Source organism: Bradyrhizobium sp. LM2.9 (assembly GCF_054056555.1).
In genome coordinates this window covers 1,661,495-1,889,128 of record NZ_JBSRYJ010000002.1, presented here as the reverse complement: position 1 = coordinate 1,889,128, position 227,634 = coordinate 1,661,495, and the positions used below count along the sequence as shown (strand labels likewise).

Annotated in this window: 193 protein-coding genes and 30 pseudogenes (1 of these 223 running past the window's edge); 108 read left to right on the top strand and 115 right to left on the bottom strand. The window is 63.9% G+C overall.

Going from position 1 to position 227,634, the window contains the following annotated elements; translation table 11 throughout:
• Positions 1–6 precede the first annotated feature (6 nt).
• Entirely contained in the window at positions 7–792 is a 786-nt protein-coding gene (locus tag ACVWW3_RS10370; protein WP_354052910.1) for an alpha/beta hydrolase, read from the bottom strand.
• 315 nt (positions 793–1,107) lie between these two features.
• Between ACVWW3_RS10370 and ACVWW3_RS10365 the strand changes: the two genes are divergently transcribed.
• The 5 genes and pseudogenes from ACVWW3_RS10365 (at position 1,108) to ACVWW3_RS10345 (ending at position 8,057) form a co-directional block, all read left to right on the top strand.
• Complete coding sequence (locus ACVWW3_RS10365) at positions 1,108–1,449, top strand: hypothetical protein (RefSeq protein ID WP_456650119.1); 342 nt, start codon at positions 1,108–1,110, stop codon at positions 1,447–1,449.
• A 176-nt stretch (positions 1,450–1,625) separates the two neighbouring features.
• On the top strand, positions 1,626–2,117 hold the full coding sequence (locus ACVWW3_RS10360) for a hypothetical protein (protein WP_456650120.1): 492 nt from the start codon (positions 1,626–1,628) through the stop codon (positions 2,115–2,117).
• 20 nt (positions 2,118–2,137) lie between these two features.
• The gene (locus tag ACVWW3_RS10355) at positions 2,138–3,310 is read left to right on the top strand and encodes an efflux RND transporter periplasmic adaptor subunit (protein WP_456650121.1); all 1,173 of its coding nucleotides are present in this window, start codon (positions 2,138–2,140) and stop codon (positions 3,308–3,310) included.
• Positions 3,307–6,451 (top strand): annotated as a pseudogene (locus tag ACVWW3_RS10350) (efflux RND transporter permease subunit). The gene ACVWW3_RS10355 and the pseudogene ACVWW3_RS10350 overlap by 4 nt, the downstream one beginning before the upstream one ends.
• A gap of 109 nt (positions 6,452–6,560) precedes the next feature.
• On the top strand, positions 6,561–8,057 hold the full coding sequence (locus ACVWW3_RS10345; RefSeq protein WP_456671949.1) for a sensor histidine kinase: 1,497 nt from the start codon (positions 6,561–6,563) through the stop codon (positions 8,055–8,057).
• A 21-nt stretch (positions 8,058–8,078) separates the two neighbouring features.
• Here ACVWW3_RS10345 and ACVWW3_RS10340 read toward each other — a convergent pair whose 3' ends face one another.
• Entirely contained in the window at positions 8,079–10,370 is a 2,292-nt protein-coding gene (locus ACVWW3_RS10340; RefSeq protein WP_456650125.1) for an FdhF/YdeP family oxidoreductase, read from the bottom strand.
• A gap of 248 nt (positions 10,371–10,618) precedes the next feature.
• Here ACVWW3_RS10340 and ACVWW3_RS10335 point away from each other — a divergent pair, with 248 nt between their 5' ends.
• On the top strand, positions 10,619–11,866 hold the full coding sequence (locus tag ACVWW3_RS10335) for an oxalate decarboxylase family bicupin (protein WP_456650126.1): 1,248 nt from the start codon (positions 10,619–10,621) through the stop codon (positions 11,864–11,866).
• 99 nt (positions 11,867–11,965) lie between these two features.
• Here ACVWW3_RS10335 and cydB read toward each other — a convergent pair whose 3' ends face one another.
• The 11 genes and pseudogenes from cydB to ACVWW3_RS10280 all read right to left on the bottom strand — a co-directional run bounded on the left by cydB (position 11,966) and on the right by ACVWW3_RS10280 (position 22,620).
• Complete coding sequence (cydB, locus tag ACVWW3_RS10330; RefSeq protein ID WP_456650127.1) at positions 11,966–12,952, bottom strand: cytochrome d ubiquinol oxidase subunit II; 987 nt, start codon at positions 12,950–12,952, stop codon at positions 11,966–11,968.
• A gap of 2 nt (positions 12,953–12,954) precedes the next feature.
• Positions 12,955–14,365: pseudogene (locus tag ACVWW3_RS10325) on the bottom strand (cytochrome ubiquinol oxidase subunit I).
• 19 nt (positions 14,366–14,384) lie between these two features.
• Positions 14,385–15,926: a malate dehydrogenase (quinone) gene (mqo, locus tag ACVWW3_RS10320; protein ID WP_456671948.1), complete on the bottom strand. Its 1,542-nt coding sequence runs from the start codon at positions 15,924–15,926 to the stop codon at positions 14,385–14,387.
• Positions 15,927–15,968: 42 nt separating this feature from the next.
• Complete coding sequence (locus ACVWW3_RS10315) at positions 15,969–16,373, bottom strand: cupin domain-containing protein (RefSeq protein ID WP_247445598.1); 405 nt, start codon at positions 16,371–16,373, stop codon at positions 15,969–15,971.
• A gap of 73 nt (positions 16,374–16,446) precedes the next feature.
• The gene (fumC, locus tag ACVWW3_RS10310) at positions 16,447–17,883 is read right to left on the bottom strand and encodes a class II fumarate hydratase (RefSeq protein ID WP_456650130.1); all 1,437 of its coding nucleotides are present in this window, start codon (positions 17,881–17,883) and stop codon (positions 16,447–16,449) included.
• A 179-nt stretch (positions 17,884–18,062) separates the two neighbouring features.
• Positions 18,063–18,659, bottom strand: coding sequence for a YoaK family protein (locus ACVWW3_RS10305; RefSeq protein ID WP_456650131.1), 597 nt, complete (start codon positions 18,657–18,659; stop codon positions 18,063–18,065).
• Between the two features lie 91 nt (positions 18,660–18,750).
• Positions 18,751–19,587: a formate dehydrogenase accessory sulfurtransferase FdhD gene (fdhD, locus tag ACVWW3_RS10300; protein WP_456650132.1), complete on the bottom strand. Its 837-nt coding sequence runs from the start codon at positions 19,585–19,587 to the stop codon at positions 18,751–18,753.
• Positions 19,588–19,590: 3 nt separating this feature from the next.
• Positions 19,591–20,190 (bottom strand): HdeD family acid-resistance protein, encoded by a 600-nt coding sequence (locus ACVWW3_RS10295; RefSeq protein WP_456650133.1) that lies wholly within the window; start codon positions 20,188–20,190, stop codon positions 19,591–19,593.
• 250 nt (positions 20,191–20,440) lie between these two features.
• Entirely contained in the window at positions 20,441–20,941 is a 501-nt protein-coding gene (locus tag ACVWW3_RS10290; protein WP_456650134.1) for a Dps family protein, read from the bottom strand.
• 63 nt (positions 20,942–21,004) lie between these two features.
• Positions 21,005–21,568: a cytochrome b gene (locus ACVWW3_RS10285; protein ID WP_456650135.1), complete on the bottom strand. Its 564-nt coding sequence runs from the start codon at positions 21,566–21,568 to the stop codon at positions 21,005–21,007.
• A complete protein-coding gene (locus ACVWW3_RS10280) occupies positions 21,565–22,620 on the bottom strand; it encodes a catalase family peroxidase (protein WP_456652029.1) in 1,056 nt (351 codons plus the stop codon). The genes ACVWW3_RS10285 and ACVWW3_RS10280 overlap by 4 nt, the downstream gene beginning before the upstream one ends.
• A gap of 358 nt (positions 22,621–22,978) precedes the next feature.
• Here ACVWW3_RS10280 and ACVWW3_RS10275 point away from each other — a divergent pair, with 358 nt between their 5' ends.
• A complete protein-coding gene (locus ACVWW3_RS10275) occupies positions 22,979–23,872 on the top strand; it encodes an SDR family NAD(P)-dependent oxidoreductase (protein ID WP_456650136.1) in 894 nt (297 codons plus the stop codon).
• A gap of 106 nt (positions 23,873–23,978) precedes the next feature.
• On the opposite strand, the gene ACVWW3_RS10270 is transcribed toward ACVWW3_RS10275, so the two are convergent.
• Complete coding sequence (locus ACVWW3_RS10270; protein WP_456672459.1) at positions 23,979–24,320, bottom strand: hypothetical protein; 342 nt, start codon at positions 24,318–24,320, stop codon at positions 23,979–23,981.
• Between ACVWW3_RS10270 and ACVWW3_RS10265 the strand changes: the two are divergent.
• Together ACVWW3_RS10265 and ACVWW3_RS10260 are read left to right on the top strand one after the other, a co-directional pair.
• Positions 24,228–24,728 (top strand): annotated as a pseudogene (locus ACVWW3_RS10265) (winged helix-turn-helix domain-containing protein); the annotation flags it as partial. The gene ACVWW3_RS10270 and the pseudogene ACVWW3_RS10265 sit on opposite strands and share 93 nt — an antisense overlap.
• Positions 24,729–25,143: 415 nt before the next feature.
• Positions 25,144–26,946 carry an ATP-binding protein gene (locus tag ACVWW3_RS10260; protein ID WP_456672458.1) on the top strand — a complete coding sequence of 601 codons (1,803 nt, stop codon included), beginning with the start codon at positions 25,144–25,146 and terminating at the stop codon, positions 26,944–26,946.
• Positions 26,947–27,155: 209 nt separating this feature from the next.
• Here the strand turns inward: ACVWW3_RS10260 and ACVWW3_RS10255 are convergent, their stop codons facing one another.
• Positions 27,156–29,930 (bottom strand): ATP-binding protein, encoded by a 2,775-nt coding sequence (locus ACVWW3_RS10255; RefSeq protein ID WP_456671947.1) that lies wholly within the window; start codon positions 29,928–29,930, stop codon positions 27,156–27,158.
• Between the two features lie 193 nt (positions 29,931–30,123).
• Positions 30,124–30,405: a hypothetical protein gene (locus tag ACVWW3_RS10250; RefSeq protein ID WP_354103468.1), complete on the bottom strand. Its 282-nt coding sequence runs from the start codon at positions 30,403–30,405 to the stop codon at positions 30,124–30,126.
• A 249-nt stretch (positions 30,406–30,654) separates the two neighbouring features.
• On the opposite strand from ACVWW3_RS10250, the gene ACVWW3_RS10245 reads away from it, so the two are divergent.
• From ACVWW3_RS10245 to ACVWW3_RS10220, 6 genes and pseudogenes are all read left to right on the top strand, one after another.
• Complete coding sequence (locus tag ACVWW3_RS10245) at positions 30,655–30,897, top strand: hypothetical protein (protein ID WP_456650140.1); 243 nt, start codon at positions 30,655–30,657, stop codon at positions 30,895–30,897.
• Between the two features lie 399 nt (positions 30,898–31,296).
• Complete coding sequence (locus tag ACVWW3_RS10240; protein WP_354103470.1) at positions 31,297–31,524, top strand: hypothetical protein; 228 nt, start codon at positions 31,297–31,299, stop codon at positions 31,522–31,524.
• Between the two features lie 481 nt (positions 31,525–32,005).
• Positions 32,006–32,242: pseudogene (locus ACVWW3_RS10235) on the top strand (winged helix-turn-helix domain-containing protein); the annotation flags it as partial.
• A 317-nt stretch (positions 32,243–32,559) separates the two neighbouring features.
• Positions 32,560–33,165, top strand: a complete 606-nt coding sequence (locus ACVWW3_RS10230) for a hypothetical protein (RefSeq protein WP_456672457.1) — start codon at positions 32,560–32,562, stop codon at positions 33,163–33,165.
• Positions 33,065–34,906, top strand: coding sequence for an ATP-binding protein (locus ACVWW3_RS10225; RefSeq protein WP_456671946.1), 1,842 nt, complete (start codon positions 33,065–33,067; stop codon positions 34,904–34,906). Before ACVWW3_RS10230 ends, ACVWW3_RS10225 begins: the two co-directional genes overlap by 101 nt.
• A gap of 75 nt (positions 34,907–34,981) precedes the next feature.
• A complete protein-coding gene (locus tag ACVWW3_RS10220) occupies positions 34,982–36,190 on the top strand; it encodes an ABC transporter substrate-binding protein (protein ID WP_456671945.1) in 1,209 nt (402 codons plus the stop codon).
• Positions 36,191–36,239: 49 nt separating this feature from the next.
• Here the strand turns inward: ACVWW3_RS10220 and ACVWW3_RS10215 are convergent, their stop codons facing one another.
• The 6 genes and pseudogenes from ACVWW3_RS10215 to ACVWW3_RS10190 form a co-directional block, all read right to left on the bottom strand.
• Positions 36,240–36,941 carry a hypothetical protein gene (locus tag ACVWW3_RS10215; protein ID WP_456650143.1) on the bottom strand — a complete coding sequence of 234 codons (702 nt, stop codon included), beginning with the start codon at positions 36,939–36,941 and terminating at the stop codon, positions 36,240–36,242.
• Positions 36,942–36,952: 11 nt separating this feature from the next.
• Positions 36,953–38,224, bottom strand: a complete 1,272-nt coding sequence (locus ACVWW3_RS10210) for an efflux RND transporter periplasmic adaptor subunit (RefSeq protein WP_456650144.1) — start codon at positions 38,222–38,224, stop codon at positions 36,953–36,955.
• Positions 38,221–41,541: pseudogene (locus ACVWW3_RS10205) on the bottom strand (efflux RND transporter permease subunit). The gene ACVWW3_RS10210 and the pseudogene ACVWW3_RS10205 overlap by 4 nt, the downstream one beginning before the upstream one ends.
• A 79-nt stretch (positions 41,542–41,620) precedes the next feature.
• Positions 41,621–42,544, bottom strand: a complete 924-nt coding sequence (gene rpoH, locus ACVWW3_RS10200) for an RNA polymerase sigma factor RpoH (protein ID WP_456650146.1) — start codon at positions 42,542–42,544, stop codon at positions 41,621–41,623.
• A gap of 60 nt (positions 42,545–42,604) precedes the next feature.
• Positions 42,605–44,029: an ATP-binding protein gene (locus ACVWW3_RS10195; protein WP_456650147.1), complete on the bottom strand. Its 1,425-nt coding sequence runs from the start codon at positions 44,027–44,029 to the stop codon at positions 42,605–42,607.
• A gap of 9 nt (positions 44,030–44,038) precedes the next feature.
• Positions 44,039–44,719: a response regulator transcription factor gene (locus tag ACVWW3_RS10190; RefSeq protein ID WP_354070283.1), complete on the bottom strand. Its 681-nt coding sequence runs from the start codon at positions 44,717–44,719 to the stop codon at positions 44,039–44,041.
• A 491-nt stretch (positions 44,720–45,210) separates the two neighbouring features.
• Here ACVWW3_RS10190 and ACVWW3_RS10185 point away from each other — a divergent pair, with 491 nt between their 5' ends.
• From ACVWW3_RS10185 to ACVWW3_RS10140, 10 genes are all read left to right on the top strand, one after another.
• On the top strand, positions 45,211–45,459 hold the full coding sequence (locus ACVWW3_RS10185; RefSeq protein ID WP_247445578.1) for a hypothetical protein: 249 nt from the start codon (positions 45,211–45,213) through the stop codon (positions 45,457–45,459).
• Between the two features lie 289 nt (positions 45,460–45,748).
• Positions 45,749–46,120 carry a hypothetical protein gene (locus ACVWW3_RS10180; protein ID WP_354048560.1) on the top strand — a complete coding sequence of 124 codons (372 nt, stop codon included), beginning with the start codon at positions 45,749–45,751 and terminating at the stop codon, positions 46,118–46,120.
• 523 nt (positions 46,121–46,643) lie between these two features.
• Positions 46,644–47,255: an Abi-alpha family protein gene (locus ACVWW3_RS10175; protein WP_456650148.1), complete on the top strand. Its 612-nt coding sequence runs from the start codon at positions 46,644–46,646 to the stop codon at positions 47,253–47,255.
• 374 nt (positions 47,256–47,629) lie between these two features.
• Positions 47,630–49,147, top strand: a complete 1,518-nt coding sequence (locus tag ACVWW3_RS10170; protein ID WP_456650149.1) for a calcium-binding protein — start codon at positions 47,630–47,632, stop codon at positions 49,145–49,147.
• 349 nt (positions 49,148–49,496) lie between these two features.
• On the top strand, positions 49,497–50,123 hold the full coding sequence (locus ACVWW3_RS10165) for a PilZ domain-containing protein (RefSeq protein ID WP_456650150.1): 627 nt from the start codon (positions 49,497–49,499) through the stop codon (positions 50,121–50,123).
• 102 nt (positions 50,124–50,225) lie between these two features.
• A complete protein-coding gene (locus ACVWW3_RS10160) occupies positions 50,226–50,498 on the top strand; it encodes a hypothetical protein (RefSeq protein WP_247445573.1) in 273 nt (90 codons plus the stop codon).
• A gap of 64 nt (positions 50,499–50,562) precedes the next feature.
• The gene (locus ACVWW3_RS10155) at positions 50,563–50,715 is read left to right on the top strand and encodes a hypothetical protein (protein WP_247445572.1); all 153 of its coding nucleotides are present in this window, start codon (positions 50,563–50,565) and stop codon (positions 50,713–50,715) included.
• Positions 50,716–51,027: 312 nt separating this feature from the next.
• Positions 51,028–52,068, top strand: a complete 1,041-nt coding sequence (locus tag ACVWW3_RS10150; protein WP_456650151.1) for a PrsW family glutamic-type intramembrane protease — start codon at positions 51,028–51,030, stop codon at positions 52,066–52,068.
• 69 nt (positions 52,069–52,137) lie between these two features.
• Positions 52,138–52,716 (top strand): HdeD family acid-resistance protein, encoded by a 579-nt coding sequence (locus tag ACVWW3_RS10145; RefSeq protein ID WP_456650152.1) that lies wholly within the window; start codon positions 52,138–52,140, stop codon positions 52,714–52,716.
• A 234-nt stretch (positions 52,717–52,950) separates the two neighbouring features.
• Positions 52,951–54,036 (top strand): 3-deoxy-7-phosphoheptulonate synthase, encoded by a 1,086-nt coding sequence (locus ACVWW3_RS10140; RefSeq protein WP_456650153.1) that lies wholly within the window; start codon positions 52,951–52,953, stop codon positions 54,034–54,036.
• Positions 54,037–54,093: 57 nt separating this feature from the next.
• Here the strand turns inward: ACVWW3_RS10140 and ACVWW3_RS10135 are convergent, their stop codons facing one another.
• Genes ACVWW3_RS10135 through epmA form a run of 3 tightly spaced genes read right to left on the bottom strand, consistent with a single transcriptional unit; the run spans position 54,094 to position 56,547 of the window.
• Positions 54,094–54,348 (bottom strand): hypothetical protein, encoded by a 255-nt coding sequence (locus tag ACVWW3_RS10135; RefSeq protein WP_456650154.1) that lies wholly within the window; start codon positions 54,346–54,348, stop codon positions 54,094–54,096.
• Between the two features lie 43 nt (positions 54,349–54,391).
• The gene (locus tag ACVWW3_RS10130) at positions 54,392–55,486 is read right to left on the bottom strand and encodes a lysine-2,3-aminomutase-like protein (protein ID WP_456650155.1); all 1,095 of its coding nucleotides are present in this window, start codon (positions 55,484–55,486) and stop codon (positions 54,392–54,394) included.
• Positions 55,483–56,547, bottom strand: coding sequence for an EF-P lysine aminoacylase EpmA (gene epmA / locus ACVWW3_RS10125; protein WP_456650156.1), 1,065 nt, complete (start codon positions 56,545–56,547; stop codon positions 55,483–55,485). Before epmA ends, ACVWW3_RS10130 begins: the two co-directional genes overlap by 4 nt.
• Positions 56,548–56,709: 162 nt before the next feature.
• Here epmA and efp point away from each other — a divergent pair.
• The 3 genes and pseudogenes from efp (at position 56,710) to ACVWW3_RS10110 (ending at position 59,994) form a co-directional block, all read left to right on the top strand.
• Positions 56,710–57,278, top strand: a pseudogene (efp, locus tag ACVWW3_RS10120) (elongation factor P).
• A 24-nt stretch (positions 57,279–57,302) separates the two neighbouring features.
• Positions 57,303–58,925 carry a M23 family peptidase gene (locus tag ACVWW3_RS10115; protein WP_456650157.1) on the top strand — a complete coding sequence of 541 codons (1,623 nt, stop codon included), beginning with the start codon at positions 57,303–57,305 and terminating at the stop codon, positions 58,923–58,925.
• An 82-nt stretch (positions 58,926–59,007) separates the two neighbouring features.
• Positions 59,008–59,994, top strand: coding sequence for a DUF808 domain-containing protein (locus ACVWW3_RS10110; RefSeq protein ID WP_456650158.1), 987 nt, complete (start codon positions 59,008–59,010; stop codon positions 59,992–59,994).
• A gap of 30 nt (positions 59,995–60,024) precedes the next feature.
• Here ACVWW3_RS10110 and ACVWW3_RS10105 read toward each other — a convergent pair whose 3' ends face one another.
• Both ACVWW3_RS10105 and ACVWW3_RS10100 read right to left on the bottom strand, forming a co-directional pair.
• Positions 60,025–60,528 carry a cupin domain-containing protein gene (locus ACVWW3_RS10105; protein WP_456650159.1) on the bottom strand — a complete coding sequence of 168 codons (504 nt, stop codon included), beginning with the start codon at positions 60,526–60,528 and terminating at the stop codon, positions 60,025–60,027.
• A gap of 21 nt (positions 60,529–60,549) precedes the next feature.
• Positions 60,550–61,029 (bottom strand): carboxymuconolactone decarboxylase family protein, encoded by a 480-nt coding sequence (locus ACVWW3_RS10100; protein ID WP_456650160.1) that lies wholly within the window; start codon positions 61,027–61,029, stop codon positions 60,550–60,552.
• A gap of 54 nt (positions 61,030–61,083) precedes the next feature.
• Here ACVWW3_RS10100 and ACVWW3_RS10095 point away from each other — a divergent pair, with 54 nt between their 5' ends.
• Positions 61,084–61,608, top strand: coding sequence for a MarR family winged helix-turn-helix transcriptional regulator (locus ACVWW3_RS10095; RefSeq protein WP_247445563.1), 525 nt, complete (start codon positions 61,084–61,086; stop codon positions 61,606–61,608).
• A gap of 26 nt (positions 61,609–61,634) precedes the next feature.
• Here ACVWW3_RS10095 and ACVWW3_RS10090 read toward each other — a convergent pair whose 3' ends face one another.
• The 3 genes from ACVWW3_RS10090 to ACVWW3_RS10080 all read right to left on the bottom strand — a co-directional run bounded on the left by ACVWW3_RS10090 (position 61,635) and on the right by ACVWW3_RS10080 (position 62,470).
• Positions 61,635–61,808, bottom strand: coding sequence for a hypothetical protein (locus ACVWW3_RS10090; protein WP_247445562.1), 174 nt, complete (start codon positions 61,806–61,808; stop codon positions 61,635–61,637).
• 83 nt (positions 61,809–61,891) lie between these two features.
• A complete protein-coding gene (locus tag ACVWW3_RS10085; protein ID WP_354048586.1) occupies positions 61,892–62,143 on the bottom strand; it encodes a hypothetical protein in 252 nt (83 codons plus the stop codon).
• Between the two features lie 72 nt (positions 62,144–62,215).
• Positions 62,216–62,470, bottom strand: a complete 255-nt coding sequence (locus ACVWW3_RS10080; protein ID WP_456652031.1) for a hypothetical protein — start codon at positions 62,468–62,470, stop codon at positions 62,216–62,218.
• Positions 62,471–62,605: 135 nt separating this feature from the next.
• On the opposite strand from ACVWW3_RS10080, the pseudogene ACVWW3_RS10075 reads away from it, so the two are divergent.
• A pseudogene (locus tag ACVWW3_RS10075) lies at positions 62,606–63,837 on the top strand (lytic murein transglycosylase).
• A 5-nt stretch (positions 63,838–63,842) separates the two neighbouring features.
• On the opposite strand, the gene ACVWW3_RS10070 reads toward ACVWW3_RS10075, so the two are convergent.
• The 3 genes from ACVWW3_RS10070 to recJ all read right to left on the bottom strand — a co-directional run bounded on the left by ACVWW3_RS10070 (position 63,843) and on the right by recJ (position 67,447).
• Positions 63,843–64,640 (bottom strand): aldolase, encoded by a 798-nt coding sequence (locus ACVWW3_RS10070; protein ID WP_354048589.1) that lies wholly within the window; start codon positions 64,638–64,640, stop codon positions 63,843–63,845.
• Between the two features lie 110 nt (positions 64,641–64,750).
• Positions 64,751–65,560 (bottom strand): SDR family NAD(P)-dependent oxidoreductase, encoded by an 810-nt coding sequence (locus tag ACVWW3_RS10065; protein WP_456650162.1) that lies wholly within the window; start codon positions 65,558–65,560, stop codon positions 64,751–64,753.
• 45 nt (positions 65,561–65,605) lie between these two features.
• Entirely contained in the window at positions 65,606–67,447 is a 1,842-nt protein-coding gene (recJ, locus tag ACVWW3_RS10060; protein WP_456650163.1) for a single-stranded-DNA-specific exonuclease RecJ, read from the bottom strand.
• Positions 67,448–67,722: 275 nt separating this feature from the next.
• On the opposite strand from recJ, the gene ACVWW3_RS10055 reads away from it, so the two are divergent.
• Complete coding sequence (locus ACVWW3_RS10055) at positions 67,723–68,790, top strand: methyl-accepting chemotaxis protein (RefSeq protein ID WP_456650164.1); 1,068 nt, start codon at positions 67,723–67,725, stop codon at positions 68,788–68,790.
• 186 nt (positions 68,791–68,976) lie between these two features.
• On the opposite strand, the gene ACVWW3_RS10050 is transcribed toward ACVWW3_RS10055, so the two are convergent.
• Positions 68,977–69,480, bottom strand: coding sequence for a cupin domain-containing protein (locus ACVWW3_RS10050; RefSeq protein ID WP_456650165.1), 504 nt, complete (start codon positions 69,478–69,480; stop codon positions 68,977–68,979).
• Positions 69,481–69,732: 252 nt separating this feature from the next.
• Here ACVWW3_RS10050 and ACVWW3_RS10045 point away from each other — a divergent pair, with 252 nt between their 5' ends.
• From ACVWW3_RS10045 to ACVWW3_RS10035, 3 genes are all read left to right on the top strand, one after another.
• Positions 69,733–71,022, top strand: coding sequence for an adenylate/guanylate cyclase domain-containing protein (locus ACVWW3_RS10045; RefSeq protein WP_456650166.1), 1,290 nt, complete (start codon positions 69,733–69,735; stop codon positions 71,020–71,022).
• 371 nt (positions 71,023–71,393) lie between these two features.
• The gene (locus tag ACVWW3_RS10040) at positions 71,394–72,137 is read left to right on the top strand and encodes an SDR family oxidoreductase (protein ID WP_456650167.1); all 744 of its coding nucleotides are present in this window, start codon (positions 71,394–71,396) and stop codon (positions 72,135–72,137) included.
• Positions 72,138–72,188: 51 nt separating this feature from the next.
• On the top strand, positions 72,189–72,605 hold the full coding sequence (locus tag ACVWW3_RS10035) for a cupin domain-containing protein (protein ID WP_456650168.1): 417 nt from the start codon (positions 72,189–72,191) through the stop codon (positions 72,603–72,605).
• Positions 72,606–72,625: 20 nt separating this feature from the next.
• On the opposite strand, the gene ACVWW3_RS10030 is transcribed toward ACVWW3_RS10035, so the two are convergent.
• The 6 genes and pseudogenes from ACVWW3_RS10030 to ACVWW3_RS10005 all read right to left on the bottom strand — a co-directional run bounded on the left by ACVWW3_RS10030 (position 72,626) and on the right by ACVWW3_RS10005 (position 78,845).
• Positions 72,626–73,630, bottom strand: a complete 1,005-nt coding sequence (locus ACVWW3_RS10030) for a 4-hydroxythreonine-4-phosphate dehydrogenase PdxA (RefSeq protein WP_456650169.1) — start codon at positions 73,628–73,630, stop codon at positions 72,626–72,628.
• Positions 73,627–75,189: a tripartite tricarboxylate transporter permease gene (locus tag ACVWW3_RS10025; protein WP_456671944.1), complete on the bottom strand. Its 1,563-nt coding sequence runs from the start codon at positions 75,187–75,189 to the stop codon at positions 73,627–73,629. The genes ACVWW3_RS10030 and ACVWW3_RS10025 overlap by 4 nt, the downstream gene beginning before the upstream one ends.
• 11 nt (positions 75,190–75,200) lie before the next feature.
• The gene (locus ACVWW3_RS10020; protein WP_247347080.1) at positions 75,201–75,683 is read right to left on the bottom strand and encodes a tripartite tricarboxylate transporter TctB family protein; all 483 of its coding nucleotides are present in this window, start codon (positions 75,681–75,683) and stop codon (positions 75,201–75,203) included.
• A gap of 53 nt (positions 75,684–75,736) precedes the next feature.
• Positions 75,737–76,729, bottom strand: a complete 993-nt coding sequence (locus tag ACVWW3_RS10015; protein ID WP_456650170.1) for a Bug family tripartite tricarboxylate transporter substrate binding protein — start codon at positions 76,727–76,729, stop codon at positions 75,737–75,739.
• A gap of 51 nt (positions 76,730–76,780) precedes the next feature.
• Positions 76,781–78,041: pseudogene (locus ACVWW3_RS10010) on the bottom strand (CaiB/BaiF CoA transferase family protein).
• Positions 78,042–78,050: 9 nt separating this feature from the next.
• Complete coding sequence (locus ACVWW3_RS10005) at positions 78,051–78,845, bottom strand: enoyl-CoA hydratase/isomerase family protein (protein ID WP_456650171.1); 795 nt, start codon at positions 78,843–78,845, stop codon at positions 78,051–78,053.
• Between the two features lie 117 nt (positions 78,846–78,962).
• On the opposite strand from ACVWW3_RS10005, the gene ACVWW3_RS10000 reads away from it, so the two are divergent.
• The 3 genes from ACVWW3_RS10000 (at position 78,963) to ACVWW3_RS09990 (ending at position 82,919) form a co-directional block, all read left to right on the top strand.
• Positions 78,963–79,628: a GntR family transcriptional regulator gene (locus ACVWW3_RS10000; RefSeq protein ID WP_456650172.1), complete on the top strand. Its 666-nt coding sequence runs from the start codon at positions 78,963–78,965 to the stop codon at positions 79,626–79,628.
• A gap of 309 nt (positions 79,629–79,937) precedes the next feature.
• Positions 79,938–80,909 (top strand): MBL fold metallo-hydrolase, encoded by a 972-nt coding sequence (locus tag ACVWW3_RS09995; RefSeq protein ID WP_456671943.1) that lies wholly within the window; start codon positions 79,938–79,940, stop codon positions 80,907–80,909.
• A gap of 195 nt (positions 80,910–81,104) precedes the next feature.
• Positions 81,105–82,919: a peroxidase family protein gene (locus tag ACVWW3_RS09990; protein WP_456671942.1), complete on the top strand. Its 1,815-nt coding sequence runs from the start codon at positions 81,105–81,107 to the stop codon at positions 82,917–82,919.
• Between the two features lie 134 nt (positions 82,920–83,053).
• Here ACVWW3_RS09990 and ACVWW3_RS09985 read toward each other — a convergent pair whose 3' ends face one another.
• The 5 genes and pseudogenes from ACVWW3_RS09985 to ACVWW3_RS09965 all read right to left on the bottom strand — a co-directional run bounded on the left by ACVWW3_RS09985 (position 83,054) and on the right by ACVWW3_RS09965 (position 88,056).
• Positions 83,054–83,773, bottom strand: coding sequence for a haloacid dehalogenase type II (locus ACVWW3_RS09985; protein WP_456650174.1), 720 nt, complete (start codon positions 83,771–83,773; stop codon positions 83,054–83,056).
• Between the two features lie 85 nt (positions 83,774–83,858).
• Positions 83,859–84,860 carry a class II fructose-bisphosphatase gene (gene glpX / locus ACVWW3_RS09980; protein WP_247347093.1) on the bottom strand — a complete coding sequence of 334 codons (1,002 nt, stop codon included), beginning with the start codon at positions 84,858–84,860 and terminating at the stop codon, positions 83,859–83,861.
• A 137-nt stretch (positions 84,861–84,997) separates the two neighbouring features.
• Positions 84,998–86,315: pseudogene (locus ACVWW3_RS09975) on the bottom strand (homoserine dehydrogenase).
• 29 nt (positions 86,316–86,344) lie between these two features.
• A complete protein-coding gene (locus tag ACVWW3_RS09970) occupies positions 86,345–87,565 on the bottom strand; it encodes an LL-diaminopimelate aminotransferase (RefSeq protein WP_247445540.1) in 1,221 nt (406 codons plus the stop codon).
• 215 nt (positions 87,566–87,780) lie between these two features.
• Positions 87,781–88,056 carry a hypothetical protein gene (locus tag ACVWW3_RS09965; protein ID WP_456650176.1) on the bottom strand — a complete coding sequence of 92 codons (276 nt, stop codon included), beginning with the start codon at positions 88,054–88,056 and terminating at the stop codon, positions 87,781–87,783.
• A gap of 252 nt (positions 88,057–88,308) precedes the next feature.
• Between ACVWW3_RS09965 and ACVWW3_RS09960 the strand changes: the two genes are divergently transcribed.
• Positions 88,309–90,117: a PHA/PHB synthase family protein gene (locus ACVWW3_RS09960; protein ID WP_247445538.1), complete on the top strand. Its 1,809-nt coding sequence runs from the start codon at positions 88,309–88,311 to the stop codon at positions 90,115–90,117.
• Positions 90,118–90,200: 83 nt separating this feature from the next.
• Positions 90,201–90,599: an MAPEG family protein gene (locus ACVWW3_RS09955; RefSeq protein ID WP_247347103.1), complete on the top strand. Its 399-nt coding sequence runs from the start codon at positions 90,201–90,203 to the stop codon at positions 90,597–90,599.
• A gap of 20 nt (positions 90,600–90,619) precedes the next feature.
• Here the strand turns inward: ACVWW3_RS09955 and ACVWW3_RS09950 are convergent, their stop codons facing one another.
• Positions 90,620–91,207, bottom strand: a complete 588-nt coding sequence (locus ACVWW3_RS09950) for a class I SAM-dependent DNA methyltransferase (RefSeq protein ID WP_247445536.1) — start codon at positions 91,205–91,207, stop codon at positions 90,620–90,622.
• Between the two features lie 45 nt (positions 91,208–91,252).
• Positions 91,253–92,004 (bottom strand): IS5 family transposase gene (locus ACVWW3_RS09945; protein ID WP_247772603.1). Its coding sequence is split into 2 segments (ribosomal slippage): positions 91,253–91,674 and positions 91,674–92,004, totalling 753 coding nucleotides; the frame shifts between segments, so codons are not numbered across the junction.
• A 217-nt stretch (positions 92,005–92,221) separates the two neighbouring features.
• Between ACVWW3_RS09945 and ACVWW3_RS09940 the strand changes: the two genes are divergently transcribed.
• Entirely contained in the window at positions 92,222–92,989 is a 768-nt protein-coding gene (locus tag ACVWW3_RS09940) for an outer membrane protein (protein ID WP_456650177.1), read from the top strand.
• Between the two features lie 127 nt (positions 92,990–93,116).
• On the opposite strand, the gene argC is transcribed toward ACVWW3_RS09940, so the two are convergent.
• From argC to ACVWW3_RS09925, 3 genes are all read right to left on the bottom strand, one after another.
• Positions 93,117–94,100: an N-acetyl-gamma-glutamyl-phosphate reductase gene (argC, locus tag ACVWW3_RS09935; RefSeq protein ID WP_247445533.1), complete on the bottom strand. Its 984-nt coding sequence runs from the start codon at positions 94,098–94,100 to the stop codon at positions 93,117–93,119.
• Positions 94,097–94,765, bottom strand: a complete 669-nt coding sequence (locus ACVWW3_RS09930) for an FMN-binding negative transcriptional regulator (protein WP_247445532.1) — start codon at positions 94,763–94,765, stop codon at positions 94,097–94,099. The genes argC and ACVWW3_RS09930 overlap by 4 nt, the downstream gene beginning before the upstream one ends.
• Before the next feature lie 223 nt (positions 94,766–94,988).
• The gene (locus ACVWW3_RS09925) at positions 94,989–95,519 is read right to left on the bottom strand and encodes a DedA family protein (protein WP_247445531.1); all 531 of its coding nucleotides are present in this window, start codon (positions 95,517–95,519) and stop codon (positions 94,989–94,991) included.
• Between the two features lie 271 nt (positions 95,520–95,790).
• On the opposite strand from ACVWW3_RS09925, the gene parE reads away from it, so the two are divergent.
• From parE to ACVWW3_RS09905, 4 genes are all read left to right on the top strand, one after another.
• A complete protein-coding gene (parE, locus tag ACVWW3_RS09920; RefSeq protein ID WP_247347110.1) occupies positions 95,791–97,836 on the top strand; it encodes a DNA topoisomerase IV subunit B in 2,046 nt (681 codons plus the stop codon).
• A gap of 449 nt (positions 97,837–98,285) precedes the next feature.
• Positions 98,286–99,068, top strand: a complete 783-nt coding sequence (locus ACVWW3_RS09915; protein WP_456650178.1) for an outer membrane protein — start codon at positions 98,286–98,288, stop codon at positions 99,066–99,068.
• A gap of 279 nt (positions 99,069–99,347) precedes the next feature.
• Complete coding sequence (locus tag ACVWW3_RS09910) at positions 99,348–99,533, top strand: hypothetical protein (protein WP_247347112.1); 186 nt, start codon at positions 99,348–99,350, stop codon at positions 99,531–99,533.
• Positions 99,534–99,554: 21 nt separating this feature from the next.
• Positions 99,555–100,325 carry an SDR family NAD(P)-dependent oxidoreductase gene (locus tag ACVWW3_RS09905; RefSeq protein WP_247347113.1) on the top strand — a complete coding sequence of 257 codons (771 nt, stop codon included), beginning with the start codon at positions 99,555–99,557 and terminating at the stop codon, positions 100,323–100,325.
• A gap of 110 nt (positions 100,326–100,435) precedes the next feature.
• Here ACVWW3_RS09905 and ACVWW3_RS09900 read toward each other — a convergent pair whose 3' ends face one another.
• Both ACVWW3_RS09900 and ACVWW3_RS09895 read right to left on the bottom strand, forming a co-directional pair.
• Positions 100,436–101,203 (bottom strand): outer membrane protein, encoded by a 768-nt coding sequence (locus tag ACVWW3_RS09900; protein WP_456650179.1) that lies wholly within the window; start codon positions 101,201–101,203, stop codon positions 100,436–100,438.
• 179 nt (positions 101,204–101,382) lie between these two features.
• Positions 101,383–102,639, bottom strand: a complete 1,257-nt coding sequence (locus ACVWW3_RS09895; RefSeq protein ID WP_456650180.1) for an FAD-dependent oxidoreductase — start codon at positions 102,637–102,639, stop codon at positions 101,383–101,385.
• Between the two features lie 120 nt (positions 102,640–102,759).
• Between ACVWW3_RS09895 and ACVWW3_RS09890 the strand changes: the two genes are divergently transcribed.
• Positions 102,760–103,041: a hypothetical protein gene (locus tag ACVWW3_RS09890; RefSeq protein ID WP_456650181.1), complete on the top strand. Its 282-nt coding sequence runs from the start codon at positions 102,760–102,762 to the stop codon at positions 103,039–103,041.
• 32 nt (positions 103,042–103,073) lie between these two features.
• Here ACVWW3_RS09890 and ACVWW3_RS09885 read toward each other — a convergent pair whose 3' ends face one another.
• Positions 103,074–104,597 carry a caspase family protein gene (locus ACVWW3_RS09885; RefSeq protein WP_456650182.1) on the bottom strand — a complete coding sequence of 508 codons (1,524 nt, stop codon included), beginning with the start codon at positions 104,595–104,597 and terminating at the stop codon, positions 103,074–103,076.
• A 210-nt stretch (positions 104,598–104,807) separates the two neighbouring features.
• On the opposite strand from ACVWW3_RS09885, the gene ACVWW3_RS09880 reads away from it, so the two are divergent.
• The 4 genes and pseudogenes from ACVWW3_RS09880 (at position 104,808) to fabA (ending at position 109,488) form a co-directional block, all read left to right on the top strand.
• Entirely contained in the window at positions 104,808–105,773 is a 966-nt protein-coding gene (locus ACVWW3_RS09880) for a helix-turn-helix transcriptional regulator (RefSeq protein ID WP_456650183.1), read from the top strand.
• Positions 105,774–106,072: 299 nt separating this feature from the next.
• Positions 106,073–107,627, top strand: a pseudogene (locus ACVWW3_RS09875) (DEAD/DEAH box helicase).
• 166 nt (positions 107,628–107,793) lie between these two features.
• Positions 107,794–108,861 (top strand): GGDEF domain-containing protein, encoded by a 1,068-nt coding sequence (locus tag ACVWW3_RS09870; RefSeq protein WP_456650185.1) that lies wholly within the window; start codon positions 107,794–107,796, stop codon positions 108,859–108,861.
• 96 nt (positions 108,862–108,957) lie between these two features.
• On the top strand, positions 108,958–109,488 hold the full coding sequence (gene fabA / locus ACVWW3_RS09865; RefSeq protein ID WP_456650186.1) for a bifunctional 3-hydroxydecanoyl-ACP dehydratase/trans-2-decenoyl-ACP isomerase: 531 nt from the start codon (positions 108,958–108,960) through the stop codon (positions 109,486–109,488).
• Positions 109,489–109,491: 3 nt separating this feature from the next.
• Here the strand turns inward: fabA and ACVWW3_RS09860 are convergent.
• The 8 genes and pseudogenes from ACVWW3_RS09860 to ACVWW3_RS09825 all read right to left on the bottom strand — a co-directional run bounded on the left by ACVWW3_RS09860 (position 109,492) and on the right by ACVWW3_RS09825 (position 117,095).
• Positions 109,492–109,948, bottom strand: a pseudogene (locus ACVWW3_RS09860) (TfoX/Sxy family protein).
• A gap of 162 nt (positions 109,949–110,110) precedes the next feature.
• Positions 110,111–110,521, bottom strand: a complete 411-nt coding sequence (locus ACVWW3_RS09855; RefSeq protein WP_456650188.1) for a HesB/IscA family protein — start codon at positions 110,519–110,521, stop codon at positions 110,111–110,113.
• Positions 110,522–110,595: 74 nt separating this feature from the next.
• Positions 110,596–110,967 (bottom strand): SUF system Fe-S cluster assembly protein, encoded by a 372-nt coding sequence (locus tag ACVWW3_RS09850; RefSeq protein WP_106950866.1) that lies wholly within the window; start codon positions 110,965–110,967, stop codon positions 110,596–110,598.
• A complete protein-coding gene (locus tag ACVWW3_RS09845; RefSeq protein WP_456650189.1) occupies positions 110,964–112,211 on the bottom strand; it encodes a cysteine desulfurase in 1,248 nt (415 codons plus the stop codon). Before ACVWW3_RS09845 ends, ACVWW3_RS09850 begins: the two co-directional genes overlap by 4 nt.
• Positions 112,208–113,513, bottom strand: a pseudogene (gene sufD, locus ACVWW3_RS09840) (Fe-S cluster assembly protein SufD). Before sufD ends, ACVWW3_RS09845 begins: the two are co-directional and overlap by 4 nt.
• Before the next feature lie 12 nt (positions 113,514–113,525).
• A complete protein-coding gene (gene sufC / locus ACVWW3_RS09835) occupies positions 113,526–114,278 on the bottom strand; it encodes a Fe-S cluster assembly ATPase SufC (protein WP_247347137.1) in 753 nt (250 codons plus the stop codon).
• Positions 114,279–114,340: 62 nt separating this feature from the next.
• A pseudogene (gene sufB / locus ACVWW3_RS09830) lies at positions 114,341–115,839 on the bottom strand (Fe-S cluster assembly protein SufB).
• Positions 115,840–115,955: 116 nt separating this feature from the next.
• Positions 115,956–117,095, bottom strand: a complete 1,140-nt coding sequence (locus tag ACVWW3_RS09825; protein ID WP_456650190.1) for a cysteine desulfurase family protein — start codon at positions 117,093–117,095, stop codon at positions 115,956–115,958.
• A 345-nt stretch (positions 117,096–117,440) separates the two neighbouring features.
• Here ACVWW3_RS09825 and ACVWW3_RS09820 point away from each other — a divergent pair, with 345 nt between their 5' ends.
• Together ACVWW3_RS09820 and ACVWW3_RS09815 are read left to right on the top strand one after the other, a co-directional pair.
• Complete coding sequence (locus tag ACVWW3_RS09820) at positions 117,441–118,088, top strand: alpha/beta hydrolase (protein WP_007591562.1); 648 nt, start codon at positions 117,441–117,443, stop codon at positions 118,086–118,088.
• An 8-nt stretch (positions 118,089–118,096) separates the two neighbouring features.
• Positions 118,097–118,609 carry a DUF1697 domain-containing protein gene (locus tag ACVWW3_RS09815; RefSeq protein ID WP_354048659.1) on the top strand — a complete coding sequence of 171 codons (513 nt, stop codon included), beginning with the start codon at positions 118,097–118,099 and terminating at the stop codon, positions 118,607–118,609.
• A 4-nt stretch (positions 118,610–118,613) separates the two neighbouring features.
• On the opposite strand, the gene ACVWW3_RS09810 is transcribed toward ACVWW3_RS09815, so the two are convergent.
• The 3 genes from ACVWW3_RS09810 to ACVWW3_RS09800 all read right to left on the bottom strand — a co-directional run bounded on the left by ACVWW3_RS09810 (position 118,614) and on the right by ACVWW3_RS09800 (position 120,826).
• Entirely contained in the window at positions 118,614–118,937 is a 324-nt protein-coding gene (locus ACVWW3_RS09810; RefSeq protein ID WP_456650191.1) for a DMT family transporter, read from the bottom strand.
• Positions 118,938–118,947: 10 nt separating this feature from the next.
• Positions 118,948–119,625, bottom strand: a complete 678-nt coding sequence (locus ACVWW3_RS09805; protein WP_456650192.1) for a glutathione S-transferase family protein — start codon at positions 119,623–119,625, stop codon at positions 118,948–118,950.
• Positions 119,626–119,722: 97 nt separating this feature from the next.
• Positions 119,723–120,826 (bottom strand): anhydro-N-acetylmuramic acid kinase, encoded by a 1,104-nt coding sequence (locus ACVWW3_RS09800; RefSeq protein ID WP_247347151.1) that lies wholly within the window; start codon positions 120,824–120,826, stop codon positions 119,723–119,725.
• 164 nt (positions 120,827–120,990) lie between these two features.
• Here ACVWW3_RS09800 and tyrS point away from each other — a divergent pair, with 164 nt between their 5' ends.
• The 4 genes and pseudogenes from tyrS to ACVWW3_RS09780 all read left to right on the top strand — a co-directional run bounded on the left by tyrS (position 120,991) and on the right by ACVWW3_RS09780 (position 126,296).
• On the top strand, positions 120,991–122,244 hold the full coding sequence (gene tyrS / locus ACVWW3_RS09795; RefSeq protein WP_456650193.1) for a tyrosine--tRNA ligase: 1,254 nt from the start codon (positions 120,991–120,993) through the stop codon (positions 122,242–122,244).
• Positions 122,245–122,301: 57 nt separating this feature from the next.
• Positions 122,302–123,586, top strand: a pseudogene (locus tag ACVWW3_RS09790) (MFS transporter).
• Between the two features lie 218 nt (positions 123,587–123,804).
• Positions 123,805–124,242 carry a DoxX family protein gene (locus tag ACVWW3_RS09785; protein WP_247347159.1) on the top strand — a complete coding sequence of 146 codons (438 nt, stop codon included), beginning with the start codon at positions 123,805–123,807 and terminating at the stop codon, positions 124,240–124,242.
• Positions 124,243–124,601: 359 nt separating this feature from the next.
• Positions 124,602–126,296, top strand: a complete 1,695-nt coding sequence (locus tag ACVWW3_RS09780; protein WP_456650195.1) for a methyl-accepting chemotaxis protein — start codon at positions 124,602–124,604, stop codon at positions 126,294–126,296.
• Between the two features lie 53 nt (positions 126,297–126,349).
• Here the strand turns inward: ACVWW3_RS09780 and ACVWW3_RS09775 are convergent, their stop codons facing one another.
• Positions 126,350–130,147: a YhdP family protein gene (locus ACVWW3_RS09775; RefSeq protein WP_456652033.1), complete on the bottom strand. Its 3,798-nt coding sequence runs from the start codon at positions 130,145–130,147 to the stop codon at positions 126,350–126,352.
• Positions 130,148–130,351: 204 nt separating this feature from the next.
• Between ACVWW3_RS09775 and ACVWW3_RS09770 the strand changes: the two genes are divergently transcribed.
• Complete coding sequence (locus ACVWW3_RS09770; RefSeq protein WP_456652034.1) at positions 130,352–131,044, top strand: peroxiredoxin; 693 nt, start codon at positions 130,352–130,354, stop codon at positions 131,042–131,044.
• Positions 131,045–131,154: 110 nt separating this feature from the next.
• Positions 131,155–132,516 carry a peptidoglycan DD-metalloendopeptidase family protein gene (locus ACVWW3_RS09765; protein WP_456650196.1) on the top strand — a complete coding sequence of 454 codons (1,362 nt, stop codon included), beginning with the start codon at positions 131,155–131,157 and terminating at the stop codon, positions 132,514–132,516.
• A 53-nt stretch (positions 132,517–132,569) separates the two neighbouring features.
• Here the strand turns inward: ACVWW3_RS09765 and ACVWW3_RS09760 are convergent.
• The 7 genes and pseudogenes from ACVWW3_RS09760 to ACVWW3_RS09730 all read right to left on the bottom strand — a co-directional run bounded on the left by ACVWW3_RS09760 (position 132,570) and on the right by ACVWW3_RS09730 (position 142,590).
• Positions 132,570–133,806: pseudogene (locus ACVWW3_RS09760) on the bottom strand (ABC transporter substrate-binding protein).
• Between the two features lie 106 nt (positions 133,807–133,912).
• The gene (locus ACVWW3_RS09755; RefSeq protein WP_354103528.1) at positions 133,913–134,824 is read right to left on the bottom strand and encodes a DMT family transporter; all 912 of its coding nucleotides are present in this window, start codon (positions 134,822–134,824) and stop codon (positions 133,913–133,915) included.
• Positions 134,825–134,961: 137 nt separating this feature from the next.
• Positions 134,962–135,843: an NAD(P)-dependent oxidoreductase gene (locus ACVWW3_RS09750; protein ID WP_456650198.1), complete on the bottom strand. Its 882-nt coding sequence runs from the start codon at positions 135,841–135,843 to the stop codon at positions 134,962–134,964.
• Positions 135,843–136,974 (bottom strand): peptide chain release factor 2 gene (prfB, locus tag ACVWW3_RS09745; RefSeq protein ID WP_247347172.1). Its coding sequence is split into 2 segments (ribosomal slippage): positions 135,843–136,904 and positions 136,906–136,974, totalling 1,131 coding nucleotides; the frame shifts between segments, so codons are not numbered across the junction. The genes ACVWW3_RS09750 and prfB overlap by 1 nt, the downstream gene beginning before the upstream one ends.
• 113 nt (positions 136,975–137,087) lie before the next feature.
• Positions 137,088–139,589: a penicillin-binding protein 1A gene (locus tag ACVWW3_RS09740; RefSeq protein ID WP_247347175.1), complete on the bottom strand. Its 2,502-nt coding sequence runs from the start codon at positions 139,587–139,589 to the stop codon at positions 137,088–137,090.
• 255 nt (positions 139,590–139,844) lie between these two features.
• Positions 139,845–141,140 carry an N-acetylmuramoyl-L-alanine amidase gene (locus ACVWW3_RS09735; protein ID WP_247440570.1) on the bottom strand — a complete coding sequence of 432 codons (1,296 nt, stop codon included), beginning with the start codon at positions 141,138–141,140 and terminating at the stop codon, positions 139,845–139,847.
• A gap of 613 nt (positions 141,141–141,753) precedes the next feature.
• Positions 141,754–142,590 (bottom strand): hypothetical protein, encoded by an 837-nt coding sequence (locus tag ACVWW3_RS09730; RefSeq protein WP_345946796.1) that lies wholly within the window; start codon positions 142,588–142,590, stop codon positions 141,754–141,756.
• On the opposite strand from ACVWW3_RS09730, the gene ACVWW3_RS09725 reads away from it, so the two are divergent.
• A complete protein-coding gene (locus tag ACVWW3_RS09725) occupies positions 142,537–144,888 on the top strand; it encodes an Rne/Rng family ribonuclease (RefSeq protein WP_456650199.1) in 2,352 nt (783 codons plus the stop codon). The genes ACVWW3_RS09730 and ACVWW3_RS09725 overlap by 54 nt on opposite strands.
• 65 nt (positions 144,889–144,953) lie before the next feature.
• Positions 144,954–146,186, top strand: a complete 1,233-nt coding sequence (locus tag ACVWW3_RS09720; RefSeq protein WP_456650200.1) for an NAD(P)/FAD-dependent oxidoreductase — start codon at positions 144,954–144,956, stop codon at positions 146,184–146,186.
• Between the two features lie 99 nt (positions 146,187–146,285).
• Here the strand turns inward: ACVWW3_RS09720 and ACVWW3_RS09715 are convergent, their stop codons facing one another.
• Positions 146,286–147,122 carry a helix-turn-helix transcriptional regulator gene (locus tag ACVWW3_RS09715; RefSeq protein WP_247347183.1) on the bottom strand — a complete coding sequence of 279 codons (837 nt, stop codon included), beginning with the start codon at positions 147,120–147,122 and terminating at the stop codon, positions 146,286–146,288.
• Positions 147,123–147,225: 103 nt separating this feature from the next.
• Here ACVWW3_RS09715 and ACVWW3_RS09710 point away from each other — a divergent pair, with 103 nt between their 5' ends.
• Positions 147,226–148,104, top strand: coding sequence for an SDR family oxidoreductase (locus ACVWW3_RS09710; protein WP_456650201.1), 879 nt, complete (start codon positions 147,226–147,228; stop codon positions 148,102–148,104).
• A gap of 35 nt (positions 148,105–148,139) precedes the next feature.
• Here ACVWW3_RS09710 and ACVWW3_RS09705 read toward each other — a convergent pair whose 3' ends face one another.
• The 3 genes from ACVWW3_RS09705 to ACVWW3_RS09695 all read right to left on the bottom strand — a co-directional run bounded on the left by ACVWW3_RS09705 (position 148,140) and on the right by ACVWW3_RS09695 (position 151,402).
• Positions 148,140–149,474 (bottom strand): dicarboxylate/amino acid:cation symporter, encoded by a 1,335-nt coding sequence (locus ACVWW3_RS09705; protein ID WP_247440563.1) that lies wholly within the window; start codon positions 149,472–149,474, stop codon positions 148,140–148,142.
• Between the two features lie 82 nt (positions 149,475–149,556).
• Positions 149,557–150,111, bottom strand: a complete 555-nt coding sequence (locus ACVWW3_RS09700) for a biotin transporter BioY (protein ID WP_247440636.1) — start codon at positions 150,109–150,111, stop codon at positions 149,557–149,559.
• A 103-nt stretch (positions 150,112–150,214) separates the two neighbouring features.
• The gene (locus ACVWW3_RS09695) at positions 150,215–151,402 is read right to left on the bottom strand and encodes a pyridoxal phosphate-dependent aminotransferase (RefSeq protein ID WP_456671941.1); all 1,188 of its coding nucleotides are present in this window, start codon (positions 151,400–151,402) and stop codon (positions 150,215–150,217) included.
• Positions 151,403–151,615: 213 nt separating this feature from the next.
• Between ACVWW3_RS09695 and ACVWW3_RS09690 the strand changes: the two genes are divergently transcribed.
• The 10 genes and pseudogenes from ACVWW3_RS09690 to aat all read left to right on the top strand — a co-directional run bounded on the left by ACVWW3_RS09690 (position 151,616) and on the right by aat (position 161,476).
• On the top strand, positions 151,616–153,019 hold the full coding sequence (locus ACVWW3_RS09690) for a M48 family metalloprotease (RefSeq protein ID WP_247347191.1): 1,404 nt from the start codon (positions 151,616–151,618) through the stop codon (positions 153,017–153,019).
• A 97-nt stretch (positions 153,020–153,116) separates the two neighbouring features.
• Positions 153,117–153,885 (top strand): annotated as a pseudogene (locus ACVWW3_RS09685) (DsbA family protein).
• Between the two features lie 219 nt (positions 153,886–154,104).
• Positions 154,105–154,914, top strand: coding sequence for a DUF1236 domain-containing protein (locus ACVWW3_RS09680; protein WP_247347193.1), 810 nt, complete (start codon positions 154,105–154,107; stop codon positions 154,912–154,914).
• A 259-nt stretch (positions 154,915–155,173) separates the two neighbouring features.
• The gene (gene aroQ / locus ACVWW3_RS09675; RefSeq protein ID WP_247347194.1) at positions 155,174–155,641 is read left to right on the top strand and encodes a type II 3-dehydroquinate dehydratase; all 468 of its coding nucleotides are present in this window, start codon (positions 155,174–155,176) and stop codon (positions 155,639–155,641) included.
• A 37-nt stretch (positions 155,642–155,678) separates the two neighbouring features.
• A complete protein-coding gene (gene accB, locus ACVWW3_RS09670; RefSeq protein WP_354103540.1) occupies positions 155,679–156,167 on the top strand; it encodes an acetyl-CoA carboxylase biotin carboxyl carrier protein in 489 nt (162 codons plus the stop codon).
• Positions 156,168–156,224: 57 nt separating this feature from the next.
• A pseudogene (gene accC, locus ACVWW3_RS09665) lies at positions 156,225–157,584 on the top strand (acetyl-CoA carboxylase biotin carboxylase subunit).
• A gap of 104 nt (positions 157,585–157,688) precedes the next feature.
• Positions 157,689–159,206 carry a sensor histidine kinase gene (locus ACVWW3_RS09660; RefSeq protein ID WP_456650202.1) on the top strand — a complete coding sequence of 506 codons (1,518 nt, stop codon included), beginning with the start codon at positions 157,689–157,691 and terminating at the stop codon, positions 159,204–159,206.
• A pseudogene (locus tag ACVWW3_RS09655) lies at positions 159,203–159,637 on the top strand (response regulator); the annotation flags it as partial. The gene ACVWW3_RS09660 and the pseudogene ACVWW3_RS09655, both read left to right, overlap by 4 nt.
• 4 nt (positions 159,638–159,641) lie before the next feature.
• Entirely contained in the window at positions 159,642–160,745 is a 1,104-nt protein-coding gene (locus ACVWW3_RS09650) for a sensor histidine kinase (RefSeq protein ID WP_354048699.1), read from the top strand.
• 50 nt (positions 160,746–160,795) lie between these two features.
• Complete coding sequence (aat, locus tag ACVWW3_RS09645; RefSeq protein WP_456650204.1) at positions 160,796–161,476, top strand: leucyl/phenylalanyl-tRNA--protein transferase; 681 nt, start codon at positions 160,796–160,798, stop codon at positions 161,474–161,476.
• Between the two features lie 35 nt (positions 161,477–161,511).
• Here the strand turns inward: aat and ACVWW3_RS09640 are convergent, their stop codons facing one another.
• Positions 161,512–162,561, bottom strand: coding sequence for a DUF2155 domain-containing protein (locus tag ACVWW3_RS09640; protein WP_456650205.1), 1,050 nt, complete (start codon positions 162,559–162,561; stop codon positions 161,512–161,514).
• 227 nt (positions 162,562–162,788) lie between these two features.
• On the opposite strand from ACVWW3_RS09640, the gene ACVWW3_RS09635 reads away from it, so the two are divergent.
• Together ACVWW3_RS09635 and ACVWW3_RS09630 are read left to right on the top strand one after the other, a co-directional pair.
• The gene (locus tag ACVWW3_RS09635; protein WP_456650206.1) at positions 162,789–163,736 is read left to right on the top strand and encodes an alpha/beta hydrolase; all 948 of its coding nucleotides are present in this window, start codon (positions 162,789–162,791) and stop codon (positions 163,734–163,736) included.
• A gap of 13 nt (positions 163,737–163,749) precedes the next feature.
• Positions 163,750–164,778: a Na+-dependent transporter gene (locus ACVWW3_RS09630; RefSeq protein WP_456650207.1), complete on the top strand. Its 1,029-nt coding sequence runs from the start codon at positions 163,750–163,752 to the stop codon at positions 164,776–164,778.
• A gap of 90 nt (positions 164,779–164,868) precedes the next feature.
• Here ACVWW3_RS09630 and ACVWW3_RS09625 read toward each other — a convergent pair whose 3' ends face one another.
• Positions 164,869–165,261: a response regulator gene (locus ACVWW3_RS09625; RefSeq protein WP_345946794.1), complete on the bottom strand. Its 393-nt coding sequence runs from the start codon at positions 165,259–165,261 to the stop codon at positions 164,869–164,871.
• Positions 165,262–165,401: 140 nt separating this feature from the next.
• On the bottom strand, positions 165,402–166,340 hold the full coding sequence (locus ACVWW3_RS09620) for a GlxA family transcriptional regulator (protein ID WP_456650208.1): 939 nt from the start codon (positions 166,338–166,340) through the stop codon (positions 165,402–165,404).
• A 92-nt stretch (positions 166,341–166,432) separates the two neighbouring features.
• On the opposite strand from ACVWW3_RS09620, the gene ACVWW3_RS09615 reads away from it, so the two are divergent.
• Positions 166,433–167,119 (top strand): DJ-1/PfpI family protein, encoded by a 687-nt coding sequence (locus tag ACVWW3_RS09615; protein ID WP_247347208.1) that lies wholly within the window; start codon positions 166,433–166,435, stop codon positions 167,117–167,119.
• A 481-nt stretch (positions 167,120–167,600) separates the two neighbouring features.
• Here ACVWW3_RS09615 and ACVWW3_RS09610 read toward each other — a convergent pair whose 3' ends face one another.
• Positions 167,601–168,008: an NADH:ubiquinone oxidoreductase subunit NDUFA12 gene (locus ACVWW3_RS09610; RefSeq protein WP_247440546.1), complete on the bottom strand. Its 408-nt coding sequence runs from the start codon at positions 168,006–168,008 to the stop codon at positions 167,601–167,603.
• Between the two features lie 248 nt (positions 168,009–168,256).
• On the opposite strand from ACVWW3_RS09610, the gene ACVWW3_RS09605 reads away from it, so the two are divergent.
• The 3 genes and pseudogenes from ACVWW3_RS09605 to ACVWW3_RS09595 all read left to right on the top strand — a co-directional run bounded on the left by ACVWW3_RS09605 (position 168,257) and on the right by ACVWW3_RS09595 (position 171,821).
• Positions 168,257–168,916 (top strand): BA14K family protein, encoded by a 660-nt coding sequence (locus ACVWW3_RS09605; RefSeq protein WP_456650209.1) that lies wholly within the window; start codon positions 168,257–168,259, stop codon positions 168,914–168,916.
• A 232-nt stretch (positions 168,917–169,148) separates the two neighbouring features.
• Positions 169,149–169,565, top strand: a complete 417-nt coding sequence (locus tag ACVWW3_RS09600) for a response regulator (RefSeq protein WP_247440632.1) — start codon at positions 169,149–169,151, stop codon at positions 169,563–169,565.
• Positions 169,562–171,821: pseudogene (locus ACVWW3_RS09595) on the top strand (CHASE3 domain-containing protein). The gene ACVWW3_RS09600 and the pseudogene ACVWW3_RS09595 overlap by 4 nt, the downstream one beginning before the upstream one ends.
• Here the strand turns inward: ACVWW3_RS09595 and ACVWW3_RS09590 are convergent.
• Positions 171,822–172,719 (bottom strand): annotated as a pseudogene (locus ACVWW3_RS09590) (DMT family transporter).
• Positions 172,720–173,474: 755 nt separating this feature from the next.
• Here ACVWW3_RS09590 and ACVWW3_RS09585 point away from each other — a divergent pair.
• Both ACVWW3_RS09585 and ACVWW3_RS09580 read left to right on the top strand, forming a co-directional pair.
• Positions 173,475–177,236, top strand: a complete 3,762-nt coding sequence (locus ACVWW3_RS09585; protein ID WP_456652035.1) for a vitamin B12-dependent ribonucleotide reductase — start codon at positions 173,475–173,477, stop codon at positions 177,234–177,236.
• A 333-nt stretch (positions 177,237–177,569) separates the two neighbouring features.
• On the top strand, positions 177,570–178,151 hold the full coding sequence (locus tag ACVWW3_RS09580; RefSeq protein ID WP_456650212.1) for a hypothetical protein: 582 nt from the start codon (positions 177,570–177,572) through the stop codon (positions 178,149–178,151).
• 31 nt (positions 178,152–178,182) lie between these two features.
• Here the strand turns inward: ACVWW3_RS09580 and ACVWW3_RS09575 are convergent, their stop codons facing one another.
• Both ACVWW3_RS09575 and ACVWW3_RS09570 read right to left on the bottom strand, forming a co-directional pair.
• Positions 178,183–178,365 (bottom strand): hypothetical protein, encoded by a 183-nt coding sequence (locus ACVWW3_RS09575; RefSeq protein WP_456650213.1) that lies wholly within the window; start codon positions 178,363–178,365, stop codon positions 178,183–178,185.
• Between the two features lie 316 nt (positions 178,366–178,681).
• Positions 178,682–179,835 (bottom strand): IS3 family transposase gene (locus ACVWW3_RS09570; protein WP_354049800.1). Its coding sequence is split into 2 segments (ribosomal slippage): positions 178,682–179,577 and positions 179,577–179,835, totalling 1,155 coding nucleotides; the frame shifts between segments, so codons are not numbered across the junction.
• Between the two features lie 501 nt (positions 179,836–180,336).
• Between ACVWW3_RS09570 and ACVWW3_RS09565 the strand changes: the two genes are divergently transcribed.
• The 3 genes from ACVWW3_RS09565 (at position 180,337) to ACVWW3_RS09555 (ending at position 183,091) form a co-directional block, all read left to right on the top strand.
• The gene (locus ACVWW3_RS09565) at positions 180,337–181,314 is read left to right on the top strand and encodes a hypothetical protein (protein WP_456650214.1); all 978 of its coding nucleotides are present in this window, start codon (positions 180,337–180,339) and stop codon (positions 181,312–181,314) included.
• Positions 181,315–181,438: 124 nt separating this feature from the next.
• Complete coding sequence (locus tag ACVWW3_RS09560; protein ID WP_456650215.1) at positions 181,439–181,954, top strand: chromosome partitioning protein ParB; 516 nt, start codon at positions 181,439–181,441, stop codon at positions 181,952–181,954.
• A 300-nt stretch (positions 181,955–182,254) separates the two neighbouring features.
• Positions 182,255–183,091, top strand: a complete 837-nt coding sequence (locus ACVWW3_RS09555) for a hypothetical protein (protein WP_456650216.1) — start codon at positions 182,255–182,257, stop codon at positions 183,089–183,091.
• Positions 183,092–183,174: 83 nt separating this feature from the next.
• On the opposite strand, the gene ACVWW3_RS09550 is transcribed toward ACVWW3_RS09555, so the two are convergent.
• From ACVWW3_RS09550 to ACVWW3_RS09540, 3 genes are all read right to left on the bottom strand, one after another.
• Positions 183,175–183,882, bottom strand: a complete 708-nt coding sequence (locus ACVWW3_RS09550) for a nucleotidyl transferase AbiEii/AbiGii toxin family protein (protein ID WP_456650217.1) — start codon at positions 183,880–183,882, stop codon at positions 183,175–183,177.
• Positions 183,806–184,138, bottom strand: a complete 333-nt coding sequence (locus ACVWW3_RS09545; RefSeq protein ID WP_354103556.1) for a hypothetical protein — start codon at positions 184,136–184,138, stop codon at positions 183,806–183,808. Before ACVWW3_RS09545 ends, ACVWW3_RS09550 begins: the two co-directional genes overlap by 77 nt.
• A 333-nt stretch (positions 184,139–184,471) precedes the next feature.
• Positions 184,472–185,479, bottom strand: a complete 1,008-nt coding sequence (locus ACVWW3_RS09540) for an acyl-CoA desaturase (RefSeq protein ID WP_456650219.1) — start codon at positions 185,477–185,479, stop codon at positions 184,472–184,474.
• Positions 185,480–185,683: 204 nt separating this feature from the next.
• On the opposite strand from ACVWW3_RS09540, the gene ACVWW3_RS09535 reads away from it, so the two are divergent.
• Positions 185,684–186,478 (top strand): transglycosylase SLT domain-containing protein, encoded by a 795-nt coding sequence (locus ACVWW3_RS09535; protein ID WP_456650220.1) that lies wholly within the window; start codon positions 185,684–185,686, stop codon positions 186,476–186,478.
• 44 nt (positions 186,479–186,522) lie between these two features.
• On the opposite strand, the gene ACVWW3_RS09530 is transcribed toward ACVWW3_RS09535, so the two are convergent.
• Positions 186,523–186,804: a hypothetical protein gene (locus ACVWW3_RS09530; RefSeq protein ID WP_354103559.1), complete on the bottom strand. Its 282-nt coding sequence runs from the start codon at positions 186,802–186,804 to the stop codon at positions 186,523–186,525.
• Positions 186,805–187,092: 288 nt separating this feature from the next.
• Between ACVWW3_RS09530 and ACVWW3_RS09525 the strand changes: the two genes are divergently transcribed.
• Entirely contained in the window at positions 187,093–187,350 is a 258-nt protein-coding gene (locus ACVWW3_RS09525) for a hypothetical protein (protein ID WP_247346760.1), read from the top strand.
• A 173-nt stretch (positions 187,351–187,523) separates the two neighbouring features.
• Here ACVWW3_RS09525 and ACVWW3_RS09520 read toward each other — a convergent pair whose 3' ends face one another.
• The 3 genes from ACVWW3_RS09520 to ACVWW3_RS09510 form a co-directional block, all read right to left on the bottom strand.
• Positions 187,524–188,609 carry an IS5 family transposase gene (locus tag ACVWW3_RS09520; protein WP_456650221.1) on the bottom strand — a complete coding sequence of 362 codons (1,086 nt, stop codon included), beginning with the start codon at positions 188,607–188,609 and terminating at the stop codon, positions 187,524–187,526.
• A 168-nt stretch (positions 188,610–188,777) separates the two neighbouring features.
• Positions 188,778–189,449, bottom strand: coding sequence for a cell envelope biogenesis protein TolA (locus ACVWW3_RS09515; RefSeq protein WP_456650222.1), 672 nt, complete (start codon positions 189,447–189,449; stop codon positions 188,778–188,780).
• 232 nt (positions 189,450–189,681) lie between these two features.
• Positions 189,682–190,218, bottom strand: coding sequence for a helix-turn-helix domain-containing protein (locus tag ACVWW3_RS09510; RefSeq protein ID WP_456650223.1), 537 nt, complete (start codon positions 190,216–190,218; stop codon positions 189,682–189,684).
• A gap of 211 nt (positions 190,219–190,429) precedes the next feature.
• Between ACVWW3_RS09510 and ACVWW3_RS09505 the strand changes: the two genes are divergently transcribed.
• Complete coding sequence (locus ACVWW3_RS09505; protein ID WP_247346755.1) at positions 190,430–190,780, top strand: zinc ribbon domain-containing protein YjdM; 351 nt, start codon at positions 190,430–190,432, stop codon at positions 190,778–190,780.
• Between the two features lie 68 nt (positions 190,781–190,848).
• On the opposite strand, the gene ACVWW3_RS09500 is transcribed toward ACVWW3_RS09505, so the two are convergent.
• From ACVWW3_RS09500 to ACVWW3_RS09480, 5 genes are all read right to left on the bottom strand, one after another.
• Positions 190,849–191,769 carry a DMT family transporter gene (locus ACVWW3_RS09500; protein ID WP_456650224.1) on the bottom strand — a complete coding sequence of 307 codons (921 nt, stop codon included), beginning with the start codon at positions 191,767–191,769 and terminating at the stop codon, positions 190,849–190,851.
• Positions 191,770–191,841: 72 nt separating this feature from the next.
• On the bottom strand, positions 191,842–192,138 hold the full coding sequence (locus ACVWW3_RS09495) for a hypothetical protein (RefSeq protein ID WP_456652138.1): 297 nt from the start codon (positions 192,136–192,138) through the stop codon (positions 191,842–191,844).
• A 114-nt stretch (positions 192,139–192,252) separates the two neighbouring features.
• Complete coding sequence (locus tag ACVWW3_RS09490; RefSeq protein WP_456650225.1) at positions 192,253–192,504, bottom strand: hypothetical protein; 252 nt, start codon at positions 192,502–192,504, stop codon at positions 192,253–192,255.
• 171 nt (positions 192,505–192,675) lie between these two features.
• Positions 192,676–192,879 (bottom strand): hypothetical protein, encoded by a 204-nt coding sequence (locus ACVWW3_RS09485; RefSeq protein WP_456671940.1) that lies wholly within the window; start codon positions 192,877–192,879, stop codon positions 192,676–192,678.
• Positions 192,880–192,942: 63 nt separating this feature from the next.
• The gene (locus ACVWW3_RS09480; protein WP_456650227.1) at positions 192,943–193,113 is read right to left on the bottom strand and encodes a Flp family type IVb pilin; all 171 of its coding nucleotides are present in this window, start codon (positions 193,111–193,113) and stop codon (positions 192,943–192,945) included.
• Between the two features lie 367 nt (positions 193,114–193,480).
• Between ACVWW3_RS09480 and ACVWW3_RS09475 the strand changes: the two genes are divergently transcribed.
• On the top strand, positions 193,481–194,794 hold the full coding sequence (locus tag ACVWW3_RS09475) for a hypothetical protein (protein ID WP_456650228.1): 1,314 nt from the start codon (positions 193,481–193,483) through the stop codon (positions 194,792–194,794).
• Between the two features lie 12 nt (positions 194,795–194,806).
• Here the strand turns inward: ACVWW3_RS09475 and pdxY are convergent, their stop codons facing one another.
• Entirely contained in the window at positions 194,807–195,619 is an 813-nt protein-coding gene (pdxY, locus tag ACVWW3_RS09470; protein WP_456650229.1) for a pyridoxal kinase, read from the bottom strand.
• 125 nt (positions 195,620–195,744) lie between these two features.
• Between pdxY and ACVWW3_RS09465 the strand changes: the two are divergent.
• A pseudogene (locus ACVWW3_RS09465) lies at positions 195,745–195,921 on the top strand (TetR/AcrR family transcriptional regulator); the annotation flags it as partial.
• A 16-nt stretch (positions 195,922–195,937) separates the two neighbouring features.
• Here ACVWW3_RS09465 and ACVWW3_RS09460 read toward each other — a convergent pair.
• Positions 195,938–196,267, bottom strand: a complete 330-nt coding sequence (locus ACVWW3_RS09460; RefSeq protein WP_456671939.1) for a hypothetical protein — start codon at positions 196,265–196,267, stop codon at positions 195,938–195,940.
• Between the two features lie 120 nt (positions 196,268–196,387).
• On the bottom strand, positions 196,388–196,594 hold the full coding sequence (locus ACVWW3_RS09455; protein ID WP_345946791.1) for a hypothetical protein: 207 nt from the start codon (positions 196,592–196,594) through the stop codon (positions 196,388–196,390).
• 175 nt (positions 196,595–196,769) lie between these two features.
• Here ACVWW3_RS09455 and ACVWW3_RS09450 point away from each other — a divergent pair, with 175 nt between their 5' ends.
• The gene (locus ACVWW3_RS09450; protein WP_456650230.1) at positions 196,770–196,985 is read left to right on the top strand and encodes a DUF3551 domain-containing protein; all 216 of its coding nucleotides are present in this window, start codon (positions 196,770–196,772) and stop codon (positions 196,983–196,985) included.
• 19 nt (positions 196,986–197,004) lie between these two features.
• Here the strand turns inward: ACVWW3_RS09450 and ACVWW3_RS09445 are convergent, their stop codons facing one another.
• The 3 genes and pseudogenes from ACVWW3_RS09445 to ACVWW3_RS09435 form a co-directional block, all read right to left on the bottom strand.
• Positions 197,005–197,232: a hypothetical protein gene (locus ACVWW3_RS09445; RefSeq protein ID WP_247440514.1), complete on the bottom strand. Its 228-nt coding sequence runs from the start codon at positions 197,230–197,232 to the stop codon at positions 197,005–197,007.
• Positions 197,233–197,455: 223 nt separating this feature from the next.
• Positions 197,456–198,427, bottom strand: a complete 972-nt coding sequence (locus ACVWW3_RS09440) for an SH3 domain-containing protein (RefSeq protein WP_456650231.1) — start codon at positions 198,425–198,427, stop codon at positions 197,456–197,458.
• Between the two features lie 155 nt (positions 198,428–198,582).
• Positions 198,583–200,507 (bottom strand): annotated as a pseudogene (locus tag ACVWW3_RS09435) (FAD-binding monooxygenase).
• A gap of 103 nt (positions 200,508–200,610) precedes the next feature.
• Between ACVWW3_RS09435 and ACVWW3_RS09430 the strand changes: the two are divergent.
• Both ACVWW3_RS09430 and ACVWW3_RS09425 read left to right on the top strand, forming a co-directional pair.
• Positions 200,611–201,075 (top strand): MarR family winged helix-turn-helix transcriptional regulator, encoded by a 465-nt coding sequence (locus ACVWW3_RS09430; RefSeq protein WP_247346721.1) that lies wholly within the window; start codon positions 200,611–200,613, stop codon positions 201,073–201,075.
• Positions 201,076–201,196: 121 nt separating this feature from the next.
• Positions 201,197–201,628 carry a COG4315 family predicted lipoprotein gene (locus ACVWW3_RS09425; RefSeq protein WP_456650233.1) on the top strand — a complete coding sequence of 144 codons (432 nt, stop codon included), beginning with the start codon at positions 201,197–201,199 and terminating at the stop codon, positions 201,626–201,628.
• A 7-nt stretch (positions 201,629–201,635) separates the two neighbouring features.
• On the opposite strand, the pseudogene ACVWW3_RS09420 reads toward ACVWW3_RS09425, so the two are convergent.
• A pseudogene (locus tag ACVWW3_RS09420) lies at positions 201,636–202,254 on the bottom strand (L,D-transpeptidase).
• Between the two features lie 318 nt (positions 202,255–202,572).
• Between ACVWW3_RS09420 and ACVWW3_RS09415 the strand changes: the two are divergent.
• The 4 genes and pseudogenes from ACVWW3_RS09415 (at position 202,573) to ACVWW3_RS09400 (ending at position 205,053) form a co-directional block, all read left to right on the top strand.
• A pseudogene (locus ACVWW3_RS09415) lies at positions 202,573–203,599 on the top strand (hypothetical protein).
• A gap of 379 nt (positions 203,600–203,978) precedes the next feature.
• Complete coding sequence (locus tag ACVWW3_RS09410; RefSeq protein WP_211396093.1) at positions 203,979–204,209, top strand: DUF6894 family protein; 231 nt, start codon at positions 203,979–203,981, stop codon at positions 204,207–204,209.
• Positions 204,210–204,301: 92 nt separating this feature from the next.
• A complete protein-coding gene (locus tag ACVWW3_RS09405) occupies positions 204,302–204,691 on the top strand; it encodes a hypothetical protein (RefSeq protein ID WP_247346714.1) in 390 nt (129 codons plus the stop codon).
• Positions 204,692–204,807: 116 nt separating this feature from the next.
• Positions 204,808–205,053 (top strand): hypothetical protein, encoded by a 246-nt coding sequence (locus ACVWW3_RS09400; RefSeq protein ID WP_247440500.1) that lies wholly within the window; start codon positions 204,808–204,810, stop codon positions 205,051–205,053.
• Between the two features lie 13 nt (positions 205,054–205,066).
• Here ACVWW3_RS09400 and ACVWW3_RS09395 read toward each other — a convergent pair whose 3' ends face one another.
• From ACVWW3_RS09395 to ACVWW3_RS09375, 5 genes and pseudogenes are all read right to left on the bottom strand, one after another.
• Positions 205,067–205,252: a hypothetical protein gene (locus ACVWW3_RS09395; RefSeq protein ID WP_247346709.1), complete on the bottom strand. Its 186-nt coding sequence runs from the start codon at positions 205,250–205,252 to the stop codon at positions 205,067–205,069.
• Positions 205,253–205,452: 200 nt separating this feature from the next.
• Positions 205,453–205,734, bottom strand: coding sequence for a cell division topological specificity factor MinE (gene minE / locus ACVWW3_RS09390; RefSeq protein ID WP_247346707.1), 282 nt, complete (start codon positions 205,732–205,734; stop codon positions 205,453–205,455).
• Positions 205,731–206,546: a septum site-determining protein MinD gene (gene minD / locus ACVWW3_RS09385; RefSeq protein ID WP_354103577.1), complete on the bottom strand. Its 816-nt coding sequence runs from the start codon at positions 206,544–206,546 to the stop codon at positions 205,731–205,733. The genes minE and minD overlap by 4 nt, the downstream gene beginning before the upstream one ends.
• A 21-nt stretch (positions 206,547–206,567) precedes the next feature.
• A pseudogene (gene minC / locus ACVWW3_RS09380) lies at positions 206,568–207,267 on the bottom strand (septum site-determining protein MinC).
• 289 nt (positions 207,268–207,556) lie between these two features.
• Positions 207,557–208,574, bottom strand: a pseudogene (locus ACVWW3_RS09375) (ABC transporter substrate-binding protein).
• A gap of 101 nt (positions 208,575–208,675) precedes the next feature.
• Here ACVWW3_RS09375 and ACVWW3_RS09370 point away from each other — a divergent pair.
• From ACVWW3_RS09370 to ACVWW3_RS09345, 6 genes are all read left to right on the top strand, one after another.
• The gene (locus ACVWW3_RS09370; protein ID WP_247346687.1) at positions 208,676–209,323 is read left to right on the top strand and encodes a TetR/AcrR family transcriptional regulator; all 648 of its coding nucleotides are present in this window, start codon (positions 208,676–208,678) and stop codon (positions 209,321–209,323) included.
• Positions 209,324–209,407: 84 nt separating this feature from the next.
• The gene (locus ACVWW3_RS09365; protein ID WP_456650236.1) at positions 209,408–210,178 is read left to right on the top strand and encodes an ABC transporter permease; all 771 of its coding nucleotides are present in this window, start codon (positions 209,408–209,410) and stop codon (positions 210,176–210,178) included.
• Between the two features lie 47 nt (positions 210,179–210,225).
• Positions 210,226–211,263 carry an NAD-dependent epimerase/dehydratase family protein gene (locus tag ACVWW3_RS09360; RefSeq protein ID WP_456650237.1) on the top strand — a complete coding sequence of 346 codons (1,038 nt, stop codon included), beginning with the start codon at positions 210,226–210,228 and terminating at the stop codon, positions 211,261–211,263.
• Positions 211,250–212,071 (top strand): GNAT family N-acetyltransferase, encoded by an 822-nt coding sequence (locus ACVWW3_RS09355; protein WP_456650238.1) that lies wholly within the window; start codon positions 211,250–211,252, stop codon positions 212,069–212,071. Before ACVWW3_RS09360 ends, ACVWW3_RS09355 begins: the two co-directional genes overlap by 14 nt.
• 6 nt (positions 212,072–212,077) lie before the next feature.
• Positions 212,078–213,133 carry a dihydrodipicolinate synthase family protein gene (locus ACVWW3_RS09350; RefSeq protein WP_456650239.1) on the top strand — a complete coding sequence of 352 codons (1,056 nt, stop codon included), beginning with the start codon at positions 212,078–212,080 and terminating at the stop codon, positions 213,131–213,133.
• Positions 213,121–213,903, top strand: a complete 783-nt coding sequence (locus ACVWW3_RS09345) for an ABC transporter ATP-binding protein (RefSeq protein WP_247346660.1) — start codon at positions 213,121–213,123, stop codon at positions 213,901–213,903. The genes ACVWW3_RS09350 and ACVWW3_RS09345 overlap by 13 nt, the downstream gene beginning before the upstream one ends.
• Positions 213,904–213,924: 21 nt before the next feature.
• On the opposite strand, the gene ACVWW3_RS09340 is transcribed toward ACVWW3_RS09345, so the two are convergent.
• The 3 genes from ACVWW3_RS09340 to ACVWW3_RS09330 form a co-directional block, all read right to left on the bottom strand.
• Positions 213,925–215,016: a TRAP transporter substrate-binding protein gene (locus tag ACVWW3_RS09340; protein ID WP_456650240.1), complete on the bottom strand. Its 1,092-nt coding sequence runs from the start codon at positions 215,014–215,016 to the stop codon at positions 213,925–213,927.
• Positions 215,017–215,161: 145 nt separating this feature from the next.
• The gene (locus ACVWW3_RS09335; protein WP_247346656.1) at positions 215,162–215,419 is read right to left on the bottom strand and encodes a hypothetical protein; all 258 of its coding nucleotides are present in this window, start codon (positions 215,417–215,419) and stop codon (positions 215,162–215,164) included.
• Positions 215,420–215,483: 64 nt separating this feature from the next.
• Positions 215,484–216,437 carry a DUF2778 domain-containing protein gene (locus ACVWW3_RS09330; RefSeq protein WP_456652037.1) on the bottom strand — a complete coding sequence of 318 codons (954 nt, stop codon included), beginning with the start codon at positions 216,435–216,437 and terminating at the stop codon, positions 215,484–215,486.
• A 191-nt stretch (positions 216,438–216,628) separates the two neighbouring features.
• Between ACVWW3_RS09330 and ACVWW3_RS09325 the strand changes: the two genes are divergently transcribed.
• Entirely contained in the window at positions 216,629–217,069 is a 441-nt protein-coding gene (locus ACVWW3_RS09325) for a DUF1810 domain-containing protein (RefSeq protein ID WP_456650241.1), read from the top strand.
• A gap of 90 nt (positions 217,070–217,159) precedes the next feature.
• Positions 217,160–219,242 (top strand): annotated as a pseudogene (locus ACVWW3_RS09320) (methyl-accepting chemotaxis protein).
• A gap of 6 nt (positions 219,243–219,248) precedes the next feature.
• Here the strand turns inward: ACVWW3_RS09320 and ACVWW3_RS09315 are convergent.
• Together ACVWW3_RS09315 and ACVWW3_RS09310 are read right to left on the bottom strand one after the other, a co-directional pair.
• The gene (locus tag ACVWW3_RS09315; protein ID WP_456650243.1) at positions 219,249–219,839 is read right to left on the bottom strand and encodes an NADPH-dependent FMN reductase; all 591 of its coding nucleotides are present in this window, start codon (positions 219,837–219,839) and stop codon (positions 219,249–219,251) included.
• A 45-nt stretch (positions 219,840–219,884) separates the two neighbouring features.
• Complete coding sequence (locus ACVWW3_RS09310) at positions 219,885–220,832, bottom strand: helix-turn-helix domain-containing protein (protein ID WP_456650244.1); 948 nt, start codon at positions 220,830–220,832, stop codon at positions 219,885–219,887.
• Positions 220,833–221,135: 303 nt separating this feature from the next.
• On the opposite strand from ACVWW3_RS09310, the pseudogene ACVWW3_RS09305 reads away from it, so the two are divergent.
• The 3 genes and pseudogenes from ACVWW3_RS09305 (at position 221,136) to ACVWW3_RS09295 (ending at position 223,736) form a co-directional block, all read left to right on the top strand.
• A pseudogene (locus tag ACVWW3_RS09305) lies at positions 221,136–222,244 on the top strand (DUF2336 domain-containing protein).
• The gene (locus tag ACVWW3_RS09300) at positions 222,241–222,561 is read left to right on the top strand and encodes a PilZ domain-containing protein (protein WP_247346643.1); all 321 of its coding nucleotides are present in this window, start codon (positions 222,241–222,243) and stop codon (positions 222,559–222,561) included. The pseudogene ACVWW3_RS09305 and the gene ACVWW3_RS09300 overlap by 4 nt, the downstream one beginning before the upstream one ends.
• 50 nt (positions 222,562–222,611) lie before the next feature.
• Positions 222,612–223,736: pseudogene (locus ACVWW3_RS09295) on the top strand (HD-GYP domain-containing protein).
• A gap of 65 nt (positions 223,737–223,801) precedes the next feature.
• Here the strand turns inward: ACVWW3_RS09295 and ACVWW3_RS09290 are convergent.
• Both ACVWW3_RS09290 and ACVWW3_RS09285 read right to left on the bottom strand, forming a co-directional pair.
• Positions 223,802–224,005, bottom strand: a complete 204-nt coding sequence (locus ACVWW3_RS09290) for a hypothetical protein (protein WP_247346629.1) — start codon at positions 224,003–224,005, stop codon at positions 223,802–223,804.
• Positions 224,006–224,149: 144 nt separating this feature from the next.
• Positions 224,150–224,768, bottom strand: a pseudogene (locus ACVWW3_RS09285) (nitroreductase).
• Here ACVWW3_RS09285 and ACVWW3_RS09280 point away from each other — a divergent pair.
• Both ACVWW3_RS09280 and ACVWW3_RS09275 read left to right on the top strand, forming a co-directional pair.
• Positions 224,677–224,937 carry a hypothetical protein gene (locus ACVWW3_RS09280; RefSeq protein WP_456672456.1) on the top strand — a complete coding sequence of 87 codons (261 nt, stop codon included), beginning with the start codon at positions 224,677–224,679 and terminating at the stop codon, positions 224,935–224,937. The pseudogene ACVWW3_RS09285 and the gene ACVWW3_RS09280 sit on opposite strands and share 92 nt — an antisense overlap.
• A gap of 7 nt (positions 224,938–224,944) precedes the next feature.
• Positions 224,945–225,907, top strand: coding sequence for an alpha/beta hydrolase (locus ACVWW3_RS09275; protein WP_456650248.1), 963 nt, complete (start codon positions 224,945–224,947; stop codon positions 225,905–225,907).
• Between the two features lie 5 nt (positions 225,908–225,912).
• Here the strand turns inward: ACVWW3_RS09275 and ACVWW3_RS09270 are convergent, their stop codons facing one another.
• Positions 225,913–226,380 (bottom strand): cupin domain-containing protein, encoded by a 468-nt coding sequence (locus ACVWW3_RS09270; protein ID WP_247440468.1) that lies wholly within the window; start codon positions 226,378–226,380, stop codon positions 225,913–225,915.
• A gap of 188 nt (positions 226,381–226,568) precedes the next feature.
• Between ACVWW3_RS09270 and ACVWW3_RS09265 the strand changes: the two genes are divergently transcribed.
• Positions 226,569–226,817 carry a hypothetical protein gene (locus tag ACVWW3_RS09265; RefSeq protein ID WP_247440466.1) on the top strand — a complete coding sequence of 83 codons (249 nt, stop codon included), beginning with the start codon at positions 226,569–226,571 and terminating at the stop codon, positions 226,815–226,817.
• Positions 226,818–227,116: 299 nt separating this feature from the next.
• A protein-coding gene (locus ACVWW3_RS09260) for a type II asparaginase (RefSeq protein WP_354125691.1) crosses the window boundary here: on the top strand, positions 227,117–227,634 show its 5' portion. It continues 535 nt past the right edge of the window; only the first 518 of its 1,053 coding nucleotides appear in the window; its start codon is at positions 227,117–227,119; its stop codon lies beyond the right edge, outside the window.

The following is a 227,634-nucleotide window of genomic DNA, read 5'->3' as shown; positions in this document are numbered from 1 at the left end:
GGGTGATCAGCGCGTAACCGGCGGCTGGATACTGCGCGCGGCGCGGGTGATGACCGCCGCCACTTCCTTCGGACGCGACTCGTACACCGAGTGGCTGGCGCCCGGGATCACGGTGGTCTGGCTCTTGGCGCGCTCGTAGTACCAACGCTCCAGATCCGGACTGATGATCTGGTCGTTGCCGGCGACGATGCCCCAGCTCGGCTTGGTCTTCCACGCCGCCGCCTTCAGCGGCGTGCTGAAGACCTGGGTCGCGGCCGGGACCTGCGAGCGCGCGACGAACTCGGCCCGCTCGCGCGGCAGATCCGGCGCGAACAGTTTCGGGAATTGCACGGGATCGAGATAGGTGAACTTGTCGGGCGTCACCTTGATGACGCCTTCGGTCTTCCCGAGGACGCTCGGCGTCTTCTTGCCCAGCGCCGATTCGTCCTCTCCGACGTCAGGCGCATGTGCGGCGACGTAGACAAGACCAACGACGTTGGGGTGAACGCCGGCCTCGGTGATGATCGAGCCACCGTAGCTGTGACCGACGAGAAGCGTCGGGCCATCCTGCAGATCGAGAATGCGCTTGGCCGCAGTGACGTCGTCGGCGAACGAGGTCTCGGGCTCCTGCACCATGGTGACGCGGAAGCCTTCCCTGGTCAGGATCTCGTAGACCGGCTTCCAGCCGGACCCATCCACCCAGGCACCGTGCACCAGCACGATGTTCTTTAGCGGTTCCGCGCGCGCCGGGGCGACGGTCGAGAATAGCGAAACGGCGGCGGCAAAGGCGAGGCTAGCGTTGAGGTGTTTCATCTCGGGATCACTCCGGGTTGGAATGACGCGAGACTAGTTTCGAAGCTTGCTTGCGTATTTCCGCAAACAACTATCCTTGCCACTTCGCACGCCCGGAAACGTGAGCTGCGACGATCGCTGTTCGACCATCCTCCGGACGCGGCCCGGCCGAGAGATGCATTTCCGAGGGCGCACGTGATGCACGCTGACATTCATGACATGACCTCTCGCAAGCGTGAACGGCCGGCGTTCGTACACGAAAGACGATCGATACGCGCTCTGTCATTCACGGCAACGTTCCCGACGTCACCCGAAATCCAAGCATAGGATCGAACAATGACATCCATCGCAAAGTACAGCGCCGCCCTCTTTGCACTGCTGTGCGCAACGATGCCGGCTCGTGCCGGAACCTGCACGGATGACATCGCGCACACCCAGGCCCAGCTCGATCTGGCCATAGAAAAGGACGCGGGCTCCCACGGCTGGCAGCCGGAGAGCCTCAGCGCGCTGCGCGGCCATCAACCCACGCCCCGCTCGCTCGCGGAAGCAGCAGGTCACAACGGCGTCGATTTCACCGACGCGCTCGATTCGCTCGATCGCGCGCGCGCCGCCGGTCGCACCGGCGACATCGCCGCGTGCGGCCGGGAGATCGCGCACGCGCGGGCCATTCTGAGATAGCGAAAGCACTTTCAGGGTCGACGACGAGGCGGCCCGCCAAAATGGTCGCGCGAGAGCGAATGCGGCGCACGAAGCGCCTCGCCGTCGTGCAGCCGAGCAGCAGGACGTGCGTTCTGGAAATACCCGCGCTCGCGCGGCTTCCTATTGTTCGATCGCAGTAGCCGGAGCTTTCATCCATGCGACAACAGCATTCAACATATAACGGTGTGATGCTTGCGACCGCCATACTGTGGCTGGTCCCGGCTGCGGCCATCGCGCAAACAATAGTGCCGGGCATGCAGCCGCCTACGGGCATGCTTGCGACGTCACCCCTCAACCCGCAATCCACGCGGCCGGTGGGCATCCCGCTGGGATCGACCGAAATCGCAATCCCCGGCATTTCCCCGATCAATCCTGTGCAAAGCACGATGGGGTGCGCCGGATCGGGCAATGCCTCGTCGACCGGAGCATTGTTCGACGGCGGCGGATTGTCCGGCACCTCATCGACCAATTGCGCCGGCAACACTGTGGCCGTTTCGCCCTTGCCCTCGATATCGACTGTCGGCCGCGTCGGGATTCCGCTGGGATCCACCGAGATCGGCGGCGCCGGAATCAGTCCGTCCGTGCCGGTGCTCGGCCCCACGTCCACGAACGGCACGACCTCGATCGACGGCTCCGGCAATCCCTAAAATCAAGGAGGATCATCACCGTGAAACGGAACCTCACCATTGCGCTTGTTACTCTCGTTGCGGTCATGGTCGGCGCCGGATTTTGGTTCTTCGGCACCGACCGCACGCCGGGCGTGGCAGCCGCACCCGTGGCCGCTGCCGTGCCGGTGGTCGCCGCCACGGTCACGGGCAAGGACGTTCCGATCTATCTGCGCGGCATCGGCACGGTGATCGCCTACAACACCGACGTCGTGCGCAGCCAGATCCAGGGGCAGATCGTCAAGATCGCCTTCACGGAAGGACAGACCGTCAAGGCCGGCGATCTCTTGGCCCAGATCGACCCGCGTCCTTACGAAGCGCAGATCGAGCAGCTCACGGCCAATCGCGACAGAGACCAGGCGCAACTCACGAACGCCGAGGCCAATCTCTCCCGCTACAATCAGCTCGGGGACAAGGGCTATGCGACCCCGCAACTGATCGAGACGCAGACGGCGCAGGTGGCGCAGCTCAAGGCCGCCGTGAAGGCGGACCAGGCCCAGATCGACGAGGCGAACGTCCAGCTCAGCTATACCCGTCTGTCGTCGGCCGTTCCCGGCATCACCGGCGTTCGCCAGATCGATGTCGGCAATGTCATTCATCCGACCGATGCCAACGGCCTCGTCGTCGTCACCCAGATCGAGCCGATCTCGCTGCTGTTCACCCTGCCGCAGGCAGACCTGCCCATAATTCAGGAGCACGCCGCAAAGGGCTCCCTGAAGGTCGTCGCCTACAGCCAGGACAACAAGACGAAGCTCGACGAAGGCACGCTGCTGCTGGTCAACAACGAAATCGCAGGAACGACCGGCACCGTCCAGCTCAAGGCCGTGTTCCCGAACCATGAGCACCGGCTGTGGCCGGGCCAGCTGGTGAATGCGCGCCTGCTAATCGAGATTCAGAAGGATGCGCTCACTGTCGCCGGCTCGGCCGTGCAACAGGGCCCGAACGGCACCTATGTCTATGTCGTGACCGACGGCCAGACGGCCGCCTTGCGTCCCGTTCACGTCGTACAGATCCGCGATGGCCAGGCCCTGATCGACCAGGGGCTGAAATCAGGTGACGTTGTCGTGATCGACGGCCAGTACCGGCTCGCGGAAGGCAGTCGCGTTCGCGAGCTGCATGGCAACGCGGCGCGCGAAGCCGACCTGCAAAGCGCCGTGCAGGACGCAATCCCATGAACCTCTCCGCGCCCTTCATCCTGCGGCCGATCGCAACCGCTCTGCTGATGGCGGGCTTGCTGCTGTGCGGCCTTGCGGCCTATCCGCTACTGCCGGTCGGCGCCTTGCCGAACGTCAACTACCCGACTATCCAGATCTCGGCGCAACTGCCCGGCGCCGACCCGGGAACGATCGCCTCGTCGCTGGCGACGCCGCTCGAACAGCAGCTCAGCCAGATCCCCGGCGTCACCCAGCTCACCTCGTCCAGTGCGCTCGGCGTGGCCCAGCTCACGGTGCAATTCGAGCTGTCGCGCACGGTGGACAGCGCGGCGGTGGACGTGCTGGCCGCGATCAATGCGGCGAGCCCCTTCCTGCCGCCGAATATCCCCTACCCTCCGACGATCCGAAAGGTGAACCCGGCCGAGACGCCGATCATGCTGATCGCGCTGACGTCGGACTCGCTGCCGCTGACCACGGTCGACGCCTACGCGGAGAACATCCTGCTGCCGAAGATCTCGCAGGTGCCGGGCGTTGGCCTCGTCGGCATCGGCGGCCAGCAGAAGCCCGCGATCCGTGTTCGCGTCAATCCGCAGGCGCTTGCCGCCCGCGGCATCGGCCTTGAAGACGTCCGCAGCGTGATCGCCGGCGCCAATGTCGACCTGCCCAAGGGCACGCTCAACAGCCCGCGCGTTACATATACGCTGAACACCAACGATCAGTTGCTCAAGCCATCTGCCTATGAAGACCTCATCATCGCTTATCGCAACGGTTCGCCGGTACGGATACGCGACATCGGCACGGCGATCGAGGGGCCGGAGAACGACCTCCTGGCCGGCTGGTACGGTAAGGACCCCGCCGTCATTCTGGCGGTCCAGCGCGTTCCCGGCGCCAACGTCATCGAGACCGTCGACCGCATCAAGAAGCTGCTGCCGCAACTGCAGGCCTCCGTTCCGCCCGCGATCAAGGTGACGATCGCCGCCGACCGGACCGCCACCATCCGCGCCGCAGTCTCCGACGTTCAATTCACGCTGATGCTGACGGTCGCACTGGTGGTGATGGTCATATTCCTCTTCCTGCGGAATTTCTGGGCCACCATCATTCCGGCAATCACGGTTCCCCTGTCGCTGGTCGGCACGTTCGCGGTCCTGTACGTGCTCGGCTATAGCCTGGACAACCTCTCGCTGATGGCGCTCTCGATCGCGGTGGGCTTCGTGGTCGACGATGCAGTCGTCGTGATCGAGAACATCGTGCGCCATCTCGAGCAGGGGCATGACGCCGATGGAGGCCGCGCTCAAGGGCTCCGGCGAGATCGGCTTCACGATCGTCTCCATCACCCTGTCGCTGATCGCGGTGTTCATCCCGCTGTTTCTGATGGGCGGTTACGTCGGAAAGCTATTCCAGGAATTCGCCATCACGATCACCGCCGCGCTGCTGCTGTCACTGGTCATCTCGCTCACACTGACGCCGATGATGTGCGCGCGGCTCCTGAAGCACGACCCGCGGAAGAGGCACGGCCGGCTCTATCTCGTCTTCGAACGCGGTTTCGATGCACTGCTTTCGCTCTATGCGAGGGGCCTGCGAATCGTGCTGCGCCATCGCTTCGCGACGCTGCTCGTGATGCTCTCGACCGTTGCGCTGACCGGCTATCTGTACGTGATCATTCCAAAAGGCTTCTTCCCGCAACAGGACACCGGGCAAATTGTCGGCATCACCGAAGCCGCACAGGACATCTCCTTCCCTGCGATGTCCGAGCGACAGCAAGCGATCGTTGACATCCTCTCAAAGGATCCGGCGGTACAGTCGGTGGCGAGTTATATCGGCCCGGGCGGCCCGACCGCGACGCTCAACCAGGGACGCATCTTCATCGTCCTGAAGCCGAAGCCCGAGCGCAAGGCCAGCGCCGATCGGGTGATCGAGCGGCTGGGGCCCCAGCTCGCCCACATCCAGGGCATAAGGCTTTACATGCAGGCCGCCCAGGACATCACCATCGGCGCACGGCTGTCGAAGACGCAGTATCAGTACACGCTGACAGATGCCGATTCGAACGAGCTCACCAACTGGTCGGCGACCTTCCTGGCAAAACTCCGCGCGCTCGACCTCATCACCGACGTCGCGAGCGACCAGGCCAATGCCGGCCCGAGGCTGGAGGTCACCGTCAATCGCGAGGTCGCATCGAGCTTCGGTATCCTGCCCACGACGATCGACAATGCCCTCGACGACGCGTTCGGCCAGCGCATCGTCTCCACCATGTTCACCTCGCTGAACCAGTACCATGTCGTGATGGAGGTCGATCCGCGTTTCCAGTATGGCCCCGAGGCACTAAAGGACATCTACCTGAACTCGGCCACCGGCCAGCAGGTCCCCCTGAGCACGCTGGTTCACAGCGTCATCAAGCCCGCGCCGATCCTCATCAATCATCAGAGCCTGTTTCCCTCGGTGACGATCTCGTTCAACCTGAAGCCCGGCATCGCACTGGGCGATGCGGTGACGGCGATCCAGAATATCGAGAGGAGCACCGGCAAGCCCGCCTCGCTCTCGACCTCGTTCCAGGGCAACGCGCAGGCGTTCCAATCCTCCCTGTCAGGCACGCCGTTGCTGATCGGGGCCGCCCTAATCGTGATCTACATCATCCTCGGCGTACTCTATGAAAGCCTGATCCACCCGATCACGATCCTGTCGACGCTGCCTTCGGCCGGCATCGGCGCACTCCTGCTGCTGCTGGCAGTCCACATGGATCTCAGCGTCATCGCCATCATCGGCATCATCCTGCTGATCGGCATCGTCAAGAAGAACGGCATCATGCTGGTCGATTTCGCCCTCGAGGTGGAGCGCCAGCACGGACTCAGCCCCGAAGAGGCGATCTACCAGGCCTGCACGCTGCGCTTCCGCCCAATCCTGATGACGACGATGGCCGCGCTGCTGGGCGGCGTGCCGCTGATGATCGGCTCCGGCACCGGCGCGGAGCTGCGCCAGCCGCTCGGCTACACGATCGTCGGTGGCCTGATGCTGTCGCAGGTCCTGACGCTCTACACGACGCCCGTCGTCTATCTCTATCTCGACCGGCTCGGCAACCGGCTGACCGCGCGGAAGCCACGGGCGACCGAGACATCCGCTCCATCCACGAGCGAACCAGATACGGGATTGCGCCATGAATCCGCTTGAGCAGGTCACCGCCGGCATGATGCCGGCTCGATTTCGGATTCGTGCGTTTTGACAAAGCGTCGACGAAAACGCAGAAGACCGCTCTTCGGCGGGGCGGTAAACCGTTTGCATGACGCTCGAACGCCTGGATGGCTCTAACCCCGTACAGCCCAAGCGATGGTGGCGCCGTGTGCTGCCGATCCAGACAATACAGGATCGCATTCTCCTGTGGGCTTGGGGCAGCCTTGTTTTGACCCTGCTGTCCTTCGCCTGCTCACTGCTCGGAGACAATTTCACGGCGATCGCTTTCGCCGCTTTTCTGGCCGCTTCGCTGACGCTCGTCGGCGCGATCATGGACATCACGGCCCTGAAGAAGGCCCATGTCGAGCTGGAGCGGAGCGAGCAGCGCTACCGCCATTTGTTCAGCCGCATGCCGATCGCATTCCGGCAGCTCGATGCCAGCAGGCTGGTCGTGCTGTTCCGGAAATTGCGCGCCGAAGGCGTCAAGGATCTCGGCGCCTATTTCGACAGCCATCCCGAATTCCTCCGAACTTGCATGGACGCGCTCTCGTTTCAGGAGGCCAACGAACGGGCCATCCAGATGTTCGGCGGCGGCGCCGGCGACTATGTCGGACGTTCCATGGCCGAGACCTGGAGGGATCGTCCCGATACATTCCGGCGCGCCATGGAATCCCGTTACCGCGGTGAGACGAATTTCGAGGAAGAGACCAGGATGGTCACGTGGGACGGCCGCGTCGTCGACGTTCTCTTCACGACGGCCCGGGTCGGCCCCATCAACGATCTCGAAGTCAGCCTGGTCGGCACCATCGACATCTCACAGCGTGTTCGCGCCCAGCAGAAACTCCAGCAAGTACAGGCTGAGTTCGCGCATGCCGCGCGAGTCTCGATGCTAGGTGAACTCACCGCGTCGATCGCCCACGAAGTCAACCAGCCCCTGGCCGCGATCGCCACCAACGGCGCAGCCGGGCTGCGATGGCTGAACAGGCCCACGCCCGATATCGTTGAGATCAGCAAGACAATCGAGAACATCGTTGTGGATACCCAGCGCGCCGCGAACATCGTGGCGCGCGTTCACGGGATGGCTTCGCGGAAAGCGCCCGAGCAGGCATTGCTATCGTTCGACGAGATCATTCGGGAAGTGCTTCTGTTCCTTCGACACGAGATGGAATCCCGCGGCGTGACGATCCTGCACCGGCCTGATCCGGGCACGCCGCAGGTGCTCGGTGACCGTACCCAACTCCAGCAGGTCATCGTCAATCTGGCCATCAACGCGGTGCAGGCGATGACGCAAGCGGGATATGACGATCGCAGGATCATCATCAGCACGGTCATACAGGACGCGGCCACGCTGTACTGCTCCGTGGAAGACAACGGTCCCGGCATCGCCGCCGAACATGTCGACCGGCTGTTTGAGAGCTTTTTCACGACCAAAGAGAGCGGAATGGGCATGGGATTGCCGATCTGCCGGTCCATCGTCGAAGCGCATGGAGGCCGGATCGGCGCCGACGGCCATGGCGCGAATGGCGGCGCCCGCTTCTGGTTCACGCTGCCGATATCCGTTTCGCCGGCGGATTCGCCGCGCTGCGATCTCCAGGCCGATACGTGATCGCGACGTCCGGCGCGGCTGCTATTCCCCGGTAGCGGCCGAACGCACGAGGCGGATCGGGACGCCCTTGTATGACGGCGTGAAGCTCAGGGGATCACGGGCATAGAGCGGCACCAGCGGATTGGTCTCCGGATAGTACGCCGCGCAGCAGCCGGTCGGAAAGGAATAGGCCACGACGCGGAAGTTGCGCACGATCCGCTCGGCGCCGTCGGTCGAGGCAGTGATCAGGTCGACGCGGTCGCCGTCGGCAAGCCCGCGCTTCCTCAGCTCGTATTCGTTGAGGAAGATCACGTCGCGCTGGCCGAACACGCCGCGATAACGGTCGGACAGCGAGTAGAGCGTGGTGTTGTACTGGTCGTGGCTGCGGATGGTGGTGAGCCACAGGGACTCCGGATCGTTTTGCGGCGGATCCTCGCCGCAGCCCGGGAAGACCAAAAAGTTTGCCTTGCCCGATGGCGTGGCCCAGATGCGCTCGCGCGCGGTCGAGGTGAGATGGAAGCCACCTGGGACGCGGATGCGGGCGTTGTAGCCCTGGAGGATGGGGAACACCGCCTCGATCGCATCGCGAATGCGGTCGTAATCAGTCACGAAGCCGTCCCAATCGACCACCGTGCGCTTGCCCAGCGTCGCCTTGGCAACGCCGGCGACGATTGCGATCTCGCTGAGGAGATGCTCCGATGCCGGCTTGTTGCGGCCGCCGGACGCATGCACCATCGACATCGAATCCTCCACCGTGATCGACTGCGGCCCGGATTCCTGCACATCGATCTCGGTGCGCCCGAGGCACGGCAGGATCAGGGCGGCACCGCCATGAATCAAATGGCTGCGGTTGAGCTTGGTCGAGACGTGGACGGTCAGATCGAGCTTGCCGAGCGCCGCCTGGGTCGCCTGCCAGTCCGGAATGGCCGCAGCGAAATTGCCGCCCATCGCGAAGAATGCCTTCACCTCGCCGCGGATCATGGCTTCCAGCGCGGTCACCACGTTGTGCCCCGGCGCGGCCGGAGGCTTGAAGCCGAAGCGTTGCTCCAGGCGCTTGAGGAAATCCGCCTTGGGGACCTCAGTGATCCCCACGGTCCGATCGCCCTGCACGTTGGAATGACCGCGAACCGGACAGACGCCGGCGCCTTCGCGCCCGACATTGCCGCGCAGCAGCGCGAGATTGGCGATCTGCTGGACGTTGTTCGCGCCGCGCCAGTGCTGGGTGATGCCCATGCCGTAGACGAGGATGGCGCGCTCGGCCTTCATATAGGCGCCGGCCGCATATTCCATGTCCTCGCGCGTCAGGCCGGACTGACGTTCGATGTCCGGCCATTGCGTGCGCTTGAGATCGTCGATCAACGCTTCAACGCCGACCGTGTGACCGCGAATGAAATCCCAGTCCAGGATCTCGGGCTGCTCGGCGGCACGAGCGGTCTCGTCGGCTTCCACCAGAATCTTCATGATTCCCTTGAGGACGGCGACGTCGCCGCCGACCCGCACCTGGAGCAGTTTTGAGCTGATCGTCGTCGACGACAGCGTGATCATCTCGACCGGGCTCTGCGGTGCCTGGAAACGTTCCAGCGCCCGCTCACGGAACGGGTTGAACGAGACTATGGAGGCGCCGCGGCGTGCCGCATTGCGCAGGCTGGTCATCATCCGCGGGCTGTTGGTGCCCGGATTCTGGCCGAAGATGAAGATGCAATCAGCCTTGTCGAAATCCTCCAGCAGCACGGTGCCTTTGCCGACGCCGAGCGAGTACGGCAGGCCAACGCTGGTCGCCTCGTGGCACATGTTCGAGCAGTCGGGGAAGTTGTTGGTACCGTATTCGCGCACGAAAAGCTGATAGAGGAAGGCGGCTTCGTTCGAGGTCCGCCCGGACGTGTAGAACTCCGCCATGTTCGGATCCGGCAAGGCCCGAAGCTCGCGACCGATCATGTCGAATGCATCGCTCCACTCCACCGGGAGATAACGGTCGGATGCGGCGTCGTAAGCCACCGGATGGGTGAGCCGCCCGACCATTTCGAGATCGTAATCGTTCCAGCTCGCGAGCTCCGTGACGGTATGCTCGGCGAAGAATTCCGGCGTGCAGCGCTTCGATGTCGTCTCCCAGGCGATCGCCTTGCCGCCGTTCTCACAAAATTCGAAAGACGAGGTGTGCTTCGGATCGGGCCAGGCACAGCCGGGGCAATCAAAGCCCTCCGGCTGATTCATCCGGCTCAGCGTCGCTGCGCCCTTCAGCGGCGCCCGCTGCACCAGAAGCGCCTCGCTGAGCGCCTTGAGTGCGCCCCAGCCGCCGGCAGGTTCACGATAGGGCCGAACCGATTTCGTGGTCATCTCGATATCTCTCGATATGGCAATTCTCCGGTTCAGTTAAGGATCGCGCGGGCAGAGCCGTCTTTTCAAAACGAAGCCGAATTTCGCAATTGCACACGTTCGGTCCCGGGCGGCCGGCCGCAGCAGCCATGCATTCCGGCAAAAAGAGCACCGTTCGCGGAAGCAGAAACGGCAACCGGAAACTAGATTTGTCGGCCAGAGCCCCGTCGCTACGGAGGGCTTTCGACATTTTTCAGGAGCGACCCAATATGTTCTCAAGACGTGATTTGCTGGCCATGTCCGCGGCAGGCGCCGCCATGGTCGGTTCCAGCGCGCAGGCCGCAACCTTCGGCAATCCGGACGAGCCGCCGCAAGGGGCCGTGAATGCCAAAAGCCCGGGAAGCCTGACCGATCCCGGTCCGCAAAATCCTGGATTGGCCAAGCAATTCCCCTCCGCGCAAACCCCGCCGCCGACCGATGTTGGCGGCCTGCCGATGGATTGGGCCTCGTTCAACAATGCGCCGAGGCGCATCCAGAATGGCGGCTGGGCACGGCAGGTCACCGTCGAGGATTTCGCCATCTCGAAGGAGATCTCCGGCGTCAACATGCGGCTGTCCGCCGGCGGCATCCGCGAGCTGCATTGGCATCAGGCGGCCGAATGGGCGATCATGACCTACGGCAGCTGCCGCATCACCGTGCTCGACACGCAAGGACGCCCCTATGTCGGCGACCTCAAAGCCGGCGACCTCTGGTATTTCCCACCGGGCGCGCCGCATTCGCTGCAGGGCCTGGGGCCCGACGGCTGCGAATTCGTAATCTGTTTCGACGACGGCCACGCCAATGAGTTCAACACGCTGCTCGTGACGGACTGGCTCGCCCATACGCCGCCCGAAGTGTTGGCGAAGAATTTCGGCGTCCCGGCTGATGCGTTCGCGAAGATCCCGCTGCACAATCGCTGGATCTTTCAGGGCACGGTGCCCGGCGATCTCGCCGCCGATCGTGCCGCAATCGCCAAGCATGCCGAAGCACCGCCCTATCCGTTCATCCATTCGCTCGGCAGTTCGGCGCCGGTAAAGGAGAGTTCCGCCGGCAGCATCCGCGTCGCCGACAGCAGCAACTTCAAGGTGGCCACCACCGTCGCCGCGGCGCTGGTGACGATGCCGCCGGGAGCAGTCCGGGAGATGCACTGGCATCCGAACGCCGACGAGTGGCAGTACTATATCAAGGGCAAGGCGCGGATGACGGTGTTCGACACCGGCCCCAACGCGCTGACGACGGATTTCTCGGCCGGCGACATCGGCTATGTCCGGCGCAATCTCGGCCATTATGTCGAGAATGTCGGCGACACCGAATTGCAGTTCGTCGGCGTGTTCCGTGCGCCCCGCTACGAGGAGGTGTCCCTTTCCAACTGGCTGACGCACACGCCCGCCAGGCTGGTCGCCCAGCATTTCAACATCGACGAGAAGCTGGTCGCCCAATGGCCGGACAACAGCCCCGGCGTCATGCCCAAATCCTGAACCAGACCTCTGACAAAGGGGCCTGAACGAGAAAGGCGCCAAAGCCGGCGCCTTTCTTTTCGTCCATGGCGGCCCGCTGCAACTTCGAGCGTGCAGCCGTCAGTAGTGATCGACCGCAGGCGCCGCCTTGCCGCGGAAGACGCGATATCCGACGGCGACATAGAGCACCATCAGCGGAAATACGAACAGGCCGGCGCCCCAGAACATGAAGGCGAGACTTGCATGAGGCGCCGCGGCCTCGTCAATCGTGACAACGAACGGAATCATGTAGGGCCAGAACGACAGAGCGAGCGTGGCGAAAGCCGCCACGAAGATCAGCGCGACCATATGGAACGGCCAATAATCGTCATGGACGAGGATGCTCTTGGCCAGCATCGCGGCCGCGCCGGCGCCGATCGCGGGAAACACGAGCAGATAGGGCCGGTCGGTCCAGCGCTGCAGAATCGGAAGATGTTCGGCAAGCGCATAAGCAAAGACAACGACCAGGAACACCAGGACGCCGATCGCCAGCGGCGGGATCTGGCGCCGTGCGGCATCCCGAACGGGGCCATCGCTCTTTCTCACCAGCCAGCAGGCGCCGAGCAGCGAATAGCCGAAGCAGAGCCCGATCCCGCACAGGGCGGAAAAGGCGGTCAGCCAGCCGAACGTTCCGCCGGTATAATCGCCGTTGGAGAACTGAAGTCCTTCGACGAGAGCACCGACCATCGCGCCCTGCATGAAGCTGGCCGCAAACGAGCCCGCGACGAAGCTGACGTCCCAGACCCAGCGCGACCGGAGCGCCTTGCCGCGAAACTCGAAGGCCACGCCGCGCAGGATCAATCCGAGCAGCATTACGACGACAGGGATATAGAAGGCCGACATCACCATGGCGTAGACCACGGGGAACGAGCCCCACATGATCACGCCCGTGACGATCAGCCAGGTTTCATTGCCGTCCCAGACCGGAGCGACCGTGCTCAGCATGGCATCCCGCTTCGCCTCGCTGCCGGCCACGCCGAACAGCATGCCGACGCCGAGATCGAACCCGTCGAGGAGGAGATAGATCAGAATGCTGATGGCAAGAAGGGCAACCCAGTACATCACCATGGCTATTCTCTCGCCTCGAGATAGCTGCGCGCGGCCGGCACCTGATCGGCGAGCGACATCGGCCGATTGGGCACGGGAACGTGGAGTGGCTTGCCGCCGAGTCCCCGCCGGGCCGGCACGCAGCAGCCGATAGATGTAATACGTCCCGAACGAGAAGATGAAGGCGTAGACCGCGACGAACAGGATCAGGGAAGCCATCGCAGCCGACGCGGTCAGGAACGGCGTCACGGCGTCCGCAGTGCGCAATACGCCGTAGATAGTCCACGGCTGGCGCCCCACTTCCGCAGTGTACCAGCCAGTGAGGATCGCGATCCAGGGCAGTGGGAAGCTGAGGAAGATGCCCCACAGCAGCAGGCGGCTCCGATCGAGCCGATGCTTGAGGCCGAGCCAGGTCCCGAGCCAGGCCAGCCCTAGCATCACGAAACCGCAGCCGACCATGATGCGGAAAGCGAAGAACGGGATCGCCACCGGCGGCCGGTCTTGCGGCGCGAAGCTGGTCAGGCCGACCTCCTTCGACGTCAGGCTCATGCTGCCGATGATGCTCCCGAGCACGGGAATCGAAATCGCGTATTTGTTCGATTCAGTGCTCGGATCGGGAATTGCGATCAGCACCTCCGAGGCCGGCTGCTCGTCATGCCAGCGTGCCTCGATCGCGGCGAACTTGGCCGGCTGGTAGTCGTGGACATAGTCGCCGACGAGATGCCCGATGAAGAGCTGGGCCGGCAGCAGCACCGCCGCGAGCGCAAGGCCCATCCGCAGCATCACGTGCGCCTCGGCGCGATAGGTCCGCCGCAGCAGATACCACGCGCCGGTCGCCGCCACGCAGAACGCGCCGGTCAGGTAGGACGCGAGCAGCATGTGCGGAAATCGGACCCAGACCACGCGATTGAAGATGATCTGCGCCCAGTCATCAGGCACGAACTGGCCGTTCTGCAGGACGTAGCCGGTCGGCACCTGCATCCAGCTGTTGTTGACCATGATCCAGAAAGCCGACAGCGCGGTTCCGAGCGCGACCATCGCGGTCGAGAACAGGTAGAACCACGGCGCCACCCGGGGACGACCGAAGATAAGGATGCCAAAGAAGCCCGCCTCCAGCATGAAGGCGGTGAATGTTTCATAGGACAGAAGCGGGCCCTGGATCGGACCCGACATCTTCGAGAGCACGCTCCAGTTCGTCCCGAACTGAAACGCCATCACCACGCCCGATACGACGCCCATGCCGAATGCCGCGCCGAAGATCTTCAGCCAGAACTCGAACAGGGTCCGGTAGACGGGCTTGCCACTGGACTGGTGCATCGCTTCCAGCACGGTGAGCCAGGCGGCAAGCCCGATCGTGAATGCCGGAAAGATGATGTGGAACGAGATGGTGAAGGCGAATTGCAGCCGCGACAGGAGGAGTGCCGTCGGATCCATCGGATAGTCTCCCGTTCGCTCACGCCCGATTCGCGGCCATTGGCGCGCGTGCCGCCGGCTGCGGAATGTTGTCGACCTTGAGGACCTCCGCCGTCGCCGCGCGAATCTGGCGGCAGAAATCCGCGTCGTCGATCAGCGACACGCCATAGGACGGGACGATCTGCTTGAGCTTCGGCAGCCAGGCGCTCGCCGTCAGCTCGCCGGCAAAGCACTTCTCCAGCACGCTGATCGCGATGAAGGCGGCGGTGGAGGCACCCGGCGAGGCGCCGAGAAGGGCGACCAGAGAATGATCGTTCGCGCCGACGAGCTCGGTCCCGAACTCGAGCAGACCGCCGCGCTTGACATCGGGCTTGATGATCTGGACGCGCTGGCCCGCGACCTGCAGCCTCCAGTCCTTCGGGTCGGCCTTGGGGAAATATTCGTCGAGCGCCGCGAGCCGGTGTCCCTCGGATTGCAGCACCTGCCCGACCAGATATTCGGTGAGATCGAAATTGTCCCGCGCCACCGAAAGCAGCGGCTTGACGTTGGCGGGACGAATGGACTCGAAGAGATCCAGCAACGAGCCGTGCTTGAGGAACTTGCTCGAGAAGCCCGCATAGGGGCCGAACAGCAACGAGTGCTTGCCGCCGATCACGCGCGTGTCGAGGTGCGGCACCGACATCGGCGGGGATCCGACCGCGGCCTTGCCGTAGACCTTGGCATGATGTCGCTTGTTGATCTCCGGATCATCGCAGCGCAGCCAGATCCCACTGACCGGAAAACCGCCATAGCCGCGTCCTTCCGGGATACCGGATTTCTCCAGCAGCGGCAGCGCACCGCCGCCGGCACCGATGAAGACGAATTTCGCGCGAACCGAACGCGTCTCGCCGCTCGCGGTGTCCCGTACCTCGATCCGCCACCGGCCGCCCTGCTCCCGGTCAAGACCGGTGACACAGCTGTTGTAGTGGACCGTGCAGCCCGGCTGACTGACAAGATGCCCGATCAGCAGATGCGTCAGCGCGCCGTAATCGACGTCGGTACCGGTGGTGATCCGCGTTGCGGCAACCGGTTCGTCGCCACTCCTTCCGTCCATCACCAGCGGCGTCCATTCGGCGATCTGACTGGGATCCTCGGTATGCTCCATGCTCTCATAGCAATGATGGGCCGACATCGCCTTGAACCGCTTTCGGAGAAACGCGACGTTCTCCGCCCCGCGGTGCACAAAACTCATGTGTGGCACCGGATGAATGAAGGACCTGGGATCCACGATCGCTCCCCGCCCGATCAGGTAGGACCAGAACTGTCGGGACAGATCGAACTCGACGTTGACCTGGAGCGCCTTGGAGATGTCGACGCTGCCGTCGGGCCGCTGCGGCGTGTAGTTCATCTCGCAGTTTGCCGCATGGCCGGTACCGGCATTGTTCCAGGAGTCGGAGCTTTCCCGCGCGCAATCCCCGAGGATCTCGAACGTCTGGATCGACAGCGAGGGTTCGAGCTCCTTGAGAAAGACACCGAGGGTCGCGCTCATGATGCCGGCGCCAATGAGGACGACGTCGGTTTCGCGGTCGGAAGCTGTTGACATGGCTCTTTCCTTCGTTGGCTATTGCTGTTCCAGATGGTTCGATCAGGCCCGCGCCGATTGCCGCGCTTTGGCGCGGAACGGCACGTCCGCTCCCGGCCGCAGGATCACGTAGGCACGGCGCCAGGACGAATCGTCGGTCAATTTCCAGCTGTGCCCGGAGCCTGCGGTATCTTCGGCCAGCAGGACGTTGCCAGGGTGGATCAGGAAGTGGTGGCCGTCACGCGTCTGGAAATCGAGTGTACCGCTCAGCGTGATCACGAGCTGCCGGATCGGCGCAGTGTGCCAGGCGAAGGCCCCGCCTGATTCCGTCTCCTGGAAGGAGATGCTGACGGCATCGATCTTGCCGGTCAGGAAGTCGCCACGCTGGCCCGGCTCCAGCTCGAGAAAGCCGTCCTCGAAATGCGAGTTGTTATCCTTGCCGGTCCATAGACGCACACAGCGGATCATTGTGTCTCTCCTTGCATTGTTGCTGCTTTGCCCGAGCGAGATTGTGCGCGCCGGATCATGGCTCTTGCTCCCTTCAAACGGCTTTCGCGCCGATCGCCAGCGGCACCTTGATCTCGGCAACGTAGGGCTTAACCATCTTGGCGGGATCCACGATGCGGTCGAACTCCGGCTCGGTCACGAAGCCGAGCTTCAGCGCCGCCGACTTCAGCGTGAGATCGTTGTCCATCGCGTAATGCGCGATCCGCGACGCCTTGTCGTAGCCGATCACCGGAGCCAGTGCCGTCACGAGCATCAGCGACCTCTCGACATACTCCTGGATCTTCTTGCGGTTCGGCTCGGTACCTTCGACGAGGAAGGTGCGGAAATTCGTGCAGCCGTCGGTGAGAATGGTGATGGACTGCGCGATGTTGTGGATGATCAGCGGCTTGTAGACGTTCATCTGCAAAAAGCCTCCGGCACCGCCGAACCCGACGGCGACGTCGTTCGCCATCACCTGCACGGCGATCATGGTCAGCGCCTCAGCCTGCGTCGGATTGACCTTGCCCGGCATGATCGACGAGCCGGGCTCGTTCTCGGGTATCGTCAGTTCGGCAAAGCCCGCGCGCGGACCGCAGGACAACAGGCGGATGTCGTTTGCGATCTTGTAGAGCGAGCCGGCGAGCGTGCGCAGCGTACCGGAAAGCTGCACCAGCGCGTCGTGCGCGCCCTGCACTGCGAACTTGTTCGGCGCGCTGACGAAGGGCAGGCCCGTCAAGCGCGCGATCTCGGCGGCGACGGCCTCTGCAAAACCCGGCGCGGCGTTGATCCCGGTGCCAACGGCCGTGCCACCCAGCGCGAGACGGTAGACACCCTTGAGCGTGTCGTCGATACGCGCCAGATTGTCAGCGAGCATGACGGCGTAGCCGGACCACTCCTGACCGAGCGTCAGCGGAGTGGCGTCCTGCATGTGGGTTCGGCCGATCTTGACAATGTCGTCCCACTGGCTCGACTTTGCCGCGATCGCGTCATGCAGAGCCTCGACTGAGGGAACGAGGCGCTCCGTCACGTTCAGCGCGGCCGCGATGTACATGGCCGAAGGAAAGCTGTCGTTCGACGATTGCGACATGTTGACGTGGTCGTTCGGATGAACCGGCAGCTTGCTGCCGAGCGCGGTGCCCGCGATCTGGCAGCATCGATTCGAGATCACCTCGTTCACGTTCATGTTGAACTGCGTTCCGCTGCCCGTCATCCAGACGTGAAGGGGAAACATGTCGTGATGCTGGCCCGCGAGAATCTCGTCGCAGACGTGGACGATCAGCTTGTGGATCTTGCCGTCGAGACGACCGCCGGCATAATTCGCGTTCGCCGCCGCCTTCTTCAGGATCGCGTAGGACTGGATCATTTCGCGCGGCATCAGGTCCCGGCCGATGCTGAAATGCTCCAGCGAACGCTGCGTCTGCGCACCCCAGAGCTTGTTCGCGGGAACGTTCACTTCACCCAGGCTGTCTGTCTCTTTGCGGAGGTCGTTCATCCTTGCCTCTCGTGGCAGTTGATGTCGGAAAGTACCTTGGCGGTACTGATCGAAAGTGTACGAACGGCACGGTGAGCACGCTTCCGCGAACGAACGTGCTTTTGCCGAATGGCATGGTGGGCGCCTCGGCCTGCAGCAAGCGAGCCCTGCGAACGAAGGCTAGAAATGTTGGCAAGGCTTCAGTGCGGATGGCTTGGATACCGGCACAGCCAGAGAACCCATGCCGACGACGCGATCGGCAGAGCGAGGCTCCATGTTCCCAGCCATTTCGTTACGCAACCACCGACGGCGGCCCCGAGCAGGGACATCAGGCAGAGCGCAAGCATGGTTCCGGCGCCGCGCTCCGCATCGCGATCGGACGCCGCAACGAATTGATCGATGGCGCGGAGCATGTTCCCAGTAATGGTCACCGAGAGATACTTCCAGCGGCCGACCTCTCTAAAACTCGCCGATTGCAGCGCGACGCCAAAGGAGATGATAAGGATCACGATCTCATCAGGAACGCGATGAAGCATCAGCATCGCCGCCGCCAGGCAGACGATCTCTCCGACGAGGCAGCGTCGCGCCGCCCGGCTGCGGGCCGCCACCAGCGCTCCCAGGATGAAGGCAGCCAGCGGAAGGAGATGATGGAGCGCGCGCTGCCATTGTCCGGACTGGGCAAAGACTCCGAGGAAGACGACATTGCCGGTCCGCGAGTTCGCGAAGACGCCGAGCGAGAGCCACGTAAAAGCGTCAAGGAAGCCTCCCGACATGCAGAGCAGAGAGGCAACCAGCAACGATCGTTCCGGAGCGTGAATCTCGACGCGTGTCCCGGCCAAAGGCTCCGTTGTTACGGCTTGCATCACCATGTTCGCCGGTCGGCGGATATCAGCGGCCGGCGCCCGGCACGGCCTCGTCAGGCAGCAGAACGCGGCGCGGATGCGTGAAGACGCCGTATCCGTCATCACGGGCGACGGCGAGAAGCGTGATCCCCGCCTCGTTCGCGGTCTGGATGGCGAGCGCGGTCGGCGCGGAAACGGCGACAACGACTGGCACGCCCATCATCGCGGCCTTCTGCACCATTTCCACTGAAACGCGGCTCGTCAGCAGCACGGCGCCGTCGCGGGCCGAGTTGCCGTCGCGGACCATTGCACCGGCGAGCTTGTCGAGCGCGTTGTGCCGGCCGACATCCTCCCTGACCAAGGTAATGCCGGTGCCCGGATGCCAGAAGGCTGCTGCGTGAACGGACCTCGTCTGTTGATTCAACGTCTGGAGAGGAGACAGCGCCTGCATGGCATTCAGCAGGTCCCGCGCGTGAAAGGCAATGCCCGGACCCCCGACCCGCGACGGAGTGCGACGCGCCTGTTCGAGGCTTTCGATGCCGCATAACCCGCACCCGACCGGTCCGCTGATGGCGCGCCGGCGAGCGGCCAGGGCCGCCGCGCGGTCGCCATCGAGCCACATCCGCACTTCCATGCCGAGCTCGTTCGAGATCAGCTCGATGCTCCTGATCTGGCTCGCACGATCGACGATGGCCTCGGTGAGGCTGAAGCCGACACCAAAGTCCTCCAGATCGGCCGGCGTCCCCATCATCACGGCATGGGTCGATCCGTTATAGGTGAGCGCGATGGCGCTCTCCTCGGCCACCAATCGCGACGTCGATGTCGTGCGGCCGCCGCGCCAGGCGATCTCCCGGTGCCGCGTGAATGTCGAACCTGTCATCATGGCTCACACCGTCGCCGGCTCGGCCGAATGCCGCGAGGCCCGGCTCCGGAGCGCGAGCCCGAATGCAATGAAACCCCAACCTTGGAAGACCAGATCGACGACCAGCATCGCACCGAGCAGCCAGAGGCCAATGGCAGGCCAGACCGCAACCAGTATCACGCCGACGCAGAACGTCACAACGCCGGCAGCCACGATCCAGCGCCAGCCTGCAGCCGGCCGTATATGGAAGCCTGCCCAGATCCGCGTCACCCCGGCAGCGACCAGGAAAGCGCACATTACGAGCGACAGCGAGAACGAGGCCAGCGGCGGATCGTAGAGGATGACGGCTCCGGCAGCGGCATAGACGATTCCGGCGAGCAGCCAGCACAGGAAGCCACGCAGGCCGTGCACCGAAAAGGCATGTACGATCTGGGAGATCCCGGCGACTGCCATCGTGGCGCCAATGACGAGCACGGAGGCGAGGCTCGCCGCCATCAGATTGGCCGACGCAATGCCGCCAAGGATCAGTTCACCGCCCCCCAGCGCAACGAACCAGCCCCACTTTCCGGCGATTGCGTGAATGGCCCTTCCGAGCGACGCTTTCGAGTTCGACATATCCGTCATGGCGTGATCCTTGTACGTATGACCGGCCTGCCGGTCATAGATGCGGTCAAGCGTATAGATATCTGCGTCCAGTCATCTTTCGCGGATGCAGCGACATTGTTTCATCCGCACGATGCTGGCCCGGCGCGCCCGCCTGTTCGATCAATTCGAAGACAATCAACCACCAACACGCGGAAGCGAGGGTCTCCCTCGCTTCCGCGCCGCCGCAACGATCGGCCGGCGCTTTCCGGCCGCATGATATACCCAGTGCTTACGACTTCGGCCCGCCTCGGCCGGTCTCGTACAGGAACCAGATCCGCCGCTCCGTCTCGTCGATCCAGTTTTCCAGCAGGCTTGCAGTCGCGACGTCGCCGTATTCGTCGCAGAGCTCGTGGACCCGGCGCATTTCCCGTGTCAACTGTTGGTTGTCGCTCCGCAGCTCGGCCAGCATGTCCTGCGGATCGACGTAATCGGCGTCGTTGTCGAGAATGCGCTGCTCGCGCGCGATCTGGCCGATCGAGCGCAACGTCGTTCCACCGATCTTGCGGCCCCGCTCGGCAATATCGTCGGTCATGGCAAAGATCTGCTCGGCCTGCTCGTCGAGCAGCAGATGATAGTCGCGGAAGTGCCTGCCCGACACGTGCCAGTGAAAATTCTTGGTCTTCATGTACAGCGCGAAGACATCCGCCAGCAGCGCTCGCAGCGCGGCAGGAACGTCACGGTTCGCATTGGCGCCGAGATCCGTCGGGCTTTGCAGGTCTGCCTTTGTCATTGTCGTCATCCTTGTTGGAGGTTGAGAAACTCGAGCTGCGCATTTCGTCGGCACGCAAAGCGCTCATTCTGCCGGCGTCGTCCTGTTCCGCAGCGGAAAGAGTGAGATCGTCCCGAACACGCCGTCGCGGCGAACCAAAGCGTGGAACAGCGCTGCCGCCAGATGCAGCAGCACGAGGGCAAAGAACGCGAAGCCCAGATAAAAATGAGCATTCCACAGCAGCGTATGCGCGCGATCGCTCTGCGGCAGCAACGCCGGAATTTGAATCCCGCCGTACAGGAGGACCGGATAGGCCGCGGCCCAGAGCATGCCGAGACCCAGCAGCGGCATGACGATCATGAAGCCATAGAGGCCCAGATGCGACAATCGCGCTCCCTGCTTGATCGTCGGCGGAAGATCTGCCGGCAACGGCGGCGCGCCGTAATGGAGCCGCAGGCCCAGCCTGATCACAACGAGGATCAGAAGCGTGACGCCGAGGGTCTTGTGGATCAGGATGAGGGGCAGGTATTTCGGCGCCACGCTGGACACCATGCCGACACCGATGAAGAGCATCGCGATGATACAGGCTGCCATCAGCCAGTGCAGTAGCCGCTGGATCGGGGCAAAACGATGCGGAGCGTTGCTCATGGCTTGGCCGCCTCGGTTCGGGGATAGTCGCGGGCTTCGGCCGCGCGTAAATCGTAGGACTTGCGGTAGACCGACGAGCGCGCAGCCGGGAAAGGATCGTCCGACACCCGGATTCCCCGCGGCAGCACGGTCGGGTCGAAGTTGATGTCGCGGCAAGGCCCATCCTGCTCCGGCTCGATCCGCTGCGCGATGAGCGTTCCGACCTTCACCGTGCGGCGGTTCTCCGGCCAGGCCTTGCTCGGGTCCGCGGTCGGATCGCCGGGATCGGCGACCGTCGTGACCATGGTCCAGCGTGGCGCGCCGGCGGTCCGGACCCGCTCCGTTATCTCCCGCTCGAGAAAATTCGGACCGTGCGTTTCCAGCTCAGCTTGCGAAACCGGAACGATCTGTGCCGTCGGCAGCAGCGACCACCGAACTGCATGCTCGCCGCCCTTCGCGTCCGTGAAGATGAAGCTGTTGAGCCCGTGGTAAGGCTCTTCCGCATAACTGGCGGTCCAAGGCGCCGTCTTGGCCCAGGCCGCGAAGGCGGCGAATTCCGGATTTGCCTGGATGAAAATCTTCATCGCCTCCGGATCCTTCTTGCCGGATGCAATCAGCAGGTCGTGAAAGGCCTGCGGCGTGGACACTGCAAAGAACGGCGGGTTGATCATCGCCATCCGCCACTCTTCGCCGTCCGCCGCTGCAATCTGCAATCCCAAGCCGCGCACGCGGACAGTTGCATCCACGGCGTTCGGATCGGTGGTGCCGAGATTGAAGCGCCCCAGAGCCGGATAGGTGCCCCGTTCAAAGACCCTGGCCCGCGAGAGCTCCACACCGTCTCCGTTCGCCTCGAAGATGCCGGTGAAGCAGATCCCCTTCGCATGATTTCGCCGGTGCCCGAGCGGCGCGCCGCTCGGGGGCGTCAGCGCCGCGATCATCCGCTCCGGCGTCAAGCGCCCGGGCGAGAGCCAGCCTGCGGTGTAGACGAACGCGGCGGCGCCACCTCCGAGGACAACCGCAATCAACACCAGCGATCCGAGTCCCGAACGCGGTAGCTTGCCTGAATGATTCATCGCTTCTCCTTGCAATGGGCGAGCTCCCTGCAGACCGCCCCCACGGTCCGTTCCATCGAGCGGCTCAGGTTCCTTGTAGCCGGCGGCCGCGGCCACGATCTTCTGAAACCCAACGCGAATTTCGCGAAGGCACGTTCAGGGTTGTCCGGCCAGCGGGAGGCCCGTCCTGTCCCGCCTTCGGGCTTTTTCGAAATATTTCGTGCGATCTGAAAATTAGCCGCCGGGCTCGAAAGACCCGTCTTGCGCCCGGCCGTATTTCTGAGGCTCTTCGCGCAAGGCCAGCGGTCGATTGCCGAGCGACGACCTGTCGCGACGGCGCTGGCGTCTTTGCGGGAGGTGGAATGCAATTGGGGTTCGAATGAGCAAAGTGATCATCGTCACGGGAGCTGCGAACAGCATCGGACGAAGCACCTGCAAGAAATTGGCCCAGGCCGGCCACACGGTCTACATTTCAATGCGGGAAACGGATGGCCACGATGAGCACGGCGTCGCGGGGCCGGAAGCCGAGGCCGGCAAGCACGGCGGGGATCTCCGAACCATCGCGTTCGACTTCTCTTCGGAAGCCTCCGTAAACTCGGCCATCGATGCCATCGTCGCCGAGAACAACCGCCTCGATGTGATCGTGCACAACGCCCGCCAAGTCCTCTACGGACCGGCGGAGGCCTTTACACCGGACCAGCTTGCCGAGCTCTACGACACCAACGTGCTGAATGCGCAACGGCTCAATCGGGCCGCATTGCCACAGTTGCGCAAGCAGGGCCAAGGCCTGCTGATATGGGTCTCGTCGAGCAGCGCGCGTGGCGGCTCGGTTCCTTTCCTCGGCGCCTATGCTTCGTCAAAGGCCGCCCTTGACGCGCTGGCGCTCGGTTATGCCGGCGAGCTCGCGCGTTGGGGCGTCGAGACGACCATCGTCGTCCCCAGCGCGCTCGGACCCGGCCACTACATTCGCTCCGGCCGGCCACTGGACACCGTTCGGGCCGAGGAATACGCGGATGGTCCGACGGCCGATTTGAGCGAGGTCGCGTTATCGGCGCTTGCGCAGCTCTCGGCGAAGGATCGAACTCCCCAAGACGTCGCGACCGCCATAGCCGATGTCGTCGACATGCCATTCGGACAGCGTCCGCTACGCGCTCATTTCGGTCCGGACGACGACGGAGCCGCAACCGTCGACGCCGTCGCCGACAGCGCCCGCGCGGAACTGCTCCGCCGCATCGGACTGGAAGACATTCTCAAGCCGACATTCATCGGATAGGACGTCCCGAAAGATTCAGGAGTCACTTCGAGCCCCAGACGAAAGTGATAGGCTCTGATCCTTTACCCTGAAACTGCCGGATGTTACCTTTCGCGGGCCACCACGTTCACACGTCTTGGTGTGCTTCCAAGTCATAGAACGTGACGAATCGTGCGCCGGGTTGATATCCCCAAATGGCCCCCGCTGGCAAAGCAACAACGTGATGACCCCCGCTGACCGCTGCGCTCAGGACGAAGCCTCCCGGGAGATCTTCGTCTTCGGGCCGTTTCGCCTCGACCCATCGCAGCGGCTGATTGAAAGAGACGGAGGCCCGCTGCAACTGTCGGGTCGCGCATTCGACATCCTGCTCGCCCTGGTGCGGCAGGCCGGCAACGTCGTCAGCAAGACGGATCTGATCGCCAAGGCGTGGCCAGGCACTGAAGTCGAGGAAAACATCCTGCGTGTCCATGTCGCCGCACTCCGCAAGGCACTCGGAGACGGCAACGACGGCGTCAGGTATCTGAGCACGGTCTCCGGGCAAGGCTACTGCTTCGTCGCTGCGGTCTCGCACCCGGAACAGAGGCAATCTGCACCGACCGACCCGGTTTACGTCCACAACCTGCCGGCGCCTCCCCGGCAGATGGTAGGGCGCGAGCAAGCCATCCAGGACATCTCAGAAAAACTGAGAGCTCAACGCTTCGTCACCGTCGTCGGCCCGGGCGGCATCGGCAAGACCACGGTTGTCGTTTCCGCAGGCCACGCCCTGCTCGATGAATTCACCGGTCATGTCCACTTCGTCGATCTCGGCAAGACCGGCAACGCCGCTCCGGTGCCGGCAATCGTCGCATCTTCACTTGGGCTGCTGATCCGATCGAATGATCCCACGAGCAACCTCGCGGCATTCCTGCGCAACAGGCGCATGCTGCTCATTCTGGATTGCTGCGAGCCCGTCATCGAGGCAGCGGCGGTGCTTGCCGAGCGGCTCTACCAGGCAGCGCCGGAGCTGCAGATCCTGGCCACGAGCCGGGAGCTGCTGCGCGTCGAAGGCGAATTCACATACCGTCTCCCGCCGCTGCCGAGCCCGCCGGAGAGGGCCGTTCTGACGGCCGCGAACGCCCTCGCCTATGCTTCCGTGAAACTCTTCGTCGAGCGCGCGACTGCGGGAGGCGGCGAGTTCGCGCTGTCGGATGCGAACGCCTCCGACGTTGGGCAACCTTTGCCGCCGGCTCGACGGCATCCCGCTCGCCATCGAGCTCACCGCCGCCCATGTGGGCGTATACGGCGCGAGAGCGATGGTCCAGCTCCTCGACCAGCACCTCAATCTGCTATGGGAGGGACGGCGCACCGCACTGCCCCGACACCGGACGCTGCGCGCAACCATCGAATGGAGCTACAATCTACTAAGCGTATCGGAACGCGTGATCCTCGGTCGGCTGTCAGTGTTCGTCGGCAGCATGACCCTGGATGCCGCGCGGTCGATTGCCGCGACCACGGAGGACGACGACACGATCCTGGCGATCATCGACAGCCTCATCGCCAAGTCGATGCTCGCACTGAACATCGGCTCGCAACCGGCCCGCTACCGCCTTGCGGACTCGACCCGGGCATACGCGCAAGAGAAACTTGCCGCCAGCGGGGACGCCGGCGCGATCTCGCGACGTCACACCTGCTACTTTCACGGCCTCCTTGAAAAGATCGGCGGCGAAGCGAACCGAGACCTCTCGGCGGCTGCCGAGGAATTTGGCAACGTCCGTGCCGCGCTGACGTGGTGCTTCTCCGATCAGGGAGACCGCAGAGCCGGCGTGGCCCTCGCCGCGGCGTCAGTACCGCTATTCTTCAAGCTGTCGCTCCTGGCAGAATGCGAGTTCTGGGTCACCCGCGCCATCGAAGCACTCGATGAGACCAATGGAAACATCAAGCAGGGCCTCGTCCTTCACGCTACGCTTGTGGCCGCCCGCATGCTCACGGGACAGCTGGATGAATTGGGCGCAAATCACCTCCACCGGGCGATCGAGCTGACGGAAACGATCGGCGACATACAAGGGCAGATCCGCCTGATCGATCAGTTGCATTTGCTGCAATTGTTCGTCGGCAAGTATGATGAGGCATTGGGCACTGCCAAACGCGGCGAAGCCATTGCTCTCGCCAGCAACGATTCCATTGCGGTGGCGCGCATGCGCGTGTTGCTCAGCATCTCCTGCCAATATCTCGGAAAGTTCGCAGCCTCTCGCTCATACATCGAATCGGCGTTGCTGCATCCGGACCTGGGTGGGGACGTCCCTAGCAGACTTACGCTCGAATATCCCAAACGCGCTCAGATCACCCTTGCACGCGTCCTCTGGCTTCAGGGACATTCGGATCAGGCGACGCAAATGGTGCGCCGCGCCATCTCGGACGTCATAGCAGCGAACCATCCGGTGATGTTCTGCCGGGCACTGCCATGGGCATTCGGCGTCTTCTTCTGGAATGGCGAAACGGAGGATTGCGAAGACCATATCGACAGATTCATCGTGGAGGCTCGAAGGCACAACCTCGCCATCCTCCAGATGGTAGGCGAGGCCATGAAGGGGATTACGCTGCTGGCTGGGAGCGAGACCGGCATCGGGCTCGCGATGTTGAAAGGTTCGATCGAGAAGCTGCAGAGCCTGAGTTTCGGTGCGGTGGCAGGGCTTCGCATGCCTCTCGCCGAAGCCCTGGTGGCGACAGGTCATGGCGACGAAGCTCTGGACACCATTGATCAGGCGATCGCCCAGTCCCGGCGCTGCAACTTCATGATGGACATGCCCGACATGTTGCGCACAAGAGCGGAAGCGCTGATGCACAAGAGTAATCCGGATTTTTCGCAAGCCGAGCTGAGCCTCGTGCAAGCGCTCGACATCGCCCGCCATCAGGGAGCGCTGGGCTATGAGCTTCGCGCGGCGATTGCGCTCGCGAGATTATGGCAGCGAGGCGGGCGGCACCAGCAGGCGCACGATATGCTTGCGTCCGTCTATCAGCAGTTTACCGAGGGATTCCAGACACGCAGCCTCGTGACGGCAAGGGGCTTGCTTGCCGAGCTGAGCCCGCCACGCTCGTGCTCGTTTGCGGCCAAATGACCGCCGTGCAATCGCGATAGTGGGGTGCAGTCTCGAACGACTCGTGCGGGCTGCCGGTCCCCGCTGCGCATGCAATGAGACGTCGGCGCGCGGCACAAGCGGCCTTACACGCGAATTGTGGAACGTTCCAGAGCACGGGGATGCGGCGCTCACCGAGGCCGCACCGGCATCCGATGAGTTAAATCGGATGTCGCTCCCCGGGGCTTCGCCTACGACCCCAGCTTCGCCAGCATTGCGCGCGCGTCGCGGAAGTCTGCTGTCTCGAAGCCTTCGGTGACGTTGCCGTATGCGGACGCCAGAACATGGCGCGCATCGGCCGGACGCCCCTCGCTCATCCGCAATCGCGCCATGCTGATCGCCGTCCTGAGCTCCCAGAACAACGCGCCCTGGCTCCGGGCCACTTCGGACGCCCTGTCGAAGGCCTGCGCGGCAGAGATCGTCGAGCGGCGCTCGCCGGGAAGCAGCAGCAATTCGCCCTTGATGCGCCAGAGTTCGGCGACATACCACCCCTCGTCCCTCGCCTCGCATCGCGCGAGCGCCTCGTCGGCGGTCGCAAGCCCCTGTGACACCTCGCCGGCTTCGCCGAGACATACCGCGAGTTCGCCGAGCATAAGCAGAAAGCGCGGCAGGTGACGCGCCTCGCGGGCAAGCTCGAGCGTCTTGCGCAGCAACGGCAATCCGGTCGCAAGGTCGCCCCGGCGCGCGATCAACAGGCCCTTGAAGGCGCGCGCCCACAGATTCCACAAGCGGATCGGGTGGCGCTCGGTATGTTCGAGCAGCATCGTGCAATAGCGCTCGGCCGCGTCGAGATCGCCGGTCAGGAGGGCAATCGGGCAAGCACCCTGGCCGAGGACGCTGCAGAAAGTGAGAGCGTGACCACTGGTCCGGCCTTCCTCGACGTTGTGCTCGACGACGCTCAAGGCCTGATCCGCGAGGCCGAGCAGCCACAGTATCCGCGCCTGGAAGTAGCGCGTCGAGACCCGCAGATCGAAGCGGAACCGGATGACCTGAGGCTTGGCCGCCAGATCCGAGAGGCGAGACAGGGTTCGCCCGATATAATCATAGGCCTGCCGCTGATCGCCGAGATAGTGCAGCGTCGTCGCAAGCAGCCGGTCGGCCATCATCCGGTCGACTGGATTGCCGGAATCAGCCACGACCGCCGCGAAGCGATGCGCAAATTCGAGCGCCCTGCGGAATCCGCCGTTGTTGAACTGATCGATGCAGAGTCCCCAAAGCGCGCGCAACAGATAGTCCCTGTCCCCGAGCTGTTCGGCAAGCCGAAGGGTCTCAGCCCAGGCGGGACCGGCCTCCCGGGCCCTTCCAACACCGTACATCAGCGACCAGCCGCGCGCGGCCGACAGCTGCATACGAAGCCGCGGCGCGTTCGAGGCCGTCGGATCGAGGCGCGCCAGGGCGAGTTCGGTCCGCTCGCGGCATTCGGTGAGGAGCGACAACTGCACCCAGAGTGGGACCGCAGCCGCCGTCAAGGCCGCCCCAAGTTGCGAGTCTCCGCCGGACGAGAAGGCCCAATCGAGGCTCGTGCGGACGTTGTCGATGTGCCGGCCATAGATGGCGAGCCACTCCGCCTGCGGCCTTACTTCGCTGTCTGCTTCGGCGCGGGCAAAGACTCCGCAACAGTATTTCGCCTCGCGGCAGGCCGCGTCGGGATGTTCGCCGGCGGCGTGCAGCTTCTCCAATGCATAGGCACGTGTTGTATCCAGCAAGCGATAATGAGGACTGTCGCCGCGAATATCAGCGAGAACGAGCGACTTTACCACCAGCCGGGCAAGCTGGCCGGTCACGTCGCTGATGCCCTCGCCGGCGACCGCGATCACTGCATCGAGCTCGAATTCGCCAGCGAATATGCCGAGCTGCCGGAGAAGCCACGCCTCGTCGTCCGGCAACAGGTCATAGCTCCAGTCGAGCGTTGCGCGCAGCGTTTGCTGTCTCGGCAACGCTGTGCGCCGTCCGGTCGTCAGAAATTTGAACCTGTCATCGAGAAGTGCGGCGATCTTCGGCGGGCTGAGCATGGCTGCGCGCGCCGCTGCAAACTCGATGGCAAGCGGAATGCCGTCGAGGCGCCGGCAGATGGTTGCGACGGCGCTAATGTTCTCCTCGTCGGACGCGAAGCTTGAACCCAGCGCCTTCGCCCTGCTCGTGAATAATTCCACTGCGCTGTACGCAGAAGCGCCGGCGGATTCGAACCGGGATTCAGGCGGCACATCCAGAGGGGGCACGCGGTAGACATGCTCGCCCTCGATGCGCAGCGCCTCCCGGCTCGTCGCAACAATGAACGTCCCGGAACAGCGGCTGACAATCAGCTCGGCCGCAACCGCCACGGCATCAATGACATGTTCGCAATTATCGAGAATGAGCAGCAATGGCCGATGGCCGATTGCACGCGCGATGGCATCAGGCGAAATCTCCTCGCCCCCGAGCTTGGCGCCGAGCACGCCGGCGATGACCGAGCAGACGAGCTTGGGATCAGACAGCGAGGCCAGCTCGACCAGCAACCGGTCAGCCACAAAGCCGGGCGGAGGCGTCCTGGCGGCCTCGAGTGCCAGCGACGTCTTCCCAATGCCGCCAGGCCCGACCAGGCTCACGATGCGATAGGCCGACAGTAGCCGCCACAAATGTACGATCGCAGCCGTTCGGCCAATGAGATCGAAAGCTGCGTTGGGAATGTTGATCGACGGCGGCAAGCCGGTTGCGACAGATTGTGGCGGGGTGTCGATGTGCTGGATCTGCCACGCTCCCAGCAAACGATAACCGCGGCCGACGGCGGTTGACAGCATGTCGCGGTCAGGACCAAGCGCCTTTCGGATCGCCGCGATATGCACGCGAAGTGCGCTCTCTTCGACAAAGACGCCCCGCCAGACGCGTTCCGTTAAATCTTTCTTGGTGACGAGATGGCCCTGCGCCTGCACCAATTCGGCAAGAATCTCAAAGGCGCGTCCCCCCAAGGGAACGAGCTCTCTCGTCAAGCGCAATTCGCGTCTGGCAAGATCTATTTCCCATTCCCGGCAAATGTAGACGGTAAGCTGGCCTGGCTCAGCCATCATTGGGACAGCCCAAGCGGTTTCATCATTTTCTACCCAGCTTACCATCAATTCTTTCGAAAGACACGGGTAGCCGGGCGGCGCAGCCGCCCCACTCCCGTCTTGCAATGCGCGCTGTTTAGCAGCCGCGGCAGATCGATCCTTCCAGCATCTTCTCGAGCCGGGCGTCTTCCTTGTCGATGGTCTGGTCCGTGCCGAGCAACGGCCCCTTAGTCGCGTGACCACCGCTGCCGGAAGACGGAAGCGCGGTGCCGAGCGAATTCGTTCCTGGTGCGGCGGCGCTCGTACCGAGCGCACCGCCGCTCTCCATCGACATATGCGATCCCATGCCACCGCGGGCAGACGCGGTGCCCGAGAGCGCAACGCTGGCGAGGATACAAACAACAGCAAATGATCTCATTGCTCACACTCCAGATGTTCAAACTATCTGCCTTCCAGAAACGGACACTGGACGCGTTTGACCACGCACAATCGCGCGAGAATTCTGACAACGAAGACAGAATCTTCCCGCAAGAGTGATGCACATACGCCGGGGTTTTCCACCAGGACGACCTACATAACCATCAAGAACAATTTCGGAAACGCCACTAGCCGAGCAGCGATCATCGCGAAGCGACTCTCCGCACAGAGCAAACAATGGAGAAACGCTATGAGCGTATTCAAAATCCTAATCGCCGCTGCGCTACTCTCAACGGCAACGATATCATCCGCATCCGCAGCCTGGTCCTTCGCCGATCAGGAGCCAGCCGCCTTTGCATCGATGTACCCCGATCGCGACGTGCTGAATGGTGGCGCGCTGACGCCGGCCGGGCGAATGGGCCTCGAGCGGCCCGGTGGCGCCGCGCCCGTCTTCGCCGCGGGCCACCTTCACAACCGCAACTGGCACCGATGACGGAACACGGCAATCGAGCATCCTGCGTTCTGCCAGGTGCAAATGATGGTGTCCGCAGTCCGGGAGTGCGACCGCGCCATGCGGCGCACCTGCCGGCTTCGAAGCAAGGCCGATCACATCGATTCCGACAACTGCAAAACTTAACAGTTCTTCGGCATCTGGAAACGTGCAATGCGCTCGCAATCTTGGCGCGCCCTCGGCACGGAAAGCATTCGCCTGACTAGTGCGCGAACCTCTTTGTCGGATGGGCCGTCGATGTCTGAGGTCAACGCGCCGCGACGACTCCGTGCAAAGGCGAAAATGTTCGTTCGATCAACACTGCGGATCCGGCGCGCACATGCACATGTCCCGTGAGCGGGCCGAGACGTTCCCGGCGTCGCTTTCTCAAGGAGATGTTCGATGACTACACTGAAGCTCTTGTCGGCCGGATTCGTGGTCGCAGCCATGATTGCCTCCCCCGTGATGGCTCGCGAAGGCAACGCGAAGCGTACCAATGTCGACGCTTATGCGTCGGCTCAGCGCGTTCCGGTCACCTCCAAGCACGGCTGCGCCCGTGCTCCCGACGTCGGCGCTTACGCAACCGCTCCCTGGCGCCGGCCGCCCTGCGAGCCCACGTCGGGCTACTGAGCTCCCGAACCGGAGCAAGTCCGGTTGACGCCGACTGGAAATTGATCCTCTCAACGTTTCGGATTTTGGCCCCTCGGCGGTAGGAAGGACGGCGGCTCACGATCAGGCCGCCGTTCTTGCGACTGGTGCACGTCTCCTCGAAGCATCGTGCCTCGGAGTTGTTGCGCTGACGTCTCCCGGCGATGTGAGCGAATGATGCCTTCACTGATGGCATCAGCCTCCTTCCGAACGACTCTCCCAATCTGACACACGCCCGACCTCGTCACGAATTCGTGTATCGAACACGAACGCGTCGGGTGCCAGCATCGACGATGAACGAAGCGCCGGCGACTGAGTGGGCCTTCTTGACACGCCGACAACCTCCCCTGTAGGAGACCCAAGCGCATTGACGCTTTCAAATTCTGCCAAGGGGCGGTGATCTCAAGGGCGAGCTCGTGATTTCCGCCGGATCACGGCAGCGAAATTGATTCACGGACCCCCGATGTCATCGCCGACTGATCGCACTTACTCTTTCGGACATTGGCTGATCGATTGCCAGCGAAGAGAGCTGAGATACGACAACGTCGCGGTGCCAATCGGCAGCCGCGCATTCGAAATTCTCGAGAAACTGGTCGGTTCGGCGGGCCTCCTCGTCACGAAGGACGATTTGATCGGGAGCGTCTGGTCGGGCCTGACCGTCGAAGACAACACGCTTCAGGTTCATATTTCGGCCGTCCGCAAGGCTCTTGGCGAGGATCGCAATCTCCTCAAAACGGTTTCGGGCCGCGGATACATACTCGCCGGGACCTGGCGAAGCGGGCATCTGGACTACCCTTTGGCCACACCTGTCACGGTGCCCGCCGATGCACCCTTTTCCGGCAACCTGCCGAGCATCCGCGCGCCTCTCATCGGACGCGAAGACTGTCTGAGACAATTGGCTGATGTGCTATCGGCATATCGGGCCGTGACCCTGGTCGGGCCCGGCGGCATCGGAAAGACGAAGCTGGCAATCGAGCTCGCGCGCAGCGTCGCCTCCACTTTCAACGATTCCGTTGTGTGCTGGTCGAGCTCGCGACCCTGCAGGATGCGGCACTTGCGGCATCCGCATGCGCCCGTGCACTCAAGCTCGTCTCGAATGACAAGGAAGTCTCGGCCGCGAGCATTGCCCAAGGCATCGGGACCCGCCGTCTGCTTCTTGTCCTGGACAATTGCGAGCATGTGATCGAAGCGGCCGCGCAGATCGCCGGCGCCGTGCTGCGCTATTGTCCGAACGCCACGGTCCTCGCGACCAGCCGCGAAGGCCTCCGTATCGATGGCGAATACGTTGCGGCCATTCCGGCGCTCTCGGTTCCTGGTGCCGATGTGCACGATCCCGACCTGCTGCTCCGGGAAAGCGCTGTGCAGCTGTTCGTCGCACGAACGCGGGCCTTGCGCGCAAGCTTCGCCGCAGGCGCTGAGGAGCTTCAGAAGGTCGCCGCCATCTGTCGTCGGCTTGACGGCATTCCGCTCGCATTGGAATTTGCCGCGGCCCGCGCCGCCAATCTCGGCGTAAACACACGTATTGCTTCGCCTCGACAAGCGCTTCGAACTCCTCAACGGCGGCCGCCGCGATCAGTTGCCACGCCACCAGACCCTGCGGGCGACACTGGACTGGAGCTATGACCTCTTGCCCCCGGGAGAGCAGAACCTGCTTTGCCAACTTGCGGTGCTTCCTGCCGGCTTCACGCTCGATGCGGCCAGCGCGATGATGAACGACACTTTGTCCCGGTCGGACGTCATCGAAACGCTGTTCAATCTGGTCGGGAAATCGCTAGTGTCGCTCGACCCCTCGTTCGAAGGACGATGGCGCCTCCTGGAGAGCACCCGCGCCTATGCGCTGGAGAAGCTCGCGGACGCAGGCCTCGTCGAACAGGCGGCCAAACGGCAGGCCGGCTTTCTCAGGCAGATCATCGCGCCGCTCGGCGATGCCTCTCCCGCTCCCGACGACATCTCCCGTTTCGCCCAGGAGATCGGAAACGTGCATGCGGCGCTCGATTGGGCGTTCTCGCCCGGTGGCGATACCGCGCTTGGAATCGAGCTGACGGCCGGCTTCGTTCCGGTATGGATGCAGCTGCTGTCCTTCGTGGAATGTTCGACACGGATTGAGCATGCGCTTGCACATTTCAGTCCCGGGGTCAGCTGCGTTCCGAAGCTGAAGGCGCAGCTCTATGTCGCCCTTGGATTCTCACTTCTCAACACGACGGCATCGGCGGATCGCATGAAGGCGGCGCTGAGCATCGGCCTCGTGCTCGCCGAGGAATTGTCCGATCTCGAGCTTCAGCTCAAGGCGGTCTGGACTTTGTGGAGCTATAACCTCAACTCTGGTCAATATGCCGCGGCCAAGGAGGTCGGCGAACGCTACCTCGATATCGCACTGCGCACGGAAAATACCGCCAACGAGGCGGTAGGCCGTCGCCTGATCGGCGCCGCCAGCCATTTCTTTGGCGCGCAGGAGGATGCGCGGCGCGAACTGACTCTGTCGCTGGACCAATCGGCTCACGGATTGAACGGCGGTGTGAACCAGATGTGGTTTCTGCTGAACCAGAGCGTTCTTGCCAAGGCGATGTTGGCGCGCGTCCTGCTGTTGCAGGGAAAGATCGCCCAGAGCAGATCCCTGGCCGCCGAATGCCTCCAGGAGGCCGAGCGTGAGAAGGACAAGCTTGCGATCGCCTACGCACTCCGGAATGCCGTCTGCCCCATCGCGCTGATGACGCATGATCTCGCTGCCGCTGATCAGGCGATATCCTCCCTTCTCGAGCTCGTCACACGCGAGGGGATAGCTTTCTGGACCAGCTGGACGTCTTGCCTGAAGGGACAATTGCTGGTCCTGCAAGGCAATCACGACGACGGAATTGCGCTGCTGCGCAGCGGCCTGAAAGCGCGGACCGAGAACGGATGGCTGATGCGCAATCCCGAGTTTCTCGGATCGCTCGCCGAAGGCCTGCTCGCGAGCGGCGAGGCTGCGCAGGCGCTGGCCGCGGTGGAAGAGGCCTTGTCCATGTCGCGGCAAGGCCGGCAATTGTGGTGCCTTGCCGACCTGTTAAGGATCAAGGCTGAAATTCTCCTGGCCAATGGCCCTTCCGACCTTTCTCGATCCGAATTGCTGCTTGCCGAGGGACTATCCGTGGCCCGAGACCAGCAATGCCGCTTCTACGAGCTGAAGGTTGCGGCGGCGTGGGCAAGGATCATGGCTGGATCGAGCCGTCAGCAGACCGCCCTTGATCTCGTCGGTCCGGTCAGCGCTCTGTTCGATCAGGAGATCGATCTTCCCGCGCTCGCCTTCGCCCGCGCTCTGGCTGAAATACCGGGCATCTCACTTTCGACATGCGACAGCGACCGGCCCGCGTCTTGCACCTGCCACTAGGTTGCTAGGCTCGGCCGAGACAACTTGTCCTGCACTGCCAAAATGACCCATCACTCCATCTTGCGGACTTGCTCGATGAACATCTCTCGACGACAGATTCTGGCCGGCATCGGCGCTTCGGTGTTTTCGCCCGGCCTGATCCGTGCGCAGGGCACTCGACCGATCAGGATCGGCGAGATCAACTCCTATAGCAGCGCACCTGCGTTCACCCTGCCCTATCGTCGCGGCTGGCAACTGGCGGTCGAGCAGGTCAACGCGAAAGCAGGCCTTCTCGGGCGAGAGCTGCAGGTCATCAGCCGGGACGACGAAGGCAAACCCAGCGTCGCAATCCGCGCGGCGGAAGAGCTCGTGCGCAGGAACGAGGTCGATCTGCTGGCAGGTGCCTATCTGTCGCATGTGGGCCTCGCGGTCAGCGACTTTGCCCGGCAGAATCGAGTCTTGTTCGTCGCAAGCGAGCCGCTCACGGATGCCCTCGTCTGGGAGCGGGGACATCGATATTCCTACAGGCTCCGCCCCTCGACATACATGCTGGCAGCGATGCTGGTGGAGGAGGCAGCACAACTCAAGGCGACACGATGGGCGACGATCGCTCCGAACTACGAGTACGGGCAGTCGGCCGTGAGGTGGTTCATGCAGCTTCTCAGCCAACGTCGACCCGACGTCCAGTTCGTTGGCAGTCAGTGGCCGCCCTTGGGCGCCATCGACGCCGGCATTGTCGTGAACGCCCTCGCTCAGCAGAATCCCGAAGCGATCCTCAATGTCACCTTCGGGCCCGATCTCACGAAATTCGTCCGGCAAGGTAATGATCGCGGCCTGTTCGAAGGGCGAGACGTTGTGTCGTTCACGACAGGCGAGCCCGAATACCTCCATCCGCTCGGAAAGGACGCGCCGAAAGGATGGATCGTGACCGGATACCCCGTGACCGAGATCCTGGATCAGGCCAACAGCTCCTTCGCGTCGGCCTATTCCTCGCGATATGGCGAGCCTCCCACCATGGGCTCCGTGGTCGGTCACGCCATGATCAGCTCCATCGTCGCTCCGATCGAGCGCCTCGGGAGCCTCGATACGGAAACGATGGCGGACGGGTTTGGCAATGCCAGCTTCGATACGCCGTTTGGACCGGCGGCCTGGCGTTCCATCGACCATCAGAGCACGATGGGGACATTCGTCGGCCGCACCACGGTCAGGGGCAACAAGGCGGTCATGGTGGACTGGAAATATAAGGACGGTGGAACGATGCTTCCGCCGGATGCCGAAGTCCGCAAGCTGCGCCCGGCAACATGACGGGCGAATGCGGTGTGATGCAATGACACGGAAGCCCTGCAATTCCGCCTCAGCATCCCGGCGGAAGGATCGGCGACACGCCCGGCGTCGGTGCTGCGCCTGAGGCGTTGGCCGGCAACACCGTCGCAGGCTCCGCCAGATTCATCGAGACCCCTTCCGCGCAAGCCGAGCTGTTTGGGCTGGGCACAACGGCGACGTTCGGGTCTATGCCAGTGCCGCCGGCGCCGCCGGTGTCTGCCAGGATCGTGCCAGGCGCGGGGCTTGCAGCCACTTGCGGTACCGAAAGCGGCAGGGACGCAGCGCTTGTCACCTGCCCTCCCGGCGTTGAGCTGCATGCGACACTCGTACCTGTTCCCGCCGGCGTAGCGGCGGAGACAGTCCCGATGGAGCTGCCGTTCTGTCCCATGGCCAGCAGGATCGGAGCTGCGATGCCCGATGTCGAAAGGCCCGTGGCCGATACCGTCGGAGTCGCCGGCACCGGCGCCGGCGATGACGACGGTGGAGCGCAGACGACGACCGTCCCCGGCGTGGTCGGATCCGAAGCGAGCGGAACAGGCGCCAGCGTCGTATCCGGAGCACCCGGCACGGTCGTCGCCGAAAACGGTCCCGGACTGTTGAGCGGCGAGATCACGATCGCGCCCGGCACCGTCGGCAGATCCATTGCCGTGCTGCCTGTCGTTGCGACCTGTGCCTGGCCGGCAGAGGTGCCGAGCAGCAGAGCTATTGCCGTTGCAAACACGATCCGTATCATCTCTGTAGTCCCTAGCTGACTTTGGTCTTGCGAACGGCGACCTTGCTGCCCTCCGCCAGACTGACTGCCGGATTGAGCACGACCTGATCGCCGGCCTGCACGCCGTCTCGCACTTCCACCGTCGTACCGAAGTCCCGGGAGATCGAGACCTGCTGAAATTGAACCGTGCCGTTCCGTACGACCACGACATGGAGGCCGTTCTGATCGAAGACGAGCGCGTCGGAGGGAATCGTCACTGATGGCGTCCTGCGCGGGATTGACAATTCGACGGTGCAATAGATCCCGGGACTGAGCAGGCCATCGGGATTGGGGACGTCGATCTCGGTCAGCAGCGTCCGGCTACCCGGCTGCAGCGCGGTCGCGATCCGCGTAACCTTGCCTGCAAACGTCCGCCCCGGAATCTCGGGGACGCGGATTTCCGCATCGACGCCCGGCCCAACTCCGAACGCCTCGTCCTGCGGTACGAAAACCTGAGTTCGGACCACGTCGGAATGCATCATCGTGAACATAAAGGTGGAGCCTGCTTGCACCAAGCTGCCATTGTCCACGTTGCGCTGGGTGACCACGCCGTCGAACGGCGCCACCACGCGCTGGTAAGCCTTCTCCTGTTGGAGGACGCGAATCTGCGCCTCCTGCGCCGTGATGTTCGACTGGGCGACGCCCACCGCACCCTGCTGCGCGCGCAGGGTGAGTCGGTCGTTGTCGCCCTGTTGCGCCGTCAACCAGCCTTGCTTGACGAGATTGCTGTCCCGCGAATTGGTGACGTCGGCCAGCTCCCGGCTCGCCTGCGCCTGCTGAAGGGCAGCCTGGTCCTGGGCGAGCGTCGCCTGCGCCTGCGCGATCTGCTGGTCCAGCTCGGGCGCGGTGATTTCCGCGAGGAGATCGCTCTTCTTGACCCGATCGCCGATATCGACATAGCGCTTCTCGATATAGCCGCTGGTCCGCGCGAAAATGTTGGCCGCTTCGAACGCAGTCGTCGTCGCCGGCAAGCTCACCTTCATGATGTTGCCGCTTGGCTTGACTGTCGCCACCCGAACTTCCGGAACGTTGGTCCGAACCTGCTCTGCCACCGCGGCAACGTCACGCGCGGCCTCGTAGTGCCGCCAGCCGCCGATGCCGAGACCGCCCGCAAGCAGCAGGAGCACACCTCCCCCGAGCAGCGCGCCAGCGTAACGGCGTCCGGATCGTGCGCTCCTGCCCGGCAGCTCCACGACCCGGAAGCTCTCTGCCCCCGGGCGGTCTCGAGCCCCCTCGTCATCGGTCCTTGCGCGAACATCACTCATTCCGGTTGCTCCTCGAATACGCCGTGGCGAGGCTTGCCGTCATTACCCTTGCGCAGCACGGCGAAGAGATAAGGCACGATCAGCAAGGTGGTCGGGGTTGCGAACAGCAGGCCGCCGATGACTGCCCGCGCGAGCGCGGCATTCTGCTCCTCGCCCGGCCCGCCAATCGCCATCGGGATCATGCCCACGATCATCGCGGCCGCGGTCATCAGGACGGGCCGGATCCTCGTTCGGCCCGCGCTGAGCGCCGCCTGGAAGGCCGTGTGTCCCTTCAACTGCTCGTCACGCGCGAAGGTCACGAGCAGGATGGAGTTTGCCGAGGCAACGCCGATCGCCATGATGGCTCCCATCAGCGAGGGCACGTTCAGCGTGGTACCGGTGATGAACAGCATCGTTACAATGCCGCAGAATGTCGCCGGCAGCGCCAGGATGACGACGAAAGGATCGCCAAAATTCTGGTAGTTCACGACCATCAGCAGGTAGACCAGGATGGCGGCGAACAGCAGTCCGATTCCAAGATCGCGGAACGACTGATGCATGCTCTGGATCTGTCCCAGAACCTGAATCGAATTGCCCGGCTGCAACTGCTTCTGGAGGTTTGACGTCACCTTCTCGATATCGGCCGCGACGCTGCCGAGATCCCGGCCTTGGACGCTCGCATAGACGTCGAACACCGACTGGACATTCACCTGGTTCGAATTGGTGGGAACGGTGCCCCGCTTGAAGGTGGCGACATTGCTGAGCAGGCCGGGCACCGTCTGCCCGCTTGCGGCAAGCGAGGCCGACACCGGCGTGTTGCTCAGTGCGTTTAGCGAGTTGGCCCTGTATTCGGGCGTCTGCACAGCCAGGTAATACGGGATGCCTGATGTCGGATCGGTCCAGAAATTCGGCGAGACCTGCGCGGACGAGCTGAGGCTGACATTGATGTTGGTCGCCACCGTGCTCGCATTGAGACCCAGCTGCGCCGCGCGGGTGCGGTCAATGTCAGCATAGAACGCCGGAGCATCGACCTCCTGCTGCAGATGCGCGTCGACTATTCCGGGGATCTCCGCCAGTCTCTTCTGCAGCTCCTTGGCCACGGCCAGGTTGTTAGCGCCGTACCCGACCGTGCGGACATCGATCTGCGCCGGGAGACCGAAGTTCAGGATCTGCGTGACGATGTCGGCCGCCTGGAAATAGAAGGTGTCCTCCGGGAATGCCGATGGCAGCACCTGCCGCAGCTTCCTGACGTAATCCGCAGTCGGCTTGTGCCCGTCCTTCAGCGACACCAGAATTGTGCCGTCGTTCACCCCGATCGTGGAGCCGTCGGTGAATGCGAGATTGTAGGCCCGCGCCGGGAGACCGATATTGTCGACGATCAGCGCCCGGTCATGCTCCGGAATGACTTCACGGATCTTGTCCTCGACCGCCTGGAAGATCGCCTCGGTGCGCTCGATGCGCGTGCCCGCGGGCGCGCGGACATGAAGCTGGATCTGGCCGCCGTCGATCAGGGGATAGAAATCCCTGCCGACATAGGCGAACATGGTGGCTCCGAGCGCCAGCACCAGCACGGCGACGACGGGTACGACGGCGCGAAGCCGCAGCACTTTCAGCAGGAGATCCGAGTAACCATCGCGCAGGCGCTCGAAGCCGCGCTCGAATGCTGCGGAGGCGCGCGCGAAGATCCCCGACGGGCGCTCGCCCTCACCATGGCGTCGCTCCCCCTTCAGCAGCAGGCCGATAGTGATCGGCGTGAGCGTCCGCGATAGCCCGTAGGACGCCAGCATTGCGAACACCACGGCGAGGCCGAGCGGCGCGAACAGATATTTGGCCGGGCCCTCCAGAAAGACGACCGAGGTGAACACGCAACTGATCGCGAGCGTCGAGACCAGCGTCGGCACCGCGATCTCGGCGGCTCCGTGCAAGGTCGCCTCCGACAACGGCATGCCTTCCTCGGTCCAGAGCCGGTGCGTGTTCTCGATCGTCACCGTCGAATCGTCGACCAGGATACCGACTGCGAGCGCAAGCCCGCCGAGTGTCATCGTGTTGAGGGTCTCGCCGAGGAAATAGAGCACGATCAGCGAGGACAGCATCGCCAGCGGGATCGAGATCAGGACAACCAGCGTCGATCGCCACGATCCCAGAAACACCAGGATCATCAGCGCTGTCAGGCCAGCGGCGATAGCACCTTCGCGCAGCACGCCATTGACCGAATGGGTGACGAATATCGACTGATCGAACAGCTCATTGATCTTCAGCCCCGCCGGAGCCGAAGCGCGGATCGACGTCAACGCCGCCTTCACGCCGTTGACCACGGCGAGCGTAGAGGCATTTCCGTTCTTGATAATGCTGAACATTTGTATTTTTTTTTATACCTCTGATTTCCTTAACTTTTTTTCCATTCTACTTATTTTTCTTTAATTCTCTTTCGTAGATTTAGTTTTATTTCTTTTCTTGTTTAACACAATAACCCCCCAATCATAAACGCTCAGCAGGACCGCGCGGTGGCCGTCCTCGCGCACGATGTTCTGCTGGACCTGAGCGCCGTCGCGGACCTGGGCGACATCCTTCAGGAAGATCGTGGCCCCGTTCGCGAACTTGACCGGGATCATGTTGAGATCCTGGATCGTGCCCGGCGTCGCGTTGGTGCGAACAGTGTACTGGGTGTCCCCGATCTTCGTCGTACCGGTCGGCAACGTCAGATTCTGGGTGTTCACCGCATTGACGATGTCGAGCGGCGTCAATCCGCGCGACAGCAACTTGTTCGGATCGATATCGACCATGATCTGGCGGTATTTGCCGCCGGCAGGTGTGGGCAAGGTCACGCCTGGAACGGGAGCCAGCTGCTGACGGACCCGGTAGATGCCGAAGTCGTAGAGTTGCTGCTCATTGAGACTGTTCGACTCGAGGCTGAGCTGGAGCACCGGCACGCTCGAGGCATTGAACTGCACGATGATCGGCGGCTGGATGCCCGGCGGCATCAGGGCGCGGATGGCGTTGGTCGCCGAAACGATCTGCGCGATCGCAAGATCGAGATTGACGTCCGGCTGAAAGTAGATCTTCTGAATCGACAGCCCGTTGAGGGTCTGCGCCTCGATGTTCTTGATACCGCTGACGTTGGCGCTGATCGAATACTGGCTGTAGGTACTGACGCGCTGCTCCATCTCCGGCGTCGAGAGGCCGGTGTAGCTCCAGATGACCGTAACGACGGGGATCCGAATCTCCGGGAAGATATCTGTCGGCATCGACCGGATCGCGATGCCGCCGAGAAACAGGATCAGCGCCGCAAGCACATAGAATGTGTGCGGAAGCCGGAGCGCGAAGCGAACAATTCCCATGGTGGTCTGCCTGGAGCGAGTTACGCCGGATCGTCGAACAGATGAGAACGGTCGGCCCCGCGTTCAAATGAAAACGAATTCAAACTCTCCATGCGGTGCCGCGTGGCGCATCCTGCGCAGCGAGCGTCACCGCCCGCTTGACCTTGGCGAAGGCGCGCATCTCGATCTGCCGAACCCGTTCGCTGGATATGGACAATTCGTGGGCCAGCTGATCGAGCGTAACAGGGCATTCCCTCAGCCGCCGCGCCTCGAAGACGTGACGTTCCCGCGCCGCAAGCCCGCCCAACGCAATATGCAAGGCTTTGGCACGATGCTCCGTCTGCTCGTGATCGGCCAGCACCGTCTCAGCGTCGACCGCCCCGTCGACCAGTAAGGCTTCCAGCTCGGTTCCGCTGTCCTCGTCGCCGACGCGCGCATTCAGCGACATGTCGCCATGCAGCCGCGCGTCCATCTCGATCACGTCACGCGTCGTCACATCGAGCTTCTCGGCAATCAATTCGGCGACGTCGGGCGTGAGCCCCGCGATCATGCTGCCAGTGGCTTTCCTGATCTCGCTGCGGAGTTTGAAGAATAGCTTCTTCTGCGCGGCGGTCGTCCCGATCTTGACGAGGGACCAGGACCGCAGGATGTACTCGTGAATGGCGGCCTTGATCCACCAGACCGCATAGGTCGAGAATCGCGCGCCGCGGCCGGGCTCGAAGCGTGACGCCGCAATCACGAGGCCCAGATTCGCCTCTGCGATCAGATCGACCAGCGGAAGGCTGTATCCCTTGTAGCCGCGCGCCAGCTTGGCCGCGAGCCTGAGATGGCTGGTGACGAGCGCATCCGCCGCGCTCTTGTCCCGCGTCTGCTGCCAGCGATGTGCAAGCTGCTGCTCCTGTCCCGGCTCGAGAAGCTCGTAGCGCCTGATCGCCGCGGAATACGCGGTGAGGAATGGCACCGGCACCGGTGCAAGCGACGCGGCGGGGGGATTGTTGCTCGTAACTTCGTGGCTAGTCTGCATCTGTCACTCCCACACTCCAGGCCGGTTGGTCGATCTCGAAAGCATCGCGCGTTATCTGGCTCATCCCATCTCGTCCGCGTCTGCGTGCAGCAGTGTCCGCGACCGGCGTGTGGCGGCCTTGCCCGTCCGTCCGGTCCAAGCAAGGATCTCTATCCGCCCTCCGGGCGCCGGACCGATGATCAGCCGAAAGCCATGCAGCTTGACGATGGCGGCGACCAGGCTCAGTCCGAGCCCGACACCCGGCGTGTTGCGCATCTTCTCGGAGCGATAGAACCGCCGCAGCACCGCCTCACGCTCCTGCTCGCTGATGCCGGGGCCGGTGTCCCGTATGCGCACGAGCGCCGTGTCCTCCTCCGTCTCCAGAGCGAGTTCCACCCGTCCGCCTGATGGCGTGAACTTGACGGCATTGTCCACGAGATTGGCGACCGCCTCGAACAGCAGGTCCCGGTCGCCCCACACCTGCACATCGCGCTCGATGACGACACCGAGCGCGATGCGCTTGTCCTCGGCGATCGGCTCATAGACGTCGCACACCTCCCTCAGGATCTCGTCGAGCGCGACGTCGCCAAAGCCGGCCGTGCGACGGTTGTTCTCGATCTCGGTCAGGCGCAGCAGGGCGGTGACAATCGCGAGCGACTGGTCGATGCCGGCGATAGCCTTATCGACAATCTCCTGGAGCTCTTCCAGCGTTGCCGCATGCGTTCGCCCACGCTCCAGCGCAAGACGGACGCGCGTCAGCGGAGTTCTGAGATCGTGAGCGATGTCGTTGCCGACGCCGGCAAGCGCATTGATCATAGTCTCCATCTCGTCGAGCATGCCGTTCACGATCCTGGCCAACCGCGCGAAGGAATCGTCCGTGCCGCCCTCCGGAAGCCGCTCGCGCAGCTCGCCGGCCACGATCCGTTGGACCCGCTGGTTGACCTCCTCGACGCGCCTCTGGGCGCGGACGCTCAGCCAGACTCCGGCCAGCAGGCAGAGGCTGAAGGCCGGCAGCAGGCCCAGAGCCAGGGCCTCCCCCACGACGCTCGATATCTCGCGCGTCTCGTCCACATTCCGTCCCATCACGAGGACATCGCCGTCATCGAGACGCCTACCGACCGCCCTGACGACCGGAACATGGACCGCCGGCTTTTCGAGCAGATCCAACCGCACGCCCTGCACTGCTCCGTCCAGCCCCAGCTCACGCGGCACGCGGTCGATGTTGCCGGCAAGCCTGGCGCCGGCGGCATCGAACAGTCCCGCGTACTGCACGCCCCTGGAATCCTGCGCGAGATGATCCGCGATGGCGCTGATGCGGCGAGCCGGCGGCAGGTCTGCGATGAAGTGAATTTGCGTGGCGATCATGCGATCGGATCGCGCGACCAGATAATCGTCGAGCTTCCAGTAGATGAACGCGAACAGGCCGGCCACGAACAGCGCAAACGCGGCGGCCACAGCCAGAGCCCAGAGGAACGTGCTGGAGCGGATCAACTGTATCTGGTGCATCGTCCGTCCCTATTGCCGCGAGCGCAGGACGAAGCCGGAGCCTCGAACGTTGTGGATGAGCTGCATCTCTCCGGGACCGTCGACCTTGTGGCGAAGCCGGCCCATATGCACGTCGATCAGGTTCGTGGTCGCCGGAACGAACTTGTAATTCCAGACCTCCTCGAGCAGCATCGCGCGCGTCAGCAACTGATCGTTCCGGCGCATCATGTATTCGAGCAGGCGGAATTCACGCGGCAGCAGGTCGAGCTTGCGTTCGCCGCGTTGCGCGGTCCGCTCGATCAAATCGAGCTCGAGCGGCCCGACATGCAGCATGGTCTCGCGGCTGTCGGTCGGACGGCGCAGAAGCGCCTCGATCCGTGCGACCAGCTCGATGATCGCGAACGGCTTTGTGAGATAATCGTCTCCCCCCATGCGCAGTCCGCGCACCCGGTCGTCCACCGCGCCGAGCGCGCTCAGAACCAGGACGGGCGTCCTGACATGGTCCCTGCGCAGCGCCTCGATGACAGTCAGCCCGTCGATTCCCGGCAACATGCGATCGACGATCATGGCATCCGGGCTTGACGCACGGGCACGGTCGAGACCGTCGACACCGTCGCCGGCCCACTGCACCTCGAAGCCGCGATCGGCGAGCTCGGCGACAATCGCCTCGGCGGTTTCGGCATCGTCCTCGATCAGGAGAATCCGGCTCATGATCTTCGCTCCACATTCCGCGCGGCGTTTTGGCGCGCGGTGAGGAAGCATCGGTTCAGCGGCGCGCAGCGTCATGTTCGGCGTCCGCGCACGCCGAACCCGCGGCCCTGGCGCCGCCTGATGCCGGCCACTCGCTGTGGTGCGAGATAGGCTTGCCGCACGGGCGCTGCCATTGAATTCCAGTTCATGTTGCGGACGGCTCGCCTCACGAGCAGCGCAAATGCAAGGACGATACGTGTTGCCAATGTCGTGATCCTCTTGCGGGCTCCGCTGCGAACTGCGCTGGATCGAACATATGCCCTTAACGCACGCGCTGTAGTTTCAGGGGCCACGGATGTTGTACATTCGCACGATCGTGGTTGCGACGCCGCATCGGCTCACACGCCGTTGAACGCGAGTGAGCAATTCGTGCGTTTGAATCGTGCCCGATCATTCGTACCTCGATGGCGAGCCGGCTTGGTTCGGCCTGATGTCATCAATGGAGAGAGCGAATGACCACGTCCAAACTGTTGTCGATGGGACTGATTGCAGCAGCCATGCTCGGCGGGCCCGTGATGGCGCGCGAGCATCACGGCGTCGTGCGGCAGCCCGCCGTGGAAGCCGATACGGTCGCAACGAGCGCGCCCTTCTATTATCCAGGCGAACGCGCCTGCGTTCCGGCGCCGCGCGTCGGCGCCTTCGCCACTGCGCCGTGGACCGGCAACAACGTGCCTTGCGAGCCCGGCACGGGCAGCCTCTGATCGCGCCAACGCGTCCGTGCGGATGACGCCGCCGGCCGCCGCACCTCGCATGACAGGGAGCGGGCTGATCCATTCAGCCCGCTCCCTTCGTACGCCGCCACCACGCGCGGCCCGATCACCTTCGCGCGGAGCGTGCCTGATGTATGACGCCGAATTCAGTGGGATTCCCGTGCATCGCTCCTACCTCCTCTTGCATCACACGCCCAGTCATCAGCAGCCTCGCGCGCACGGCATGACGCGGAAGCGGGCTCAGGGATGGCCGGGCAGCTCAACACGAGAGGAGCTTTCCATGAAACGAGCCATCATGATTCTGGCAACAGCAGCACTCGCTTCGACGCTAGCCGTCAGCGCGGCCGACGCGCACGGCGGCGGCGGTGGCGGCGGCGGCCACGGCGGCTTCGGCGGCGGTGCACACGCCGGCTTTGGCGGCGGCGCGCACTTCGGCGGCATGGGGCATGAGGGCGGATTCGGTGGCGGTGCTCGGTTCGGCGGCGAGCATCTCGGCTTCGACGGCCATGCCGCAACCGGCGGCCTTCGCCAGCACGCGTTTCACCACTATGACCGCTACCGCTCTGGATATGGATTCTACGGCGCCTATCCGGATTGCTACGATTGGTACGAGCTGCATCCCGGCCAGCCGTTGCCGCTGAGCTGCAGCTAGATCCGCGCGCACAACGCCGATCGGTTCGGATCGCACAGCGTTGCGGTCCGGGCCGATCGAGCTGCGCAGTCCATAGCGTGGCTGTCGGCACGCGATGTGCCCGCAGACCACAACGGCAATGGCGGCTCCAGCCTGCAGCCTCCACTGGAGCCGTTTTCTTGCCTGCTGGCAGGGCGAAACACCGCGAGATTGAGGAACGCCACAAGAAAACGCCGCCCGCTTAAAATAAAGCGCAGGCGGCGGCGTTCCAGCCCCGAGAGGGATGAGCAAAATCCCGGATATCCATTGGTCTGGACGGTCAGCGTAAAGGTTCAGTCTGGTCCAGAATGGCCACGCACGTCTGCCTGTGAGGCAGAACGACTGCGGATATGGTGGCTCGCTGCTCGGCCTGAGATTGTCAGCGCTGAACCCAATGGCTGGCCTTAAATTCCGGCGTCCAGGAAGCGAAAACGGTGAGTGGACCTTAGTGGGCTTTGTGGCGCGCGCGAATGTCTCTAAGCTTTGCCCCAATGGGAGGCTGCCGATGTCCGACGATCCGATGCCGTACGAAAAGGCGATTGAGGAGACCGCAAAGACGACCGGGAAGATGGTCGACCTTGTGCGGGACGGCGCCCGGGCGATCAGCCCGACCGTCGCGGACGCGTACAACTTCCTGATGGGTGACCGATTATCACACGCCCGTAAACGAAATTTGGATGCGATCGCGAGGGAGACCGACAACATCCTGCGTGATCGCGACGTCAAGGACCGATCAGCCACGCCGGAGCAAATCGCAATTCCGCTCCTTAGCGCGGCGGAGGCAGAGAGCCGAGACGAGCTTCGCTCCCTCTGGTCTCGCCTGCTGGCGAATGCGGTGGACCCCAGTCGGTCGGAACGGGTTCGGCCGGAATTCATCAAGCTGCTGCAGAGCCTCGAGCCCTTGGATGCCCGCGTTCTGAAGTTCCTGCACACGAAATCGCTGGAGGATCACGTGCTCAGGCTAACTGGCAGGCCGCGGTTGCCAGCGGGCCACGGCCTTATCGGACATCAGCCGCTGCGAATTCGGACCAAGCGTCAACGCACGACGGATTTGGGCCCGCCTCATTCAAGGGCCATCACGCGACGTCAATTAAAGGCCGTATTATATTTTGATTAAATTCGCCATATACTTTTAAATCTAGAAGTATACAATTTCTGGGCACTGGGCAAGATCACGGTCATCGCGCTCTTTATTCACACGGCAAGATCGCCAAGGTGCCTGCATATGCTCCGAAACAAGATCGATCCGACAAAGAGCTTAGTCCGGCCAAGCGGAGGCTGACCGTTCGTACCGACACGGAAGATGCGCCTGAGAGCTTTCTCATGCTGCGCCCCGGAGTCTGGCGCAGCACAGGCTGGCAGCGACGGCTCATCCGGCACATTCGCTTCAGCGAAGCCATCCGATTTGCTCGGCTCATTGCGCGAAACCTCTCGTTTCCGCCGGCATGCAGGTTTGCATTTGAAAAATGGGACGTTTAACGGGAGGTGTTCATGGCCAAGCGCATTCCAATTATTCCTGGTAGTCTCATTGACCATCAGGTGGGTACCGATGACGGTTTGATTGGCCTCGCGAACGCAACCAACTTTCTTGTCGGCGATGCGGGTCAGGATATTCGCGACCACGCCACCGGGGGCAACGACACCTTTACCGGTGGTGTGAACTCCATCAACAACTTCGTTGGCGATGCGGGTCGGAGCATGCTCGACCATGCCGTTGGCGGCAACGATCGCTTCACGGATCTCGCCTTCACTGACAGCACCTTCTATGGGGACGCTCGCGGAAACATGTCCGGCTACGCGCGCGGCGGCGATGACACTGGTGAGGCCGCTCCTGCCCTTGGCGCAGTTGCACCGCATATCACTTTCTACGGCGATGCCGGAGGCAACATGTCCGGCCACGCCGAAGGCGGCAACGACAGTTTCGAAGCATTCAGAGGCTCCCCCGCCATTAAACCGCAGACCACTTTCTACGGCGACGCGGGCGGCAGCATGTCGGACCGTGCCCATGGCGGTGATGACACATTCAGCGCCAACGTGGCGAATTCCGACCTGATCTTCTACGGCGACGCGGGCGGCAACATGTCGGACCGTTGCGCGGGCGGCAACGATATATTCACGACGACCGGCTTTGAGAACAACAACCATTTCTACGGCGACGCCGGAGGCAGCCTGACCGGCCGCGCCGTGGGCGGTGATGACACCTTCACGGTGAGCGGCTTGAACCCTTTTAGTTTTTTCTACGGCGACGCCGGCGGCGACATGTCGGATCATACCCGGGGCGGCGATGACGCTTTCACGACGAGCGGCTTTGCCGCCGATTTCGTGAGCACCTTCTATGGTGACGCCGGGGGCAATATGTTTGGTCATGCCGCGGGCGGAAACGATGCCTTCACGGCCGGCGGAGGTCGAAACACCTTCTTCGGGGACGCCAGTGGAACCATGTCTGATGACGCCCAGGGCGGCAGCGACACTTTCATGGGTGGTGCGCCAGCGGGCACGCGCGGCATAAATTTGGCCTACGGCGACGCGCTGGCAATGTCCGGCAACGCTCAGGGTGGCAATGACACGTTAATCGCAGGTGACGATGCGACCCCGCAACCGGCCGGCACATTCGACAATACCCTGATCGGCGATGCACAGACCATGTCCGACTATGCCTGCGGCGGAAATGACAAGCTAGTCAGTGGTACTGGAAACGATGACATGTGGGGTGATGCGCAGTCCATTCTTGGCAAAGCGCGAGGCGGCAACGACACGTTCCGTTTCAATTTCAACAGCGGTCACGACAGGATCGAGGATTTTGGTCAGGGCGCACAAGGTGTGGCAGGATCAAATTCGGGGACCGACCACATTGATGTGAGCGCCTTGGGCATCACAAATCTCAGTCAGCTCAGCATCTCTGCTTTCGATCCAACAACTCACGAAAGCACGATCACGTTCAGTCCTGGCAACGACGTCATTGTGCATAGCCAAGTCGCACTCACGTCGCACGATTTCCTTCTTGCATAGAGCTTTTGGCGGCTGCACCTGATCCCATGGCCGTGCACGCCGCGTCGCGCGCGTTGCGAACGTTTCGACGATGGCGAGCAGAAGAGCGAGGGGACTAAAGATCAGCCCCGACAGCCTGACCTGCACGACGACCAAGTTCGCCCTCGCCCTTTGCGCGCTGGCTGTGCTGGTACTGCTCGGATGACGCGAACGTGAGATCGCGGGCCTGATAATCGCGGCGCTATGCCGCGCGCTCCGGTCGGCGCATTTACCAGAAATTTACCCCTGCTCGCGAGCGCCGGTATCATTTGCTTAGAATTTGATCGCTACCGTGGATCTACGGAAATATTCCGAAACACGATTGGCGCCCATGTCCGTCGCAGACTTCCTCAGGCAGCGTGCAGTGCAAGTCACCGTAAGCGGCAGCTACTCGCTGCCGCGCTGGTACGATTGCGAGGGCAAGCTCCGTACCTTCGCCTGCCGCACCAGCCGCGTCTCGCCCTTCCGCATGATGGTCGACGTCCCCGTGGTCGGCAAGATCGGCGAGCGCGTGACCTCCTACTTCCAGGATTTTGGTGAATTCCAGTGCACCATTAGCGCGACGCTGAAATCGGGTTTCCTGATGGAGCTCGACATGACGCGAGCCCGGCGCGCCTGGATGTCGGAAAAGCTGACCTGGCTCGAGAAGAAGCAGAAGGACGCCAGCGTCCTGGAGCTGCGGAATGACGCGCGCTTCGTTCCGCAGGTCGCCCATACTTTCCTGGCGCTTGCCGACGGCAGCACCCATGCCTGCTTCATCATCGACGTCTCCACGGCCGGCGTTGCGATATCCAGCGAGTACGACCCGCCGATGGGAACGCCGCTTGCGGTCGGCGCCTGCGTCGGGCGCGTGATCCGCAAATTCGAGCACGGCTTTGCGGTCAAATTCGCCGAAAGGCAGTCGCGGGACGACCTCGTCCGGCTGATTGTCCGTACGCCCATGCAGCAATCGGCCTGATCCTCCGCCTCGCTGCCCTATCGCGGCCCCATTCCGGGATCAGCTTTTGAGGGTCCGCCCTTGTGCCGGACATCATTTGCAGACCTGCGATCGGGGGACCGGATGGCAGTCGACAAGATCGGACTCGACAAAACCAGACTCGACAAGATCACTTGGGACAGGGTCGGCCGGGTCACCGAGCCCGGACGCTACATGTACACGTTCGGCTGGCTCACCATCACCGCCGGCGATCTCGATATCTGGAAGCAATACCCGCAGGCTGCGTTCACGCTGATGGCGGAACATTCCGAGCCGAACGCATCCATCGGCGAGGAATTCCACCTCGGCGCCTTCGACATCGCGCCCAACGCGCCGCCGCCGTTCACCACCCACTGAAGGCCGCAATGGCGGCCACCGACGGAACGGGAACGCATGGCATGGCCGTTGCTTTATCAATGCCATGGTACAGATCCCCGCCGTTGATCAGGCCTTCCTGCTGCTGCTCATCGTGTTCTGCCTGGGCATGTGCCTCGTGCGCGCCTTCTGGGAGCTTGAGCAGGTCCGGGCACGCCGGATCGCGTCGCCACCCCCGCGCACGCACGACGAAGCGTGACCAAGCCGGCCGGCCGGCCCCGCGTTGCTCTGGACTTCCCGCGGGGACACGTGCATCGTGAATCGAAGAAACCTGCGCATTTCGTTGATCTGGCTCATCAATCGCGCCCCGATATCTGGCGCGCGACCGTTGCCATGGATAACGAACATGTCCTGCCATGCAATTGATTGCGCTCCGCATTCTTGACCTCACCAGCGACGCGGATGAACGCAGGCTGTCACGCCTGTTAAGCGAGCCGACAGCAGGCGCATGACACATGGTCGCATTGGTGAATGTAGATAAGCAGATCAAGGGGACCTATTTTCGGCGCCGATGTACCTGATTGAAGCGTTACCCACGGTCATCGGAACGGCCGCCATCGCCCCGGCGCTGCTGATGCTGTGGCTTGTCATTGCCGCCGAGGAACGGCCGGGACCGCCGGCCCAGGTCTGGACCGCGTTCCTGCTCGGGGCAGCCAGCATTTCGCTGCTGGGCCTCGCCCGCGCCCCCTTCGCCAAGATGGTCGCGGCCCCCGACAATCCCTGGGCGGCGCTGGCCATGCATTCGATCTTCGGCGTCGCGCTGCCGGAGGAAGCGGTCAAGGTGATCGCCATCGTGCTGGTCGCCTCGACCAAGCGGCGGACCTTCGCCAATCCGATGGACACCGTGGTCTATGGTGCCGCGGTTGGCCTCGGCTTTGCCGCCTACGAGAACCTCGCCTATCTCGTCCAGCACGCCGAGATGTGGCGCTCGCTGGCCGCCTTGCGCAGCGTGCTGACCGTGCCGTTCCACGGCGCGCTCGGCATCATCGCGGGCGCTTATCTGACCATCGCGCGCGGCGGCACGGCGCTGGGTGCGAACCGCCATCATCGCGACTGGGCCCGCCTCTCCAGCCGCCTGCTGATCTTCGCAGGCCCGCTCGCCCTGCATTCGGCCTTCGACTTCCCGCTGCTGACCCTGCAGCGCATGCCGGATCTCGATCCGACGCTGCGGATGTGGCTGGGCGGCGCGAGCCTGCTGATCGGCTTCAGCTCGATCGCCTTCGCCATCCGCCTGGTGCGGCGCGTCGCGCGCCATCACGCGCCCCGGACCGACGTCGCGCGCGAGCGGCTGAGCCAACTGCGCCGGATGTGGGCGCTGCTGCTCGCCGGCGGCGGCGTCGGCTTTCTCGGGCTCGCCTTCGTGCTGACCTCGATTCATCACTGGCTCGTCAACCCCGAGCGCAATCTGACGCTGGCCCTGATCCCGATCGGCTTGGTCTCGATCCTGCTCGGCCTCGCACTTCTGATCGTCACGACCGCGATCTATGTTCTCGGCCGCGACCGCATCCGCACCAGCGGGGAAGGTTTTTCGTCAGCGCATGGCGGAGGCTGAACCGCGGGATGGCAAGCGCGGTGTGCGCATACTAGATTGAGCGCGCGCCTGTCGATCTGGAGCCTGCCGATGACATCACCTGAGGATTTTTCCCGGCTGCAATCCGCCATGAGCCGAACGGTCAAGGCACATTGGAAAGCCTTCCTGTTCGAAGGCATCCTGCTTGTCGTTCTCGGCGTTGCCGCACTGATCCTGCCGCCGCTCGCAAGCCTTGCGATTACGATCTTCCTTGGCTGGATGTTCCTGGTCAGCGGAATCGGTGGATTGATCGCAACCTATTGGGCACGCAGCACGCCGGGCTTCTGGTGGTCGCTGATCTCGGCCGCGCTCGCCGTGCTCGCCGGCATGTTGCTGCTGGCGCGGCCGATGCAGGCGGTGCTGACGCTGACCATCGTGCTCGGCGCCTATTTCCTAGCCGAGGGCGTCGCCACCATCATGTACGCGCTGCAGCACCGGCGCGAGTCGGGCGGCCGCTGGTCGTGGCTCCTGATCTCGGGCCTCGTCGACATCGCGATCTCGTTCATGGTGATCACGGGACTGCCGAGCTCGGCGGAATGGGCGATCGGCATCCTCGTCGGCATCAACCTGCTGTTCGGGGGCGCCACCCTGATCGGCATGGCTTTGGCGGCACGCAAAAGCAACGGTTGAGGCGCCCCGTGGCCCTCACCTCGCTTGGGGGGTGACAACCCGCCGATCGCGCGCTATATGACTGACCATGATCACCGTCGCCACCAGCTTTTATTGGTACTTTAGCTACGACAGCTCGCTGGCGGTGGGAGGATCACGCTCAATCTGACAAATTGCAGCATCTAGTCCGAACAGCCGCCAGACCTGGCGGCTTTTTTATTGGCCGGCAGGTTCTCAAAATGACAGGAGCCCGCCGTGCTGAGCACGACCGACGATCTTCGTATCCGCGAACTGAAAGAGCTGAGCACGCCGGAAGAGGTGATGCGGGAAGTCCCGCGCACGCTCACCGCGACGCGCGTGGTGATGGCCGCGCGCAACGCCATCCATGCGATCCTCAATGGCCAGGACGATCGGCTTCTTGTCGTGGTCGGCCCCTGCTCGGTGCATGATCCCAGGGCCGCGCTCGAATACGCCGAGCACCTCGCGAGCTTGCGCGAAGAACTCGCCGACCAGCTCGAGATCGTGATGCGGGTCTATTTCGAGAAGCCGCGCACCACTGTCGGCTGGAAGGGCCTGATCAACGATCCTGATTTGGACGGCAGCTTCGACATCAACAGGGGTCTGCGGCTGGCGCGCAACGTGCTCTCTGCGGTCAATAATCTCGGCCTGCCCGCAGGCACCGAATTCCTCGACATGACGACGCCTCAATACATCGCCGATCTCGTGTCCTGGGCCGCGATCGGCGCCCGCACGACCGAGAGCCAGATCCATCGCGAGCTGGCCTCGGGGCTGTCCTGCCCGGTCGGCTTCAAGAACGGCACCGACGGCAACGTGCGAATCGCGGCGGACGCGGTGAAGTCGGCCTCGCATCCGCATCATTTCATGGCGGTGACCAAGCTCGGCCGCTCGGCGATCGCCTCGACCGCGGGCAACGAGGATTGTCACATCATCCTGCGCGGCGGCAGCAAGCCGAACTACGATGCGGCAAGCGTCGCGGAGGCGTGCAACGAACTGGCGAAAGCGAGCGTCGCGCCGCTCGTGATGGTCGATGCGAGCCACGCCAATTCGAGCAAGAAGCCGGAAAACCAGCCGCTTGTGACGGCCGACATCGCCGGGCAGATTTCCGGCGGCGAGAACCGCATCATGGGGGTGATGATCGAGAGCAATCTCGTCGCCGGGCGCCAGGACGTGGTACCGGGCAAGCCGCTCACCTATGGCCAGAGCATCACGGACGGATGCATCGACTGGGCGACCACGGCAACCGTGCTCGAGCAGCTCGCTTACGCGGTCGAGATCCGCCGCAACACCAAAAGCGCCGGACTGCACGAGCGTACAGCGTAGGGCCAGAGCAAACGCGGGCGGGGTGAGGCTGTCGCACCCTGCCCGCTGCTCCGGCGCCTAGCAGCCGCGGCAGATGCTCTTGATCTTTTTGTCGAGCGCCTGATTTTCCTTGCTGAGGGGATCGTTCGGGTCGCTCAGGTTCTTCTCGTTCGGTACGTCGCTGGCGCGCGGCTGACGATGGCCCACCGGCGCCTGTGGCAGCGATCCGGAGGCCGCCCCGCCGGACGTGGATCCCTTGGTGCCGCCGGTCTGCGCAATCGCCGCGCCGCCGAGCAAGACCACGAGCGATACTGCCACCATGATCTTCTTCATGTCTCTCCTCCATTCCTCAAGCCGGCGTCTCCTCTGCCACCGCTCAGTTCTCGGGCGGATAGAGATGAATGTCGCCGCAATAATCCACGATACGATAGCGCGTTTCCGACGCCGCATCACCCGCATCAGGTGCGGTATTTTGCATCGGCAACACGTAATTCGGCCCCACCGGCGACTTGCCGGCGCCGCCGGGAATGTCGATGACATAGTCAGGCTGACACAGCCCTGACACCCGTCCGCGCAGCTGCCGCATGAGGTCCTGGCCCTCGGCAAGGGTCGTTCGCAGATGCGCGGTGCCGGGCGCGAGATCGCCGTGATGCAGATAATAGGGCTTGATCCGGCATTCGACGAAAGCTCGCATCAAATCCGACAGAGCGGTCAAATCGTCGTTGACGCCGCGCAAAAGCACGGACTGGCTCACCATGGGAATTCCGGCATCGACCAGCCGCGCGCAGGCCGCGCGCGCCGGCCCCGTCAGTTCGCGCGCATGGTTGGCATGCAGCGCCACCCAGGTGGTCGCGCCCTGAACCTTCAGCGCCGCGACCATCTCGTCGCTGATGCGCGCGGGATCGGCCACCGGCACGCGGGTATGAAGGCGGATGATCTTGACGTGATCGATGCCGGCAAGATCGGCCATGATCTCGTTCATTCGCCGCGACGACAGCATCAGGGGATCGCCGCCGGTCAGGATCACCTCCCAGACCTCGCTGTGCGAACGGATGTAGTCGATCGCCGCGCGATAAGCGCCGTCCGAGAGCGCGTTCTCCTTGCCGGGCCCGACCATCTCGCGGCGGAAGCAGAAGCGGCAATAGACCGCGCAGACGTGAACAAGCTTGAACAGAACGCGGTCGGGATAGCGATGCACGATCCCGGGGACCGGCGAGTGCGGATGATCGCCGATCGGATCGGCGTTCTCGCCCGGCTGCATCTCCAGCTCCGCGGCAGTCGGAACGAATTGCCGCGCGATCGGATCGTCGGGACTGGATTTGTCGATCAGTTCGACCAGCGCCGGCGTAATCGCAACTGCGTAGCGCGCGGCGACACGTTCGAGCTCGGGTAGCGCTTCGGCGGATACAAGCTGCTCGGCCACAAGGTCGGCCGGCTCGCGCAATGTGCGTGCAAGGTTGGTCTTCGTCATGTCTCACTTAACGTTTCATTTGCAGGCGGCGTCCAGACCACCTGATCAATTCGCGATGCGCCGCTCGCCAGCATCACCAGCCGGTCGAAGCCGAGCGCGACGCCGCTCGCCTCCGGCATTGCGGCGACCGCGGCCAGAAAGTCCTCGTCCAGCGGATAGGCCTCGCCGTAGCGGCGCTGCTTCTCCGCCATGGAGTCCGTAAAGCGCTTGCGCTGCTCGTCTGCGTCGGTCAATTCGCCAAAGCCGTTGGCGAGCTCGACGCCGCAGGCATAGACCTCGAACCGCTCTGCAACGCGGGGATCACCGGGCTTCACACGCGCCAGCGCCGCCTCTGGAGATGGGTATTCGAACAGAATGGTCAAACGCCCCTGTCCCAGATGCGGCTCGACATGCTCGACCAGGACCTTGCTGAAGATGTCCGACCAGGTGTCGTCCCCGGCCACACGGACCTTGCCGGCAGCCGCCTGAGCGAGCGCCGCGCGGTCGCCTTGGTCGCCGGAAATGGTCGCAAGCAGATCGATCCCCGCAAACTGCTCGAAGGCGCCGGCAACCGTCATGAGCTCCGGCTCGGCGAATGGGTTCGCGGTGCGGCCTCGGAAGGCGAAGGTGCCCACACCGGTCGCCTGCGCGGCGCGGGCGATGAGAACGACGCAGTCGGCCATGATGGCGTCATAGGGGGCGTCTGCCCGATACCATTCCAGCATAGTGAATTCGGGCAGATGCAGGTCGCCCCGTTCGCGGTCGCGGAACACCCGGGCGAATTCGAAAATCCGGGTCTCCCCGGCCGCCAGCAGCTTCTTGCAGGCGAATTCCGGCGAGGTCCGCAAGTATCGGCTGGCATGGCTGCCGTCGGGCCGCATGATCTCCGTCCGGGGGGCGTGCAAATGGGTCTCGTTGCCCGGGGAGACCTGCAGGACGGAGGTTTCGACCTCGACAAAGCCCTGCTCGACCAAAAAGCCCCGGAGAGCCCCCGTGATAGCCCCCCTGGCCTGAAGGAACGGCCGGCGGTCGAGATGCCGCCCGGGCGACCAGAACGGTGAGATCGGCTTGTCCCCAGCCATTAACCGGCCGCCCCCTCTTTGAGCAAAATGCTGGCATCCACCGGCAAAATCAGTATGTTGCGGCCCGAAACGGTCGCCGAGGTCCGATTTGAGACCCCGAGTCCCCCCGAGATTTGATCACGTCCTGGCCGGAGCCGGGCCAAGCAAGCAGGAAATTTAGCTTTGAGAGTCATCGCCAGTTCTATTCGCAAGGGCAACGTGATCGAGCAAGACGGCAAGCTATATGTCGTTGTGACCGCGGAGAACATCCATCCCGGCAAGGGCACCCCGGTCAGCCAGATCGAAATGCGCCGAATCTCGGACGGGGTAAAGATCTCGGAGCGCTACAAGACCACCGATCAGGTCGAGAAGGCCACGATCGAAGAGCGCAACTTCACCTTCCTCTATGAAGATGGTGAGGGCTTCCACTTCATGAACCCGGAGACCTATGACCAGGTCCAGGTGTCCAAGGACGTGATCGGCGACGCCGCGGCCTATCTTCAGGAGAGCATGACGGTCAAATTGTCGACGCATGACGTCAACGTGGTGTCGATCGCGTTGCCGCAGCGCGTTACGCTGGAAGTGGTCGAGACCGAGCCCGTGACCAAGGGCCAGAGACCGCCTCTTCGTCCTACAAGCCCGCGATTTTGTCCAACGGCGTGCGCACCACCGTTCCGCCGCACATCGCGGTCGGCACCCGCATCGTGGTGATGACTGAAGACGGCTCCTACTCCGAGCGCGCCAAGGACTGACGGGGAACAGAGCGAGCGCAACAGGTGCCGCCGGGAGGCGAGACAGTGGTTGGGAAGGGTTTCCGCTTCGTCTCGCAACTTCTGGCGTCGCTTTCGCTCCTCATTGCCTCTCCGCTCGCTGCGGATGAATTCCGCAGCCCCTCGCTCACGGCCCTGCGCGTCGATTGGCGGGCGGCGCTCGACCAGCTCCGCACCGAAATCAACGCCCGTCCCCGGGCCGCGGACGATTTCATCTTCGCGCCTCGTCGTTCGGTGCCGCGCTACGATCCGCGCGCGATGCCGGCGCTGGTGCAGCTCAACGCGATCTCCTCACAATTCTTCACCGGCATCGCCCGCAGCTCCGTGCCCGTGCTGCTGCCGTTCGACGCCGCCGCCTATTTCGAGGCGCTGCGCAATGGCGCGCCAGCGACTCTCGCGCTATCGCGCTACCAGGCTGACTTCAATTCTGTCGACATGTTCGATGCCGGCCCCGCCGGCTACAGCGCAACCTTCTCGTTCGAGCCCGGCGCCGGCGACGGCATGCCGAGCCGGGTGTTCGCAAGGCCGGTCGAGGTGCAGATCACGGGTTCGGCGCTCGTCTACGACGTCGCCGATCCCTCGGGCGGCAAGGGCGAGCAGGTCAAACCCCTCGCAGCGCTTTATCCGGACCTGCGCAAGTTCATAAGGGAAGGCTATGTGCGCTACGCTTTCACCCGTTTCGGCGCCGCCTATGTGGTGTCGATCCAATGCCTCGACAGCGTCGCCAAGCCGCGTCGGCTTGCCTGCAAGGAAGCCTATCCGGTCGCCGAGCGTTTCCTGAAGGCGCTGCACGTTGCCGGTGGCCAGCGCATGCGGCCGCTGACGGACATTGCTTCCAACATTCTCGATCGTCCCACGCAGCGTTCCCCGGACTTCACCTACCGGCCAAGCGGCGACATCATCCCGAACACCGGCTATCGCAAGCAGGGCGGACATCCCGACGTGATGGCCTATGCGCAGATCCGCTTTCCTCTCGAGAAGGTGCCCGCGTTCGTACGCTCGCAATCCTATGCTAAGCGCGACAAGATGGAGAGCACGACCGGCTATCCCTGGCGCGACAATTTCTGCGAATCTCGCAGTTTCGAGGTCTGGCAATGCGGCGGGGGTTATGGCCACCAGGGCGAGGACATCCGCGCGGCCGAGTGCCCACCGCCCGGCGAAGGCCGCGAAGCCTGCGATCCCAAGCAGCGTGGCGTCGTCGCCGTCCGCGATGCGATGGTCATTCGCGCCTCCAAGGACCAGGCCGTCACGCTTCAGGTCAACAGCCGGACCGAGCACATCCGCTTCCGCTATATGCATATGAACCCCCAGGCGTTGAACGCCGACGGCCTGCTCAATGGCCGCATCGTCTCGGAGGGCGAGAAGATCGGCGTGGTCTCGAACTATCTCGACCATCCTGCCGGCACCTCGATGCACCTGCATTTCGACGTGCAGGTGTTCACCCGCGACGGCTGGATCTGGGTCAGTCCTTACGTCACGCTGGTCTCGGCCTATGAGCGCCTGATCCGCGCCCGCGGCCGCGAGGTTGGCCCGGAGATCGCGGGTGCTCCGCAGCCGGTCGCACATGCGCTGCCGGAGGACGTGATCAAGCCGGACCTGCGCGAAGGATCGGGCGGCGAAGAGAATTGACGGCTTGCTCGTTAAAATGCCGGGCAGCGCAAAAGCGTGTTGTCGCACACCCGACGGCTCGAAGGCCGAAGGAACAGGGTTGATGAGTGTCGGACTGATTGGTCTTCTCGACGATATCGCGGCGATTGCAAAGGTGGCAGCAGCCTCGCTCGACGATGTAGCGAGCCAAGCGGCCAAGGCGGGAGCAAAGGCGGCTGGCGTGGTCATCGATGACGCAGCCGTCACGCCGAACTACGTGATCGGCTTTGCCTCGAAACGCGAACTGCCGATCGTGGGCAAGATTGCTGTTGGGTCGCTGCGCAATAAATTGCTGATACTGTTGCCCGTTGCCCTGTTGCTGGGTTATTTCCTTCCCGCCGCGGTGACGCCGCTGCTCATGCTGGGCGGAGCCTTTCTCTGCTACGAGGGTGCCGAGAAGGTGCTCGGAGCCGTGATGCCGCATCATGCGCGCCACCACGAAGCTCAGCTCCAGCCGATTGCGTTGAATGCGCGGTCGGTCGAGGACGAGAAGGTCGCGAGCGCCATCAAGACGGATTTCATCCTGTCGGCGGAGATCATGGCGATCACGCTGGCGGCCATCCCGGCGGGCAACATCTGGACGCAGGCGCTCGTGCTGGCGCTCGTCGCCATTTTCATCACAGTTGGAGTCTACGGCGTGGTTGCCCTGATCGTGAAGGCGGACGATGTCGGCGTGGCCCTTGCGCGGTATGACGGCGCATCGGTCATTGGCGGCGCAATCCGCTTGCTTGGACGTGCGCTCGTCCGCTGCATGCCTACCTTCCTGGCGGTGCTGAGCACCATCGGCACGGCGGCGATGATCTGGGTCGGCGGCGGCATCATCCTGCACGGCATCGAGCAATACGGTCCACCCGTGGTCGGCCACACTGTCCATGCCGTTACCGAGGCTGCCGCGCACCTCCTTCCCTCCATTGCCGGCATCGTCGAATGGTTGGTCGTGGCAGCCATCTCAGGCGTCATTGGACTCCTTGTCGGCGCAGCTGCGATTCCGGCCGTCGAATACGGTCTTTCACCGGTATGGAAACGGTTGAAGCGATCGCAGCCGACTTGAACAACGGCGGTTGCGGATTGCGAGTGCCAGCTACTCCAGCAACGTCGTCAGCTGCGCGCCCTCGTCCGCCACGAACACCGCGATCAATTCCGCCGGCTCCGTGGTGCTGGCATTGGCCGAGACCAGATGGGTCGAGACGGGCGGCTCGAAGAAGGACTGGCCGACGCCAAACGTCTCGACCGGACCGCCGCCGAGCTGGGAGCGGATCTCGCCCTTGGTGATGTAGGCGGTCACTGAGCCTGCGTGACGATGCGGCCGCGAGAACCCGCCGGGACCATAGAACACACGCACGATGGTGACGCGCTTGCCCGGCACGTTCGGCAGCGCGTAGGAGCCAATCGGTTCGACTTTGTCGAGCGGCGAACTTTCGGCGGCGGTGGCACAAAGCGGCGCCAGCGCGCCTGAAACAGCATCCATCGTCACCGGTAACGCCTTGCCGATCGCAAGCGCGCAGGCAAGCCCGCCGGCGACGGTAATCGCGATCGAACGCGATGGCACCCGGCACTGCATGGTGGCCAAATTCATTGCAGTCATGACAACCTCCCCTCTTTGCAATCAGGACGCCGCGGCATTCGCTGCAACCGGCCGCTTCGCCGGCGTCCAGCGAAACGCTGCGCCAAAACGGTTCCAGACGTTGATCGAGGCGACCGCCGAGGTCAGGTAGGTCAGCTCGGTCTCGGAGAATTCACCGCTCGCTTCGGCGTACACGTCTTCGCCGACGCCATCAGGCAGCAACGTTAGCGCCTCGGCCCAGGCCAACGCGGCGCGCTCGCGCGCGGAGAAGATCGGCGCCTCGCGCCAGACCGCGACCAGATTGAGCTTGTCGACGGGCACGCCGATCCGCTCCGAAAGCAGGATGTGATGCTGCACGCAGAACGCGCAGCCGTTGATCTGCGAGGCACGCAGCTTGACCAGCTCGAGGAGCTGCTTGTCGAGGCCGGCCTTGGCTGCGAGCTGTCCCAGCGCCAGCACGAGATCATAGACGTCGGGCGCGATCTGCTTGAAATCCTCGTATTCGCTGCGGGCGTGTGACATTGCCGTTCACCTCGTGATATTGTAAGAGCGCTGACACATTATAAGAGCTCTTACATGACGCGCAAGCCGGCCGATATCACGAGATCGCAACCCCGGCGGAAGGCACCCACGGCCGCCCCGGTGGTGCGCGTGCCAGCCCCGGGGGAAGGCAAGCGCGGCGAGCAGGGTTATCTCGGATATCTGTTGCGCCAGGCCCACGCCGCAGTCCGTCTGACGATGGAGCGGTCGCTGGCCGATCTCGGCGTGACGTCGCCGCAATTCGCTGTGCTGACCATGCTCAATGCCTATCCGGGACTGTCCGGCGCCGATGTCGCCCGTCTCACCTTCCTGACGCCCCAGACTGTGGGCGTCATCATCCGTAATCTCGAACGTGACGGCGCGATTGTGATGACGCCGCATCCTGTCCACGGCCGCATCCAGCAATGGACGTTGACGCCGCGCGGGGCGACGCTTTTGAAGGCGTGCCGGGAACGAGTGATCGCGCTGGAGAAGCGCCTCGCTCGAGATTTGGATACCAAGGCGGAAGCCGCGATCCGGCGTTGGCTCGCCGGAATCGCGACGGATCTACAGGAGGATTAAGCGATCTGCGGTTGCCGCGGGCGAGTCTAGTCGCCGTCTCCCTCGCCGCAGCCGCGATCGTAATCCGAGAAGTCGCTGACGGCACCGTCGCCTCGAATGCCGCGGCCAAAATTCTCGACAACGATCATCAGGATCACGACGAATAGCCCCGCGCCAAACGGCCAGGGATTGATGCGGATGATGTCGAACAGCTCTCGCATGTTCGTATTATGCGCAGATGGAAACGAACCGACCGTAAAGTGACAGGCTTAAATCGGGGATATCCACCCGTTACAGGAACGCCCTACCTGCCCTTCAACACTTTCTTAACCTCGCCATCAGACCAGGTTTCGCCCGCTGCAATCACCCGCACGCGGCTTTGGTCCGCCGCGTTCACCAGCTCATGCGAACTCACCCAGTGGCCGCTTGGCTCCAGATGCAGATCGGTCTCAGGCTTCCAGCTCAGCGTGGTCGCGAGATCGCCGGGAAAGATCTGCCATTGTGATCCGTCATCCAGCTCGACCACATGGCTTTCCGTATGCGCGTTTATCTTCATTCCACCCCAAATTCTCGATGAACGGACTGCGTGCGGCGGTGGGCCCCGGCGATCGGCCGGGGCCCCGCTTCGTCAGTCGTTGTCGTGATGAATCACGGTCTTGCTTCGGTTGCCGTATTCATCTTCCTTCTTGATCACCGTCTTGCGGTCGGCGGGTGCCCGTTCCTTGATGACCGTCGTGCGGTCGCGGTCACGGTCACGATATTCATGAGACTGTCCAACCGTCACGCCGGCACCGACCGGACCGACGTGAACGCCGACTTCGTCGGCAAATGCAGGCGCGGCGATGGCGGTGACCATGGCGGCGGCAAACAGATATTTCCTCATCTTCTCCTCCTCAATTTGGTGCGGGGAAAATGCGGGAGTGCGACAGTTTGTTCCGGCGAACGCATGCAAGGCGGCTTGTTCCTCCAGTTCCAGGAACCGGGTCACAAGCGCCATGTTTCCCGCTAGACTAGGTTCATGAAACAAGCTGATTCCTCGGCCCATCGCAGCCGCCGCGCTCTGCTTCAATCCACGCTCGGCGCAGCCGCACTCATCGCCATCCCAACCCGCATCCTGGCCGCGCCTCCGGGCTTCGAGGAATGGCGCGAGGGTTTTCGCGCCCGTGCCATGGCGAAGGGAATTTCGGCCGCGACCTGGCAGCGCGCGATGGCGCGGGTCGAGCCCGACATGAGCGTGTTCAAGCAGATGCGCAACCAGCCCGAATTCCACGAGCAGGTCTGGCAATACATCAACCGCCGCGTCTCCGACTGGCGCATCATCAACGGCAAGATCGCGCTGAAGAACAACGAGGCGCTGCTCGCGCGCATCGAGCGCGATTTCGGCGTCGAGCGCGGCACGCTGCTGGCGCTCTGGGGCGTCGAGTCCGCGTATGGCGATCCGCTGGTGCAGCAGAACCACATGACGCCGGTATTTCCCTCGCTCGCCGCGCTCGCCTGGAATGAGCCGCGGCGCAAGGCTTATTGGGAGACCGAGCTGATCAACGCGCTGCGCATCATCGACAAGGGCTGGAGCACGCCCGAGCAGATGCAGGGATCCTGGGCCGGCGCGATGGGGCATTCGCAATGGATGCCAGAGGTCTGGCTCAATGTCGGCATCGACTATGACGGCGACGGCAAGGTGTCGCCGTTCGGCAAGCCCGACGACGCGCTGGGCTCGACCGCAAAATATCTGGTCAACCGCGGCAAGTGGCACCGCGGCGAGCATTGGGGCTACGAGGTGCGCGCATCCGGCGAGGCGAGCGGCAGCCGGACCTATGCGGCCTGGCAGGCGGCCGGCGTCACCCGCGCCGACGGCCAGCCGTTTCCACAACCCTCCGCGTCCGCGCAGATGTGGACGCCGGTTGCGGGCGGACCGACCTTCCTGCTGGGACCGAATTTCAACGCGGTGAAAAGCTACAATCCCTCGATGAACTATGCGCTGGCGATCTGTCATCTCGGTGACCGCTGCCTCGGCGGGCCGCCCTTCATCCAGCCCTTCCCCGGCTCCGAGCGCGCGCGCTGACACTCGCAGAAGTGCAGGAGATGCAGACGCGCCTGACCAAGGCCGGTTTCGGCACCGGCGGCACCGACGGTCGGGTCGGCAACGACACCATGAAGGCGATCAAGGATTTCCAGCAGCGCGCGGGGATCGCGCCTGCGGACGGCTATGGCGGGCTGAAGGTGCTGGCGAAGCTGCGCCAGGGGTCGTAGCCGGCTCAGTGCCGGTACTGCGGCTCCTCGGCATCGAGCTGGCGGCGGATCGCGGCAAGATGCAACCGCGCGGATTCGGAATCGCCTTCGCGCATCTGCCTGTAGGTTTCGGCCGCAATCGCGGCATCGACCGGCAGAACTTTCCTTCCCGTCGACATCGCCAGCACCTGTACCTCGGCGGCGCGTTCGAGGTAGTAGAGATCGTCCCAGGCTTCCGCGATAGTCGGCGCCAACACCATCACACCGTGATGCTTCATGAAGACGATGTCGGCATCGCCGACGGCCGACGCTATGCGCGCGCCTTCGCTGTTGTCGAGCGCAAGGCCGTTGTAGTCGCGGTCCACGGCCGTGCGACCGTAGAATTTCAGCGCGGTCTGGCCGGCCCAGATCAGGGGATCGCCCTCCGTCATCGACAGCGCCGTGGCGTAGGGCATGTGGGTGTGGAAGGCGACCTTGGCGCGCGGCAGGCGCTTGTGCATCTCGGCATGAATGTAGAACGCGGTCGCCTCGGGCACGCCCTCGCCGTCGAGCACGTTGCCGTGGAAGTCGCAGATCAGCAGTTTTGACGCGGTCAGCTCGCGGAAGGCGTAGCCGTAAGGGTTGACGAGAAACAGATCGTCATGGCCCGGCACCACGGCCGAGAAGTGGTTGCAGATGCCCTCCTCAAAGCCGTTGCGCGCGGCCATGCGGAAGCAGGCAGCGAGGTCCTCGCGCGCGCTGCGGATCGCGTCGCTGACGAGATCCGGACGGTTCGAGCGGAATGGCGCCGGCGTGGATGATGAAGAGTGAAGGCTGTGCGCCATGGCGGGGAGGATACCTCTGTCGGTCGGGAGCTGCCCGCGTTGTACAGGGGCTGCGCCTGCGCGTCAGCCCCTGCGGGCGCCACCCTGCCCTTCGCAGCCCGCGCGGCGGCTTATTGCCGCCGCGGCACGCCGCCGGCGTTCATGCCGCCGTCGATGACGAGCTCGCTGCCGGTGACGTAGCGCGAGGCATCGGAGGCCAGATACAGCACGCCAGAGGCAATCTCGGCGGCTTGGCCGGCGCGGCCAAGCGGCGTGACGACGCGCGCACGCTCGTCCGGATCGATCGGCGCGTTGCCCTGGTTACCGGTCGCGCCGGTCGGGATCTTGCCCCAGATCGGAGTGTCGATGATGCCGGGATGGACGGAGTTGACACGGATGCCGTCACCGGCGGCCGCACACTCCATCGCGATCGATTTTGCGAACAGCCGCACGCCACCCTTGGTCGCCGAATAGGCCGACAGCCCGGGCGAGCCGCGCAGGCCCGCGAGCGAGGACATCATGACGATCGAGCCGCCGCCGGTTTTGCGCATCAAGGGCAGGCAATGTTTGACGGAGAGAAACACGCCGTCGAGATTAATGGCGTTCTGCTTGCGCCAGTCACCGAGTGTCATGTCGACGATCGAGGGCACGGCAATGCCGATGCCGGCATTGGAGACCATGATGTCGAGCCGGCCATGGCGCTTTGCGATATCAGCGACGATCTCGATCCAACGCTCTTCGCTGGTGACGTCCTGCTCCAGGAAAATCGCCCTGCCGCCGGCCTTCGTGATGCGATTGGCGAGTTCGGGGCCGCGCAACTCGTCGATGTCGGTAGCAATGACGATGGCGCCCTCGCGCGCGAACAGCTCGACGATGGCCTCGCCAATTCCGGATGCGCCGCCGGTCACCAGCGCGACCTTGCCCTCAACCTGCCCTGCCATGTTCACTCCCTTTTTTGTTGTTAGCTTTTTTGTTGCTTGCCGGACCTATCTAATCAAGGATGGTCCCTGGTCGGGTAGCGCGACGTCGATGACGCGGAATTGTACGCGCTCGGCGCCTTGATAGCGATCGACCGACAATGATCCCGCGACATGCAATTGCTGGCCGCGATTGGCAACAAGCGCGTTGCCGAGCTTCTGTCCGATCGACCGGAACGCGATGCCGTTGACGATGGCGCCGTCGCCCGACTTGAAGCGCAGCCTCAAATGCGCCTGTCCCACCTCGTCGGCATAGACGAGCTGGTGCGCCGGCAGCGCCAACACGGCTTCCGGATTGCCGCTGCCGAAGGGACCTGCACGGTTGAGCGTTGTTGCAAGCTCGGTGGTTACCGCGCGCGCGGAGACCGCGCCGTCGATGTAGAGTTCGTTGACGTGGCGGGCCTCGGCAACATCGCGCGCCAACGCATTCTCGAGGTAGGCGCGGAATTCGGCGAGCTTCTCCTTCCGCAGCGTCACGCCCGCAGCCATCGCGTGGCCGCCGCCCTTGAGCAGAATACCATCGGTCACTGCCTGCCGAACCGCCTTGCCGATGTCGACGCCGGCGATCGAGCGACCCGAGCCGGTACCGATGCCGCCGGGCTCCAGCGCGATCGCGAAGGCGGGTCGCGAGAACTTCTCCTTCAACCGGGACGCGACAAGACCGACCACGCCGGGATGCCAGCCTTCGGAGGCCGTGACGATGACGCCGAGCTTGTCCTCGAAGCCGATCGAGGCGAGTGCCTCGGCTTCGGCCTGCGCTTCGGCGCCCTGCTCGATGACGCGGCGCTCGCTGTTGAGGCGGTCAAGCTCGGTGGCGATCCGCGCGGCCTCGACGCTGTCACCTTCGAGCAAGAGCCGCACGCCGAGGTCGGCGCGGCCGATGCGACCGCCAGCATTGATGCGCGGCCCCAGCATGAATCCGAGATGCCAAGCCTCCGGTGGGCCGTTGAGCCGCGACACGTCCATCAGCGCGGTGTGGCCGACATGGTCGCGCCGCCGCATCGCGATCAGGCCCTTGGCGACGAAAGCGCGGTTGAGACCGATCAGCGGCGCGACGTCGGCAACCGTGCCGAGCGCGACGTGATGCAGCATGCCGAGCAGATCAGGCTCAGGCAGCCCCGCACTCCAGAAGCCGCGCCGGCGCAGCTCGCGATTGACCGCGACCAGCGTCACCAGCACGAGGCCAACGGCGGCGAGATGACCGAGGCCGGAGAGATCGTCGAGCCGGTTCGGATTGACCAGCGCATCGACCTCCGGAAGCACGTCGCCGGCCTGGTGGTGGTCGATCACGACAACGGACATGCCGAGACGTTTTGCCTCGGCGAGCGGCTCGATGCTGGTGGTGCCGCAATCGACGGTGACGAGCAGCGTGGCGCCCTTCGCGGCCAGCCCGCGAACCGCTTCGACGTTGGGGCCGTAACCTTCAAAGATGCGGTCGGGAATGTGGATCAGCGGATCGAGACCGCAATGGCGCAGATGCCAGCTCAGCAGCGCCGCCGAGGTCGCACCGTCGACGTCATAGTCGCCGAAGATCGCAATCTTCTCGCCATTCGCGGCGGCATCCGCGATCCGCTTCGCGGCGGCCTCCATCTCGGTCACGGTGAACGGATCCGGCATGAGCTTGCGGATGGTCGGATCGAGGAAATCGGCGACCGCGTCGGTGTCGACGCCGCGGCCCGCCAGCACCCGCGCCAGCAGCTCGGGCAATTGGTGCCGCTGCACGATGGCGAGCGCCTTGGCCGCCCCGCGCGCGTCCAGCCGGTCGCGCCAGAGCTTGTCGGTGAGCGAGCGTGCCACTCCCAGGAACGCCTGGGGTGCTTCGACAGGCAAGGCGGTGGCGGGCGGCGTCATGAATAGCGGTTGGTTTGAGGAACCTGGCAGCCGGAAGTATCGCCCGGCCGGCGAGACGATTGACCCGGAATCGCCCGGGCTTGGCAATGTCTGCGCCGCACAAAGCGGTGGATTTGCTGCTTTGCTACGCGGACTGACTATCATTTGAGCATTCCGAAAAACAGCAAATTAAGCAGGCGTTAGGCGGAATCTTCGAAAAAGACTCGTATTCGATCTGTCAGTGATTGTTCCGGGTTCGTTGCAGATCAGACCTCATTGCCAAGGGAAGCCCCCCGATGTCTGCTGCGCTGGGTCTCAAAGCCACGCCGATCGCCACCGAACCCGCTGACGATGAGTCCGACATCTCCGCGCTGATCAACCGCCTCACGGCGGAGGTCAACCAGATCGCGGTCGACAAAACCAAGGCGATCCAGCAGATCACCAACCAGATGAAGATGCTGGCGCTGATCGAGAGCTCGCGCGCGGGCGCGCAGGGTGCGGGCTTCGCAGTGGTGGCGCAGGAGGTGCGCGGCGTCGGCCAGCAGGTCGAGACCATCGCCCGCGAGCTCGAAAGCCAACTGACGAAACGCACCGGCGATCTCGTCTCCTCGATCGACCGGATGAGCCAGCGCTCGCGTGGCGAGCGCATGGTCGATCTGTCGCTCAACGCAATCGAGCTGATCGACCGCAACCTCTATGAACGGACCTGCGACGTGCGCTGGTGGGCGACCGATTCCGCCTTGGTCGATTGCGCGGCCTCGCCCGGCGCCGCTGCCGTGTCCCATGCCTCGCAGCGCCTCGGCGTGATCCTCGGTGCCTACACCGTCTATCTCGACCTCTGGCTCTGCGACCTCGACGGCAATGTCATCGCCAACGGCCGCGCCGACCGCTTTCGCGCTGTCGGCCAGAACGTCGCCCACACCAAATGGTTTCGCGAAGCGAAGACCTTGCGCTCCGGCGACGACTATGTCGCCGGCGACGTCGAGAACCAGCCGCTGCTCGGCAATGCGCAGGTCGCGACCTATTGCGCCAGCGTCCGCGCCGGCGGCCAGGCCAACGGCGCGCCGATCGGCGTGCTCGCCATACATTTCGACTGGGAGGCGCAGGCCCGCTCCATCGTGCAAGGCGTGCGCGTCGGCGACAGCGACAAGGCGCGCGTGCTGCTGGTCGATTCCAATCTTCGCATCATCGCCGCCTCGGACGGCCAGGGCATTTTGAGCGAACGTATCTCGCTCTCGCTCAACGGACAGCGGGCAGGCTTCTATCAAGACCGCTCCGGCACGCTGGTCGCGTTCCATGCGACGCCCGGCTACGAGACTTATCGGGGGCTCGGCTGGTACGGCGTGATCGTCTGCGGGGCGTAGTGCCGATCGGTCAAGCCGACGACGGTCCGGCTCGCCTGCCAGACAAAAAAACCGGAAAACAACCCCATGCAAAGTAGCGCAGGGTGCAGGCATGATGCACGCTCACGCTGCATAAGCGTTTGATAGGTCAGGCAGAACGATGGCAGCTGCGCATCGCCCGCGAGATACGGCGATCATATGCCTTCATCAGTTGGAAGTGACCGATGCATGGATCACGACACCATGCTGCTCGGCGATCGTCGCGACGGCCTGGACAGGCGGCATGCCTCCGCTGTGTCGTCCAAGCTCGTCGAAGGCGGCAAACATGCGATCGAGACCGGCGCCCGGCATCGCGAACACCAGCAGGCGCGCCGTATCCGTGCCGACATTGCGATAGCCGTGACGCCGATGGCGCGGAGCGAAAAGAAATGCACCGGTGCCAAGATGCAACGGACCGGTCGCACCTTCGATGTCCATAACCACCTCGCCGCTCAGCACATAGAATGCCTCGTCCTCGCGACTGTGCGTATGCGCTGGCGCCCCGCGACCCGGCGGCACGATCGATTCCCACACGGAGAATTGTTGGCCGGTATCGCTCGCCATCGTCTTGTAGCTATGCGTCACACCGAGCACGTCGAGCGTGGGTCCGCTCCCCGGCGCCCGGAACAACGCGCTCAATGACGGACAATTGCGGGTTGCATCGCTGTTCATGGCAGTTCCCTCCAAGGATAGGGTTGCGATGCGGTGTCTTCCAGCGAAAACGAACCCGCCCGACGCCATAACGTTCCGCACCCGAAGATGGGCTTCGCCCACCGATATCGCGCAGCGGCGGAACCGGCGTATCCCTGCTGGAACGACACTTGCCGCACCTCCACCGCGCTTCCCAAATGAACGGGTGGTCGTACCGCTTGAATTCCGAAAAGGCGGGAGGCCCGTCTCAGGATCTCCTCCGAGGAGACCAACATGCCGTCACCGGCGCCCACAAACGAAACAGAACGGCTCGCCGCCCTGCGCGCACTCGACATCATCGACAGTGCGCCGGAGGCCGCTTACGACGAAATTACCGAGCTTGCGGCGCAACTCTGCGGCTGTCCGATCTCCTATATCAGCTTCATCGATGACGACCGGCGGTGGCTCAAGGCGAGATATGGCCTGCCGGCCGAAGTCACCGACGCACCACGCGAGAGCGCCATCTGCGCAACGACAATTTGCGGCGCCGAACTGCTCGTCATTCCCGACTTGAAACAGGATCCGCGATTTCAGAACAGTCCGATGGTCGCGCTAAGGCCATCCTGCCGGTTCTATTGCGGCATGCCGCTGATTACCGATGAAGGCTATGCGCTCGGAACGCTCTGTGTGATGGACTTCGAGCCGCGGCAGCTGTCCTTCGAGCAGACGGAAGCGCTGCGAATGCTTTCGCATCAGGTGCTGGCGCAACTGGAGCTCCGCCGCAAGCTGCTCGAGTACGGCCAGACCATCAGGGACCTCGAGCAGGCACGACTGGAGGCCGCCGCCGAGCGCACGCGTGCTGAAGCCCTGCTGCGCAATGTCCTGCCGACGCCGATCGCCGACGAACTCAAGCGCAGCGGCAGGGTCCAGCCCAGATACACGCGATCGGCGACCATCCTGTTCGCAGATATCCAGGGCTTTACGCTGCTGGCCGAACGGACCGAGCCGGCCCGGCTCATCAATCTCCTCGATGAGTATTTCTCGACCCTGGACGAAATCGGCGCCCGATATGGTCTGGAGAAGGTCAAGACCATAGGCGACGCCTACATGGCGGTGGCCGGCGTGCTATCGCCCGGCCGGCGGCACTCGATTGATGTTTGCCTGGCGGCGCTGCAGATGCGCGCCCGGCTTGATCGCCTGAAGGCGCAATACGAAGCAGTTGGCGAACATGGCCCGCAACTGCGCATTGGTATCCATACCGGGCCCGTCATTTCTGGCGTCGTCGGCCTGCGCAGGATGACCTTCGACATCTGGGGCGATGCGGTCAACACCGCATGGTTCATGGAAGCGTCTGGAGTCGCAGGACGGATCAACGTGTCGGAAACCGTGGCCGGACATGTCCACGGGCTGTTCGCGCTGGAGTCACGCGGCCCCGTCGAAGCCAAGCACGAACGCGCCCATCAAATGTTCTTCCTCAATGGCTTGAAGACCGAGTATTCGCGCGATGGCGACGGCCATTTGCCGAATGACCAGTTTCTTGCCGAGTATCACCGTATCGGCGGTTCCCGGTTGGCGCCCGATTGACGGGAGCGCGCATGGTCCGTCTGACACGTCGGGCAAAACAGCGGCAACCTGAGATCGTCGTGCAGTCCGCAAACGCGGCCGTTCACCTCGTCTAAAGACAGGCGCCTGCGTGGACACCCCGACGATGCGACGCTTATGTGCGCTTCTCCGCGACGTGGGCTGACGTCGCCAAAAGGGGAATAATTCCTTACCAATTGTCGTATCGCGACGAAATCTCTGGAGCATTTTCCGGCAAGGCAGGCCCGTTACAGGCAAGAGCTTGCCCCATTGCTCGGGTAAGAGTCGCTTCGCATTGCGTTCATCGACGTGAGTGCGTGAGTACCCGTTGGCTTTGACCATCCCACACTCGCAAAATACCGAGGAGACATGCCATGAAGATCGTCGTGATCGGCGGGACCGGATTGATCGGATCCAAGCTCGTAGCGAAGCTCAAGCAGCAGGGCCACGAGGCCGTGGCAGCTTCGCCGAAATCAGGCGTCAACGCCGTGACCGGGGAAGGCCTCGCAGCAGTGCTGGCGGGCGCGGATGTCGTCGTTGACGTCGCTAACGCGCCGTCGTGGGAGCCTGCCGCCGTGCTGGAATTCTTCGAGCGTTCGAGCAAGAACCTCGCCGCGACTGAGGCGGCCGCCGCCGTGAGGCATCACGTGGCGCTCTCGATCGTGGGAACCGATCGATCGCCCGACATCGCCTATTTTCGTGCCAAGCTCGCGCAGGAGACCATCGTCAAGGCGTCTCCGGTGCCCTACTCGATCGTCCGCGCCACCCAGTTCTTCGAATTCCTTGGCGCCATCGGCGATATGGGTGCGACCGAGGGCCGGATCGTCGTTCCATCGGCGTTGTTTCAGCCGATCGCGGCCGAAGATGTCGCCGATTGCCTCGCGGAGGTCGCGATGGGCCAGCCGCTCAACGGCACGATCGATATCGCAGGACCCGAGAAGGCTCCCTTCAATGAATTTATCGCACGGCGCCTGAAGGCGTCTGGCGATGCCCGACCTGTAGTCGGAAATCCAAAAGCAACCTATTACGGCGCTCCCATTGACGACAGATCGCTGAACCCGCTCGGCGAGGCGCGGCTCGGAAAAACCCCGCTCGCGACATGGCTCGAGACGCTCTGAAGACTCGCAAGTCCCACAGATCACGACAGAAACGGCAATAAAGGGAATCCCATGCGCAGATTGCTGATCGCAACCGCGATTTATACCGCATCTCTCCTGACGGCACACGCCGCCGAGACCGCTACGCCATCGGCCAAGGTGACAGTCGTGTTCGATCAGGCGCTGCCGAATGTCCCCGGCAAGAGCATGAAGGGCGTGCTGGTCGAATACGGCCCTGGAGGCTCCTCGCCGGCCCACATGCACCCGCGCTCCGCATTCATCTATGCCACCATCCTGGAAGGAGCGATCCGCAGTCAGGTCAATGACGAGCCTGCCAAGGTTTATCACAAGGGAGAGAATTTTTCCGAAAATCCCGGCGACCGCCATGCCGTCAGCGCCAACGCCAGTGACACCGAGCCTGCGAAGCTGCTCGCGGTCTTTGTGGTGGATACAGTTGACAAGGAGCTAGTGACGCCTGTCGCGAAGTAATTCCAGGTCAGCGCGTGCAATCAGGCTGCGCCCGCCGCGGCCATCTCCGCCGCGAGCAGCACGGCGGCGCGACTGGCGCCGATCGACGCGGTGCCCTGGCCTGCGATGTCGTAGGCAGTGCCGTGCGCCGGTGTGCAGATCGGGAACGGAAAGCCGCCGAGCAATGTCACGCCGCGATCGAAACCCATCAGCTTCATCGCGATCTGGCCCTGGTCGTGATACATCGTCAGCACCGCATCGAAGGCGCCGCCCTTGGCGCGCAGGAACACGGTGTCGGCGGGAAACGGTCCCTCCACGGCGATGCCATCGCGCTGGCCGGCTGCGACGACCGGCGCAATAACATCGATCTCCTCACGGCCGAAATTGCCTCCGTCGCCGGCATGCGGATTGAGCCCGGCGACCGCGATGCGCGGCCGCGCGAAGCCTGCATTGCGCATGCAGGAATCAGTCAGCTTGAGCGCGCGATGGATCCGTTCGCTGGACAGTCGCGCGGCAACGTCCTTGAGGGGGATGTGGGACGTCACGCGTGCGTTCCAGAGCCGGTCCAGCACATTGAATTCGCTTGCGGGGGTCTTGAGTCCGACCACTTCCGCAGAGAACGCGATCTCGTCGTCATACTCGGCGCGGGCGAGCCGCATTGCCTGCTTGTTGAACGGGGTGAAGCAGACGGCATCGACGCGGTTGTCGCGGCCGAGTTCGAGCGCGTGCTTGTAGTTGGCAAGCGCGAACCTGCCGCCGGCAAGGCTGGCAACTCCCCGCTGGACGTCGCTGGGATCGAGGTGGCCGAGATCGACGAACAGCGTCTCGCCCTCCGCCGCGCGAAAGTCGGCTCCCCGCTCCATTGTCTTCAGCTCGGGCTTGACGCCGGCAATGCGCGCGCCCTGGTCGAAGATGCGGCGATCACCGATCACGACGATCCGGCTGCAGGCGCGGATGTCGTCCTGCACCACGAGCTTTGCAGTCAGCTCCGGGCTGATGCCGGCGGGATCTCCCATTGCCAGTGCAATGAGCGGCTTTGCGGTCATATGATCACCTTCTCTCGAGCTGTCTCTTGAGCTTTCTCTTGGGCCGTTGTCCCGGTCGCGGCAGATGCGGGTTTGCGCCGGAGGCGCGGCAGCTGCAGCACGAGCGGAAGCAGCAACAGCGCGATGCCGGCCACGATCAGGCACGTCACCAGCTTGTTGGCAAAGAAGATTCCGAGCGATCCCTTGGACATCAGCATCGACTGCCGAAACGCGTCCTCGGCCTTGTCGCCGATGACGATCGCAAGCACGAGCGGCGCCAGCGGATAGAACAGCTTCTTGAAGAGATAGCCGACGATGCCGAAGCCGAGCATCATGACGACGTCGAGATAGGAGTTCGACACCGAATAGGCGCCGACGACGCAGATGATCACGATCAGCGGCGCGATGATCACGAAGGGAATCCGCATCAGGGCGGCGAAGACCGGGACGGTCAGCAACACCAACGCGACGGCGACGATGTTGCCGACATACATCGAGGCGATCAGGCCCCAGACAAAGTCCTTCTGGTCGACGAACAGCATCGGCCCGGGATTGAGACCCCAGATCATCAGCCCGCCCATCATGACGGCCGCGGTGGCCGAGCCGGGAATGCCGAGCGAGAGCATCGGCAGCAGCGCGCTGGTGCCGGCGGCGTGATCTGCCGTCTCCGGCGAGATGATGCCTTCGACCTCTCCGGTGCCGAAGTATTTGCCACGGCGCGAGAAGCGGCGGGCAATGCCGTAGCTCATGAAGGATGCCGCGGTCGGGCCGCCCGGCGTGATCCCCATCCAGCACCCGATCGCCGCGCTGCGCAGCAATGCAACACTATGCCGTGGCAGGCGGCCGATCGCGCGAAACACCTCGCGCCACTCGATCTTCGAGGAGACCGCGCGGGCATGAAATTCTTCCTCGACCGCGACCAGCAGCTCGCCGATGCCGAACAGGCCCATCACGGCGACGACAAAATTCACGCCCTTGACCAGCTCGTCGACGCCCATGGTGAGGCGCACGCTGCCGGAGACGGTGTCGATGCCGATCGCGGCAATGGCAAAACCGATCGCGAGCGCCACGACGGTCTTGATCGGCGCCGCGCCGCCCATGCCGACGAAGCTCGCGAAGGCGAGGAAATAGACCGCAAAATATTCCGCCGGCCCGAAGGCAAGCGCGACCTGCGCCACCCAGGATGCGAGGAAGGTGATCAGGATGACGCCGATCAGCGCACCGAACGCCGCCGAGCCGAAGGCAGTCGCGAGCGCCGTGGTCGGTCGGCCGTCGCGGGCCATCGGATAGCCGTCGAAGGTGGTCGCGACCGACGACGGCTCACCCGGAATGTTGAACAGGATCGAGGTGACCGAGCCGCCGAACAGCGCGCCCCAATACATGCTGGAGAGCAGGATAATCGCCGACACCGGCTGCATGCCGAAGGTCAGCGGCAGCAGCAGCGACACCCCATTCGGCGCACCAAGCCCTGGCAGCACGCCGACGAGAATACCGAGCAGCACGCCGACAACCATCAGCACCAGATGCGGCACTGTGATCGCGATGCTGAAGCCGTGAAGGAGTTCCCCAAAATTGTCCATCGGCCTCTCCGTCAGAAGCCAAGCGCCGCGGCGAGCGCGCCGTGCGGCAAGCTCACCTGGAACATGCGCTCGAACACGGCATAGAGCGCGAGCGCCGTTGCCGCGGCCATGGCCAGAGCACGCGGCACGGATTGGTACTTGGGGATCGCAAGCACTGCGAAGACATAGAGCGACGAGGCGACATACATCCCGGCCAAAGGGATCGCGGCAACGAAAATCGCGGCCGGCACGAACAGGCCGGCAAGCCGGCGCAGCTCGATCGGCGTGATTGCGATGGGAACATTTGCGAGCGCCGTGGCCGGCAGAACGCCTCGCACCAGATTGTAGAGGCTTCCGAGCACGATGATGATTCCGGTCAGGAACGGGAACGTCCCGGCATCCACGCCCGCGCTGGACCAGCCGATGCCGTTGTCGAGGCTGGAGACAACGACGGCCACACCAAAGCTGCCGGTGAGGATGGCGGTCGCAAGTTCAAGCGCACGGCGTGAGATCATCGAGGGCTCCGGTCCGTCACGAGATGTCAGAACGTCATTGCGGTGTCACCGCCTTACTTGACCAACCAGCCCTGCTCGCTCGCAACCAGCCGGACGCGCTCAAGGTCCTCCTTGATGAAATTGTCGAACTCTGCGCCGGTCAGGAACGTGTCGATCTGGGAGCTCTTCTCGATGTAGTCCTTCCAATCCGGCGTCCCCTGCACCTTCTTCATCAAGTCGATATAAAACGCGGCCTGGTCCGGAGTGACCTTGCCAGGCAACCACACCGTCCGCGGCTGCTCATATTGCTTGATGTCGAGGCCCTGTTCGACACAGGTCGGAACGTCGCCCCAGCCTTCGGTCGCGGTGATCTTGGCGCCCTGCGGCAGTCGCTTCGGACTGAAAACGCAAAGCGGGCGCTGCGTTCCACCGCGCCATTGCCCGAGGCTTTCGCTGGGATTGTTGACGTGGGAGTCGAGGTGTCCGCCGGCGAGCTGCACGGCAGCTTCGGCGCCGCTCTTGAACGGAATGTAGGTCATCTTGACATGACCTGCCTTCTCGATCATGCGGGTCAGCACCTCGTCGGTATCCTTCGACTGAGCGCCGCCCATCTTGAATTCGCCCGATGCGGCCGCCTTCAGATAGTCGCCCGCCGTCTTGAAAGGCGAGTCCTGTTTGACCCAGAGCAGGAACTCGTCCTGCGCCATCGCTGCGATCGGGGTGAGATCGGTGTAGTTGAAGGCGACCTTGGAGACGAGCGGCTGCTGCCAGGCATTCGACGTGCCGAAGATCACCTTGTAGGGATCGCCGGCGGACGCCTTGCCGTAGACATAGCCTTCCGCGCCGCTGCCGCCGCCCTTGTTGACGACGACGATCGGCTGCTCCGTCAGCTTGTGCTTGGTGATGATGTTCTGCACGGCGCGCGCGAGGTTGTCGGTGCCGCCGCCGGGCCCGGCGGTCGCCACGAACTCGATCGGCTTTTGCGGCTGCCAGGCCGAGAGCGCCGGCATCGTGCCGGCGAGCAGGGTTGCGGCTGCGGAGAGCAGAAATGTTGACGTCCGACCCATGATGTCCTCCAGCTGATTTTTGTCGTTTGTTCTTGTCGTTTTGACGTCCGGTCAGGCGACGCGTTCCTCGCGTCTTCCTGCTGCCAGGACGATTGCGCCTTCTTGTTCGAGCGCTTCGATCTGCTTCTGGTCGAACCCGTGCTCGGCCAGCACCTCGCGCGTATGCTCACCGTAGACCGGCGCGCCCGTACGCACTTTGCCTGGGGTCTCCGAAAACTTGACCGGAAGACCGATCGTCTTCACCGGACCGAGCGTGGAGTGCTCGACCTCGACGACCATCTCGCGCGCCAGCGTCTGCGGATCGCTGAGCGCCTCCAGCATGTCGTGCACGGGTCCGCACGGAACACCCTTCTCGTCCAGCGCCGCGAGCCAGTGCGCCCGGGTCTGGGTGCGGAAGCGCTCGCTCAGGACGGCCTTCGAGCTCCTTCAAATGCGCCATGCGGTCGGCCCCGGTGACGAAGCGCGGATCGGCGGCGAGTTCGCTCGCGCCGAGGGCCTCTAGCATCAACAGCCAGTGCTTCTTGTTGGCGCCGCCGACCACGAGCCAGCCGTCCGAGGCCTCGAACGCCTGATACGGCGCGTTGAGCGGATGAGCAGAGCCCATCGCGCGCGGCGCGGTGCCCGCGGCCAGCGCAATGGTCGATTGCCAATAGGTCTGCACCAGCGCGGCCTCATAGAGCGAGGTCTCGACCCACTGCCCTTCGCCGGTCTTGAGGCGGTGCGTATACGCCGCGAGGATTCCCATGCTCGCGAGCAGTCCAGCGGTGATGTCGGACAGCGGCGGACCGCACTTCACGGGCGGACCGTCGGGACGTTCGCCGGTAAAGCTCATGATGCCGCTCATGGCCTGGGCGACCAGATCGAAGCCGCGGCGGTGCTTGTAAGGACCGGTACGGCCGAAGCCCGACAGCGAGCAATAGATCAGCGTCGGGAATTTTTCGTGCAGCGCCTCGTATCCGAAGCCGAGGCGCTCCATCGCGCCGGGCGCAAAGTTCTCGACCAGCACGTCGGCGTCCGCGATCAGCCGTCGCAGCACCGCTTTGCCGCCGTCGGTCTTGAGGTCCAGCACGATGCCGCGCTTGTTGCGGTTCATCATCAGGAAGGAGGCCGCCTCATCGCCGATCTTCGGCGGCACCGAATGGCGGGTGTCGTCGCCATTCGGCGATTTCTCGATCTTGATGACGTCGGCGCCCATGTCGGCCAGCATCAGGGTGCAGGTCGGCCCGGCCATGACATGGGTGAGATCGATGACCTTGAGGCCGGCAAGCGGCCCCGAACGGCGGGAGATTGATTGCGATCGATCGCTTTGCATCGGCCCGTCCTATTGGCCGCGCCATTGCGGCGCGCGTTTGGTGAGGAAAGCATCGAGCCCTTCGCGAAAATCCTGGCTCGTGTAGCACATCAGGATGAGGTCTTCGCCCGCGTCCCGCGTCAGCCGCCTTTGCAGGCGCGCCACGGCCTGCTTGGTCGCATTCAGCGTCAGCGGCGCATGACTGGCGACGAGCCGCGCGACCTCGTCGGCACGCCGGTCGAGCGCGGCAAGATCCTCGACGACCTCGCCGAGCAGCCCGACGCTTGCGGCCTCCGTGGCGTCAACGAGGCGCGCGGTGAAGATCAGATCCTTGACGCGCGCGGCGCCGATCAGCGCCGTGAGACGGCTGACATTGGACATCGACAGGCAATTGCCCAGTGTCCGGGCGATGGGAAAGCCGATTTTCGCGCTTCTGGTGCCGATGCGAAGGTCACAGGCCGCCGCAATGCCCGCACCGCCGCCGGTGCAGAACCCGTTGATCGCCGCGATCGTCGGCACCCGGCACGCCTCGAGCGTGGTCAGAACCCGATCGATGCGGTTCTCGTAGTCGATCGCGTCCTGCGGCGACTTGAACTCGCGGAACTGATTGATGTCGGTGCCCGAGGCAAACGCCTTGTCGCCGGCCCCGCGCAGCACCAGCACCTTGATCGCATGATCGTCATTGACCTCTCCGCAGATCGCGGCGAGCCGCTCGTACATCGCGAAGGTGAAGGCGTTGCGCGCCTGCGGGCGGTTGAAAGTGATCCGCCCGATACCGTCCTGGCGCTCGAAAACGAGGTCTTCCGCCTCGACCTGCTGGTCCATTTCCTCATGTCCTTCTGTTTTTTACATTTTTTGAATGCAAAATTATCGTTTTTCAAGCTGAAATTTGCAATACTACGCATATATCTTCAATTTTGCATTCAAATGGACCTCAAACCCATGCTTCACGAAGAAGTCGTCGGCCGTATCCGCGCCATCCTGCTCGACGGCGAAATCCCGCCGGGTGCGCGGATTCCCGAGCGCGAGCTGTGCGAGCGGCTCGAGATTTCGCGCACACCGCTGCGTGAGGCGCTCAAGGTGCTCGCAGCCGAAGGGCTCGTGCAGCTCCTGCCCCATCGCGGCTCACGCGCGGCGAAACTGACCGACAAGGACATGCGCGACCTGTTCGAGGTCTGCCAGGGTCTCGAGGCGCTCGCCGGGGAGCTCGCCTGCGAACGCATCACCGATGCCGAGATCGACGCGATCGCCGCCGCGCACGCGGACATGGTGCGGCATTATCGCGAGGGCGATTTGATCCAGTACTATCGCGGCAACCGCGCCATTCACGAAGGCATCGTCGCAGCGGCCGGAAACCCAGTGCTTGCGGGGCTGTATACGTCCGTGACCGCGCGCATCCGCCGCGCGCGCTATGTCACGCCGATGACGCCGCAGCGCTGGGCATTTGCCGTCAGCGAGCACGAGGCGATCCTGAACGCGCTGCAGCGGCGCGATGGCGCCGGCCTCTCGCACATCCTGCGTGCGCATCTGCGCCACAAGCGCGAAGAGGTCTTGCAGGCGGGCTTTGCAGAGACGGAAGGCAATGACCTCACGCTGAGAATTGCGTAAGACAGCGTTCGCGACCTAAAAAAATCTTACCGTCCCATCGCATCGCGTGGTTAGACGACATAATCGCGACACAATCATTGATTGCATTGCGGCAGGCTTGACCGGATCGTGCTGACGACAAAAGTCAGCAACGAACGTCTTTTGTCGCGCGCCGGAATTGCACCGCCAACTGCGACAAGCCGCGATCATCCGCAGACCAATTCCACTTGCTAGCGTGTCTGAACCGGCGCAGCATCTCACCGCTGGCTTCAGGCCGACATAACGCGCGACAAATTCGCGCAGCTCAAAAGAATAAAGTGGAGGAAACGAATGACACTCAATGTCTCACGTCGATCCCTGCTGTCGCTTGGCGCCGGACTTGGTGCCAGCGCCATGTTCGGCAGCAGCGCGATGGCGCGCGCTCCCAAGCTCGGCACGCAAACGCCCTACTGGCACCGCTTCGTGCTCGGCGACGCAGAAGTCACCGTCGTCTCCGACGGACCGCTGCCGCTCGGCGATCCCTCCGGCACCTTCACCGGCGTTTCCAAGGAAGAGGTGAAGAAGATGCTGTCCGACAATTTCCTGTCGCCGGACAATGTCGTGCTGGAGCAGAACTCGCCGATCGTGAACACGGGCGACAAGCTCATCCTGTTCGATACCGGCATGGGCTCATCCAAGATGTTCGGCGCCACCACCGGCCGGCAGCAGAAGAGCATGACCGAGGCCGGCATCAAGCCTGGTGACATCGATGCGGTGGTCTGCTCGCATGCCCATATCGACCACATCGGGGGCATCGTGGACGACGGCGGCAAGCCGCTGTTTCCGAACGCGCAGATCTACATTTCGCAGACCGATTTCGACTTCTGGACCGACGAAAGCAAGCTGGGGAGTCCGGTCAAGGACTTCGTCGTTCACGCCCGCAAGAACCTGCTGCCGGTCCGTGACCGCATCGTGTTCTTCAAGGACGGCCAGGAATTCCTGCCCGGCGTGCAGGCGATCGCAGCGCCCGGTCATACCGTCGGCCACACCATCTTCATGGTCTCGTCGGCCGGCAAGTCCTTCGCCTTCCTTGGCGACCTCTCACATCATCCCGTCCTGCTTCTCGAGCGTCCCCGGATGGAATTCTCCTACGACACCGACCCGAAGCAGGCGGCCGAGTCGCGCGTGAAACTGCTGACCATGCTTGCGGCGAACAAGACCCCCGTGATGTCCTATCACTTCGCCTGGCCCGGCTACGGCCATGTCGCCAAGGCCGGTGAAGGCTTCCACTATTATCCCGAACCGATGCAGATGACGTTGTAGATCGTCGGATCGGGTCCGGGTGGCGCACGCGCCGCCCGGACCATCCGAACGATCACCGCCGTCCGGCCGACCGGCAAAGAACTGCAATTCGTGAGGCCTCCGGCGGCGCTGGCAAACGGGCATTTTGGGGCTATTGAATTGCACTTACTAGTTGCAAGTTAAAATAATTTCACGCGGTTGTGTTTGGGAGCGTCAATGTCCCGCGAGAACGATGGTTTTGTCTTCCACCGTGACCTGCTCCAAGGGGTCCAGGACGTTGTCTATCGGGCCATCAACTTCTTTGTCACATGGGACAAACTGCCGACCCTGCTCGGAGCTGCCAATCTTTCGGCGTTCCGCGACCGGCTGCGGAAGCACAATCTGCACCATACCGGCTACGGCACGGCATCGCCCGGCTGGAGCACGGGCAATGACCGGTGGCGTTCCGCCGACGGCTCCTTCAACAGCCTCGACCATCCGCGCATGGGGATGGCTGGTGCCCGGTTCGGACGCAATTTCGCGCTGCCGGAATGCGTGCCGGACAGTGTAGACGATCTGCTCGAACCCAATCCGCGCGTGATTTCGGAGGAATTGCTGGCGCGCGACGAATTTATTCCCGCGACCAGCCTCAATCTGCTGGCCGCGGCCTGGATCCAGTTCGAAACCCATAACTGGTTCAGCCACGGGGTGCCTGGGTCGGGAAACGAGTTCAAAATCCCGCTCAGGCCGGGCGACACTTGGCCCGAGCGGATCGACGGCTGCATGAAGATCCGTCGCACTGTTTGCGACGAGACATCACGCGAACCATGGCTCGGCGCGACCCCCACATTCCGCAACCTCAACTCGCACTGGTGGGACGCCGGACAGATCTACGGCAGCGACCGCGCGAGGCAGATGCAGATCCGTTCCGGGGCAGATGGAAAGATCACGGTCGACGATGATGGGATGCTTCCAGCCGATCCAGTCCATCCGGGCGCCGATCTCACCGGCTTCAATGACAATTGGTGGGTCGGGCTCAGCCTGCTGCACAACCTCTTCGCACGCGAGCACAATATCATCTGCGACGGCTTGAAGACGCGGTATCCGACCTGGGATGACGAGGAGCTATTCCAGCGTGCGCGCCTGATCAACGCGGCCCTGATCGCCAAGATCCACACCGTCGAATGGACGCCAGGCATCCTCGGTCATCCTGCGCTGGACTTCAGCATGCACGCCAATTGGTCGGGGATACCGTATCGGGTGCTGCGCGCGGTGCTCGGCAAGAACAGCGAAGCCGCCTTTGGTATCGTCGGCTCTCCGACGGATCAGCACAGCGCGCCCTACGCGATGACGGAGGAATTCACCGCCGTCTACCGCCTGCACCCGCTGATCCCGGACGACATGGATGTTCGGCTGCTCGAAGCCGCAAAGGTCGAAAACTGCAAGCTGGTCGATATGCAGGGAGGCGTCTCCCGCAAGTTCATGGAGACGCACGGCTTCGCCAACCTGATGTACTCCTTCGGCACCGCTCATCCCGGCGCCATTCGCCTCCATAATTATCCCAACTTCCTGCGCCAGTTCACGAAAGACGGCCAGCCGTTGCTCGATGTGGCCGCGATCGATATCATGCGCGATCGCGAGCGCGGCGTGCCGCGCTACAATCGTTTCCGCGAGCTGGTCGGAAAGAAGCGGGTCGAGACATTCGAGGAAATCACCAGCATCCCCGGCGCGGCCAGGAAGATGCGCGCGATCTACAAGGGCGACGTCGATCGCGTTGATCTGATGGTCGGACTATTGGCCGAGGACCTGCCGGACGGTTTCGGCTTCAGCGATACCGCCTTCCGCATCTTCATACTGATGGCATCGCGGCGTCTCAAGAGCGACCGGTTTTTCACCGACGACTACCGGGCGGAAGTCTACACCAACTTCGGTCTGGACTGGATCCACAACAACGGAATGAAATCGGTCCTGCTGCGGCATGTGCCGCAACTCGGACCGGCGCTCGAGGGCGTAAACAACGCCTTTGCCCCCTGGCACGTGCTGCGAGGCTGAGCCATGGCCTTCATATTCGCAGCATGGGTGTCGTTGCTCAGCAAGCGATAGGCCGGCTCTTCTTCGCCGACTATGTGCGAGCGAGGAGTCCTGCGACGCCGCGCGCACGTTGCAGGCCTGGTTGTCGGCCTGGCCTAGCACCCGAGCTTGTCGGCGATGCCGCCAAAATCCTTCGCGACGATGTCCCAACTGCCAGTGGCCTCGAAGTCGACTTTCTGGAGCGGACCGTATTCGGTCGGCCGCGCCACGAAGGCGGTCTTCAGACCATTCTTCTGCGCGGCGGCGAGATCGCCGTTGTGGGCGGCGACCATCATCACCTGCTCCGGCTTGAGGCACAGCAGGCGCGCGGCGCCGAGATAGGTCTCAGAGTCGGGCTTGTAGTGCTCGAACAGTTCGGCCGACATGACCAGGTCCCAGGGAAGCCCTGCGAATTTCGCCATGTTGGTGAGCAGCGCGACATTGCCGTTCGACAGCGGCGAGATCACGAATTTCGTCTTCAACCGCGTCAGGCCCGCGACGCTGTCGGGCCACGGATGCAGGCGGTGCCAGCCCTTGGTGAGATGATCGAGATCGGCCTCGGCCAGGCCCTTGATCGAAAATTGCTCGACCAGCTTTTCCAGCGAGCGGCGATGCAGATCGTCGAGCATGACATAGCCGCGCTCGGGATGTTTGCGCACGTCGTCCATCGAGGCCATGTACATGCCGCGCCAGCCGTCGACCAACGCGGTCCAGTCGGCGGCGATGCCGCGGCCCTTCGCCCACCACATGAAATCGGTGATCAAGCTCGTGCGCCAGTCCACGACGGTGCCGAACACGTCGAACACCAGGGCTTTGACGGCGGTGAGGTCAGACATCGACGCTTCCCTGTATATCGCTTGTTCTTGGTCATGCCGGGGCGCCGCGAGGCGCAGGCCCGGAATGACGGCCGCACGTTGTGACTTAGTCCAGGTGGAACTTCGCCAGCTCGCGGTGCTCGGCCTTGATGTAGCGCACGGTGCCGGTGACGGAGCGCATCACGACCGTCTCGGTCTCGATCACGCCATCCTTGCGGAATTTGACGCCCGAGAGCAGCGAGCCCGTGGTGACGCCGGTGGCGGCGAACAGGCAGTCGCCGCGGGCCATGTCCTCAATGCCGTAGATCATCTTGGGATCGTTGACGCCCATCTTGGCGGCACGCTCGCGCTTCTCGTCGGAGTCGAGGATGAGGCGGCACTGCATCTGGCCGCCGATGCAGCGCAGCGCCACGGCCGCGAGCACGCCTTCCGGCGCACCGCCGGTGCCGAGATACATATCGACGCCGGTATTGTCGGGGTCGGCGCAATGGATCACGCCGGCGACATCGCCGTCCGTGATCAGACGCACGGCGGCACCCGTCGAGCGCACGCTCTCGATGATGCTGGCATGGCGCGGACGGTCGAGCACGAGAACGGTGATGCCGTCCGGCTGGACACCCTTGGCCTTGGCGAGGCGGCGGACGTTGTCAGCCGGCGTGGCATCGAGATCGACGACGCCCTTGGCGTAACCGGGGCCGATCGCGAGCTTTTGCATGTAGACGTCGGGCGCGTGCAGCAGCGTGCCGCCGTCGGCCATTGCCATGGTGGCAATCGAGCCCGGCATGGCCTTGGCGCACAGCGTGGTGCCTTCGAGCGGGTCGACCGCGATGTCGACTTTCGGGCCGGCGTTCATGCCGACCTTCTCGCCGATGAAGAGCATCGGCGCCTCGTCGCGCTCACCCTCGCCGATCACGATGGTGCCTTCGATCGGCAGTTTGTTGAGCTCGCGCCGCATCGCGTCCACCGCGGCCTGGTCGGCAGCCTTCTCATTGCCGTGCCCGCGCAGACGCGCCGAAGACACCGCCGCCCGCTCCGTCACGCGCACGATCTCCAGCGTGAGAATCCGCTCGAGCAACGCTTGCGGCGGGACTGAAATATGGGTCGACATCGGCTAACTCCTTCGCAACAGTTTGGACGGAAATCTCCACCCGCATCAACTCGTAACACCCACAGTTCGTTCGAACCGTGTCATTGTTTAAGCATGCTCTTTCCGGAAAACCGCTTCACACTTTTCCGGAGCATGCCCTAGTTCTTCTCGATCCGGATCACCTGCGGCCGCCCGCTGATCACCTTGTCGCGCTGCACGGCCGCGAGCGCGCGGCGCACGGCGTCCTCGTGCGTGGCATAGGTGATCAGGATAACGGGCACCGGGACCGCCTTGCCGTTTGCCGGCGCAGCGCCGCCATTGGGGTGGCGCTGCACGATCGACTCGATCGAAATCTTCTGCTCCGCGAGCCGGGTCGCGATCGCAGCCGCGGTGCCCGGGAAATCGCGTGCCAGAAGGCGGATGTAGTAGCCGCCCTCGTGGCGCTCCATCGGCGCCTTCTTGGTGTCGCGCAGCTGCGAAATCGGTCGGCCGAACGGATTGGCGCGAATGCCGCGCGCGACATCGGCGATGTCGGCAACGACGGCGGATGCGGTCGCCGCGCCGCCGGCACCGGGGCCGACCAGCGTGATCGGCGGGATGCCCTCGCCGTCGATCGTGACCGCATTGGTGACACCCATCACCTGTGCGATCGAGGAGGATTTTGGAACCATGGTCGGATGCACGCGCTGTTCGATGCCCTTGGCGGTGCGAACCGCGACGCCGAGCAGCTTGAGCCGGTAACCGAGATCGTCAGCGGCACGGAGATCTTCCGGCGCGATGGAGGAGATGCCTTCGACATACACCGCGCTTTGAGCAACTTTCGTGCCGAAAGCGAGGCTGGCAAGAATAGCGAGTTTTTGCGCGGTGTCGTGGCCGTCGACGTCAAAGGACGGATTGGCCTCGGCATAGCCGAGCCGCTGCGCATCCTTGAGGCACTCGGCGAAGGACAGGCCCTCCTGCTCCATCCGGGTCAGGATGTAATTGCAGGTGCCGTTGAGGATGCCGTAGACGCGGTTGATGCCGGTTCCGGCAAGACCCTCGCGTAATGTTTTGATGACGGGGATCGCGGCGCCGACCGCTGCCTCGAAATTCAGCGCGCCGCCGTGCTTTTCAGCGGCTTTTGCCAGCTTGAGGCCGTGCTTGGCGAGCAGCGCCTTGTTGGCGGTGACGACGGACTTGCCGGCGCTGAGCGCGGCTTCGACCGCCGCAAGCGCGGGATCGCCCGAGCCGCCCATCAGCTCGACGAAGCAGTCGATGCCGGGATGCATGGCGAGGGCAAGCGGATCCTTGACCCATTCGACACCCGCGCAGGTCGACGGCGCGCTTCTTGGCCTTCGAGCGCGCGGTGACGGCGACGACGCGGATGCCGCGTCCGCTGCGGCCCGCGAGCACGCGGGCCTGCGTTTCAATCAAACGGACAACTTCGGCGCCCACGGTGCCGAGCCCCGCTATGCCCACTTTCAGGGGTGCAACCATGATGCTTCAGAAAACCTGCGGAAGAGAACTTAACGCCGATTGGCGAGCGGAACGACGTTGTGCAACGTTTCGATGCCGCTTTCAAGGAAGCGGCGCACGCCGCGCGCGGCCTGCCTGATCCGTTGCTCGTTTTCCACCATGGCGATGCGGATATATCCTTCACCATGCTCGCCGAAGCCGACGCCGGGCGAGACCGCGACGCCGGATTTCTCCACCATCAGGGTCGCGAACTGCATGCTGCCGACGCTGCGGAAGGCTTCCGGCAGCGGCACCCAGGCGAACATCGAGGCCTCCGGCGGCGGGATCTCCCAGCCGGCACGGCCGAACGATTCCACCAGCGCGTCGCGCCGCTTGCGGTAAGTGTCGCGCATCTCCCTGATGCAATCGTCGGGGCCGTTCAGCGCGGCGGTCGCGGCGACCTGCACGGGCGTGAACGCGCCGTAGTCGAGATAGGATTTGACGCGCGCGAGCGCCGCGATCACGCGCTCATTGCCGACCGCAAAGCCCATGCGCCAGCCGGCCATCGAATAGGTCTTCGACATCGAGGTGAACTCGACGGTGACGTCCATCGCGCCGGGCACCTGCAGCACCGAGGGCGGTGGGTTGTTTTCGTCGAAATAGACCTCGGCGTAAGCGAGATCGGACAGGATCAGGATTTCGTGCTTCTTCGCAAACGCGACCAGGTCCTTGTAGAAGTCGAGGCTCGCGACATAGGCGGTCGGGTTCGACGGGTAACAGACGACCAGCGCCAGCGGCTTCGGAATCGAGTGGACGATCGCACGCTCCACCGCCTCGAAGAACTGCGGGGTTGGCTCCGAAGGCACCGAGCGGATCACGCCGCCCGCCATCAAAAAGCCGAACGCGTGAATCGGATAGCTCGGGTTCGGGCAGAGGATGACGTCGCCTGGCGCAGTGATCGCCTGCGCCACGTTGGCAAAGCCCTCCTTGGAGCCGAGCGTCGCCACGACCTGGGTGTCGGGATTGAGCTTCACGCCAAAGCGGCGGGCGTAGTAGCCGGCCTGGGCCTTGCGCAAGCCGTTGATGCCACGAGAGGCCGAGTAGCGGTCGGTGCGCGGCTTGCCCAGTGTCTCCTTCAGCTTCTCCAGCACGTGCGCTGGCGCCGGCAGGTCCGGATTGCCCATGCCGAGGTCGATGATGTCGGCGCCGGCATTCCGCGCGGCCGCCTTGGCCCGGTTCACCTGCTCGAACACGTAAGGTGGAAGGCGGCGGATGCGGTAAAATTCTTCCATGGCTCTCTCGGCTCCGGGCAACCGGTCAGGACAGAATCGACAGGCCATAACGACCATGCGAAAAGGCGCCCGCCTCGTTCACGAAAATCACTCAAAATCAAATGCTTAGAGCAATCATCGATGGCGGTGACTGAAGTCGTTCGCCCTGACTCTCGGCTGGACTGAGGTCTTTTAGCACGGCAAGGCGGAGGCGCCAGCGATTACCTTGCAGCGCCTTACTTCGCGTCCTTGCCGGCAACGGCCTGACGGTCGCGCGCGGCAGCGAGCTCCGCCTCGATCTTGGCGCGTTGGTCCGGCGGGATGACCGCCTGATCGCGATCCGGCGGCAGATCGTGCACCGGCAGATAGCTGCCGGGCTCCCTGGGATGCGCTTGCGCATCGGCGGGCGCCATGTCCGCGAGCTGGCTCGAGCAGCCGCCCATGGCAAGCGCCGCCATCACCAGCGCGCCACAGATCAGTCGCGACTTTTGCAGGTCCCTCAACGCCAACACTTGGGAAATCCCCTACTCGTCCCAAAGCACGGCCCCGGCAACCTTACCGAAGTCCGCACCCAAGCTCAAACCATTGCTGCCCAAATGGCGCGAGCGAGAAAACAGCCCGGGACCACCAAGCCGAGCGGTGCGGCTCGATTGTGACGGAACCAAGAAAATTTGTCGCACTGCAACACATCTTCGAGAGTGTTTAACGCCAAACATGCGAGCTTCGCGGTGACGAATACGGAATGAATCGTTACTGTTCTGCTCATGAGCATGGCCACGACCGACACGCCCAAACCCGACACGAAGTTCGATGCGGAAGCCTTCGCGATGAATGTCGCGCGGGCGATGGAAAGCGGCGGCAAGGCGCTCGCTGCGTACCTCAAGCCCCGCGAGAGCGGCGAGGTGCAGGATCGTCCGCCGGCCGAGCTTACCGAGGTCGTCAAGACCTTCACCGCGGTCGCCGAATACTGGCTGTCGGATACATCACGCGCGTCCGATCTCCAGACCAGGCTCGCCAAGGACTATCTGGACCTCTGGGGCTCGGCGGCGCGCCGCATGGCTGGCCAGGACGTTCCGCCCGCGATCGCGCCCTCGCCGCGCGACAAGCGCTTTGCCGATCCGGAATGGAAGTCGAACCAGTTCTTCGATTTCGTGATGCAGCTCTATCTGCTCACGACCAAATTCGCGCATGAGCTGGTGCGCGACGCCGAGGGGCTCGATCCGCAGACCCGCCGCAAAGCGGAGTTCTACATCCAGCAGGTCACCAACGCGCTGTCGCCGTCCAACTTCGTGCTGACCAATCCGGAAGTGCTGCGCGCGACGGTGGCCAGCAACGGCGAAAATCTCGCGCGCGGCCTGAAGATGCTGGCCGAGGACATCGCAGCAGGCAAGGGCGTCCTGAAGATCCGCCAGTCCAATCCGGACAATCTCGTCGTCGGCGTCAACATGGCGACGACGCCGGGCAAGGTGATCTACCAGAACGAGATGATGCAGCTGATCCAGTATTCTCCGACCACGGAGAATGTGCTGCGCACGCCGCTCCTGATCATCCCGCCCTGGATCAACAAGTTCTACATCCTCGATCTCAAGCCGGAGAAATCCTACATCAAGTGGTGCGTCGACCAGGGCGTCACCGTGTTCGTGATCTCATGGGTCAATCCCGACAAGCGGCTCGGCACCAAGAGCTGGGAAGACTACATGAAGGAAGGCCCGCTCACGGCGATGGACGTGATCGAGAAGGTCACTGGCGAGATGAAGGTGCACGCTGCCGGCTATTGCGTCGGCGGCACCATGCTCGCGACGACGCTGGCCTGGCTCGCCGAGAAGCGCCGCCAGCGCGTGGCGTCCGCGACGTTCTTCGCGGCACAGGTCGACTTCACCCATGCGGGCGACCTTCTCGTGTTCGTCGACGAGGAGCAGATCGCTGCGCTGGAGCAGGGCATGAAGGCGGCCGGCGTGCTCGAAGGATCCAAGATGGCGATGGCCTTCAACATGCTGCGCTCCAACGATTTGATCTGGTCCTATGTCGTCAGCAATTACCTCAAAGGCCAGCAGCCGAGCGCGTTCGACCTCTTGCACTGGAATTCGGACGCCACGCGCATGACGGCGTCGAACCATTCCTACTATCTGCGCAATTGCTATCTGGAGAACCGGCTGTCGACCGGCACGATGGTGCTCGACAACACCCTGCTCGACCTCTCCAAGGTCATGGTGCCCGTCTACAATCTTGCCACCCGCGAAGACCACATCGCGCCGGCGGAATCGGTGCTGTACGGCTCGCAGTTCTTCGGCGGTCCGGTGAAATATGTGCTGTCCGGCTCGGGCCACATCGCCGGCGTCGTCAACCCGCCCGCCTCGAACAAGTACCAGTACTGGACCAACGACAACGTCAAGGACGTCAACGTCGCCGAGTGGATGAAGGACGCGGTCGAGCACAAGGGCTCGTGGTGGCCGGACTGGCGCCAATGGCTTGGCACACTCGATCCCGCGGAGGTGCCGGCGCGCACGGTCGGCAGCGAAGCGCTGCCTCCGATCGAGGACGCCCCCGGCAGCTATGTCAGAGTTCGCGCATAGTGGAAAATTCTTTGCGCATGGCGCAATCTTGCGCGCTTGTATAAGCTCGCTCTCAACACAGCGACGACAGAGGGGACCGGGTTATGACGCGTGAACTGTTCTGGCTGACACTGACGGTGGTCCTGACCGGAATCCTCTGGATTCCCTACACCATCAACCGCTGCCAGATTCGCGGTCTCGGCGGCGCGATGGCCAATCCCTCGCGCGCCGACAAGCCGCAGTCGGAATGGGCGAACCGCCTGATGTTCGCGCATGACAATGCCGTCGAGAACCTCGTGCTGTTCGCACCGCTGGTGCTGATCCTGAACGCCATCGACTATTCCTCGAAATGGACGGTGCTTGCTTGCGCCGTCTATTTCTGGTCGCGCGTCGCGCATCTGATCGTCTATGCGCTCGGGATCCCGATCTTCCGCACGTTGGCCTTCACCGTCGGCTTCGTCGCACAGGCGGTGCTGGCGGTGGCGATCTTCAAGGCGGTTTGAGATCAGGCCCTGCTTTGAGATCAGGCCTTGCGAACGACGAGATGCAGCATGTTCGCCGGCGTCTCGTCAAAGCTCTGGATCACGTTCCTGTCCGACGACAGCGTGATCCATGGCCCCGCGGTGGCGTAGGCCGCCTCGAGCCATTCTGGCGACGCATAATTGTAATAGCGCCCCAGGCTGTCCCGGCCGTCGCCCTCGCCCATCTTGTAGCTGGCATAGAACACGCCTGACGGCCTGAGCGCGCGATGAATCCGCGCCAGGATGCCGGCGAGCTCGTCGCGCGGCACGTGCAGGAGACAGGCGCTGGCCCAGGCGCCGTCATAGGCCTCGTGCGCGTCAAGCTGGTCGAACCGCATCGCCTCGACGGGATGACCGAGCCGCCGCGACGCGATCTCGGCCATCTCAGGCGAGCCGTCGGTAGCGCGTACCGAAAAACCTTCGGCCAGCATCACCGCCGAATGATTGCCGGCACCACAGCCGAGTTCGAGGATCGAGCTACTGGGTTGCAGCAAAGCCAGAAAACCGCGCAGCCGCGTCGAGGGCGCCTTGGCCCATCCGGCATAAGACTCGGCGTTCTCCCGGTAGAACTGCAACGTGGTCTCATCCATGGCGTCACTCACTTCGGCAGGTCCTTAGCTAGGGTCTGTTGGGATTCATCTGGAGTTTATCGCGGCCGCGGCCAGATAGATCATTGAAGTGAAGCTCTGGTCGGTCTTGTCGGCGCGCATTGCGATGCGCTTGAATTCCTTGAGCTTGCCGAAGAAGTTCTCGATGAGATGCCGCCATTTGTACATCTCCTTGTCGATGGCGAGAGGCTGTGCACGGCGCGGATGCTGGGAGATGACGACTTTGGCGCCACGCGCTTCGAGCTCGGCGATGATGGCGTTGCTATCGAAGGCCTTATCAGCGATCAGCGCGTTGAAGGCCAATCCCTCGATGAGCGGCGGCACGCCCACCGTATCGAAACGCTGTCCCGGCAGGAGCACGAAGCGCACGAGATTGCCGAGCGCATCGGTGAGCGCCAGAATTTTGGTGGTCATGCCGCCTTTCGAGCGGCCGATCGCCTGGCTTTGCGTCCCCCTTTTGCGCCCTGACCGTGGCGGTGGACCTTGACGATGGTGGCGTCGACCATGGCGTATTCCATGTCGGGATCGTCGGAGATGGCCTCGAACAGCCGCTTCCAGACATCCGCCTTCACCCAGTCGCGAAAGCGCGTGAATGTGCTATTCCAGTGGCCGAACATCGCCGGCAGATCCCGCCAGGGACTGCCGGTTCGGGCGATCCACAGAACGGCCTCGACAAACAGTCGGTTGTCCTTGCCGCTGCGGCCCGGATCTCCCGGCTTGCCAAGACAATGCGGCTCCATCTTCGCCCATTGGGCGTCAGTCAAAACGAATCGGTCCATCCCAAGCTTGAATCACAACCAAGCCCCGATGAGAATCCTGAATCCCAACAGACCCTAGACCAGCCTGCCTACTCTGCAAGCAGCCCCGGCATCAACCGGCGGTGTTGCGGAAGGGTGACATTGCGGCAAAAACAACCGGCGTCCCGGATTGCCTCTACAGGTTGTCACCCGTCCGCAGCTATCTTCGCTCATCGCAATTGATTGATTCGGGGCAAACATGAACTGGAAGATGATATCCGCGCTCGGCGCGATCTCACTCGCAACCGTCGTGACCCAGGCCAACGCCGCTGATCTCGCCGCCCGCCCCTACACCAAGGCGCCGCCGATGATCGCTGCGGTCTACAATTGGAGCGGCTTCTACATTGGCGCCAACGGCGGCTATGGCACGTCGCACAAGTGCTGGGACCAGACGGTTGGTTTCTCCCCTGCAACTGCCGAGGGATGCCATGATGCGACGGGCGCCGTCGCCGGCGGCCAGATCGGCTATCGCTGGCAGAGCAACGCCTTCGTGTTCGGCCTCGAAGCGCAGGGCGATTGGGCCGACCTTTCCGGCCGGAATACCAGCGCCGTGTTCGGCGTCGCGAACCGCACCAGCGTCGATGCCTTCGGCCTCTTCACCGGCCAGGTCGGCTATGCCTGGAACAACGCACTGCTTTACGCGAAGGGCGGCGCCGCCGTCACCCGTGATCGCTACCGCGGCATCGGTACGGGCGGTCTGGCCGGGGCCGAGTTCGACGGCGCCGACGAGACCCGCTGGGGCGGCACGGTCGGCGTCGGCATCGAATACGGCTTTGCGCCGAACTGGTCGGTCGGCCTCGAATACGACCATCTGTTCATGGGCCGGCGCGACGTTACCCTCACGGCCAACGGCGTGCTGGCGCCCGTCGGCACGTTCTCACGTACCGACCGCATCGGCCAGGACGTCGACTTGATCACCGCCCGCATCAACTACAGGTTCGGCGGACCGATCATCGCGAAGTACTGAGGCCTCCTGTCCCGGACGCGCGAAGCGCGAACCGGGACCCAGAAGGCTGCAGCAAAGTAACAATGGGCCCCGGCTCTGCAGCGCACCGCCAAGAGGCGCTGCGCTGCGTCCGGGGCACTACCGTGCCCTACTCCTCCGGCAGGCCCAGCATCAGCCGCATGTTCTGCACGGCCGCGCCGGAGGCGCCCTTGCCGAGATTATCGAGCCGCGCGACCAGCACCGCCTGGTGATACTTGTCGCTGGCAAAGACGTAGAGCTCGAGCATGTTGGTCTCGTTGAGCGCTTCCGGCTCGAGCTTGCCGCCCTTGGTCGTCTCGTTCTGAAGCGGCATCACCGAAACGTACTTCGAGCCGGCGTAACGCTTTGCCAGTGCGGCTTGCAGGTCCGCACCATCAGGCTTGCCGGGCAGCGTGTCGAGCTGGAGCGGCACCGAGACCAGCATGCCCTGCCGGTAATTGCCGACAGAGGGAATGAAGATCGGTCGTCGCGTCAGGTTCGAATAAAGCTGCATCTCCGGCAGATGCTTGTGCTCGAAGCCGAGGCCGTAGAGCTCGAAGGACGGCGCGCTGCCGTCTTCGAAGCTTGCGATCATCGACTTGCCGCCGCCGGAATAGCCGCTCACCGCATTGACGGTGATGGGATAGTCCGAAGGCAACAAGCCGGCATCGACGATCGGCCGCAATAGCGCGATCGCGCCGGTCGGATAGCAGCCGGGATTGGACACCTTCTTCGCCGCCTTGATCTTGCCGGCCTGGTCGGGCGTCAGCTCCGGAAAGCCATAGGCCCAGTCGGGCGCGACCCGGTACGCGGTCGAGGCGTCCAGCACCTTCGGGCCCGACGGTCCCATGCTGTCGATGAGCGCGACGGTTTCCCTGGCAGCATCATCCGGCAGGCAGAGGATGACGAGATCCACCTCCTCCATCAGCGCCTTCTTGGCTGCGGGGTCCTTGCGCTTGTCGTCGGCGATCGTCTTCACCGCAACGTCGCTCTGGAGCTTCAGCCGCTCGTTGATGCCGAGGCCGGTGGTGCCCGAGCCGCCGTCGACGAAGACGGTGGCCGGCTTCTTCGTAGCGCCAGTGGTCGGTGCTTTCGTCGTTTCAGTGAGGCTCATGGCGCGCTCCTTTCGAGCATGTTCGTTTCGTTCGCGAAGGCTTCCGGCCTCACGTCCTGCATCAGTTGCGCGATTTCTCTCGCGTCGGCAGCAGGCTGCGCGCCGAGCGCATTGGCAATCGCCGTATAATCGGCGTCGGACTTGTGCTGGTTGAGCTTGAAGCTGCCTTCGACCTCATCAACCGTCATGACCAGCCCTACAATTCCCTTCTTCAACGCTTCCAGCCTGCCGGCCGTCATCTTGCCCGACGTCCACGGCGTCTTCGGCAACAACCAGCTTTCGAACTTCTCGCTGAGCGTGTCGATCTGCACCGCCAGCTCGTCATCCGACAGGAGCCGCACCGGCCCGCTCAGATGCACCGACTGGTAGAGCCAGGTCGGCACCTGATCCGGCGAGACGTACCAGTCCGGCGACACATAGGCATCGGGGCCGTTGACCGCGAGCAGCCAGGACGCCGCGTCGCCTGCCAGTTTTAGCAGCGGATTGTGACGGGCGACATGAAAGGCGGCCTGCGGCGTGCCGTCAGCGGCATAGGTCAGGTAGAACGGCAGCGGCGAGGCAACCGGCTTGTGGCCGTCGAAGGCGCACATCGTGCCGAAGCCGCGCTCGCCTGCGAATTTCAGGCTCGCGGTGCGGTCCTGCTTGAAAAAGGGTGGCGTGTACATCGTGGTCTCCTGCTGGCCTCCTTGGGGGCCGCCGGATCAGATCGCGCTGACAGGAGAAAGAATGCCGCGGATCGGATCCGGCGGCAAAGACGATGATCTCAAACGCGATCGACCGCCCAAACCGCAAGACTGCGGCGGCGGCGACGGGCGAACAGAATGGTCGCGGCGTTGATCATGGCGCGCGGCTATAAAGCCATATCCGGTTTTCGTCAAGGTTTTGGCGTCAGATCACCCGCCAGAGCCATTCCATGAACTTCGCAAGCACGTCGCCGAACAGAAGCAACGCGGCCGACCAGACCAGCGCCGAGACGAAATTGGCGGCCTGGAAGCTCCAATAGGGCATCTCGAAGATGCCGGCTGCGAGCGGCACCGACGCACGCAACGGACCGAAGAAGCGGCCGATGAAGATGCTGGGCACGCCCCAGCTCCGCACGAAGGCCTCGCCCCTGGGCAGGAGTTCCGGATAGCGCGAGAGCGGCCACATCTGGGCGACCCGCTCCTTGTAGCGATAGCCGAACCAGTAGGAGACCCAGTCGCCCAGCGCCGCGCCGATGCCGCCGGCGATCCAGACCGGATAGAAGCTGATGCCGCTGGCGCCGATCAGCGCGCCGATCGCGACCAACGCGCCCCAGGCCGGGATCAAGAGCGAGATGAAGGCGAGCGACTCCCCGAAGGCCAGCAGGAACACGATCGGGGCCGCCCAGGCCTGGTGAGCACGCACGAAGTCGGCCAGTGCGTGCGCATAATGCTCCATTCCAGATCGCCTTCCCGCCCCACCTTGAGGTCTGCTCGATGAAAAAGACTGGTAAGGCAAGGGCTTGTGTGACATCAAGTCACAAATCCCGACCCGGACCGGGCCCAGACGTCAAATTGCCGGGAATTGGTGGGCCTGTGGCGTAAAATCGCTGGCATCGGCTGCCACGCAGACCGGCCAGCCGGCACGCGATGACCTTTTCAAACGAGCCGTGGCATAGTCGGCGTAACCGATTCGCCGCCTCCGCGGCCCTGAAAGCACATCAAGATACATGTCCAAGCAATTGAAACCGAAAGCCAAAGACGACTTTTTTGGCGGTGACGAGCCTAAATCCCGCGCGCCCGCCAAGGCGACCTCGCGTGCGAGCGGTGCGGAGGCCGACTACACCGCGGCCGATATCGAGGTGCTCGAAGGCTTGGAACCGGTGCGTCGGCGGCCCGGCATGTATATCGGCGGCACCGACGAGAAGGCGTTGCATCACCTTTTCGCCGAGGTCATCGACAATTCAATGGACGAGGCGCTGGCAGGGCATGCGACCTTCATCGGAGTCGATTTGAGCGCGGACGGCTTTTTGACCGTCATCGACAACGGGCGCGGCATCCCGATTGATCCGCATCCGAAGTTTCCGAAGAAGTCGGCGCTCGAAGTCATCATGTGCACGCTGCACTCGGGCGGCAAGTTCGACTCCAAGGTCTACGAGACCTCGGGCGGCCTGCACGGCGTCGGCATCTCCGTGGTGAACGCCCTCTCCTCGCTGCTCGAGGTCGAGGTCGCGCGCAGCCAGAAGCTCTATCGCATGACGTTCGAGCGCGGCCACCCGAAGGGCAAGCTCGAGGATCTCGGCAAGGTCAACAATCGCCGCGGCACGCGCGTGCGCTTCAAGCCCGACACCGACATCTTCGGCGCCAAGGCCGCGTTCAAGCCGCAGCGCCTGTTCAAGATGACGCGCTCGAAGGCGTATCTGTTCGGCGGCGTCGAGATCCGCTGGAACTGCGCGCCCGAACTGCTCAAGGGCGTCGAGGACGTGCCGGCGGAAGCGACGTTCCACTTCCCCGGTGGCCTCAAGGATTATCTGGCGGCTGCGATCCACGCCGACACGCTGGTGCATCCTGACGTCTTCTCCGGCAAATCGGGCCGCAACGGCGCGCATGGCGCCTGCGAATGGGCCGTGGCCTGGACCGCCGATGCCGACGGCTTCCTCTCCTCCTACACCAATACCGTACCGACGCCGGACGGCGGCACGCACGAATCCGGCCTGCGCAGCGCGCTTCTGCGCGGCCTGAAGGATCACGCCGAGCGCGTCGGCCAGGGCAAGCGTGCGTCGTCCATTACGTCGGAAGACGTGATGGTGGGTGCAGCCGTGATGCTCTCGGTGTTCGTGCGCGAGCCTGAATTCCAGGGTCAGACCAAAGACCGTCTCGCCACCGCGGAAGCGCAGCGCATTGTCGAACAGGCGATGAAGGATCCGTTCGACCATTGGCTGTCGGGCAATCCGAACATGGCCAACAGGCTGCTCGACTTCGTGATCGACCGCGCCGAAGACCGGCTGCGGCGCCGCCAGGAAAAGGAAACCGCGCGCAAGACCGCCGGCAAGAAGCTTCGCCTGCCCGGCAAGCTCGCCGACTGCAGCGATGCGGGCTTGGACGGCTCAGAACTCTTCATCGTCGAGGGCGATTCGGCCGGCGGCAGCGCCAAGCAGGCGCGCGACCGCAAGACCCAGGCCGTGCTGCCGCTGCGCGGCAAGATCCTCAACGTCGCCTCAGCCGGCAAGGACAAGCTGACGGCAAACACGCAGCTCGCCGATCTCGTGCAGGCGATCGGCTGCGGCATGCTTGCGCAGTATCGCGAAGAGGACCTGCGCTACCAGCGCATCATCATCATGACCGACGCCGACGTCGACGGCGCGCACATTGCCTCGCTGCTGATCACCTTCTTCTACCGGCAGATGCCGCGGCTGATCGACGAGGGCCACCTCTTCCTGGCCGTGCCGCCGCTCTACAAGCTGACCAACGGCACGAAGTCGATCTATGCCCGCGACGACGCGCACAAGGCGGCGTTGATCAAGAGCGAGTTCAGCGCCAACGCCAAAGTCGAGGTGAACCGCTTCAAAGGACTCGGCGAGATGATGCCGGCGCAGCTCAAGGAAACAACCATGGATCCCGCCAAGCGCACCATGCTGAAGGTGGTCCTGCTTGCCGACGACCGCGACACCACGGCGGATTCGGTGGAGCGCCTGATGGGAACCAAGGCCGAGGCACGCTTCGCATTCATTTCGGACAAGGCCGAGTTCGCCAATGAGGAATTGCTGGACGTCTGACCCTCAGACGCTGCACCCTCCGCGTCCCCATCAAGAGCCCCGGCGTGATGCCGGGGCTCTTTTGCTTGTGGGGACGACAACCGCCCTTCCCCAACGATCCAGCCAACGATTCGCCTCGACTTCGTGATTCCGGCGCCGCAAGCCGACTCGGCCAACGACTCAGCGGGCCAAGGCTGATGCAGGATTGCCTCGATTTCGGACAAAGCCAGATTTGCTAACCAAAAGTTACCGGGATCAGAAACTCGGAAATTGACGTAACGCACTGGAAATGTAGCATTATTTCAAGCTTCAGCGCGGGTGCTTGGAATCCCTGCCGTGAGGCGTTTCCCGGCGACTGTGCCTGTCCTGCAACAGCATTTCGACGGGAAGCGTCTATAGTCCGGGCATCAGATCACTCGGACTTCAGTGCGCTCGCGCCTGCCAGACAGACCAAAGCTTGGGGATTTAAAATGAAGAAGATTTTGCTCGCACTGACCGCGGTTGCCGCGATGACCGGTTCGGCCTCGGCCGCTGACCTTGCTGCCCGTCCCTACGTGAAGGCCCCGATGCCGGCGCCCGTCGCCAACTGGACCGGCTTCTACATCTTCGGCGGCGGCGGCGGCGGCATCTCGGCCTCCGACCAGCACGTGCAGACCACGGTTGGCGCAGTTCCCCTGACGATCGATCAGCGCCAGGGTGGCTCGGGTTGGTTCGGCACCGTCGGTCTCGGCTACGACTGGCAGTTCAGCGGCACCTGGGTCGCCGGCGTGTTCGCTGACGGTCAGTTTGGCAGCATCCGCGCCACCATCCAGGATCCGATTCTTGGCATCACCGGCAACCAGAAGCTGGAAGACTCCTGGGCCGCCGGTATCCGCCTCGGCTATCTGGTCGCTCCGAACGTTCTCTCCTACGTCAACGGCGGTTACTCCGGCGCTCACTTCGGCCAGACCAACTTCATGACGCTGGCCGGCGTTCCCGCTGGTGTCCATCTCAACAGCTACAACCGCAACGGCTGGTTCATCGGCGGTGGCGTCGAGAACAACCTGAACATCTTCGGCATCCAGTCGCCCGGCTGGTTCATGAAGACCGAGTATCGTTCGGCCTTCTACAATGCGAAGACCCAGGACACCCTCACCGACGTTGGTAATCTTCCGATCGGCACCAGCATCCGCGCCAACAGCTGGAACCAGACGATCTCGACCTCGCTGGTCTACCGCTTCAACTGGACCGGTCCGCTCGTCGCCAAGTACTGATCTGATCTAACCTTTCAGACGTCAAAGCCCCGGCATCGCCCGGGGCTTTTTCGTTTTGCGGTAGCTGCTGATGCCTGCTTTCAGCGATCGGTGCCCGTCTCGGGTTGTAGCCGCAACGCCCTTGGACAATCTTGCACACGGACATGCATCCTCGCTGCGGCCTGCATCAACAGCCATTGTATCCGAACCACAGCTACGGCTAGTCTTCCGGCAAGTTTTCGGGCCGCGGCAATCGTTCATGCCGCGTCGCGACAGAAGCCGACCAATGGGGAGGAATGCATGCGCAGATTTCTGCTGATCGCAGGCCTGTTTGCTCTCGCCGTCGGGCTGCTCTGGATCGGACAGGGCACGGGCACCATCGCCTGGCCGCGATCGAGCTTCATGGTCAACCAGCTGCAATGGGCCGGCTATGGCGCAGCCATGGCCGGCTTCGGGCTGGTACTGATCTGGCAGAGCAACCAATAGAAGAAACCAGGGAATAGCAGCATGACATCCAGTCGTTTCGATCTCCGCGGCAAGGTCGCGATTGTCACGGGAGGCAATGGCGGCATCGGGCTCGGCATGGCCCGCGGCCTCGCCGATGCCGGCGCCAACATCGCCGTGGTCGGACGCAACGAAACCAAATCCGCCGCCGCCGTCGCCGATCTCAGTCAGCGCGGCGTGAAGGCGATCTCGGTTCCCACCGACGTCACCGACAAGGCGGCAGTCGCGGCGATGATCGATCGCGTCGTCGGGGATCTCGGCCGCATCGACATCCTCATCAACAATGCCGGCATGAGCATCCGCAAGCCGCCGCACGAGCTCGAGCTCGACGAGTGGAACAAGGTGATCGACACCAACCTCACCAGCGCCTTCGTGTGCTCGAAGCTGGCCTATCCGGCGCTGAAGGCGTCCGGCAACGGCAAGGTGATCAACATCGGCTCGATGATGTCGATCTTCGGCGCGAGCTTCGCCGCGGCCTATGCAGCGAGCAAGGGCGGCATCGTGCAGTACACGCGTGCCTGCGCCAATGCATGGGCGCCCGACAACATCCAGGTCAACGCCATCCTGCCGGGCTGGATCGACACCGACCTGACCCGCGGTGCGCGGCAGCAGGTCTCGGGGTTGCACGAACGGGTGCTGGCACGCACGCCTGCGGGGCGTTGGGGCGACATCGACGACTTCGCCGGCATCACCGTGTTCCTGGCCTCCTCCGCCTCGAACTTCGTCACCGGCACCGCGATCCCCGTCGACGGCGGGTTCTCGGTGATGGCGTAGGCCTTACGCGAAAAACCTGCACACGAAAAAAGAAGCCCCGGACAATGCCGGGGCTTTTAAATTTGGGCAGTGATCGTCTTTTATAGTTGCTTGGTCGTTCGTTGACGCACTCAGTAACGCGCGATGACCGGCGCGTCGAACTTGTAGCTCGCGCGCACGACGGCCCACTGGATGTCGCGCGGCTTGGCGTCGAAGCTGTAATTGCCCGAGGTGCCGCCAAGTTGATAGGTCTGGCTGGCGAAGGCTGCGTAATTGTACTCGAGGCCGACGATCCAGTTGCGGGTGATGCCGTATTCCCAGCCGGCACCGACGGTCCAGCCATTGGCCCAGTGGGTCTGACCGCCGGAACCGGTGGCCGGGCCGATCGTGTCGGTGACCGACAGACGGTTGTTCACGCCGGCGTAGCCGCCCTTGATGTAGAACAAATTATTCTGCACGGCGAAGCCCGCACGGGCGACGACGGTCGCGAGCACGTTGGCGCGCCAGGAGAACACATCGTTACCCGCACCGAACGCGGTGTTCAAGAACGAGCCCTTGTTGTCCAGGCCGGAGATCGTGCCCTCCATGCCGAACACGTAGTTGTTGGCCTGCCAATTGTAGCCGATCTGGGCGCCGCCCAGGACGCCCGAGTTACGCTGACGGTAACCTTGGCCCGGCACCAGATCGCCGAACGGCGCGCCGATTCCGTTGTTGATGAATTGCTCGTTGGTCCAGGCGCCGCCGACGTGGCCGCCGACATAGAAGCCGGTCCAGTTGAACATCGACTCCATATAGGCCGGCGCCTTCGTGTAGCGCGCGCCGAGATCGGCGGCGGAAGCAGCACCGGTCGAAACCAGAGCCGTCGTGCAGACGAAGGCGGCAATCAATTTGTTACGCATGGTACACCCCGTGTCCTTTGATGGGTGCACGCTCACACGCAGTTCTTACTCAAATTTGAATCAAGAAAGTTAAGACGCCGGATTGGCAAGCAGCGCGGTTTGAATCCGTTTTCGCTGTTGCACGCAGGCAACGCACCGGGTGCGATTTAAGGCGACATTATCCCTACCTGGTCCTTGCACTACTGTGCCGGCGCCGCCTTCGACCGGACATGCTCGGGCCGGACGCCAAGCGCCAGCAGGCGCGCCGGAATACCCTGGAGCCACGGCAGCGCGGTGATGAGGCGCACGATCAGCGGCACTTTCAGTGGCCGATCGCCGCCCTGCAGGGCGCCGCTGATGATGTTGTTCTGCACGACCATCTGCATTCGCTGCGTCATCTTCACCGGGAACTCGCGGCGACGGCGCACGGCATCGAGCTCGTCCTCCGACGGGCAGCCGTGCTGCATCTTGTCCGCCAGCAGGTTTGCGGTCGCGACTGCATCCTGCACGGCGAGATTGACGCCGACGCCGCCGACCGGCGACATCGCATGCGCGGCATCGCCGATGAGAAGCAGGCCCGGTCGCGTCCAGCGCGTCAGACGGTTGATCGCGACGGTGAGCAGCTTGAGATCGTCGAAGCTCTTGACGTCGGCAATGCCACTTTTCAGGATCGGCGCCATGCAAACGACATCGTCGCGCAGCGCCTGCAATCCCCTCGCCTTCACCGCGTCGTATTGTCCCTTGGCGATGACATAGGCACATTGCCAGTAGTCGCCCCGGTCAAAGGTGATCATCATCTTGCCGCGCTCGACGCGCGCGAACAGGTTCTCGCTCTCGTCCGCCTTGCGGCCGACGCGGAACCACAGCACATCCATTGGCGCGCCGATCTCCTCGACCTCGAGACCGGCCCGCTCGCGCACGGTCGAATGCCGGCCGTCACAGGCAATCGTGAGATCGGCTTCGATGTCCACGATGCCGTCCGGCGTCTTCGCCCGCACGCCGGTGATCGTCTCGCCGCGGCGGATCAGGTCGAGGGCTTCCGTGTTCATCATCACCTTCAGCGAGGCGAAGCGCTTGCCGGCCTCACGGAGGAAATTGAGAAAATCCCATTGCGGCATGAAGGCGATGAAGGGGTATTTGGTGCGGAGGCGGCTGAGATCGGCGATACGAACGGGCGTGCCGCCGAACAGGCCGTCCATCTTCTGCAAGCGCTGATGCGGCAACTTCAGGAGGCCGTCGATCAGGCCGAGTTCGTCCATCACCTGGAGCGTCGAGGGATGCACGGTGTCGCCGCGGAAGTCGCGGAAGAAATCCGCGTGCTTCTCCAGCACCACGACATCGATGCCGGCGCGCCCCAGGAGATAGCCGAGCATCATGCCGGCCGGGCCGCCGCCGACGATGCAACAGCGCACTTTTACAGTGGAACCTTGCGGAGCCTGTGACGCATCTGGTTTCACGACGGGTCCCTCGTTTCTGACTTAAGTTTTCTGTGCGATGCAGCAAACAAGATTCATTTGCCGCAATTGCGAATGGCCGTTAGCGTCGCCACACATTACGATTGATTTCAGGAAAGTGCAGTGCGGACTATCCTTATCGTGCTCGGCGTCTGGATCTTGATCAACGCGCTCATCGTCCTGATCATGATTCCGCCGCGCAAGCCGCGGAAGTCGGGTCCGCGGCAGACGGGCGCGCTTGCGCCGGTGCCGATCGACCAGAACGGCTATCCGTTCGAGGAGCAGGAAAAGCCCCTGCGGCACGTCATCGTCTCGATTGCGATGGGCGCGTTCTTCTCGCTGGCTCCGCCCTTGATCGAAGCCGTCGATTCCGTCAAGCGCTTCATCAGGAAGCGCCGCGGGTAGCGGAAGCGTGTGCGACGCCTCCGCCCGCGTCATCAATTGTTGCTGCGGTTGGCGCTGCGGAAGCTCTTGATCTCCGACACGCTGCCGTCGCGATAGGTCAGCTCCACCGAGATGGACTGCGTTGCCGGCGCGAGCTTCATGTAGAGCGGCATGCCGGCGCTGATCGCGCTGGGATCGCGCAGGTCGCAGCCCGGCATCTTCAACACCTGGTTCGGAACGGCGGTGTCGATGCCGATGCGCACCTCGCGGATGGCACAGCGATAGGACACGAGGTGCGTGTAGTAGACCAGCAGCCCGTTGAACTCGCGGAATGACAGCCAGCTCGTCGCGGTCATGTCGAGGATCTTGCGCTGGTCGCGGATCAGCGCGGCCTCGGGATCGAACCTGATCGGGAACGGCCCCTGCATGTCGCCGGACTGGTCGACATAGCGGATCTCGATGGTGCCGGCCACAGCGTCCGGCGGCAATTCGATCGATGGGTTCGGCATCCTCTTGCGCGTGCGCGGGTCGAGCGAATCGATGAAGCCGGTTTCGCGGAAATCGGCGTTGCCGGCCATGCGCCAGGAAATGCCGAGGGTCGGATCGGCGAAGGAGAACACGACGCTCCAGCCGCCATTGTGCCGCGAGAAGCTCGCGATCGGCGCGTTGGTGGTCTCCTCCTTCGGCACGCGCGGCACCGACACCGGCGGCAGCGCCGCGAGCTTCTGCGCCGGCGGATCGGCGGGGCGCGGCGCAGCGGCGACCGTGTCGTTGGCGACGCCGCTAAGGAAGACGTCGTCGACCATCTGATCGAAATAGACCGGTACCTGCCTGTGCTTGACGGTATCGGCCATCTCGCTGACCAGACGGCGCGTCCGCTGCGCCACCTGCACCAGGTTCTCGCCGGGCTGGAGCAGCTCCTTGGCGAAGGTGCGCGTGAACACCGAATTAGGATTGGCGTCGTCGTTGGAGAGGCGGTCGAGCGCGGTCTGGCGCGGGCCTGCGGAGAATACCGAGAACACGCCTTCGGGCAGCTGCACCATCGGGGCAAGCCCGCCACCACCGGAGACGGCGCGGGTGCCCTTGCGCTCGAACGGGTTGTTGCGGCAGGCGTCGAACACCAGGATCGAGGTTCGCGCCTTCTTGTTCTGGAGGCGCTCGACGATGCGGTCGGCCAGGATGGATGCGTCACGCACCAGCTCTTCCTGCCCTTCCGTCGCCGCCGGCACGTCGGTCGGCAGCAGATAGTTCTGGCCGGCGATCTCGAAGCCGTGGCCGGCATAGAAGAAGAACGCGGTGTCGCCGGGCTCGATCGCCCGATCGAACGCGAGCAGCGTCTCGGAAAATTGCTGCCGGCTCTGGTTCTCGGCGACCATCACCGAGAAACCGAGTTGCTTCAGCGTGTCACCCATGGTCCGGGCGTCGTTGACCGCCTTGAGCAGCTTTGGAACGTTCCTGTAGTCGTTGTTGCCGACGACGAGCGCGACGCGCTTCCCGGCATAGGCGGGAAGCGCGAAACCGCTGAGGCCGGCCGCGAGACCAAGCAATGCCAAAATTCTGAAAAGCTGACGCGTCATCGAAAATCCTTCAAGAACGGCCCACGCCGGCTCCCTCGAACGACGGTTCATTGGAACCCCGCCGTTGATGTGATAGTCGGCCCAGCCATACCACCGGTTCAACAGCCCTGAGGACTCAGGTTCCGTGTTCTGGCTATAGTCGACTCCGCCGAAATCTGCTTTTTCTTAGGCAATTCTTGTGGGCAATTCCGCTGGAAGCGAGGGGCAGCCGTGTATCACTGGTGCACCGACGAGGTCGAGCCGCACGACCGCTTCGACTATTGGCGCGAAGTGCGCGCCAAGGGCCTGTTCGGCGTCACCGCCGAACTCGAGCGCGAAGGCCGCGCGGACTTCTTCGGCGAATTCTCGCTACGCCAGCTTGGCGGCGGCGGTCTCGTCGAACTGAAGGCCTCGCACTACACGGTCGAACGCAGCACGTCAGACATCGCCCACGCGCCCGGTGACAGCATCTGCGTCTATCAGCAGCTCGGCAGCGGCGGCTGGTTCGGCGGCATGCGTGGCAGCGACTTCGCGATCGCCAATGGCAGCTTCGCCACCAGCCACACCGACCTGCCTTATCGCACTGCGCCGCTGGGCGCAGGAGGCTTCCACCTGCGGATCCTGAAGATCCCTCTGAGCGGCCTCGCCAGGCAGGACAAGCGCATGCGCGAGCTTGCGCCCCGGACGTTCGACGATCCCAGCCTTGCGCCCCTGCTCGGCGCCTGCTTCGCAGATCTCGGCGAGGCCGCCGCTGACGATGATAGCGCCGCCGATGCGGCTTCCCTCGTCCAGGCTTTGGCCCATCTGGCGCTGATCGAGCGCGGCATCGTGCGGCCCGGCAGCCGCCTCGGGCAGGCCGCGCTGCGGACAGCCCGGCTCTCGCAGGCACGGCGCCTGATCGCGCGCCACCTGCAGGAACCGGATCTAACGCCGATGATGGTCGCCGATCTGCTCGGCATCTCCGTACGTCACCTGCACATGCTGTTCGAAAGCGCGACGAGGAGTTTTTCGCAAACCGTGACGGACGAGCGCCTGAAACACAGCCGCCGTCTGATGCGCGAAGCCCCGGACCGGCTCATCGCCGACATCGCGGCCTCCTGCGGCTTCGACAGCCTGGCGACCTATTATCGGGTCTTCAACGCCGCTTACGGGATGGCCCCCGGCGACTTCCGCGCCCAAGGTCCCGAGCGGCGTTAGCCGACGTTTGGACAGCTCCGGCTGACCGCTGGACTGGGCGGAAAACCGCAGTCGCGCCCGCTATTTGGACGAAAACCTCCGGTTTTTTAGGGCCTTCCCGCGGCTGCTCCATTGACTTTGGCCGATTCCCGCCTATGTTCCGGACGACGCGGCTCGGTATCGAAGAGCGATTCCTGAGCCTGGCGCTTTGTTCGCGTGAGTCAGCACCCCCAGCTTCTTTGAGAGCGCGCCGTTTCGGGGTGGAACGCGACAGCCTTAATCACCCTCGATTCCGAACGGCGGTTTCGACCAGAGGCTCAATGTCCTTTTCAGATCTCGGACTATCCGAAAAAGTCCTCGCCGCAGTCGCGGCTACCGGTTACACCACCCCCGACCCCCATTCAGGAACAGGCGATCCCTCACGTCCTTGCTCGCAAGGACGTGCTCGGCATCGCCCAGACCGGCACCGGCAAGACCGCGGCGTTCGTGCTGCCGATGCTCACCATCCTCGAAAAGGGTCGCGCCCGGGCGCGCATGCCGCGCACCCTGATCCTTGAGCCAACCCGCGAGCTCGCGGCGCAGGTGAAGGAAAACTTCGACCGCTACGGCGCAGGCCAGAAACTCAACGTCGCCCTGCTGATCGGCGGCGTTTCCTTCGGCGACCAGGATGCCAAGTTGACGCGCGGCGTCGACGTGCTGATCGCCACTCCCGGCCGCCTGCTCGACCATACCGAGCGCGGTGGCCTGCTGCTCACCGGCGTCGAGCTGCTCGTCATCGACGAAGCCGACCGCATGCTGGACATGGGCTTCATTCCCGACATCGAGCGCGTCTGCAAGCTCGTCCCGTTCACGCGGCAGACCCTGTTTTTCACCGCGACCATGCCGCCGGAGATTCGGCGAATCACCGAAGCCTTCCTGCACAATCCGCAGAAGGTGGAGGTGTCGAAGCCCGCCACCACCGCTGTCACCGTTACGCAGTGTCAGGTCCCGGCCGGGCGCGAGGTGCATGAGAAGCGCGAGCTGCTTCGCCGACTGCTGCGCGAGGCCAAGGATCTCCAGAACGCGATCATCTTCTGCAATCGCAAGCGCGAGGTCGCCGTCGTTCACAAATCGCTGCAAAAGCACGGCTTCAGCGTCGGCGCGCTGCACGGCGACATGGACCAGTCGGCCCGCACGGCGGCGCTCGAACAGTTCCGCAAGGGCGAGCTGCCCCTCCTGGTCGCATCTGACGTCGCCGCCCGCGGCCTCGACATTCCAGAGGTCAGCCACGTCTTCAATTTCGACGTCCCCCACCATCCCGACGACTATGTTCACCGCGTCGGCCGCACCGGCCGCGCAGGCCGGTCCGGCATGGCGATCTCGCTCGTCACGCCGCTTGACCAGAAGTCGATGGTGGCGATCGAGAAGCTGATCGGCCAGAGCATTCCACGCGCCGAAGGTGATTACGAAGTCCGCACCGATGCTTCCGACGCGGGCGAGCGTCCGCGCGAGCAGCGCGGCCGTGAACGTTCACGCGGCGGACGCGGCAAGCCGCAGCGCGGTCGTGATCGTGAGCGCAGCCACGAGCCGCGCGAACCGCGTGGCGAGGCACAGCCTTCAGCCGAAGCACGGCCCGCTCCCGAGGCAAGGCCCGCTTCCGAAGCAAGGCCCGCACGCGAGGCAAGGCCTCCGCGTGAAGCAAGACTTCCGCGTGAAGCCAAGCCATCATCCGAGCCGCGTGACGGCGCGCGTCAGCAGCAGGCCAATCCGTCGCATGTGCCGTCGATCGGCCGTCCCGAGCCGCGCCGCCAACGCGAGGCCGACAGCGAGCCGGGCGATCACTCGCATCTGCCGGCATTTCTGCTGCGGCCGGTTCGCTCCCCCGCCGGAGCCTGAAGCGCGATGCGCTCCAGGTTTCGGTTGAGATAAAGCTGGTGCGCAATTTTTTGGATGCATTCGGGGACGTATATTTACGGGGCCTTCACGATCGTCCGTTAGCCTACGAACATAATTTAAGAATTTCTGCGGTCGACGGCGCGCCGATCGCTGTGGGGTATGTTTCGTGGTCAAGGTGCTCGACGAACACGAACGCACGATGGCGTTCGCCGAGGTAGCGCTCGGTCAAATCCGATCGCTGCGGCAGACGGCAATTCCCCGCAATTACGAGATCTGGTACGTCTACGCCACCGGCTACAACGCGCCGCTCAACAAGATCATCAACGAGACGCTGGCGCGGAGCGGCAAGCTGACCGAAGCCGATCTCGAGCAGATCTACGAGACCTACCTCTCCCACATCAAGACCACCGACCGCATCGACAAGGTCGGCGCGCGCGTCATCGGCGAGATCGACGACGTCATGAAGGTTCTCGGCGACGCACTCGGGATGTCCGGCTCCTATGACGCCAGCCTGTCGGGCGCGACCGAACAGCTGTCATCGGCAAAGAGCCGCGAGCAGATCAAGTCGATCGTCGAGACGCTGTTGCGTTCGACCAGTGAAATGCGCGAGACCAACAAGGCGCTGGAAGGCCGGCTGACCCTGTCGAAGAGCGAGATCAGCAACCTCCAGCAGAGCCTGGAGGCGATCCGTGCCGAGAGCCTGACCGACCCGCTGACGGGGCTCGGCAACCGCAAATATTTCGATCGCATGATCGGCATGGCCGTGCAAAGCGCACTCGCCTCCGGCGAGCCGCTGTCGCTGCTGCTGGTCGACATCGATCATTTCAAGTCGTTCAACGATTCCTACGGACATCTCACCGGCGACCAGGTACTGCGGCTCGTCGGCGTGTCCCTGAAACAGACCATCAAGGGCCAGGACATCACCGCGCGCTATGGCGGCGAGGAATTTGCGGTCGTGCTGCCCAACACTGCGCTGCGCCAGGCCCTCACCGTGGCCGATCACATCCGCCGCGCGGTGATGGCGAAGGAATTGAAGAAGAAGTCCACCGGCGAAATCCTCGGCCGCGTCACCATCTCCGTCGGCGTCTCCATGCTCAAGCAGGGCGACGACACCGAGGCGCTGATCGAACGGGCGGATGCCTGCCTCTATGCCGCCAAGCGCAACGGCCGCAACCGCGTGATCTGCGAGGCCGATCCGGAATTCGCGGTCGAGACGCACAACCGGGTGGCGTGACGCCGACGCTACGCGACGCCACCCGCGCTTGACATTCCGACCTGACCAACGACATTTTCCTCATCGCTTGACTGCGAGCACCGAGGATTTGTCGCCTTGCCCAACCCGCATGATTTTCACACACCGCAGCCGTCCTACACGAAAGACGAACTGCTGAGATCGAGCGAAGGCGGCTATTTCGGCCCTGGCAACGCGCAATTGCCGGCACCGCCGATGCTGATGATGGATCGCATCACGGAGATCAGCGTGGACGGCGGCGGGTTTGGCAAAGGCCATATCGTCGGCGAACTCGACATCACGCCAGCCCATTGGTTCTTCGATTGCCACTTTCGCGGCGACGCCATGATGCCGGCTTCCCTGGGATTGGACGCAATGTGGCAGATGATCGGCTATTGGCTGGGATGGTCGGGCTCGGCGGGCAAGGGCCGCGCCATCGGCGTCGGCGAGGTGGAGTTCACGGGATCCATCACACCGGACACAGGATGTGTGCGCTATGAGGTCACCATGCGCCAGGTGAGGCGCGGCAGGCTGGTTCTGGGATTTGCCGACGGTCGCGTGCTTGCCGACGGCGTCTGTGTCTTCACGGCCAAGGATATGAGGGTTGGCCTGACGAAGGCCGTGGATTGATCCTCAAGCCCTTCGCTTGGCGCGCTTGCGAGCCGGGCTGTTCTTGCCCGCTTTCCTCGCCGCTTTCGCGGGCTTGGCGACCTTCTTCGCTGGCTGGTTCGCTGGCTTCTTGACCGCCTTCTTCGCCTTCGGCCGCTTCTTCACCTTGGCGCGCCTGGGCGGCGGCGAGCGCCGCCTTCGCCCATTGCGCAAGCTCCGCGGAATCATCGAACAGGCGGGCCGGCAGCTCCCAATAGGAGTTCACCAGCACGGCCTTGGCGCGGGTCGAATACTGGAACGGCTTTGAGCCTTCGGCCTCAAAGTCCGGGATGGTCATCTCGTCGGCGCGGAAAAAAAGGCCGGCGCGCAAGGCCAGTGCGAAGTTGATGCCGTCGGCGGAGATGCCGTAGCCGGAAAACATTTTTCGGATGGCGACGGGGCCGAAATCGGCGAACAGGTCGATCAGGAATTCGCGGTCCATGGCGGGCTCTCTCGTGCCCCCCACGCAGCGCAGCGTGAAACGGTGCGCTGCTGAGCCGGGGCCCAGTCGTCTTGTACTGGTGACCATAGCCTGGGTCCCGACTCTGCGCAGCAGCGCAAGCGCGCTGCAGCGCGCCCGGGACACGAGAGCAACGTGAGAAGACTACCCGTCGATCGTCGCCGGGCGCAGCTCGACCGATTCGCCGCAGCCGCAGGCGGAGATCTGGTTGGGGTTGTTGAAGACGAACTGGGCCTGCATCTTGTCGGCCTTGTAGTCCATCTCGGTGCCGAGCAGGAACAGCACGGCCTTGGGATCGACCAGGATCTTGACGCCCTTGTCCTCGACGACTTCGTCGGTCGGACGGACGTCATGGGCGTATTCGACCGTGTAGGACTGGCCGGCGCAGCCGCCGTTCTTGACGCCGACGCGCAGGCCCACGATCTCGGAATCGGCGCGCTGGGTCAGCTCGGTGATGCGCTGGGCGGCAGCGTCCGTCAGCCGCATCACCTGCGGGCGGGGCCGCCTCGGCTTTGGAGTGGATGCTGGTGTCGAGCCTGACGATATCTGTGTCATGTCAGTGATGTGGTCCGTTGCCGAGCGAATTCAATACCAAGGATCTAACAAGGATCTAAAGCCAAGGTTACGCGTCACCACATATTGAGCACGAGGCGGGCCTCGTCGCTCATACGTTCCGGCGTCCAGGCCGGCTCCCAGATCACCTTGACGTCGACCACGCCGACGCCGGGGACGCTGGCAACCGCGTTCTCGACCATGGTCGGCAGCTCGCCGGCGGCCGGACAGTTCGGCGTCGTCAGCGTCATCTGGACGTCGACCGAGCGATCGTCCTTGATCTCGACCTTGTAGATCAGGCCGAGTTCGTAGATGTCGGCCGGGATTTCCGGATCGAACACGGTCTTGAGCCCGGCGATGATCTCGGTGGTCAAACGTTCGGTCTCCTCAGGCGGCAGTGCCGACCGGGTTTCCATCGGATTGGCTTTGATTTCGGCCGTGTCACTCATGCGAACAAATCCCGCGCCTTCAACAGCGCCTGTGCCAGATGATCGACTTCTTCCCGCGTATTATACATGCCGAACGACGCCCGGCATGTGGCCGTGACGTTGAACCGCTCTAAAAGCGGCATCACGCAATGGGTGCCGGCGCGCACCGCGATGCCCTGGCGATCGATCACGGTGGCGACGTCATGGGCGTGTGCGCCTTTCATCTCGAAGGAGATCACCGGGCCCTTGTCGCGCGCGGTACCGATCAGCCGCAGCGAGTTGATCTCGCGCAGCTTCTCCTGGGCGTAGGTGACGAGATCGTGCTCGTGCGCGGCGATGCGCTCCTTGCCGATTGAATTGACGTAGTCGATGGCAGTACCAAGTCCGACGGCCTCGACGATCGCGGGCGTGCCTGCCTCGAATTTGTGCGGGGGATCGCCGTAGGTGACGACATCGCGCGAGACCTCGCGGATCATCTCGCCGCCGCCGTTAAACGGGCGCATCGCGACGAGGTGGTCGTACTTGGCCCAGAGCACGCCGATGCCGGTCGGACCGTAGACCTTGTGGCCGGTGAAGACATAGAAGTCGCAGCCGATGTCCTGGACATCGACCGGCAGATGCACGGCGCCCTGGCTGCCGTCGACCAGCACGGGAATGCCACGGGCGTGAGCAATCTTCACGACCTCCTTGACCGGGACGATGGTGCCGAGCGCGTTCGACATCTGCGTGATCGCGACCAGCTTGGTCTTCGCCGTCAAGAGCTTCTCGAACTCGTCGATGAGGAAATTGCCCTCGTCGTCGACCGGCGCCCATTTGATCACGGCACCATGGCGTTCCCTGAGGAAATGCCAGGGCACGATGTTGGAGTGGTGCTCCATGATCGAGATGACGATCTCGTCGCCTTCTTTGATGTTCGGCCCGCCCCAAGACGACGCAACCAGGTTGATCGCCTCGGTCGCGTTGCGGGTGAAGATCACTTCCTCGGTCCGCGGCGCATTGATGAACTGCGCCACCTTGGTGCGGCCGCCCTCGTAGGCCTCGGTCGCGGCGTTGGCGAGGTAATGCAGGCCGCGATGCACGTTGGCGTATTCGCTGGTGTAGGCCTGCGTCATGCGGTCGAGCACGGCGCTCGGTTTCTGCGCCGAGGCGGCGTTGTCGAGATAGACCAGCGGCTTGCCGTAGATCTGCATGGCCAGCGCCGGAAAATCCTGGCGCACACGCGCAACGTCATAGGCACCGTTCTTGACTGCGGGATGCGTGCTCATTGGCGCCGCTCCAGCCAGCGCTCGGCAATGCCGATCACATGCTCGCGCAGATTATCATCGGCGATCTGCTCGATCGCCTCGCCGACGAAAGCCTGGATCAGCAGCGCCTGGGCCTGCTTCTCCGGCAGGCCGCGCGCCTTCAGATAGAACAAGAGATTGTCGTCAAGCGCGCCGGCGGTGGCGCCGTGACCGCAGGAGACGTCGTCAGCGAAGATCTCGAGCTCGGGCTTGTTGTCGGCTTCCGCCTCGTCCGAGAGCAGCAGCGCACGGATCATCATCTTGCCGTCAGTCTTCTGCGCATCGGGACGGACGATGATACGCCCCTGAAACACCGAGTGCGCACGGTCGTCGATCACGGCGCGAAAAACTTCGCGACTGAAGCAGTTCGGCACGGCATGGTCGACGACCAGCGTGGTGTCGCCATGTTCGGTTCTTCTGCAACAGGTTCACGCCGTTGACCGAGAGCTCGCTGCCCTCGCCCGCCAGCGTGACGAAGCCCTGGAGGCGGCTGACCGCAGCACCGGTGGTCATGTTGAAGAAGTTGAGCTTTGTATGCGCGCCAACAGTGACGAATTGCGAGGTGATGTTCACCGCATCCGGCGAATCGTCCATCAGGCGGATATGCGCGAGGTCGGTGTTGTCGCCGACCGAGAGGATGACGGCATCGTTGACCTGGTAAGCCTTAGCGCCGGCCGCGACAAAGCTCTCGATGATGGTGGCGCGAGCGCCCTTCCCGACCGCGACCTGCGAGCGGGTGAATACCGATGCCGAAGCAGCGGTCGCGATGTGAATGATCTGGATCGGCGCGGACAGCTGCGCGCCGTCGGCGATATCAAGCACGACACCGTCGGTGGCCATCGCCGCGTTCAGCGCGATCACGGCATCGGTGGCCGCAGTCTTCAACAGACCGGAATCCTTCTCCAGCGTCTCCCGCAAGGTCTTGAAGCCCGCCTCGGAGGCGAGCGCCTTGACGTCGGAGAGATCGGGCGCGAACACACCGTCGACCAGCACCAGCTTGCGGGCGCCGGCGATCGCATGCGCTTTCACCGCGTCCGCGGCGCGCTTCAACGCAGCCGCATCGGGCGAAGCCGCAAGCGGAAGCACCTCGCCGACCAGCGCACGCAGATCGGTGTACTTCCATTCCTCGATCCGGCGGTGCGGCAGGCCGAGACGTTCATAGGTCTCGAACGCCTCGCGGCGCGCCGCGATCACAGAAGGCGAACCCGGCAGGCGGCCTTCGGCGCTGGCGAACAGATCGCTCACCGCACGGCCGTTTCCGGTCTTTGCCACAGCAACGTTCATCTCAAACAATCCTTACGCGGCGTCCTCGAACTGGGCGTAGCCGGACGCTTCCAGCTCCAGCGCCAGTTCCTTGCCGCCGCTCTTCACGACGCGGCCATTCGACATCACGTGCACGACGTCGGGCACGATGTAGTTCAGCAGCCGCTGATAATGGGTGATGACGACCATCGCGCGCTTGGGGGAGTGCAGCGCGTTGACGCCGTCGGCTGCGATGCGCAGCGCGTCGATGTCGAGGCCTGAATCCATCTCGTCGAGGATGCACAGGCTCGGCTCGAACAGCGCCATCTGCAGCACCTCGTTGCGCTTCTTCTCGCCGCCGGAGAAGCCGACATTGACGCCGCGCTTGAGCATGTCCTGCGGGATGTTGAGCGACTTCGAGACTTCGCGAACCTTCTTCAAGAAGTCAGGCGTCGAATATTCGCTCTCGCCGCGCGCCTTGCGCTGCGCATTCAGCGCGGTGCGCAGGAAATTCATGGTGGAGACGCCGGGAATCTCGACCGGATACTGGAACGCCAGGAACACGCCCTTGGCGGCGCGCTCGTTGGGGGCCATCGCGAGCAGGTCTTCGCCCTTGAACAGGATCTCGCCGTCGGTGACCTCGTAACCGGGCTTGCCGGCGATGACGTGGGACAGCGTCGACTTGCCGGAGCCGTTCGGCCCCATGATCGCGTGGATCTCGCCCTCGTTCACGGTCAGCGTCAGCCCGTGGAGGATCTCACGCTCCTCGACACGAACCTTGAGGTCTTTCACTTCAAGCAAAGCCATCTTGGTGTCCAGTTTATTCAAATGATGCATAGGGCGCGATGCGCGCACCGCGAGGGTCGGAGTTAGCCGACCGATCCTTCGAGCGAGATCGAGATCAGCTTCTGCGCTTCCACCGCGAATTCCATCGGCAGCTGCTGAAGCACGTCCTTGACGAAACCGTTGACGACGAGGCCAACCGCCTCCTCCTGCGTGAGGCCGCGCTGGATGCAATAGAACAGCACGTCCTCGGAGATCTTCGATGTGGTGGCCTCGTGCTCGAACGTCGCCGACGAGTTCTTGGCTTCGATATACGGCACGGTGTGCGCGCCGCATTTGTCGCCGATCAGCAGGGAATCGCAGGCCGTGAAGTTGCGCGCGCCGGTCGCCTTGCGATGCGCCGTGACGAGCCCACGATAGGTGTTCTGCGACTTGCCGGCGGCGATGCCCTTGGAGATGATCCGGCTCGACGTGTTCTTGCCGAGGTGGATCATCTTGGTGCCGGAGTCGACCTGCTGATAACCGTTGGAGATCGCGATCGAATAGAATTCGCCGCTGGAATTGTCGCCGCGCAGAATGCAGCTTGGATACTTCCAGGTGATCGCGGATCCGGTCTCGACCTGAGTCCAGGAAATCTTGGAGCGGTCGCCGCGGCAGTCGCCACGCTTGGTGACGAAATTGTAGATGCCGCCCTTGCCTTCCGAATTGCCGGGATACCAGTTCTGCACCGTCGAATATTTGATCTCGGCGTCGTCGTGCGTGACGAGCTCGACCACGGCGGCGTGCAACTGGTTCTCGTCGCGCTGCGGCGCGGTGCAGCCCTCGAGGTAGGAGACGTAGGAGCCCTTGTCGGCGATGATCAGCGTGCGCTCGAACTGGCCGGTGTTGCGCTCGTTGATGCGGAAGTAAGTGGACAGCTCCATCGGGCAACGGACGCCCGGCGGCACATAGACGAACGAGCCGTCCGAAAACACCGCCGAGTTCAGCGTCGCGTAGAAATTGTCCGACGTCGGCACCACGGAGCCGAGATATTTCTGCACCAGCTCGGGATGCTCGCGGATCGCCTCCGAGATCGGCATGAAGATCACGCCGGCCTTCTTCAGCTCAGCCTGGAACGTGGTCGCAACCGACACCGAATCGAAGACCGCGTCGACCGCGATCTTGCGCCTGTTAGGATCCTGATCGCCGGGCTTGGGCTCGACGCCTTCGAGCATCGCGACTTCACGCAGGGGAATGCCGAGCTTCTCGTAGGTCTTCAGAATCTCCGGATCGATCTCGTCGAGCGAACTGATCGTCTTCTTCGGCTTCGGCGCCGAATAGTAATAGAGGTCCTGGAAGTCGATCTTGGGATAGTCGACGCGCGCCCAGGTCGGCTCGGTCATGGTCAGCGCCAGCGCCGATAGGCCTCAAGCCGCCACTGGAGCATCCAGGCGGGTTCGTTCTTCTTCTCGGAGATGAACTTGACGGTCTCTTCCGACAGCCCCTTTGGGGCCTTGTCGGACTCGATCAGGGTCTCAAACCCATAACGATACTGATCGACGTCGATGCGCTTCACGCGCTCGACCGTCTCTTGCACGGCTGGCATTCTATCCTCCGCTCGCGGTTTCAAGGACCGCGGTGGATCATCAAACTCGGACGACTATTACGATGTTTCTTGGCGAGACGCACGCGCTTAGAACCGTTCAAGCTGTGTTTCGTCGCTTATCCCTTAAGTAGGGTATTACCGAGCTTTCGCCAAGCCTCTAACGCCCTGTTGATGTCATCCGGTCCCGTAGACCAGCCCAGACTGAGACGCACCGCTCCCTGGGCGATGGCAGCATCATACCCCATTGCCGACAGCACGTGAGACGGCTGCACCTTGCCCGAGGAACAGGCTGAGCCCGAGGATACCGCCACGCCTTCCAGGTCGAAGCCGATCACCGCGGTCTCGGCCTTCAGGCCGGGGGCCGTGAAGAGAACGGTATTTGGCAGCCGCTCAACGTCGTTTGAGAAGACGATCGCGCCCGTGACCCTGCGGATGCCATTTTCCAAGCGATCCCTGAGGGTTACCATCCGCTCCGCATCCTCCGGCAAAGCCTGAAGGGCGATCCTCACCGCTGCTCCGAAGCCGGCAATGCCGGCGACATTCTCGGTTCCCGCGCGCCGGTTGAGCTCCTGCCCGCCACCCCGCAGCACCGGTTCCAGTCCGGCCACTCCGTCGGCCACGACCAGCGCGCCGACGCCCTTGGGGCCGCCGATCTTGTGCGCAGAAAAGGTCGCAAGATCCGTACCGATAGCCTTGATATCAAAAGGGATTTTTCCAAGGGCCTGGATTGCATCGACATGCAGGAGGCCCCTCGCCTCGTGAACGATCGCCGCGGCCTCGGCGACCGGCTGGAGCGCGCCCGTCTCGTTGTTGGCCGCCATGATGGAAACCAGCGCCGGCGGGCCGTCACTGAGCAGCGCCTTCAAATGGTCGAGGTCGATCACGCCGGACCGCATGACCCGGATCTGACCGATCTCACCGGCCGGGAACCGTCCGCCTGTCAGCACCGAAGCATGTTCTATGGCCGAGACCAGCAGGCGCTCGACAGGCCGGCCAGACGGCCCCCGCAGGCCCGGCGACAGCGCCAGCGCGTTGGCCTCGGTTCCTGCGGAGGTGAAGACGACGTTCCGCGGCTGCGCGCCTAGGGCAGCCGCAAGCGTGGTCCGCGCCTCCTCGACCAACCGGCGCGCCTCCCGCCCCTCGGCATGGACCGAAGATGGATTGCCGATCAGTTCGTAGGCTGCGAGCATTGCGCTTCGCGCCTCTGCGCGGAGCGGCGTGGTCGCATTCCAGTCGAGGTAAATACGACTCGGCATGAAGTATTATGTTACCATGCGGGTTGGTTGCTTCGCCCGCGCTGGTACCCGACATGGGGCCCCATGGAGCACTTGGCAATCTCGATTCCGAATCCCCATCGCGCGATGGCTCCGCCATGACGCGCTAACACCTTGAGCTCATTGGGCGATGTTCAAGATGCTTGCTTTTTGACCCTCGCCTCATGCTAGAACGCGCGCGTCAGTTCACCGCGCGCCGCTCGCGCATCATCCGAGGGCGCCCCGCTCCATACTTCCATTCGCGCTTCCGTCGGCGTCGCTGCCGATGAGGCTACAATCGGTTGATTGCTGAAGAGCGTCTTCAAGAGATCAATCAAGAGATCATCCATGCCCGAAGTTATTTTCACCGGCCCTGCTGGCCGTCTCGAAGGCCGCTATCACCCGGCCAAGCAGAAGAACGCACCGATCGCGATGGTCCTGCATCCGCACCCGCAGTTTCACGGCACGATGAATCATCAGATCATCTACCAGTGCTACTACGCGTTCGCGCATCGCGGCTTCTCGGTGCTGCGCTTCAACTTCCGTGGCGTCGGACGCAGCCAGGGCTCGTTCGACCACGGCACCGGCGAGTTGTCGGATGCGGCCGCGGCGCTCGACTGGGCGCAGACCATCAATCCCGAAGCGCGCGCCTGCTGGGTTGCCGGCTTCTCCTTCGGCGCCTGGATCGGTATGCAGCTGCTGATGCGCCGCCCCGAGGTCGAGGGCTTCATCTCGATCGCGCCGCCTGCCAACCTCTACGACTTCTCGTTCCTCGCGCCCTGCCCGTCCTCGGGCCTGATCGTGCATGGCGAGAAGGACGCGGTGGTTCCGCCTAAGGACGTCAACACGCTGGTCGAGAAGCTGAAGACGCAGAAGGGCATCGTGATCGACCAGCAGGTCATCCCCGGCGCCAACCATTTCTTCGACGCCAAGCTCGAGCCGCTGATGGAAACCATCACGGCCTATCTCGACATGCGCCTCGCCAACGTGCGCTAAGGCCTCAAATGGGCTCGTTCCTCGCCCTGCTGCGTGCCGTGAATGTCGGCGGCACCGGCAAGCTGCCGATGAGCGAGCTCAAGACGATGTGTGAGGAGCTCGGCTTCGACGCCGTGCGCACCTACATCGCCAGCGGCAACGTGGTTTTTAACAGCCGCAAATCGGAATCCGCGATCAAGGCCGCGCTGGAAAGGCGACTGCACGCCTACGCCGGCGCGCCGGTCGGCGTCCTCGTGCGCAGCGGCGCCGAGATGGCAGAGGTCGCTGCTCAAAATCCGTTTCCGAAAATGGCGCCTAACCGCACCGTCGCGATCTTTCTCGACAAGGCGCCGCCCGCAGATACGCTCGCCGGCGTTCGCGGTCAGAAGGATGAAGAGGTCAAGCTCGGCCGCCGCGAGATCTATGTGCACTATGGCGATGGCATGGCGTCGTCAAAACTCGTCATCCCCGCCGCGAAGACCGGCACAGCGCGCAACATGAACACGATCGCAACGCTGGCGAAGATGGCCGCGGAGCTGTGACGGCTCAAGCCAGCTTGAGCGCGACGATTCCCATCAAGACGAGCGCGATGCCCGCAAGCTTCATCGCGCTCAAGGTCTCGCCGAACAGCACGACGCCCATGATGAAAGTGCCGGCTGCGCCGATGCCGGTCCAGACCGAATAGGCGACGCCGACCTCGAGCACCTTCAGGGCGCGCCCGAGCAGGACAACGAAGGCTGCGAGCAGCACGAGCGAGACGATGCTCCAGCCAACGCGCGTGTAGCCCTCCGCATATTTCATCGAGATCGCCCAGCCGACGTCCAGCACGCCGGCGATTACCAGCATGAGCCATGCCAATGACGATGACATCGGCGTGCGCTCAGGCCGCAAGCTTGAGCAGATGCGCATCATGACGCACGAGGAAGGCGCGCAGCAATTGCGGATAGTCCGCGCCGACCGCGGTGCGAACGCTCGGACGGCTCGCCAGCGCGGCGCGCCACGCCCTCACCTTCGGCAGATCCTTGAAGATGCCGAGTTCGGTCAGCTCATCGAACACGTCGAAATAACGAAAGACAGGTGCGAACACCGCATCGACGAGGGTGAACGCATCGCCGGCGAAGAATGGGCCTGCGCCTAGCGCGGCCTCGACACGCGCGAACTTTGTCACGAGCGCCTGGCGCTTGGCTTCGAATGTTGCCGGATCGGTCGTCGTCTCCAGACCCCAGACGTCACCGAGGGTCGCTGAACCGAACTCCATCCACGCACGGTGCTCAGCGCGCGTCAGTGCCTCCGCCGGATGCAACGCGACGCCGCCTTGCGTCTCCTCGATGTACTCGCAGATCACATTGCTTTCGAACAGCGCGACCTCGCCCTTGTCGGTCGTCACCACCAGCACCGGCACCTTGCCGAGCGGCGACAGCTTCAAGAACCAATCGGGCTTGTTGGCGAGATCGATATCGACCCGCTCGAACGGCACGCCCTTCTCTTTCAGCGCAATCACCGCGCGCTGCACGTAGGGACAAAGCGTGTGGCTGATCAGTTTGAGCGAAGCGGTCATGGCAACGATCCCGGCAGTTGAATGCAATTGCATCCAAGATAGATGCATTTGCATGCACCCGTCAAGTTCAATGCATTTGCATCAACCGCCTGTGAGATCAGGGCCGCGCGATCACCCCGCCGGTCATCGGCATCGGCACACCGGTGGTAGCCGGATAGGACAGCGGCAAGCCCTTCAAACCGCGCGCGGCGAGGAAGCCGAAGGCCTGCGCCTCGATGGCGTCGGAAGCCCAGCCGAGCGCCTCGGCGGCCTCGACAGTCGCGGACCCGACACGCTCCCGCAGCATCTGGAGCATGGTCCGGTTGCGGGCGCCGCCGCCGCAGACGATCCAGCTCCGCGGCCTTCGTGGCAGCAGGGGGATGACGCGGGCGATCGCCGCGGCGGTGAAGGCGGTCAGCGTCGCGGCGCCGTCGGCCGGCACCACCTCGCCAAGCTTCAGCGCGGCAAAGTCGTTGCGGTCGAGCGATTTCGGCGGCGGGCTTGCGAAGAACGGCAGCTCCAGCGCCCGCGCGATCCAGGCTTCATCCACCTTGCCGAGTGCGGCGAACTTTCCTTCGGCGTCGAACGCCTGGTTCATGGTGCGGTACATGAAATCGTCGAGCAGCGCGTTGCCGGGCCCGGTATCGCAGGCCATCAGCGTATCGTTGCCGTCGATATAGGTGATGTTGGAGACGCCGCCGATATTGACCACCACGATCGGCCCCTCACGGTCCAGCGAGTTGGCGAGCGCCCGATGATAGACCGGCACGAATGGCGCGCCCTGCCCGCCGGCCTCGACGTCGGCGGCGCGGAAATCATGCATCACGGGAATATGGATTGCCCTGGCCAGCGCCGGCGCATCGCCGATCTGCACCGTCAGCCGCTTCTCGGGGCGGTGCAGCACGGTCTGGCCGTGGAATCCGACGATGTCGATGTCTTCCGGTTTCATCCGGTTCTGGGCGATGAAGGCGGCCACTGCCTCGGCGTGCACGAGCGTCACCGCGCGCTCGGCCTCGGCCAGAATTCCCGGCCGGGCATCGCGTTGCGCCAGGTGCACGGCCTCGCTCAGCGCCTGGCGCAGCAAATTGCGCTCCGCCGGGCTATAGGGCCGGTAGCCGGACGGCCCGAACGCCTTCACTTGCTTTCCGTCGGTTTCGATCAGCGCGACATCCACCCCGTCCAGCGAGGTGCCGCTCATCAAACCAAGTGCCGTCAACATCATGGATCAGCGTCCTCAAGAGAACCCCTCCGGCATGCCGATCTTGTGCCTGAGGGACACATCTTATAATGCCACAGGCCAAAGTGGCGGGCGGCAATCGAGTTCCCAAGTAGATCCTTAAATTGCCCCCAAAACAGTAAACCAAGAATTGTCAGGCACGCCGACAAATGACTGCATTCAAATCGGATTTCCTCAATACCCTGCAGGAACGTGGATTCATCCACCAGTGCTCCGATTTTGAGGGGCTGGACGCGCTCGCGGCCAAGGGCGAGGCGACGGCTTATGTCGGCTACGATTGCACCGCCCCCTCCCTGCACATCGGCAACTACCTGACCATGATGATGCTGCACTGGCTGCAGCAGTCCGGCAACAAGCCGATCACGCTGATGGGCGGCGGCACCACCATGGTCGGCGACCCCTCCGGCAAGGACGAGACGCGTGCGATCCGCACCGTCGCCGAGATCGAGGCCAACAAAGCCTCGATCCGCGGCGTGTTCGCAAAGGTGCTGCGCTATGGCGACGGCAAGAGCGACGCCATCATGCTCGACAATGCCGAGTGGCTGACCAAGCTCAACTGGATCGAGATGCTGCGCGACGTCGGCCGGCACTTCTCGGTCAACCGTATGCTGACGATGGACTCCGTGCGGCTCCGCCTCGAGCGCGAGCAGGAGATGAGCTTCATCGAATTCAACTACATGATCTGCCAGGCTTACGATTACGTCGAGCTCGCCAGACGCACCGGCTGCAGCTTGCAGATGGGCGGCTCGGACCAGTGGGGCAACATCATCATGGGCGTCGATCTCGGCCGCCGGATGGGCACCCACCAATTGTTCGCGCTGACGACGCCGCTGCTGACGACGGCGTCGGGCGCCAAGATGGGCAAGACCGCGCAAGGCGCGGTCTGGCTCAACGCCGACCAGTTCTCGCCGTATGATTTCTGGCAGTACTGGCGCAACACCGAGGATGCCGACGTCGGCAAATTCCTGAAACTGTTCACGACGCTGCCGATCAGCGAGATCAGGAAGCTCGAAGCGCTTGGCGGCTCCGAGATCAACGAGGCCAAGAAGGTGCTCGCCACCGAGGCGACCGCGCTCTTGCATGGCCGCGACGCAGCGAACGAGGCGGCTGAGACCGCGCGCCGCACCTTCGAGGAAGGCGCGCTGTCCGAGAGCCTGCCGACCGTGGAAATTCCGCGCGGCGAGTTCGATGCCGGCCTCGGCGTGCTCAACGCCTTCGTCAAGGCGGGCCTCGTTGCTTCCAACGGCGAAGCACGGCGCCAGATCAAGGGCGGCGGCCTGCGCGTGAATGACGAGCCCGTCACCGACGAAAAGATGGCGCTCTCAGTGGCCAACCTGACGCCGGAGGGCGTGGTCAAGCTGTCGTTCGGCAAGAAGAAGCACATCCTCATCAGGCCTGCATAGGCGTATGAGCTTTTCGCTGCTTGTCAGGGCGCGCCGAAGCGCGCTCCCTGACTGGCAATGAACCAGAACACGCCCAGGGAACGGTCCAAGGAACAGTCCAAGCAAGCGACCAGGGAACGCGTCACGGCGACGCCGCAGGGCGTCGCGCGCACCGCGCTGGTGGTGCTCGCGCTCTGCTTCACGCTCGCCGTGCTCGGCCGCGGCCTCAGCGAAAGCTTCACCGTCTTCCTGAAGCCGATCTCGGAAAACTTCGGCTGGGATCGCGCCCAGGTCGTCTCGATCTATTCGCTGACCTGGCTCGTTAGCGGACTGACTGCACCGCTGGTCGGGCGCCTGTTCGATCATTCCGGACCGCGCATCGTCTATGCGCTCGGGCTGTTGCTGCTCGGCTCGGCCTTCCTGATCGCGAGCCATGCGCAGTCGCTCTGGCAATTCCAGCTCTCGATTGGATTGTGCGTCGGCATCGGCGTCGCCTTCATCGGCAACGTGCCGAACTCGATTCTGCTGGGCCGCTGGTTCGGCCCAAAACTGCCGACTGCGATGGCGGTCGTCTATTCGGCCATGGGTGGCGGCGTGCTGGCGCTGCTGCCGGCTTCGCAGCTTTTGATCGATCATCTCGGCTGGCGCGAAACCTACCAGCTGTTCGGCTTCGTCACGCTCGGCCTGCTGGTGCCGCTCATGCTGCTGCCATGGCGGCTGTTCGCCTCAGGCTCGCCGCAAATCGCGAAGAAGACCGATCCGGATTTCGTCGATCACGGCTGGACGCTTCCGAGCGCAATGCGCCATCACGCCTTCTGGGCGCTGTTCTCGACATTCTTCTTCACTGCCGTCGGCATGTATGCGATCGCCGCGCAGATCGTGGCCTATCTGATCGATGCCGGCTTTCCGCCGCTCCAGGCCCGCGACCGCCTGGGGCTTTTCCGGCGTCGTGCTGGTGTTCGGCATGCTCGGCGTCTCCGCGCTCGACGGGCTGATCGGGCGTAGGCCGTCGGTGCTGCTGAGCTACGCGATCTCGATCCTCGGCATCTTCCTGCTGTGGCTGTTGCAGTACACCCCCAACATCATTGTGCTCTCCGGTTTCGTCGTCTGCTTCGGCAGCATGATGGGCTCGCGTGGACCGCTGATCACGGCAACCGCGATGAAGATTTTTCGGGGTAAGCGTGTCGGCACCATCTTCGGCACGATCTCGATCGGCAGCGGCCTCGGTTCGGCGTTCGGCTCCTGGAGCGGCGGCCTGATCCATGACGTTACCCATGGCTACAACGCGCTGCTCGCTTTCGCACTTGCGAGCGTGGTGCTCGGGATGATCCCGTTCCTGGTCGTGCCCGCCTTGCGGCGGTAGGTCTCCTCGACGTAACCTGCATCCCTCGATGTCACCGGGAAATTACGTACGACTCACGAGGCTACGCGTGAAAAAAATTCGGCGCAACCGGAGTGAAGCGGCAAACTGCGGTGTTTTGTCCTACATGACGAAAATGTCAGCGCGGAATCGATCCCGGGTGGCTTGCGAGGCGGAACTGAATACGTTCCAAGTCGCGCATTGGATGGAGGGACAAACCAATGAACTTTGCCTATCTCAATCGCTTTCAACCGGTTCTCTTGAGCCTGTTTCGCTTCGTCACCGGCCTCTTGCTGTTCCAGTACGGGATCGCCAAACTGTTCAAGTTTCCGGTGCTGCCCTACTTCGCGAACATCCCGCCGATCATCTACGCGGCCGGTACGATCGAGCTCGTGCTTGGCGCGCTCTTGATGCTCGGCCTGTTCACCCGCCTCGCGGCATTCATTCTCTCGGGTGAAATGGCCTTCGCCTACTTCATGGGCCATATGTTCAAGGGCGAAACGCCGGTGTTCCTGCCGCTGCTCAATGGCGGCACCGCGGCGATCCTGTTCTGCTTCGCCTGCCTCTACCTCTCGGCAGCCGGCGGCGGATCGGTCAGCGTCGATGCGGCAATAGGCAAGGAAAGCGATTCGACCGGCGGCGCATTCGCACGGCGCTAAGGCTCCTAGTTATCTCGCAAGCAAGTCGGTACCGGCGGATTTGCCGGTGCCGGCTCAGCGCGTCCCCAGCACGTTCCAGATCAGAACGAGGGCCGCCACGAGCAGCAAGGACATGATGATGCGGTGAACGAATCGGTTCATCGGCCGTCCTGCCAATCTCGATCACCACCAAAGTCTGAGAACGATATCCTTCCGCAAAAATACGGGTGCACGGCGATGCATGGCGTTTTGCCTGCACGCTTGCGCATAAGGTTGCGCAGCGGCTGTCCCGCAGCGGGTCGAGGCATAGCTATGTTCATGAATGGTAAGAACTTCATGCTACTGATGCGAGCAATAACAACCATTTCGTAGAGGCTGCGATGAAGCTGCTGAGCCATCTGAAGATCCGCACCAAGCTTACCAGCATGGTCTGCCTCGCGGCTCTCACAATCACCGCCATCATCGCGGTATCGGCCTTCCTCAGCAAGAGCCGCATGATGGAAGACCGGGTCCAGCAGATGAAGACAGCGGTCGACATCCTCTACACCCTTGCCCAGTCGGTCCAGGACGACGTCACCGCCGGCAAGCTGACGCAGGCCGAAGCAAAGGCCCAGTTCCACATGCGCGGACGGCGCATGACATTCAACGGTAACCAGGGCTACCCGGTGGTCTATAACGCCGATACCTCGATCCTGGTGAACGGCGCGAACCAGCAGCTCGAAGGCAAGATCACGGGTGCAAAGGACTCCAACGGTGTCCTCATCGCAGATGCGATCATAAGTGCCGGCAACCAGACTGCTCAGGGCGGCGTAACCTCATATCTCTACCCCCGCCCCGGCCAGACGGAGCCCGTCCGCAAGACCGTTTTCACGCGCAAGTTTGCGCCCTGGAACGCGACGATCAGCTACGGCCTCTATGTCGACGACATCGACGCCGACGTCCGCGCGCTGACGCTCGAGCTTGCCGGGATCGGCGCTGGCCTGATGCTGCTGATGGCGACCCTGTCCTGGCTGATCGCCCGCGACGTGCTGAGCGCGCTCGACCGCCAGAAGACCCGCATGCAGGAGATTTCTGAAGGCGCCATCGACAAGCCAGTCGAGGAAACCGGTCGCGGCGATGAGATCGGCCGCATGGCCGAGACCCTCGAAGTGCTCAGGCAGACCGCGCTGACAGCGCGTAACCTGGAGGCCGAGCAGGTCGCCACCAAGACCCGCAGCGAGCAGGAGAAGCGCGATGCGCTGATCTCGCTTGCCGACCGGTTCGATGCCTCCGTCGGCCAGCTCGTCGGCCTGATGGCCTCGGGCTCCGGCGAACTGGAGGTCACCGCCAAGTCGATGTCGTCGACCGCGGAAGGCACCAACCGCCGCGCCGCCGTGGTCGGCTCGGCCGCCACCGAAGCCAGCCAGCGCGTTCAGACGGTCGCGGCCGCTGCCGAAGAACTCTCCTCCTCCATCACCGAGATCAGCCGTCAGGTCGCGCAATCCGCCGAGGTCACCGGCCGCGCCGTGGACAGCGCACGCCGCACCGACACCATCGTGCGCGCCCTCTCGGACGGTGCCCAGCAGATCGAACATGTCGCCGAGCTGATCTCCAGCATCGCGGCGCAGACCAATCTGCTCGCGCTCAACGCCACCATCGAGGCCGCGCGCGCCGGTGAAGCCGGCCGCGGCTTTGCCGTCGTCGCCTCCGAGGTGAAATCGCTGGCGAGCCAGACCGCGGAAGCGACCCGCGAGATTGGTGACAAGATCGCGCAGATCCAGGGCGCGACCAAGGAGGCCGTGGACGCCATCGGTGGCATCACCGCCACCATCGAGGAAGTCAGCCGGATCGCGACCTCGATCGGGGCCGCGATCGAAGAGCAAGGCGCCGCCACCGCCGAGATCGCCCGCAGCGTTTCGCAGACCGCCGAGGCGACCCAGGAAGTCACCACCAATATCGGCGGCGTCAGCACGGCAGCGAACGAGACCGGCAATGCCGCAGGCATGGTGCTCGCAGCCGCCTCGAACCTCTCCAAGCAGGCCGAGCAGCTCTCCGGCGAAGTCGGGACGTTCCTGGCCGGCGTGCGCGCGGCGTAGGCTGACTCGGCGGTGGCCCGACCTGATCGCACTCGGCGAATCAGCCCAGCGCGCTATCGCCGCGCGATGCTGCAGCCGCTCGATAGTTGACGCGGCGATCCGGTCGAACCATCGTGCGATTGCGAGGGGAATTCCTCGAACGGCGTGTTCTGCTTGCCGGTGTTGAACTCGAAGATCTTTCGGAACACGCCCGGCACCATGGCCGAGACCGGATTGACGCGCATCACGGGCGCGGCCGGCGTGCCGACGACCTCGTAGGTTACGCCGATCAGTCCCTCTTTATCGCCACCACCCAGGAACAGCCCGAGTACCGGAATCTGTCCGAACATGTTGTTCAACCCGTACATCGGCACGAAGGTGCCGCTCATGCACACCTGGTTGCCGGGAAAGTCGATCGAGCCCTCGATGGTGGCGCCGACCATCGGACCCTTGACCACGCCGTCGCGGATCGTGAGCGCGCCGTTCTGCCGCGTGAACTCCGCGCGCAACGCCGTGAAGGCCACGCCGCTCTGCGCGCCGTTGGCCGCGCCCGCCGCGACGCGATCGAGCTGTTCCATTCCCTTGACCGAGAAGTCGCGCACGTTGATCAGGCCTTCTCTTGTCGTAGGCTCTGACGTCGGCGGCTCCATCGCCACCACCATCTGGCCGCCGAAGACCTTGTTGGTGGTGTCGGTGAAGCGCAGGAAGCTGCCGGCATCGTTGGTCTGGAGATAGATCACCTCACGGTTGCCCTGGGCGCGACCGCCGCGCAAATCGGCCGCCACGGGAGTGTCTTTTCCGATCCTGCCGCTCAGCGTGAAGGCTTTGACCGCGCCGCTGCGGCGCGACATCTTGGCGTCGACGCTGCGCATCGCCTCGCCGTTGAAACCCATGACGGCGCCGAGCTTCACGTCGATGTCGAAATCGACGTTCTTCGTCTTGCTCTTGGCATCGTCCTTGGAATTGCCTGAGATCGCCGACTTCAGGAAGCCGCGGCCGTCGAATACGTCGCCGCGCATCGTGCCCTTGATCACGCCGTCCTGGCCTCGCTCCACCTTCAGCGACGCCTTGTCGCCGTCGGAGGGCGCGTAGGTCGGGAAGTTCGCGTTCATGAGGTCGCCGCTGGCATCGACCTCGAGCGCCCCTTTGATCGAGGCACCGCCGCCTTCGACGACGATGTCCTCCAGACGCGTCGATTGCGCCGTCGGCACCACCTTGAAGCTGGCCTTGCCCGATTTGCCCGGCAGCTTGACCCAGCCGGGCAGGATGTTGTCGAGCCTGACCGAGGTCAGGTCGGCCTCGACGCCGAGCTTCGTCGTCTGGTCGGGCCCTCCTGCGATCTTGCCCGACAGCTTGATCGGCAGCGATCCGCTGACGGCGGGGCTCAGATCGAATCCGAGGCGCGCGCGGCCCGCATCGTCGAGCGTCGCCTGCAATTTGACGTCCGCATCGCCCTCAGCCGGCTTGCGGTAGTCGAGCGAGGCCGCCTGCCCGTTGATCTTGACGTCGCCCTTGACCTGATAGCCTTGGTTGTTCGCGACGATCTTGAGGTTGTTGGCCTCCAGCTTCTGGTTCATGACCAGCTTGTCGGCAGCAAAACCGTTGAGATCGGCGGTGACGGTATAGGTGGTATCGGCCTTGGTCAGCTCGCCCTTGACCGGCAGGCCCAGCTGGATGTTCGCCGAGAACGTCCCTTTGCTGGTGTTGGGATCGATGACGGTCGACGACAGATCGCTCAGGCGATCATTGGAAAGCATTTCGGCGGCCGCAGGCACCGGGCCATCGGCACGGAACCTGGTCCGCGACGGCGACGGCTTGGGAACCATATCAGGCACCTCGAACACGAAGTCGGAAATCGTGATCTTGCGGCCCGCCGGGGTATCAGCAATGCCCTGCCCGATATTCACGGTCGCGGTGCGCCCGGTCACGCGCGCCTTCAAATCGGCATCGTGCACCACCGGCATGCCATCCACGGGGCGAACCGCGACACCGCTTGCAACGATATTGACCGACAGGCCGTCGTCGGGAATGGGTGGACCCCTGCGCGGAAGATTCTTGACCGGCGAATTGACGCCGATCTCGATGCGCTGCAGCGTGCCACGCTCGATCCGCTCGATCACCCATTCGCGCAATTCGGGAACGACAAGCGTCGGCCACATCCGCTTGAGCGCGGAGGCCGACATCGGCGTCCCCGCAAAACCCAGTGTCAGCCGCGGCTCGCCCGAATAGTCGATCGCACCGGTGCCGGCGACGCCGATCTCTCCGTTGGAGATATCGGCCTGCGTCAACAGCAGCCTTTTGTGGTCGGTGTCGAAGCGGAAGCCGATCGCAATCCGGTTGAAGACCAGCGGCGGCTCGTTGTCGATGCCGCCCAGCAGGATCGAACCGCCGCTGAAGCCGAGCTGCCAGTCATTGATGGTGCCGTTGGGCGGCTCGAGATGGGCCAGAAGGGTCAGGCGGTTCGCGCCCGACAGAATCTTGAACGGCGCGACCAGCACCCGCCGGCTCGAATCCCACTCGACATTGATCTCGGCCGAGTCGATCGCCATCGGATAGTCGGGCGTGTCGGTGTCGATGATGTTGCCCGCGCCGATCGCAATCTTGCCGCGGAAGAATGTCGGCACGCCGTCGCGGCCGAGCTCGCCCTTGAGCTCGCCGGTCAGCGGCAGGTCGGCGGTATAGGTGAGGTCCTTCACCCGCAACGCCAGCAGGATGTTGGCGGTCGAGACCTTGTCGGCGCGGATATCGACCGAGCGCACGCCATTCTCGGCGGGGCCGATCGTGGCACGCAGCGACCACGGACGCGCGCCCTCCTCGCCGAGGCTGAGCGCGACGCCGCCACGGCTCGGCCGGCGCAGGCTGAGCGTGATGTTCTCAAACGTCCATTTGCTGCCGCGCTGCTGATCGTCAACGACCAGATTGCCGTTCTTCAGGCCGATCTCGTTGAGGTTCTGACCGTCGAGGCCGGTCATGCTCAGACTGTCGAGCCAGTCGAGACCCTGAAGAATCCCACTCGGGGGCGTGGCCTGGGCAACGGCTTGCGATGCGTCCGGACTCGCAGGCACTGTTGCGAATGGCGGCGGTGGGCCACCGTTGCGCGGGAATGTCGGTGGCAGGCCCGCGTCCTTCTTGGAGGCGACGCCGGTTGCGAGCGGCTTTGCGGTGTCGCCGGCCGACACCGTGACGGTGCCGTCGGGCGCGATCCGGATCGCGAGCTCGGCATCGACGAGGTTGAGGCTTTCGGCGCGCAGGCGTCCCATCAGCAGACCCGCACCCGAGAGCCTCACCTCAGCCTTCGGCGCGGTGGCGACAATGGCGTGATCCTGGTCGCGCACGACGATGTCACGGATACGCACGGCGATGCGGATCCGCCCGGTCCGCTCGATCTGCGTGCCGCCGACCTCAACCGTGTTGCCGTGGCCTATATTGTCCTCGATCGCCGCGGCGAGCCACGGCGTCGCAATGTCCAGATTGATGGGACCGGCGCCGAGCCGCCACCACAGCGCGCCGAAACAGCCGACGAAGATGACGGCCAGGGCACCGACGACCACGGCCGTGCGCTTTAGCCAGCGTCCACCACCCAGCCAGCGGCGCAACCTCCCAAACCCGTCACCGAAACGATGGAAGCCCGAACTGGAACGCGACAACAGCCGGCGCGCCCGATGGCCCGCCGCCGCTTCCTGATCCGAATCCCAATCGGCGTCGTCCCATTGCTGCGACTCTTGTTGGCCGCCGCGCCGATCCAAATCCTGATTGTAGTCCTGGGGCGACGTATTCCTTGCCATTGCCTCTCGATACAGGCGCCCGTCGTGGGATTGAGCGCCGCCAGGACCGCAGCCGTCGACCGGAAGCGAAGCTCCCTGCGCCGGCATTGCCGCCATACCTCGAATGTTCCTGCTGTTCGTCATTTCGCCCCGGGAGCGCGTTCAACGAGCAGTGGGGTGGTGCGTGTAATTCCTTGTAACCAGACTCCGGCGTCGTCAGACTCGCCAACCTGAGGGCGCGATTCCGGCACACCGGACGAAGGCTGTAATACCGCTTTGGTTGACCCGCCGAAAGCGACGAAAGGAAGGCGTATGTCCCAGAAATCCCGAAAGAAATCGTCCAAAACGCCCTCCGGCAGTTCGACGGCTAAAAAGGCGCCCCTGAAAACGCGGGCCGCGACTCAAACAAAGTCCGCGAAAACACAGCGGACACCGGCGAGCAAATCAACTGGAACGATAGCAAAAGCAGCATCGCATAAGGCCGCATCGAAACGGTTAAATTCTTCTAAATCCGCCTCCGCGCCCGGAACGGCGGCGAAGGCGGCCTTGGCCGAGGGCCAGAAGGCTCCCGCCTTCCGCCTGCCCCGCGACGGCGGCGGTGTCGTTGCGCTATCGGATTATGCCGGCCACAAGCTCGTCCTGTTCTTCTATCCCCGCGCCGACACGCCGGGCTGCACCAGGGAGGCCATCGACTTCACCCGGCTGACCGGCGCCTTCGCCACGGCTGGCACGGCGGTGCTTGGTATCTCCGCCGATCCGTTAAAGGCCCAGGAGAAGTTTCGCGACAAGCACGGTCTCGGCGTCCCCCTGATCTCGGATGAGAAGCATGAGATGTTGGAGGCCTACGGCGTCTGGGGCGAAAAATCGATGTATGGCAAGACCTTCCTGGGAGTTCTTCGCACCACGATATTGCTCGGCGCCGACGGCAAGGTCGCCAAGGTCTGGCGTAATGTCCGGGTCGACGGCCACGCCGACGAGGTGCTGGAAGCGGCAAGAAGCCTTTAACCAATCCTTTAAATTCAAGGGGTTCCATTTCCGGAAAATTAACCATGACCGGCCCAGATTGCTGCGGCAATTAAGCCGTACGGACTCATCCGACCGGCGCGGGAGTGCCGATGTCGAAAAGTTCTGCCCAATATTCGCAGTACACCCAACATCACCCGCACGACCACGGACGGTCTTTCAACCGCCGTCCTGCCGCGACGGCGGCAGCCGCGATTCCCCTTCCGGACACCGATGACGCCTACACCATTGTGCATCACGGCAAGCAGGTTCGCCTGGGGCCTGTGGTGTTCTGGATCGTGGTCGGCACCGTCGTGCTGCTCGGGCTCTGGTCGGCCGCAACCGCGACCTATTTCGCCTTCCGCGACGACGTCCTTAGCCGGCTGATCGCCCGGCAGGCAGAGATGCAATACGCCTATGAGGACCGCATCACCGAGCTGCGCGCCAAGGTCGATCGCACCACCAGCCGGCAGCTGCTCGACCAGGAGCAGTTCGACCAGAAGCTCGACCAGATCATGAAGCGCCAGACGGCGCTGGAGTCCCGGGCGACGGCGCTTGGCGCCATGCCCGACGTGACCGGATCGATTCCCCGCTCCACCCCGCAGCGTGGCGACGCGAGCCAGGCGACGCAGGGCACGCCAAAACCCTCGCCGATCAGCGACACCGTGATTTTCGTGGCGCCGCCGGATCGCGAAGCGCGGCTCGAATCGCGCGCGCCGACCCTCGCGGCTCCGCCGGTCAATCAATTCGCCAAGAACCAGGGGTTCGACAACGTCGTGGTTCGGCTCACGACCTCGCTTGACCAGGTCGAGCGTCGCCAGATGGCGGCGCTCAACGCCGTCGAGGAAGGCATGGATTCACGCATGCGCCGGATGCGCGGCGTCGTCAGCGATCTCGGCCTGAACCTCGCAAATCTCGAAGCCGCCGTGCCGCGCACTGCGATGGGCGGGCCTTTCGTACCCGTTAAACTCACGGCCAGTTCAGGGCCGTTCGAGAAGCAGCTCTCACGCATCAACAGCACCCGCACCGAGATGGACCGGCTCAATCGCACGCTCGCACTCGTGCCCTATCGCAAGCCCGTCATCGGCGAGGTCGAGTTCACCTCCGGCTTCGGCGTGCGCAGCGATCCGTTCCTCGGCCGGCCCGCGATGCACACCGGGCTCGACTTCCGCGCCGCGACCGGCGATCCCGTTCGCGTCACCGCCAACGGCAAGGTCGTCTCGGCCGGCTGGTCCGGCGGCTACGGCCGCATGATCGAGGTCGATCACGGCAATGGCCTTGCGACCCGCTACGGCCATCTCTCAGAGATCAATGTCAGGGTCGGCGAGATCGTGAAGATCGGCCAGGTCGTTGGTCTCGTCGGATCGACCGGCCGTTCCACCGGCCCGCATCTGCACTACGAAACCCGCATCGACGGCGAAGCGGTCGACCCGCAGAAGTTCTTGCGTGCCGGCGTGCGACTCAGCGCGGGCTAGGCCTGCGCTTCTCGCTTTGGGTGCACGCGCTTAGCTCTGGCCGCCAGCCCTGACTATTGACCGCGCTCGTGGCCGACTTCGCCGGTGATGACGTCGCCGAACAACTCCCAAGCCTGCCCGTTGAAGCCGCATCAGCTGCATCTGCTCGATCGGGAAATAGTCATCGGCCGAGGTGTTGACCAGGATGCCGGGCAGCATCAGATCGGTGTGAAAATCCTTCAGGCTGGTGGCCTGCTTCATGACGTTGTCACGTGTGAGGTTGTCGCCGCACTGCTTCAGCACCTGCGCCATCGCCTCGGCCTGGACGTAGCCGTAAACGTTGTTGGCATTGGCCTTGTCGCCGTCAGGGTAATATTTGTCCATGAACTCGCGCCATTTGACCACCGCAGGATCCTTGTCCCAGGTCGGATCGGTCGGGTCCTTGAGATAGACGGTCGAGATGATGTCCTTGGAATAGTCGAGCCCGGCGGGCTTGAGCACCGAGGCGACCGAGGTCGCGGTGTTGGCGAGGAAGAATTTTGGCTTCCAGCCAAGTTCGCCGACCTTGCGGATCGCCTGCGCGGAGCCTTTGGGCGCAGCCCAGGAAAAGAAGATGTCGGCGCCTGAATCATGCAAGGCGACGATCTGCGAGTCGATCGAGGGATCGCTGACCTCATAGGATTTGTCTGCGATGATCATGTTGGCCTTGTCGCCAAGCCCGTCCTTCAGGCCCTTGAACTGGTCCTTGCCGGCATCGTCGTTCTGCCAGAACACCGCAATCTTGCTGTTGGGGAATTTGTCGCGGATGTACTTTGCGTAGATCCGCCCTTCGCTTTGGTAGTTCGGCTGGAATCCCATGGTCCACGGGAAATTCTTGGGGTCGCCGAACTTGGTGCCTCCGGAGGCGACGAAGAGCTGCGGCACTTTCTTGGAATTCATATATTTCATGATCGCGGAGTTCGAAGGCGTGCCAAGCGGCTGGAAGATCAGCAACACCTCGTCGCTCTCGACCAGCTTGCGCGCCTGCTCGATCGCCTTCGGCGGCGAATAGGCGTCGTCATAGCTGATGAAATTGATCTTGCGGCCGTTGATGCCGCCCTGGTCGTTGACCATCTTGAAGAATGCGGCCTCGGTCTTGCCGATCACGCCATAGGATGACGCCGGCCCGCTATAGGGCATGATGTTGCCGAGCTTGATTTCGGTGTCGGTGGCGCCGGGATCGTATTTCTTCTGCGCCAGCGCCGGTATCGTGACCAACACTCCGGCAGCAAAAATGGCGAGGGCAACAAGGTTTTCGCGACGACCCGGCATCGTTCTCTCCCCTATTTTGTAGTCTTGTTTTGCCGGGAGTGTCGCAAGCGGACTTGCCGCTGGCAAGCGCTTCGATTTTCCGCGACGTGAAACGACGATCCGGAACTTACGTGACGCGCCGCAGTAGATTTAGAACGCGTCCGTCGATCACCAGCAACGCGCTGCCGATGACGATGGCGCCCGCGATCTCACGCATGGAGATCGGCTCGCCCAGCACAAGCCATCCCAGAAGGACGGCGGTGACGGGAATGAGCAGCGTCACCAGCATCACATTGGTCGCGCCCGAGCGCCGCAGGATCTGGAAGAAGACGATATAGGCGAGCGCCGTCGACAGGCCGGCAAGGCCAAGCACCGCGAGCCAAATCGTCACGCCCGGCATCGGGAGACGCCACGGCTGCTCCATTGCGCCGGCGACGATCGCCATCATCACCGTGGAAGCCATCAGCTGAAATGCTGCCGTCCCCAGCGGGGCTGCGTCCTTCAACAACCGCCGCGCCGCCAGCGCCGCAAAGCCATAGCTGAAGGCGCCGCCGAGGCAGAGCAGGATGCCGAGCCCCTGCCCTGCCCGTGTTTCAACGCCCCATCCGCGCAGGATGATCACGCCGGAGAGGCCCAGCGCCACGCCGGCGACGCGGCGCAGCTGTAAGGCCTCTTCGCCTGCCGCCGCCATCACGATCACCGTGAACAGCGGCGTGGTGGCATTCAGGATCGACGCCAGGCCGCTCGGGATGAAAGTCTGTCCGATCACGATCAACGAGAACGGGATGACGTTATTGAGGAATCCAATCGCAACGAACGGCTTCCAGCCCGCCATGCCCTTGGGAAAACGGATTCCCTGGAGGCGCAGCAGCGGCAGCAGAATGGCCGCGCCCAGCCCGACACGCAAAAACACCAATGTCAGCGGCGGCAACTCCCGCAACGCCGCACCGTTGAAGAAGAACGAGCCGCCCCAGAGGACCGAGAGAAGCGCGAGCAGCGACCAGTCCCGCGCGTCGATCCGGTTGTCGTTTGGGGGCATGGCGTCTCATCTCGGCGGCCGAGCTTGCCGCCTAGGACAGCACAGCGAACAGCGCCACCCGATTTCCGATGAAGCACCGGTTTACGAAGCCGATGCTCTAACGGAGCGAACGTGCCTACCGATGTCGATGTGATCCGCTATGACGGCTTCTTCGGCCGCGACACCAGCTCGATCATCTTGCCTTCATCGTCATCCGGCATCGCAGCTTTTGCCTGCGCGTAGGACTCGACCGCAGCGCGCGAGACCAGTGGCTTGTCGGCCAGCAGGCTCTCGGCGAGCTTCACGGCGTAGGCAGCATCCTTGTGCCGCAGCGCCGCCGTGAACGTCGCGCCGCTGAAATCGCGGGCGACCATGCGCTTGGAGTGGCGCTGCACCTGCGGGCTTGCGGCGACGCCGGCCTGGATCGATTCCAGCACCAGATTCATGTCGAGCCCCGCCTGCTCGGCGATGGCGAGGCCTTCGGCGAGACCGACGATCTGGATGGCCCCCATCAGATTATTGACGAGCTTGTAGACGGTGCCGGTGCCGACCGCGCCGAAATGGCGGATGGTCGAGCCGATCGGTTCGAGATAGGGCCGCGCGCGTTCGAGATCGGCAGCGTCAGCGCCAACCAGCAGCGTCAGCTTTCCGCTCGCTGCCGCATCCGGCAAACCCGTCACGGGGCAATCGATATAGATCAGCCCGCGCGCGTTGAGTTCGCGGCCCATCTCGCGGGCGTGGTCATAGGAAACGGTGGAGCATTCGATCGCGATGGTGCCGGCCTTCGCGGTCTTGGCCGCGCCCTTCGGGCCGAGCCAGACTGCGCGCGAGGCTTCGTCGTCGGCGACCATGGTCACCACCGCATCCGCATCGATCGCGGCGTCCTCAGGCGAGGTCGCCCAGAGCGCGCCGCGCGCGATCAGGTCTTCCGCCTTGGTCTTGCTGCGATTCCACAGCGTCACCGTAAAACCGGCATCGAGATAGCGGCCGGCCATGCCGTGGCCCATCCGTCCAAGCCCGATGAAAGCGATCCGGGGCATCAGTCGACGTCCTCGATGTCAGCGCCCGTGGTGCCGAAGGCGCGCTGCGCCAGCGTCGCGGCCATGAAGTCGTCGAGATCGCCGCCGAGCACGCCGGAGGTGTCGGAGGTCTGCACACCCGTGCGCAGATCCTTCACCATCTGGTAGGGCTGCAGCACGTAGGAGCGGATCTGGTGGCCCCAGCCGATATCGGTTTTGGCGGCCTGGTCGGCGGCGGCTTTCTCTTCGCGCCTCTTCAGCTCGATCTGGTAAAGCCGTGCGCGCAACATGTCCCAGGCCTGCGCCTTGTTCTTGTGCTGGGAGCGGCCGGCCTGGCAGACCACCGCAACGCCGGTCGGAATATGCGTCAACCGCACCGCGGATTCGGTCTTGTTGACGTGCTGGCCGCCGGCGCCGCCCGAGCGCATGGTGTCGACGCGGACGTCGGATTCCTTGATGTCGATCTTGATGCTGTCGTCGATCACCGGAAACACCGCGACCGACGAGAACGAGGTGTGCCGCCGCGCGTTGGAATCGAATGGCGAGATGCGCACTAGGCGATGCACGCCGGCCTCGGTCTTGAGCCAGCCATAGGCATTGCGGCCGGAGACCTGGATCGTTGCCGACTTGATGCCGGCCTCTTCGCCGTCGGACTCTTCCATGACCTCGACCTTGAAGCCGTGGGTCTCCGCCCAGCGCGTGTACATGCGCAGCAGCATCTGCGCCCAGTCCTGGCTCTCGGTGCCGCCGGCGCCGGCATGAACCTCGAGATAGGAATCAAAGCCGTCGGCTTCGCCCGACAGCAGCGCCTCGAGCTCGCGCCGCGCCACTTCCTTCTTGAGGTTCTTCAGCGCAGCTTCGGCTTCCTTGACGACGCCCTCATCGCCCTCGGCTTCGCCGAGCTCGATCATGCCGATGTCGTCTTCGAGTTCCTGCATGACCTTGCCGATGCCCGAGAGCGAATCCTCAAGCGAGGTCCGCTCCTGCATCAGCTTCTGGGCCTTCTGGGGATCGTTCCAGAGATTGGGATCTTCTGCGAGCTTGTTCAGCTCAGCGAGGCGCGCGGTCGATTTCTCGACGTCAAAGATGCCTCCTCAGCAGCCCGACTGACTGCTTGATCTCTTCTACCAACCGTTCGATTTCGGCGCGCATATGGTTCTCTGGTCTCGCGGAATTGGTCCCGCGCGTAATTGAGATCGGGATGTAGCGGCGGCGGCTGCAAAGCGCAACCGCCGCCGCGAGGAACGTCCGTCTTGTCCTAAGCCTTAGTATAACCCGCCGGTGCCCGGACGCATGAAGAAGCCGGAATCCGGCTGCTGCTGCTGCGACGCCGGCATGCGGCCGTCGGCGTCGGCAACGCCGATGACGGAGTAATTGTCCGGCGGTGCCGTGCCCGGCTTGAAGGCTTCGAGGATGGTTCCGCCGGTCTCGCCCGGACCGGCGCGCATGCCGGTCTTGGAGACGACGCGCACCAGCTTGATGCCGGCCGGCACCTTGAACGGAACGGCGGGCTTGTCGGCGAGCGCGAGCTGGAGGAAGTCGCGCGCGATAGGGGCTGCGAGATGGCCGCCGGTCGCGGCGTTACCCTTGCCGAGCGGACGCGGCTTGTCGTAGCCCATGTAGATCGCGACGGCGACGTCGGGCGAGAAGCCGACGAACCACGCGTCCTTGGCCTCGTTGGTGGTGCCGGTCTTTCCGGCGATCGGCTTGCCGACCGCCTTGACCACGGTCGCGGTACCGGCCTGGACCACACCTTCCATCAGCTCGGTGATTTGATAGGCGGTCATGGAATCCAGCACCTGCTCGCGCCGGTCGATCAGCTGCGGCTCGTTCTGGTTCTTCCAGCCGCCCGGCGCGTCGCAGCCACGGCATTCACGCTGGTCGTGCTTGAAGATGGTGTGGCCATAGCGGTCCTGGATGCGGTCGATCAGGGTCGGCTTCACCCGGCGGCCGCCATTGGCGAGCATCGAATAGGCCGTGACCATGCGCATCGCCGTGGTCTCGCCGGCGCCGAGCGCGTAGGACAGATAATTCGGCAGCTCGTCGTAGACGCCGAAGCGGCGGGCATATTCGCCGATCAGGGGCATGCCGATGTCCTGCGCGAGGCGCACCGTCACCGTGTTGAGCGACTGCCGCAGCGCGTTGCGCAGCGTCACCGGCCCCTGGAACTTGCCCGAGGAGAAGTTTTCAGGCCGCCAGACGCCGGCGCCCTGGCCCTGGTCGATTTCGATGGGCGCGTCGAGCACGACAGTCGAGGGCGTGTAGCCGTTGTCGAGCGCGGCCGAATAGACGATCGGCTTGAACGACGAACCGGGCTGCCGATAGGCCTGCGTGGCGCGGTTGAACTGGCTCTGGTCGAACGAAAAGCCGCCGACCATCGCCAGCACGCGGCCGGTCCAGGGGTCCATCACCACCATCGCGCCGGACACTTCTGGAATCTGACGCAGTCGGTACTGGCCCTCGACAGGCTGGCCGTCCTTGTACAGTGGATCGGCATAGATCACGTCGCCGGACTGGAGCACCTGCGACACCGCGCTCGCCGCCCTGCCCTTCGCAGCCCCGGTGGCCGCCTTTGCCCATTTGATGCCGTCGAGCGTGATGAGACCGGTCTCGCGCTGCTTGCTCACCGCGCCGCCGAGCTCACGGCTCGGCTGGAAGCCGATGCGCGCCGACTGGTCGCTGGTCTCCAGCACCACCGCCATGCGCCATGGCGAGATGTCGGAGAGCGACTTGATCTCGGCGAGCTTCACGCCCCAATCGCCCGAAATATCGAGCTTGCTCATGGCGCCGCGATAGCCCTGCTGCTCATCATAGTTCACCAGGCCGGAGACCATGGTCTTGCGCGCCATGACTTGAATCTTTGGATCGAGCGTGGTGCGGACAGAGAGGCCGCCCTCGTAGAGCTTCTTCTCGCCATAGCGCTCGAAAATGTCGCGGCGGACTTCCTCGGCGAAATATTCGCCGGCGAAGGTGTGGGCGCCGTTGGAACGGTTGGTGACGGCCAGCGGCTCCTTGCGGGCCTTGTCGGCGTCGGCCTGCTTGATCCAGCCGTTTTCCAGCAGACGGTCGATCACGTAGTTGCGGCGCTCGATGGCGCGGTCGCGGTTGCGAACCGGATGCAGCGTCGCGGGCATCTTCGGCAGCGCCGCGAGATAGGACGCTTCCGCCACCGTCAGCTCGTTCACCGACTTGTCGAAATAGACCAGCGACGCGGCCGCGATGCCGTAGGCGCCGAGGCCGAGATAGATCTCATTCAGATACAGCTCGAGGATTTTGTCCTTCGAGTAGGTCTTCTCGATCCGCATCGCCAACAAGGCTTCCTTGATCTTGCGCGCGAAGGAGACCTCGTTGGTCAGAAGGAAGTTCTTGGCGACCTGCTGGGTGATCGTGGAAGCGCCCTGCGGACGGCGGTTGGAGCCGTAGTTCTGGATGTAGGCCACGCCGGCGCGCGCCATGCCGGTGTAGTCGATGCCGCCATGCTCGTAGAAATTCTTGTCCTCGGCCGCGAGGAACGCGTTGATCACGAGCTTCGGCACCGCCTGGATCGGCAGATAAAGCCGCCGCTCCTTGGCGTATTCGCCGAGCAGCGAGCCGTCGGTCGCGTGCACGCGGGTCATCACCGGCGGCTCGTAATCCTGGAGCTGAGAGTAGTCCGGCAAGTCCTTGGAGAAATGCCAGATCAGGCCTGCGACGGCACCGACACCGACCAGGAACAACACCGTTCCCGCGGCGAACAGGAAGCCCATGAACCGCACCAGCAAGCGCATTATCTGTTTATCCGTTCAAACTCTGGATCAGCCCAGTATCAGCCCCTTGGCACCCAAAACTGGCGCCAACCTCACGTCGCGAACTCACCGGCCTTACTCGATACTATCCGTGCCGGATCCAAGACGCTTGCCGAGCGGGATTCTCGCCGATTCCGGAACCCCCTGCGGCGTTTTTATAAAGCGCCCGCTGTGGCCAAACTAGGGCTTTTGCGGCGGGACGGAAAATCCCCTCTCAATTCGACGACCCCTGGGTCGTCAATTTGACGATCCCGCGATGGCCATGCGCTTGGCCAGGAACCCGTCGATCGCCTGCGCCATCGAACCCACGGCACGCGACCGCCAACCCTCGGAGACCAGATGCTCGAGGTCGCCCTTGTTGGAGACGTAACCGATCTCGACCAGCACCGACGGCACGTCGGGCGCCTTCAGCACGCGGAAGCCGGCCGACTTCAGGGGGTGCTTGTGCATCCGCACCGTCGACTTCATTTCGCCCATCAAGAGGCGGGCAAAGCGGCTTGAAAAGGTACGCGTTTCCCGCTGGGTAAGATCGATCAGGATGTCGGCAACATCGGTCGGCTCCTCCGCAAGGTTGAAGCCGGCGATGGCATCCGCCCGGTTTTCCGCGTCCGCCAGCCGCTGCGCCTCGGCGTCGGAGGCCTTGTCCGACAGCGTGTAGATCGTGGCGCCCTGCGCATCGCCTTCGGCACGCGGCAGCGCGTCCGCATGGATAGAGACGAACAACGCCGCCTTGAGAGCGCGGGCGACTTTGACCCGGTCGTTAAGCGGGATGAAGGTGTCGTCGTCCCGCGTCATCACCACGCGATATTTGCCGGTCTTTTCCAGCCGCTCGCGCAGCGCCAGCCCAAACGCCAGCACCAGGTTCTTCTCGCTCTCGCCGCTCGACTGCGTGCCGTTGTCGATGCCGCCATGGCCGGGATCGATCACGACCACCGCACGGCCATCGGCCTTCTGCTGCCCTGACTCAGGGGGGATGGATCCGGGAACCGTTGCGGGCGGCGGATCGGCAATTGCGGGCCGCAACTCGGGACGGTTTTCCGGAGCGAGCGACGGCACGAAGGCGGCGCGATCGACCTCCTCCAGTTCGAGCACCAGCCGGGCTGGTTGACCGTTGGCGGCCTCCACCACATAGGAATTGGCGATCTTGGCCGGGCCCGCCAGGTCGAACACGATTCGCGAGCCGCCGGGCATTACCAGCCCATAGCGGAAAGCCTTGACCAGTCCCCGTCCCCCGGCCCCGGTGCCCGCGGGGAGTTGAAAATTGACCTGGGGGACGTCGACCACCACCCGATACGGGTCAGCCAACGTGATGGCGCGGAAGGTAACGGTCTGGTCGATGTCGAGGATAAAGCGAGTCTGCTTGCCGTCACCGGCCAGCCGGGCGGCCGAGGCGATTGGGAAATTCGCTGATGCAACAGAGGATTGGGGCTGGCTTTCCGCCGCCTTCAGGCGCGAGGAATCAGCACACGGCAATGCCGCGGCGCAGAGCAGCGCGCATCCCAGCAAAAACCTTTGATTTGCGCGGCTCGCCACCGATTCCGTGCCTCCGAGCAGCCTCTTTAACGCAATAGAACCACAGGGTTAAACGATCCTTAATGACAGGCACGCGAAACTCGCTGACTGTGACCGCCGTGCGACGCTCCTTGCACGGATGACCCAATCCACGTATGTACGGAATGCTGACGGCCGATATTTCCGGTTGTGTCGCATTCAGCCTCCCGGTGCAGCGCCGGAACTCTCAAGGTTTGGGAATTCCAGCGTTTTTCCGTTCCCCTCAAGTCCAGCGCGGTGCGCGGCAGCGAGGTGGGGCGGGGCAAGCCCCGGCGGCGGACGGTCCCCGGTTACCACCACGTTTCCGGGACGGTTCTGACAGCGGCGCAACCCGTTACCCGGTCCCTTAATCTCAAGGGAGCGGTTCGTATACCCCAAGGCGAGCGCGCTCGCGCCATGCCTGGCCAGCAGCAACTGATTGAGGGGCGGCCCCGCCGCCCAATGTTTCATACGGGCCGACGCTTGATGCGCCAGACTGTGCCGACCAATTCTGAAGGACCATTCGCGACGCTGCGGAGTAACAATCCCGCGCGCCGCTTCGGTCCTTCGGCTTCCGGTTCGGCAAGGCGCGAGAGACGGCGTTTCGGCCTTCCCCTCACCCCCGAATCAGGTGGACCGTCGCGTCACCCGGCAGCGCTGATGGCGCCCACGGTGAATCGCGCCCGCCGCCGCCGAGAGTTAAGACATGCCCAACAAGATGTTGATCGATGCCACCCACCCGGAAGAGACCCGGGTCGTCGTGGTCCGCGGCAATCGCGTCGAAGAGTTTGATTTCGAGACCGCGCAACGCAAGCAACTGCGCGGGAACATCTACCTCGCCAAGGTCACGAGGGTCGAACCCTCGCTCCAGGCCGCCTTCATCGAATATGGCGGCAACCGCCACGGCTTCCTCGCCTTCAGCGAAATCCATCCCGATTACTACCAGATCCCGGTTGCCGACCGGCAGGCGCTGATCGAAGCCGAGGAGCAGGCCCACCGCGAGGCCGAGGAAGAGAGCGAGAACCGTTCCCACGGCCGCCGCCGCTCGCGCCACCGCAACTCCCGCCGCCGGAGCCAGGGCGAACGCGTCCGCAGCGACGTCGTCGAAGGCGCCGATCCCGCAGCCCAGCCGCTCCAGGGCGAGGCCCTGCCCGAGGGCGCTTCGCACGAGGGCGAGCACCTGCACGCCGGCGCGGAGCATCACGGCGAGCACGAAGGCCACGATCATCACGATCATGACCACGAAGGGCATGATCACGACCACGATCATCATGCTCATGGTGACGATCATCACGCCCATGACCATGACGACCATGGTCATCACGGCGAACACGATCATCACGACCATGATCATGACGACGAGACGCCGGCGCCTGTTGCGGCGATCGGCGCCGAGCCCGTGGTCGCCACCGAGGCCGTTGCCGAGCAGCAGGCGGCTGCCTTCGAAGCACACGCCGACAATCTCGCCGAGGCCGTAACGTCAGCCGCCGAACCGGCCGACGCCGTGTACGCCGCCGGCGTGAGCACCGAGGCTCCGCATCACCAATCCGAAGCAATGGACGACGACGAAGACGAAGACGACGAGGAAGCCGAAGAGGACGTCGTTGAATCCGTCGGCGGCGACGATGTGCTGGAGGAAGTGCCGGAGCGCACCTTCCGTCCGCGCCGCCAGTACAAGATCCAGGAAGTCATCAAGCGCCGCCAGGTGATGCTGGTGCAGGTCGTCAAGGAAGAGCGCGGCAACAAGGGCGCGGCGCTGACGACCTACCTCTCGCTCGCCGGCCGCTACGCCGTATTGATGCCGAACACCGCGCGCGGCGGCGGCATCAGCCGCAAGATCACCAGCGCGCAGGACCGTTCGCGCCTGAAGGAAGTGGTGCAGGATCTCGACGTGCCCGAGGGCATGGGGATCATTCTGCGCACGGCGGGTGCCGCCCGCACCAAGCCCGAGATCAAGCGCGATTTCGAGTACCTGATCCGGATGTGGGAGACGGTGCGCGACATGACGCTGAAGTCGCAGGCCCCCACCCTCGTCTACGAGGAAGGCTCGCTGATCAAGCGCTCGCTGCGCGACCTCTACAACAAGGAGATCGACGAGATCTCAGTTGCCGGTGAATCCGGTTACCGCGAAGCGCGCGACTTCATGAAGATGCTGATGCCCGCCAATGTGAGCGCGGTGAGGCAGTATCGCGACGGCCAGCCGCTGTTCTCGCGCATGGGCGTCGAAAGCCAGCTCGACGCGATGTTCTCGCCGACCGTGCAGTTGCGCTCCGGCGGCTACATCGTGATCAACCAGACCGAAGCGCTGGTCTCGATCGACGTCAACTCCGGACGCTCGACGCGCGAGCATCATATCGAGGACACCGCGCTCAAGACCAATCTCGAGGCCTCCGAAGAGGTCGCGCGTCAGCTTCGGCTGCGCGACCTCGCCGGCCTGATCGTCATCGACTTCATCGACATGGACGAGAAGCGCAACAATCGCGCGGTCGAACGCAAGCTGTCCGATTGCCTCCGGCAGGACCGCGCGCGCATCCAGGTCGGACGCATCTCGCATTTCGGCCTGCTCGAGATGTCGCGCCAGCGCATCCGCGCCAGCGTGCTGGAATCCTCGACCGATCCCTGCACGCATTGCGGTGGCACCGGCCATGTGCGCTCGGTGTCCTCGGTTGCGCTCCAGTTGCTGCGCGGCCTCGAAGAGATCCTGATGAAGGGCGCCACCCACAATCTCGTGGTCCGTACCCGCACCGACGTCGCGCTCTACGTGCTGAACCACAAGCGCGGCCATCTGCGCGACCTCGAGAACGGCTTCAAGGTCACGTTGTCGGTCATCGCCGACGCGAGCGTCAGCGGACCACAGGCCTATGTCATCGACCGCGGCGAGCAGGTGCATACGCTGGAAGCCGCCAAGGCTCTGCTGGCGGCGCAGGCGGCCGCAAGCCCGCCGCCCCTGGTCGAAGAGGCCTATGACGACGAGGAGTTCGATCCGGAGACCGAATCCGAGGTCGAGACCGAGGAGACCGAAGGTCTCGTCGAAGAGCAAACCGCAGGCGACGCCGCGTCCGAGCAGGACAGCCAGCGCCGCAAGCGTCGCCGTCGCCGCCGCGGTCGCGGTGGCCAGCGCGACGAGGAGACGCGCGAGGATGGCGCTCCCGCTGTTGCCGAGACGGCCGTAGCGGCCGGCGAAGGCGAAGAGGAAGTCGAGGCCGAGCAGGACGGCGAGGAAGGCGAGGAGCAGGCAGCCCGTGGCGAGCAGCAGGCCAGCGCCGACCGCCGCCGCCGGCGTGGTCGCCGTGGCGGACGACGCCGGCGCGGTCCTGGCGAGGAAGGTCTCGCCGGCTCCATTGGCGACGAACTCGCCGCCAATGCGCCGTCGGAAGCGACCGACGCGGTCGCCGATTTCGACGGTTTTGGCGGCGAGGCTGCGCCCTCGATCGCGCAGGCCGAGCACACCTCGGAGCCGCAGGTCACCCAGCCAGAGCCGCGCGCCGAGGCACGGATCGCCCAGCCCGAGCCGGCTCCTGCTGCCGCGGACGAAGAGCACGCCGACGACAAGGCCGGACGACGCCGTTCTACGGTTCGGGAAAAAGTGAGCTTCGGGTCAAGCAGCCCGAGTGAGCCGGCACCGGTTGCGCAGGCGGCCGAGCCGGTTGCCCCGCCGGCTCCGGAGCCCGCGCCGGAAGCAGAAAGTCAAACATCGTCCGCACCGCGTCGCGCCGGCTGGTGGTCGCGCCGCTTCGGCGGCGGCGAATAAAGCGAACAAGACTGTTGAAACCGCCCGGCCAAACCGGGCGGTTTCGATTTGGCGAGGTCATTCCGATGCAAAGCGCGATCGTACTTGGCGGCGGCATGATCGGCGTTAGCGCGGCACTGCACCTCCAGCAGCGCGGCTGGTCGGTCACGCTGGTCGATCGCAGGGAGCCGGGCCGCGAGACCAGCTACGGCAATGCCGGGATGATCCAGGCGGAAGCGGTCCGCCCCTATCCGATGCCGCGCGATATCGCCTCGCTCCTGAAGATCGCCACGGGCCGCACCAACGACGTGCGCTACAGCTTGTCGTCGCTTCATCTCCATATCGAGCCCCTGCTCCGTTACTGGTGGCATTCGGCGCCGAAGCGGCATCGCGAGGCGACCGACGCCTGGGCGCGGCTGATCGCCTACGCGACGGTGGAGCACGACATCCTCATCCGCGAAGCCCATGCCGACAATCTGATCCGCCGGGCGGGATACCGCCATCTGCATCGCGACGCTGCATCGTTCGATCTCGCCGTCAAATCGGCGGAAGAAGACCAGCGCGAATTCGGCGTGAGATTTCGTGCGCTCTCGGGCGCCGAGCTCGCCAAGGCCGAACCGGTCCTGCGCGACGATTTGCCCGGTGCGATCCATTGGCTCGACACCTGGACCGTGTCAGATCCCGGCGCGCTGGTCACGGCCTATGCCGAACTGTTCGAGCGCCTCGGCGGCAGCATCGTGCTCGGTGATGCCCAGAGCTTGCAGCAGACCGCCACCGGCTGGTCGGTCGATACGGATCAGGGATGCATCGATGCCGCCCACGCCGTCGTGACGCTCGGGCCGTGGTCGCCCGATCTGCTGCACAAATTCGGTTATAGCATTCCGCTGGTGCGCAAGCGCGGCTACCACATGCATTACAGCGGCGGCGCGTCGCTCGATCTGCCGCTGGTCGACAAGGCCGGTGGCTACGCCATGGGTCCGATGGCCAAGGGCATCCGCATCACCACCGGCGCGGAGCTGACCGGCATGGATGCGCTCGCGACGCCGGTGCAGCTCGCCAGCGCCGAAGCCTCCGCGCGCGAGCTGATCGACCTCGGCAGGCGCGTCGAGCCCGATCCGTGGTTCGGCACCCGCCCCTGCACGCCCGACATGCTGCCGGTGCTCGGGCCTGCCCCACGCCATCCCGGCCTCTGGATGAACTTTGGCCACGGCCACCAAGGCTTTACGCTGGGCCCTGCAACCGGACGATTGCTCGCCGAGATGATGAGCGGCGAAACGCCGGCGATTGATCCGACGCCTTACCGGCCGGAGCGGTTCTAACCTTCGGTGCTCGCGGCGACGACCGCGAGCCGGCCGTCCCATTCGCGTGGGGCGCGCTGACGGATCAGCCGCATGGTCGGATACCAGGGGCTGTCCTCGTCAGTCGACCAGCCCGGCGAGCAGCTTTTTGATCCGCTCGGCATCTTCGGGTGCCGCCGGGTTGTAGACGATCATGCTGAGATCGGAGCGGCCCTCGACATTGAAGCTCGAATATTCGAACGACATGGTGCCGTGAACGGGGTGCCGCAGCCGCTTCGTGCCGTCGCCATGATGGCGTACGTCGTTGTCGCGCCACAGCGCTGCGAATTCCGGACTGGTGCGGCAGAGCTCATCGACGAAATCGGCGACATGCGAGACCGCGCCCGCCCGCGCGGCATCGGCCCTGAAGGCTGCCACCACGAACCGCGCCACGCTGTCCCAGTCATGATTTGCTGCGCGCACCCGGGGATCGCAGAAGATGAAGCGCAGGATGTTGCGCTGTCCCGGCGGGATCGCGCCGTAGTCGGTCAGCACCACGCTTGCGGCACGATTCCAGGCGACGACATCCCAGGTCGCGGTCCGCACCAGCGCCGGGCTGACTTCGAGTGCGTCGAGCACGCGCTGCAGCCGCGGCGAGACGCCTTCGCTCGCCTGGTAACGCACCTCAGGCGGTCGGCCGAGGCCGATCAGGAACAGATGCTCGCGCTCGACATCGGTCAGCATCAGCGCACGCGCGATGCGGTCGAGCACGTCGGCCGACGGCGCGCCGCCGCGGCCCTGCTCCAGCCATGTGTACCAGGTCGGGCTGATATTGGCGCGCTGAGCCACCTCCTCGCGGCGCAGCCCGGGCGTACGCCTGCGGCTGCCGGCGAACCCGAACGCGGCGGCATCGAGCCGGGTGCGGCGGTCTCTAAGGTAGGTCCCCAAAAGGTTCTCAGCTGTCGCGGTCTCGCTCATCCTGTTAGCTCTTATACCCCGATAATCTCACTACTTTACCCGGATAATCCTAGCGCAGATGGTCGTCTCCACCAACCTCTCAAAGGTTTCTTGGAGATTACCCATGCGTGTTTTCGTCACCGGCGCCACCGGCTTCGTCGGCTCCGCCGTCGTTCGGGACCTGATCGCCGCCGGCCATCGCGTTACCGGCCTTGCCCGCAGCGACACCGGCGCAGCCACCCTCGCCGCGATGGGCGCCGAGGTCCATCGCGGGTCGCTGGAGGACCATACGTCCCTGCGCAGCGGCGCCGCTGCCTCGGACGGCGTCCTGCACCTCGGCTTCAACCACGACTTCTCGAAGTTTCTGGACAATTGCGAGCTCGACCGCCGCGCGATCCTGGCGATCGGCGAGGAGCTCAACGGCTCGGACCGTCCGCTTATCGTCACCTCCGGCGTCGCGCTGCTCGCCCCCGGCCGCCTTGCGACCGAGGACGACGAGTCCGCGCACGGCTTTCCACGCGTGTCGGAATCGACTGCGTTGTCGCTGGCCGGCGTCCGCGCAGCCGTGGTTCGTCTTCCGCCGTCCACCCATGGCGAGGGCGATCACGGCTTCGTCCCGATCCTGATCAACATTGCGCGCCAGAAAGGCGTGTCAGCCTATGTCGACGACGGCCGCAACCGCTGGCCCGCCGCGCATCGCTTCGATGCCGCGCGCGTCTATCGGCTGGCGCTGGAGCAAGGCGCAACCACGAAGCACTATCACGCGATCGCGGAGGAAGGCGTGCCGTTCAAGGCGATTGCGGAGGTGATCGGCCGACGGCTCGGCCTGCCCGTCGTGTCCAAATCGCCGGAGGAAGCTGTCGCGCATTTCGGCTGGTTCGCACAGTTCGTGGGCGTCGACGTTCCGACCTCGAGCGCGAAGACGCGTGCTGCTCTCGGCTGGACGCCGAAAGAAAAAGGGCTGATCGAGGATCTCGACCAGCCCTGTTATTTCGCGACCTGACGGCGCAGCTAGCGCCGTCACAGGCAACCAGCAAATCAGTCCGTCGTGACAGCCGTTTCCATGTCGGTCGGATCGATCTGCCTGGCGAGGTTGGCGTTGAGCTTGTCGCGATCGAGTTCGCCCTCCCACCAGGCGACGATCACGCAGGCCACGCCGTTGCCGCACAGATTGGTCAGCGCGCGGCACTCGCTCATGAACTTGTCGATGCCGAGCACGATCGCCATGCCCGGCACGAGGCGCGGATCGACCACGGCGAGCGTTGCCGCCAGCGTGATGAAGCCCGCGCCGGTGATACCGGAGGCCCCCTTCGAGGTCAGCATCGCCACCACCAGGATCGTCAGCTGCTGGCCGAAGGTGAGATCGAAACCCAGCGCCTGCGCGATGAACAGCGTCGCCAGCGTCATGTAGATGTTGGTGCCGTCGAGATTGAACGAATAGCCCGTGGGCACCACGAGGCCGACCACCGACTTCGAGCAGCCGAGGCGCTCGAGCTTTTCCATCAAGGACGGCAACGCGCTTTCCGAGGACGAGGTGCCGAGCACAATCAGCAGCTCGTCCTTGATGTAGGCGAGGAACTTGAAGATGGAGAAGCCGGCGAAGCGCGCGATGGTACCGAGCACGACGAACACGAACAGCGCCGCGGTCAGGTAGAACGTCGCGATCAGGCCGACCAGGTTGAGGATCGCCCCGGTGCCGAACTTGCCGATGGTGTAGGCCATCGCGCCGAAGGCACCGATCGGCGCCGCGCGCATCACGATGGAGATAACTCCGAACACCGCATGCGCGGCGTCGTCGATGAAGCTGCGGATGGTGTGACCGCGCTCGCCGAGCCCCATGATGGCGAAGCCGAACAGCACCGAGAACAGCAGCACCTGCAGGATCTCGCCTTGCGCGAAGGCGCCGACCACGGTGTCCGGAATGATGTGCAGCACGAAGTCGACCGACCTCTGGCCTTCGGCCTGCTTGGCGTAGTTGGCGACGGCCTGCGCGTTGGCCGCGGCGCTGCCGAAGCCCGCACCCGGCTTCACCAGATTGCCGATGATAAGTCCAATCACCAGCGCGAAGGTCGAGACGATCTCGAAATAGACCAGCGCCTTGACGCCGATGCGGCCGACCTTCTTGGCGTCCTGGATATGCGCGATGCCCGAGACAACGGTGCAGAAGATGATCGGCGCGATCACCATCTTGATCAGTTTGATGAAGCCGTCGCCGAGCGCCTTGACCCATTCGTTGGTGGCGATTGACGGCCAAAGCCAGCCGACGAGGGCGCCGAGCACGATCGCGATCAGCACCTGGACATAGAGAACCTTGTACCACGGCTTGGCGGCGGGCGGCGCGACCGGCGCCCCCGCCATCGTTGTCGTCGTCATTGCTTCACTCCCCCTCAACTCAGAGCCAGCCAAGATCAACTTGGCCGGCCCTGTCAATTGGAACTGCTCGCTATCGCGCGTATTACCGGCGATCGACGACCCGGCGTATCGCCGGCATCAACGTCGCGCCAAGCGCGTTCTTGACCAGCGAGGCCGCAACGAACGGCAGCAGGCCGACCTGCCACGCCTTCGCGGCGCCCAGGCCGAGGCCGAAGGCCAGCCAGCCAAAGCCCGCGGCCAGAATGAGGATGTGGCCCACGGCCATGGCCGCAAACAGCAGCACCACGCTGCGGTCCCAACCGCGCTCGGCGAGCCAGCCGGTGACGAAGGCAGCGCCAATGAAGCCGAACAAATAGCCCGCGGTCGGGCCGACCAGCGGTGCAATTCCACCGACCGGACCGGCGAATACCGGCAGGCCCATCGCCCCCTCAGCGAGGTAGGCAACCATGGTTGCGCTGCCAAGCCGCCAGCCATAGGCGGCACCGATCATCAACACGACCAGCGTCTGCAATGTCATGGGCACGTAAGGCAGCGGCAGGTTCACCTTGGCGGACAGCGCCATCAAGCCGGTGCCGAGCGCAATCAGCACGAGCGCGCGAAGTGCGCCGACGGCTTCACCCGGCCGGGTCGGCCACATCAATGCGGCGAGAGAAGAATGAGAAGTGGCGGTGGACGGGACGGAACGGTCAGACAAAATTGAACTCCGGAGGCTGTCGAAGAAGGCTGTCGAAAACTCGCGGCTATTTAAGCCAGTGAGCGATCCGGTCAACTGCTTCCCGCATCTCCTCTGCCGAACGCGCATAAGAGAGGCGTATGAATGAACGACCGTGGATGGGATCGAAGTCGAGGCCTGGCGTGACCGCGACGTGCGCCTGCTCCAGCATCTGCTTGGCGAACTCGAAACTGTCGGAGGTGAAGTCCGAGACGTTCGCATAGAGATAGAATGCGCCGTCGGCCGGCAGAAACCTGGTCAGGCCGGCCTTGGGCAATCCCTCGATCAGGATGCGCCGGTTTTCCTGATAGCCGTGCTTGATCTCCTCCATCTCGGCCGCGCCGTCGAAGGCAGCCTCGGCCGCGATCTGCGACAGCGACGGCACCGAGATCGACAAGTTCTGCTGGAGCCGCTCGATCGGCCGCACCAGAATTTCGGGCACGACCATCCAGCCAACACGCCAGCCCGTCATGCAAAAATACTTCGAGAAGGAGTTGATCACGAGTGCGCGGTCCGACAGCGCTGCCGCCGTCACCGCGGGAAACGCATAGTCGAGCCCGTGATAGATCTCATCCGAGATGAAACGGATGCTCGCGTCTTCCGCCGCCGCGATCAGGCCAGCGAGCGCCTCGCGGGACATCATCGTCCCGGTCGGATTGGCGGGGCTGCCGACCAGCACACCCTTCAGCGGCGCCTTGCGGTGGGCGGCCAGCAACGCCTCGCCGGTCAGCGCATGGCGCGTCTCGTTCGTGGTCTCGATCAGCACCGGCTCGCAGCCGAGCGCGGTGAGGATATGACGGTATGGCGGATAGCCCGGCACCGTCACGGCGACGCGGTCGCCGGGCTCGAACATCGCCAGGAAAGCCAGAATGAACCCGCCGGAGGAGCCAGTGGTCACCACGACCCGCTCGGGGCTGACGTCACAGCCATAGGCGTCGCGATAGTGTCGCGCGATGCGCTCGCGCAGGCTGGGGATGCCGAGCGCGGAGGTATAATCGATCCGACCTGCCTCGAGCGCCGCATGGGCGGCCGCAATCGCGGTCTTCGGCGCGCCGGCGGCGGGCTGGCCGACCTCCATGTGGATGACGTGGCCCCCGGCCGCCTCGATTCGGGCCGCCGCGGCCATGACGTCCATGACCATGAACGGGGGAACATCGCTGCGGCGGGAGGGCTCGAGCCACTGCCCCAACCGGTTCCTCAATGTCGCATCGTTCATCGATTTCTGCTATTCGCTGGCGGACTGGTCCGTCCGGTCCGGGAACGGGCGCTTGCGCCCCAGACTGGCCGCATTGTACGGCTCATAAGGGGTAAGGCGCACAAGGGCATATCGCGTATCCGGTCCGCCGCCAATCGACCAATCACGAAGCTCCTTGACCAAGAATGCTTGACCAAGACTGCTTGAACAAGTCCGTTTGACCCAGACCGCTTGATGTTGCTCCAGATCGCATTGCGCAAGAAGGCCACCGTTCTCACCGCCCTCGTCACGGCGGCTGCGATTGCGCTGCTGCCGTTGCCGGCCGCGCAGGCGCAGATGAAGGGGCCGCCGGTGCTGCGCGACACCGAGACCGAGCAACTCCTGCGCGAATACACGCGCCCGATCCTGCGCGTCGCCGGTCTGGAGAAGCAGAACATCCAGATGGTGATCGTCAACGAGGGCTCGTTCAACGCGTTCGTCGCCGATGGTCGCCGCATCTTCGTCAATTACGGTGCGATCCTTCAGTCGGAGACGCCGAACCAGATCATCGGCGTGCTCGCGCACGAGACCGGGCATCTGGCCGGCGGCCATCTGTCCAAGCTGCGCGAGCAGCTCGCCAACGCCCAGACCCAGATGATCATCGCGATGCTGCTCGGCGCCGGTGCGATGGTCGCAGGCAGCACACGCGGCAGCGGCAGCGCCGGCAACAATGGGCTGGCCAATGCCGGCGCGGCGGCGATCGCCGGACCGCAGGAGATGATCCGCCGTACGCTGCTGTCCTATCAGCGTCAGCAGGAGGAGAACGCCGACCGCGCCGGCGTGAAATTCCTGACTGCGACCCAGCAGTCGCCGAAGGGCATGTACGAGACCTTCAAGCGCTTCACCAGCGAGAGCCTGTTCGCGGCACGCGGCACCGATCCCTATCTCCAGTCGCACCCGATGCCCGCAGAGCGCGTCGCTGCACTCCAGCAATTCGCCAGCGCCAGCCCCTATTGGGACAAGAAGGACGATCCCGCGCTCCAGCTCCGCCACGACATGGTGCGCGCCAAGATCTCCGCCTTCATGGAGCGGCCCGAGACGGTCTACCGCCGCTATCCCCAGACGAACGACAGCATGCCGGCGCGCTATGCCCGCGCCATCAGCACCTATCTCCACGGGGATTTGCGCAGCGCGCTCGCCCAGATCGACGCGTTGATCCAGGTCCAGCCCAACAATGCGTATTTTTACGAGGTGCGCGGCCAGGCCCTGCTGGAAGGTGGCAAGCCGGCCGAGGCGATTCCCGCCCTGCGCAAGGCTGTCGCACTCTCGAACAACGCCCCCCTCATCGAGATGTTACTTGGGCAGGCGCTGGTTGGGTCCGATAATAAGGCCTACACCGATGACGCCGTTCGGATTCTCAGGAGCGCGGTGGCACGGGAACCGGAGGCCCAGCTCGGCTACATGCAGCTCGCGATGGCCTATGGCCGGAAGGGAGACTATGCCGAGGCGGATCTCGCGTCGGCACAGGCCGCTTATCTGCGCGGCGACAACAAGACCGCCCGCGAGCTTGCGACGCGCGCGAAAACCCGTTTCGCCGTCGGCACGCCCGGATGGGTCAAGGCCGACGACATCGTGGCGTCAAAACCGTCGCGCAACTAAATCGACCAAGCTACGCCTTACACCACGACGTCACGACACCGAGCTTAAGTCAGCCGGGACGTTTTCCGAAACCTGCTTTGGATAAGAGGATTTGCCTATGCCTTCGCTGCGCCTGCTTTGCTCCCGCGCTGTTCGCGCTCGCCCTGTTCGGCGCGGCCGCGCCCGCGTCGGCCGACAGCTTCTCCGATGCCCAGCGCACCGACATCGAGGCGATCATCAAGAACTACCTCGTCACTCATCCCGAGGTGCTCGAGGAGGCGATGACCGAGCTCACCAAGCGCCAAGCCACGGCCGAGACGCAGAAGCACGAGGCCAGCATCGCGCAGAATTCCGATGCGATCTTCAACTCGCCGCGCCAGGTCGTGCTCGGCAACAAGGACGGCGACGTCACCTTCGTCGAGTTCTTCGACTACAATTGCGGCTACTGCAAGCGCGCCATGGGCGACATGCTCGACCTCATGAAGGCCGATCCGAAGCTGAAGGTCGTGCTGAAGGAGTTTCCGGTGCTGAGCCAGGGCTCGGTCGAAGCAGCCCAGGTCGCGGTCGCGGTGCGCATGCAGGATCCCTCCGGCAAGAAATATCTCGATTTCCATCAGAAGCTGCTCGGCGGCCGTGGCGCGGCCGACAAGGCGCGCGCGCTTCAGGCGGCCAAGGAAGCCGGTCTCGACACCGCCAAGATCGAGAAGGACATCGGCAGCGCCGAGGTGCGCACCACCATCGAGGAGAACTTCAAGCTCGCGGAAGCGATGGGCATGAATGGCACGCCGAGCTATGTGATCGGCAAGCAGATCGTTGTTGGCGCCATCGGTGTCGAGGGCCTCAAGGAAAAGATCGGCATTGCCCGCTGCGGCAAGGCGACTTGCTGAGCGCGCATTTACAACGACACGATGAGAAAAGGCCGGCTGATGAGCCGGCTTTTTTTGTTGGCACTGCTTTCATCGCGAACGTGGCGCGAATCCGACGTACGCGTTCATCTCGCGTTTAGGAAACAAATGCCCCGGAACCCCCGATGTTCCGGAACAACTCAAATCTCCTTTCGTTGTCGGCGCGGGCAATGACGCAAAGAGACACGTGAGGAGAATTCCATGTCTAACCGCTTTATGATCTCGGTTGCCGCGCTCGCGCTGGTCGCGGGCACGGGTCTGGCAAACGCACAGGGCACCACGAACCGCGACAGCGGTGGCGGCGCCGGTGGTGCGCAGATGCAGCATTCGCAGCCTTCCGGCGGCGCCGCCGAGCGCGGCGGTTCGATGGGCCGCGAGTCGACCCAGGAGAAGGGCACCGTTGGCCAGGCCGGCGGCTCCAGCAGCATGAAGTCCGGCACGTCCGCGGAGGAGAAGTCCTCGGGTGCGACCAAGGACGAGCATTCGGGCCGCGAGATGAACAAGAACGCGGCTGAGGACAAGGCCGGCGCGACCAAGGGCCAGCGCACCGATGAACGCGCGCAGGACAAGTCCCAGCAGGACAAGTCCAAGAGCACGATGGACAAGTCGCAGACCGACAAATCCCAGATGGACAAGTCCAAGAGCACGGAGACGGACACCAAGAGCGGCAACATGAACGCCCAGACCAAGGGCGCGGAGACCAAGGGCGCGGACAGCAAGTCGCAGACCACGACCGGTAACGCCTCCGCCACCGCCTCCGCACCGCCTCCCGAGAAGCGGAGCCAGATCTCGACGGCGATCAAGTCGACCAAGATCGAAGAGACCACGAACGTCAACTTCAACATTTCGGTCGGCACGGCCGTCCCGGCGTCCGTCCGATTCCACCCGCTGCCGCCCCAGATCGTGGAAATCTATCCGGAATGGCGCGGCTACGATGTGATCTTGGTGCACGGCAAGTACGTCATCGTCCGTCCCCAGACGCGTGAGATCGTGTACATCATCGAAGGCTAAGCCACTTCGCTGAAGCCCAAAATGAGCCCTTGCCGAGCGATCGGCAGGGGCTTCTGCTCTATTGGGTGGCTTCTGCCCATGGGCTCTCCCGGCAGCCATGCTTTGGACTGGTTAACAAGCAATTTCCGTAGCTTCCGCACAGGTTTTTGCACCTCGGATGAGGTATCTGAAGCCCCCTGGGAGGTCCTTCAAGGCTTCCCCTCACGCGCTTTGTTACCTATAACCCCCGCCACGCCGAAGCACCTCTTGCGGGATTGGGATGGCCGAACCAGCAACCGACACGATCCTTGTTCTGAACGGGCCGAACCTCAACATGTTGGGGACGCGCGAGCCCGAGAAGTACGGCCATGCGACGCTGGCCGACGTCGAGGCGCTGTGTCGGGAGACGGCGGCGACGTTCGGCCTCAAGGCCGACTGCCGGCAGTCCAACCGCGAAGGTGAGCTGATCGACTTCATCCACGAGGCGCATGGGCGCAAGATGAAGGGCATCATCATCAATGCCGGCGGCTATTCACACACCTCGATCGCGCTGCACGACGCGCTGCTCGCGGTGCAGATCCCGACGGTCGAAGTGCACGTGACCAACATCCACGCCCGCGAGAGCTTCCGTCACCACTCCTACACCGCGCGCGCGGCCTTCGCCTCGCTCTGCGGTTTCGGCATCGAGGGCTACCGCCTCGCCATCCAGGGCCTTGCCGCCAAGCTCGGCATCACGCCCAAAGCCTGACGCTCCCTCTTCACACAGAACATTCGGATCAAACAACATGGCGCGCCAGCCAGACGACAAAGCAGCCGCAAAGTTTTCCAGCGAGGATTCCGCCCTCGTCCGCGAGCTCGCTTTGCTGCTCGATGAGACCAGCCTCACCGAAATCGAGATCGAGCGTTCCGGCCTGCGCCTGCGCGTCGCCCGCAACGTCAGCGTTGCTGCGACCATGCCGATGCAGATGGCAGCCGCCCCCGCCGCCCTCCAGGCGGCCGCAGCTGTCGCCGCGCCAGCCGCTGCCGACCTGTCGAAGCATCCCGGCGCCGTGACCTCGCCGATGGTCGGCACCGCCTATTGGGCGCCGGAGCCCGGCGCCAAGCCGTTCATCGAGGTCGGCAGCAAGGTCGCGGTCGGCCAGACGCTGCTGATCATCGAAGCCATGAAGACCATGAACCAGATCCCCTCGCCGCGCGCCGGCACGGTGACGCAGATCGTGATCGAAGACGGCCAGCCGGTCGAGTACGGCGAGCCGCTCGTCATCATTGAGTGACGGTCGAGGCCAACAAAGCCCTCGCCGCTTCCCGCGCGCCAGTCCCTTAAGGACACCATGTTCGACAAGATCCTCATAGCCAATCGCGGCGAGATCGCCCTTCGCATCCTGCGCGCCTGCAAGGAGCTCGGGATCGCGACCGTCGCCGTGCACTCCACCGCCGATGCCGATGCCATGCATGTGCGCTTGTCGGACGAGAGCGTGTGCATCGGGCCACCGGCGTCCAAGGACAGCTACCTCAACGTGCCCGCACTGCTCGCGGCCTGCGAGATCACCGGCGCCGATGCCGTGCATCCCGGCTACGGTTTCCTCTCGGAGAACGCGCGTTTCGCGGAGATCCTCTCCGAGCATAATCTGCATTTCATCGGCCCGAAGGCCGAGCACATCCGCCTGATGGGCGACAAGATCGAAGCCAAGAGGACTGCCAGGAAGCTCGGCATTCCCGTGGTGCCCGGTTCCGACGGAGGCGTTCGGCCCCAACGACGACGCGATGGCAATCGCCAGGAAGATTGGCTTCCCGGTGCTTGTGAAGGCCGCAGCCGGCGGCGGCGGCCGCGGCATGAAGGTGGCGCAGAGCGAGGGCGACCTTCAGATGGCGCTGTCGACGGCCGCCAACGAGGCCAAATCCGCCTTTGGCGATGCCTCCGTCTACCTCGAAAAATATCTCCAGAAGCCGCGCCACATCGAAATCCAGATCCTCGGCGACGGCCGCGGCGGCGCGATCCATCTCGGCGAACGCGACTGCTCGCTGCAGCGGCGCCACCAGAAGGTCTGGGAGGAAGGCCCCTCGCCCGTGCTGGCCGCGGCAGCGCGCGCCAAGATCGGCGAGACCTGCGCCAAGGCGATGCGCGAGATGAAATATCTCGGCGTCGGCACCATCGAATTCCTGTTCGAGGACGGCGAGTTCTACTTCATCGAGATGAACACCCGCATCCAAGTCGAGCATCCCGTCACCGAGAGCATCACCGACATCGACCTCGTGCTCGAGCAGATCCGCATCGCCGCCGGCGGCGACCTGCCGGCGAGGCAGGAAGAGGTCCAGGTCATCGGCCACGCGATCGAGTGCCGCATCAACGCCGAAAATCCGCAGACCTTCCGTCCTTCGCCCGGCCGCATCACGCAATATCACCCACCCGGGGGGCTCGGTGTGCGCATCGATTCCGCGGTCTATCAGGGCTACACGATCCCGCCTTATTACGACTCGCTCGTCGGCAAGCTGATCGTGCACGGCAAGACCCGCGGCGAGTGCCTGATGCGACTGCGCCGGGCGCTGGACGAGATGGTGGTCGAGGGCATCGAGACCACCCTGCCGCTATTCCGCGCGCTGGTCCGCGAAGACGACATCATCAACGGCGACTACCACATCCATTGGCTGGAACAGTACCTCGCCGGCAAGACGGAACCCGGCCGGCAATAATCCGCCTCCCATGGAACCCTTTCCCCCCAATCGCGTTCTGGTCGGCGGGGACAGTTCCGAGGGGGCGTTTTGAATTCCGCTAAACCTGATCAGGCGAGGCCGTCGTGATCGCTGAAGCGCAGCGACGGCGCGCATTTTGGCAGATCCTGCTGTTCTCGGCGGGCCTTGTGGTGCTGACCGTGATCAGTGCCGGCTCGGTCTACCTCGTCAACAAGGCGAGAGACGACAGCAAATGGGTGGTTCACACCATCGAGGCGGAGAACCAGATCAACACGCTCCTGCTGGAAATCCGGCGTGCCGAGAGCGCAGCCCGCGGCTACCTTCTGACGCAAGCGGCGGATTTCCAGGCCGACCATGACAAGGCCGTGGCAGCAATCATCCCGGCGCTCGACAAGCTCACGCGCCTGACGGGCGACAATCCGGCGCAACGCGAAAGCATCGAGAGGCTGAGCGCGGCGATCGAGACCCGGCTCGGCCAGTTCGTGCAGGAGATGGATTTCGTCCGCCACGGTGAGCCCGAGAAGGCCGCAGCGCTGGTCCGCAAGCTCGCCTCCACCGACGCCACGGCCGCGATCGCCGAAGTCGCGTCGGGAATGATTTTGGAAGAAGAACGGCTGTTCCGGCTCCGAACGGTCAACTCGGACCGCAGCCAGTCCCTCGCCGCGTCGATGACCGGCATTGGCTCCGGCCTCGTCGTGCTGCTGGCCCTGATCTCGATCTGGCTGGTGCGGCGCTCGGCCCGCGCCCGTGACGACGCCGAGGCGCGCCTGCGCGATGCCAATGTCAATCTGGAGACCATCGTCGACGAACGCACGGCCGATCTGCGCGAAGCCAACAACGAGATCCAGCGCTTTGCCTATATCGTCAGCCACGATCTGCGCTCGCCACTCGTCAACATCATGGGCTTCACCAGCGAACTCGAAGAACTCGGCGGCGACATTTTCCGCCGTATCGGCGGCCTCACCCATGTTCCGGCCAACGGGCCGCCGCTGACTGGTGGCGAGATCGCGCTCGAAGGTCCCGACAAGCAGCTTTCAGCAGATTTTTCCGAAGCGCTGAGCTTCATCAAGTCGTCGATCGCCAAGATGGACCGCCTGATCTCGGCGATCCTCAATCTCACCCGCGAGGGCCGGCGTGAGTTCCAGCCGGAAAAGATCGACACGCGCAGGCTGATCGAAGCGATCGTGTCGACGCTGGCGCATCAGGCCGCCGAAGCGCAGGCCGAGATCCACATCGCGTCCCTGCCGGATCTGGTCAGCGACCGCCTGGCGCTGGAGCAGATCTTCTCCAATCTGATCGACAACGCCATCAAATATCTCAAGCCCGGCGTCCCCGGCGAGATCAGAATCCGCGGGCGTACCAAGCTCGGCTACGCTATCTTCGAGATCAGCGATAACGGCCGCGGGATTGATCCGAAGGATCACCAGCGGATATTCGACCTGTTTCGCCGCGCGGGAACCCAGGACAAGCCCGGTCAGGGCATCGGTCTCGCGCATGTGCGTGCACTTGTGCGTCGCCTTGGCGGCACCATGTCGGTATCATCGGAACTGAATACGGGCAGTAGCTTCACCATCACGCTGCCCATTTCCTGGAACGCCAGCAACCGGAACGCGGATCAATGACTCAACCCGTCAGCATCATCATGATCGAGGACGACGAGGGACATGCGCGACTGATCGAGCGGAACATCCGCCGCTCCGGCGTCAACAACGAGATCATCTCCTTCGCCAACGGCACGGACGCGATGAAGCACCTGTTCGGGGCCGACGGCAGCGGGCTCGTGCAAAAGGGCAATGCGCTCCTGATCCTGCTCGATCTCAACCTCCCCGACATGACCGGGATCGACATCCTGAAGCAGATCAAGGAGAACAAATATCTGAAGGCCTCGCCCGTGGTGGTGCTGACCACCACCGACGATTCCCAGGAAATCAAGCGCTGCTACGAGCTCGGCTGCAACGTTTACATCACCAAGCCCGTGAACTACGAGAATTTCGCCAATGCCATCCGGCAGCTCGGCTTGTTCTTCTCGGTCATCCAGGTCCCGTCCGCCGCGCCTCATGAACCAGCGCACGCCAACACTGCTCTACATCGACGACGACGGCGCGCTGGCGCGCCTGGTCGATCGCGGCCTGACACGGCGCGGCTACAAGGTCCTTCATGCCGCAAGCGGTGAGGAAGGCCTCGAGCTCATCCGCCGCGCGGGGACGACCGGCGGCATCGACGTCGTCGCGCTCGACCAGTACATGCCCGGCCTCGACGGGCTGGAGACGCTGGAGCAGATCATGGCGATCCCAGGCGCACCCCCCGTGGTGTTCGTCACGGCCTCGCAGGATTCCAGCATCGCGGTGACGGCGCTGAAGGCGGGCGCGGCCGATTATCTCGTCAAGGACGTCAAGGGCGACTTCATCCCCCTGCTTCACGTCGCGGCCGAGGGCGCGCTGCGCCAGGCCGAATTGCAGAAGGCGCGCGAGGAGGCCGAAGCCGAGATCCATGCCTCGCGCGACCGCTACGCAGCGCTGGCCGCCGAACGCGAACTGCTGCTGCGCGAGGTCAACCACCGCGTCGGCAACTCGCTCCAGATCATCGCCTCGCTGCTGCATCTCCAGGCAAGCTCCGCGGCGCAGGACGAGGTCAAGGCGGCGTTGACCAATGCGATGGGCCGCGTCGCCGCGGTCGCGCAGGTGCACCGCCGCCTCTACACCTCGCAAGACCTGAAGAGCGTGGTGCTGAACCAGTATCTGGACTCGTTGCTCGAGGATCTCCGCCGCTCGGCCGAAGGCGACCGGATGTCGCGCTTGACGCTGAAGGCCGAACCGGTCGAGATCGATCCGGACCGTGCGGTCGCCGTCGGCATCATCGTCAACGAGCTGGTGATGAACGCGGTGAAATACGCCTATCCTGATGGCGCCGGCCCGATCCATGTCGAGCTGACCTCGCAGGGCGACGATCTGCTGCTGGCGATCAGGGATGACGGCGTCGGCGACAACGTCAAGGCCGATCCGCGCTCCACCGGCATGGGCCAGCGCATCGTCGCAGCCATGGCCACCAAGCTCGACGCTTCGGTCGAGCGCGACCCCACCCATTCCGGAACCCGCATCATGTTGAGGTTCCGCCGTGTGCCCGCGGGCCCCGTCAAGCCCAATACTGCGGCAGCGAGCTGACCCGCACCGCCCATCGCAACCGCATTGCGATCCTGCTATTGTCGCGAGCCATGACTTCGCGCGACTCTGCCCCGTCTGAAATCACGCCAGCCGTACTGCTGCGCGCCTATGCCTGCGGCATCTTTCCGATGGCCGAAAGCGCCGACGATCCGACCCTGTTCTGGGTCGAGCCGGAGTTGCGCGGCGTCATCCCGCTCGAGGGATTTCGCGTGGCCTCGCGGCTCGCGCGTACCGTGCGTTCGGATTCGTTCCGCGTGACCGTCAACACTGCGTTCAAGGCCACGATCGCGGGCTGCGCCGCGCCGCAGGCCGGGCGCGAGGACACCTGGATCAACAAGCGCATCCGCGACCTCTATGGCGGCCTGTACGAGCTCGGCCACTGCCACAGCGTCGAGGCCTGGCAGGGCGAAGACCTCGTCGGCGGGCTTTACGGCGTCAGCCTGGGCCGGGCCTTTTTCGGTGAGAGCATGTTCCACACCGCGCGCGATGCCTCGAAGGTCGCGCTGGTGCATCTGGTCGCGCGGCTGATCCATGGCGGCTTCGAGCTGCTCGACACCCAATACGTCACCGAGCATTTGAAGAGTTTTGGTGCGGCCGAGATTTCGCGGCGGCGCTACACCGCGCTGCTCGACAAGGCGCTCGCGGGCGAGCCCGGCGATTTCCTGAAGCTCTCCGCCGGTGAAGCGATCCCGGGCGCACGCGCGCTCGAGATCATCGCCTCACGGCAATAATCAGGGATATCACCGGCCGAATCCGGGGATTTGGCCTAGCGGCCAAACCCCGGGATACCGAACAGACCCGGCCGCTGCTCGGGCGGCGGAGGTGGCGGCGGTGCCGGTTGCTGCTGCTGGATCGGCGGCAACGGCTGCGGCGGACGCTGCTGCACCTGCTTGGGCGCGGACTTCTTCTGCGCAGGCGGCGGCGGCGCAGCCGGCTTGGTGCCGGGATCCGGCGCCGCGGTCGCGATGGTCTGCTGCGGCTCTTTGCAATCGGTGAGCCAGATGTCGTAGATCGGGTGCTCGACGCCGTGCAGGCCCGGACTTGCCGCGTACATCCAGCCCGAGAAGATGCGCTTCACCTCGCCCTGCAAGGTGATCTCGTCGACCTCGACGAAGGCGTCGGTGTTGGCGGCCTCCGTCGCCGGTCGCGTGTAGCAGGCGTCGGTTTTGACGCGCAGCGCGCCGAACTGCACGGTCTCGCCGATATCCTCGTCGAAATTGATGATGCGGCCGGTGATTTTGTCGAGGCCGGAGAAAGTCGCTTTCTTGTTCACGATCTTCTGGGCCGGCGGTTCGGTGACGACCTCGTCGCCCGGCTGCAGGCTCGCCGGCGTCTGCGGCACAGTACCACCCGGTCCGCCCTTCTGCTGCGGCTGGCGCTGACCGGGCGCGCCCGGCTGCGGGGCGCCTTGCGGATTGGGCGGAGCGACCGCAACGGACGGCGGCTGGTTTGGCGGAGCGGCGGCCGAGCCAGGGGGCGGCGCCAGAGGTTGGGTCTCGACCGGCCCCGGCATCACATTACCCTGCCGGCCCGGCGGCGGGGGCATCGGGCGCGACGGCAGCACACGGCCCTGCGGCGGCAGCTCCGGCACCTCTTCGTCGTCATCGGGGATCTGCTGCTGCGGCTGAGGCTGGCCACGCGGAATGTTGCCGGGCGGCCGCAGCGGCGGCGGATCGGAGAAGATCGTGCCGATCTGCGCCTGAGCCGGCGTCGCAGCCGTCAGTGCGGTGGCGGCCAAAAGCGCCGCAAGACCTGTCAGGGTAAAGGTTCGAAACATCTCGCGCGGCTTCAACAGCGAATCGGGCTTGCTGGACATTCTACAGGGGATACCGCCGCTCGCAGGTCATCCGGTTAACACGGCGAATACGGCGGGGGAAGGGCGGCATCCCTCCCCTCCCGGCCCGGTCTGGCCAGATCGGCCCCCGGATGGGATAGTCCGAACGCCCCTTGCCCGGGCCAAGGCGGCGGCGTCCCCGAAGAGGCGGCGCCGCTCCCCGAAAACGACATCCAACGATCGCTGGAAACCCGTAAGGTCGCTTCCCCATGCCTGTTGTGCTCGATCCCGACGCCGCCGCCGTCTACACGGCCTTTCAGGAGGCGGGCCGCCCCGCCTACGAGACCCTGACCGCTCCGGAAGCGCGCGCCTATTACTCGCAGGCGCGCTTTGCGACCAATCCCGAGCCACCGGAACTTGCGCGCGTCACGCCGCTGGCGATCCCGGCACCGCACGGAACGATCCCGGCCCGCATCTACGTTCCGAAAGACCGGCGCCGGCATGACGGCTTGTCCCCGGCGCTGGTGTTCTTCCATGGCGGCGGCTGGGTGATCGGCGATCTCGACTCCCACGACGTCGTCTGCCGCCAGCTCGCGGTCGAAGCCGCGCTGATCGTGATCTCGGTCGACTACCGCCTCGCGCCCGAACACAAATTTCCCGCCGCAGCCGATGACGCGATCGCCGCGACCAAATGGGTCGCCGCCAACGCCCGCGAGCTCGGCGTCGACGCCGCGCGCCTGTCGATCGGCGGCGACAGCGCCGGCGGCAATCTCGCCGCAGTCGTCGCGCTTGCTGCGAGAGACGGCAACGGCCCCGCGATCGCGGGCCAGGTGTTGATTTACCCCGCCGTCGATTTCGCCATGACGCACGGCTCGCACAGCGAGCCCGAGACCAGTGTGCTGCTGACGCATTCGGTAATCCGCTGGTTCCGCGACCATTATCTCAACGGCGCCGCCGACGTCGACGATTGGCGCGCCTCGCCGGCGCGCGCGCAAAACCTTGGCGGCCTGCCGCCGACCTATGTGCTGACTGCCGGCGCCGATCCGCTGCGCGACGAAGGCGACGAATATGCCGAGCGACTCAGGCAAGCCGGCGTGCCCGTCGCCACCAAGCACTATCCCGGCCAATTCCACGGCTTCTTCACGATGGGCAAATTGCTGCGCGAGGCCAATGTCGCCGTGAGCGAGATCGGCGCGTGGTTGAAGGGATTGGGCTGACGCCGCCTCCCGCATGCCATCCGTCTTTCAAAACCTCTTCGCCCTCCCGCTGCGCGGGCTGACATGGCTCGGCGGCCAGGGCACCCGCGCTGTGGCTGCCGTCGTCTTCATTGCGCTCGCGGTGCCGCCGCTCGGGGCGTTGCTGCGCCCTTACGTCACCGAGGCGATTTTCGTCCTGCTCTGCATCTCCTTCATGCGGGTCGATCTCGCCGCGCTCTCCGGCCATTTGCGCCGGCCGGCGCTGGTCGCGACCGCGACCGCCTGGACCGTGATCGGCGTGCCTGTGATCGTCGGACTGATCGTCCATGTCACCGGTCTCACCGCGCGCTCGCCCGGCCTTGCGCTGGCCTTGATGCTCCAGAGCATGGCTTCGCCGATGATGGCCTCGCCGGCGCTGGCCGCACTGATGGGCCTCGATGCCACGCTCGTTCTGGTCACGCTGGTGACCGCGACCGCGCTGGTGCCGTTCACCGCGTCGCTGTTCGCGAGCCTGTTCCTCGGCGACATGCTCAGCGTCACGCCGGCCACGCTCGGCCTGAAACTGCTCGGCATCCTCGCGGCATCGCTGCTTGCAGCGACCGTGATCCGCTGGGTCTTCGGCGCGGCCGCGATCCAGCGGCACAGGCGGCCGATCGACGGCTTCAACATCGTCATCCTGCTGATTTTCGCGGCCGCGATCATGGGCGACGTTGCGAGCGACCTCGTGGCCCAGCCGGTGTTCACTATCGGCTTGGCGCTGCTGTCCTTCACGATCTATTTCACGCTGCTCGCGATCACCACGCTGCTGTTCCGCCGCATCGGCTATGAGCGCGCGCTGGCGCTCGGGCTGATGGTATCACAGCGCAATCTGGGCCTGATGCTGGCCGCGACCGCCGGCGCGCTGCCGCCCACCACATGGCTCTATTTCGCGATGACGCAGTTTCCAATTCACCTGGCGCCATACATGCTGACGCCGATCGCGCGGCGGCTGACAGCGCGGGCGACTCTTGCAACTGCAAAAAAGAGACCACGACCTGGCGATGAGATGAAAATTATCAGCTGATGCACGGCCGCACGGCGTTGCCAGAGAATATCGAAACTGCCGGCGCCCGTGAAGCCGAGCGCGGCGCGCTACTGACGTGTCACTGCGACCTTACTCGTGTGTTGGCGGAACTTGGTTGAGGAGTTGTGAGGTCGCGGTCACGACCTGTGCCGGGGCGAAGGGTTTTTGCAGGAGCATACTGTGAGGAACGCCAAGGGACGGCCAATCATCGGCGGCGGCACCGGTCATGTAGACCACGGGAATGTGGGGATTGAGTTCTCTTGCGCGCCTGGCAACGTCCCAGCCGGTGAGAGCACCGCTGAGGTTCACGTCGGTGATCAGGGCCAGATATTTGCTTTCTTCGTTTTGGAGAAGTGTGAGCGCTTCCTCCCCGGATGAAGCAACCTCCGGGTGGAAGCCACCCTCGGCTAATGCCTCTTCTACGATTGTCTGGATAAGCGGATCGTCTTCCACAACCATGATGACGAGCAACTCAGTATTCACCGCTTACCTCCATCCACTTCGGGTGGCGCACATCAAGCCGAAGCGGGAGCTTTGGTTCCCGGATCTGTGCAAAAATGCACACAAGGTACTGCCGGGATGGAGCGCAGCCGCCCGCCACGAACTACAGCTTCCGGCGAAACCTAGCTGGCCCTTGCCGCACGCCGCAGCGCCTGCGGCGGTTGGCCGAAGGCGCGGATGAAGGCGCGCCGCATGCGCTCGGGGTCGCGGAAGCCGGTCGCCTCTGCGACGAGCTCGATCGCCTCGCGCGAGGACTGCACGCGTTCGCGCGCCACCTCGATCCGCAAGCGCTCGATCGCCTTGGAGGGTGTCGTGCCGGTCTCGGCGGCAAAGGCGCGGGCAAAATGCCGCGCGCTCATGCCGGCGCGGTCGGCGAGATCTTCGACCGTCAAACGCGCGTCGAGGTTCTCGCGCGCCCAGGACAGCAATGCACCGAACCTGCCGTTCGGCGTCTTCAACTCCAGCAGAGAGGAGAATTGCGACTGGCCGCCGCTGCGGCGATGATACAGCACGAGCTGCCGCGCGGTTGCCTGCGCGATCTCCTCGCCATGGTCTTCGGTCACCATCGCGAGCGCGAGATCGATACCTGCGGTGATGCCGGCGGACGTCCACACATTGTCGTCACGGGTGAAAATCTGGTCCGGCTCGAACTTCACCTTGGGATAGCGCGCGACGAAATCTCGCGTGCGGCCCCAATGCGTGGTGGCGCGGCGGCCGTCGAGCAGGCCCGCCTCGGCCAGCACATAGGCGCCCGAGCAGACGCTGGCGACCCGCACGCCGCGCCGTGCCAGCCGCTGCACTGAGCCGCGCGTGACCTCGCACCGCGCCGCATCCGTGACGCCTGCGCCGCCCGCCACGACCAGGGTCGTGATCGCATTCGCCGACTTGAAATCGCGCGCCATCATTTCAACTCCGGACGAGCTGCGCACAGGCCCTGGGTTCAACGCGAGCACCCGGATCGCGGGTGCTTTGCCGGTGGCACGTGCCGCGATCTCGAACACCGAGATCGGGCCGGCCGCATCGAGCAACTGGAAATCCGGGAAGATCAGGATGCCGATCATCGGTGATGTCCGAAAGTGAGGGAAAAATGCCATTTTGGACAGGACGGCATCATGCCAATTTGCCGGCGTCAAGCACATAGTTGGAGGCTCTCATGTCGACACCGCTCCAGATCGGACTTCTGGTGTTCCCGCGCGTCACTCAGCTCGACTTCACCGGCCCCTTGCAGGTGTTCTCGTCGGTCCCAGGCGTAAAACTGCATTTGATCTGGAAGCGGATCGAGCCGGTGCCGAGCGATTCCGTGCTGACGCTGACGCCAACCACGACTTTCGCCGATTGCCCGCAGCTCGACGTGATCTGCGTGCCCGGCGGCGGCGGCACCAACGATCTGCTCAATGACGAGGAGGTGCTGGATTTCCTGCGCCGGCAGGCCGAAGGCGCCAAATACGTCACCTCGGTCTGCACGGGATCTCTGGCGCTGGGCGCTGCCGGCCTCTTGAAAGGCTACCGCGCCGCCACCCATTGGAGCGCGATGGAGATGCTAGGCCAGTTCGGCGCAACGCCGACCAGGACGCGCGTCTGCATCGACCGCAACCGCATCACCGGCGGCGGCGTCACCGCGGGAATCGATTTCGCGCTGACCCTGGTGTCGATCCTGGTCGATCGCACCACGGCGGAAGCGATCCAGCTTCAGCTCGAATACAATCCCGCTCCGCCGTTCAATGCAGGCTCGCCCGATACCGCGCCCGCCGAAGTGCTGGCCTTGCTGAAAGAGCGCGGCGCCCCAAACCAGGCCCGCCGCCTGGAAGCGGTGAAGCGCGCCGCCGAACGGGTGATGTAGCCCCTCTCGTGTCCCGGACGCGGTGCGGCATGCAGTGACGCTCCGCAGAGCCGGGCCCCAGGAAACCACACGTGTCGCTGCTACATGGGTCCAGGCTCAGCGCTGCAGCGTTACACGCTGCAGCGCGTCCGGGACACGCAACTCGTCACACCAGAAAAAGGCCGCTCGGTTTCCCAAGCGGCCTTTCCTGCCTTACGGCGGCTGCACATTTCATCGGGCGATTTCGGAGCTTCCAGACCGGGGGCCTATCTCCCGATCGAGTCCTGGTCGGCGGCCGCTGCATCTCGGGACAGTCGCGAACTGTTGCCCGAACCGAACGCGATGGTCTCCCATCTCCGTAAGATGCGCCATTGAGCCGCGTCGCTCGCATGGCTGCAACGAGCGCGCAGGAATCATCCCCGCTGTTCGCGTTGTCCACAGCAGGGTGAGGCGGATGCGGGTGCATCCACTCCCACGAAGGAATCGGACGGGAATCGGAAGCCTAGCCAGGCGTCCAGGGCTGATAGTCGCCGGTCGCCTTCGGCCGCTTGCCGCTGGCGAGCGTCGAACCCGAGGGGCGGTAGGCGTTGGCCGTGCCGGTGAGATTCGGCTGGTGCGGCTTTTCCCACTCGCGCGGCTGATAGTTCTCCTGCGTCGGCGGCACGTCGACGGTATGATGCATCCAGCCGTGCCAGGACGGCGGGATCCGGCTTGCTTCGGCATAACCGTTGTAGATCACCCAGCGCCGCTCGAAGCCGAGCGTCGGGTCGATCACCCCGCCGCGGGTGCGATAATAGAGGTTGCCCTGCTCGTCCTGGCCGACCAGCTCCCCGTACCGCCTGGTCCAGAGTTGGGTGCCAAAAGTCTGGCCATTCCACCAGGTGAAGAACTTGAGGAAGAATTGTTTCATACGGCAAGGGCCCTGCTTCGTCGGGTCCTGATGCCATCCGGACGGCGAAATGTCCAGTTCGGCGGGTGCGGCGGCGCCCCCCGCTGCGGGATGCGGCTCCGGGCACGGACGCTGCCGCAAATCGGACGCGATCCGTTCATGCCGGATACAGCGTTCCCATGAGACCCTTGCCGCGCACGCAAACCGCCGTGATCCCAGGAACTACAGCCCCTTCATTGGGTTTGCTTCCGGGAAAAGGAGTTTTGATCATGAAAAGTCTGAAAGTCTTGAGCGCCGCTGCGGCAGTGGCATTGGTTATCCCGTTGGCGACGCCGAGCTTTGCACAAAGTCGGGCCGCGGTGGTCGGAGGCGGCGCGCACATCGGTGGCGGCGGTGGCGGCGCACACTTTGGTGGCGGCGGCGGCGGCGCACACTTTGGTGGCGGCGGTGGTGGCGCACACTTTGGCGGCGGCGGCGGCGGCGCGCGAATGGGCGGCGGCAGCTTTGGCGGCGCGCGGATCGGCGGCGGCGGCGGTAACTTCGCGGCGGGTACAACTGTGCGTCCGGGTGGCGGCGCTGCTTTCACCGGCGGCGGCCGCGGCTTCGCAGCAGCCGGGGGCCACAACTGGAATGGCGGCGGCGGCCGTTGGCATGGCGGCGGCTGGCGCCATCGCGGCGGCGGCTTCTGGCCCGGTGTCGCGGCGGGTGCTGCGATCGGCGGCCTTGGCTCGTACGCCTATTACGGCGGCGGCTATTACAACGATCCCTACTACTATGGCGACGACAGCTATTATGATGAGCCGTCAGTGGCGGTGGTCCCCGACAGCGGCGGCGACTCCGCAGCCTATTGCGCACAGCGCTACAAATCCTACGATCCGGCGTCCGGCACCTATCTCGGCTATGACGGCCAGCGTCATCCCTGCCCGTAAGCACACCGACAACGCTTGAAGAGAGGCGCCGCAGCGATGCGGCGCCTTTTTCGCGCATGTCGAGCACCTCAACTGTTTCGAGCGCATCGTGGTCGCTGTCCGCCACGATGAGGCGCGCGGACCTTTAATCACCGCACCGTGCATACCTACCCTGACCCAATCCAAAATTGACCCGACGCGCGATTCACCTGTATCAATTTGGCTATGGGGATTTCGATTACTGGAAAATGTCATGCCGCGTATTCTCGTGGTCGATGACGATCCGATGGTCGGCGCGACCATCGAGGTCCTCCTCCAACGTCAGGGCTTCGACGTCACGTTGACCGACGGCGGAGAGACGGGTTTGGCTGCGCTCGAAACACAGAATTTCGACGTGATGCTGGTTGACATCTTCATGCCGCACATGCGCGGCTTCGAGTCCGTCCGCATCTTTCACGAGCGCGCGCCGGCGGTACCGCTGATCGCGATGTCCGGCTACGCCTTCGCGTCATCCGCGTCGCCCTCTCCCGATTTCCTCCGCATGGCGCTGGAGCTCGGCGCAACACGCTGCCTGCGCAAGCCGTTCACGCCGGACGCGCTGCTGACCACCATCCGGGAATGCCTCGGGGGCGAAAGTGCACAGCCGAAGGACAAGAAAGAAGCCCCTTGATCCCAACGCAGCGCATCATTCTCGGTACTGGACTTGCCATCCTCCTGATCATCACCGCAGCCTCGATCGGCCTCGACGTCAAGTCACGGTCCGATGCGGCCTGGGTCAATCACACCATCGAGGTGCTGAAGAAGATCTCCGATCTGCGCCTGCTGATGCGCCGCGCCGAGAGTGCCGCACGCGGCTACGAAATCTACGGCAGCCCGAGCTTCAGCGAGGAGTTCCAGGCGGCACACGCCCAGATCGCGCCGGCACTTGCCGATCTCAAGCGCGGCGTGCGCGACAATCCCGATCAGGTCATGCTGCTGGAGGGCACCGAGCCGCTGGCGCTGCGCCGGATGGAGATCGCCGCCGAGGCCATGCGCCTGCGCGCCGGCAACGACCAATCCGGCATTGCCACGCTCCAGGGCAAGGGCGAGGGCCGCGGCCTGATGGACACGGTGATGGGCAACCTCGATCGTCTGAGCGCGGGCGAAGAGCAATTGCTCGCCGCGCGCTCGCAGGATTCGCGCCGCACCGGCATCGTGCTGCTCGGCATCGATATCGCCGGCGCGCTCGTGATCATGCTGCTGGTCGTGATGGTGATGCGCGAGAGCCAGCGCACCCAGGGCGCGCTCAAGAGCACGCTATTGGAGACCACGGCCGCCAATCAGCAACTCGAGGCCGCGGTGGCCGAGCGCACCGAGCATCTGGTCACCGCGCATGACGAGCTGCGCCTGTCGGTCAACGTGCTTCAGAGCACCTTCCGCAGCATGGCGGAGGCGGTGCTGGTCATCGATGCCGAGGGCAATGTCCTTCTGTCCAATCCGGCCGCGGAGCGCATATTGCTGCACCGGACCGGCATGAACCTGCGCAATCTGCGCACGCTGTCCGACGTATTTCAGGGCGACGGCGTCACCCCGCTCAAGCCCGACGAGCTGCCGTCGGCGCGCGTGCTGCGCGGCGAGCAGTTCGAAGACATGGAGATGATCGTCCGCCCGCACAGCAGCAATTCACCCCGCCATCTCATGATCAGCGGCCGGCCGATGCTGGACGGTCAAGGCAGGATTTCCGGCGCGGTGCTGGTCTATCACGACGCGACCATGTCGCGCGAGACCGAGCGGCAGCTGTATCAGTCGCAGAAGCTGGATGCCATCGGCAAGCTGACCGGCGGCGTCGCGCACGACTTCAACAACATGCTGACCGTCATCTCCGGCAACACCGAGACGCTGGTGGCGAGCCTGAAGGCCCAGCCCGAGCTCCAGCGCACGGCGCGGCTGATCGACGAGGCCGCCGAGCGCTGCGCCGAGTTGATCCAGCATCTGCTTGCCTTTGCGCGCAGGCAGCCGCTCCAGCCGCGCAACGTCGAGATCAACGCTGCGGTCGCGGATATCGCAAAACTCCTGCGCCCCACCCTCGGCGAGCAGATCCAGATCGAGACCGTGCTGGAACAGGGGCCGATGACCTCGCACATCGATCCGTCCCGGCTCACCAATGCCGTGCTCAACATGGCGATCAACGCCCGCGATGCCATGCCGAACGGCGGCAAGCTGCTGTTCGAGGCCCATCGGGTCGTGCTCGACGAGGCCCTATGCCCAGAATAATCCGGATGTGCGCCCCGGCCCTTACGTGATGCTCGCCGTCAGCGACACCGGCACCGGAATGCCGGCCGAGGTCCAGCAGCAGGCGTTCGAGCCGTTCTTCACCACCAAGGAGGTCGGCAAGGGAAGCGGCCTCGGCCTCTCCATGGTCTACGGCTTCGTCAAGCAGTCCGGCGGCCACATCAAGATCTACAGCGAGGAAGGCCACGGCACCACGATCAAGCTCTATCTGCCGCCGGGCGAAGGCATGACGGATGTGGTCGCCACCGCGACGCCGCAAGCCGAAGGCGGCGCCGAGACCATTTTCGTGGTCGAGGACGATCCGCTGGTGCGCAACTTCGTCACCGCGCAGCTTCAGAGCCTCGGCTACAAGACGGTAGCGGCGTCCGACAGCAAGACGGCGCTTGAGTTGATCGAGACCGGCCAGCCGTTCGATCTCTTGTTCACCGACGTCGTCATCCCCGGCGGCATGAGCGGGCGCGTGCTCGCCGAGGAAGTGGCAAAACGGCGCCCCGGCCTGAAGGTGCTGTACACCTCCGGCTATACCGACAACGCCATCGTCCACCATGGCAAGCTCGACGACGGCGTGATACTGCTGACAAAACCCTACCGCCGCAACCAGCTCGCCGAGATGATCAGGAAGGCGCTGAACGGCGGGGGCATGACTGCAAGCTAGCTAGCGCGTCGCCAGCACCACGGCTGCCAGCGTGAAGATGAGTGCCGCGATCTGGCCCGGGCCCAGCGGCTCCCCCAGCGCCAGCGCCGACGCCACCACGCCGATGACAGGCACCGCCATCGTCCCGATCGCGGCGACCGAGGCCGGCAGGCGCGCGAGCGCTGCGAACCAGCTGACATAGGCGATGCAGAACTGCACCACGGTCGAATAGACCAGCAGCCACCAGCCGACCGGTGTCACCTGCTCCAGATGCGTGGTCTCGATGACGAGACCGATAATCGAGATCGGCAGGCAGCCGATCCCGATCTGCCAGGCCGCGGCCGTGATCGGCGGCAGATGGATGGGGTATCTTTTGGAAAACACCGTGCCGACGGCGAAGCCGATCGCGCCGCACAGCGCCATGATGATGCCCGGCAGCTTTTCCGCGCTGGCGGCAATGCCGTTGCCGCCCATGATCGAGGCAAGCCCGGCAAAGGCCATCACCAGGCCGATGGTGCGCAACAAGGTCGGTCGCTCGCCCAGCACCGGCCAGGCGATCAGCGAGGCCCAGACCGGCATGGTGTAGGCGATCAGCGCCGCCTCGCTGGCTGGCAGCCAGAGCAGCGCCAGGCCCATCAGCACCATCCAGCCGGTGACGTTGAGGATTGCGGCGGTCACCAGGCGCGGCCAGATCGCAGGCTCGACCCTCAGGCTCTGCCGGCGGATCAGCGCGAGGGCGGCGAGCAGCACTGCGCCCACCACCCCCGTCACCCCGCGCAGCGTCAGCGGCGGCAGCTCGGAAAGCAGGAATTTCGTCACCGGCCAGTTGAAGCGCCCAGCCCACCGAGGTGATGGCGAGGAACATCAGGCCGGCCGGGGCGATGCGTGGTCGCAAGCCCGGTCGCGTCGAATCAAGCATGTGGGTGTCCGGCAAAATCGAGGTCAGCTTGGCGCGGATTCGCGCGCCCCACCACCACCCCGGCGGGCATGCCTGCCCTCACCGTCCGTAGCCCCACGTGAGTCCCGTTGAGGCAAGCCCGGTCCTCAAAAATATACCTGCCCTGTGAACAGCGGGGTGAAGCCTCCGCAGCACCACGGGATGCAAATTTTTTCGGTTGGGAATCCCTGAGGACTCACCGATACTTGGCTCAAGAACAGGTGTGGGCTTGCCCCCTGTTATCCCCGACAATCCACCATATTTAGTATTTGATTCAGGAACCCGCACTAGTTCTTGACGGGCGCAATGGAGAGTCCTAGTTTTCGATCCGTTCGGCGCGAGTGTGTTTGCGTCCCGCCGGCACTCCCCGAAGGGCCTGCAAAACAGCACTCCGCCAAGCCAGCCAAAGGCAGCGGGATGAGGGCTTGTCTGCCCGCGATAGCGGTCTCCCAGGGCGCCAGAACGGGCCGGCAACAGGCTCGCATGGCAATTGGTTGAAGTGTCGTTGTGGGGCGTTGAACGCATGTCGGGCTCATCCCCTTGGGGGCGGATGGATCCGGACATGCCGGCCGGTGAGAGGTGCACGCACCTCACCATCGCCGGGAGAAAAAGGGCCGGGTCCACCGGCTGAACTGCGAAGCCTTGGGGCGGAAACGCCTTCGGGGATTCGCGAAATGAAATATCGATCCGGTCGCCTTGCGGAGGCGGTCCGGCTAAAAATAGGACGGGGCAAGACCATGCGGATTGAGCGGCGCCACACCACGGTAGGACAGTCACCTTACGCGGGAATCGAATTCCGGCAGACCACGTCGGAGATCAGGAATCCCGACGGCTCGGTCGTGTTTAAATTGGACGGCGTTGAGGTCCCGACCGAGTGGTCGCAGGTCGCCTCCGACGTCCTCGCCCAGAAGTACTTTCGCAAGGCCGGCGTTGCCGCGCGCCTGAAGAAGGTCGAGGAAGAGTCCGTCCCCTCGTTCCTGTGGCGCTCCGTGCCCGACACCGAGGCGCTCGCCCTCCTGCCCGAGAAAGAGCGCTTCGTCAGCGAGCTCTCGGCCAAGCAGGTGTTCGACCGTCTCGCCGGCTGCTGGACCTATTGGGGCTGGAAGGGCAACTACTTCTCCTCCGACGCCGACGCCCAGACCTTCTACGACGAGCTCCGCTACATGCTGACCATGCAGATGGTCGCGCCGAACTCGCCGCAATGGTTCAACACCGGGCTTCATTGGGCCTATGGCATCGACGGTCCCGGCCAGGGCCATTATTACGTCGACCCCTTCACCGGCAAGCTGACCCGGTCGAAATCCTCCTACGAGCATCCGCAGCCGCACGCCTGCTTCATCCAGGGCGTCGGTGACGACCTCGTCAACGAGGGCGGCATCATGGACCTCTGGGTCCGCGAGGCGCGCCTGTTCAAATACGGCTCCGGCACCGGCTCCAACTTCTCGCGCCTGCGCGGCGAAGGCGAACGCCTTTCCGGCGGCGGCCGCTCGTCCGGCCTGATGAGCTTCCTCAAGATCGGCGACCGCGCGGCGGGCGCGATCAAGTCAGGCGGCACCACGCGCCGCGCGGCCAAGATGGTCGTGGTCGATGCCGATCACCCCGACATCGAGACCTATATCGACTGGAAGGTGAAGGAGGAGCAGAAGGTCGCAGCTCTCGTCACGGGATCCAAGATCAACCAGAAGCACCTCAAGCTGGTGCTCAAGGCCTGCGTGAACTGCGAAGGTTCGGGCGACGACTGTTTCGACCCCGAGAAGAACCCTGCCCTGCGCCGCGAGATCAAGCTCGCGCGCCGCTCGCTCGTGCCTGACAATTACATCAAGCGCGTCATTCAGTTCGCCAAGCAGGGCTACAAGGACATCCAGTTCGACGTCTACGACACCGATTGGGATTCGGAAGCCTATCTCACGGTGTCCGGCCAGAACTCCAACAACTCGGTCTCGCTCAAGGACGATTTCCTGCGCGCGGTCGAAACCGACGGCGACTGGAATCTCATCGGCCGCACCACCAAGAAGGTGACCAAGACCCTGAAGGCGCGCGACCTCTGGGAAAAGATCGGCTACGCCGCCTGGGCGTCGGCCGACCCGGGCCTGCACTTCAACACCACCATGAACGACTGGCACACCTGCAAGGCGTCCGGCGACATCCGCGCCTCCAATCCGTGCTCGGAATACATGTTCCTGGACGACACCGCGTGCAACCTGGCGTCCGCCAACCTGCTGACGTTCTACGACGCCACCACGAAGCGGTTCGACGTCGAGGGTTACGAGCACCTCTGCCGGCTCTGGACCGTCGTGCTCGAAGTCTCCGTGATGATGGCGCAGTTCCCGTCGAAGGCGATCGCCGAGCTCTCCTACGAGTTCCGCACGCTCGGTCTCGGCTTCGCCAATATCGGCGGCCTGCTGATGACCATGGGTCTGTCCTATGACTCGAAGGAAGGCCGCGCGCTCTGCGGCGCGCTGACCGCCGTGATGACCGGCATCACCTACAAGACTTCTGCGGAGATGGCGGCCGAGCTCGGCACCTTTCCCGGCTACAAGAAGAACGCCGCGCACATGCTGCGCGTGATCCGCAACCACCGCCGCGCCGCGCATGGCGAGACCTCCGGCTACGAGGCGCTCAGCGTCAACCCGGTGCCGATGGACCTGGTCTCCTGCCCGCAGGCCGACCTGGTCACGCATGCGCAGGCGGCCTGGGATGGGGCGCTCGAGCTCGGCGAGAAGCACGGCTATCGCAACGCCCAGACCACGGTGGTCGCGCCGACCGGCACGATCGGCCTGGTCATGGATTGCGACACCACCGGCATCGAGCCCGACTTCGCGCTGGTGAAGTTCAAGAAGCTCGCCGGCGGCGGCTACTTCAAGATCATCAACCGCGCGGTCCCCGCGGCGCTGCGCACGCTCGGCTATCGCGAAGCTGATATCGCCGAGATCGAGGCCTACGCCGTCGGCCACGGCTCGCTCTCCAACGCGCCGGGCATCAACGTCTCGACGCTGAAGTCCAAGGGTTTTACGGATGAGGCCATCGCCAAAGTCGAAAAGGCCCTGCCGACCGCCTTTGACATCAAGTTCGCCTTCAACAAGTGGACCTTTGGCGAAGACTTCATCCGCGACCAGCTCGGCATCGGTGCCGAGGCAATCGCAGCACCCGGCTTCGACCTGCTCCAGGCCGTTGGCTTCACCAAGCGCGAGATCGAGGCGGCCAACGTCCACATCTGCGGCGCGATGACGGTGGAAGGTGCTCCGCACCTCAAGGCCGAGCATTACGCCGTGTTCGACTGCGCCAATCCCTGCGGCAAGGTCGGCAAGCGCTATCTCTCGGTCGAGAGCCACATCCGCATGATGGCCGCGGCGCAGCCCTTCATCTCGGGTGCGATCTCCAAGACCATCAACATGCCGAACGACGCCACGGTGGAGGATTGCAAGTCCGCCTACATGCTGTCGTGGAAACTGGCGCTGAAGGCCAACGCGCTCTATCGCGACGGCTCGAAGCTCTCCCAGCCGCTCAACTCGCAACTCATCAGCGACGATGAGGACGAGGACGATGCGATCGAGAATCTCTACGACAAGCCGATGGCGGCGCGGACCGCCCAGGTCTCGGAAAAGATCGTCGAGAAGCTGGTCGAGCGCATCATCGTGATGCGCGAGCGCGAGAAGATGCCGGATCGCCGCAAGGGCTACACCCAGAAGGCGGTCGTCGGCGGCCACAAGGTGTACTTGCGCACCGGCGAGTATGACGACGGCCGGATCGGCGAGATCTTCATCGACATGCACAAGGAAGGCGCGGCCTTGCGCTCCTTCATCAACAACTTCGCGATCGCGGTGTCGCTGGGCCTGCAATACGGCGTGCCGCTCGAAGAATATGTCGACGCCTTCACCTTCACCCGCTTCGAGCCGGCGGGCCCCGTGCAGGGCAACGACAGCATCAAGTACGCGACCTCGATCCTCGACTATGTCTTCCGCGAACTGGCGGTGAGCTACATGTCGCGCTTCGACCTCGCCCATGTCGATCCGACCGAGTCGAACTTCGACGCGCTGGGCAAGGGCGTCGAGGAAGGCAAGGAGCCGGAGGAAGCGAACCAGCAGGCGACCAGGCTGGTCTCGCGCGGCCTCACCCGCTCCCGCACCGACAATTTGTTCGTGATGCGCAGCGGCTCCGCCGCGGTCGCATCCGGCAATGACAGCGCGCCCGCCGGCGGCAGCAAGGTCACCTCGCTCGCCTCCCACGGCGCCACCGCCCGCGATGCCCTGGAAGGCGCGGTCGCGCTGAAGCAGGAAGCCAGCCACGATTTGTCTCCCACGGAGAAGCTCGAAGCCCTCCAGTGGAGCAAGTCCGGCAGCGCGCAAGTCGCAGTCCCCAGCAAGGCCGAGCGCCGCGCGGAAGCGAAAGCAAAAGGCTACGAAGGCGAGATGTGCGGCGAGTGCGGCAACTTCACGCTGGTGCGGAATGGGACCTGCATGAAGTGCGATACGTGCGGAAGTACGACGGGGTGTTCGTGAGGCGGCAGCGCTTACCGAGAGTTAAGCCGATTGATCCGGGCAACTGACAAGGGGCGGCCTAAAGGCCGCCCCTCCTGTTGCTTGCATTATGCGTTAATACACGACTTTAAATTTATCCTTTACGCTAAGCGTAGGCAACTTATGTCGCGGCGACGATTGAGGAATCTAGTCAATGGGCAGCAGTCTGCGCAACCATTGCTGCCACTTGTACATACAACCGACGTCTATCGACTGACGAATGTGCTTGAGGACGGGCGCCTAGAGCCACGAGAGTGCGACGTATTTAGGAGCGAGCCGTTACTTTATTTCTTTTATGGACGACCATCATACCGTGTGAACGCCAACGAAGGAGCGACGTCGCTAGATCACTATCTTCCAGTTTGTTTGCTCTTTCGGAACAAGTCCGTAAATCCGATCAAAAGGGTGTTTCCATTTGATAGCGGCGGATTTCATAACGACCTCTACGCGGACGCATTCCACAAAGATATGAAACTCGACGACTTTGGTCTTGAACCTGACATCGACACTCCAGGGCGCGTCATCTCGCTCTTCTTTGAGACAACCGACGCCTATTTGCGGGCGCGCGCATCAGCATCGGCAACTCTCGATGCATCCGAACTGGAAGCGAAGAGCTACTTGGCACTAATAAGCCAGCGCCTCAGTAACACTATGGACAATCGAGTATCCGGGATTGAGTTGCAGTTTGAAGGTCCACTGAAGATTGACGGAGCTATCGATGCCGTCATTCTTCCCGACACTTTGTACAGCAGCTCATTCATCCAATCAAAATTAGCAGCATTGAAAATCGAAGCTTTGCCTTACCCTCAGGTAGATCGTCAAAGACCATCGGAATACGTCACGAAGATCTTCGATCTTTGTTATGAGTACTACCGAAGATCAGGCCTCATGACGTGAGATCAGGGCAATGCCTTCCCTTGATGGCTGCTTAGTTGTTGCGAAAGACGTCCCATCGTTTGTCGTCCCAGTCCTGGTCGATCGGCCAGGCGGCAATCTGCCTCTTATTCAAGAAATAGACGGCCGCAACCGAATTTCCTCCTTCTTCCACGTGGATGTAGGGAACGGCTATGAGGACATAGATTTCAAATTCGAGGTCGACGTTGGAGACCAAGCGATTTGGGGATTCCGATCTCTAACCGGCGACGTTTGTGTCGGTAACTTCGCCGCTCTAAAGCAGGAATTGCAAGACAGATTTTTTTCGGGCGAGTTCTCGACCTTTCCGTTGATCGAAGCTCAGATAGCTAAATTCTGCAATCTCGCTAGCTCGTACGTAAGCGCCCTATCCAAGTCGTACGAACTGATGGCAAGTCGATCAAAACTCGGGGCGAGTATTTGGCGCGATTGCAGTGTGCTCCTTCCACTTGCAAGAAAGGAATTGGCCCAAGCTATTCCAAAAGTGAGCTGCACCCGGTTCTGTTGACACCGGCTTAAGCTAATCCAACCTTCCGTTCGAACTCCATAGGGCTCAGATATCCGATCGTCGAATGCCTTCGCTTCGGATTGTAGAAGCGCTCGATGTAGTCGAACACGTCGGCCTTGGCCTCGTTGCGTGACCGGTACACTTTGCGCGCTGTTCGCTCGGTCTTCAAGGACGAGAAGAAGCTCTCCATTGCAGCGTTGTCCCAGACATTGCCTGACCGGCTCATCGAGCAGACCACGCCGTGATCGGCCATCAGCCTCTGGAACTGTTCGCTGGTGTATTGGCTGCCGCGATCGGAATGATGCAACAGCGCGTCCGGCTTGCCTCGTCGCCAGATCGCCATCACCAGGGCATCGGTGACGAGCTGTGCCGTCATTGCTGTACTCATTGACCAGCCGACCACCCGCCGCGAGAACAGATCAACGACTGCGGCCACATAGAGCCAACCCTCCGCCGTCCAAACATAGGTGAAGTCAGCGATCCATTTGCGATTGGGAGCGGGCGCTTCGAAGGAGCGGTCGAGCACGTTGGGAGCGACGGCGGCGATCTGCCGCTCACCCAGATCGGGCGGCAGTCGACGCCGTCGTGGGCGTGCTTTAAGGGCCTGCAGCCGCATCAATCGTTCGATCCGGTGCAGCCCGCAAGATATCCCTTCGGCCAGCAGGTCGTGCCACACCCGCCTGGCGCCATAGGTCCGGTCGCTGGCCAGGAAGCTGGCTCGAACCTTCGCGCCAAGCTCTTCTTCGGTCCGGCTGCGTTCACTGCGCGGCCGTGTCAGCCAGGCATAGAAGCCACCCCGCGAGACACCGAGCGCCTCGCACAACCATTCCGCCGGCCAGATCCTTCGGTGCTTCGCAACGAAACCGAACTTCACGTCGATTCCTTCGCGAAGTAGGCCGCGGCTTTTTTTAGGATGTCCCGTTCGGCTTTAAGCTTGATGACCTCGCGCTTCAGCTGCGCGATCTCCAGTTGCTCCGGCTTCATCTGACCGTGGCCAGGGAATGCATGTTGTGGATCGTCCGCAAGCTGCTTCACCCAACTGCGCAACTGTGTCGGATGAATACCAAGGTCTTTGGACGCCTGCGCATACGACACGCCGCGCTGCTTGATCAGCCGCACGGCCTCAAGCTTGAACTCCCGCGTAAACTGCCTTCTCTCCATGACGCACCTCCTGCTCCATAAAACACCTAACTTGGTGTCTTCGGAACCGGGTGCAGCTCGTTTCGTATTGACTAATTTTGCACTAAACAGATCAGGCGTTGACTACTATTGGAGCAAACGAATCGCAGTATTTCACTATTCTCTCTTGGATTCTTACCTCGAGCGTCGAATGTTGACGCCACCACACCCTCGAAAGCGCTGGCCGGCCTAGCTTAGTGGAACTATGGGTCCAGTGCACTCAACTCTCAGGGACGGATCGTTGCAGCTTCGGTGGCAGGGTCCCCGATATCGCTTCTGCCTTCGCTCTGCGAGCTACGGCGGACAAGTCGCTCATCCGGGCCAGGAGCTACAGTTCGGTATCGGGCCTCGATCCGCCATCCCCGGGCCCGCCATAATTTCTCCTTCGCACGCGCGTTGTGTTGGACAGCGGCGAGACCTATCCTTCCAGCGATCGGACTGCCGCACTCCCATTGAACGCCCGACTGGATCGAGAGCGCATCGGTGCCCGAGACGAACGACCCCAAACCTGACGACCACAAGCCTGATGACCAGAAGCCTAACGCCCCCAAGCCGGACGAGGGGCGCGGCGATGGCGGGCTGGCGCGGGCTTACGACCAGATCAAGAGCGCAGAGGAAGACCTTGCGCGGCTGGACCGGCTGGTTTCCGGAATGGAACGCGGCAGCGAAGGCCCGCGGGCCTCGCAAGCAAGCGCCGGTGCGAAGCCGGCCGAGACTCCCGGGGACAAGGCGCCGGCACCAGCTAGCAAGGTTCGCGATCAAGGCCTGAAGGGAGATCGGACCATGATGCGCGCTTTGATTGGCCTCGTGCTCGCGATCGGCCTTCTCGGTGCCGCCTTCGCTTCGCAATATCGCGATGAGGCCAAGTCGTTCAGCAAGTCGATCATGGCGCGATGGGCTCCGCCGGCCACGAGCCAGCCCCCGCAAGCGTCCGCGGTTGAAAGTCCGGCGCAGCCGCGGGCCATGCAACTGGCTGCTGCGGATGGGCCTGGTCCGGTGCCCGCGCCACCAGTCAGCAAGGAAACGGAGAGCGTTTCGACAACTGGCGCCACAGCACCTGACCCCTCGTCGTCTGATCTCGCGCAATCGCTCAAGACCATCACCAGCGAGCTTGCGAGCATCAACGGAAAGCTCGAGCAACTGAAAAGCCGCAACGAGCAGACACTGCGCGAGCAGGCCGACACCATTCAACAACTCAAGGCGGCGCAGGAGAAGGATGCGGCGGACAATGCGCGCCTCGCCGCACAGGTCCAGGCGCTGCAAAAGGAGCTGACGACTTCACCCGCATCCGCACCTGCATCCGCAAAGCCCGCCGCGCGGAGCGTGATCAACAACGATGCCGCTGCGCCTGCACGGCCGCACGCGCAGGCGGCCGCACCTCGGCGACCGCGGCTGTCGCGAGGGCCCTGGATGCCCCCGCCCTATATGGTCGATCCCTACTACGGCGATCCTGATTGGTGAGCCCAGCTTCGTTGCTCATCAACACCCTGCCGCCGAATTGCCTTTGCGGTCGAGCCCTTCCCTTCTAAACTCCCGATACCACCGGCATGGGTTCCGACGGGCCTAGTAGACGCGGAGTCAGGTTATGCCAACACCGGAAAGCTTCCCGATCGAGAAGATCTTCGTTCCCACGAAGCAGAAGAAAGCCATCAAGCCCGAGATCGTCGGGGAGATCGCGGAAAGCATGCTGGACATCGGACAACAGGCCCCCATTTCCGTTCGGCGCGACGGCGACCGCCTCGTTCTGGTTGAGGGGCTGCATCGGCTCGAAGCCTGCAAGGCGCTCGGCGAGACGACCATTCTCGGCGTCCTGGTCCCGGCCGAGCTTGCTCAACACAAGCGGCAGCTCGCCGAACGACCCGAAGTCGAGGCAGAGCGCATCAAGATGGCGCGATTGAAGCAGTTGCGCCTGGAGAAGGAAGCCGCGGAGGCATCGACGGCTGCCTTGAAGAGCGTCAACGCAACGGAAGCGCCGCGCACCCGTCCTGCGAAAGGCGTCCGCGACAATTCGAGGGCGTCACCGGGCCGGACTGCGGGGTCGACACGGAAAACATTGTCGGACTGGATCACGCAGCAAAAGGGCAGCGGCGGCCGCTATTGATGGCCGCCTCCACAACTACGATCGCGGCAGAGCCGGCCCTCCGACCTATGAGCCGCCATAATTTCTCCTTCGCACGCGCGTTGTGTTGGATAGCGGCGAGACCTATCCTTCCAGCGATCGGACTGCCGCACTCCCATTGAACGCCCGACTGGATCGAGAGCGCATCGGTGCCCTGATGACCAGAAGCCTAACGCCCCCAAGCCGGACGAGGGGCGCGGCGATGGCGGGCTGGCACGCGCTTACGACCAGATCAAGAGCGCAGAGGAAGACCTTGCGCGGCTGGACCGGCTGGTTTCCGGAATGGAACGCGGCAGCGAGGGCCCACGGGCCTCGCGAGCAAGCGCCGGTGCGGAGGCAGCCAAGACTTCCGAGTACAAGACTCCCGAGGACAAGCCTCCCAAGGACAAGGCGCCGGCGCCGGATAGCAAGGTTCGCGATCAAGGCCTGAAGAGAGATCGGCTCATGCTGCGCGCTTTGGTTGGTCTTGTGCTGGCGATCGGCATTCTCGGTGCCGCCTTCGCTTCGCACTATCGTGATGAGGCCAGGTCGATCATGGCGCGATGGGTTCCGCCGGCCGCGAGCGTGCCCCCGCAAGCGTCCGCGGTTGAAAGTCCGGCGCAGCCGTCGACGGTGCAACTGGCAGCCGCGGATGAGCCTGGTCCGGTGCCCGCGCCGCCGGTCGGCAAGGAAACGGAAAGCGCTCCAAAAACTGACGCTCCAACAACTGGCGCCACAACGGCTGACCCCTCGTCGTCTGATCTCGCGCAATCGCTCAAGACCATCACCAGCGAGCTTGCGAGCATCAACGGAAAGCTCGAGCAACTGAAAAGCCGCAACGAGCAGGCACTGCGCGAGCAGGCCGACACCATTCAACAGCTCAAGGCGGCGCAGGAGAAGGATGCGGCGGACAATGCGCGCCTCGCCGCACAAGTCCAGGCACTGCAAACGCAACTGACGACGTCATCCGCGTCTACATCCGCGAAACCCGCCGCGCGGAACGTGACGGACAACGTTACGGCTGCGCCTGCACGGCCGCACGCGCAAGCGGCCGCACCTCGGCGGCCCAGGCCGTCGCGCGGACCCTGGATGCCACCGCCCTATATGGTCGATCCCTACTACGGCGATCCGGATTGGTGAGCCCGCAGGATGGGTGGAGCGAAGCGCTACCCATCCCTAGCTAATCGACAGAAGCGATGGTTTTCGCAAGGACTCAACCCATCCTACGAGCTGCTCGGTTCGATCCCATCTTCGGGGATCAGATTCCGAATTTCCACCAGCGCCTCCAGAGCAATTTCGCAAGCTCCGTCGATGAACTCCTCGCCCCGCGGCGTCGCGTTGATCACGTTTCTCATCTCGGCTTGATACTGGCGCTTCGCGAGATTCAACCGATTCAGGGCGGCCGATACGACATGATGGGTGATTGCCGGAGATTGCGCGATCTCGCGGAGCGCCGAACGATCATGCAAATGGATCGCGGCAAGATCGAAGGCGTCGCGCGGCGTGTATGTCGATGCGCGATAGACCAGTTTCTTGGTCGCGATTTCCGCGGACCGCTCCGCTGCAATGGCACGCTCGCCAAATTTTAGTTGATGGGTCGGATTGGCGATGTAGGACGGGGCGTTCAGGAAATCGATCTCGCCGACGTCGCGCACGATGAGTTTCAGATACTTGCCCGGCCATTGCCAACTATCACACAGCGACTTCGTCACCGGGTTCGTATTCGGCGCGAGGTTCTTCAGGGCGGCGCTTGAATCCAGGAAGATATCGACGTCGTAACTGATCCGATGATTCAGGATCTGCGCCAGGGCGGTGCCGCCGCCGAACGTCCACGGTCCGGCGCCCCCCTCCAGACTATCGAGTGCGATCAGCGCCTTCTGCAGGAGATCTTCCCACCTCGAAGGAAGCCATCTCCCTGACCCATCTTTCATTCGCGGACTCCGTGACCTGCCAGGCGTCGATTGCTTTCAATAACTCGTCGAACGTCACGATATGATCAACGACGAGATTGTGGATGACGGAAACATCGACCTCGTCGAACAACGCTTGCACGTACACGCGCCATTTTCGCTCGGAGATCTCCCCCTTCAGACACGCCAGCAGAGTCCCTTCGTCGATGCTGGCAGGCATCGGCGTGTTGATCGTCGTCACGGCCGCAGTCAGGTTTTCGATCGCATTTTTCAACATCCCCGCAATATGGTGCCATTCGCAGAAAGCCTCAACCGGCGCCCGTTCTTCATCGTGACCGGGGTCACGAGCAATTAGATAGGTTATTGAAAGTATTCAGCTTTTAGCGCGCACCTCAACCAAGAGCCATGCCAGGAAGCGCAGGCCCTTCCTCCGCAGCTTTTGCACCGTGACCATCACGCCCGAATTGCTGGCCGCGCTGGCGCAGCAGCCAGTAGGATGGGTAGAGCACTTGCGAAACCCATCGTGCCATGACGGCTATTGATGGGTTTCGCTTCCGCCTTCGCTCTTCGAGCTACGGCGGACAAGCCGCTCTACCCATCCTTACGGGCTTCAGACCATAGCTTCCGTATCTGGGATTGAACGTTTCCCGCCGTCGGAATCTCCAGAGCGAAGCGTCCGGCTTCCGGCCGCGAAAATGTCGTGCACGAGGCCGAGCTTCCCGAGCCCGAGAATAATCAGACCGTTGATGTCGATCTCGTACCAGGCGTGCGAGAGATAGGCGTCGCGCGGAAACCGGTGATGGTTGTTGTGCAGGCCTTCACCGAAGGTAAGAATCGTGGTCACGAACTCGTTGGTCGTGCCGTCCTCGAGCGCGAAGCGGCGGTAGCCGTAGCGGCCGTCGCTGTGGCAGACCGAGTTGACCAGCGAGGTGGCCATGGTCATGAGGTAGCTGCGGAACAGACCTGAGAACAGGATGCAGCCGGTCATCGCGTGCACGCCGCCGAAGGCGTAGCCGATCGCGCCCGGAATGATCACCGCCGAGAGCGCGTACCAGTACCAGCGTGTCCTGGTGAAGAACATGGCGATCGGGTCGGCCAGAATATCCTTGGCATAGTATCCGGCGTCGGTAGTGGCCTGGTCCCACACCCAGCCGCCTTGCGCATGCATCATCCCCTTGGCGAAGGTGACATAGCGGTTGCCGTCGCCGTCATAGTAAGGGCTGTGGACGTCGCCGGGCTTGTCGGAGTGAAGATGATGCCGGCGATGATTGCTCACCCATTTCAGGATCGAGCCCTGCACCGCCATCGTGGCGATGGCCGCGAATAACGTCCGCATCACCGGACCGCAGCGGAAGCTGCGGTGGACGAAGTAGCGATGCATGAAGCCGATCCCGACCGTGGACAGCGCGAACGTGCCGGCGAAGACCGCAATCTCCACCCGGCCGATGCCTTGCCAGAAGGCCCAGACCAGCGCCGCGAGCGAACCTCCGATCATGATGACGAACGAGATGTAGGAATCGCGAAACTTGGCGTCGACCACCGGACCTTCGACAAGCACGCCCGGTGGCATTTTCCGGTCCGCGCTTTCTGCCGACACCACGCTTTCAATTACGGTCATCCCAGCCGATCCATTCACACAAAATTAACCCTACTGCGGCGCACCGTACAACCTCGGGTTACTTCCATCAAGGATTCGAGCTGCCGTAGGAGACGGAGCCGACATCTGAAAAGACGCGATCAGAAGGAAACGAAGCCGGATTTCAAGGCCTGGTGACAGCGTTAACCAGGTACACAGTCTCCGCAATGCACTCCCACGAGACCGATGCCTAGAAAAAGCAAGCGCCTCCTCCCTCGCCATCGCAAGTTCCGGCGCGGCGCGCGGTGGGCAGGAAAGACATTCGCGCGCGCACCGCGAATGGTTCGGATCGCGGGCGGCGTGGCGATGCTGCTTGCGGTCGTCGTGCTGGTGAACATCGCCTATCAAACAATGCGCAAGCCGACCGAGCTATTCGTCCTTGTCGGCAATGCCCTCGACAAGGATCCATCAGAGACCTGGCGGCAATACGGGCCGCTGTTCCGCAAGCATTCCACGGCGACGATCACGCCCGAATTGCTGGCCGCGCTGGCGCAGGTCGAGAGTTCAGGCAATCCGCTTGTGCGCACCTACTGGCGCTGGCGATGGAGTTTTAATCCCCTCGCGATTTACCGGCCCGCCTCCAGCGCCGTCGGCCTTTTCCAGATGACCGATCCCGCTTACGCCGACGCCGCGCGGTTCTGTATCCGCGGCAACGCGGTCACGGAGACTGCTTGCGGGTTCACCAGCTTCTATGTCCGCGCGATCCCGAGCCACGCCATCGAGCTGGCATCGGTGTATCTGGATCGCAATGTCGCTGAAATTCTCGCCCGCGCGGGCGATGTGAAGGCGAGCACGCGCGAGAGGCAGGATCTGGCCGCCTTCATCCATCTCTGCGGCGCAGGTCCTGCCACGGCCTACGCGCGCCGCAAGTTTCAGATGATCGCCGACGAGCGCTGCGGCGATCACCTCGTCGCGGGCTATATTGCCAAGGTCAACGCGATGAAGCGGCAGTTTCTGCGGCTTGCGGTGGATGATCTGTAGGGCGGGTAGCTAGCCAAATTCCATTCCGCGTCCGTCGTTGGCCTTCACCACCAATAGGGCCATCGCCATCCCTCATAGCGGACCCACGACGACACCAAAGGCGGGCCGTAGGGATCGACCCTGTCGTCTTCAGGACGATAGCGATACCGCGGAACGATATTGTAATCCCACGGCGTCGGCCTAAGCACGGGCGCCGTGACGATGAGCCTCTGCTGCGGTTCACGAATGATCTGGGCTTTCCGCGCCCTGGCTTCGGCACCTGATATCCCAAGGTTACACAGCACCAGGGCCATTCCGAGAGCACACGCGGCGGTCATTGTTTTCATACGATGGGCCTCCTACCCAAAGAGTGCAAAAGGACGCAAAGCAACGCAAGCCCAATTTGATCCAGACTTGCTTGAATGACCGCTGATGGCCCCGGCGCCCTGTCGGAATGATGGGTTCGTGAAACGCGAAACCCATCTTGCAAGCCACAGGCTGATGCCGGCTTGCCGGCGACAACGAAGCGCGCAACTCAATCGACCGGTCCCGCGTTCCCCAGGGTTGCAGTCGGCAATTCAACACGCTAGACGTTTGGCCATTAAAGCAAGTCGATTCGAAACTCCGGGGGATATATGAACAAGCTGATGACGGCTTTCGTCGTGATGTTTTTGTCGCTGGGCATCTCTATGGCCAAGGCTGCCCCCCTTTACGAGTGTGGCGGCGACGCTGCCTGCCAAGCCAAGCGCGATCGTATGTCCCATGATACTTATGCGCGCAACATCAACCGGTGCCTGGCAGCAGCCGGCGCCACGATGGAGCAGTGGCGCGCCCATGCCGTGCCGCGCGCGCAGGCAGACAAGGTTCGCGCCTGCCTTCAGGCGCACGGCTGACTCGCCAATCGACCTCTGCATCGAAGCCGGCCATCACCCAGGCCCTGCTCTAGCAGTCTGCTGAAAAACCTTGGAATGGAGGATTTTCATTTTCCGCCGGTCGTTTTTGGAGCGGCGCGGTAGAGTTGGATGTAATTTCGAGCTTGTTGTTGAGTGTGCCCGGCGCGGGGTGGCTATGCGGCGAGCAGTTTGGGAATTCGGATCAGGTTATAGGCGATCAGATTAAGCAGGAAGTCGGCGGCGACGCGAGCGATGCCCCGATGTTTGGTCTTGCGCATGGTGCCATGCTGCTTGCCCCATCCGAAAATGCACTCGACCATCGCCCGGCGCGATTGCGACATGCCGTATCCCGGATGCCGCGTGGTTCGTTCGTCGATCGCGCTGTTACGGTTGTTGCCGGTTTTGGTGATGGCCTGGTTCTGTGTCACATGCGGCGTCACGCCGATGGCGCGAAGATTGGCGACATGATCGGCCGTATCGTACGCCTTGTCCTCACCAGCCGTGATGCGGCGACCTGCGGCTTTGCGTCTCGCCTTCAGCATGACCTCCGCAGCCCGGCGTTCGGCGGTGCCATTGGCATGCGTGACCCTGCCGGCCACCGCCAGCCCATGCCGGTTCTCCATGGTGGCGTGGCCCATATAGCAAAGCTTGGCCTCCCGTCCGGCCGCCTTGCGATAAAGCCTGCTGTCCGGGTCACTGGTGCTCGCATGGGTGTCGTTCTTGCGTTTCTGGCCATGGAAGTTGGCGCCGTCATCATCGTCGCCGCTGCCGTCCTTGGGGCGAAAACTCTTCTGCGAAGCCCAGGCTTCGATCAGCGTTCCGTCCACCGAAAAATGCTCGTCCGACAATAGCGGCTTGACCTGAGAATGGTTCAGAAGCCTGGTCATGAACTTCGTGAACACATCGCCGTTCTGCAGCCGCTCCCGGTTCTTGGTAAAGGTGGTCGGGTCCCAGACCGGATCGTCCGGCGACAGTCCCACGAACCAGCGATATAAAAGATTGTAGTCCAGTTGCTCCATCAGCTGGCGTTCCGAGCGGATGCCGTAGAACACCTGCAGCAGCAAGGCGCTCAGCAATTGCTCCGGAGGGATCGAAGGACGTCCCTCGCTGGCGTATAGCTTTCCAAGGCTGCGGTTCAAATCATTCAAAACATCCCGGACAAGTTCCCGGACCTTCCGCAGCGGATGGTTCGCTGGCACGCGCTTATCCGGCGCGATGTACGAAAACAGGCCGCCCTGATCCGTAAACCTGCCGCGCATGATCGTCTCCGCCGATTCGAGATGATAAAGTGAATCATCAAGTCCCCTCCCTGGCGAGGGGTTTTTCAGCAGACTGCTAGGAATGCGTGAATGTCTCGGGGTCTTCGTGACGCTACCACGCGCCATGATCGGACATGTCGCTCCTCCTTGAATCGCTCCCGGCGGCCCCTATTCCCGCGCGCGCCGCACCGCCTCCGCCAGCTTCATCCTCTGCTTGTCCCAGCGCGTCGCCTCCGCCTCGGCGCGTTCATCGAGCGCGACGCGCTCGGCTTCGATCGCCTCCGTCCGCGTGTCGTGCTCCCGCCTCGCCTTGTCCAGCGCCGCCTGCGCGCTCGCGACCGCCTTGTCCCGGCGCGCGCGCTGCTTGGCGCGGGCGGCCTCTTCCTTCCGGCGCTCGGCTTCTCGCCGCCGCTCTTCCTGCTCGAACGCGGCGGCGGCCTTGCGGGCTTGTTGATCGTCGATCTTGCGGGATGATTTCCCTGTAGCCTTGGCCGCAGGCTTTTTCGGCTTGGCTTTGGACTTCGCTTTGGACTTGGCTTTGGGTTTGGGCCTGGCCTCGTCGTCAGCGAGATCGGTCGGCAGCTTGGCCTGCTCGGTGAACGGGCCGTCCGATCCGACCGGGCGCCTGAGCACGACACCGGGGCTTGCCATGGTCGCGGCGACGATGTCGGGGTCGTCGGTCTCCTTCGCGGCGCCCTGATGGAAGAGATTGGATTTGGCGCCCCAGGCGTCCAGTGCCGCCTTCATCGATGGCGCGGCGACCGCCTGGTCGTAGAAGCCGAGCGAGGTCTGGTAGGTCTTCAGTTTTCTTGTTGGTTTTGTTTTCAGTTCTTTTGGCATGTCGCCCCGCGGCCTTGCGACGCATCAGCTTCAGCCGTCGTACCGGCGCCACGATGCCATAACTGCCCCTGTTTTGCCCGACAAGTCAAATTCGATTCGGTATCGCCGAAGTCAACTCGGACGATGTGCAGCCCACCATCAACAATTTTTCGGATTTGCAAAACATTGAAATCCTTACGGATTTCTACTGTGCATGGGGTTGTTTTCGACGTTTTTGTTGGACGGGTGCCGACTACGCCGCGTCGACGTCCTCAGGCGCCGGCCCCGCAACGAGCCTGTCGAGACCGACCATCAAGAGATCCGCAATATGCATCAGCTGATACAGCGGAATGTCCGCCTCGCCCTGCTCGGCCAGTGACACGAAGGCGGATGTGGCGCCGATCAGCTCGGCGAGTTGGGCTTCGGTGTAGCCGCGGGTCTCGCGCGCGGCTCTGACGCGCGCACCGATCCCGAGCCTGTGCCGGGACTGCTCGTCCGCGGTCATCATGACGGCCTGCTCGTCCGTGCTCGCATAGCCGTCGGCGAACGCGCTGCCGATCAATCTGCCTTTGCGCCAGGCGACCCGGCAGTCCTTGCGCAGGCCGCTGCTGAAGACCAGCGTGAACTGCTCGGCGACCCAGAGCGAGGCGTTGAGGCCCAGGCGGGCGCCTGTGCCGGAGACGTCGCGGATTGTGCAAGGCGCGCTGATGATCTTGCCGGTGCCGTTGTCGAACTCGACAATGCCGGTCCGCAACGTGTGATGTCTGACGGCGGCACGATGCTCGCTCATGACGGGACGTTCCTCCTGGACGCTCCTCCCGCGGCGACGTCGAACGGACGCCGCCGGTAAGCCCGGACCTCAATACCGCAGACTTTTTCCTGAACTCCTAAGTTTCCCCGGGTTCGACCGGGACTGGAAGCCATGGTAAAGGATTCGCTCCCAATCCATCTTTTCCGGCGGAAGGCGTGCGGCGCGCCCGTGACGGGCGACGAGGCGAATGATGACCGACACGATGAAATGCCCGACCTGCAATTCCGAGCACGCCTACCAGGATCGTGGTCTCTGGGTCTGCCCGGAATGCGGCCATGAATGGAGCGGCACGGCGGAAGCGGCCGCCGACGCCGCGCAGGATTCCGGCGTGCGCGATGCCAACGGCAATGTGCTCGCCGACGGCGACAGCGTCATCGTGATCAAGGACCTCAAGATCAAGGGCTCCTCCTCCGTCGTCAAAGGCGGCACCAAGGTCCGCAACATCCGCCTGCAGGAGGCCAGCGACGGCCACGACATCGCCTGCAAGATCGACGGCATCGGCGCGATGAATCTGAAATCGGAGTTCGTGAGGAAGGCGTAGCAAGGCGATGCGTTCGCCCTGAACTTTTCGGGCGGTCGGCCGTTCTCTGAAACCCGCGTTTCTGCGATCTATCGCTGCCGCTGCGCCAGATAAAAACCGCACAGCACCGTCACCAGGCCCGCGGCCTGCAACATCGTCGGCTGCTCGCCGAGCAGAAGCCAGCCGGTGAGCAGCGTCAGAGCCGGCACGCAGGCCGGGATCACGGAGGCGCGGGCGACGCCGAGGCGTTGGACCGAAACAGCGTAAAGATAGAGCGCGGCGGGGCCGGCAAGCACGCCCTGCGCCAGCGCCTGGATGGCGTTCTCGGTGACACCGATCGCTGCGACCCGGGCGAGCCCGCCGGTCATGAGGTAGATCGGCAAGAGCAGCAAGGACAGCACGTTGATGACGAGCGCGGCCGACACCGCGGAGACACGCCAGTGGCGCAGCAGCGCACCAAAACCCGCGAACATCAGTCCGGTCAGCACAAAGGTCAGATCACCCAGCACGCCGTCGGCGCCGATATGGCCGATCGATTCCGCGCCGATCACGCCGAGGCCGCCGACGATGACGAAGGCGCCGACAAGGCGCGATGCAGAGATATGTTCCTTCAGGAACAACGCCGCGAGCAGCAGGCCGCCGAGTGTCGCGCAGGAGGGCTGGATCACGCTGCCATGGCCGAGCGGCACGAACAGAAAACCAGTGTAGGAGATCAGCGACATCACGGGGCCGCCGAGCACCATCAGCACAAGGCCCCTGCCCCAGCCGATGCCACAGAGATCGCCGACGCCTGCGCGCATCACCAGCGGCAGAAACGCGATGCCCGACCAGACATAGCGATGCACCAGCAGATCGACCGGCGTAAAGCCGACCTTGAGGCCATGCCGCGTGCCGGCAAAGCCAAGCGCCCAGAACAGCGCCGCGGCGAGGCCGCAGACGACGCCAAGCAGCGCCGGCGCCGCATCGTTTTTGTGAGTGAGAGCGTCAGCGCCGCTCGTCCGCTGATCCATGCGGCAAGCCTTAGGTCAGCGCGTGATGAGGCTCAACCCACGCGGTTGCAGGGCTGGCACGTCGCTTACGCGCTAGAAAAACCCGGGGCTGAGATCGAGCCCATATGTCAGGCTCAGAACGAACACGAACAGCGCGGCAGCTGCGAACAACGCGATATGCCTGAGGATAAACGCGCGCGGCGAGGCGCTTGCAATAACGGCTTTCTGTGCAACGGGCATGACGGCTCCATTATGAAAATGATTCTTGGCCGCGCAATAAGCGACGCCCGCATCAAGCGCCCCGATCTGCAAAGCAACTATTAAAGAGATCACACTCGCTTTGAACCGCCGTACACAACCGGCACGTGACGGCGTTTTTTCTCGCCGCAACTTTCTCAATCCGCGCACCCGCCGCGATAAAAAAAGACCGCGCTCCCGAAAGGGAACGCGGTCGACGCAGGCTCGCGTGGAGACGAGCCTGCTTCAGGTCGGGGTGAATTCAGATCAGCGCGCGCTGCCCGTCGTGACGTCAGCGGTCTTGACCTTGCGCGGCGTGAGCACGCGGGCCTGGTGGACCGAAGCGACGGTGGTCGGCGCAGTTGCCTGCTCGACATGCGCGGCACCGAGCACGCGCACCTGCATCGGGGAGACCGGGAAACCGTTGGCCTCGTAGGTCGGCAGCTCGGCGGCGAAAGCCGCGGTGCTGCCCGCGATCGTCAGGATGGCGGCGGCGATCGACAGAGTCTTCTTGTTCATTGGTGATGCTCCTGATGGAAGGTTCGGAGCACATCTAAGCGCACTTTGCTGCAATGCGACATACGTTGGTGCATTGCAACAACGCGTCCGACGCATGGCAATATATTTAATGCGCGCAAGGCTTTGGCCGAATCACCGCCGGCTGCGGCATGACACTTTTATGAGCATTGGTCAGCCGCCGAGCACATTGCCCCAGCCGTCGAAGACGTAGACCTTCCAGGTCACGGTTCCGTCCCCGCCCGGTCGGCTGGCGCGCCGGTAATCGTCGGCCTGCTCAGCGGTCCAGGTGATGATCGTATCGGAGAGCAGGTCATGCAGGATGGCGGGCTCGGCGGGGTCGAAGGCGTCCATGGGACGAAGCGAGGAATGCGTCATGAGCGCATAACGCGCTAGCCGGCCCAAGGTTGCTCCGAAGCGTCGGGCGCCGCACCACGCAGCTTATTTCAACGCCGTCGCCAGCGATTGCAGCTTTGCGACGAGGTTGGTGCCGAGCGCGTAGATGATCTCGATGATCGCGAGCACGATGCCGGCTGCGATCAGGCCGTATTCGATCGCGGTGGCGCCGGATTCATCGGCGGCGAATTCGGCCCATTTGCATCTCAATTTCACACGCGTGTCCTTCCCAACTCTACCGGGAATCGCCGGCGCGGGAGACTTACACAACCACAATCCAAGATTGAGTAAACTCGACCGCCTCAAATTGACGACAATGAATGCTGCATTTGCAGGCCTTTTTGGCCGTGGCGCCCTTGGAACCGCAATGGAACCCGCGTTGCCCCTGCGCAACACCTGTCCGAAAAGCCCGCTTTCGCCGAATTGCGCCATTGCGCCGCCACACCGTCCTCCGAACAATTGACGCGCGGCCTGCCTTTTCGTGCAAGACTGCATGATCACAAGACTGCATGATCAAGAGTGTCGGCATCACGACTGTTCGGAGAAGACGAGGTTCAAACAGAACCGTTTGGAGGCAGGGATCATGGATGATCGGCGGTCTCTTCTGGTGGCGGTATCCTGCCCCTCGGCGGTTCTCGCCGGCTGGTTGGCGCTCTCTCTGTCCGCCTATGCCCCTGCCCTCATCGAGAACAGCGGCGCCAATGCTTCTGCCGTCTCGCGCGCGAAAGATCTCGGCCGGTTCGACCTCGCCGACATCCCGCACGCTGCGACCATCGAGGACGGCGTCGCCCTGACCGCCAATATCGCGGCCGCGGTCGCCGCGACTCCGAGCCTGGTAACCGCTGAAGCAGCAACGCCCGAAGCGCCTGCTCCCGCCATCAAGCTCGCCTCGGCCGACCCAGTGCTGATCTTGCCGACCGAGCCGCCGCCCGCACCGCAGATTTCGCCTGAACCGACGCCCGTCGTCAGCGAGGCACCGCCGGCGCAAGAGCCCGCGATAGAACTCGCATCCGCCGATCCCTCCGAGATCGTGACGACGGACGCGCTGTCGCCCGCGACGATCACGACCGGTCCTGCGCCGGCAGCGAGCAAGGCCTCGCCGTCCGCGGACACCGCCGCCGTGCTCGACGAATGCTTCGTCATGGAAGCCTGCATCGACCGCTATCTCTGGGTGCTCTACCAGCGCACGCCCAAGGAAGATTCGATCAAGGTCGAGGATCGCCGCGCCGTCACCGTCAAGCGCAAGGGCAAGACGATCACAGTAATGCGTAGCTTCACGAAACTGGTCGACGAGGACTTTGGCTGGAAGGATCCGAAGGCGGCCGACCACGCCGGCATGTCGATGATGGACTACGTCATCGGCGGCATGGACAAGAGTTTTAAGCAAAAGCTGTTCCGGACGCTGCTCGCGGCTGAGGCCGCCGGCCTCTCGCCGGGCATCACCAGCGCGTTCCGCGACAACTATCGCCAGTCGATCGCGAGCGGCTTGAAGGCCGCCTCCGACCGCTCCTATCACGGCGGCAGCACGCGCGGCGGCTACGGCCACGGCATGGCGGCCGACATCGTCAGCACCAAGGGCGACAACCGCGCGCAGCGCTGGGTTTCGACCGAGGTGCTGTGGAAATGGGTCGACGCCAACGGCAAGGCGCTCGGCATCGGCCGGCCCTATCTCGGCCGCGATCCGCCGCATGTCGGCCCGATCGACGGTCCGGAATACGTCTCGCGCCGGGGAACGTCGGACCGCAAGGAAGCCGCCAACGTCAAGCCGAGGAAAGCGCGGGCTGTCGCCAGCGCAAAGCGGTCCAAGGCACAGGCGAAGTCGCAGGCGACGCGCGAGCAGAAGGTCCCGGCAAAGCCGCAGAAGTCCGCGCAATCGGCCGCGAAGCGCGCGACGTAAATCCGCGAAGGCTTACCGTCCCGGCGTCGGCAGTGGCACGAGCCGCATCTCGGCGGTGCCGGCTTCCTGCGTGCGCACCAGCACCGCAAAGATGGTCTCGACCGCGAGCCGCACCGCCGCCTCGGTTGCCCTGCCCCTGGCCAGATGCGCCGCGATCAGGCCGGTGAGGAGATCGCCCGTGCCATACGGCCGGATCGGCAGGCGCGGTGTCGCCAAGCGCGACAACTGACCGTCGGCGCACAGAATCGTTTCCACCTGCCCTTCCGGCGTGTCGGTGAGCGTGCAGCCGGTGGCGACCACGTCGATGCGGCCGGTCCCGGCGAGCGTCGCGCAAGCCGCGCGCAGGCCCTGCGCATCCGCGATGGTGAGCCCGGAGAGAAGCTCGAGCTCAAACTGGTTCGGCGTGGTCAAATCCGCAGCCGGCAGCAGCCGGTGGCGGACCACGTCCAAAATGCCGTCGGCAACATAGACGCGGCCGTCATCGCCGATCACGGGATCGCAGAGATAGACGAGCTTTGAATTGCGGGTCAGCGCCCGCTCGACGAAAGCGGCAATGACAGCGGCATTGCCGGGCGAGCCGAGATAGCCGGTGACGAGCACCGCGGCCTCGTCGACGAGATCGCGTTCCTCGAGGCCCTTCAGGAGATCTGCAACGAGCTCGGTCTCCAGCACCCGCCCGCGCAGGCTCGGATAACGCGGATGGTTCGACAGCAGCGTCGTCGGCACCGCCGCGACGTTCACCCCCTCCGCCTGCATGGCATAGGCGGCCGCGCTGTTGCCGACATGACCGTGGACCACCTGGCTTTGAATGGAGATGACGAGCATGGAGGAGGTCCGTAGGATCAAACGCTGGGTGTGGCAAGTGTAGCCCGCCGCGCCAGCCTCGCAAGCGCAGAGCAAGTCGGCCATGGCATCGGCATAGACCGCGATCTTCGCCTCGCTCTGCGCTTCTTCCGGCGCGGCTGAAGCGCCACCGTGCGACCGACGGCACGCCCGAACTCCACGTCGTCCGCCTCGCCGCCGACGGCGCCTGGCTGTCCTATGTTACGACGGGACAAACGCGCATGAGCGCCGACCTCCGCGCCGTCCACGCAGGGCTGCTCGCGCAGACCTATCGGCGCGCGTAGCCGAACCGGACCACGCCTATTGGCTTTGCGACGGCTTGGAAGGACGCGGCGCGGATCGCTTTGCACCCGGTTTGGCCGCGGCTCGCGGCGGCGGCGCGTCGACCGATTCCAGATACGCCGCGAGCGCCTTGGCTGTGTCCGAACTGGTTGCGTAATGGTCTTTCAGGAACCAGGACAGCGTCAGGCTGAAGCGCCCCTTGGCAAGGCCGCGCGGGCTGCGATGGCAGGTCGCGCAACCATCGGCGAAGAGCTTTTCCGGCGACTTGCCGGCATCGAGATTTTGCGCGGCGGCAACTGTCGCCGTCAGGACGGCGGCGGCGGCAAGAGTTATCAGGGGCACGATCACGTCGCGCCCCGGTCGAAATAGTGAAATCAATGTCGTCCCCTGGAGCGCTTTCGAGCGAAGTGGATATACCGGTTCGCGCAAAGAAAACGCGTCAAAAGAAGAAGCAGCCCCGTGTTGCGGTCAGGCCGCCAATAGCTGATCGAATTCGGGCGGCGCGTAGGCCTTGCCGTCCTGGTCGGTGATGACCACCTTCCATCCCTCGCTCGCCCAAACCTTTGCCTTCGCCACGATGAGCAACCGGCTTTCGCGGGCATAACTGCACTTCTCGTTGTCGCGTTCTGCGATCATCTTATAGGCCAATGCGCATCCCCTAGCGTTGCCCTGCACCCGTTCTCCTCGTGGCAGCGGGCTTTGTCGGCAATTCGCCGGGAGCGTGGCAATTTGATGCCATCCACGGCAGCTTTGTGCTTCGGTTCCGGCCGAACGAGGGAGGTCGATCGCGCACCATATCAGGAACACGATTCTGCTTGCCGCGGGCTTGCTTGGAGCGGGCTTGCCCGGCGTGGCGCCGACAGCCGCGCAGACCTACTATCCGCGCCATCCCGTCTGCATCGAGATCTACACCATCGACGGCCGCAGCATCGATTGCGGTTTTGCGACGATCGCGCAGTGCGCCGCGACCGCTTCCGGGCAATCCGCCCAGTGCTACGCCAATCCTTATGCCGCGCAAAGCCGGCAGCTGAGCCCGGTTCCGTCGCCGCCGCGACGAATCCGATAGCATCAGGTCTGCGCTTCGATCAGTGGACGCGGATGATGTGGGGACGGCCGAGATCGATCAGCCCCTGTACCGCGGAAAGGCGGTCGTCGAGGGCTGCGATGGTGAGCAGCAGATTGTTTCGGCGTTCGTCGAGAAGGCCCATCTCGGCGCCGGATAGTTTGATGCTGGACCGCTCCTTGTGAATCCCGTCGAGGGATTGGCGCAGTCCGGCAATCAGTTCGGACAGCTGCTTGGCCTCCTTGGTCATCGATCGCTTCGCGACATTTTGGCGGCGCGTCTCCGCCTGGCTCTGTCTCATCGTTCATCCTCCCGTGCCCCGCTGCCCCGAGTGGAATGCTTACAGCTTTGGGTAGACATATTACGATCGATGAAATCTGCCCGCGAAGAACTTTCTTAAATTAGACGCGCCGGGAACCGGTTCGGACCGAGCAGAAAGCCCGGCGCGAGGGCCGGGCTTTCGTTGGGCTGATTTAATGCTTTTGGTGGCCGCCACCGGGACCGCCGGCCGGCGCACCGCCGCCACGCGGTGCGGCGTTCATGTGAGGAGCGCCGCCGCCGCCATGCGGCATCGCGGGCACAGCCGCGCGCTGCGCCGGCATTTGGGCATGAGCATTCATCGGCGAGCCGTGGCTGACGTTGGGCTGGGCAACATGCGGCATCGCACGGCGGCTTGCGGGCGCGGCTGATACACGCGGCGTCTCATGCGGGCGCGCCATCGGCTGCGCACGCACGGCCGCGCGGCTCGCAGCCTGCTCGTGCATGATGCGGGCCTGCGCATCGCGCGGATTGCGGCTCTGCAGATTGGTCCGCTCATGCGCGATGCGCTCGCTTCGTCCAGCACGGCTCCGGTCCGTCGTAACCGCAGTCTCGTGCCTGGCGATGGCGGCGTCGTGCCGTGAGGTCACGGCATCACGACCGGAGACCGCAGCCGCACCCCTAACATTCGCACCGTTGCGCCCGAGTGCGATCGCCGCATCGCGCGTTGCCGCGCGGCCGATGCGAGCCGCGCGCGGATCGATCGTCATCCGCGTCGCCACGCGCTGATGCGAGGTCCAGTAGCTATTCCAGTGGGCATGCCGCCGATACCAGGGCCGCCCTTGATAATAGCTCGACCAATACGAGGTCAGCACGAATGGGACAACGGGCACGTCGATCTCGTCGACATAGTCGGGGAGATAGACGTAGTGATTGCGGTAGAGATATTCGAGATATTGCGACGACACCCAGCCACGGTCATCCGAGAAGCTCACGTCGCACCAAGCGTTGCCGCGCAGGCAACCATGGATGTTGACGCGGGCGCCCTCCGGAATGCGATCGACCAGGGGAAAGCCCGAACCCGGCCCGGCGCGCAGGCCAGTCGAGACGGTGACCATGCCCGGTGCGGCCAGTGCGGCCGTCGGGGCGAGCAGCAATGCGGCTAACAACACACTTCGGAATCTCATGGCGTAGTCCTCCTCGTTCGAGTCGGAACGCGCAAGCAGAACGGGCGTTCCGCGTACGATGGTCTCATTCGTCGAAAGATCGAGACGGATACCGCGCGCGGTTCAATATTCATTCGCCGTTCATCGAGACACCGCGCAAGCGCCGTGGCGGCCCGTCAATTCACTTGCAGCATGAAGACGTCGAAGTACGCAGCAAGCGCCGCAAAAAATCCTCGAGCGGCAGCACGGTCGCGACGTATTGATCCGGCCGCACCACGACCATGCAGCCGGCCTTGCGATCGATGCCGCGCATGGTGAAAACGTCTTGACCATTCTTGAGATCCGGACAGAACATCTTCTCGTAGTCGATCAAGCCGTAGCGGCCTTTGCGCGGGAGCAGCAGTGCGGGCATCGCCTCGACGGCGAGCTCGCGATGATCCTGCTGGAACACCGCCCGCAGGTCGATCACACTGTCGATGTCGGCGCCGACAGGCGTATGGCGCCTGACCGGTGACTCCCGCGGCTCGGAGAGGAGATTGCACAAGGCGCGAATGGCCGAGCCCTCGGCCGCCGGATCTTCCGCAGGCGAAAACGCGTAGATGCGGAAGCGGCCATCCGCCTGCGCAGCGTGACCGAGATGGACCGGCTTGGCGTCCGCAAGCCGGATCACCGGCGCGGAATGGAAGCGCGTGCCGATGACAAGGCCTTGCGCGAGATGCTGGTGGGATGTCGCTCCGGTCAGAACCGACGGCCGGTAATGCGTCGCGGTGCCCGCGGTGTAGCGGCCATGCTTCACAAAATAGGCCTGCGTCCTGGCGGCATCGGCGCCGCCGGTCCTGGCGGCGGACGCAAGAATGCCCGCCCATTCGCGGTCGAAATCGATCAGCTCTTTCGCAACCGCCTGGCGCTCGGCCGAATAGGAATGCAGCAGGCTTGGCGCAGACTGCTTCCGCAAAACGGCTGCGAGCTTCCAGCCGAGATTGAAGGCGTCCTGCATCGAGACGTTCATGCCCTGCCCCGCCTTCGGGCTGTGGGTATGGCAGGCATCGCCGGCGATGAAGATGCGCGGCAGACGCGAGTTGATCTCGGCCTCCGGCACGTCGTCGAACTTGTCGGTCAGGCGCTGGCCGATCTCGTAGACCGACCACCACGCGATCTCCTTCACCTCAAGTGTATGCGGCTTCAATATCCGCTGCGCCTTGGCGATCACGTCATCGGCGGTGATGTTGCGATTGGCGACGCGCTCGCCGGTGTCGAGCTTGGCGAGCTCGACATAGAGGCGGACCATGTAGCCGCCTTCGCGCGGGATGATCAGCAGGCTGCCGTCCTTCGCCGACTGGATCAAGGCTTTGAAGCGGATGTCCGGAAAATCGGTCACCGCCAGCACGTCCATCACGCCCCAGGCATGATTGGCGGAATCGCCGTGCAGCTCGCGGCCGATCGATTTGCGCGCCGTGCTGCGCGCGCCGTCACAGCCGACGACGTAGCGCGCCTTGATCGTCTCGACCTTGCCCTCGTTCCCCGCATCGACCCGTTCGAGCCGCACGGTCACGGCATGGTCGGCGGGACCCGCGGCCGGATTGACCTCGAGATCGAGCAGGCGTCGGCTGTAATGCGGCTCGAGCTTGGCCGGCGCTTTGCGCATGACGTCAAGAAAGCCGTCATGGATCCGCGCCTGGTTGAGGATGACGTGCGGGAATTCCGACAGCCCGTCTTCGACGTCCTGCACCCGGCCGCTGCGGACGATGTTTTCCGGAATCCGTTCGTCCGGCTTCCAGAACGTCGTCTCGTTGACCCAGCAAGCTTCCTTCAGAACGCGCTCGCTGAAGCCGAAGGCGTGGAACATCTCCATGGTGCGGCAGGCGATGCCGTCGGCCTGCCCGACCAGCAGGCGCCCCGGCTTCTGCTCGACGATGCAGGTCTTGATGTCAGGGAATTGCGCAAGCTGGGCGGCGAGCGTCAGGCCCGCAGGGCCACAGCCGACGATGAGGACATCCACTTCGTCAGGCACGGCCCCCGCTGCGCCGGAAGCCTGAATGCGTTCTGCGGGATCGGCGATTTCAGGGTCGCCCGGTTGAAATCCATTGAGATGGAATTGCATGAGCACCTCTCCGCGAAACGTTCTGTTTGGATATTGATCAGTATGCTGACTATCAGTATACTTGTCAACGACCCCAACCGTCCCCGCCTCAACGGAGAATCCGGTGAAAGACAACAGCGACATGCCCGGACATCTGGCGCGCCGGTTCCAGCAGATCGCGGTGGCGGTGTTTCTGGCCGAGGTCGGGGATGCGGGCTTCGACCTCACGCCGGTGCAATACGCCGCGCTCGCGACCATCAAGGCCAATCCGGGGCTCGACCAGGTAACGCTGGCAGGCCTGATCGCCTACGACCGCACCACCATCACCGGCGTGATCGACCGCCTCGTGCTGAAGGGGCTCGCGGAGCGCCGGGCCTCGAGCCGAGACCGCCGTGCCCGCGAGCTCGAGATCACCGACGAAGGCCGCCGCACGCTGCGCAAGATCACGCCGGCCGTCGAATCCGCGCAACGCATCATGCTGCGCGGGCTCAGCGCGAAGGAAGGTGAGGAGCTGATGCGGCTGTTGCACAAGGTCATCGCTGCCGGCAACGAGCTCAGCCGCGCCCCGTTGCGCGAGGTGCAGGCCTAGGCCCCGTATTTTTGCCCGTATTTGTCGCAGACCCGCGAAACCTGGAACTAACGTTCGGCTGCTACTGTCGGCACCGTTCTGCGCTTAATGCGCGATTAACTTTGCCGTTCGGGAGTTTTGGATGTCCAGGTTCATCATAGTCGCGGCGGCCGTCGCGCTCTCGACCGTCCCTGCACTCGCAAACGGCCATGGCGGTGGTGACCCTGCCCCGCCGAAGGTCGAGGCTGCGGTCGCGCCAGCCAAAGTCGTCCTGACCAAAAAGGGTCCCAAGCTCGTCGATCTCAGGGGAATGACGCTCTATTACTACGAACGCGACACCACCGGGAAGACGTCGAACTGCAACAGCAAGTGCATCGAGAGCTGGATCCCGCTAGCTGCAACGGCCGACGCCAGGGCCGTTGGCGACTTCACCGTGATCAATCGCGACGACGGCAGCAAGATGTGGGCCTACCGCTATCGCCCGCTCTACACCTCGCCCGCCGACAAGGCGCCGGGCGATACCAACGGCAATGCCACGACGCTGCAATGGCGCGTTGCCCAACCCGCGGAGTAGGGCGACCTCACCCGCGCCAGCTGGGCCTCGCCTCGACTTGCGCGCTCTGTCCGGGCGGTAACACCACGACCGTTGAATTGAGCTTCACCCGGTCATAGAGATCGATCACGTCCTCGTTGCGCATCCGGATGCATCCGGACGAGATCGCCTGCCCGATATATTCCGGCTGGTTGGTGCCGTGGATGCGGTAGAGCGTGTCCTTGTTGCCGGCATAGAGATAGATGCCCCGTGCGCCCAGCGGATTGGCGGGACCGCCAGTGACGCGCGCTGGATAGGGTCCGAGCCGCGCCTGGATGTCCGCTGTTGGAACCCAGTCCGGCCATTCCGCCAACCGGCCGACCCGCGCCACGCCGGAGAACGCCATGGCTTCCTCACCGACCGCGACGCCATAACGCATCGCCTTGCCGTCGGGCAGCACGAAATAGAGGTAGCGCGCATTGGTATCGACCAGGATCGTACCTGGCTGCTCCTTGCGTGGATAATCGACGATATGCCGGAGATATTGCGTCGGGCACGTTAGCCTGCGCGTAAGGCGCATGCGCCAGCAACTGCCGGTCGCGCGGCGTCATGCTCGCATCCGTTGATGGCGAAAGTGTCGCCTGCATGCAACCGCCAAGCGGAAGCATGGCAACGACGAATAGAACGAATAAAGATTTTGGCACCGCTGGCCCCCGATAGCGATAGCAGCACCCCAGCGGTACCAGATACTGCCCAAATCGTGCTGAAAACAAGGCAATGCGGAACACGTGCGCGTGTTTGACCGAGCGGGTTCCATCACCACAAACGGTGGAAGAGCGTCGCACAGTCTCCATCCCCTCGCCTTGCTTTGGTCAAATCCGGCTGGACTCGTGCGCATCGTGCTTGGCTCGTCAGATTTGGATGGGCTCACCTCAACGGATCGGCTCGCGCCAATGCGGACGACGAAGGCATCAAAAGGAGCTGCGATGCTCGCGACGCTGAACTCTCGGCAAATCGTCGATGAGATCGTGAAGGATACGGTCACGAACCAATGACCCGCACGACGCCGTGCAGATTTCGCCCGAGATGGTGCTGGCCTCTCGCGCCATCGGCGTTGCGCCCGCGTTCGCGCCTGAGATCACGACCCGTCCGGAGCCCAAAATAGATCCGGCGTTCACGCCAAAGTCCAAAGTTGGTCCGGAGCCGAGGTTCAGTCCTGTCGCGGAGCCGCAGGCGGCGGTGCCTTCGGTCGACACCGCCGTGCGCATCGCGGCCAGTGATGGTCGCGGCCGGCAGAAGCGATCCTCCGCCGGCAAATGGCTGCGCGGCGCGTTCGTCACGTTGCTGTTCGCGGGCGGCAGCGCGGCCGCCACTGTCGCCTGGGAGAATCATGGCGACACCGCAAGACAGTTGCTGGCCGAATGGACGCCGGCATTGGCGTCGCTGCTGCCTTCGACGTCGCAGACGGCACCGGTCGCCGCCGCGCAGGCCGCGCCACCTGCGGAGCAGGCCCCAACGGAGCAGGCCGCAACGGATCAAGCCGCAGCGGATCAAGCGACCGATCAATCCGTGGCGCCGCCTCCAACTCAGGTTGCAGCAGCCGTGCCCACGGCAACACAGTCCGATCCTGTGCAATCGGTGCAATCGATGACGCGCGATCTCGCCGCGATGGCGCAGCAGATCGAGCAGCTCAAGGTCAACATCGCCGAGTTGAAGGCCGGACAGGAGCAGATGGCGCGCGAGATGGCGAAGCCGCCCGCGCCAAAGCCGATGGCCGATGCAAGGCCGCCCGTCGATCCGCGCGCGCGCGTGTCCGCGCGGCCTCCGGCGCCGCCGGTTCGCAAGCCGAAGCCGGCCGTGTCGCAGACTTACATGCCGGCTTATTCGCCTGCGCCGCTCGCACCGCCGCCTTCGCAGGCGGCCGCGGTCCCACCGCCAGCTGCGCCCATAACGACGCAAGCCGTTGCCGACGACGATGGACCTGTCGTGCGTCCGCCAATGCCGCTGCGCTGAACGATCGTCACGCGACGATGCAGAGTGTTGCGACTAAGGACGCTGTCCGAGTCGATATGATGCGTTGAGTCCGGGCAACTACGGGAAGCGACGCTTCGCGCGTTTCGCATCAAGAGAAAAGGCCGTCGGGATCTATGCCGGCGGCCTTCTCTTGCAGCTGCCGGTTCCCGGAGCCCGGTTCTGCTGCAATTCCATGCCTCATGATCGCGCCGACATATTTAATAAAATCTTAACGCACTTGAATGTTGCACATCATTTCTGCGCCATAAGCACAGAGATTGCGCGCGCCGTTCATTCGATAAACATCGACTCAGTGGTACCATCGGTCACGTGTTGAAACGTCCACCCGAAGCTCAATTCGTCATACCGGGGAATTCGGATGCCTTACTATTCCTTCGATCTCGTGGTTGGTGAAGAGTTCAAGAACCAGGGCGGAATCATCCTCGAAGACATCGAGGGTGCTTCCGACCGCGCCGACCAACTGGCCACCGAACTTTCGCAGGTGAAGCCGGAGTTGCAACGCAAGGGTTGCGCTGTGCGCGTCACCGACCGCGATCACAACGAGGTCTACCGCACACCGCTCGATCCCGTGCCGGCCTGGCAACGCTAGCTCGCCGGCCGACCTCGCGGCCGCGCGCTATCCCCATTGCGGAGCGGCGCTCCAGCCGCTAGCCTTCCCAAAAATGCGGGGAGGTACCAAGGATGCGCACTGGTTTTCTGATGACGGCCCTGTTGCTGCTGGCGGCGCCGGCCCAAGCGGCCGACCATCCACGTTCGACTTATGTCACGTTGGTCTTGCAGGCCTTCGCCGCCAAGGTCGAATGTCCGGGCACGGATGTCGTCTACCAGGACCTGGTGCAGAAGGCGGAGCAGATGCAGCTGCCCGATGGCACCACCGAGAAGGTGCGCAAGGCGATCGCCTGGATGCACACCGGTGGCAAGATGGGCGAGAAGCAGGACGACGATTTGATGGCCGAGGTCGCGGTGGCCACCCAGGCGACCGATCTCAACCAGCGCCGCCTTGGCATGCCCAGCTGGTGCGAAGCCCAAAAGACCAACCTCGCCGGCCTGATCCGCAGCAAGGGCGGCTAGCAAGGCGGTTCCTCACCGCGTTAAGCACGCGACGGCGAAGGCGCTGTCGCGGCTAATAATTGTCACAATTCCTGCCAGCATGCAGGACCTCTTCGACCTCGAACAGGAGCCCCCTCATGCGGAACATCCATGTCGCTTTCGCCGGAGCGTTTGTCCTCGCCACGGTGCTGACTGCGCCGGTGCTGGCGAAGAACTCCGACGCCCAGAAGGGCGAGGACAAGTCCGCATCCCCATCCTGCAGCGCCTATCAGCAGGCGCCAGACGGCTCGTGGGAACCGCTGCCCTGCAAGGAGACAGGCGAGCGCAGCCAGCCGCAGACCCAGAATCGCACGCCGCAGGGCGCCGACCGCGGGGAGCGTTGAGCGCGCGGGAGTGTCAGCTCTGGTGCGGACCGCGCATGATCTTCATCGCGTCGGCGATGTGACGCCACTCTTTGGCGTCATCGGCCTCGCCGCGGCCCTCGCAAGCCTGGGCCTGCTCGGCGGCCTTCGCAATCGCCGCGAAACCATGCTGTTCCAGCATCTGGCGCGCGACGGTATGGACCTGGACCTCGGTCATCATGGGCGCTCTCCCGTTTGACGAAACCGCGGTGCATCGCTCCTGCTGTTCCGCGGGTCGTTGACAACGATTTCGCCGCAAGTCCCGTTCCGCCAGGTGCCGATCACATCGGCCGGACTAACACAAATGACAAAGGCGGCCCGCTATGCCCAGCGGACCGCCCTATCACCCACCCCAAACTTGAAGGGCCTTCGGCCGCGTCCCTATGCGACCGCCACCCGCTTGCGCTCGAAGTCGTTGGGCACTTCGATATCGACCTCCAGGGTCGACACCTCGTCGCCGCGATCGAGCCGGACGATGACCTTGGTCGGATCCAGCGTGACGTGCCTGGAGACGACGGCGAGAATTTCCTCACGCAGCACACCGAGCAGATCGGGCTGGCCGCGCAGTCCGCGCTCATGGGCAAGCAGGATCTGCAGCCGTTCGCGAGCGACGGGTGCCGAAGCCTTTTTGCCGCGGAGAAGCCGAAGCAGACCCATGCTCATGCAGCCCTCCGTCGCAGCAGACGATCCATGAAGCCCTTGCGCTCGGTCGGCACCTGCATCGGCACGGTGTCGCCGCACAGTCGCCGCGCCGCGTCGATATAGGCCCGCGCGGGTGCGCCGTCCGCGTTCGACAACGTCACCGGTGTACCAACGTTGGAGGCCTTCAACACGTCCTGGCTCTCGGGGATAATGCCGAGCAAGGGGGTCGCGAGGATTTCGAGGATGTCCTCGATGGTCAGCATCTCTCCGCGCGCGGCGCGCGAGGGATCGTAGCGCGTGATCAGGATGTGCTTCTCGACGCGCTCGCCCTTCTCGGCCCGTACCGTCTTGGAATCGAGCATACCGATGATGCGGTCGGAATCGCGCACCGAGGAGACTTCCGGATTGGTGACGATCACGGCTTCGTCGGCAAAGCGCATCGCCATGGAGGCGCCGCGCTCGATGCCGGCCGGGCTGTCGCAGATCACCCAGTCGAAGCGGCCGCGCAAATCGTCGATGACCTTGCCCACGCCCTCCTCCGTCAGCGCGTCCTTGTCGCGGGTTTGCGAGGCCGGCAGCAGCCAGAGGTTTTCGAGCCGCTTGTCCCGGATCAGCGCCTGCGGCAGCTTGGCCACGCCCTGCACCACGTTGATGAGGTCAAACACGACCCGGCGCTCGGCGCCCATCACAAGGTCGAGGTTGCGCAAGCCGACGTCGAAGTCGACGACGACGACCTTCTCGCCGCGTTGCGCCAGCGCAGCCCCCAGCGCGGCGGTCGTCGTCGTCTTGCCGACACCCCCCTTGCCTGATGTCACGACCAGTACTTTACTCATCTGAAATATCTCCTTTGCTGGTCAGTTCAGTGCCGTAATTCGCATGGTGTTGCCCTGCAGCCAGGCCTGGGCCGGCTTGCCGCGCAGGGCGGCGTCGATATCGTCGGCGGTCTGATAAAACCCATCGATTGCAAGCAGTTCGGCCTCGATCTTCTGGCAGTAGATGCGCGCGCTGGTGTGACCGTTCACGCCCGCCATGGCGCGGCCGCGCAGCGCGCCGTAGATATGGATGGAGCCGCCGGCGACGACTTCGGCGCCGGAGCCGACCGAGCCCAGAATGGTGACGTCGCCTTCGGGGAAGATCACGGTCTGGCCGGAGCGCACGGGGGTCTCCAGCAGCAGCGAGGTCGGCTTCGTCTCGACCTTGGTCTCAGGCTTCTTGGGCGCGCTCGGCTCGACCACGCAGCTCCGCCCGCCCGACAGCAGCGGCGGCATCGTCGGCGTCAACCGCGCCTCCTCCACACCCTCGATGCCGAGCACGCGGATGTTGCGGTCCTGCAGGCTGGTGAGCAGATGGCCGATGCCGGACTGGCTGAGATCGACCGAGGACAGGTCGATCACCACGGGCCTACCGGCAAAAAAGCCCGGGCGAGCGCGCGATGGTGGTGTCGATTTCCTGCAGCCAGTCCTGGATCGGAACCGTCGGCACGAACACGAAAGCCACATAGGAGCGCCCGCGCAGGCGCACCATTTGGCGTTGAGGTTTTACTGCAGCCTCCATATCGGCCGACTCGTTCCCAGTTATTGAATGGTTAACGATGCGGCCGATATGGTTAATGGCTGGTTAATTTCTCCGTGGGGTTACGTGGAGGCGGCCGGTATTCGCGCCTCGTGTCCCGGACGCGCTGCAACGCGCAAGCGTTGCTGCGCAGAGCCGGGATCCAGGCCATACGGCCTGCTCCCGGCGAGTGGGCCCCGGACGCAGCGCACCGCCGAAGAGGCGCTGCGCTGCGTCCGGGGCACGAGATCAGAATGCGGCGCACGCCCCCTTCGCGATGACGGGACGCCCCCTACTTCTTCACCTTGCTCGCATCCATCTTGATGGCGGGATCCAGCATCTTGGTCGTGAACGCCGTGGTCACGTCGAACGGCTTCTCCATGCCGAGATAGGTCTGGACCAGCTCGTAGTCCTTCTTCATCCGCTCGCCGTCGATCCAGCCGAGCGACTTCGTCGTCGTGAATTCGTCCGTCATCAAGAACTTGATGCGCTCCCACTGGCGCTCCTGGTTCTCCTTGTCGAGACCGGAGACCTGGTCGAGCAGCGCCTTCAGGCAGGGCGCGGCGTCGGCGACGCAAGTCGCAAAGGCCTTTTGCGTGACGCGCACGAAATCCTCGACCAGCTTCGGGTTCTTCTGCAGGTAGCCGCCGTTGACGATCAGCGAATTTCCGTAAGGGTTGAGCCCGATGTCCTTCCAGTTGACATAGCCGAGATCGGGCCCGAACTCGATCACCTTCAAATCGTGCTCGTTGTAGAAGTCGCTGATGATATCGACGGTGTGGCTCTTGAGCGCCGCGATCTTTGCGGTCGGCCCGATATTGACGAAGCTGGCCGAGTCGGGCGCGAGCCCTGCGGCCTTCGCAAAGGCCGGCCCACATCACCCGCGAAGCATCACCGGGCGGATTGCCTATCTTGTGGCCGGCAAAATCCTTCACCCCGTTCACGCCGTAGCTCTTCAGCCAGTAGAAGGTCTGGCCGGTGTTGGCGTAGACGCTCATCACGGCAACAGTGTCGGCACCCTTGCTCTTGGCTACCAGCATGGTGGCGAGATCGGCGACGCCGAAGGGCGAGCCGCCGGAGCCGACCTTGGCGGCGGAGACGCCGGAGCCCTTGCCGACCTCGATGGTCAGGTCGATGCCCGACTTCTCGTACCAGCCTTGCGCCTTGGCGTAATAATAGGGCGAGTGATCGGCCGTCGGCGTCCAGTTCAGGATCAGATTGACCGCCTCGCCCGCGGTCGCCGGCACCACCGGTGAACCGAGCATCAGGGCCAAAGCCAGGGCCGAGCCCGCCGCCTGCAAACGCTTCATCGCATCTCTCCTCGTTGCCCGCGACCCGGCTTGTCGCTCTCCCCCCGTGAGGATACCAATGCAACAAGGCCGCCCTCCACTTGTCAACTGTTTGGTTGGAAATGCCCGCAAAACGTTCAGGCGACACCGTGCCGCAGCGGCGCGACCCCGTCGCCACACGCAAGAAGCTGCTCACCGCGGCGCGCGAGGAGTTCGCCCGGCACGGCTTTGCCGGCGCCCGCGTCGACGAGATCGCCGAGCGCGCCGGCGTCAACAAGCAGCTCGTCTACCATTACTTCGGCGACAAGGATTCGCTCTATCTTGCTGTGCTCGAATGGGTTTACGCCGATATCCGCGAGCAGGAGCGCCAGCTCAATCTCGAGGGCCTGCCGCCGGAAAAGGCGATCCGGAAACTGATCGAGGCCTCGTTCGATTACCTTGCGGCAAACCCCGATTTCATCGTGCTTCTGAACGACGAGAACCGCGGCGGCGCCCGTCATGTCCGCGGCTCGACACGGCTGGAGGCGATGCATTCGCCGCTGGTGAAGAGCGTGTCCCACATCCTTCACGAGGGCGTCCGCGCCGGAATGTTCCGCAAGGGGATCGACCCGATCCAGCTCTATATCTCCATTGCGGGCCTCGGCTATTTCTATCTCTCGAATACGCCGACGCTGTCGGCGATCTTCGGCAAGGACCTGTCGAGCCGGGCCGCGCGCCGCGCCCGCCGCCGGCACGTCGCCGATCTCGTGCTGCATTCGCTCCGGCCGTAATCAACCAACTGGTTGAAACTTCCCTCAAGGCCGGTTAGGCTTGCGACCAGCGGCAAGGCGGCCGCTGGCAACAGGGAGCAACCGGTGGCAGGAGACGGCGCCCGCAATACGCGCAGCTTTGCGATCGTCCTGATCGTGCACCTCGCCGTGCTCGTGCTCTGGCAGGTCATGGTCGATGCCTTCCACGTGCCGAAGTTCATCCTGCCCTCCCCGCTGGCTACAATCCAGACAATGGGCACCGCTAGCTACGCCTGGGGCGCCAATACGCTGGTGACGGCGATCGAGATCCTCGGCGGCTTTGCGCTCGGCGCATTCGTCGGCGTCGCGCTGGCCGTCATCTTCAGTTGGGCGCCGCTGCTCAGCCTCGTGCTGCTGCCGCTGTTCGTGACGCTGAACATGATCCCGAAAGTGGCGCTCGGCCCGCTCCTCATCGTCTGGTTCTCCTACGGCATCGTGCCGAACATCCTGATCGCCTTCAGCATCTGCTTCTTTCCGATCCTGCTCACCACCGCGCGGGGCTTGCGCGAGGTCGAACCTGATCTGCTCGATCTCGTCAAATCGCTGCGCGGCTCGCGCTGGACGTTGTTCCGCAAGATCCAGCTGCCGGGATCGCTGCCCTACATATTCTCCGGCATGAAGGTCGGGGCCATCCTCGCGGTCGCCGGCGCCATCGTCGGCGAGTTCATCGCCTCCGAGCGCGGGCTCGGCTACCTCATGATCCAGGTGCAGTCGTCGCTCGACACGCCCGCGATGGTGATGGCCGTCGTGCTGCTGACGCTGCTCGGCGTCGCTCTCTATGGCTTGGTTCTCGTCCTCGAACGCATGTTCGTGGTCGGCGACGCAAGACAAACCTGAAAACACAAACCTGAGAACGGCAGACTTAAAGACCAAGGACCAGATCCATGCTCCTCACCCGCCAGAACCTGCCGAAGACCATCCCCGATATCGCCGCGCTCGACGATCTTCTGTGCCGCCCAACGCAGGCATTGATCGACGACCTCGCCAAGGTCAAGGGCGACATCATGGTCCTCGGCGTGGCCGGCAAGATGGGACCGACCTTGGCGGGGCTCGCAAAAGCCGCGGTGCCCGATCGCCGTGTCATCGGCGTCGCCCGCTTCAGCGACGCAAGCGTCAAGGACTGGCTTCACGCGCGCGGCGTCGAGACGATCAATTGCGATTTGATGGACGAGACCGCAATTCAGCCGCTGCCGAAGGCGCCCAACATCGTCTTCATGGCCGGCCGCAAATTCGGCGCGGAGGGTGATCTGTCGCTGACCTGGGCGATGAATGCGCACGTGCCGGCGCTGGTCGCCCAGGCCTTCCCGTCGTCGCGGATCGTGGCGTTCTCGACCGGCTGCATCTATCCCTTCGTTCCCGTGGACGGCAAAGGCGCGACCGAGGACATGCCACCGAACCCGCCCGGCGAATACGCCCAGTCCTGCGTCGGCCGCGAACGCATGTTCGAATATTTTTCGCGCAAATTCGGAACGCCCGGACAGCTGTTCCGCCTCAATTATGCGATCGACATGCGCTATGGCGTACTACACGACATCGCCGTGAAAGTGCTCACGGGCACGCCAATCGACGTCAGCATCAGTCATGTCAATTTCATCTGGCAGGGCGATGCCTCGTCGCAGGCGCTGCGTTGCCTCTCGCATTGCACGGCGCCGACCTCGCCGATCAATGTCAGCGGCCACGAGATTTTGGCGGTGCGCGATCTCGCGCAAAAATTCGGCTCAAGGTTCGGCCGTGCCCCGGTGCTGACAGGCAAGGAAGAGCAAACGGCGTGGCTGACCGACACGTCCAAGGCGGTCGAGCTGTTCGGCCTGCCCGTCGTCGACACCGAGCAGTTGATCACCTGGACGGCGGACTGGGTGTCCCGCGCCATGCCGAGCCTCGGCAAGCCCACCAAATACGAGGTGCGCGATGGACGCTACTGACGGCCTGCCCGTCATCAAACTCGGCGTCAAAGACGCCGCCGCGGGCCTGCTCCTCTCGACGGAAGCACACTGGAACCAGACCGAGGAGGACTGGCGCATCTTCCTGCACGAAGGCATCGTATTCGGCATCCGCGACGGCGCGCGACTGGTCGCTACGGCGGCTTTACTCCCCTACCCCGGCAACAACGCCTGGATCAGTATGGTGCTGGTGTCGGCAACGCACCGCCGCCGTGGCCTCGCAACGCGCCTGGTCGATGCCTGCATGAAGACGGCGCGCGAAAATGGCCTGACGAGCTGGCTCGATGCGACGCCCGATGGCGTCGCCGTCTATGGACCGCTCGGGTTCACGCCGACGCTGCAATTGCGCCGCCTGAAGCTGGTGAAATCAGGTCACGCGGCCGCGCAGGCACCTTCATCCGCGACGCTGGACGCGCTTCGTGCCCGGGACCTGCGGGCTACCGGTTTTGATCGCACCGCCCTGCTCTCTGCCTTTGCGCGGCGCCCCGGCTCACGTATCGTCGCTGCGAACGGCGCCATCGCGCTGGTTCGCGACGGACGCATCGCGCGCCATATCGGCCCGTTGTTTGCCGACGACGCCGCAGCCGCGCTTACCTTGGTCGATGCGATCGCGCAATCGGAGAGCGGACCGCTGCTGCTCGACGCCGTCGCGGCACAAGCCGCATTCCCTGAAGGATTGACCGCATCGGGCTGGACCATCGAGCGGCCGTTCCAGCGCATGCGGTTCGGCCCCGCCACTGCCGCGGGGGAAGACATGCCATTCGCCGTCGCCGGCCCTGAATTCGGATAGGACATCATGCACCACAGCCAGATCAACAGCGAGATCCGCAGGCTGATCGCCGACGGCACCGTGCTGCCGGCGCATCCGCTCGCGCTCACCGCCGAACGCCAGCTCGACCAAAAGCATCAGCGCGCGCTGACGCGCTATTACATCGACGCCGGCTCCGGCGGCCTTGCGGTCGGCGTGCACACCACGCAGTTCGCGATTCGCGATGTCGGCCTCTACCGTCCCGTGCTCGAGCTCGCCGCCGAGACTGCGGCGAACTGGACCAAACGTCCGCTGGCGCTGGTCGCGGGCCTCGCCGGCCCGACCCGGCAGGCGGTCACAGAAGCCCGCACCGCGCGCGACATCGGCTATCACGCAGGGCTCCTCAGTCTCGCCGCGATGAAGAGCGCCTCCGAGGACGAGATCATCGCGCATTGCACGGCGGTCGCGGCCGAAATTCCGCTGGTGGGCTTCTATCTCCAGCCGGCGGTCGGCGGCGTGATCCTGTCGAGCCGGTTCTGGCAGCGCTTTGCCTCGATCGACAATGTCATTGCGATCAAGATCGCGCCGTTCAACCGCTATCGGACACTCGACGTGCTGCGCGGCGTCGCCGCGGCCGGCGCGCTCGACCGCGTCGCGATCTACACCGGCAATGACGATCACATCCTGCTCGACCTGATGCTGCCGTTCGACCTGCGCGACAACGGCGTCACCACGCGGACCTACTTCAAGGGCGGCCTGCTCGGCCATTGGTCGGTGTGGACGGCGAGCGCGATCAAGCAATTCGAGCGCTGCAAGGCGGCACGGCACAAGGACAGCGTCCCGGCCGATTTGCTCGCGCTCGATGCCCGCGTCACCGATTGCAACAGCGCCTTCTTCGACGTCGCCAATAATTTTCACGGCTGCATCGCCGGCTGCCACGAGGTGTTGCGGCGACAGGGCCTGATGCAGGGCTTGTGGTGCCTCGATCCGAACGAGGGTCTCAGCCCCGGCCAGAAAGACGAGATCGATCGCGTGTACTGCGAGCACGCCGACCTCAGCGACGACGCGTTCGTGGGCGCCAACCTGGACAAATGGCTGGCATGACCGAAGAGCCCTTCATCAGCCTGCGCGGTGTCCGGAAGATTTACCGCAGCCGCGGCGCCGAATTCCTGGCGGTCTCCGACGTCACCATGGACGTGCAGGAAGGTGAGCTCGTCTCGCTGGTCGGCCCGTCCGGTTGCGGCAAGACCACGGTGATGAAGATTCTGGCCGGGCTACACGGCGCCGACGGCGGCACGGTGAAGATCGGCAATGCCAAAAGCCGGTTCGATCCGACCCGCGACGTCGGCATGGTGTTTCAGCAGGCACTGCTGCTGAAATGGCGGACGATCCTGGACAACGTGCTGCTGCCGGCGGAAATCGTGGGCCTGCCGATCAAGGCCGCGCGCGGGCGGGCGCGCGATCTGCTCAATCTGGTCGGGCTCGCGGGCTACGAGGAGAAATATCCGCGAGAGCTATCCGGCGGCATGCAGCAGCGCACCGCAATCGCGCGCGCCTTCATTCACGACCCAAAACTGATCCTGATGGACGAGCCGTTCGGCGCGCTGGACGCGTTGACGCGCGAGCAGATGAATCTGGAGATGCTGCGGATCTGGCGCGAGAGCGGCAAGACCATCGTCTTCGTCACGCACTCGATCCAGGAAGCGGTGTTCCTGTCCTCGCACTGCGCCGTGCTGACCGCTGGCCCGGCAAAGATGGCCGATTATTTCCCGATCGACCTGCCCTTCCCGCGCGACCTTCCGCTCAAGACGACCGACGCGTTCGGCGCCTATGCAAGGCGGGTCTATGAGAAGCTGGGCCTCGGCGCGGCGTGAGCACCGCGCCCCCTCCTGCGATCAGGTCTTGTTGCGCATCTTGCCGAGCAGATAATTGTCGTAATAGTTTTCCGCGATCTGCGTGTAGAACAGCAGCTCCTTCATATACGCGTCGTGGCTCTCCTTGGTGCGCTTGAACAGGTCGCTCTTGGCGGCGAGCTCGTTCAGATGCTCCTGGGTCGCGGTGTAGCAGGCCTCCATCACCGGCTGCGGAAACGCCTTCAGCTCCGCGCCATTGGCGATCAGCCGCTTCAGCGCCGCCGGATTCACGCTGTCGTATTTCTCGAGCATCCAGGCGCCCGCAGCTGACGCCGCCTGGTTGACGATCGCCTGATACTGCTTCGGCAGCGAAGCCCACTTCTCGTCGTTGACGATCATGTGCAGCATGGCGCCCCCTTCCCACCAGCCGGGGAAGTAGTAGTATTTCGCGACCTTCTGGAAACCGAGCTTTTCGTCGTCATAGGGACCGACGAATTCGACCGCGTCGATCGTGCCCTTCTCCAGCGCCGGATAGATGTCGCCGCCCGCGATCTGCTGCGGGACCACGCCGAGCCGCGCCAGCACGTGGCCGCCCATGCCGGCGATACGGAATTTGAGACCCTTGAGATCGTCGACGGTCTTGATCTCCTTGCGGAACCAGCCGCCCATCTGCGTGCCGGAATTGCCGCAGAGGATGGCGTGGGCCTTGAACGGTTTCAGCGCCTCGTTGGTGAGCTCGGCGCCGCCGCCGAACGCCCACCAGGATTCCTGGTGGCGATGGTTCATGCCGAACGGCGCGCCGGTCGCATAAGCCAGCGCCGGCTCCTTGCCGATGTAGAAATAGAGCGGGGTCTGCGCCATCTCGACGGACGCAGTGCTGACGGCGTCGAGCGCCTGCAGGCCGGGCACGATCTCGCCGGCCGCAAAGGTCTGGATCTGGAATTTGTTGTCGGTGGCTTCGGCGACGTATTTCGCAAAGGTCTGCGCCGTGCCGTAGATAGTGTCGAGCGACTTCGGGAAGCTCGAGGTCAGGCGCCATTTGATCTCGGGCGCGCTTTGCGCAATTGCAGGTGCGGCAACCAGCGTCGTCGCACCGGCGACGGCGCCGCCCTTGAGGAATGTACGGCGTTTCATGATGGGTCTCTCCCTGAAGTATGTTTGAATGTATCGGCCTGGAGCAACGACCTTCGCGGCCCTTGCCTGTTCCTATAGCGGAGTTCAAGTTGTGAGCGGTAGCCCGGATGGAGCGTAACGCAATCCAGGCTACGCAGTGTTGCTCTCAGAGCAGCTTCGCGCTCACGAACAGCGCGCGCACGGCGTTGGTCGCCTGCACCACGAGCATGGCGTTGTCGGCGGCGCCTTCGAGCGCCGCGACCGCGTCTTCATGCAGCGAGCGAAATTCCATCCACTCGACCGATTTGAAGTTGGTGAGGAATTGATAGGCCTGGCCGACGGTCGCAATCGCCAGCGTGTCGCCGTTCAGCTTGATCTTGAACGTCGTGCGCAGCGGGGTCTCGGAATTTTGGGGATCACTCATGGGCTGCTTCTGGACGATGACGGCTTAATGAAGGGAAAACGGCAGCCCCGCCGTTGCAGGCCAATCAGGAGTCGGTGCTCGCGCGCTGCGAGGCGGTCGCCGATCCGCTCAGGCGCGGCACCACGATCAGGCGGTTGAACTCGCCGTTGTCGTAGGCCTTCATGAATCGATCATAGTCCTTGATCGAAACGCAGCCGTTGGAGTCGCCCCGCGGCCCGAGCATGAAATTGTGGGTGAGAAGACCGACGCGGCCGAGCGCGCTGGTGCCCTCCGCGGGGGTCAAGCGCAGCGCGCGGACGCCGTGGAACAGCTTCTCGCGCGGCTTCAGGTCATAGGTCGCGGGCGGGGTCGCGCCGACCATGCGCTGGTCGACATGCTGAGGGTCGTCCATCAGCGCGCCCATGCCCGAATGCGCTTCCAGCGCGATGCCGCTCGGCAGGTAGAGCGCCTTGGCCGAGATGTCATAGACCGCGGTCCGCGAATCGTAGCCGAGGGCGGCGAGATCCGGCGCCTTGCCGAACAGGCCGCTGTCCGGCGTCAGCGAGGCCAGCTTGATCTTGTCGGTGAATTTTTCGAAGAAGTTGCGGTTGTCGATCCTGGGATTGGCATCCGCAAAGGCCTGACTGGAGGCGATCTGGGCGGAGAAGTCCGCCTGGGCCGGGCGCGAGCGCGGCATCGGGACGCCACCATCGGCCCGCTGCGAAGGCCTTGTCTCGTCGACCACGTGCCTGTCGTCATCGGTCAGGGTCGCGCGCCAATCGTCGCCCTGAAGTTTCTGGGCGAGCATCGCCTTTGCGTCGCGCAATTTGAGCTGGACCGCATTCAAGGCGGAGAGCTCCAGCGTCCGCAGGCCGAGTTCGCGGGTGGGCGGACTGCCAGATGTGGAAGCGAAACGATCATCGAACGAAGGGGCATTGGCCGGCGGCAGTGCGGCGGTGGCCAGCGAGGCCGAATCGCCGATATCCGCGACCCAGGCGGCAGCGCCCAGCGCCAGCGCGACGGCGGCCAAAGATAGCAGTATCGTCTCGGCTCGCCCAATACGGCGGCGCGACAATAGCCCCTCGGCTTGTGCGCGGTCGGAAACCATCAGATCCCCAAAATCGACCCCCGGGGGGACCCACCCCCACCCGGAGATTCTATACCAGCTACCACATTGGGAGCCAAAAGTTAGGCATAATCGCGGCCGCCAAGGCTCCCCCAGGGTATCCAATGACCGATCCTTTCGATCTAACGCGCTTCGTCCGGGCCCAGGACCCGGTTTTTCGCGACGTCCAGGAGGAGCTGACCCGGGGCCGAAAGCAGAGCCACTGGATATGGTTCGTCTTCCCGCAGGTCGCCGGCCTCGGCTTCAGCGCCATGTCGCAGCGCTACGCCATCGCCTCCCGCGCCGAGGCCAAGGCCTACCTCGCCCACCCCGTCCTCGGTCCGCGTCTGATCGAATGCACGAGGCTCGTGCTCGCCATCGAGGGGCGGACCATCAACGCCATCTTCGGTGCGCCCGACGACGCCAAATTCCGCTCGTCGATGACGCTGTTCGGCGCGGTGTCCGACGAACCTGTTTTCGATCAGGCGCTCGCCCGTTATTTTTCGGGCGAGCGCGACGGCGCCACGCTGGAGATCCTCGCCGCCCTTGACCGAAAGGCCAGGTGACCGCGGCCACGAGCGTAAACCCGGGATTAACATCGCCTGCCTATTGTTCGTGCAAAATAATTCCCCCCGCGCCAATTGCCGGACAGAATCATGAAAATCGGTACGCTCCTGACCACCGCCATCGTCTCGCTCTCGACCGTGGGCGGCGGCCTCGCCGTCTACGTCGCCGTGACGAAGTACCAGACAATCGAGCGGATCACCGAAGCCCAGGGCCGGCTCGCGATCGTCCGCGCCGTTAGCGACATCCCGCGCTATCTCAATCCCGAACGCGGCTTCTCCACCAACATCCTCTACGGCCCTGCCACGGTCGACCCGGCGCAACTCGCTGAGCAAGGCAAGCTGCGCAAGCAGACCGACGGCGCCCGCGACAGGATGAACGCGCTGCGCAAGGAGCTGCCCGGCCCGTTCGACGACGGCACCGCCCTCGGCGGCAATATCGACGGCATCAACGCGAAGTTCACCGCCCTGCGCGAGGCCATCGACAAGGCGATCGCCGGGCCGGCGGAGGCGCGCAAGGACGCCGCCAAGAAGATCGTCGCCGACAACGCCGTGCTCAACGGCAGCGTGACCGCACTGCTCAACGAGCAGGTGCGCCGCATGGCGATCCTCAATGGCGATGCCTACCGCCAGTCCAACAACGCCAACATCGCCATGACGCTGCGCGACATCGGCGGTCTCAATGCCAGCGTTCACAAGAACCTCGTCGGCGGCAAGAAGGTCGCCACCGATGCCGAGAAGGCCGAATTTGCCCGCATGCAGGGCCGCAGCGACCAGATCGTGATGTCGCTGATGGAATTGCGTGGCAATCCCGCGACCCCGGCCAATGTCGGCGGCGCGCTCGAAACCATGAATTCGCGCTACGTCGAGGAGTTCGGCCGCGAGCTCAAGCTCGTCAAGGACGGCGCCGTCAGCGGCAAATACGAGCACGACGTCGAGACCTATTACGCGGCGTCACAAAAGGGGCTCGGCTCCATCATCGGCGTTCGCGATGCCTTTTACGACAACGCGGAGCAGATCCTCGCCGGTGCGTCTTCAGCCGCGCGCACCAGCTTCACGGTCGCTCTCATCGGCCTTCTCGCCGTGCTGATCGCCAGCGCCGGCCTTATCGTCATGGTCCGCCGCCGCGTCTGCGCCCCGATCGTCAACCTGACGACACGGATGTCGCGGCTTGCCGACGGCGATGTTGCGGAAGATATCCCCGGCGCGGAGCGCTCCGATGAAATCGGCGCGATGGCAGCCGCCGTTCAAGTGTTCAAGGACAACATGATCCGGGCCGACCGGCTCGCGGCGGAGAAGCAGACCGAGAACGACGGCAAGATGCGCCGCGCACAGGCGCTCGACGGGCTCACTCGTGCGTTCGAAACCAAGGTCACCGAGCTTGTCGGCGGCCTGTCCCGCGCTTCATCCACCATGGAGAGCACGGCGCAGTCGATGACCACGACGGCGGCCCAGACCAACAGCCAGGCCGCGGTCGTCGCCGCCGCCTCCGAGCAGACCTCGACCAACGTGCAGACCGTCGCCAGCGCCACCGAAGAGCTGACCTCCTCGATCGCGGAGATCGGCCGTCAGGTCGCACAAAGCACCGAGATCGCGGCCCGCGCCGTCGACAACGCCCGCCGCACCGGCGACACCGCGCGCTCGCTGGCCGAGGGCGCGCAGAAGATCGGCGACGTCGTCACGCTGATCCAGAGCATCGCCGAGCAGACCAATCTGCTGGCGCTGAACGCCACCATCGAGGCCGCACGCGCCGGCGACGCCGGCCGCGGCTTTGCGGTGGTTGCGTCCGAGGTGAAGTCTCTGGCGGGCCAGACCGCCAAGGCCACCACCGAAATCTCCGAGCAGATTTCGGCGATCCAGGCCGCGAGCGACGAGACCGTGACCGCGATCCGCAACGTCGCCGACGTGATCGGCGAGATCGACCAGATCGGCACCGCGATTGCCGCCGCGATCGAGCAACAGGGCTCGGCGACCAAGGAGATTTCACGCAGCGTCCAGGAGGCCGCGCGCGGCACCCAGGAGGTCAACACCAACATATCAGGCGTGCAGCGCGCCGCCGACGACACCGCGCACGGCCGCGAGGGAGGTGCTGGGCGCGGCCGAGCAGCTGTCGACGCAGTCACGCGATCTCGCCGGACAGTTCGACCGCTTCCTCGGCGAGGTCAGGGCCGCGTAAGGCCGTTCAATACGGCGGCGCCTTGCGCGCCCGCTGCGCCTTGGCGGCCTCGATCCACCATGCGAGATCGTCGGCGAAGCGCGGGAACGAGCGTTCCAGCGCCTTGCCGCCCTCGCCGATCGGTTCGCCCGCCTCCGACAGCGTCTGCGCGATCGGGCCGACGCCGATGGTGCTCGATACCACCACCATGCCCATTTCCGAGAGCGTGCCATGCCATGCGGTCGAGGCGCGCGCACCCGACAGCCGGCCAGCGGAATAGCTGACGATCGCGGCCGGACGCCAGAACCACTCTTCGAGGAAATGGTCCGTGAGGTTCTTCAACCCCGGCTGGATTCCCCAATTGTATTCGCCGGTGACGAAGACAAAACCGTCTGCGCCACGGATCTCTCCGGCCAGCTTCTCCAGCGCCTCGGGTGCTGCGCCCTTGGGATATTCCTTGTACATGCGATCGAGCATCGGCAGGCCGATCGCCTTGGCGTCGATCAACACGACGTCGTCGCCGCGGCCGCGCAGGCGATCGATGACGAAATTCGCAAGGCGGATGCCCATGCGGTCGGAACGGTAGGAACCGTACAGGACGAGGATGCGATTAGTCATGGCCGCAGTCTAGCACGAAGGCACAGCTCCAATCCATTTATCCCGCTATCGGCCTCGGCCGCGCTCCAGCGTCAGCGATGGCGTCTCGCCGAACTGATCGCGATAGCTTCTGGAGAAGTCGCTGAGATGCCAGAAGCCGAACGCCAGGGCCACGGCCTTGACGCTGTCGGCGCCAACGAGCAGCCGCTGGCGCACCAGCCACAGCCGGCGCAGGCGCAAATAGCGATGCAGGCTCATGCCGCGATAACGGCGGACGACGTCGTGCATGGTGCGCACGGGCAGGTTAAGCTTGCGCGCGATCTCCTCGCTGTAGATCGGCTGCGAGAGGTCGTCGGACAGAAGCGCGCGAATGTTCCGAAAGATCTTGAAATTCCGCTCGTCGTTGGGACGCAGGGTCCATCGTGCGGGGACAACGCTGTCGAACGCGTCATCGACGGCTCCAAGCAGCGATTCCTTCATGGCTGCGCCCTTCAACGGCACCGCCGCTGCACCGACGGGTTCCGACGCGGCAGCCAGCACCTCCCGAACCACGCTGCGCAGTCGGTTCAGGCCCACGACGGGCGTTTCAAAAATCTTGAAGCTCGAGGCTGCGTGCGGCCAGCCGCGATCCATCACCTCCGGCCTGAACACCACCGAGGCAATTTGCCGCTGCACCTCCTCGATGGTGGTGTAAGCGGCGCCGCCGCTGCCGATGACGATAACCGGCCGGGCGCGCTGCGAGCCATTGAAGCGGATGGGCACGTTGAGGTCGTCCATCGTGAACCCGATCGCCGTGCAGTTCTCGACCAGCTGTGCGTCCACGATGCGGGGAAACGCGCGCGTCAAATTCACGTCGCAGCCAGGCAGCGACAGAATCGTCTGCTCGGCCGAAATCCTCCGTACGAAGGGCGTGAACTCGAAATTCAGGCCGCGTATGGCATTCCGAAATTCATCGACGTCGGAAAAACGAAATATCTTTGGCGCCAACCTGGGCGCGTCATCAACATTGTTCATGGCAATACGAAACGTCGCGTCGCAACAGACGCGCGCCCGGCGACGATGCCGGTTCGAGTTTCCCCCTTTCGGCGTCCCGTTGGACCGAGAGAATCATCTTAATCCGTCTCGATCAGTTGGCGAGGGTCCCGTTGAAAGGACAAGTCGCCGGATCAAGCCTCGCCGAATTTCGATATCGTTTCCGGCAGTATCGGCGGTGCACCAATACCCGGGCGCTCAAGGTCTAAATTTCAAATTAACGCCTGTGGGGCACAATGGAGGTCATTGGTTAGTCGAAGTTCATTTTGAATACAGGCCCCTGCCATGATGGCAAATTCGCCTGCTGATGTTCTGGTTGAACTGGAAGATGCGGTCGCAACGTGTCCGCCGGACCGCTGCGCACGGATCCTTTCCGGTATTGTGCAGTTGCTCACTGGCAGCGGCGACCGATCTCAGGAATTGCTCTGCGGTGTGGTCGACAGCGTTCTGCTGCGTTTGACGGAGCGGGTCGATGCCATTGCTCTGATTCAGCTCAGTGCCGCACTTGCCGAACTCAAGGCGGCTCCGCCGGAGACGTTGCGGCGCCTCGCCTCGCACGCCGATGCGGACGTGGCGTGTCCCGTCCTGCTCAGATCTCAGGCACTCGCCGCAGCCGACCTCGTGGTGGTCGCGGCCTCCAGTGGCGAGCGGCATCTACGCGCGATCGCCGCCCGCAACGCGATCGAGCCGGCCGTGACCGAGGCGCTGATCAGGCGCGGCAGCTCAATCTGCCTTGCCCTGATCAAGAACCCGGGGGTCGAATTTTCCGACGCGGCTTATGACACACGCTGGTCGCGAAAGCCGAGCAGGACGGCGAGATCATGAAGGCGCTGGCGCTGCGGCCCGGCACGCCTGATCTGGTCGTGCGAAGGCTGCTCTCGGCCTCACCCGGCCCGACGAAGCCAGCCAAGCTCGACGCATCGGCAGTTTCGCCCGCGCAGGTTCCAGCACCGGCTCCACTCAAGCCCGTCTGTCCGGCCGACTATGCGGGCGCACGGCCGGAGATCGTCGCCCTTAACCGCGTCGGCAAGCTCAATGATTCCACGGTGAACCGCTTCGCGATCCGCGGCGAGACCGCCAACCTGTTCACGGCGCTGTCGGTGCTGTCGGCGGCCCCGATCGAGATTGTCGAGCACGTCATGACCGATGACGACTGCGAGGGGCTGGTCATGGCCTGTCGGGCGTCACGGCTGAACTGGGCAACCACACTTGCGATCCTCACCAATCGCAGCGGCACACGGCTGTCCTTTGCCGAGCGCGAACGTGCGCAACACATGTTCGAGACACTTCTTCTGTCGACCAGCCAATGGACCGTGCGCTGGGGAGAAATCGCAGCAGGCGCCGGTACAAGCGATCGGGGAAATCGCGGCGCGAAAATGGGGATTAACCGATGAAGTTCGATGGTCGCAAGGCGCTTCGCGTGCGGATGGATCACAAGCAGGGCGTCAAGCTGATGGGCTCGGACGGCACCTGGCGACGCAGCTGCATCCTGCTCGACGTGTCTCAGAGCGGCGCGAAGATCGAGGTTGAAGGCACGCTCGACGTGCTCCAGGCCAAGGAGTTCTTCCTGCTGCTGTCCTCGACCGGTCTCGCCTTCCGGCGCTGCGAACTGGTGTGGATCGACGGCACCACGGCCGGCGTTCACTTCATCACCGCAGATAGCAAGAAGAAACCGGCAGCAGCCGCGCAGACTGCCGCTCAGAGGAAATAGGCCCAAGGATTCATCAGCCCCATCCAGCTCCAGCATAATTCAGGTCAACCGTGCAGAACGCGCGAACCATATCCCGCCCGGTCAAAAGCGACGGCGGCATCCGAGTGGAGGAAGCGGCACGCGCGTTCGTGCATGTGCTGGCTGATTCCTCCGACAAATTGTCGAGCGTCTGTTCGATTCTCGCGCAACAGTTTGCCGTCGCAGGCGAACGGCTCGACGCGGAAGCCAAGCTGTCCCAGGTGCCGTTCGCGATCGTCATCCGTGCGGAATTGCGTGACGTTCACACCGTTGCGGCCATCAAGAAACGAGCCGCAAAGCTCGCGAAGGCGACGAAGCGCATCTTCCTGGTCGAGCACTCCTCTCACATGAGTATCTCGCAGGCCTACGCGCTCGGGGCCACGCTCGTCCTTCCCGGGACGATCGACAAGATCAAGCTGCTGGCAGCGCTGGCTGATCCCGCCGAAGAGGCGTCTGCTTCCTCAGGTCACGCGCCGCAGCCGGACAATGCAGTCGAAACCGCGGCGACCGCCATCGCTTCGATGTTCACGGCCGTCACGCTCGGCGAGCCCCTTGAACGTCGACGGCACGAAAGAAGCCGGCCGCCAGATCGCCGATCGCATCACCCAGCATGGCCTGTCCGAGTGGCTCACCACGGTGCGGCGCCACCACGAGGGAACCTACCAGCATTGCCTGCTCGTGACCGGCGTGGCGATCGACTTCGGGCTGAGTCTCGGCGTGGGCCGGGCCGATCTCGAGCGGCTGTATTCGGCCGCCATGTTCCACGACATCGGCAAGGCGCAGATCCCGCTCGCGATCCTGGACAAGCCCGGCCGCCTCGATGCGGACGAGCGCACCATGATCGAGACGCATCCGGCGGCGGGCTACGACTTCCTGAAGGATCACGAGAAAATATCTCCGGAGACCCTCGACGCCGTGCGCCACCATCACGAATTTCTCGACGGCAGCGGCTATCCGGATGCGCTCGGGGCCGAGAGCATCGGCGACGTCGTGCGGATTCTCACGATCTCGGACATTTTCGCGGCCCTGATCGAGTATCGGCATTACAAGCCGACCCCCTGCCCCGCGGCGAGGCCTATGACATTCTCTGCGGGATGAGCGGAAAGCTGGAGAAGGCACTGCTGACCGCGTTCAGGCAGGTCGCTCTCACGAGGTGAGCGCAGCAACCCGTCTCGACCCAAGTCTAGTGCCCAAGTCTAGTGCGCAAGTCTAGTGCCCAAATCTAGTGCGCGGCGCGATGTCTGGCGCGGCGCGGGATGGACCGGCAGGCCAGCCCTTCGGCCAGCAGCTTCATGTCCTCGTGCCGCCCGCTGCGGATCAGCCGGCCGAGTTCGTCGGGTGTGAAAGGAAGAGTTGGATCATCATCGATCGGGCGCCGCACCCGCGGGCCGAAGAACCGCCGAACCAGGCTAGCCAGCCGCCGCATGTCAATTCCCTCGCGCCAGCAACAAACCTCTCAGTCCGCATATTGTTCCTCCTGCATGATCGAGATTGCAAGAGGCCGCTTGGCTCTACGCCCAAAAAAATCGTCGAGAGAATAATCTCCTCTACGTGCACTACTCGACGTGCACTACTCGGCGAATCCGACATAGCGAACGAAATCGTCATTGCCCTCGCGGTCCGAGCGCACCGCGTTCGCGGCAAAGTTGTCGTCGGGATAGCCCATCGCGACGCAGGTCATGATCACCTGGTCCTCCGGAATGTTTGCGACTTCGCGCACGATGTCGGAGCGCATGATGCCCTGCCCGTTGATCACCGAACCGAGACCGCGGTCCCAGGCCGCGAGCACGATGCCGTAGCAGAGCGCGCCCAGATCGAAATGGCAGACTGCGCCGGGATCCAGCACGCGGTCATACGTCAGCACCAGCGAGACCGGCGCGTCGAACTGGCGGAAGCCGCGCAGCACCCAGTCCTGCCGCATCGGCTTGTCGTCGCGCGCGATCCCCATCGCGCCGAACAATTGCTTGGCGATGTCGACCTGCCGTGTCCGGTGAACGCCCTGGTACTCGCCGTGGCTGACGATGTCGCGCTTGACCTTGGCGCCGCCGACCATTTCTTCCCATGTTGCGCTGGCGCAGCTGTTCCAGCGGGCTGCCTGTGAGCACGTGGACGTGCCAGGGCTGTGTGTTCATCGACGACGGCGCACGCTTGGCGCTGTCGATGATCGCCTCGATCACCGCGCGCGGCACCGGCTCGTTCCTGAAGCCACGCACGCTGCGGCGCGACTGGACCAGCGTTTCGAATTCCACCTCAAGACCTCCCTGCCCGTTCATCCCCTGGCATCGCAACATGCGAGCGGTTGCCGATGCGGCGCGCAATATCTATGCTAACCCGCAAGCAAGACCAAGAACCCCGTGAGGATCCCATGGCCGCACCGCTCGATCCCGTCATCGCCCAGATCATTCCGCTGCTGCCGATGCGCGATCACACGACGATGACGCCACAGAGCGCCCGCGATTCCTTGCGTGCACTGGCTGCCTCGCGCGCGGCCATAGCGCCGCTGCCGGTCGACCTCGTCGCGGATATCAAGGTGAAAGGCGACGCCGGCCCGCTCGATGCACGGGTCTACCGGGTCGGCACCAATCCCGCGCCGACCGTGGTGTTCTTCCATGGTGGCGGCTGGGTCGCGGGCGACCTCGAGACCCATGACCGGCAGGCGCGCAACCTTGCGATCGAGACCGGCGCCGTCGTTATCTCCGTCGACTACCGGCGGCCGCCGGAGACGCGCTTTCCCGGCGCCTTCGAGGACGCCTTCGCCGCGGTCAGCGACATCTTCAACCGCGTCGCGGAATTTGGCGGCGATGCAAAACGCCTCGGCGTTGCCGGCGACAGCGCCGGCGGCAATCTCGCCGCCACCACCGCGATCGCCTGCCGCGACGCCGGCATCAAGCTCGCCGCGCAACTCCTGGTCTATCCCGTGACCGACGTCGTTGGCAGCTATGCGGACCCGCGCGAGAACGCGCCCTTTCCCTCGCGCGCCGAGAATGCCGAAGGCTACTTCCTCTCGCGCGCCGTCATGGAGTGGTTTTGCGGCCATTATCTCGCCGATCCGGCTCACGCGACCGACTGGCGCGTTTCACCGCTGCGCGCCACATCGCTCGCCGGCGTCGCGCCCGCGATCGTCACCACAGCCTGGTACGATCCCCTGCGCGACGAGGGCGCGGCCTATGCACGGGCGCTGGAGGCGGCCGGTGTGCGGGTGAAGCATCATGAGGGCGCCGGCCTGATCCACGGCTATTTCGGCCTCGGCGACGCCTCCGAGGTGGCGCGCGCCGAAGCGCAACGTGCACGCGCGGACTTCAAGGCGCTGCTCGCGCGGGGCGTATGAGACCGCTAGGCGCGCCGCGCCGGTTGCGCGTCGGTGCGCCCCCACGTTTCGTCCCAATCCTGCCCGGCGGCATCGACGACGCGGCCGTCGGATTCGAAGAACTTGTTCGGCACCTGGAAGATCGCCAGGATCAAGGCACCCTCCGGGCACCAGGCGGCATGCCGGCTGCCCGCCTCGCGCCAGATGAATTCGCCGGCCTTGCAGGCGATCCCCTTGGCCGGCCCCTCCTTGTCGACGAGAGCGCCCTCGATGACGTAACTCTGCTCGACGCCGACATGCTCGTGATCGGGCAGCACCGATCCCGGCGCAAAGCGCATCAGGGCGGTCATCAGACCGCTGCTGCGATCGAACAGCAGCGTCTTGGCCTCGCAGCCCGGAAAGCGCGTCTTCTGCCATTCCATCTCTTGAGGCCGGACCAGATGCGAATGCTGATCAGCGGCGGCCTCCGGCACTTTCGGAATCACGGCGTCCATCACGATGCTCCTCCAGCTAAACTCGGCCGAAGCTAGCAGGGTTGCCCGGCCAGGTCAGCGCGCAGCGCAACACGCCGCAATCCTCCCCCGCGGGTGATCAAAATGGCGCCACAGGCGCCGATCCTGCTTGATTGCGCCACGATTCCCGGTTCCAATCCGCGTGCCATTTCTGGTTTAGGGAGACAACCATGATGAAGCGGATTTTCCTGGCTGCGATCGTTGCGACCTTTGCAGCGGGTTCGGCCTTCGCGGAAGACACCTGCGAGAGCAAAGCGGTCGGCAAGGACGGCAAGGCCTTGGCCGGCGCTGCCAAGACCTCGTTCATGAAGAAGTGCAAGGCCGACGCCTGCGCGCCCAAGGCGATGAGCGCCGATGGCAAGCCGCTCGCCGGCGCCGCCAAGAACAGCTTCATGAAGAAGTGCGAAGTCGGCGCGTAATCGCGCTGCGAATTTGCTGTTGCTTTAGCGTGCAATCGCCAAACGAACTGCGTCATGGCCGGGCTTGTCCCGGCCATTCGCGTGTGTGTTTCCGAATAACAGAGGCGAAGAACTTTTGCCGCCTCCCGCGCGCGCCGACCGCCCAAACCAAATCATCCGAAACCATCGCCACCCTAGACAGAAGGCCTGGGCTGACGGATCATGCAGTGCTGAGCGAAATGGGGCGCATCGAAATGGCTTTCTAGAAAAGGGAGGTCGAGATGTGGCAACTTCGAGTGCGTGGTCAGATAATGGCGACAATGAGCTTGCTGTTCGCGCTGCTCATCAGTTTTGACGTCGCGAACGCAAGGGGCTCCGGTCTGCCCAACGTCATGGTTCTGGCAACCGGCGGCACGATCGCCGGCACGGGGGCGAGCAGCACCACCGTGGTCGGTTACACCGCAGCCACGGTGGGCATAGAGACCCTCCTGAACGCCGTCCCCGAACTGAAAACCGTGGCTAACGTCAAGGGCGAGCAGGTTTTCCAGATCGCCAGCGAGAACATGAACAATGACTACTGGCTGAAGCTTGCAAAGCGCGTCAACTCGCTCCTCGCGCAGGACGACGTCGATGGGATTGTGATCACGCACGGGACTGATACGATCGAGGAAACCAGCTATTTTTTGAACCTGGTTGTCAAGAGCAGGAAACCTGTCGTCATCGCGGGCGCGATGCGGCCATCGACAGCGATCAGCGCGGATGGGCCGATCAACCTCTTTAATGCGGTGATCCTCGCAGGCAGTGACGAGGCGGTCGGCAAGGGCGTGCTCGTTGCTCT

What these genes read in the sequence shown, in the direction of transcription:
- ACVWW3_RS09925 (WP_247445531.1), bottom strand. Translation starts at nt 95,519, where the DNA reads ATGGAGCATTATGCGCACGCACTGGCCGACTTCGTGCGTGCTCACCAG.
- ACVWW3_RS09600 (WP_247440632.1), top strand. Translation starts at nt 169,149, where the DNA reads ATGCCGCGTATTCTCGTGGTCGATGACGATCCGATGGTCGGCGCGACC.
- ACVWW3_RS09530 (WP_354103559.1), bottom strand. Translation starts at nt 186,804, where the DNA reads ATGAAAACAATGACCGCCGCGTGTGCTCTCGGAATGGCCCTGGTGCTG.
- ACVWW3_RS09300 (WP_247346643.1), top strand. Translation starts at nt 222,241, where the DNA reads ATGAAGTTCGATGGTCGCAAGGCGCTTCGCGTGCGGATGGATCACAAG.
- ACVWW3_RS09510 (WP_456650223.1), bottom strand. Translation starts at nt 190,218, where the DNA reads ATGAGCGAGCATCGTGCCGCCGTCAGACATCACACGTTGCGGACCGGC.
- ACVWW3_RS10290 (WP_456650134.1), bottom strand. Translation starts at nt 20,941, where the DNA reads ATGACAAAGGCAGACCTGCAAAGCCCGACGGATCTCGGCGCCAATGCG.
- ACVWW3_RS10180 (WP_354048560.1), top strand. Translation starts at nt 45,749, where the DNA reads ATGAAACGAGCCATCATGATTCTGGCAACAGCAGCACTCGCTTCGACG.
- ACVWW3_RS09535 (WP_456650220.1), top strand. Translation starts at nt 185,684, where the DNA reads ATGCCTAGAAAAAGCAAGCGCCTCCTCCCTCGCCATCGCAAGTTCCGG.
- aroQ (WP_247347194.1), top strand. Translation starts at nt 155,174, where the DNA reads ATGGCCGAACCAGCAACCGACACGATCCTTGTTCTGAACGGGCCGAAC.
- ACVWW3_RS09315 (WP_456650243.1), bottom strand. Translation starts at nt 219,839, where the DNA reads ATGACTAATCGCATCCTCGTCCTGTACGGTTCCTACCGTTCCGACCGC.
- ACVWW3_RS09930 (WP_247445532.1), bottom strand. Translation starts at nt 94,765, where the DNA reads ATGTACACGCCACCCTTTTTCAAGCAGGACCGCACCGCGAGCCTGAAA.
- ACVWW3_RS10165 (WP_456650150.1), top strand. Translation starts at nt 49,497, where the DNA reads ATGTCCGTCGCAGACTTCCTCAGGCAGCGTGCAGTGCAAGTCACCGTA.
- ACVWW3_RS09750 (WP_456650198.1), bottom strand. Translation starts at nt 135,843, where the DNA reads ATGCCCCGGATCGCTTTCATCGGGCTTGGACGGATGGGCCACGGCATG.
- ACVWW3_RS09265 (WP_247440466.1), top strand. Translation starts at nt 226,569, where the DNA reads ATGATGAAGCGGATTTTCCTGGCTGCGATCGTTGCGACCTTTGCAGCG.
- glpX (WP_247347093.1), bottom strand. Translation starts at nt 84,860, where the DNA reads ATGTCGACCCATATTTCAGTCCCGCCGCAAGCGTTGCTCGAGCGGATT.
- ACVWW3_RS10190 (WP_354070283.1), bottom strand. Translation starts at nt 44,719, where the DNA reads ATGAGCCGGATTCTCCTGATCGAGGACGATGCCGAAACCGCCGAGGCG.
- ACVWW3_RS09540 (WP_456650219.1), bottom strand. Translation starts at nt 185,479, where the DNA reads ATGACCGTAATTGAAAGCGTGGTGTCGGCAGAAAGCGCGGACCGGAAA.
- ACVWW3_RS09690 (WP_247347191.1), top strand. Translation starts at nt 151,616, where the DNA reads ATGTTGCTCCAGATCGCATTGCGCAAGAAGGCCACCGTTCTCACCGCC.
- ACVWW3_RS09810 (WP_456650191.1), bottom strand. Translation starts at nt 118,937, where the DNA reads ATGTCATCGTCATTGGCATGGCTCATGCTGGTAATCGCCGGCGTGCTG.
- ACVWW3_RS10050 (WP_456650165.1), bottom strand. Translation starts at nt 69,480, where the DNA reads ATGAACAGCGATGCAACCCGCAATTGTCCGTCATTGAGCGCGTTGTTC.
- ACVWW3_RS09825 (WP_456650190.1), bottom strand. Translation starts at nt 117,095, where the DNA reads ATGCCGAGTCGTATTTACCTCGACTGGAATGCGACCACGCCGCTCCGC.
- mqo (WP_456671948.1), bottom strand. Translation starts at nt 15,926, where the DNA reads ATGTCAACAGCTTCCGACCGCGAAACCGACGTCGTCCTCATTGGCGCC.
- ACVWW3_RS10030 (WP_456650169.1), bottom strand. Translation starts at nt 73,630, where the DNA reads ATGACCGCAAAGCCGCTCATTGCACTGGCAATGGGAGATCCCGCCGGC.
- ACVWW3_RS09445 (WP_247440514.1), bottom strand. Translation starts at nt 197,232, where the DNA reads ATGACCAAGGAGGCCAAGCAGCTGTCCGAACTGATTGCCGGACTGCGC.
- parE (WP_247347110.1), top strand. Translation starts at nt 95,791, where the DNA reads ATGTCCAAGCAATTGAAACCGAAAGCCAAAGACGACTTTTTTGGCGGT.
- ACVWW3_RS10170 (WP_456650149.1), top strand. Translation starts at nt 47,630, where the DNA reads ATGGCCAAGCGCATTCCAATTATTCCTGGTAGTCTCATTGACCATCAG.
- ACVWW3_RS09755 (WP_354103528.1), bottom strand. Translation starts at nt 134,824, where the DNA reads ATGCCCCCAAACGACAACCGGATCGACGCGCGGGACTGGTCGCTGCTC.
- ACVWW3_RS10340 (WP_456650125.1), bottom strand. Translation starts at nt 10,370, where the DNA reads ATGACCACGAAATCGGTTCGGCCCTATCGTGAACCTGCCGGCGGCTGG.
- ACVWW3_RS09610 (WP_247440546.1), bottom strand. Translation starts at nt 168,008, where the DNA reads ATGAAACAATTCTTCCTCAAGTTCTTCACCTGGTGGAATGGCCAGACT.
- ACVWW3_RS10145 (WP_456650152.1), top strand. Translation starts at nt 52,138, where the DNA reads ATGACATCACCTGAGGATTTTTCCCGGCTGCAATCCGCCATGAGCCGA.
- ACVWW3_RS09680 (WP_247347193.1), top strand. Translation starts at nt 154,105, where the DNA reads ATGTCTAACCGCTTTATGATCTCGGTTGCCGCGCTCGCGCTGGTCGCG.
- ACVWW3_RS09915 (WP_456650178.1), top strand. Translation starts at nt 98,286, where the DNA reads ATGAAGAAGATTTTGCTCGCACTGACCGCGGTTGCCGCGATGACCGGT.
- ACVWW3_RS09560 (WP_456650215.1), top strand. Translation starts at nt 181,439, where the DNA reads ATGCCAACACCGGAAAGCTTCCCGATCGAGAAGATCTTCGTTCCCACG.
- ACVWW3_RS10150 (WP_456650151.1), top strand. Translation starts at nt 51,028, where the DNA reads ATGTACCTGATTGAAGCGTTACCCACGGTCATCGGAACGGCCGCCATC.
- ACVWW3_RS10070 (WP_354048589.1), bottom strand. Translation starts at nt 64,640, where the DNA reads ATGGCGCACAGCCTTCACTCTTCATCATCCACGCCGGCGCCATTCCGC.
- ACVWW3_RS09940 (WP_456650177.1), top strand. Translation starts at nt 92,222, where the DNA reads ATGAACTGGAAGATGATATCCGCGCTCGGCGCGATCTCACTCGCAACC.
- ACVWW3_RS09500 (WP_456650224.1), bottom strand. Translation starts at nt 191,769, where the DNA reads ATGGATCAGCGGACGAGCGGCGCTGACGCTCTCACTCACAAAAACGAT.
- ACVWW3_RS09525 (WP_247346760.1), top strand. Translation starts at nt 187,093, where the DNA reads ATGAACAAGCTGATGACGGCTTTCGTCGTGATGTTTTTGTCGCTGGGC.
- ACVWW3_RS09555 (WP_456650216.1), top strand. Translation starts at nt 182,255, where the DNA reads ATGGAACGCGGCAGCGAGGGCCCACGGGCCTCGCGAGCAAGCGCCGGT.
- ACVWW3_RS10155 (WP_247445572.1), top strand. Translation starts at nt 50,563, where the DNA reads ATGGTACAGATCCCCGCCGTTGATCAGGCCTTCCTGCTGCTGCTCATC.
- ACVWW3_RS09615 (WP_247347208.1), top strand. Translation starts at nt 166,433, where the DNA reads ATGTCGACACCGCTCCAGATCGGACTTCTGGTGTTCCCGCGCGTCACT.
- ACVWW3_RS10315 (WP_247445598.1), bottom strand. Translation starts at nt 16,373, where the DNA reads ATGATCCGCTGTGTGCGTCTATGGACCGGCAAGGATAACAACTCGCAT.
- ACVWW3_RS10160 (WP_247445573.1), top strand. Translation starts at nt 50,226, where the DNA reads ATGGCAGTCGACAAGATCGGACTCGACAAAACCAGACTCGACAAGATC.
- ACVWW3_RS10130 (WP_456650155.1), bottom strand. Translation starts at nt 55,486, where the DNA reads ATGACGAAGACCAACCTTGCACGCACATTGCGCGAGCCGGCCGACCTT.
- ACVWW3_RS09490 (WP_456650225.1), bottom strand. Translation starts at nt 192,504, where the DNA reads ATGAACAAGAAGACTCTGTCGATCGCCGCCGCCATCCTGACGATCGCG.
- ACVWW3_RS09360 (WP_456650237.1), top strand. Translation starts at nt 210,226, where the DNA reads ATGCTCCTCACCCGCCAGAACCTGCCGAAGACCATCCCCGATATCGCC.
- ACVWW3_RS10005 (WP_456650171.1), bottom strand. Translation starts at nt 78,845, where the DNA reads ATGGACCAGCAGGTCGAGGCGGAAGACCTCGTTTTCGAGCGCCAGGAC.
- ACVWW3_RS10250 (WP_354103468.1), bottom strand. Translation starts at nt 30,405, where the DNA reads ATGAGATCATTTGCTGTTGTTTGTATCCTCGCCAGCGTTGCGCTCTCG.
- tyrS (WP_456650193.1), top strand. Translation starts at nt 120,991, where the DNA reads ATGACTGCATTCAAATCGGATTTCCTCAATACCCTGCAGGAACGTGGA.
- ACVWW3_RS09520 (WP_456650221.1), bottom strand. Translation starts at nt 188,609, where the DNA reads ATGCGCGGCAGGTTTACGGATCAGGGCGGCCTGTTTTCGTACATCGCG.
- ACVWW3_RS09475 (WP_456650228.1), top strand. Translation starts at nt 193,481, where the DNA reads ATGGATGATCGGCGGTCTCTTCTGGTGGCGGTATCCTGCCCCTCGGCG.
- ACVWW3_RS09355 (WP_456650238.1), top strand. Translation starts at nt 211,250, where the DNA reads ATGGACGCTACTGACGGCCTGCCCGTCATCAAACTCGGCGTCAAAGAC.
- ACVWW3_RS10370 (WP_354052910.1), bottom strand. Translation starts at nt 792, where the DNA reads ATGAAACACCTCAACGCTAGCCTCGCCTTTGCCGCCGCCGTTTCGCTA.
- ACVWW3_RS09370 (WP_247346687.1), top strand. Translation starts at nt 208,676, where the DNA reads ATGCCCGCAAAACGTTCAGGCGACACCGTGCCGCAGCGGCGCGACCCC.
- ACVWW3_RS10100 (WP_456650160.1), bottom strand. Translation starts at nt 61,029, where the DNA reads ATGTCACACGCCCGCAGCGAATACGAGGATTTCAAGCAGATCGCGCCC.
- argC (WP_247445533.1), bottom strand. Translation starts at nt 94,100, where the DNA reads ATGAGCCTCACTGAAACGACGAAAGCACCGACCACTGGCGCTACGAAG.
- ACVWW3_RS09765 (WP_456650196.1), top strand. Translation starts at nt 131,155, where the DNA reads ATGTCGAAAAGTTCTGCCCAATATTCGCAGTACACCCAACATCACCCG.
- ACVWW3_RS10285 (WP_456650135.1), bottom strand. Translation starts at nt 21,568, where the DNA reads ATGAGCAACGCTCCGCATCGTTTTGCCCCGATCCAGCGGCTACTGCAC.
- epmA (WP_456650156.1), bottom strand. Translation starts at nt 56,547, where the DNA reads ATGGCTGGGGACAAGCCGATCTCACCGTTCTGGTCGCCCGGGCGGCAT.
- ACVWW3_RS09650 (WP_354048699.1), top strand. Translation starts at nt 159,642, where the DNA reads ATGAACCAGCGCACGCCAACACTGCTCTACATCGACGACGACGGCGCG.
- ACVWW3_RS09695 (WP_456671941.1), bottom strand. Translation starts at nt 151,402, where the DNA reads ATGAACGATGCGACATTGAGGAACCGGTTGGGGCAGTGGCTCGAGCCC.
- minD (WP_354103577.1), bottom strand. Translation starts at nt 206,546, where the DNA reads ATGAGTAAAGTACTGGTCGTGACATCAGGCAAGGGGGGTGTCGGCAAG.
- ACVWW3_RS10085 (WP_354048586.1), bottom strand. Translation starts at nt 62,143, where the DNA reads ATGAAGATAAACGCGCATACGGAAAGCCATGTGGTCGAGCTGGATGAC.
- ACVWW3_RS10275 (WP_456650136.1), top strand. Translation starts at nt 22,979, where the DNA reads ATGAGCAAAGTGATCATCGTCACGGGAGCTGCGAACAGCATCGGACGA.
- ACVWW3_RS09410 (WP_211396093.1), top strand. Translation starts at nt 203,979, where the DNA reads ATGCCTTACTATTCCTTCGATCTCGTGGTTGGTGAAGAGTTCAAGAAC.
- ACVWW3_RS09845 (WP_456650189.1), bottom strand. Translation starts at nt 112,211, where the DNA reads ATGAGCACGCATCCCGCAGTCAAGAACGGTGCCTATGACGTTGCGCGT.
- ACVWW3_RS09970 (WP_247445540.1), bottom strand. Translation starts at nt 87,565, where the DNA reads ATGGAAGAATTTTACCGCATCCGCCGCCTTCCACCTTACGTGTTCGAG.
- ACVWW3_RS09630 (WP_456650207.1), top strand. Translation starts at nt 163,750, where the DNA reads ATGCCATCCGTCTTTCAAAACCTCTTCGCCCTCCCGCTGCGCGGGCTG.
- ACVWW3_RS09850 (WP_106950866.1), bottom strand. Translation starts at nt 110,967, where the DNA reads ATGAGTGACACGGCCGAAATCAAAGCCAATCCGATGGAAACCCGGTCG.
- ACVWW3_RS09740 (WP_247347175.1), bottom strand. Translation starts at nt 139,589, where the DNA reads ATGCGCTTGCTGGTGCGGTTCATGGGCTTCCTGTTCGCCGCGGGAACG.
- ACVWW3_RS10000 (WP_456650172.1), top strand. Translation starts at nt 78,963, where the DNA reads ATGCTTCACGAAGAAGTCGTCGGCCGTATCCGCGCCATCCTGCTCGAC.
- ACVWW3_RS10035 (WP_456650168.1), top strand. Translation starts at nt 72,189, where the DNA reads ATGCGCAGATTGCTGATCGCAACCGCGATTTATACCGCATCTCTCCTG.
- ACVWW3_RS10240 (WP_354103470.1), top strand. Translation starts at nt 31,297, where the DNA reads ATGACTACACTGAAGCTCTTGTCGGCCGGATTCGTGGTCGCAGCCATG.
- ACVWW3_RS09425 (WP_456650233.1), top strand. Translation starts at nt 201,197, where the DNA reads ATGTCCAGGTTCATCATAGTCGCGGCGGCCGTCGCGCTCTCGACCGTC.
- ACVWW3_RS10295 (WP_456650133.1), bottom strand. Translation starts at nt 20,190, where the DNA reads ATGACGGATATGTCGAACTCGAAAGCGTCGCTCGGAAGGGCCATTCAC.
- ACVWW3_RS09955 (WP_247347103.1), top strand. Translation starts at nt 90,201, where the DNA reads ATGACGCGTGAACTGTTCTGGCTGACACTGACGGTGGTCCTGACCGGA.
- ACVWW3_RS09985 (WP_456650174.1), bottom strand. Translation starts at nt 83,773, where the DNA reads ATGTCTGACCTCACCGCCGTCAAAGCCCTGGTGTTCGACGTGTTCGGC.
- ACVWW3_RS09640 (WP_456650205.1), bottom strand. Translation starts at nt 162,561, where the DNA reads ATGTCCAGCAAGCCCGATTCGCTGTTGAAGCCGCGCGAGATGTTTCGA.
- ACVWW3_RS09775 (WP_456652033.1), bottom strand. Translation starts at nt 130,147, where the DNA reads ATGCCGGCGCAGGGAGCTTCGCTTCCGGTCGACGGCTGCGGTCCTGGC.
- pdxY (WP_456650229.1), bottom strand. Translation starts at nt 195,619, where the DNA reads ATGCTCGTCATCTCCATTCAAAGCCAGGTGGTCCACGGTCATGTCGGC.
- ACVWW3_RS09800 (WP_247347151.1), bottom strand. Translation starts at nt 120,826, where the DNA reads ATGATGTTGACGGCACTTGGTTTGATGAGCGGCACCTCGCTGGACGGG.
- ACVWW3_RS09815 (WP_354048659.1), top strand. Translation starts at nt 118,097, where the DNA reads ATGGGCTCGTTCCTCGCCCTGCTGCGTGCCGTGAATGTCGGCGGCACC.
- ACVWW3_RS09705 (WP_247440563.1), bottom strand. Translation starts at nt 149,474, where the DNA reads ATGACGACGACAACGATGGCGGGGGCGCCGGTCGCGCCGCCCGCCGCC.
- sufC (WP_247347137.1), bottom strand. Translation starts at nt 114,278, where the DNA reads ATGGCTTTGCTTGAAGTGAAAGACCTCAAGGTTCGTGTCGAGGAGCGT.
- ACVWW3_RS10015 (WP_456650170.1), bottom strand. Translation starts at nt 76,729, where the DNA reads ATGGGTCGGACGTCAACATTTCTGCTCTCCGCAGCCGCAACCCTGCTC.
- minE (WP_247346707.1), bottom strand. Translation starts at nt 205,734, where the DNA reads ATGAGCATGGGTCTGCTTCGGCTTCTCCGCGGCAAAAAGGCTTCGGCA.
- ACVWW3_RS10280 (WP_456652029.1), bottom strand. Translation starts at nt 22,620, where the DNA reads ATGAATCATTCAGGCAAGCTACCGCGTTCGGGACTCGGATCGCTGGTG.
- ACVWW3_RS09585 (WP_456652035.1), top strand. Translation starts at nt 173,475, where the DNA reads ATGCGGATTGAGCGGCGCCACACCACGGTAGGACAGTCACCTTACGCG.
- ACVWW3_RS10195 (WP_456650147.1), bottom strand. Translation starts at nt 44,029, where the DNA reads ATGCACCAGATACAGTTGATCCGCTCCAGCACGTTCCTCTGGGCTCTG.
- ACVWW3_RS09545 (WP_354103556.1), bottom strand. Translation starts at nt 184,138, where the DNA reads ATGTTGAAAAATGCGATCGAAAACCTGACTGCGGCCGTGACGACGATC.
- ACVWW3_RS10260 (WP_456672458.1), top strand. Translation starts at nt 25,144, where the DNA reads ATGGTCCAGCTCCTCGACCAGCACCTCAATCTGCTATGGGAGGGACGG.
- ACVWW3_RS09335 (WP_247346656.1), bottom strand. Translation starts at nt 215,419, where the DNA reads ATGAGTGATCCCCAAAATTCCGAGACCCCGCTGCGCACGACGTTCAAG.
- aat (WP_456650204.1), top strand. Translation starts at nt 160,796, where the DNA reads ATGACTTCGCGCGACTCTGCCCCGTCTGAAATCACGCCAGCCGTACTG.
- ACVWW3_RS09310 (WP_456650244.1), bottom strand. Translation starts at nt 220,832, where the DNA reads ATGAACAATGTTGATGACGCGCCCAGGTTGGCGCCAAAGATATTTCGT.
- ACVWW3_RS09820 (WP_007591562.1), top strand. Translation starts at nt 117,441, where the DNA reads ATGCCCGAAGTTATTTTCACCGGCCCTGCTGGCCGTCTCGAAGGCCGC.
- ACVWW3_RS09505 (WP_247346755.1), top strand. Translation starts at nt 190,430, where the DNA reads ATGACCGACACGATGAAATGCCCGACCTGCAATTCCGAGCACGCCTAC.
- fumC (WP_456650130.1), bottom strand. Translation starts at nt 17,883, where the DNA reads ATGAACGACCTCCGCAAAGAGACAGACAGCCTGGGTGAAGTGAACGTT.
- ACVWW3_RS10110 (WP_456650158.1), top strand. Translation starts at nt 59,008, where the DNA reads ATGAGTGTCGGACTGATTGGTCTTCTCGACGATATCGCGGCGATTGCA.
- ACVWW3_RS09770 (WP_456652034.1), top strand. Translation starts at nt 130,352, where the DNA reads ATGTCCCAGAAATCCCGAAAGAAATCGTCCAAAACGCCCTCCGGCAGT.
- ACVWW3_RS09950 (WP_247445536.1), bottom strand. Translation starts at nt 91,207, where the DNA reads ATGGATGAGACCACGTTGCAGTTCTACCGGGAGAACGCCGAGTCTTAT.
- ACVWW3_RS09290 (WP_247346629.1), bottom strand. Translation starts at nt 224,005, where the DNA reads ATGCGGCGGCTGGCTAGCCTGGTTCGGCGGTTCTTCGGCCCGCGGGTG.
- ACVWW3_RS10135 (WP_456650154.1), bottom strand. Translation starts at nt 54,348, where the DNA reads ATGAAGAAGATCATGGTGGCAGTATCGCTCGTGGTCTTGCTCGGCGGC.
- ACVWW3_RS09515 (WP_456650222.1), bottom strand. Translation starts at nt 189,449, where the DNA reads ATGCCAAAAGAACTGAAAACAAAACCAACAAGAAAACTGAAGACCTAC.
- ACVWW3_RS09395 (WP_247346709.1), bottom strand. Translation starts at nt 205,252, where the DNA reads ATGATGACCGAGGTCCAGGTCCATACCGTCGCGCGCCAGATGCTGGAA.
- ACVWW3_RS10025 (WP_456671944.1), bottom strand. Translation starts at nt 75,189, where the DNA reads ATGGACAATTTTGGGGAACTCCTTCACGGCTTCAGCATCGCGATCACA.
- ACVWW3_RS09405 (WP_247346714.1), top strand. Translation starts at nt 204,302, where the DNA reads ATGCGCACTGGTTTTCTGATGACGGCCCTGTTGCTGCTGGCGGCGCCG.
- ACVWW3_RS09325 (WP_456650241.1), top strand. Translation starts at nt 216,629, where the DNA reads ATGACCGATCCTTTCGATCTAACGCGCTTCGTCCGGGCCCAGGACCCG.
- ACVWW3_RS09785 (WP_247347159.1), top strand. Translation starts at nt 123,805, where the DNA reads ATGAACTTTGCCTATCTCAATCGCTTTCAACCGGTTCTCTTGAGCCTG.
- accB (WP_354103540.1), top strand. Translation starts at nt 155,679, where the DNA reads ATGGCGCGCCAGCCAGACGACAAAGCAGCCGCAAAGTTTTCCAGCGAG.
- fdhD (WP_456650132.1), bottom strand. Translation starts at nt 19,587, where the DNA reads ATGATGACAGGTTCGACATTCACGCGGCACCGGGAGATCGCCTGGCGC.
- rpoH (WP_456650146.1), bottom strand. Translation starts at nt 42,544, where the DNA reads ATGCAGACTAGCCACGAAGTTACGAGCAACAATCCCCCCGCCGCGTCG.
- ACVWW3_RS09960 (WP_247445538.1), top strand. Translation starts at nt 88,309, where the DNA reads ATGAGCATGGCCACGACCGACACGCCCAAACCCGACACGAAGTTCGAT.
- ACVWW3_RS10090 (WP_247445562.1), bottom strand. Translation starts at nt 61,808, where the DNA reads ATGCGAGAGCTGTTCGACATCATCCGCATCAATCCCTGGCCGTTTGGC.
- ACVWW3_RS10215 (WP_456650143.1), bottom strand. Translation starts at nt 36,941, where the DNA reads ATGATACGGATCGTGTTTGCAACGGCAATAGCTCTGCTGCTCGGCACC.
- ACVWW3_RS09855 (WP_456650188.1), bottom strand. Translation starts at nt 110,521, where the DNA reads ATGACACAGATATCGTCAGGCTCGACACCAGCATCCACTCCAAAGCCG.
- ACVWW3_RS09780 (WP_456650195.1), top strand. Translation starts at nt 124,602, where the DNA reads ATGAAGCTGCTGAGCCATCTGAAGATCCGCACCAAGCTTACCAGCATG.
- ACVWW3_RS09990 (WP_456671942.1), top strand. Translation starts at nt 81,105, where the DNA reads ATGTCCCGCGAGAACGATGGTTTTGTCTTCCACCGTGACCTGCTCCAA.
- ACVWW3_RS10020 (WP_247347080.1), bottom strand. Translation starts at nt 75,683, where the DNA reads ATGATCTCACGCCGTGCGCTTGAACTTGCGACCGCCATCCTCACCGGC.
- ACVWW3_RS09345 (WP_247346660.1), top strand. Translation starts at nt 213,121, where the DNA reads ATGGCTGGCATGACCGAAGAGCCCTTCATCAGCCTGCGCGGTGTCCGG.
- ACVWW3_RS10210 (WP_456650144.1), bottom strand. Translation starts at nt 38,224, where the DNA reads ATGAGTGATGTTCGCGCAAGGACCGATGACGAGGGGGCTCGAGACCGC.
- ACVWW3_RS09440 (WP_456650231.1), bottom strand. Translation starts at nt 198,427, where the DNA reads ATGAGATTCCGAAGTGTGTTGTTAGCCGCATTGCTGCTCGCCCCGACG.
- ACVWW3_RS10065 (WP_456650162.1), bottom strand. Translation starts at nt 65,560, where the DNA reads ATGGCAGGGCAGGTTGAGGGCAAGGTCGCGCTGGTGACCGGCGGCGCA.
- ACVWW3_RS09700 (WP_247440636.1), bottom strand. Translation starts at nt 150,111, where the DNA reads ATGTGGCCGACCCGGCCGGGTGAAGCCGTCGGCGCACTTCGCGCGCTC.
- ACVWW3_RS09620 (WP_456650208.1), bottom strand. Translation starts at nt 166,340, where the DNA reads ATGATCGGCATCCTGATCTTCCCGGATTTCCAGTTGCTCGATGCGGCC.
- ACVWW3_RS10185 (WP_247445578.1), top strand. Translation starts at nt 45,211, where the DNA reads ATGACCACGTCCAAACTGTTGTCGATGGGACTGATTGCAGCAGCCATG.
- ACVWW3_RS09885 (WP_456650182.1), bottom strand. Translation starts at nt 104,597, where the DNA reads ATGACGCGTCAGCTTTTCAGAATTTTGGCATTGCTTGGTCTCGCGGCC.
- ACVWW3_RS10105 (WP_456650159.1), bottom strand. Translation starts at nt 60,528, where the DNA reads ATGACTGCAATGAATTTGGCCACCATGCAGTGCCGGGTGCCATCGCGT.
- ACVWW3_RS10335 (WP_456650126.1), top strand. Translation starts at nt 10,619, where the DNA reads ATGTTCTCAAGACGTGATTTGCTGGCCATGTCCGCGGCAGGCGCCGCC.
- ACVWW3_RS10270 (WP_456672459.1), bottom strand. Translation starts at nt 24,320, where the DNA reads ATGGACACGCAGGATGTTTTCCTCGACTTCAGTGCCTGGCCACGCCTT.
- ACVWW3_RS10220 (WP_456671945.1), top strand. Translation starts at nt 34,982, where the DNA reads ATGAACATCTCTCGACGACAGATTCTGGCCGGCATCGGCGCTTCGGTG.
- ACVWW3_RS09635 (WP_456650206.1), top strand. Translation starts at nt 162,789, where the DNA reads ATGCCTGTTGTGCTCGATCCCGACGCCGCCGCCGTCTACACGGCCTTT.
- ACVWW3_RS10245 (WP_456650140.1), top strand. Translation starts at nt 30,655, where the DNA reads ATGAGCGTATTCAAAATCCTAATCGCCGCTGCGCTACTCTCAACGGCA.
- ACVWW3_RS09605 (WP_456650209.1), top strand. Translation starts at nt 168,257, where the DNA reads ATGAAAAGTCTGAAAGTCTTGAGCGCCGCTGCGGCAGTGGCATTGGTT.
- ACVWW3_RS10095 (WP_247445563.1), top strand. Translation starts at nt 61,084, where the DNA reads ATGACGCGCAAGCCGGCCGATATCACGAGATCGCAACCCCGGCGGAAG.
- ACVWW3_RS09550 (WP_456650217.1), bottom strand. Translation starts at nt 183,882, where the DNA reads ATGAAAGATGGGTCAGGGAGATGGCTTCCTTCGAGGTGGGAAGATCTC.
- ACVWW3_RS09995 (WP_456671943.1), top strand. Translation starts at nt 79,938, where the DNA reads ATGACACTCAATGTCTCACGTCGATCCCTGCTGTCGCTTGGCGCCGGA.
- ACVWW3_RS10080 (WP_456652031.1), bottom strand. Translation starts at nt 62,470, where the DNA reads ATGAGGAAATATCTGTTTGCCGCCGCCATGGTCACCGCCATCGCCGCG.
- ACVWW3_RS09710 (WP_456650201.1), top strand. Translation starts at nt 147,226, where the DNA reads ATGCGTGTTTTCGTCACCGGCGCCACCGGCTTCGTCGGCTCCGCCGTC.
- ACVWW3_RS09715 (WP_247347183.1), bottom strand. Translation starts at nt 147,122, where the DNA reads ATGAGCGAGACCGCGACAGCTGAGAACCTTTTGGGGACCTACCTTAGA.
- ACVWW3_RS10175 (WP_456650148.1), top strand. Translation starts at nt 46,644, where the DNA reads ATGTCCGACGATCCGATGCCGTACGAAAAGGCGATTGAGGAGACCGCA.
- ACVWW3_RS09905 (WP_247347113.1), top strand. Translation starts at nt 99,555, where the DNA reads ATGACATCCAGTCGTTTCGATCTCCGCGGCAAGGTCGCGATTGTCACG.
- ACVWW3_RS09900 (WP_456650179.1), bottom strand. Translation starts at nt 101,203, where the DNA reads ATGCGTAACAAATTGATTGCCGCCTTCGTCTGCACGACGGCTCTGGTT.
- ACVWW3_RS10040 (WP_456650167.1), top strand. Translation starts at nt 71,394, where the DNA reads ATGAAGATCGTCGTGATCGGCGGGACCGGATTGATCGGATCCAAGCTC.
- ACVWW3_RS09270 (WP_247440468.1), bottom strand. Translation starts at nt 226,380, where the DNA reads ATGGACGCCGTGATTCCGAAAGTGCCGGAGGCCGCCGCTGATCAGCAT.
- ACVWW3_RS09400 (WP_247440500.1), top strand. Translation starts at nt 204,808, where the DNA reads ATGCGGAACATCCATGTCGCTTTCGCCGGAGCGTTTGTCCTCGCCACG.
- ACVWW3_RS10360 (WP_456650120.1), top strand. Translation starts at nt 1,626, where the DNA reads ATGCGACAACAGCATTCAACATATAACGGTGTGATGCTTGCGACCGCC.
- ACVWW3_RS09910 (WP_247347112.1), top strand. Translation starts at nt 99,348, where the DNA reads ATGCGCAGATTTCTGCTGATCGCAGGCCTGTTTGCTCTCGCCGTCGGG.
- ACVWW3_RS09485 (WP_456671940.1), bottom strand. Translation starts at nt 192,879, where the DNA reads ATGACGCATTCCTCGCTTCGTCCCATGGACGCCTTCGACCCCGCCGAG.
- ACVWW3_RS09350 (WP_456650239.1), top strand. Translation starts at nt 212,078, where the DNA reads ATGCACCACAGCCAGATCAACAGCGAGATCCGCAGGCTGATCGCCGAC.
- cydB (WP_456650127.1), bottom strand. Translation starts at nt 12,952, where the DNA reads ATGGTGATGTACTGGGTTGCCCTTCTTGCCATCAGCATTCTGATCTAT.
- ACVWW3_RS10045 (WP_456650166.1), top strand. Translation starts at nt 69,733, where the DNA reads ATGCCGTCACCGGCGCCCACAAACGAAACAGAACGGCTCGCCGCCCTG.
- ACVWW3_RS09805 (WP_456650192.1), bottom strand. Translation starts at nt 119,625, where the DNA reads ATGACCGCTTCGCTCAAACTGATCAGCCACACGCTTTGTCCCTACGTG.
- ACVWW3_RS10365 (WP_456650119.1), top strand. Translation starts at nt 1,108, where the DNA reads ATGACATCCATCGCAAAGTACAGCGCCGCCCTCTTTGCACTGCTGTGC.
- recJ (WP_456650163.1), bottom strand. Translation starts at nt 67,447, where the DNA reads ATGACGCCGCCCGCCACCGCCTTGCCTGTCGAAGCACCCCAGGCGTTC.
- ACVWW3_RS10055 (WP_456650164.1), top strand. Translation starts at nt 67,723, where the DNA reads ATGTCTGCTGCGCTGGGTCTCAAAGCCACGCCGATCGCCACCGAACCC.
- ACVWW3_RS09275 (WP_456650248.1), top strand. Translation starts at nt 224,945, where the DNA reads ATGGCCGCACCGCTCGATCCCGTCATCGCCCAGATCATTCCGCTGCTG.
- ACVWW3_RS10345 (WP_456671949.1), top strand. Translation starts at nt 6,561, where the DNA reads ATGACGCTCGAACGCCTGGATGGCTCTAACCCCGTACAGCCCAAGCGA.
- ACVWW3_RS09720 (WP_456650200.1), top strand. Translation starts at nt 144,954, where the DNA reads ATGCAAAGCGCGATCGTACTTGGCGGCGGCATGATCGGCGTTAGCGCG.
- ACVWW3_RS09340 (WP_456650240.1), bottom strand. Translation starts at nt 215,016, where the DNA reads ATGAAACGCCGTACATTCCTCAAGGGCGGCGCCGTCGCCGGTGCGACG.